This is a genomic window from Actinomadura chokoriensis (assembly GCF_039529475.1).
Taxonomy (GTDB): Bacteria; Actinomycetota; Actinomycetes; order Streptosporangiales; family Streptosporangiaceae; genus Spirillospora; species Spirillospora bangladeshensis.
Genome location: NZ_BAAAMW010000008.1, coordinates 114,072 through 339,805 on the forward strand (window position 1 = coordinate 114,072; position 225,734 = coordinate 339,805).

The window sequence follows — 225,734 nt, forward strand, 5'->3', positions numbered from 1 at the left end:
CACAACTGGCCCCGGGTGGCCGACTCCGACGACGTGCTCCCCTTCGTGTCACTGCGCCAGTGGCAGCCGGTCAGCGCGGACGAGACCGAGGTGCTCTCCTGGTTCCTGGTCGACAAGGAGGCCCCGGAGGAGTTCAAGGCGCTGTCCTACAAGGCCTACCTGATGTGCTTCGGCAGCAGCGGGATGTTCGAGCAGGACGACGTGGAGAACTGGGTGTCGCTGACCGCCACCGCCTCCGGCACCATGGCGCGGCGGCTCCTGCTCAACGGCCGGATGGGCCTGCTGCCCGACGGTTCGGCCATCGTCCCGCCGCTGGGCGGCGACGAGTGGGCGGGTCCGGGCGAGTCCCGGGTCGGGTACGGCGAGTACAACCAGCGCCACCTGATGAACCGCTGGGCCGACCTCCTGGAGGCGGGCCCCCTCACGGCGGCCGGCGTCAGCGTCGGCACCCCGGGACGGGACGGTGCCCGGTGACCGAGCACATCCCGGTCTCCTCCGCCGACAGCCCGCTCGGCGCGCGGGCCACCCCGGCCGCCCCGGTGGGCGGCCCGCTCCCGTTCTCCGATCCCGCGCACCTGGCCGCGCACCAGTGGCTGGTCGAGGAGGCCTACCTGCTGGACCGGCAGGACCTGGAGGAATGGCTCGCCCGGATGACGGAGGACGTCCACTACTTCATGCCGATCCGGGTCACCACCTCCCGGGGCGCGGGTCACGACACCGCCCGGCGGATGGCGCACTTCGACGAGGACCTGTACTCCCTGGGGCGCCGGGTCGCCCGGCTGCGCACCGAGCACGCCTGGACCGAGGACCCGCCCTCGCGGCTGCGCCACCACCTGTCCAACGTGCGCACCTTCGCCACCGACGTGCCCGGCGAGATCCTCGTGGAGTCGGCGGTGCTGCTCTTCCGCAGCCGCGGCGACGTCAACGCGCCGTCCCTGCTCTCGGCGGGGCGCAGCGACGTGCTGCGGAGCGTCGGCGGCGCCTGGCGGCTCGCCCGCCGGCACATCACCGTCGACGAGTCGGTGCTCCGCACCCAGAACCTGGCGGTCTTCCTGTGAGCCTGCACTGGGAGGGGGAACTGGAGGACCGGGGCCGCGCCCGCAAGGCCGCGGACGAGCTGGCGGCCCTGCGGGCGGGGGTGGCCGGCGAGCCCCTGACCCTCGGCAACGAGTTCGCCGAAGCCCGGGTGAGCCTCGTCCAGACCCGCAACGGCGTGCGCCTGCTGATCGAGGCGACCAGGTCCGGGCAGTGGGTCACCCTGGACCCGCTGGAGCTGGAGGCGCTCACCTGGCAGGGGACGGCGACGTTCTCCGCGATGGTCGGCCACCCGTTCTCCCCCCTGTTCCCCGAGCCGGACGACACGGAACGGGACGGCACAGCGCAGGACGGAACAGGGCAGGACGGCTCCGGCGGGGCGGTCTCGTGAACGGCCCCGTGCTGGACGGCCGGCGCGCGCTGGTGGTCGGCGCCGGTTCGGGCATCGGCCGCGCGGTGGCGGAGCGGTTCGTCGCCGAGGGGGCGGCGGTGGTGGCCGTGGAGCGCGACGAGGCCAAGTGCGAGGACCTGCGCGGGGCGCTCCCCGGCATCGACGTCGTCCACGGCGACGCCTGCGAGTCCTCGGTCAACCGCGACGCGGTGGCCCGGTGCCGGGAACTCCACGGCGGGCTGGACGTCCTGGTCCACTGCGCCGGCATCTTCGACTTCTACCGCCCCCTCGACGCCGTCGCCGAGGACGCCTTCGACGACGCCTTCGACGAGATGTTCTCGGTCAACGTCCGGGCGGCCATGCACGGCGTCCGCGCCGCCCTGCCCGAGCTGCGGCGCAGCCGCGGCTGCGTCGTGCTGACGGAGTCGACCTCGGCCTACCGGCCGGGCCGGGGCGGCGCGCTCTACATCTCCACCAAGTTCGCGGTCCGCGGGCTGCGCATCGCACTGGCCCACGACCTCGCCCCCGAGGTCCGCGTCAACAGCGTCGCCCCCGGAGGCACCGTCGGCACCCGGCTGACCGGCGCGCGCTCGCTGGGGCTGGACCGGCGGCACCTCGACGGCCCCGGCCGCGCCGAGAGCATCGCCGCCCGGGTCCCCCTGCGGGTGGCACTGTCCGGCGAGGACCACGCCTGGAGCTATGTGTTCCTGGCGTCGCCGATGTCCAGGGGGATGACGGGCACCGTCCTGCACAGCGACGGCGGCGCCGGCGTCGGCGGCTGACAACGACACGAGAACCAGGAGTCCGAAGTGCCCTCCCTGACAGTGAACACCGGCGCCTGCCAAGGCTATGCGAGCTGCGTCATCGCGGCCGACGACTACTTCGACATCGACGACGACGGCCTCGTCGTGCTGCTGGCGGCCGAGGTCCCCGAGGCCGACCGCGAGCGCGTCGAGCACGCGGTCCGCAGCTGCCCCGCGGCGGCTCTCCGGCTCGAGGGAGCATGACCGGCGGCGTGGTGGTCGTCGGCGCTTCGGTGGCGGGGGTCACCCTGGCCCGGACGCTGCGCTCCCGCGGTTTCACCGGCCGCATCCGCCTGGTCGACCGGGAGGCGGAGGAGCCCTACGACAAACCGCCCCTGTCCAAGGGACGGCCGGCGGAGCCCGTCCGGCTGCTCACCCGCCCGGAGGCGGAACGGCTCGGCCTGGAGCTGCTGCTCGGCGCCGAGGCGACCCGCCTGGATCCCGCCGCCCGCCGCCTCGTCCTGTCCGACGGGCGCCGGCTCGGCTACGGCGCGCTGGTGATCGCCACCGGGGTGCGGGCGAGGCCGTCGCCCTGGACCGGTCCCGGTGTGCACACGCTGCGGACGCTCGCCGACGCGCGCGCACTGCACGCCGCCCTGGCCCGCGGCGGCGACCTCGTCGTGGTCGGCGCCGGCTTCATCGGGTCGGAGGTCGCGAGCACGGCGATCGCTCGGGGCTGCCGGGTCACGCTGGTGGATCCGCTGCCCAACCCGCCCGCCCGGATCGTCGGCCGGACGGTGGGCGACCGGATCCTCGCCTGGCACGTCCGGGCAGGGGTGAACCTGAGACTGGGCCGGAGCGTCCGGGCCCTGGACCATCGCCCTGACGGGCTCGCGGTCCGGCTCGACGACGGCGAGGTGCTCCGCGCCGATGACGTGCTGGTGGGGATCGGCGCGCAGACCGACGTGGAGTGGCTGGCCGGATCGGGCCTTCATCTCCGGGACGGCATCGCCTGCGACCGGTACGGCCGCGCCCTGGGCGCCGACCGCGTCTTCGCCATCGGCGACGTCGCCGGCTGGGCGGCGGCGGACGGCTCCCCCGGCCGGCGGATCGAGCACTGGACCTCCGCACAGGAGCAGGCCAGGTGCGTCGCGGCGACCCTGCTCGACCCCGGCCACCCGCAGGCCCCCGGCGACGTGCCCATGGTGTGGAGCGACCAGCACGGCCGCACCGTCCAGGTGCTCGGTGCCGTGGACCCCGGCGCCGAGCCCCGGATGGTCGAGGACGAGGACCGGCTGCTCGCCCTGTGGGGCGGCGAGCGCGTGGTCGGCGCGGTGTCGCTGGGGTGGCCGCGCGCCTCCCTGGCCGCGCGCCGGGCCATCGCGAGCGGCGCCCCGGTGACGGCGGTCCTCGACGCGGTGACCGCCCGGAGGGCGGCGCCCCGCCAGCCGACAGCGCCCCTAGAGGAGGCCGCCCGATGACACCGCACGCCGACGACGACCTGCAGGAGCTTCGGCACCAGCTCGCCTTGGGGTGCCGCGTGCTGGCGGCCCGCGACCTCTCGCCGGGGTTCCTCGGCCACATCAGCCTCCGCCTCGACGACGAGCGGATCCTGGTGCGGTGCCGCGGCCCGCACGAGTCGGGCCTGGCCCACACGACACCGCGGGACGTGCGCGTGGTGACCCTCGGTGGGGAACCCGGGCTACCCGGCGAGCTGGACGGCTGGACCGTCCCCCACGAACTCCCCCTCCATGCCCGGATCCTGCGCCGGCGCCCCGACGTCCGGTGCGTCGTGCACGCGCACCCTCGCCGCACGGTCGCCGCCGACCTGGCCGGCCTGGTCCTGGAGCCGCTCGTGGGGGCCTACGACATTCCGGGCTCCGCCCTGCTGGCCGCCGGCATCCCGGTGTACCCCCGCTCGGTGCTGGTGAGCAGCGACGCGCTGGGGGACGAGGTGGCCGAGCACCTCGGCGACCGCGCCGCGGCCCTGCTGCGCGGGCACGGCGTGGTGGTCACCGGCGGCTCGGTCCCGGAAGCGGTGCTCCGCGCCGTCTCCATCGACGAGATCGCGCACCTCTGCCTGCTCGTCGCCTCCGCCGGGGGACGCCCCCGCGCCATCGACGAGGCCGACCGGGCCGAGCTCCCCGACCTCGGCGGAAGCCTCAACCTGGACGTCGCCTGGCGGCACGAGCTCTCCCGGCTGCCCGAACCCTCCCGCCCCTGACCGGCCCCGGCCGTCCGGCACCGTCCTGCACCGTTCAACGAGGAGACCTGTTGTCCCACGTCACCGACATCACCCAGCTCTACGCGCGCTACGCCTTCTCCATCGACGGCGCCGACCTGGAAAACCTGCGCGGCTGCTTCACCGACGACGGCGGCATCGAGATCATCGGCGGGCCCTCCTTCGCCGGCGCCGAGGGACTCGCCCGGCTGGTCGCCGGCCGTACGGCGGAGTCGCCGCGCCACGAGAACGCCAATGTGCTCGTCGACCTGGCCGGCGACGAGCACGCGACGGGCCGGGCCTACTTCGTGCTCCGGGGCGCCGACGGGCGGACGGCCGCCGCGGGGAACTACCTCGACCGGCTGGTCCGCACCGAGGCCGGCTGGCGGTTCGCGCACCGCCGGATCACCTTCACCTGGCGGGCCTGACGCGACCTCCGGCGCCCTCTCCGCGAGGGCGCCGGAGACGCCTCCACCTCCCTTTCTCCAACTTGCAGAGCATCTCTCTTCTATTTCTTTATAGTCTGGTCTAATGTTTGGTGACCCGTGTCACCTGCGCGGATCCACCGAGCGAGAAAGACGGAAGGCCCCATGCTCAAGAGGTCACTGACCGCGCTGGCGGTCGCCCCCCTGTTGACTCTGGCCGCATGCGGCGGCTCGGGCTCCGGCAAGACCGGGACCGGCGCCGACGGCGTCGCCATGGGCCCCGGGGTCACCGACGACGAGATCAGCGTGACCGTGATCAGCGACTTCTCCGGCCCCATCGCCCAGGGCGGCATCGCCGGCTCGCTCGGTGTCGAGGCGAAGATCGACCAGGTGAACCGCGAGGAGGGCGGCATCTGCGGGCGCAAGGTCGTGGTCGACAAGCGCGACACCAAGTACGACCCGCAGATCACCACGCAGCAGTACCGGTCCGCGGCGCCGAAGAACCTGATGGTGGCCCAGTTCGTGGGCACCGCCGGGCTGAACGCCGTCCGGACCAGCATCGAGCGGGACGACATGCCCACGCTCTCGGCGTCCATCAACACCCAGACCCTCGACCTCCCCAACGTCTACGTCGCCATGCCGCCGTTCGAGGTCGAGCTCATCAACGGACTGGTCTGGGCCGCCGAGCAGGCCGGCGCCTCGTCCTCCAAGACCGTCAAGGCCGGGTTCGTGACGTCGGCCGACGAGACCGGCAAGGTCTACCTCGACGCCCTCAACCACGCGGCGAAGGCCACGCCGGGCGTGAAGGTCGTCGCCGAGCCGACCTACACCAACGCCGACAAGGACTTCACCGCCCAGATCAACGCCCTCAAGAGCGCCGGGGCCGAGATCGTGATGCTGGGCGTCACCCCCGCCCAGACCGCCGGCCTCATCGGCCAGTCGGCCCAGTTCGGCTACAAGCCGACCTTCGTGTCCAGCTCGGGCGCCTGGTCCTCCAGCCTCGGCAAGCCGCTGAAGGGCCTGCTGGACAACTACTACGTCTCCGGCGGCTACGGCACCCTCAACGACGACAACGCCGGCATCCGGGCGCTGACCAAGGCCCGCGAGACCTACGCGCCCGACGCCAAGCCGGACAACTTCGAGGTCGGCGGCTGGATCAACGGGACCGTGGTCGTGGCGGCGCTGCGCAAGGCGTGCGAGGCCAAGGACCTCACCCGCAAGGGCGTCAAGAAGGCGATGGTCGACCTCGAGGTCCCCTTCGACGACATCCTTCCCCCGATCAACCTCGGTGACGGCGACTCGATCGTGAGCTACCAGTCCCGCATCAACAAGATCGGAGAGGACGGCGTCCAGGAGCCGGTGGCGAAGTTCTTCGAGTCCCCGGCCGCGAAGTCCTGGGGCGACTCCAGGGGCAACTGACGGCGCCGGGGGCGGGGCCCGACCCGGCCCCGCCCCCGGGCTCCACTCCCACACCCCGACGAGGACTTCCAGATGACCCTCTTCCTCCAGCTCGGTTTCCAGGGCGTCGCCCTGGGCCTGGCCTACGGGCTGATCGCGCTCGGATTCGTGATCATGTTCAAGGGCTCGCACACCTTCAACTTCGCCCACGGCCAGTTCGTGGCCATCGGCGCCTACGCCGTGCTGATCCTGCTCCCCCGGCTGCCCTACATGCTGGCCTTCATCGGCGCCGTGGCGCTGACCGTCGGCCTCGCGCTGGTGGTCGAGCGGCTGCTGATCCGCGGCCTGATCGGACGGTCGGTGACCGTCGTGGTGCTCGCCACCCTCGGCATCTCGACCATGCTGCACAACGTGATCCTGATGGTGTGGGGCGTCGGCAGCCACGACTCGGTCGGGCCGACCGGGGCCGGCACCACCTCCGTGGGCTCGGTCGTGCTGCCCAACAGCGCTCTGGCCACCGTGGCCGCCTCGGTCGTCGTCCTGGTCGCCGTCGCCCTGTTCTTCCAGCGGACGCGCTACGGGCTGGCGCTGCGCGCGACCGCGAGCAGCCAGGAGGCCGCGATGGCCCAGGGCATCGACGTGGGGCGGATGTTCGCGCTCTCCTGGGCGCTGGCGGCCTTCCTCGCGGTGACCGCGGCGGTCTTCCTCGCCTCGTTCCCCCGCGTCGTCTCCCCCGACCTCGGCGACCTCGCGCTCATCGCGATCCCGGCGATCGTCATCGGCGGCATGGACTCGCTCGTCGGAGCCGTCGTCGGCGGCCTGGTCGTGGGGCTCACCCAGGTCCTCGGCTCCGGCTACCTCAGCGACGTCGGCGGCGGGCGCCTGCACGACGTGCTGCCCTACGTCCTCATGCTCCTGGTCCTGCTGATCCGGCCCTACGGGCTCTTCGGCAGCCGCAGCATCGAAAGGGTCTGAGCCGTGTCACTGCGCACCAGCCCGCCGGCCGCCCGCGCGGCCGCGGCCCCCCGGCCGGGCCCGCACGGCCTCCTCACCCGCGGACGCGCCGGCGTCGGCCTGGCGGTCGCCGCCCTGCTCGTCCTGCCGCTGGTCGTCCGCTCCGAACTGTGGCTCGGCATCGGCATCCTCACCCTGATCGCGGGCATCGGCGCCCTCGGCATGCAGGTGATCACCGGGCTGGCCGGCCAGATCTCGCTGGGCCACGCCTTCTTCATGGCCATCGGCGCCTACAGTTCGGCCTGGCTCGGCGCCGACCAGGGCCTGCCCTGGTGGCTCTGGCTGCCGGCGTCGGGCCTCGTGGCCGCCGCCGCCGGCGCCCTGGTCGCCCCCGTCGCGGTCCGCATCCGCGGCCTGTACCTGGCCGTCGCCACCCTCGCCCTGGTCTTCATCGGCCTCTACGCGTGGGAGACGTGGACGAGCCTCAGCGGCGGGGTCAACGGGCGTCCGGCGGCACCGGTCCTCTTCGGCGACCAGGACCTCAGCCTGGGCGTGATGGCCGGGGACCGGATGATCCTCGACGCCTTCCAGGCCTGGTGGTACTTCGCGCTGGCGATCCTGCTGCTGGTCATGCTCCTCACCCACAACCTCAAGCACTCGCGGCTCGGCCGCGCCTTCATGGCCGTCCGGGACAAGGACGTGGCGGCCGCGGTGGTGGGCGTCCCGGTGACCCGGACCAAGACGACCGCCTTCGTCATCTCCTCCTTCTTCGCCGGCGTCTCCGGGGCGCTGCTGGTGTCCTACATGGGCTACTTCACCCCCGGCCAGTGGCACCTGATGCTCTCGGTCGACTTCATCGCGATGATCGTGATCGGCGGCATGGGCACCGTGTCCGGCGCCCTGCTGGGGGCCCTCTTCGTGCGGGCGATGCCCGAGGTCGTGAACCAGGCCTCGGTGTTCCTGCCCTTCGTCCGCAAGAGCGCGAGCACCGACGGCGGCATCACCGGGCCGCTGCTGTCCGGGTTCCTGTACGGCCTGGTGATCGTGCTGATCCTGCTCTTCGAGCCCAACGGGATCCGGGCGCTCGCGCTCCGGACATGGCGGCGCCTGCGCACGGCGGCGGGCGGCTCACGCGAAAGGCGGACGACCTCATGAGCGGCAGCGCCCCGAACGCCTCCGGCGGGCCGCCGGCCCTGCGGACCACCGACCTCGGCGCCGGGTACGGCGCGGCCGAGGACGCCGTGGCCGGGCTGTCCCTGCGGGTGCCCCAGGGGCAGGTCGTCAGCCTGCTCGGCCCCAACGGGGCGGGCAAGAGCACCACGATGCGGGCGGTGTCGGGCCTGCTCGGGCTGCACCGCGGGCGCGTCACCGCCGGCCGGGTGGAGCTCTTCGGCACGGACATGACCGGCTCCCGCGCGTCGCGGCGCGTCCGCGCCGGGCTCGCGCAGTGCCTGGAGGGCAGGATGGTCTTCCCGGGGCTGAGCGTCGCCGAGAACCTCGCCGCCGGGGCGCACTCCCGCCGCTACCGCGGTGCCGCGCTCACCGCGGCCCGCGACGAGGTGCTCGCCCTGCTGCCGCGCCTGCGCGACCTGCTGGGCCGCAAGGCGGGCTACCTGTCGGGCGGCGAGCAGCAGATGCTGGCGATCGCGCGGGCCCTGATGTCGCGGCCGAAGCTGCTGCTCATGGACGAGCCGAGCCTCGGCCTCGCGCCCCGGATCGTCGAGCAGGTCCGGGACATCATCGTGTCCATCAACGAGCAGGGCACCTCGATCCTGCTGGTCGAGCAGAACGCCCGCATGGCCCTGTCGATCTCCGACTACGCCTACCTCCTGGAGGGCGGGCGGGTCTACGCGGAGGGCACCCCGGCCGCGCTGGAGCAGGACACCGACATCGCGGCCGCCTACCTCGGCGCCGGCACGTCCCCCGCCGCCCCGGAAGGAGCCGGCTCATGAGCGCCGCGCTGATCGAGATCGAGGACCTCGCCCTGTCGTTCGCGGGCGTCCGCGCGCTGGACGGGGTCACCTTCAGCATCGACGAGGGCGAGCTCTTCGCCGTGATCGGCCCCAACGGGGCCGGCAAGTCCACGCTGTTCAACTGCATCTCCGGCATCTACCGCCCGGGGGCGGGGAGCATCCGGTTCGCGGGCCGGGAGCTCCTCGGCACCGCCCCGCACCGGATCGCCAAGGCCGGGATCGCCCGCACGTTCCAGAACGTCGACGTCTTCCCGGCCATGACCGTGCGGGAATGCCTGCTGCTGGCGCGGCACCAGCACCTGCGCTCCGGGGCCCTCGCCGGCATGGTCCGGTGGGGGCGCAGCGCCCGCGAGGAGCGCGCGGCGCTGGCGCAGGTCACCGAGGTGGCCGACCGCCTCGGCCTCGCCGACCTGCTGCCGCACCAGGTCGGCCCGCTGCCGCACGGCGTGCAGAAGCGGGTCGAGCTCGCGCGCTCGCTGTGCATGGAGCCCCGGCTCCTGCTGCTCGACGAGCCGGTGGCCGGGATGAACCACGAGGAGACCGCCGAGATGGCCGCGACGCTGAGCGAGGTCAACGCCGACCTGGGCATCACCATGCTCCTGGTCGAACACGACATGTCGATGGTGATGGGCATCTCGGACCGGGTCTGCGTGCTCGACTTCGGGCGCCGCATCGCCCTCGACACCCCGGCCAACGTCGTCCGTGACGAGGCCGTCATCGACGCCTACCTGGGAGGAGCACTGTGAGCACGGCGGACATCACCGTCTACGGCATCGTCGGCAGCCTGCGCACGGGTTCGTGGAACCGGATGCTGCTGGAGTCGGCCGCGCGCCTGGCCCCGGAGGGGGTCACCGTCACCATCAGCGAGCTGGTGGGGCGGCTCCCGCTCTTCAACGAGGACCTGGTCGGCCGGGAGCCGCCGGAGGTCGTCCGGATGCGCGCCGAGGTCGCCGCGGCGGACGCGCTGATGATCGCCACCCCCGAGTACAACGGCGGGGTCCCGGGCGTGCTGAAGAACGCCTTCGACTGGATCTCCCTCCCGCTCGGCGCCTCGGTCCTGCAGGGCAAGCCGGTCGCCCTGATCGGCACCTCGCCGGGACGGCTCGGCACCGCCCGGTGCCAGTTCGAGCTGCGGAACATGTTCGTCTTCTCGCAATCCCCGGTGATGCCGGGACCGGAGGTGGTCATGCCCTTCGCCCACGAGTGCTTCGACGAGGCCGGGCACCTCAAGGACCCGGTGGCCACCGAGCGCCTCGGGGTCCTGTTCGGCAAGCTCCGCGCCCATGTGGCCGCGAGCCGGCTGGAGGTGGCGGCCCGATGACCACCCGCACCTTCGTGTCCCGTCCCTCCGCCGGTGCCCCGCGGGCCGGTGCCGGCGGGCATCCCTGCCAGGGCCTCTACCACGCGCCGGAGGGCGGCCGGCCCAGGGTGGCGATGATCGCCACCCACTACCAGATCGACTTCGCCGAGCACTACCTCGCCGACCTGATGGCCGCGCGCGGCATCGGCTTCCTCGGGTGGAACACCCGGTTCCGCGGCTACGAGTGGAACTTCCGGCTCGACCAGGCACTGGTCGACATCGGCGTCGGCGTGCGCTGGCTGCGGGAGGAGGCCGGGGCCGACTCGGTCGTCCTGCTGGGCAACTCGGGCGGCGGCTCCCTGATGGCCGCCTACCAGGCCCAGGCCGTCGACCCGGCCCTGCGGCCCCCGGTCGACCACGACCCCGTCCCGGGCGTGGACGAGCTGCCCGCCGCGGACGGCTACGTGTCCCTGGCGGCGCACCTCGGCCGTCCCGACGTCCTCACCTCCTGGATGGACGCCGCGGTGGTCGACGAGTTCGACCCGGTGGCCACCGACCCCTCGCTCGACCTGTTCAACCCGGAGAACGGCCCGCCGTACAGCGCCGAGTTCATCGAGCGCTACCGGAGGGCGCAGGTCGACCGCAACCACCGGATCACCGCGTGGGCCAAGGCGGAGCTGGCGAGGCTCACCGAGGCCGGCTACTACGACCGCCACTTCACCGTGCCCCGCACCTGGGCGGACCCGCGGATGGTCGACCCGGCCCTGGAGCCCACCGACCGGAAGCCGAACAGCTGCTACCGCGGCCCCGTCGAGGCCGCCAACCGGGGCGACCGCGGGATCGCCGGGGAGACGACCGTGCGCAACTGGCTCAACATGTGGAGCCTGAGCGAGTCGCCGTGCCGCGGCGAGGGCAACCTGGCGAAGATCACGGTTCCGGCCCTGGTCATCAACCCGACCGGGGACACCGGCGTCTTCCCGAGCGACGCCGACCGGATCGCCGGCGCCCTGGCCAGTGCGGACAAGACCCGTCGCGACCACCCCGGCGACCACTACTTCCTGGAGCCCGCGGGCGCCCGGGACGCGGTCGCCGACACGATCGCCGGCTGGATCGCCGAGCGCTTCGGGGGCGGGAGCGCGCGATGACGGCGTCCGCGGCGGTCCACGGCGCCCGGGGCCAGCACTGGGTCGCCCAGCTGGCCCGGCACGCCCACGCCCGGCCCGGGGCCACCGCGCTCCGGTGCGGTGCGGTCTCCCATACCTGGCGCGGGCTAGCGGACCGGGTCCTGCGGCTCGGCCGCGGGCTGGCGCGGCTGGGCATCGGCGCCGGCGACCGGGTCGCCTTCGTGATGGGCAACGGGACCGAGTACGTCGAATCGCTCCTGGCGGTCAGTGCCGCCGGTGCGATCGGGGTGCCGGTGAACCCCCGGCTGGCCGCCGCCGAGGTGACCTTCATCCTCCGTGACTGCGGCGCCTCCCTCGTCATCACCGACGCGGCCTTCCACCGGCTGGCCGCCGACGCGGCCGAGGACGACGGCATCCGCGTGGTCGACGTCTCCGCGCAGGCGGGCCTGCCCTACGCGGACCTGCTGGAGGGCACCGTCGCGGACTCGCCCGCCGAGGAGCTGGCGGCGCTCGCCGTGGACGAGTCGGCGCCCGCGCTGATCATGTACACCTCCGGTACGACCGGACGCCCCAAGGGCGCGGTGCTCACCCACCGCAACCTCCTCGCCCAGAGCCAGACCAACTTGGTCGCCTTTCGCTTCGAGATGGACGACGAGGTCTACCTCTGCGCCTCGCCGATCTTCCACATCGGCGCGATCGGCGGCCTGGCCCCGGCCCTGCTCGTCGGCGCCTCGGTGGTCGTGATGCCCACCGGGGCCTTCGACGCCGGCGAGCACCTCGACGCGATGGCCGAGCACCGGGTCACCTCCACCTTCCTCGTGCCGACCCAGTGGCAGGCGCTCGCGGCGGAGCAGCGGCGGCGGCCCCGCGACCTGTCGCGGCTGCGGGTCGCCGCGTGGGGGGCCGCCCCGGCCACCGACGCGCTCCTGCGGGAGATGGGCGAGGTCTTCGACGGCGCCGACATGCTCGCCCTCTTCGGCCAGACCGAGATGTCACCGGTCACCTGCGTGCTGGAGGGCAAGGACGCCCGCCGGAAGCTGGGCTCGGTGGGACGCCCGGCGCCCGGCGTGTGGGCGCGCGTGGTCGACACCGGGATGAACGACGTCCCGCCGGGCGAGATCGGCGAGATCGTCTACCGGGGGCCGGGCCTGATGTCGGGCTACTGGAACCTGCCCGAGGCGACCGCCGAGGCCTTCGCCGGGGGCTGGTTCCACTCCGGTGACCTGGTCCGGGTCGACGACGACGGGTTCGTCCACGTCGTCGACCGGCTCAAGGACATGATCATCAGCGGCGGGGAGAACATCTACTGCGCCGAGGTGGAGAACGTGCTCGCCGCCCACCCGGACATCGCCGAGGTGGCGGTGGTGGGCCGGCCGCATCTAAAATGGGGGGAGACTCCGGTCGCGGTGGTCGTGCCGGTCCCCGGGCGGCGGGCGCCGTCCCTCGATGAACTGCGCGACCACGCCCGGCGCCGGCTCGCGCCGTACAAGCTGCCGACCGGCATCGAGGTGGCCGAGCGGCTTCCCCGCAACGCCTCGGGGAAGGTACTCAAGTTCGAGCTGCGAGATGGAAGGACCGATGACCGCGTCCCCGGATAAGGTCCGCTGGGTGAACAACCCCTCTCCTGCCGAGCCCCGCAAGCCCCAGTACCCGATCGAGTCGGTCGACAACGCGCTGCGCATCCTGCTGCTGCTGGGCGAGCGCAAGAGCCTGCGCCTCACCGAGGTGAGCGAGTACCTCTCGGTCGCCTCGTCCACCGCCCACCGGGTGCTGGCCATGCTGCAGTACCGGGGGTTCGTCCGCCAGTCGAACAGCTCGCGGGCCTACGAGCCGGGCCCCGCGCTCACCGAGATCGCCTTCTCGGTGCTGCGGCAGATCGACGTCCGCGAGCAGGTCCGCCCGCTGCTGGACGGCCTCGCCGGGCACTACGGCGAGACCGTCCACCTCGCGCGCCTCGACGGCTCGCTGGTGTCCTTCGTCGACGCCGTGGAGAGCGGCCGCGCCGTCCGGGTCGGCTCGCGGATGGGCAAGACCCTCCCGGCCCATGCCTCGGCCTCCGGCAAGGTGCTGCTGTCGCTGCTGCCGGACGAGGCCGTGGTCGCGCTCTACCCGCGCGAGGAACTGGAGCCGCTCACCCCGCACACCCTGTCCACCCGGACCGCGCTGCTGGAGGAACTGGAGCGCATCCGCAAGCGGGGCTACGCCACCGGGCTGCAGGAGAGCGAGGACGGGGTGATCGCGGTGGCCGTGCCGCTCGGCACCTACGCCGGCGCCCGTTACGCGGTGAGCATCTCGGCGCCCAGTCACCGCAGCCAGGACTTCACCGAGGTCGCCGTCGCCGAGGACCTGCTGCGCTTCGCCGAGCAGGCCCGCGGCTTCTTCTCCTGAGCCTCTCCCGAGCCGGGGCCCGGACACGGGCGTCCCGCTCCGGTACCGGCCGTGCGCCGGCCCGGGGCCGGTTCGGGTGTCCCTCCGAACCGGCCCGGGGCAGGTCCTGCGGCCGCGGCTTCGCCGCTCAGGCCGCGAGCACGGCTTCGAGTTCGCGGCGGTCGAAGTACTCCTCGATCCGCCGGATCCTGCCGTCCTGGACGTACACGCGGAGGATCGCCGGGATCGATGCCGCCCGCCCGTTGCGCTCGACCTCGATCACGTGCTGGCGGAGGAAGCCGTCCTCGAGCGCGGTGTGCCTGGGCCGGGCGTAGCCGAACTTGTCGTACCGGCCGGCGATGCCGCCCAGCGTCGCGAGGTTCTCCTCCTTGGACTGGTCGACGTCGTCGTAGTTGTGCCAGACGGTGATGTCGTCGTGGTACAGGGCCGACACGGCCTCGATGTCGCCGGCCTCCACCAGCGCGAAGAACCGCTCGGCGTACTCCAGGATCGACTCCGCGTCGCTCATGCGGAGGCCCCCTGCGCGGCCGGGACGCCCGCGGCCGTCATCGGGGCCAGATTGACGTCGTCGTCGTTCAGCTCGCGCGTCCAGGCGGCGAACTCCAGCAGTACCCCGTCGGGGTCGAAGAAGTACATCGAGCGGACGAAGACGCCCTCGTGGAACGTCTCCGCCACACCGCGCGGGCTGTCGTCGTGCTCGAGGACGGGACCCGTCTCGACGCCCTTGGCGTCGAGCTTGGCCTTGTACTCGTCGAACTTGTCGAGCGGGATCTTGAACGCGACGTGGTTCATCGAGGCGTGGGCCGTGGCGATGTCCCCGAGGCCGGGCAGCACCGCGGAGGAGGCGATGCCGGGGGCCCGCTTCGGTGCGTCGGGGAACCAGAAGAAGGCCAGGAACTGGTCGCCGCCCATATCGAAGAAGAAGTGCTGGCCCCCGTTGGGCAGCCTGATCGTCTTCTTCAGCTTCATGCCGAGGACGTTGGTGTAGAAGTCGACGGTGCGCTCCATGTCCTCGCAGACCAGCGCGAGGTGGCAGAGCCCCTGGAGTTCGAACTCGGGGTTGGCCTCCATGGTGTCCTCCTATCAGGTGATCCGCCGCCACGCTACCGGAATTAGTTTCTGGAGACCAGACTTTTCCTCGAAAGGTCTGGACAATTAGCCTCGGGACGGCCCGTCCGCGCCCCGTCCGTGCCCCGTCCGCGTCCGTCCCCGCCGGGCCCGTCAGCCGCGGCCGCGCTCCAGTTCAACGGCGTACTCGAACCGCTCGGCGGGGTGCACCGAGACGGTGATCTCGAAGGGCTGCCCGGCGCGGTCCAGGTACCGCCGCGTCATCCGCATCACCGGCGAACCGGGCGTCGTGTGCAGGAGGTCGACCATGGCGTCCGGGACCGTCGCCGCCCGCATCCGCTGCTCGATCGTGTGCACGGTGCGGCCGGTCGTCTGCTCGACCATGTCGGAGATCAACCGCTTGGGGTCGAGCACCTGGTCGCCCACGGCCTCGGCGATGTCGGGCTCCAGGTACACGTCGGTGCAGCAGAGCGGCCAGCCGTCGTCGGCGGGATCGATGCGCAGCATCCGGATCTTGGTCCAGCGCTGCCCCGGCGGGCAGCCCAGGATCCGGGCGTCGGCCTCGTCGACCACCACATCGGCGATCGACAGCACCTGGCGGTCCGTCTCCACGGAGTACTGCGTCAGCTCGTCCACCGACTGCAGGGACCGGGCGAAGACCGAGTGCGGCTTCAGCCGCTCGACGCGGGTACCGCGCCGGGGCCGGCGGGAGACCAGCCCCAGCTCCTCCACGATGTCGAGCGCCGCCCGCATCGTGCCCCGGCTCACGTCGAACTCGGCCGCGAGATCCACTTCGGGCGCCAGCCGGCCGCCGACCTCCCAGCGGCCCGACTGGATCTGCCGGACCAGCTCCTCGGCGACTTCCTCGTAACGCCTCACGGCCTTCTTCTCCCGTCGTCCGGTCCCCCGCCGGTCCCCGCACGGGTGCCGCGCGGGGGGATGCTTCAATTAGTCTAGACAATTCGATCGGTCCGGATCAGAGGCTGGGGTCATGCGCATCACCGACATCCGCGAGGTCGCGGTCCCCCTCCGCGGGGACATCAGGAACTCCGTGGTGAACTTCGCCGCGCACACCGTCTCCCTGGTGGCGGTGCGGACCGACGTACGCCGGAACGGGCGTCCGCTCACCGGCGTCGCCTTCAACTCGATCGGACGCCACGCGCAGGGCGGGATCCTCCGCGACCGGATGATCCCGCGGCTGCTGGCCGCCGACCCCGACACCCTGCTCGACCCGCCGACCGGGCTGCTGTCCCCGGCCCGCGTGCTCCGCCGCGCCATGCGGGACGAGAAGCCGGGCGGCCACGGCGACCGCGCCGCGGCGGCCGGCGCCCTCGAACTCGCGGTCTGGGACCTGCTGGCCAAGTACCACGACGAGCCGGCGCACGCCGCCATCGCCCGCGCCTTCGGCCGCCCCCTCGCGCGCACCGGCGCGCCGGTCTACGCCGCGGGGGGCTACTACCACCCCGGCGACTCCCTGGACCGGCTCCGCGACGAGGTCGCCGGCTACGTGGACCAGGGCTACCGCACGGTCAAGATCAAGATCGGCGGCGCGGCGCTCCCCGACGACCTGGCCCGGGTCGAGGCCGCCATCGAGGCGGCCGGCGGCGGGGGCGGGGTGGCCGTCGACGCCAACGGGCGCTTCGACCGCGACCGGGCCCTGGCCTACGCCGCGGCGCTGGCCGGGCACGGCCTGCGCTGGTACGAGGAGGCGGCCGACCCGCTCGACTACGCCCTGAACCGGGAACTGGCGGAGGCCTATCCGGGGGCCATCGCCACCGGCGAGAACCTCTTCTCCGTCCAGGACGTGCGCAACCTGCTCGCCTACGGCGGAGTGCGGCCCGACCGGGACGTCCTCCAGATGGACGCCGGCCTCAGTTACGGGCTGACCGAGTACGCCCGCATGATCGAGGCCATGGAGGCGCGCGGCGTCGACCGGTCCCAGGCGTTCCCGCACGGCGGGCATCTGATCAACCTGCACATCGTGGCCGGGCTGGGGCTGGGCGGCTGCGAGGCGTATCCGGGGGTCTTCGAGCCCTTCGGCGGCTACAGCCCGGACTGCCGCCTCGCCGACGGCCTGATCAGCCCCGGCGAGGCGCCCGGGTTCGGCCTGGAGGCCAAGCCCGGTCTCGGTGACGAGATCGCCGATCTCCTGAAGGGCCTGGACCGATGAAGATCTGCGTCGTGGGCTGCGGAGCCATGGGCTCGGTGTACGCGGCACGCCTCAGCCGGGCGGGCCACGAGGTGTCGGTGGTCGACGCCTGGCAGGCCCACGTCGAGGCCATCGCCCGGGACGGGCTGCACATCAGCGGGCCGGACGGGGAGTTCCGCGCCGCGGTCGCGGCCCGCACCACCGCTCCCGCCGATCCCGTCGACCTCGTGGTGCTCGCCGTCAAGGCCGCCGACGTGCCCGCCGCCGCGACCGGGCTCGCGCCGCTGCTGGGCCCGGGGACCACCGTGCTGACCATCCAGAACGGGCTCGGCTCGGCCGACGCCGTCGCCGACGCGGTGGGCGCCGGGCGCCTGGCCATCGGGATCGCCAGCGGCTTCGGCGCCGGCCTGCGCGGGCCGGGCCGGGCGCACCACAACGCGATGCGCGCCCTGCGGTTCGGCGCGCACAGCTCCCTGGCCCCCGAACGGGTCGAGGAGGTGGCCGCGGCCTGGCGCGCGGCCGGGTTCGACGCGGCGGCCGTGGACGACGTCATCGCGATGCAGTGGGAGAAGCTCATCTGCAACGTGGCCTACAGCGCTCCGTGCGCGCTGACCGGGCTGACCGTCGGCGAGGTCCGCGACCACCCCGAACTCGCCCTCACCAGCCAGGCCGCGGCGACCGAGGCATGGGAGACCGCCCTGGCGCGCGGGGTGGCCATCGACGTTCCGGACCCGGTGGAACTGGTGCGCGCGTTCGCCGCCCGGATGCCCGGCGCCAAGCCGTCGGCGCTGCTGGACCACGAGGCCCGCCGGACCAGCGAGATCGACGTCATCAACGGAGCGGTCCCGCGGGAGGCGGCCAAGGTGGGCCGCACGGCACCGGTCAACCAGGCGCTGACCGCCCTCGCCCGCCACCGCGAGGCCGCCTGGCGGCGGTGACCTGCCCTTCCGGCCGGTGTCCGCCCCGCCGCAGGACATCCCCGGCGCCTCTTGCCGGGGGCGGGTGCGGGGCGCACACTTGCTTAGGTTAGCTTTGCCTAAAAGGCTTGCCTGAGAAAATCTGCGCCATCCGGAGGAGTGCGGCGATGCTACTGGGCAACTTCCTCATCGGACTGCGTGAGGGGCTCGAGGCCGCCCTGGTCGTGAGCATCCTGATCGCCTACCTGGTGAAGACCGGCAACCGCCGCGCCCTCCTCCCGGTCTGGACGGGGATCGGCGTCGCCGTCGCGCTCGCGTTCGGGTTCGGCATCGCGCTCAGCGCCGCGTCCTCGGAGATGCAGTTCAAGACGCAGGAGCTGTTCGGCGGCGTCCTGTCGATCATCGCGGTGGGGCTCGTCACCTGGATGGTCTTCTGGATGCGCAAGACCGCCCGGTTCATGAAGGCGGAGCTGGAGGGCAAGCTGGAGGGCGCGCTGAACGTCGGCCCGCTCGCCCTCGCCGCCGTCGCGTTCCTCGCCGTCGGCCGGGAGGGCCTGGAGACCGCGCTGTTCCTGTGGACGAACATCTCCAACTCCTCCGGCGGCTCCACCGAGCCGATCATCGGCGCGTTCCTCGGCCTCGCCGTCGCGGTCGCGCTCGGCTACCTGCTCTACCGCGGCGGCCTCAAGATCAACCTGAAGCGGTTCTTCACCTGGACGGGCGCCGCGCTCATCGTCGTCGCCGCGGGCGTGTTCGGCTACGGCTTCCACGACCTGCAGGAGGCCGAGGTCTTCCCCGGCGTGAACGCGGTGGCGCTGGAGCCGCACGAGTTCTTCGCCAAGTTCGGCGGCGCGGGCGACTGGATGCAGACGGTGTTCCAGGGCGTCCTGAACGTCACCCCGCAGATCACCTGGCTGCAGCTGATCATGTGGGCGGCGTACCTGGTGCCGGTGATGTTCCTGTTCCTGCGGAACCCGTCCACGCCCAAGCCGGCCCCGGCCAAGGCGACGGAGCCCGCCACCACGTCCTGAGGGCCTACAGGTCGGGCAGCGGGTCGCGGGGCAGGCTGTCGCGGGCGAAGATCTCGGCGTCGGCGGCGTTGACGACGGGGACGTACTCGTCGTCCACCTCGAACACGGCGCCGGCGAACTCGAACGACGCGCCGGCGCCGGTCTCCACCGGCCCGATCCGGGTGCCGCGCGGGTAGCTGCCCCAGATCGTCTTCGGCGCGCTGCGGCTCACCGCCCCGGTGGTGATCACCGCGACCTGGTCGTCGGTGACGACGAAGATGAAGCCCGCGCCACCGCCGTAGGCCATCGCGGGGAAGATGTAGCGGATCTCCCCGTCGATCCCGAGGAACTCCCGGCAGCGTTCGCGGAGCGGGCGTGGGACCGGCATGGCGGTTGAGGCACCTCCCCCGGGGCGGAACACGGCTGCGGTGACAATCATGCACCGCCCCGGCGGAGCGTGACCAGTGTCAGACCGACGCCAGCGCCGCCGTCGGCGGCAGCCGCGCGGCCCGCACCGCGGGGTACAGCCCGGCGGCCGTCCCGATCACCAGCGTCGCGGCGAGCGCGCCGCCGAGCGCCCACACCGGCACGACCGGCGGCCATCCCTTCCACAGCGCGAACCCGGCGGTGGCGGCGGCGCCGAAGACCGTCCCGGCCGCGCCGCCGAACGCCGACAGCAGCAGCGACTCGGCGAGGAACTGGACGCGGACCTGCCCGCGGGTCGCGCCGAGCGAGCGGCGCAACCCGATCTCGCGGCGCCGCTCCAGCACCGAGATCACCATCGTGTTGGCGACGCCGACCCCGCCGACCAGCAGCGCGACCGCGCCGAGCCCGAGCAGCAGCCCGGTGAACGCGCCGGCCGCCGCGGCCTTGGCCTCCAGCGCGTCGGACGGGCGGCTGACCGCGACCTCCTCGGGGTGCTCGGGGTTGACCGTCCGGGCGAGGACGTCCCGGACGTCGTTCACCGACGCGTCGGTGGAGCGCTCGTAGATCGTGGTCGGATGCCCGTCGAAGCCGAGGTGGCGGCGGGCCGCGTCCCAGCCGACGAGCGCGGACCGGTCGATCTCCGGGGCCAGCTCGGCGGGCCGCAGGACGCCGAGGACGACGAACCACCGGCCGCCGATCCACACCCGGCCCCGCTCCACGCCCAGCCGCTTCGCGGCCTCGGAGCCGAGCACGACGCCGGGGTAGCGTCCCGTTCCGGCGTTGAGCCAGCGCCCGCTTGCGGTCTCGACGCCGAGCGTGCCGAGCAGCTCGGTCGTGGCGGCCTGCACGGCGATGCCCTGCGTGACCTCCGCGGGGATCTTGTCGGTCCGGCGGACGGTCGCGTCCACCGCCCCGGTGGCGCCGACCGCGGTCACCGGCCCGATGCGCCGCACCATCTCCGGCGCCGTCTCGGGCAGCTCCGCCGCGTCCCCGAACAGGGTGTCGCCGGGCTTCGCGGTCAGCAGGTTGGTGCCGAGCCGGTCGAGGCGCCGCAGCAGGTCCTCCTTGCTGGACGAGGAGATCCCGATGACCGCGACCATCGTCGCGATCCCGATCGCGATGCCGAGCGCGGACAGCACGACCCGGGTCGGCCTGGCCCTGAGCCCTCCCAGGCCGACGCGCAGCACATCGTCCGGCCCGAGCCGCGCGGGAGCGAGCGCCTTCATCGGCTGCCCACCCCCGCCCGCTCGTCCGCGACGATCAGCCCGTCCCGGACCCGCACCCGCCGCGGCGCCCTGCCGGCCACCTCCAGATCGTGCGTGATGACCGCGACGGTGGTGCCGGCGCGGTTCAACTCGTCCAGCAGGCCGAGCACCTCGGCGCCCGCCGCCGAGTCGAGGTTGCCGGTGGGCTCGTCGGCGAGGAGCAGGTCCGGCTCCCCCACCACGGCGCGCGCGACCGCGACCCGCTGCTGCTCGCCGCCCGACAACTGGTGCGGCCGGTGCCCGGTCCTGTTGCCGAGCCCGACGCGTTCGAGCGCGTCCCGCGCCCGCTCCCGCCGCTCTTTCAACTTCTCGCCCCCGTACAGCAGCCCGTCGGCGACGTTGTCGAGCGCGCTCACGCCCGCAGCCAGGTGGAACTGCTGGAACACGAACCCGATGTGCCGCGCCCGCAGCGCCGACAGCTCCCGGTCACCGAGCGCGCCGACATCGTGCCCGGCGACCCGCACACTGCCCCCGGTCGGCCGGTCGAGCGTCCCGACCATGTGCAGCAGCGTCGACTTCCCCGACCCGGACGGCCCGACGATCGCGACCATCTCCCCCGGCGCGACGACCAGGTCGACGCCCTTCAGCGCGGCGACCCCGCCCGCGTACTCCTTGGTCACCCCGGCGAGCTCGACGATGTTCTCGCCCCGTACGTCCCTGCCCAGCGCGTTCATTCGGCCGGCACCCCGACCTTCGCGCCCTCCCGGACGCCGCTGACCTCGACCCGTCCGCCGCCGAAGGCCCCGACCTGCACGGGAACGAGGCTGCGCTTCGCGCCATCCACGACCTCGACGCCGAAGCCGCCCTCCCGCAGCGCGAGCAGCGCCTCCACCGGCACCGACAGGACGTCCTTCCGCCGCTCGCTCTCCAACTCGACACTGACGGGCGCCTCGTCCAGCCGCCCGGTCTCGGCATCGCCGATCGAGATATCGACACCGACCGTGGTCTTCTTCTCTTGCCCGGACCCGGTGCTCTCCGCGACCCCGCTGACCTCGGTGATCTTCCCCTCGACGGCCTTGCCACCGGGCAGCTCCACCGAGACCGCGGCGCCCTCCTCCGCGAGATCCTGCTTGTCGGCATCGAGATCGACATGGACGACCCGCTTCGTCCCGGCGACGGTCAGCACGGGCTGCCCCTGCCCGACGCGCTTCCCCTCGGGCGCCTTGACGTCCCTGACCCGCACGGCCCCGCTGAGGAAGACGACCTGGCTCGCGTCGACCGTGCCGCTCTGCGCGAGCCCCCGATCGTCCTGCCACTCCATGACGGCACGCTCAGTCGCACTGGTGAAGTCGTCGTCCACCGTCATGCCGCCGTACCCGAGCGCCTTGAGGTTCCCTTCGAGTTGCCGGACGTCCTTGCCCGACGTCCCGCTCCGCAGCGTCCGGTACATGGGGCTGCCGCCGTACATCAGCGTGACCGGCTTTCCCGCCACCTTGAGCAGCGTCCCGCCCCGCTTGACCGCCGCACCCTGCTTCGGCGCCCACGTGACAACACCGGACGTGCCCGTCCACACCTCCCGGACGTCGTCGTAGGTGAGCTTCCCGTCCACGGTCTCGGTATCGACGAGGTCACCCCGGCTCACAACGGCGGTGGCGAGCCGTGCCGCATGGGCGCCCTCGGCCTCGCTCCCGTCCATCGTCCAGGCCAGGGCGCTTCCCCCGCCGACGACCACGACGACGGCGACTCCCCCGGCCACCACGACCCGCCTCACCGTCCGAACCCCGGCAGGTCGCCCTTGCACGCCTCCCGCGCCTTCTCCGCAGCGCTTCGATCGACGTCCCCGCTCGGCAGCTTGAACTGCCCGTCCGGCCCCGGGTCCGGGATGTTCACCCCGTGCTCCCGCATGCACTGCGCGAACTTGACGTACTGGTCGCGCACCTTCGGGTCCTTGAGATCGGGCATCTTCCCGCCCGCCTGCAACCACTGCTGGCACTTCTCCAGCGCGCCTTGCAGCTTCGTCCGATCGGTCCCCTTCCCGAGCCGCATCGCCTTCTGATCCCCACTCCCAGGATCAGGAACATCAACCCCGTGCTCCCGCATGCACCGCGCGAACTTGAGCTGCGCATCCTCCGGCGAAAGCGACTGACTGGGCGACGCGGAAGCAGAAGCCCCGGCCCCCGTCCCACCAGCAGAAGCGACCCCGCTCCCCCCGTCATCACTCCCGCACGCCGACAATCCCAAGGCCAGCGGCAAGGCGAGCCCGACCGCCCACACCCGAATCCCCATCTCGTCCTCTCCGCCAAGGCACCCTGCCTCAACGAAAAGCCATAAGACCGACCCCAGGGTTAAACCCGCATTAGCCGTGGTGGTTCGAGTGGCACAGCCGCAGCCGCTACGGGCTGAAGTGTGGTGGAGAGGATGTCGAGAGCGGTCTATCGGCTCCGTCTCAGGGGTAGATGCGCGGCCGACGGGGCCGTTGCAGGACCAGGAGGGGCAGCGTGGCGATCCAGCGGATGGACAACGTGCTCATCGTCGTCGACGACCTTGAGGCGGTCATCGCCTTCTTCGTCGAACTCGGCATGGAGCTGGAAGGCAAGGGGCCGCTCGAAGGGGATTGGGCGGAACGTGTCATCGGGCTTGAGGACGTCCGCCAGGACGTCGCCATGCTGCGGATACCGGACGGCCCCGGACGAGTCGAGCTGGCAAAGTTCCACAGGCCGAGGGCCATCCAACCCGAGCCGAAGGACGCACCGGCGAACACGCTGGGCATTCGTCGGATCATGTTCGCGGTGGACGACATCGAGGACGTCATCGCCCGCCTGCGCGCGCACGGCGCCGAACTCGTGGGCGAGCTGGAGCAGTACGAGGACCTCTATCGCCTCTGCTACGTGCGCGGCCCTGAGGGCATCATCGTGGGACTTGCCGAGCAACTCACCTGAAGGCCACCAAGGGGATTAGGCGGAACGGATGGCCTCTATGAAGGTGGCCCACTCGCGGGAGGTGAAGTCGAGGGTCGGGCCTGTGGTGCCCTGCTTGGTGTCGCGTACGCCGATGGTGCCCTTGGGGGAGCGGCCGACTTCGACACAGTCGGAATCCGGCACACTGTGGGTTGACTTGCGCCAGCCGCTGTACTGCTGCTTCACGTTACGGGGCCTGCCTGTTCACTCAGCCGGTCGGCCGTGTCCGTCAGAAGAGAGAGGCTCTCCAAGGCGGGCAGTGCGGCCTGCCGAAGACGGTCGTGTAGACGTTCATAGAATGCCACCTCGTCTGGGGTGTTGTGAACCAGACAGTTGCTGGTCTCCGCAACCACCAATTTCGGGTCCTGCGCGTCTGGGAAGGTATAGATGCTGTACGCGGAGCCGGGAAGTCGTCCAGGTGGACGCGGGCATCCAGCGGTAGGACGCGGACGGTGAAGCGTGGTTCGTGAGTCACAAGCCGCACCATGTGACGCAGTTGGGTGGCCATGACCTCAGGCGGTGCGGCCAGCCGCTTCAGAACGAACTCATCGATCACGATCTCCAGCGCGGGGCCGCCCTTCCGGAAGATGTTCTGCTGCCTGCGCTGACGCGCCTCTACGCTCTTTTCGGGCACGTAGTTGTTCTCCGAGCCTTCGAGCCGGTCCAACTCGATGAGCGCCCAGTGGTACTCGACACATTGCAGAAGTCCCGGAAGAGCAAGCTGGTTGTACTGGTGGATGCTCGCGGCCCCGGACTCCAGGTCGGCGTACATGCGCTGGCGGGCGCCCATGGCGTCGCCGTAGGAGTCCCACCAGCCGCGGTCGGAGGCGTCACAGGCGATTTTGAGGATCTGGTCGAACTTCTCGCCGGTGACGCCGAGGACTTTCATGATCTTGACGATGTCGCGGACGTCGGGGCGGCAGCGGGCGTTCTCCAGTTTGGAGACCGTCATGCGGGAGCGGTAGATGCGGCCGGCCAGCTCGTCGGCGGTCATGCCGCTCTGCTCGCGGAGGGTCCGCAGTTCGGTGGCTAGGCGGCGTCGGCGAACGAACGGACTGGTCACCGGGAGTCTCCTGGGGCGCCGGGGGTGGCACTGACCGGGGGAGTCAGCATGTTGACTCTGTGTTATCACTTGATCTCCGAGCGTGTCACCGACTGACGCGCTACCGGGACACGAAAAGTGAGGTCCTCCCGTGCGGCTCAGTGGCGTTCCGGATACGAACGCTCGCCGTCAGAACAGTTCGTTCCGTTTACGTAGCTGGTGTGGGGCTTGCCGTGGTCGCGGTCGCTCCTGGCGCCTCCTACTTCGTGCTGCTGCTCCTCTTTCTGGAGCCGCTGGTCAGTAGGTTCTAAGCGTTCGCCGGCATCTGAGCGCCGGTGACTTCTTCTTTCGTTGATAAAACGGGGGTGCGGAGTGTGGGTTCACGGTGGATCACTTCGTGTGCGCGGTGCGTCATACTCCCGGCGTGTCCAGTGCGCCGCCGTTGAATGAGGACTTCCGGCTCGTCGAGGCGCTGCAGGCGCAGCGGCCGGGGGCGGTCGGCCATGTCTACAACGTGTACGGGCCCGAGCTGGTCGAATACGCGGAAGAGCTGATCGGCGAGCACGAGCGGGCGGTCGTGGCCGTCCGGGAGGCGCTGCTCGCGCTGCGGGACGCGGATGTGCCGGACGCGGGGACGTTCCGGGACTGGCTCTACGAGCTGGTGCGCGACGAGTGTCGCGGGACGCCGGCACGGAAGCGCGGACGGCTGGTCGTGATCGGGGGCGCGGCGGCGGCCGTGGCGCTGACCGGCGGGATGCTCGTGCTGTTCGAGTCGACGGAACCCGAGCCGAAGCCCTCGGCCGCGCCGCCGGTCGCGATGGTCACGCCCGCGACGCCCGCCCCCTCCCCCACCTCCACGCCGGCGCCCGAGGACAGCGTCGAGAGGAGCGAGCCGAAGCCGAAGGACGAGAAGCCGGCCGCGCCGAAGAAGTCGCGGAAGGCGCCGAGCGGGCCCGGACGGTTGTCGGTCGACGACGGGGGCTGCCACGGGGTGCGGGCGGCGGGGCTGCCGACGCGGTGCTACATCCGGCTGACCGCCGTCGGTGGGCCGGTGAAGTGGTCGGTGTCGTCGGTACGGGACACGGCGGGACGGGTCAGCGCGGGCGGCAGCGGGACGCTGAAGGCCGGGCGCTCGACCTCGGTCGCGGTGACCGTGCGCCCGACGGTGCTGTGCTACATCGGCGGGCGCGGCACCGGCACGGTCTCGTTCAGGCCGGGCGGCACCGCGACGGTGACGTACACCTGCTGGCGCCGGTAATACCGGCGGCGCGCCGAATCATTTACACAAAGAGGATGTTTTACTCTTCACCTAACGTGATCTTGAACGGCTGCTAGCGTCCCGGCATGTCATATGTATACATCGTCCGAGACGAGCAGCCTCATCAGCAGCATTCATTGGGCAGATACCACGCGGACAAGAGGAGGTTTCTTCCTTTCCGCCGCGGCTCGTTCTCGCTGTTCCGGCGCGGGACGAAACGCCATGCCCGCTGGCGTGCCGAAGACGGGGGACTGGACGCGCTGAAGCCCGCGGTCGAGGACCTGAGCGCGGCGGTATGGGGCCGTGCCGGGAACAGCTCCGGCATCAACCGGAAACGGCGCAGATGGGGCCTGTACGCGAACAACCTCGGTGTCGCTCTGTTCGACGCATACCGGCTCTCGGAGAAGCCCAGTGTGCTCGACGACTCCATCGAGTACCTGCGGGCCGCGGCCGAGGCGCTGCCGGACGACGGCCCCGCCCGGGCCCGGGCGCTGGCGAACCTCATCAGCGTCCTCGATGAGCATCCGGTCTCGTCGTCCGGCGGACGAGAGCTGCCCGACCCGGAGGAGCTGCGGCGCGAGCTGAGCCTGATCACGTCGGCGCCGGCGCACCTGCGGCTCGCCGCCGCCGCGTCGTGGGGCTACTCGGCCGCGCGGGAGTCGGGGCCGGCGGCCGGGCTGACCGGTCTGTCGACGGCCGTCGAGCTGCTGCCGCAGGCCGCGTGGTGGGGGTACGGCCGTGCGGAGCGCGCGGAGCTGCTCGCCGACCACACCGGGCTCGCGACCGACGCCGCGGCGTGCGCGATGGCCGCCGGCCGCCCCGCGCGGGCCTTGGAACTGCTCGAAGGCGGCAGGGCCGTCCTGTGGACGCAGCTGCTGAAGACCCGCGGCGACCGGAGCAGGCTCCGCGAGGTCGCGCCCCGGCTGGCCAAGAAGATGGACCGGGTCGCCCTCGCACTCGAGAACGACGGCGGCATGTCCACCGACGAGCGGCTGGCGCTGGTGAACCGGTGGTCCCGGCTCGACGGCCGAGCGAACGCCAAGCTGCGGCGGGACTGGAGCAGGCTGGCCGAGCGTGCGCAGCGGTTGGTCCCGGACGGCACCTTCACCATGCCGGTCTACGCCGCCGATATCGGGCCGGCCGGCGACGAGGGCCCGGTGGTCGTCGTCATCGTCAGCCGCCTGCACTGCGGCGCCCTCGTCGTGCACGACCGCGACTCCGAACCGCTCCTGGTCGAGTTGCCAGACCTCGACCACGACGACGCCCGCAAACGCGCGCATCGCTACATGACCGCGCTGGCGGAGGGCGAAGGCCGAGAACGCGAACAGGCCATCGGCACGACCCTCGACTGGCTCTGGCGAGTCGTCACCTCCCCGGTGCTGGAGGCGATCGAGCACAAGGGCATCACCAGAATCGGAGCGGACGACGCGGACCCGCCACGCCTGTGGTGGTCGGCGACCGGTCCGGTGAGCACGCTCCCGCTCCACGCCGCCGCGCCGCGCGAGAACCGGGACGGAGGCTCTGTCCTCGACCAGGTCGTCTCCTCGTACGCGCCCGCCCTGCCGATCCTGGTCCACGCGCGGGAGCGGCGCGACGCCGCGGCGAGCGGGGGCGGGCCCGTCCCCCGGCTGCTGTACGTGGGAGAGGACCGCGGCCCCGGGCAGGTGAGCCTCCCGGGCGCCGCCAGGACGCGCGCACTCATCGAGCAGCTCCTTCCGGCGGACCGCCGCACCGTGCTCACCGGCGCGGAGGCCACCCGCGAGGCGGTGGAGGCGCGGCTGCCCGGCCACACGTGGGCGCACTTCGACTGCCACGGCGTCCAGGACTTGGACGCCCCGTTCGAGAGCGGCCTCGTCCTGCGCGACGGGTCCCTGACCGTCTCCGATCTGGCGCGCCTGCGCAACGAGCAGGCCCAGTTCGCCTTCCTCGGCGCCTGCGTGACGGCGGCCATCGGCACGGCGCTGCCCGACGAGGTCATCACCCTCACATCGGCGTTGCAGTGCGCGGGGTATCCGGCCGTCATCGGCACCCTGTCATCGGTGCCCGACAGCACCACGGCGCGCATCGCCCAGTCGGTCTACGCGGATCTGACCGACGCCGGGGGCATCGCCGCGGCCGACAGCGCCCGTGCGCTGAACAAGGCCGTCCGCGAAGAGCGCACGCGGCGGCCCGATCATCCGAGCGCCTGGGTGTCGTTCCTCCATCTGGGGCTGTGAGCAGCGGCCGTCCCCCAGGTCGGCGGAATGGACGTCAGCGTCCGGCGGTGGAACGCAGCCGTCGGGGAACCGACACGCCCAGCACCCCCGCGATAAAGCCGACACCGGCGCCCAGCATGGCCCAGCCGGGCCCTGCCTCCGCGCCGCCGATGGCGGACGCCGCGACCCAGCCCAGCGACGCGGCCACGCCACCGACCGCGGCGCGCACCAGGACCCTCGGCCACCGCTGGTCGGGGACCACGACCCGCAGCACGACCAGGGAGGCGAGCAGGGCGGACGCGCCGAGCGCGGTCACCACGGCGGGTTCGACGGGTTTCGGCAGCGGGACGTCGTACCCGAGCGACTGGATCGCCGCCAGGACCATCAGCACCGCCCCGACGACGCCGGTGAGCCCGAGGTTGACGCTCTCCTGGCGGCGCTGGCGGTCGCGGAGCAGGAGCTGGTCGGCGAGGGCGCCGACCTGCCCGGCACGCTGCGACGCCGCGTCCAGGTAGGCGATCTCGTCGTCGAGCCTCCGGCCGAACCACTCCGCCAGCGCGCGGTCGTCGGCGAACAGCCCGCCGAGCGGGGCGCCGCCGCCGAACGCGGCCAGGTTGGCCGCCCCGATCGCGACCGTCCGGGACATCTCCCGCAGCCGCGCGGTCCGGTCGGCGAGCCCCATCGCACGGGTCTGCAGCGACACCAGCTCCCGCGACGCGTCGATCAGTTCGGCCTCGCCGCGCCCGCGTCCGGCGGACGCCGTCACGGTCGCCAGCAGCCGCCCGACGACGGCGTCGGTGTCCTCGCGGAGCCGCCGCGTCCCCTCGCCGTCGTCCCAGATCCGCAGTTCGAACCGCAGCCTCGCCGCGTTCAGCAGGTAGCCGGCGAGCGGCGGGAGCACGGCGCCGGGGCCGATCCACGTCCAGTCGCTGAGATCGTGCTCGCCGTCCCGGCGGGCGATCACCACCAGCCTGCGCTCCACGCGCCGATCGTCCGGGGCCGACGCCTCCCACACCATGAATCCTTCGGGGACGGCGACGCCCCGCTCCGGCCACAGCGCCGCGGCCCCCTCCTCGACCGGCACGTCCGCGACGAGCTCGCCGGCGCGGACGCGGTCCGTCGCGTCCGCGCCCAGCCGAGCGACGAAGATCCGCGCCGTCCCGACGGTGCCCCGGGTCGGTGCCGCGAGCGCCCGCGACCACCGCGCGTCCAGCTCCGCCCAGCCGATGCCCTCGGACGGGTCGGGTTCCAGGATGACCGACAGGCAGAACACGTCGCGTTCACGCCGCAGGATCGCCTGCTCCACGCCGCCACCGGGACGCGTGCGGGCCGCCAGCACCCCCGACGCCGCCGATGTCTCGTCCCAGCCGGCGGGCGGGTCCGCGTCGAGGCCGGCGACCCCGTCGGTCATGCCGAGGACCTCGTCGCACGCCCGCCAGACACCGCGCAGGTACCGCCGGTCCTCGTCCCCGGCGCCTCCCTCGGCCGCGACGAAGACGTGGGCGACCAGCGCCTCAGCCTGGAGGAGCATCGTCTTCCCGACCGGACGCGACCTGGGCGGGAGGCGTTTCCACCGAGGATTCCAGCCGGTGGACGAGTTCGCCCACGCGCTCCCGGGTCGGCGGCGGAGGCGCGAGCACCAGCACGTCCTCGATCCGGGCGGCGCGGTCCGGACCGGACAGTTCCAACGCGTACACCGCATCCCGCAGATTCGCCGGATCGCCCTCGGCCAGCGCGCCGGCGACGTCCTCCAGCCTCCGCTCCACCCGTTCCCACCGGACTCTCGGCAGCCGCCACTCCAGCACTTCGCGCAGAATCCCGATGGCTTCGGCCCGCAGAGGCTTCTCCATGGCCACGATGATAGGGAGAACGGCCCGGATCCGCCGGTGAAGCCGGTTCCGCGGCCGGCGGGCTTACCGGCGTTTAACCTCTCGGACGGCATGCTCGGCGGCATGCGTGTTCTGGTCGTTGAGGACGAGCGGGTGCTCGCGGACGCCATCGCCGAGGGCCTCCGGGACGAGGCCATGGCCGTTGACGTGGTCTATGACGGCGATGATGCTCTGGAGCTCGCCTCCTACAACGAGTACGACGTCGTCGTCCTGGACCGGGATCTGCCAACCGTGCACGGGGACGATGTGTGCCGGGAGCTGGTGGGACGGCGGAGTCCCGGGCGGATCCTCATGCTCACGGCGGCCTCGGATGTCGATGAGCGGGTCGACGGGCTGTCGCTCGGAGCCGACGACTATCTGCCCAAGCCGTTCGTGTTCAGCGAGCTGGTCGCGCGGGTGCGGGCGCTGGCGCGCAGATCGGGGACGCCCGTGCCGCCGGTGCTGGAGCGCAGGGGCATCCGGCTCGACCCGTACCGGCGGAAGGTCGCGCGGGACGGGCGCGAACTGCGGCTGACGAAGAAGGAGTTCGCCGTGCTGGAGGAGCTCATGCGGGCCGAGGGCGGGGTGGTGAGCGCCGAGCGGCTGCTGGAGCGGGCGTGGGACGAGAACATCGACCCGTTCAGCAACATCGTCCGGGTCACGATGGCGACGCTGCGGCGCAAGCTCGGGCAGCCGCCGGTGATCGACACGGTGACGGGCTCCGGCTACCGGTTGGAGGCGCGGTGACGAGGCCGGCGGTGGCGAGGCTCAGCGTCCGGACGCGGCTGACGCTGGTGTACGGGTCGCTGTTCCTCGTCACGTCGGCGGTGCTGGTCGCGGTCACGTACCTGCTGACCGTCCGGACGATGGACACCCGGTTCTCCGCGCGCGACATCGACCCGGAGGCGCTCACGCGGCTGCGGGCCATGGCGTTCGACGGCGACATGAGTTCGCTGATGGCGTTGAAGGCCGACGCCGACCGGCAGATGGAGCAGCAGAAGCACGACGTGCTGGAGCAGCTGCTGCAGAGTTCGCTCATCACGATGCTCGTGGTCGGGGTCCTCGCGGTGGTGATCGGGTACCTGGTCGCCGGGCGCGTGCTGCGGCCGCTGCACCGGATGACGGCGACGGCGCGGCGGCTGTCGGAGAGCAACATGCACGAGCGGATCGCGCTGGACGGCCCGCAGGACGAGATCAAGGACCTCGCCGACACCTTCGACCGGATGCTGGACCGGCTGAACCGCGCGTTCGACGCCCAGCGGCGGTTCGTCGCGAACGCCTCGCACGAGCTGCGCACGCCGCTGACCATCAACCGCACGGTGCTGGAGGTCGCGCTGGCGAGCCGGAAGAACCCGCCGGAGACGAAGGCGCTCGCGGACGTCCTGCTCGGCAACACGGCCCGGCACGAGCGGCTCATCGAGGGCCTGCTGCTGCTCGCGAAGTCCGAGCGGGAGCTCGGCACCCGGACCGCCACCCCGCTGCCGGACGTGGTCCGCAGCGCGCTCGACCAGCTCGACGACCCGGCGGTCGACGTGGAGGCGCGGCTCGCGCCCGCGGTGGTGGCCGGCGATCCCGTCCTGCTGGAGCGGTGCGCGGTGAACCTGCTGGAGAACGCCGTGAAGTACAACGTGGCGGACGGCCGGGTCTGGGTCCGCACCGGGGAGCGGGGCGGCGAGGCGTTCCTCCAGGTCGTCAACACCGGACGGCCCGTCCCCGCCTACGAGGTCGCCGGCATCTTCGAGCCGTTCCGGCGGCTGCGCGCCGACCGCACCGGGTCCAAGGACGGCGCCGGCCTCGGCCTGTCGATCGTCCGGGCGGTGGTGCAGGCGCACGGCGGGACGATCGAGACCGTCCCGCGCCCGGACGGCGGCCTGTCGATCACCGTCCGGCTGCCCGCGGACGCGGCCACTCCACATGCCCTTCCGGCCGCGGAGCGCTCGGGCGCGCGCTGAGCCAGCGGTGCACGACCTTGCCGGTCGCGTTGCGGGGCAGCTCGGGGATGAAGTGGACGTCGCGCGGCACCGCGTACCGGGCGACCTGCGCGTGCACGTACGCGCGGACGCCGGCGGCGTCGAGCCGGGCGCCGGGCCGCAGCACGATGTAGGCGGCGAGCCGCTGCCCCCATTCGTCGTCGGGGACGCCGGTCACCGCGGCCTCGTGGACCTCCGGGAGCCGCAGCAGCGCGTCCTCCACGTCCTTCGGCAGGACGTTCTCGCCGCCCGACACGACCATCCCGTCGCTGCGGCCCTCGACGAACAGCAGGCCGCGGTGGTCGATGTGGCCGAGGTCGCCGGTGGCGAGCAGCCCGTCGCGGACCTCCATCGGCTCGCCGCCGGTGTACCCCTCGAACAGCAGCTCGTTCGCCGCGAAGATCTGCCCGCGGGTGGAGCGGCCCACCTTGCGGCCCTCGCCGTCCACGATCGCCAGCGCGGTGTTGCGCGGCGGGCGCCCGGCGGTGCGCGGGTCGAGCCGCAGGTCGTGCGGGGTGGCGATGGACACCCAGGACGCCTCGGTCGACCCGTAGACGTTGTAGAGGCGGTCGCCGAACGCGTCCATGAACCGGGTGGCGAGGTCGCCGGGGAGCGCGGCGCCGCTCACCGCGAAGACCCGCAGCGAGGAGGTGTCGTAGCGGTCGCGGACCTCCGGCGGCAGCTCCAGGATCCGCTGGCACATGACCGGGACGGCGAACACGGTCGCGTCGCGGTGGGACGTGACGGCCCGCAGCGTCTGCTCGGGGTCGAACCGGCGGTGCAGCACGACCGGCGCGCGGAGCGCCCACGCCATCTGCAGCGCGGCGTACCCCCAGGTGTGGAACAGCGGCGCCTCGACGATCATCGTCTGCCGTGCGCGCAGCGGGATCCGGGACGTCATCGAGGCGAGCGGCCACAGGCCCGGCCGGGGCGGGCGGCGGGCGCCCTTCGGACGTCCGGTCGTGCCGGAGCTGAGCATGATGGTGCGGCTCTGGATCTGCGGCGGCCCGGCCTCTCCCCCGCCGTCCGGCACCGAGGCGATGACCTCGTCGATGCTCGGGCCGGTCCCGGCGGCGGGGCGGGGCGCGGCGTCCGCGGCCGGTCGCGGGAGCGGTGCGGGCGGCAGCGCCGCGAGCGGGACGGGCGCGGCGAGCGGCATCCCGGCCGGGGGCCGGCGGTCGGCCCACAGCACGGTCCGGCGCAGCGCGATGGGGATGTTCGCCAGCAGCGGCGCGAACTCGGCGTCGGCGACGATGAGGGCGGGGCGCAGCTCGCCGAGCACGGCGCGGATCTGGCCCGTGCCGAACCCGGTGTTGAGCAGCACGACCTCGGCGCCGCGGCGGGAGCAGGCGACGAGCGTCAGGGCCATGCCCCGGTGGTTGCGGCACAGCACGCCGACGCGCGGGCGGGGCCCCCGCAGGGGCAGCCCGGCGGCGAGGCGGGCGGCCAGCCCGTCCAGCTCGGCGAAGGTGAGGACGCCCTCGTCGTCGATCAGCGCGGGACGCGACGGGGAGCGGGCGGCGGACGAGGCGACGAGCCCGGCGAGCGTGGTGCCCCAGCGCCGCAGCGTGCCGATCTGGCGGAGCAGCCGGCGCGGCCCGCCGCCGAACAGCAGGCCGGTGCGCAGCAGGAGCGCGGTGAGATCGCGGATATGCCCGATCCGCCGGCGCGTCCCCGGCCGGTACGCGGGCCTCGCGTGCGTCACCGTGCCTCCTCCCCCGCCACGGTACTCATCGGCCAATGCCCGAACAAGGGCGCCGCCGCGTCAGTGGTTACTGACGAGTAGCATGACGGTTACCAGCGAGTAGCATCGCTGTCGCGGGCACTCGTGCCGCCGTACAAGGCAGGGGCGGCACGAGGCTCGACGGCCCGCACCGAGCACCCTCTCCACAAAGCCCACCGCAGGGAGGACATCCCGTGCCTCGCACCGCACGCGACGTCGTGTTCGTCGACGGCGTCCGCACGCCGTTCGGCAAGGCCGGCCCCAAGGGCCTGTACGCGCAGACCCGCGCCGACGACCTGGTCGTCCGCGCAATCCGCGAGCTGATGCGCCGGAACCCGTCCCTCCCGCCCGAGCGGGTGGACGAGGTCGCCGTCGCCGCCACCACCCAGACCGGCGACCAGGGCCTGACCATCGGACGGTCCGCCGCCGTGCTGGCCGGGCTGCCGAAGAGCGTCCCGGGCTACGCCATCGACCGGATGTGCGCGGGCGCCATGACCGCGGTGACCACGTCCGGCGCCGGGATCGCGTTCGGCTCCTACGACGTCGTCATCGCGGGCGGCGTCGAGCACATGGGCCGGCACCCGATGGGCGAGGGCGTCGACCCGAACCCGCGCTTCCTCGCCGACCGGCTCGTCGACCCGTCCGCGCTGGTCATGGGCTCGACCGCGGAGAACCTGCACGACCGGTTCCCCGGCATCACCAAGGAGCGCGCGGACGCCTACGCCGTGCGCAGCCAGCAGAAGGTCGCCGCCGCCTACGCCGCCGGGAAGATCCAGCCCGACCTGGTGCCGACCGCGATCCGCTCCGCCGAGAAGGGTTGGGGCCTGGCCACCGAGGACGAGCCGCCGCGCCCCGGCACCACGCTGGACGACCTCGCCAAGCTCAAGACGCCGTTCCGGGTGCACGGCAACGTCACCGCCGGGAACGCCGCCGGCCTGAACGACGGCGCCACCGCCTGCCTGCTGGCGGCCGAGGACACCGCCCGCGAACTCGGCCTCACGCCGAAGATGCGGCTGATCGACTTCTCCTTCGCCGGGGTGGAGCCGGAGGTCATGGGCGTCGGGCCCGTCCCCGCCACCGAGAAGCTCCTCGCCCGCAACGCGCTGACCATGGACGACATCGGCCTCATCGAGATCAACGAGGCGTTCGCCGTGCAGGTGCTGGCGTTCCTGGAGCACTTCAAGATCGCCGACGACGACGCGCGGGTGAACCCGTGGGGCGGCGCGATCGCGCTCGGCCACCCGCTCGCCTCGTCCGGCGTCCGGCTGATGAACCAGCTCGCGCGCCTGTTCGAGGAGCGCACGGACGTGCGTTACGGGCTGACCACGATGTGTGTGGGCATGGGCATGGGCGGAACCGTCCTCTGGGAGAACACCAACTGGGGGGACAGCAAATGAGCAGCCTTCGAGAAGTCTTCAGCGACGAGGTCGTCACTCGCGCCCACGTACGTGACGTGACGCTTCCCTACGGCGCGGGCACGCTCGCGCTCATCACGCTCGACAACGGCCACGACCACACCAAGCCGAACACGTTCGGCCCCAACGGCCTCGCCGAACTGGACGCGGCCATCGACACGATCGCCGGGCGCGACGACATCGCGGCCGTCGGCGTCACCGGCAAGCCGTTCATCTTCGCGGTCGGCGCCGACCTCAAGGGCGTCCCGCTCATCACGAGCCGGGAGGACGCGCGGGCCATCGGCAAGCTCGGCCACGACGTGTTCCGGCGGCTCGGCGAGCTGGGCGTCCCGTCGTTCGCCTACTACAACGGCGCGGCGATGGGCGGCGGCGTCGAGATCGGCCTGCACTGCACCTACCGGACGATCTCGTCCGGCGTCCCGGCGTTCGCGCTGCCCGAGGCGTTCCTCGGCCTGGTGCCCGGCTGGGGCGGGACGTACCTGCTGCCGAACCTGATCGGCGCGGAGAAGGCCCTCAAGGTCGTCATCGAGAACCCGCTCGCGCAGAACCGGACGCTGAAGGGCGCGCAGGTCCACGAGCTGGGCATCGCCGACGCGATCTTCGACTCGGCCGACTTCCTGGAGGAGTCGCTCGCCTGGACGGCCCGCGTCCTCAACGGCGACATCACCGTCACCCGGCCCGAGGTCGACACGGGCAAGGCGTGGGACGACGCGGTCGCGATGGCCCGCTGGAACGTGGACGGCAAGCTGCACGGCGCCGCCCCGTCCTACACCCGCGCGCTCGACCTCGTCGCCGCCGCCAAGGACCGCACCCGCGACGAGGGCTTCGCCGCCGAGGACGAGGCCCTGGCCGACCTCATCATGAGCGACGAGCTGCGCGCCGGCCTGTACGCGTTCGACCTCACCCAGAAGCGCGCGAAGCGTCCCGCCGGGGCGCCGGACAAGGCCCTGGCGCGCAAGGTCACCAAGGTCGGCGTCGTCGGCGCGGGCCTGATGGCCTCGCAGCTCGCGCTGCTGTTCGCCCGCCGCCTGGAGGTGCCGGTCGTGCTGACCGACCTCGACCAGGAGCGCCTGGACAAGGGCGTCGGCTACGCGCACGGCGAGATCGACAAGCTGCTCGGCAAGGGCCGCGTCTCCCCCGACAAGGCGAACCGCCTCAAGTCGCTCATCTCCGGCTCGCTGACGAAGGACGCGTTCGCCGACGCCGACGTCGTCATCGAGGCCGTGTTCGAGGAGATGTCGGTCAAGCAGAAGGTGTTCGCCGAGGTCGAGGAGTACGTCTCGGCCGAGTGCGTGCTCGCGACCAACACCTCGTCCCTGTCGGTCACGGAGATGGCGTCGGGGCTGAAGCACCCGGAGCGGGTCGTCGGCTTCCACTTCTTCAACCCGGTCGCGGTGCTGCCGCTGCTGGAGATCGTCCGGGGCGAGCGCACCGACGACGCCGCGCTCGCGACCGCGTTCGCGACCGGCCGGGCGCTGAAGAAGTCGTGCGTGCTGGTCAAGGACGCCCCGGCGTTCGTGGTCAACCGCGTCCTGCTGCGGCTGCTCGCCGAGATCGTCCAGGCGGTCGACGAGGGCACCCCGATCGAGACCGCCGAGCGCGCCGCGGCGCCGCTCGGCCTGCCGATGCCGCCGTTCGTGCTGATGGGCCTGGTCGGCCCGGCGATCGCGCTGCACGTCAACGAGACGCTGCACGGCGCGTTCCCGGACCGCTTCCCGCTGTCGGGCAACCTCGCGAAGATGGTCGCGGCCGGCAAGTCCGGCGTGTACCTGCCGGACTTCTCCCTCGACCCCGAGGTCGTGGAGATCTTCGGCGGCGGGACGAGCCCGTCCACCGAGGAGCAGGTCCTGGACCGGGCGCTCGCCGCGCTCGCCGACGAGATCCGCATCATGCTGGACGAGGGCGTCGTCGCGGCACCCGAGGACATCGACCTGTGCATGATCCTCGGTGCCGGCTGGCCGTTCCACCTCGGCGGCATCACCCCGTACCTGGACAGGTCGGGCGTCGCGGAGCGGGTGACCGGCCGCCGCTTCCTGGAGCCGGGGGTCGCCTCCCTGCCCGCCTGACCCCTCCACTCCTCCGCGAAAGAGGCGTTCCGAACGCGGTTCGGAACGCCTCTTTTCCGGCATTTCCGCACGTCACGGGCGTGCCGCCGTTTGGGTTGATCATAAGCCGCGCACATATGGGCATACGGCAGACGGCCGAGCGCGCCGCCGGGGCGGGCACCGGCCGCGACGACCAGCACCACGGGACGAGCACCAGGGACGCGGAGGGGCGCCGAGGATGAACGTGCTGCGCACGAAATCGGTGGAGCAGTCGATCCGGGACACCGAGGAGCCGGCGCACAGGCTCCGACGCGCCCTGTCCGCGCTCGACCTCACCGTCTTCGGCGTCGGCGTGATCATCGGGACCGGCATCTTCGTCCTCACCGGGCAGGTCGCCCGGGAGAAGGCCGGTCCCGCGGTCGCGCTGTCGTTCATCCTCGCCGCGGTCGTGTGCGGCCTCGCGGCGCTGTGCTACGCCGAGTTCGCCTCCACGGTCCCGGTCGCGGGCTCCGCCTACACCTTCTCCTACGCCACCATCGGGGAGTTCCCGGCCTGGATCATCGGCTGGGACCTCATCCTGGAGATGGCGCTCGGCGCGGCCGTGGTGTCGGTCGGCTGGTCCGGCTACTTCGCCTCGCTGCTGGACGACATCGGCGTCACGATCCCCGAGTCGCTCGCGGCCCCGCCGGGCGAGGGCGGCACGGTGAACGTCCCGGCCATCGCCCTCGTGGTCGTGGTGACCGCGCTGCTCGTCCTCGGCGTCAAGATCTCCTCGCGGGTGAACGCGGTGGTCGTCGCGGTCAAGGTGTCGATCGTGCTGCTGGTCATCTTCGCCGGGCTGTTCTTCGTCAAGGGCTCCAACTACGAGCCCTTCATCCCGCCGTCGAAGCCGGCGCCGGAGGGGAGCGGCCTCACCGCGCCGCTGATGCAGGTGCTGTTCGGCTTCACGCCCGCCAGCTTCGGCTGGCTCGGCATCTTCGCCGCCATCGCCATCGTGTTCTTCGCCTACATCGGCTTCGACATCGTCGCCACGGCCGCCGAGGAGGCCCGCAACCCGCAGCGGGACATCCCCATCGGGCTCATCGGGTCGCTCGTCATCACCGCGGTCCTGTACGCCGCCGTGTCGACCGTGGTCGCCGGCATGCAGCACTACACCGAGCTGAGCACCGCCGCGCCGCTCGCCGACGCGTTCAAGTCCGTCGGGCACCCGGTGTTCGCCACCATCATCGACGTCGGCGCCGTCATCGGCCTCACCAGCGTCGTGCTGATCCTGCTGCTCGGGCAGAGCCGCATCTTCTTCGCCATGGGGCGGGACGGCCTCATGCCGCCCGGGCTGTCGGCCGTCCACCCCCGGTTCGGCACCCCGTACCGCTCCACCGTCCTGATGGGGGCCGTGGTCGCGGTCCTCGCCGGGTTCATCCCGCTCGCCAAGCTCGCCGAGCTGGTCAACATCGGCACCCTGTTCGCGTTCCTCGTCGTGTCGATCGCCGTGGTGGTGCTGCGCCGCACCCGCCCGGACCTGCCCCGCGCGTTCCGCACGCCGTGGGTCCCGGTCATCCCGATCCTGTCGGTGCTCGGCTGCCTGTTCGTGATGATCAACCTGCCGGTGGACACGTGGCTGCGGTTCCTCGCCTGGATGGCGATCGGCGTCGTGATCTACGGGTTCTACGGGTACCGGCACAGCCGGGTGGGCCGTGCGGACCCGGCGCCGATCACGTCCTGACCTCGGGATCCGACCCGTGACGGGGGTCACGGTGTCATTTCGATCCGCAGGTAGGCACAATGTCCCGCATGGCTTCTCCAGTGCTCGTCGCGGTGATCGGTTCCGGCCCTGCGGGGATCTACGCCGCCGAGGCCCTCGTCAAGCAGACCGACGGCGACGTCCGGGTGGACGTGTTCGACCGGCTGCCGACGCCGTACGGGCTGGTCCGGTACGGCGTCGCACCCGACCACACGTCCATCAAGTCGATCGCCCGGTACCTGCAGAAGGTCCTGGAGAACCCCGCCGTCCGGTTCTTCGGCTGCGTCGAGCTCGGCCGCGACATCACCCGCGCCGACCTGCTGGACTGCTACGACGCCGTCGTCTACGCGACCGGCGCGATGGTCGACCGGCAGATGCGCATCCCGGGCGAGGACCTGCCCGGCAGCATCGCCGCCACCGACTTCGTCAACTGGTACTGCGGGCACCCCGACGCCGCCGACCACGCGTTCGACCTGTCCGTGGAGGAGGTCGCGGTGATCGGCGTCGGGAACGTCGCCGTCGACGTCGTCCGCATCCTCGCCAAGTCGGCCGGCGAGCTGCGCGACACCGACGTCCCCGAGCAGGTCATCGAGGCGCTGTCGCGCAGCAGGGTCAAGCGCGTCCACATGATCGGGCGGCGCGGCCCCGCGCAGGCGAAGTTCACCACCAAGGAGGCCCGCGAGCTGGGCGAGCTGCCCAACGCGAGCATCCACGTCCGGCCCGAGGACATGGACCTCGACCCGGCGAGCGCCGAGCTGGCCGCGAACGACCGCAAGACCGGCGGCAACATCAAGGCCCTCAACGCCTGGACGGGCGAGCCCGCCCCGGGCCGGGCCCGGCACATCGACGTGCGGTTCTGGCGCGCGCCCGCCGAGATCCTCGGCACCGACCGCGTCGAGGGCCTCAAGCTGGAGAAGACGGCGCTGGACGAGGCGGGCCGCGTCGTCGGCACCGGCGAGTTCGAGACCCTGCCGGTCGGGATGGTGCTGCGGTCGGTCGGCTACCAGAGCGTCCCGCTGGACGGCGTCCCGTTCGACGAGCGCTCCTACGTCGTCCCGAACGACGGCGGCCGCATCCTCGGCCCGGACGGCGCGCCCGTCCCCCGCGAGTACGTCGCCGGGTGGATCAAGCGCGGGCCGTCCGGCGTCGTCGGCACCAACAAGTCCGACGCCGCCGAGACCGTCCGCAACCTGCTGGAGGACGTCGCCGACACCGACGCGGCGCCGAAGCGCACCATCGAGGAGCTGCTGGAATCGCGCGGGCTGCCCGTCGTCACCTACGCCGACTGGCTGAAGCTCGACGCCGCCGAGATCGCCCTCGCGCGCAGCCTCGACCGCGGCGAGCGGGTCAAGCTGGCCCGCTGGGAGGCGATGACCTCCGCCTGCCGCGACGCCGAATGACGCCCCTGTAATTCACCTTCTCCGGAATTGCCCACCGGGAAGGTAGTGACGGGCAGGTGAGGCGGGCGCTACGGTGCGGCGTGTGACCGGCGGTCCAGAACTGTACGGGTTCCCCCCACCCGAGACGGTCCCCGACCTCAGGTGGCTGGGCCCCGACTATGTTTCCGTACTCGTGTACGACCTGACGCAGGGACTCCTGCGCCAGGACCCGCGCACGTCCGTCATGGGCGTGCGGTGCGAGGGCGAGCCCCGGCTCGACCCCTCGGTCGACCCGGCGGGCGTCATCCGCGCGCACGACGCGTGCTTCCCGCTTCAGGTGTTCGTCCAGGACGGCGCCGGGCGCCCGTGGCGCCTGCGCGGGCGATGGACGTACTCGGGACGCGAACTCGGCACGTCCGCCGCGTCCATCACCCACTTCTGGCGCCTGCTGTCCGCCGACGGCGTGTAGCCGCCGGCGGACCGGGCGGGCGGGTCAGGGCTTCTCGTCGGACGTCTCGGTCGCCTTCGAGGCCGCCGCGGCCTCGGCCTCCGTCGAGGTGATGCGGGCCACGTACTCGGTGATGTCGCGGGCGAGCGCCTGCGGCGTCAGGCCGATGTCGGTGAGGATCTCGCCGCGGGAGGCGTGGTCGAGGAACTCCTGCGGGATGCCGAACGTCCGGGTCGGGACGTCGGCCTCGGCGTCGCGCAGCAGCCGCGCGACGGCGTCGCCGACGGCGCCGGTGCGGCCGTTGTCCTCGGCGACGGCGACGAGCGCGTGGTCGCGGGCGAGGTCGAGCAGCGCCGGGTCGAGCGGCTTCACCCAGCGCGGGTCGACGACGGTGACGCCGATGCCCTGCGCGGCGATGAGCCCGGCCGCCTCGACCGCGGGCGCCGCCATCGAGCCGGCCGCGACCAGCAGGACGCGGGTGCCGTTGGAGCCGTCGTGGCGGGCGAGCACGTCCATCCCGCCGGCCGTGCCGATCGCCTCGATGTCGTCGGCCGCCGGGCCCTTCGGGTAGCGGATCGCGGTCGGGCCGTCGGTGACGGCGACGCACTCGCGCAGCAGCTCGCGCAGCCGCGCGCCGTCGCGCGGGACGGCGACGCGCATGCCGGGGACGAGCTGCAGGATCGACAGGTCCCACATGCCGTTGTGGCTGGCGCCGTCGCTGCCGGTCACGCCGGAGCGGTCCAACGCGAACGTGACCGGCTGCCGGTGCAGCGCGGTGTCCATCAGGACCTGGTCGAACGCGCGGTTGAGGAACGTCGCGTACAGCGCTACGACCGGGTGCAGGCCGCCCATGGCGAGCCCCGTCGCGGACGTGACCGCGTGCTGCTCGGCGATGCCGACGTCGAAGATGCGGTCGGGGAACGCCTCGGCGAACGGCGCGAGCCCCGTCGGGTGGAGCATCGCGGCGGTGATGCCGACGACGTCGCGGCGCTCCCGCCCGATCGCCAGCATCTCCTCGCCGAAGACCTTCGTCCAGGAGGGGCCGCCCTTCTTGGCGGCGAACTTGCCGGTGGCGGGGTCGAACGCGCCGGGGCCGTGCATGCAGTCCTCGGTGTCGTTCTCCGCCGGGGCGTAGCCGCGCCCCTTGGTGGTGATGCAGTGCACGATGACGGGGCGGCCGAACCCGCGGGCGCGGCGCAGGGCGCGCTCGACGGCGTCCTCGTCGTGGCCGTCGATCGGGCCGACGTACTTCATGCCGAGGTCCTCGAACATGGCCTGCGGCTGCAGGACGTCCTTGAGGCCCTTCTTGATGCCGTGCAGCGCCTCGTAGGTGAGGTTCCCCACCACCGGGGCGCGCGGCACCGTCTTCTTGATGAGGTCGAGCGCGTTCTCGTAGCCCTGGGTGACGCGCAGGTCGGCGAGGTGGGACGCGAGGCCGCCGATCGTCGGCGAGTAGGACCGGCCGTTGTCGTTGACGACGATGATGACCGGGCGGTCGACGCCGGCGGCGATGTTGTTCAGCGCCTCCCAGCACATGCCGCCGGTCAGCGCGCCGTCGCCGACCACCGCGACGACCGCGCGGTCGGACTCGCCGCGCACCTGGAACGCCTTGGCGAACCCGTCGGCGTACGAGAGGGCGGTCGAGGCGTGCGAGTTCTCGATGACGTCGTGCTCGGACTCGGCCCGGCTCGGGTAGCCGGACAGCCCGCCGCGCTGGCGCAGCAGCTCGAAGTCGCGCCGGCCGGTGAGCATCTTGTGCACGTAGGACTGGTGCCCCGTGTCGAAGAGGATCTTGTCGTGCGGCGAGTCGAAGACGCGGTGCAGCGCGATCGTCAGCTCGACCGCGCCCAGGTTGGGCCCCAGGTGCCCGCCGGTCTTGGAGACCGCCTGGACGAGGAACTCGCGGATCTCCTCCGCGAGTGGAGACAGTTGAGCGGCGTCCAGTCGTTTGAGGTCGTCGGGACCTTTGATCGACTCAAGCAAGCTCACTCGTTTCAACTCCTCCGTAGGGGATCGGGTCTCCCCTGGCTCGGGCCGTTCCGAGTTTAATCCCGGTTCGCCCGCGACGCGCCGAGGGGCGCCCGCGCGCCGGGTGTGAAAAGGCTGACCCCGGAGGCAGGGATGGGGTAGGAGTAGAGCATGGTCGTCGAAGAGATCGTGCTGCTCAACGCGGATGACGAGGCCGTCGGAACCGCTCCCAAGAGCGCCAGCCACCACAGGGAAACGCCCTACCACCTGGCCTTCTCCTGCTATGTGACGGACACGGAAGGTCGCGTTCTGATCACTCAGCGCGCACTGGACAAGCGCACCTTCCCCGGTGTCTGGACGGGGAGCTGCTGCGGCCACCCCGCGCCGGGCGAGAAGCTGCGCGACGCGGTGCTGCGCCGGCTGCGGGACGAGCTGGGCATGGAGGCGGCGTCGCTCACGTCCGTCCTGCCGCGGTTCCGGTACCGGGCCGTCGCCGCGGACGGGACCGTCGAGCACGAGCGGTGCCCGGTCGTGCGCGCCACCGTGACCGACACGGCCGTCCACCCGAACCGCGACGAGGTCGAGGCGGCCGAGTGGTGGACGTGGGAGCGCTGCCTGGAACTGGTGGAGCGGCCCGAGTCCTCGCCCTGGTACCGGCTGCAGCTCGCCGAACTGGCGCCGCTCGGGTCCCCGCTCGACTGGCCCGACGCCGGCACGGAGGCGCTGCCGCCCGCACTCGCCTGGTGAGCCCGTGACGCGCGTCACCGCTTGATCACTTTTCGGTCCGCGGTGTTGACCGGCGCGCGCGACCGGAAGGACGCTGGCTGTCCCGGGGTTACCGAAGGGACGGACGATGCGAGTACGCGCTTTCCGGCGCCGCTGGACGGTCTTCGCGGCCGTGGCCATGACCGGTGCCCTCGCCATGTCGGGCTGCGGCGGTGACGGCGGCGGAGGGTCGAAGAACGACAGCTCCGAGGTCGAGGTCTTCTCCTGGTGGACCGGTCCGGGCGAGGCCGACGGGCTGAAGGCCATGCAGGCCGACTTCGAGAAGAAGAACCCCGGTACCAAGTTCGTGAACGCGGCGATCGCCGGCGGCTCGGGCACCCAGGCGAAGGCGGTGCTGGCGAGCCGGCTGCAGAACCGCAAGCCGCCGGACTCCTTCCAGGGCCACGCGGGCGCCGAGCTGCTCGACTACATCAAGGCCGGGCAGATCGAGCCGCTGGACGACTTCTACCAGCAGAACAACCTGAAGTCGGTCTACCCGCAGCAGCTCCTCGACCAGATCACCTACAAGGGGCACATCTACTCGGTCCCGGTGAACATCCACCGGTCCAACGTGCTCTGGTACAACCCCGACATCCTCAAGGACGCCGGGGTCGACGGGCCGCCGAAGACGATCGCCGACTTCATCACCGCGCTGAAGGCCGTCAAGGACAAGACCAAGAAGGTCCCGCTGTCGCTCGGCGCGCAGTGGACGGCCGACCACCTGCTGGAGAACGTCCTGCTCGGCGACCTCGGCACCGACGGCTACAACGCGCTGTGGAAGCCGGGCGCCGACTGGAGCACCCCCGAGGTCACCAAGGCGCTGAACGACTTCGGCGAGATCATGAAGTACACGACGCTGGAGGCCGCGTCCACCGACTGGCAGGGCGCCGCGAAGGCCGTCGTGGACGACAAGGCCGCGTTCAACATCATGGGCGACTGGGCGTACGGCTACTTTGTCGGCGCCGCCCCGAACGGCCTCGGCAAGAAGCTCGACACCGACTTCAAGTACGCGCCCGCGCCGGGCACCGAGGGCACCTACATGTGGCTCTCGGACAGCTTCACCCTGCCCAAGGGCGCGCCGCACCGCGCCGGGGCGATCGCGTGGCTGAAGGAGGTGTCCAGCAAGGAGGGGCAGGACCTCTTCAACCCGAAGAAGGGCTCCATCCCCGCCCGTAAGGACGCCGACAAGAGCCTCTACACCGGCTACCTGCAGACGGCGTTCGAGGAGTGGAACAACCCGCAGACCAAGCTCGCGGGCTCGTTCTGGCACGGTGTGAACGCCAACAACAAGTGGCACACCGACATCGACACCGCGATCGGCCTGTTCCTGCAGAACCGGGACGTGGCCAAGCTCCAGCAGGGGCTGGTGAGCGCGGCCAAGAACAGCGGACAGTGACCGCCTCGCAAGAGGGCCTGAAAGCACCCCGCCCGGGTCGCCGGGACGCGTCGCAGGAGCGCTCGTCGTTCCTGCGGCGCAGCCGCAGGTGGCTGCCGGGGCTGCTGCTGGTCTCGCCGTCGATCGTCGCCATCGGCCTGTTCGTCTACGGGCTGCTGTTCTGGAACACGCGGGTCGCGCTCAGCGGCAAGCACGACGAGGTCTCCGAGTACGGGTTCGACAAGGGGAAGAACTTCGTCGACCTGTGGAGCCAGCCGAGCTGGCCGGGCGCGGTGAAGCACGCGCTGCTGTTCACCGCCGTGTTCGTCGTGGGCGCGCTCGTCCTGGGCGCGTTCCTGGCGTTCCTCATGGACAAGGGCATCCGCGCGGAGGCGGGCTTCCGCGTCGTGTACCTGTTCCCGATGGCGGTGTCGTTCATCGCCAGCGGGGTGGTGTGGCGATGGCTGATGAACCCGGCGCCGCCGTCGCGGGCCGTCGGGTTCAACCAGCTGTTCGACAAGCTCCATCTGGGCTTCCTGTCGAACAGCTGGTGGCAGGACCCCGACTGGGGCATGGCGGCGATGGCCCTCCCCGCCATCTGGCAGATGTCCGGCTATGTCATGGCCCTGTACCTGGCCGGGTTCCGCAGCGTCCCGGAGGACCTGCGGGAGGCGGCGCGGGTGGACGGCGCGTCCGAGTGGAAGGTGTACCGGTACGTGGTGTTCCCGCAGCTCCGGCCGGTGACGCTGTCGGCGCTGATCATCCTCGGGCACATCTCGCTCAAGGTGTTCGACCTCATCATGGCGATCGCGGGCAAGCAGATCATCACCTACGTGCCGGCCATCGCGACCTACGTGGAGATCTTCGACCGGCACGACCCGGCCAACGGCGCCACCATCGCCACCTACATGCTCGTCGCGGTGGCCGTCCTGGTGATCCCGTACCTGGTCTGGTCGGTGCGCTCGGAGCGGTCCCGGTGACCGCCCTCGGCGCGCCGGGCCGCCCGTCCGGCACCGTGCAGGCGGTGAAGCTGGTCGTCCTGCTGGCGTTCGTGCTGCTGTTCCTCATCCCCGTCTACGTCCTGATCGTCACCAGCTTCAAGCCGCTGGACGAGGCGGACCCGAGCAGCGCGTGGAGCCTGCCGAGCCACTGGAGCACGTCCGGCTGGGGCTCGGCGTGGGACGCGCTGAAACCGGGCCTGGAGAACAGCGTCAAGATCGCGGTGTCCGGCTCGGTCATCTCGGCCGTGCTGGGCTCGCTGAACGGCTACGTCCTGTCCAAGTGGCGCTTCCCCGGCGCGGACGTCGTCTTCACGCTGTTCCTGTTCGGCATGTTCATCCCGTACCAGGCGGTCATGATCCCGCTGGCGGGCCTGCTGACGGACATGGAACTGGCGGGCACGATCCGCGGGCTCGTCCTCGCGCACGTCGTGTACGGCATCCCGATCTGCACGCTCATCTTCCGGAACTACTACGTCACGATCCCGGACGAGCTGATCGAGGCGTCCCGCGTGGACGGCGCCGGCATGCTGCGCACGTACTGGTCGGTGGTCCTGCCCGTGTCGGCGCCCGCGTTCGCGGTGACGCTGATCTGGCAGTTCACCTCGATGTGGAACGACTTCCTGTTCGCGGTGTTCCTCGGCGCCCCCGACAGCTGGCCGGTGACGGTGATGCTGAACAACACGGCTGGCTCGGGCGCGGTCGCCGTCCAGTACAACCAGCAGATGGCCGAGGCGCTCCTGGCCTCCCTGCCGACGCTCCTCGTCTACCTGCTGCTGGGGCGGTTCTTCATGCGCGGCCTGATGGCGGGGGCCTTGAAGGGATAGTCACAAAGGCACGTCAACCGCACGCCCGTCTCGGGCGTCACATTGATGATCGAAGGAGATCCGCGTGGGGACCCGACGGCCCGGCAGCCGTCCCATGACGGACATGGACCCTTTCGACCCGTCCGTTGGCAATTCAGCCGGGATGCGCCTAGCCTCTCGGGCATCGTCGCGCGGCACACCGGCGTCCCGCCGGGGCCCCGGCGATCCCGGGAGGGCGGGGACGGGACGAGCAGTGGAGGTGGCCGCGTGCAGGCGATGAGTGTTCAGCAGCCCTGGGCGTTCGCGATCGCGCGCGGCGGCAAGTCCGTCTCGAACCAGAGCCTGCCGACCGCCTACCGCGGCCCCCTCCTCGTCCACGCCTCCATGCGGGTCGACCTCAAGGCGTGCGACTCGCCGCTGATCCAGGCCGCCGGCTGGGACCCGCGCGACCCGCTCGCCACGATCGGCGCCGTCATCGCCGTCGCCGACCTCGACCACGTCTGCTCCGCCACCCTCCAGGGCGGCTCCTGCGACTGCGGCCCCTGGGCCGAGCGCGGCCACCACCACTGGCGCCTCACCGGCGTCCGCCCCCTCCCCCGCCCCATCGTCGCCCTCGGACGCACCGACCTGTGGCAGCCCCACCCCACGCTGGTCAACGAGGTCGAGACGATGTTCGCCCTCAACCACTGAGGGCGTCGGCGGCTTCGCGGAGGCGGCGGAACTCGGCCGCGATGCGGTCGAGGGGCCAGCTCGCGTTGAGGCCGCTCGGGTTCGGCAGGACCCAGACCCGCGCGGAGCCGAACGCCTCGTCCTGCGGGCCTATCCGCGTGCGGGGGCGGCCGAACGCGGTGCGGTAGGCGGTGACGCCGGCGACCGCGAGGTAGGCGGGGCGGTGCCGTTCGACGAGGGCCCGGAGGCGGCGCCCGCCCTCGCGCAGTTCCTCCGCGGTCAGTTCGTCGGCGCGGGCCGTGGTGCGGTGCGCCAGGTTGGTGATGCCGAGGCCGTAGCCGGGCAGGAGGTCCTGCTCGGACGGGTCCAGGAGCCGGTCGGTGAAGCCCGAGCGGTGCAGGGCGGGCCAGAAGCGGTTGCCGGGACGCGCGAAATGGTGCCCGGTGGCGCCGGAGTAGAGGCCGGGGTTGATGCCGCTGAACAGGACGCGGAGCGTCCCGCCGTCCGGCGGCAGGACGTCGGGGATCACGCGGTCGCGGGCGGCCTCCAAGTCGGCCTTCGTGGGACGCATCGTGGGGCGCATCAGATCAGGTTACGGACGATCAGCACCACGGCGGACGTGCCCACGACGATGAGCAGCGCCGTGCGGAGCCGTCCGGCGTCCAGGTAGCGGCGCAGCGGCCCCGCGACGAGGAACCCGGTGATGACGAACGGGAGCAGCGCCAGGCCCGCGACGACCTGCCGCACCGGGAGGCGCCCCGCGGCCGCGAGCATCGTGAGCGACAGCAGCGCGCCGGCGATGAAGAAGACCGCCAGCGTCGCGCGGACGCGGGGGCCGCTCTCCCGCTGGTAGAGCAGCGCGATGGGCGGGCCGCCGATGCCGGACGCGGTCCCGGTCGTCCCGGAGACGACCCCGGCGGCGGCGAGCGTCCCGCGGTTGCGCGGCACCTGCCGCGACCACGTCGTCACCGCGAGGGCCGCGAGGACGACGAGGCCGATCACCACGCCGAGGACGCGCTCGGGCACGGCGGCGACCAGCCACACGCCGAACGGCGTCCCGGCCAGCCGGCCGCCGAACGCCCAGCCGAGCCCGCGCGGCTCGACGTGCCGGACCTCCTGGGCGAGGGTCGCGACGGGCAGGACGAGCGCGATGACGAGGATCGCGCCCGGCATCAGCGACGGGTACAGCATCGTCACGACGGGGGTCGCGACCAGCCCGACGCCGAGGCCGACGCTGCCCTGCACGATCGCGCCGGCCAGCGCGGCCAGGCCGCCGAACAGGAGGAAGTCGAGAGGCGGCACGCCGAGGACGCTACATTCCCACTTATCCGGTCTGTATCAGGCGGACGCGTCGGTGAGGCGCTGGAGCTGGTCGTCGGTCAGCGTCGTCCGGGCGGCCTCGACGAGGGGCGGCAGCTGGTCGAGGGTGCGGGCGCTGGCGATGGGCGCGGCGACGGTCGGCTGCGCGGCGAGCCAGGCGAGCGCCACGGTCGCGACGGCGGCCCCCTGCTCCTCGGCGACGATGTCGAGCGCGGCCAGCACCGCCCGCCCGCGCTCGGTCTCCAGGTGCTCGGCAGCCCGGCCCGCGCGGACGCTGTCGACCTTGGCGTCCGGGCGGTACTTGCCGGTCAGGAAGCCGGAGGCGAGGCCGTAGTACGGGACGGCGGCCAGCCCGTGCCGTTCGGCGATGTCGCGGCGCGCCCCCTCGTAGGTGTCGCGGGACACGAGGTTGTAGTGCGGCTGGATGGCGACGTAGCGCGCCGTGCCCGCCCGCTCGCTGAACTCCAGGGACGCCTCCAGCCGGTCGAGGTCGATGTTGGACACCGCGATGTGCCGCACCTTGCCCGCGGTGACCAGCTCGTCCAGCGCGGTCATGATGTCCTCGACCGGCACGGACGGGTCGTCGAAGTGCGTGAAGTACAGGTCGATGCGGTCGGTGCGGAGCCGCCGCAGCGAGTCGTCCGCGGCGGCCTTGATGTTCGCCGGGGCGAGCCCGCTCCGCTCGGGGTGCCGGCCGACCTTCGTCGCGATGACGATGTCGTCGCGGTTGCCGCGCGACGCCGTCCACTCGCCGATGATCGTCTCGGACTCGCCGCCGCTGTTGCCCGGCGCGGACGCCATGTAGGAGTCGGAGGTGTCGATGAAGTTGCCGCCGGCCGCCGCGTAGGCGTCCATGATCTCGAACGAGCGCTCCTTGCCCGCGGTCCAGCCGAAGACGTTGCCGCCGAGGCAGAGCGGGAAGACGTCCAGGTCACCGATCTTCTTCATGCCAGCCATACCCCGATCCAATCAGACGGTCCGGGACGGCCCATTCCCGCCGGACGCCCGGACACTCCTGGCACTATTTCCGTATGCTCACCGCTTGTCTCGCTTTCGCCGCCGTCGCGGCACTGCTGACGATCACCCCCGGCGTGGACACGATGCTCGTCCTGCGCAGCACCGTGACCGGCGGGCGGCGGCCCGGGCTGCTCGCCTCGACGGGCGTGGTCACCGGCCTGCTGTGCTGGGCGATGACGAGCGCGGTGGGCCTGACCGCGCTGCTGGCCGCCTCCCGCCTGGCGTTCGACGTCCTCCGCATCGCCGGCGCCTGCTACCTCCTGTGGCTCGGCGTGCGCGCGCTCTGGACGGCCCGCCGCGGAACGCAGGACCCCGCCGAGCCCGCGCAGACCCGGACGTCCGGCCTGACCGCCTTCCGCGCCGGCCTCACCACGAACCTGCTCAACCCCAAGGTCGGCGTCTTCTACATGAGCCTGCTGCCCCAGTTCGTCCCCGACGGCGCCTCGGTGTTCTGGACGAGCGCGCTGTTCGCCGCCATCCACGCCGCCGAGAGCCTCCTGTGGCTCGTCCTCATCGTCGCCGCGGCCGCCGCCGCCCGCCGCACCCTGGCCCGCCCCGCCGTGAAGCGCCGCCTCCAGCAGCTCACCGGCGCGGCCTTCATAGCCTTCGGCCTCCGCCTCGCCGCCGGGCACTAATTAGCTGTTCTGCCCCACGCGGAACGGGCCGCCCCCTCCTGGGAGCGGCCCGTTCCGGTGGTGCGGGTTACTTGCGGATCAGGTTGCGGAGGACGTACTGGAGGATGCCGCCGTTGCGGTAGTAGTCGGCCTCGCCCGGGGTGTCGATGCGGACGTCGACCTTGAACTCCTTGCCGTCGGCCTTCACCGTGACCTCGTCGGGGACGCCGCCCTCGTTCATCGCGGTGACGCCCGTGATGTCGAAGGTCTCGGTGCCGGTGAGGCCGAGCGACCCGGCGGACTCGCCGTCCTTGAACTGGAGCGGCAGGACGCCGAGGCCGATCAGGTTGGAGCGGTGGATGCGCTCGTAGGACTCGGCGATGACGGCGCGGACGCCGAGCAGCGCGGTACCCTTGGCCGCCCAGTCGCGCGACGAGCCGGAGCCGTACTCCTTGCCCGCGATGACGACGAGCGGGATGCCCTGCTCGATGTAGTTGCGGGAGGCGTCGTAGATGAACGCCTGCGGCGCGCCGTCCCGGGTGAAGTCGCGGGTGTAGCCGCCCTCGACGTCGTCCAGGAGCTGGTTGCGGAGCCGGATGTTGGCGAACGTCCCGCGGATCATGACCTCGTGGTTGCCGCGGCGCGAGCCGTAGGAGTTGAAGTCCTTGATCTCGACGCCGTTGTCCTGGAGGTACTGCGCGGCGGGCGTGCCGACCTTGATGGACCCGGCCGGGGAGATGTGGTCGGTGGTGACCGAGTCGCCCAGCTTCGCCAGCACGCGGGCGCCGTGGATGTCGGCGACCGGCTCCGGCTCGGCGCCCATGCCGTCGAAGTACGGGGCCTTGCGGACGTAGGTGGACGCGGCGTCCCACTCGAACAGGTCGCCGGTCGGGATGTCGAGGCTGGTCCAGCGCTCGTCGCCCTTGAAGACGTCGGCGTAGCTCTCGGTGAACATGTCCTGGCCGATGGACGACTCGACGATCGCCGAGACCTCCTCCGGCGCGGGCCAGATGTCGCGCAGGTAGACCGGGCCGTCGGTGCCCTCGGCGATCGGGTCGTTGAGGATGTCGATGTCCATCGTCCCGGCGAGCGCGTAGGCGATGACCAGCGGCGGCGACGCGAGGTAGTTCATCTTCACGTCGGGGCTGATGCGGCCCTCGAAGTTGCGGTTGCCGGACAGCACCGCGGTGACCGCCAGGTCGTTGTCGTTGACGGCCTTGGAGATCTCCGGCTGCAGCGGGCCGGTGTTGCCGATGCAGGTGGTGCAGCCGTACCCGACCAGGTTGAAGCCGATCTTGTCGAGGTACGGGGTGAGGCCGGCGCGCTCGTAGTAGTCGGTGACGACCTGCGACCCGGGCGCGAGCGAGGTCTTGACCCACGGCTTGCGCGTGAGGCCCCGCTCCACGGCGTTCTTGGCCAGCAGCGCCGCGCCGATCATCACGTACGGGTTGGACGTGTTGGTGCAGGACGTGATGGCCGCGACGGCGACGTGCCCGTGGTCGAGCTCGAACTCCGTCCCGTCCTCCAGCTTGACCGGGACGCGCTTGTGCGGCCGGCCGGAGCCGTTGGCGTCGACGTACCGCGGCTTGTCGCCCTCGGTCTCCTGCACGATCGCCGGGGAGTCGGAGGCGGGGAAGCTCTCGTTGGACGCCTCGTCCAGCGCGCCGAGGACGCTCTCGACGTAGTTCTGCACGTCCCGCCGCCAGGTGGCCTTGGCGTTGGCGAGGGAGATGCGGTCCTGCGGGCGCTTCGGGCCGGCCAGCGACGGGACGACCGTGCCGAGGTCGAGCTCCAGGTACTCGGAGAACTCGGGCTCCACCGACGGGTCGAGCCACAGGCCCTGCGCCTTGGCGTACGCCTCGACGAGCGCGATCTGCTCCTCGCCGCGCCCGGTGAGCCGCAGGTACTTCAGCGTCTCGTCGTCGATCGGGAAGATGGCGCAGGTGGAGCCGAACTCGGGGCTCATGTTGCCGATCGTGGCGCGGTTCGCCAGCGGCAGCGCGTGCACGCCCTCGCCGTAGAACTCGACGAACTTGCCGACGACGCCGTGCTGGCGGAGCATCTCCGTGATGGTGAGCACCAGGTCGGTCGCGGTCGTCCCGGCGGGGAGCTCACCGGTCAGCTTGAAGCCGACGACGCGCGGGATGAGCATCGAGATCGGCTGGCCGAGCATCGCGGCCTCCGCCTCGATGCCGCCGACGCCCCACCCGAGCACGCCGATGCCGTTCTCCATCGTCGTGTGCGAGTCGGTGCCGACGCACGTGTCCGGGTAGGCGACCCCGTTCCGGTCGAACACGACGCGCGCCAGGTGCTCGATGTTCACCTGGTGGACGATGCCGGTGCCGGGCGGGACGACCTTGAACTCGTCGAACGCCGTCTGGCCCCAGCGCAGGAACTGGTAGCGCTCCTTGTTGCGCTCGTACTCCCGCTGCACGTTCCGCTCGAACGCCTGCGGCGTCCCGAAGTAGTCGACGATCACCGAGTGGTCGATGACCATCTCGGCCGGCGCCAGCGGGTTGATCTTCGTGGGGTCGCCCCCGAGGTCCCGTACGGCCTCGCGCATCGTGGCGAGGTCGACCACGCACGGCACGCCGGTGAAGTCCTGCATGATCACCCGGGCGGGGGTGAACTGGATCTCCTTGCTCGGCTGGGCCTGCGAGTCCCACTGGGCGAGCGCGCGGATGTGCTCGGCGGTGACGTTCGCGCCGTCCTCGGTGCGCAGCAGGTTCTCCAGCAGCACCTTCAGGCTGTACGGGAGACGGGCCGCGCCCTCGACGGCGTCCAGCCGATAGATGTCGTACGACTTGTCGCCAACCTGCAGCTTGTCAAGGCTGCCGAAGCTGTTCGCGGACACGGACTCCTCCTCCATCGCCACCGCGCGTCCGGTCCGGGACATGAGCGCGCGGCGCTCTTCTTGATCTTCAAGTGTGCCCGTCCCCTGGGCCGACACGGGTGGCGGGACGGGTGCTCGTCTACCTTGATCCTGCCTTAGTCGGCCCGATCACCCACAATCAGGGCCGCCTAACTTCCGCAGCTTTTCTCTCGACGTCAAGCTATCCCCAATTTATCTCGACATCAAGCTACTTGCACCTCTACGCTCAACCCGCCGAGGCATCGGACGGGAAAGGCGGCGGAGTGGGCGTCGACTGGTACCGCATACGCCCCCGCTGCGACACCGACGCCTTCGACGCGGCCGTGCGAGCGCAGCGGGCGGCGTTCGTCGCGTCCCGGTGCTGGTTCCCCGACGAGTTCGGCCACCTGGACATCCCCGAGCCCGCCGACGGCCCCGACATCACCGCCCTGGTGGACGTCGACACCGGCCCCGGCAACGCGCATCGGGTGAACGCGCTCGTCCTCACCCCTCTCCTACCCGCCGAATGGCGCTTCACCATGTACCGGAGCTTCCACCCGGACGCGCTGCCCCCACACGTGCGGCGATGGCGGACACATATCAACGAGGTACGGAACGGCGGGCACCGCCCCTATCTGCGCGCCTGGCACACCTACTCGACCGGCCGGCGCCTCGCCGACGAGTGGTCATCACTCCGGCGCCGAGCCTCGGACGCGGTTACGCGCATGAACGCGTGGGCCGTCCGCCCCGAGTTGGTGGACGTACGCGAACACATCCTGTCGCTGCCGCCTCCCACCACAAGCCCGGCACCCCGCTGGGGCGACGAGTGCCAGGCCACCCCCATCGACCCCGCCCCGTACGTCCGTCTAGCCCGGGACTGGAACCGACGCGTCCCCGCCAACCAAAAGGTGCACGTGAGTCATCCGCCGTCCTTCACCGACTTCCTGAACGACGACTCCCCAGACGAAACCCTCAACTGGATGGAGGAGTCCGCCGAAGAGGGCTACGGCCTGCTCCTCAACTGGTAAACCCCCCAACAGCACAACGGCCTCGTCCATCGGAGGCGAGTTTCGCCCACACGATCTTTCCGCGATCACCGGGAGCCCGTCGCGCTCGTCCCGCAGTACCCGCACGACGATCGGCCCCTCACCGTGCCGGGACGCGTTGGTGACGAGTTCGCAGACCACGAGGCGCCCCACATGGTCGTCCTCGATCCCCCACCCGGCGAACCGCTCCGCGACGAACCGCCGGACCCGAAGAGCAGCATGTAATCCTTCATCGCCTACTACCTGCGTTTCTGCCGCAACCAGCGCGGGCTCTCCGGCGAAGCGGTGGGACGCATCATCACCGCCAGCAAGGCGACCGTTTCACGCATCGAGAACGGCATAGAGCGCCTGGACGCGCAACGCGCGGCCCTGCTCGACAAGGCATGGGAGACGGGCGGCGTCTTCTCGATCCTGATCTGGTACGCCAGCATCGGCCACGACCCCCAGTGGCTGGCCCAGTACAAGACCTTCGAGCAGCGAGCCCGCATCATGCGGGAGCAACTCGCGCACGTCCTCGAAATGGCGGAGCAGCCGAACATCGTCGTCCACGTGATTCCGCATCCGGGAGTGAGTGTGTGGAGGTCGGCCATCTCCCCCAGACGATCGCCTTCCGGGATTCCAAGAACCCGGATGGCCCCAAGCTGATCGTGGGACGGGACGAGTTCGCGGTCCTCCTGGCGACCTTGAAGCACTGAGGCTTCCCCCTATCGCCGGTCGGGGCGGACGATGTACCAGGCACCCGACGGTGTGACCCAGATCAGCAGGCCGGGCCAGACTTGGACGAGTCGCCAGTCGGGGCGCTGTTTCAAGCGGTGGTGGCGTCTGCAGAGGGGCGCCAGGTTGCAGAGGCACGTGACTCCGGGCCGCCACGGCACCGTGTGGTCCAGGTCGCACCGGTGGGATGGCTGGTTGCAGCTCGGAAACACACACGTGGCGTGCCGGGCTTCAACCTCTCGGCGCATCGCGGCGGGAGGCCGGTAGCCGGGCCGCCCGTGCACCTCGTCGTCCCCTCTGCACGCCGCCTCCCGGGCTTCGGCAAGCTCCTGCCGGATGCGCTGCACAGCGCGGCGAACGGCACCCGGCAGCTCCCGCGATGAGGCACGGCCGCTCACGTGGGCCAACCGCTGCCCGATCACGTCCGCCAGCATGAAAACCTCGGCATCAGCGCAAGCTCGCCCACCCACCGCATCGGCCTCGGCGGGGGCGACGCGGGACGATGCCAAGCGCACGCCCCCCAGGGCATGGAGGTGGGGTGCTGTCGTATGACTGCTCGCCATATCGCCAGGCTCCAATGCGAGAACATCGGACGCGCTCACCTGCGCTGGGACGGGAGCCGAATGACCAGGCCGGTGCGGTGCGAAATGGGTGGGTGCGGCCGTCTGCCGGAGGTCGGGACGACCATGCGCCTCCGCGGGAAGGGAAGGTCGGACATCGGCCGCCGGGACCGGCTGAGGAGTGTCGGCGCAGGTCTGGGTCAACAGGTCGCGGATCGCCTCGGGGAGAGGTGAGCCCTGGAGGAGTTGCTTGGCCAGGTCGGCCCGGATCATGTTGAGGGGGCGAGTGTCGCCATCCGACTTGATGCCGTGTGCGGCGGCGGTGATCTTGTTGTAGATGGCGTGGGCATCCTCGGTGGCGAGGTCGCACAGTGCCAGGTCGGAGGTCCCGGACGGGGTGTCCCACAGTTCGAGGCGCCGTTGCCGGACGGCTTCTCGTTTGCGTTCCGCGATGGCCTCTGGCGCCAGGCGCTGGACGATCCGCCTGATCCGGCGACGGAGTTGCCCGGTGGTCTGAGTGGACGCCTTCTCCAGCGCCGCAGCCTGGACCCGTTGGGTGGTCTGCTCGGGAAGGCCGTCGGTCAGGTCGCTGATGACACGAGCCTTGGCCAGGTCGACGCGTCCGGCCTCCAGTGCGGCGCCGGTGTCGGCGAGCGGGCCGGTGAGCTGTTCGGCGAGGTGGAGAAGGGTGGCCGAGGCGTTGCTGGTGATCGTGAGGGCGGCGGCGACTTCTTCGGTCACCGAGTCGCGGGCCGACAGGATCCGGTAGTCGGGGTCGCCGTCGGCCTCAGCGCGTGCGCGGCGCCCGGTGAGTTCTGCGATGGCCGCCAATTCCCGGGCCTGTGCCCAGGATGTCTGGCGGCGGGCCGCAGCCGCGACCTGGAGGAGTTCGTCGTCGGTCAGATCGGCCAGGCGCTCTTTTCCACCGGACAGGCAGATGGCCAGTTGCGGCCCCGGAGGGAACCACTCCTGATCTTCCCATTCACGCTGACCGCCAAGCACTACTGAGGGCGCTGAGGGCGCTGACATCGGAGCCACCTCCCATCTAAATCCGCTCCTTAATTGTAGCGCACCCCGGCATTGACATTGTCGACATTCTGGACACGCCACATTTCTGTCACCCCTTATCTTTCGCTCTCAGAAACAAAAGGACGCTCCTTGCGGTCTGCGTCCATCCAACGGTCGGTCGCGGGCTGAGCACGGCTTTATCGGGAATGGGGTGGTTGCTCTAGGCGGACGGTTGAGGTGACCCCTGCAGCCCAGCGCAAAACCCCAGGTAGTCACCGGCTGGAGTCACGTTGGTTGCGGTTGTCGGGTTGGGGTCTTGTGCTCGGGTGAAGGTCAGGCGCGTGGTCCGCCCAAAAGGCGCGCTTCGCGCGCCCCTTCACCGACAACCGGGGCCAGGGATGTCCTCGCTGCCCGTCCGTCCTTCCTGTGCCGCGCGCAGCGCGGCACACAGCAGCAACCACGCACCAAACAGCACGATAAACACCCATCCTCCAGCCACCGACCGCAACCAACGTGACAGCAACCGGCGCCAACTAAAAGAAGCGCGCCCGCCTACGGAAGGCCACCGCAACCGTCCACCTACAGCAACCACACAAAAACCGGTAAAAAGAAGACCCCAGCCCCACGCACACCAGACAGGGAAACGACAGAGGCAAACCGGCAACGGGAAACGTAACCACTACCAGCACCACAAGCATGGCCACCACCTCGACGAGGCATAGGTGCTGACCTCCGGGCAACGATGAGTTCCGCCGACCAGGACGGTCTACCCCAGTAGGACGGAACGACGGTGAAAGCTCGACCACCCGAGAGGACGTCAGATGACCACTACTCAGCCCAAGAGCACGAAGCTCGACAAGGAGTTCACGGCCCGCCTGCAGAAGAGTTCTGCCAAGGGCGGGTGGACGTACGTCGTCTGGCCCGAGTCGGCGACGTTCTTCCGGACGCGCGGGCTCGTCAAGGTCAAGGGCACCATCGACGGACACCCCTTCCAGGGCTCGTTCATGGCGCTCGGCGACGGCAACCACAAACTGGCCGTGAAGGCGGAGATCCGCCGGGCGCTCGGCAAGGACGTCGGCGATGAGGTCACCGTCCACCTCGCCGAGCGCCTCGGCTAGCCGGTCAGCCGACCAGCCAGCCAGCCAGCCAGCCAGCAAGTCAGCCAGCAGAGGCCAGCAGCTCAGCAGGTCAGCGGGTCAGAATCCGAGGTCGCTCCAGAAGGAGCAGTTGCTCGTCTTCGTGGTGTCAACACGGTGGATGCCGCCCGCCCCAGGCGCCAGCGACAGGACGTCGCCCGACGACCGGTAGCGCGGCCAGTGCGGGCCCTGCCGCGCCGCAGGCTTGCCGTTGTGGGCGAACGACGTCCAGTAGCCGACCATCGCGTCGGAGAGCCGGGTCTGCTCCGGGTTCAGGTCCCCGAGCAGGCCCGGGAACAGGTACGTCAGCTCGCTGGCGTGCTCGGCGCCCTCCTCGAAACCGGGAACGTCCAACAGCGGAGGGGCCGTACGGTCCGCGAACTGGTACGCGTACACCGGGACACCCGCACGCTTGAGCTGCTGGAACGCGTCCTGGTGCCGGCAGGCGGACAGGACCTCGTTGGAGTCCGTCTGGACGGTGGCGAGCGCGACCCTGGGGTCCGGGTAGTCGGACGCCGGGTAGCGGGCCAGGATCGCATCGGCGGCGGCACCGTAGGTGGAGCGGACGATGTCCTCGTACTCTGCGGCGGTGATGGGGTTCGGATAGGCGAGCGAGACGAACAGGCGCCACTCGTCCAGGGTGTTGCCGTGCATGACCGGCACCCGGTTGAAGCGGCCCCGTTCGATCGCCTCAGCGGGCTGCAGCGGCAGGACGCGGTCGCCGCCCGCGACGGGGCCGACGTTCAGGCCCTTGGCCTCGAAGACCTCCAGCAGCGTCTTGACGGGCACCGCGCGCAGGCACGCGGCGTCGGCGGCGGGTGAGCCCTTGGCGCAGCCCACGGCCTCCGCGAGCGCCGCTCCCTCGTCCTCGGCGGACGCTTCGGTGCGGACGGGCGCGACGCAGGTGAAGCTCTGCGCGATGACCTTCTGGAACAGGCCCGCGGCGGTGGGCGAGGCGAGGTTGGCGCACGCGTCCTGGGCGCCGGCGGACTCGCCGAACATCGTCACGTTCCGCGGGTCGCCGCCGAAGGCCCCGGCGTTGCGCTGCACCCAGCGCAACGCCGCCTGCTGGTCGAGCAGGCCGTAGTTGCCGGCCTGGTAGCGGCGGTCGGCGCCGTTCTCCAGGCCCTGGTGCGCGAGCCAGCCGAACGGGCCGAGGCGGTAGTTGACGGTGACCACGACGACGTCGCCGTCCGTGGCGAGCTTGGCGGCGTTGTAGATGCTCCCCGCGCCGGTCACGTTGCCGCCGCCGTGCACCCACACCATGACGGGCAGGCCGCGCCGGTGGCGGCGCGCGCTGTCCGGTGTGGTGACGTTCAGGTAGAGGCAGTCCTCGGCGTAGGACGTCGGACCGCCGTAGGGCGCGGGGAGCTGCGCGCACTGGTCGCGCGGGGCCGTGGCGTCGTAGACGCCCTGCCACGGGCGCGCGGGCTGCGGTGGCCGCCAGCGCAGGTCGCCGGTCGGCGGTGCGGCGAAGGGGATGCCCTGGAAGATCCGGTAACCGGGCTGGGACTGGCCGCGTACCGGCCCGAGGTCGGTGCGGACGACGGCGGACGGTTCCGGCGCCCGCTGCTGGGCCATGGCCGGAGCGGCGGCTCCTCCTAAGAGAAGCGCGGACGCGAGCAGCGGGATGGCGGTGAGCCTCACGAGGTCCCCTTTCGGCATGATCCTTCTGACGCCCCCCGATCACAAATGAGAACCCGTTTCCAGTGGGGATGCAAGAGACCCGGTGCGCAGATCGTCCGGTAAGTGATCGTTGTACTGTTCCTCCCGTGACCCCGGAAAACACCGTCTCGCTGGGACGACGCCTCTGGACGATGCTGGTCGTGCTCGGCTTCGTCGGGCAGCTCGCCTGGACGGTCGAGAACATGTACCTGAACGTGTTCGTCTACGACACGATCAGCGGGAACCCCGACGTGATCGCGGCCATGGTGGCGGCGAGCGCGGTGGCGGCGACGGTCGCGACGCTGACGATCGGCGCGCTGTCGGACCGGATGGGGCGCAGGCGCGCGTTCATCGCCGGCGGCTACGTGGTGTGGGGCCTGTCCACGGCGGCGTTCGGGCTGGTCAGCGTGGACGCGGTCGCGGAGGTCGCGCCGTTCGCGGACGCGGTCGTGGTCGCGGCGGTCACCGTCGTCGTCCTCGACTGCGTGATGTCGTTCCTCGGCTCGGGCGCGAACGACGCCGCGTTCCAGGCCTGGGTGACGGACGTGACCCGGACCGAGAACCGGGGACGGGTCGAGTCGGTCCTGGCCGTCATGCCGCTGATGTCGATGCTGGTCGTCTTCGGCGGGTTCGACTGGATGACGCGGGACGGCCAGTGGTCGCTGTTCTTCCTCGTCATCGGGCTGATCATCGCGGTGGCCGGGGTCGTGGCATGGATCTTCGTCCGCGACCGGCCGGTGGACAGCGCCGACAGGCCCGAGGGCGGGTACCTCACCGCCCTCGTCCACGGGCTGCGTCCCTCGGCGGTGCGCGAGAACCCGGGCCTGTACCTCGCGCTCTCGGCGTGGTGCGTGTGGGGGATCTCCACGCAGGTCTTCCTGCCGTACCTGATCATCTACCTGGAGCGGTACCTGGAGATCACGGGGTACGCGCTCGTGCTCGCCGTCGTCCTGACGGGCGCGTCGGCGGTCACCGTGCTGGCCGGGCGGGTCATCGACCGGGTCGGGAAGGTCCGGTTCCTCGCACCGGCGATCGCCGTGTACGCGGCGGGGCTGCTGCTGATGCCGCTCGCGCGCGGCATGGTCCCGGTGATCGGCGCCGGTCTGGTGCTGATGTCCGGGTTCATGCTGGTGCTGGCGCCGGTCGGCGCGCTCGTCCGGGACTACACGCCACCGGGACGCGCCGGGCACGTGCAGGGGCTCCGGATGGTGTTCGCCATCCTCGTCCCCATGATCGTGGGACCGTGGCTCGGCGCCGCCGTCATCAAGGGCGCGGACGAGCGCTACGAGGAGCTCGGCGTGGTCAAGCACGTCCCGACCCCGGCCATCTTCCTGGCCGCGGTGGCCGTGCTGGTGCTGATCGTCCCGCCGGTGCTGGCGCTGCGCCGCCGGGACGCGCGGACGAAGGAGGCGGTGTGATGCTCACCAGGTGGGGCAAGGCGCTCGATCCGGACACGGTGCTGCCGGAGTATCCGCGGCCGCAGCTCGTCCGCGCCAGTTACCTCAACCTCAACGGGCGCTGGGAGTACGCGTTCGCCGACGCCGCTCCGGACGGGCCGGCGGAGTACGAGGGCGAGATCGTCGTCCCGTTCTCGCCCGAGTCGGCCCTGTCGGGGGTCGACCGGCAACTGCTCCCGCACGAGACGCTCTGGTACCGGCGGGACGTCCGGCTGCCGGAGGGGTTCCGTCCCGAGGGGCACCGGGTCCTGCTGCACTTCGGGGCCGTCGACCAGACCTGCCGGGTGACGGTCAACGGACGGGAGGCGGGCCGGCATGAGGGCGGCTACCTCCCGTTCTCCTTCGACATCACCGACCTCCTGGAGGACGGCGCCGGAACCCTGGTGGTGGAGGTCCAGGACCCGTCCGACACGGGTGACCGCGGCTGGGGGAAGCAGAAGCTGAAGCGCGGCGGCATCTGGTACACGGCCCAGTCCGGCATCTGGCAGACGGTGTGGATCGAGTGCGTGCCCGAGGTGCACGTCGAGCGGCTGACGCTCGTCCCGCACCTGGACGAGTCGTGCGTCGAGGTGACGGTCCACGCAGCCGCCGGCAGCGCCCGTATCGAGCTTCATGCGGACGGCGAGGTCGTCGCACGCGCCGAATCGAACGCCGGCGAGCCCGTCCGGATCCCGATTCCGGACGTCCGTCCCTGGAGCCCGGAAGACCCCTTCCTCTACGGCATCACGGTGGAACTCGGCACTGACCGGGTCGAAGGCTACGTCGGGATGCGGTCGTTCGGCGTCGGTCCCGACGAGGACGGCGTCCCGCGGCTGCTGCTCAACGGCCGCCCCTACTTCCACGCCGGTGTCCTCGACCAGGGCTACTGGTCGGACGGCATGTACACGGCGCCGTCCGACGAGGCGCTGGTGCACGACATCGCCACCATGAAGGCCCTCGGGTTCACCATGCTCCGCAAGCACATCAAGGTGGAGCCGCTGCGCTGGTACTACCACTGCGACCGGCTCGGCATCCTGGTCTGGCAGGACATGGTGAACGGCGGCGGCCCGTACCGTCCCGAGGTCGTCACGGCACCCGCCGTGCTCCCGCTGCGCCTCGACGACCGCAGGCACAAGCGTTTCGGACGTGACGACGCCGGCTCCCGCGCGCGCTTCCGCGAGGAGACGCGGGAGACGATCGAGCACCTGCGCAACGTGGTGAGCATCGCCGTCTGGGTGCCGTTCAACGAGGGCTGGGGCCAGTTCGACGCGGCCGACATCGCCGCCGAGGTCAAAGCGCTCGACCCCACCAGGACGATCGACCACGCCAGCGGATGGCACGACCAGGGCGCAGGCGATCTGCGCAGCCTCCACGTGTACTTCCGCAAGTTCCGCGTCCCGCGCCGAACGGACCACCGCGTGCTCGTCCTGTCCGAATACGGCGGATACAACCTGCGGGTCGACGGCCACGCCTTCAACGACAAGGACTTCGGCTACAAGCGCTACGACTCCGCCGCGCGCCTCGGCGCCGCGTTCGCGCGGCTGCACGCGCGGCAGATCGTCCCGGCGATCCCGCGCGGGCTCAGCGCGACCGTCTACACCCAGCTCTCCGACGTGGAGGACGAGCTGAACGGCCTGCTCACCTACGACCGCGAGGTGTGCAAGCTGCCCGAGGACCTGGTCCGCGCGGTGAACGCGCGCCTCACCAGCGCGGTCGGCGCGGCGGTCACCAGCGCTGCCGGGCCTCCTCCGCCCACCCGGTGAGCCCGTCGACGTCGATCCAGGCGCCGTCGTCGGTCTGGACGCGCCCGCTGAAGTGCCCGAAGCACTGGTGGGTCTCGGTGCCGACGACGCCCAACTCGGTGCGCGACACCTTCTCGTGGAAGGGACGGAACTCGATCTCGACCCGCTTCCCGGCAATCGTCCAGGGACGCAGCCAGTCGGACGTGTCGTAGGTCCAGGACAGCTCCTCGCCGATCTTGTGCAGACGCCCGTCCACGAAGACCGCGTTCTCGGTCATGCCGGTGCCGTCCGTCCACTTGCCGCCGAACTGCAGCGCCAGGCCGGGCCCGCTCGCCGCCGCCCAGTTCCACGTCATCCGGTAGGGCCACTTGCCGCGCCCGTGGTCGAGGACGGCGAAGGCCCCTTCCTCGATCTCGTACTCCCCCGAGGGCAGCGTCAGCCGCCCGGCCACCGGACGCCCGACGTCCTTCACCGTGTACTGGAACCGCCGGGACCCCCACGGGATCACCACGCCGAGCGACTCGTGCCCCTCCGGCAGCGGAACCTCCACATCGAGGTCGACCACGCCGGGCGCCAAGGCCCGCACCCGCGACCCCGACGGGCTCTGCCGGACGCCGACCGCCACTCCCCCGCCCCGCACGGACGCCTCGCCCGCACCGCTGCGGTCGGGGAACACGGCGCCGCGCGCGAACGGCACCACGGCGTCCTTCGCGAACTCCTCGCCGGTCTCGCGGTCGAGCACCCACACGCCGTGCACCCCGGCGTAGTCGATCGACGAGGCCACCAGCCCGACGATGTGCCGGGGCGTGACGATCCCCCAGTACTCCCACCTCTTCACCCGCCCCCACCCGCGCAGGTTGGCGCGGTGCAGCGGCTTCCGCGTCCAGCCGACCGCGTCCGGGTCGAGGCGCCCGTCCGGCAGGCACAGCTCGACGGGCTCGGTGATCTCACGCTCATGCGTCAGCTGGGTCGGCATGGTCAAAGACTAGGGGGCCGACCGCGACGGCATGCCCGCACGCCCCCTCGCCGGGCCGCTTCGCGGCGGCCGTGGCGCCGCTCCCTCTGCAACGGTTCAGGGGCAGGACACGCGGCGTTTAAATAAGTCCATACCTCGGCCAGAGTTTTTCTGGTGCCGTACCTGCCGATCTCTCCATGGTGATCATTGAACCGCCCTGGAGCGCCGCGGAGCACGACCGCGCGCTGGACCGGCTCGCGGCGCGGGAGAACTTTCCGGTGGCGGCGCGGCTGCTGCCCGCCCGGCACCGCGCCGATCTGCGGGCCGTCTACGGCTTCGCGCGGCTCGTCGACGACATCGGCGACGAGGCGCCGCCGGAGCAGCGGTCCAAGCTGCTCGGCCTCGTGGACGACGACCTGGACCGCGTGTTCGCCGGCCGGACGCCGAGCCTGCCGCAGCTGAGGCGGCTGGCGGGGACGGTGCACGCGCACCGCGTCCCCGAGGAGCCGTTCCGCGATCTCGTCCGGGCCAACCGGCGGGACCAGGTCGTCCACCGCTACGAGACGTTCGATGAGCTGAGGGGCTACTGCGCGCTGTCCGCCGCGCCGGTGGGACGCATCGTCCTGCACCTGTTCCGCGCGCACCGGCCGGCACTGGTGGCGGCGTCCGACGACGTGTGCACGGCGCTGCAGGTCATCGAGCACTGCCAGGACGCCGGGCAGGACTACCGGGCCGGGCGCGTCTACCTGCCCGGCGAGGACCTGCGGCGGTTCGGCTGCGCCGAGGAGGACCTCGGTCGCGCGGTGACGCCGACGCGGCTGCGCGGCGTGCTGGCGCTGGAGGCCGGCCGCGCCGCCGAGCTGCTGGACCGGGGCACGCCGCCGCTCATGGCCGGGCTGACCGGATGGGCGCGGATCGCGGTCGCCGGCTACGTGGCGGGCGGGCGCGCGGCGCTGTCGGCGCTGGCGCGCGGGCACTACGACGTCCTCGCGCGCCAGTTGCGCGCGCGGCGCGCGGCGGTGCCCGTCCGATGGGTGCGCGTTCTTGAAGGGGGACGGCGATGACGGTGGTGCCCAGAGCGCGCGCGAGCGCGGACGCACCGCACGGTCGAGGGAGGACGGCGATGACGGTGTCGCCCGGGGGGCGCGCGCGAGCGCGCACGCACCGCACGGTCGAAGGGGGACGACGGCGATGACGGCGCTGGAGGCGTGCGAGCGTTCCGAGCGGGTGGTCGAGGCGTACCGGCACTGCGAGCGGGTCGTCCGCGAGGAGGCCCGCAACTTCTCCTACGGGATCCGGCTGATGCCGGCGCCGAAGCGGCGGGCGATGAGCGCGATCTACGCGTTCGCGCGCGGCATCGACGACATCGGGGACGGCCCCGAGCCGGCGTGCGTGCGGCTCGACCTGCTCGACCGGACGCGGCGGCGGCTGCTGACCGTCCAGGACGTGCTGCGGCGCCGCGCCGACGTCCGGGCGCTGGAGGGGCATCCGGTGCTGACCGCGCTGGCGGACGCGGCGGGCCGCTACCCGATCCCGCTGGAGGCGTTCGACGAGCTGATCGACGGTTGCGAGAACGACGTGCGGGGCGCCGACTACGACACCTTCGACGACCTGCTGCGCTACTGCCAGCGGGTCGCGGGGACGGTCGGGCGGCTGTCGCTCGGGGTGTTCGGGTCGGACGGCCGGCAGCGCGCGGAGGGCCTCGCCGACTCGCTCGGCGTCGCGCTGCAGCTCACCAACATCCTGCGCGACCTGCGCGAGGACCGGCTGGCGGGCCGCACCTACATCCCGCGCGAGGACCTGGACCGGTTCGGCTGCACGCTGGAGCTGGACGAGTCGGGCACGTTCATCGACCCGCCGTGGCGGCTGAACAAGCTGGTCGGCTTCCAGGCGGAGCGGGCCCGCGCCTGGTACGCCGAGGGGCTGCGGCTGCTGCCGCTGCTGGACCGCCGCAGCGCCGCCTGCACGGCGGCGATGGCGGGCATCTACCGGCGGCTGCTGGACACGATCGCCGCGCAGCCGTCGATCGCGCTGCACAGCCGGGCCTCGCTGCCCACATGGCAGAAGGCCGTCGTGGCGGCGCGCGCGCTGTCGGGGGTGGAGCGGTGAGCGTCGTCATCGTCGGCGGCGGGCTCGCGGGCATCAGCGCCGCCATCGCGCTGCAGGAGTCGGGCGTGCCGGTGACGCTCGTGGAGTCCCGGCCGTGGCTGGGCGGCGCGACGCACTCGTTCGTCCGGGGCGAGCTGAGCGTCGACAACGGGCAGCACGTGTTCCTGCGGTGCTGCTCGGCCTACCAGGGGCTGCTGCGCAGGCTCCGCGCCGACCACCTGGTGGAGGTGCAGGACCGGTTCGACGTCGCCGTCCTGCGGCCGGGCGCGGCGGCGGCGCGGCTGCGGCGGGCACGGCTGCCGAGCCCGCTGCACCTGCTGCCCGCGCTGGCCCGCTACGCGCCGCTGGCGCCCGGCGACCGGCTCCGCGCGATGCGCGCCGCGGCCGGGCTGGGCCGCCTCGACCCCGCCGACCCCGTCCTCGACACCCTGTCGGCGGGGACGTGGCTGGCCGAGCGGGGGCAGCGGGCGTGGGCGCGGCAGGCGCTGTGGGGGCTGTTCATCACGGCCGCACTCAACGCCGAGGTGGACGACGCGGCGATGGGCCTGTCGGCGATGGTGTGCAAGCGGGCGCTGCTGGGCCGCGCCGACGCCGCCGACATCGGGATCCCGCTCGTCCCGCTGGAGGAGCTGCACGGCGGCCCGGCGCTGCGCCGCATCGCCGAGATGGGCGGGACCGTCCGGCTGAAGTCGAAGGTCGAGGCCGTCACCACCGACCCGAAGGTGGTGGTGGACGGCGAGCCGATGGCCGCCGACGCGGTGATCATGGCGGTGCCGCACGAGGCGGCGGCGCGGCTGCTGCCCGCGCAGGCGCTGCCGGAGCCGCTGCGCTGGCCCGAGCTGGACGCCAGCCCCATCGTGAACGTGCACGTCGTCTACGACCGCAAGGTCATGGACGCGCCGTTCGCCGCCGCGGTCGCCTCGCCCGTCCAGTGGGTGTTCGACCGGACGGCGGTCAGCGGGCTGCGCCGCGGCCAGTACCTGGCGGTGTCGCTGTCGGCCGCCGACCGGTGGATCGACATGCCGACCGCCGAGCTGCGCGCCCGGTTCGTCCCGGAGCTGCGGCGGCTGCTGCCGGCCGCGCGGGGCGCCGCCGTCCGCGAGCTGTTCGTGACGCGGGAGCGGCGGGCGACGTTCCGGCAGAGTCCCGGCAGCGCCGCGGCCCGGCCGAGCGCGGCGACGCGGGCACCGGGGCTGTTCCTCGCCGGCGCGTGGACCGACACGGGCTGGCCCGACACGATGGAGGGCGCCGTGCGCAGCGGCCTCACCGCCGCGCGCCTGGTCCGCCGCCACCTGGAGGGGGCGAGGGACCGATGACGCGCCCACCCGCCGGCTCTCAACCGATCCATCACCGCTTGGAAAGGGGTGAGGGACCGGTGACCGCCGCACCATCCATCGGCTCTCAACCGATCCATCGCCACTTGGAAGGGGTGAGGGACCGGTGACCGCCGCACCATCCATCGGCTCTCAACCGATCCGTCACCACTTGGAGGGGGTGAGGGACCGGTGACCGCCGCACCATCCATCGGCTCTCAACCGATCCATCGCCACTTGGAGGGGGTGAGGGACCGGTGACTGCCGTTCCGGTCTCGATGACCGATGTCCGGGAGCTGGTCGACGGTGCGCTGCGCGCCGCCGTCGGCCGGCTCGATCCGCGCACGTACCGTGTCGCGGCCTACCACCTCGGCTGGACGGACGAGGAGGGCCGTCCGCGCAAGGCGCCCGTGGGGAAGGCGCTCCGTCCGGCGCTCGCCCTGCTCTCGGCGCGCGCCGCGGTGGCGCCGCCCGAGAGCGCGCTGCCGGGAGCGGTCGCGGTGGAGCTGACCCACGCGTTCTCGCTCCTGCACGACGACATCATGGACGGCGACCGCACCCGCAGGCACCGTCCCGCCGCATGGACGGTGTTCGGCGAGCCGTCGGCGATCCTGGCCGGCGACGCGCTCCTCGCCCTCGCCGGCGAGGTCCTGCTGGAGGCGCCCGGCCAGGGCTCGGCGAAGGCGGCGCGGGCGCTGTCCACCGCCACGCGCCGCCTCATCGCCGGCCAGTCGCTCGACATGGACTTCGAGACGCGCCGGCAGATCAGCGTGGACGAGTGCGTGGCGATGGCGTCCGACAAGACCGCCGCGCTGCTGGCGTGCTCCTGCTCGATCGGGGCCGTCCTGGACGGGGCGCCGGAGTCGCTGTCGGACGCGCTCGAAGCGTTCGGCGCGGAACTCGGCGTCGCGTTCCAGCTGGTGGACGACCTGCTCGGCATCTGGGGCGACCCCGAGACCACCGGGAAGCCGGCCATGTCGGACCTGCGGTCCCGCAAGATGTCGCTGCCGGTCGTGGCCGCGCTGAACTCCGGCGCGCCGGAGGCCGCGAAGCTCGCCGAGCAGTACGCGCGGCCGGAGCCGTCCGAGGACGACCTGGCCGAGACCGCCGCGCTCGTGGAGGCCGCGGGCGGGCGCGCCTGGGCGGAGCTCGAGGCCGAGAGCCGCATCCAGCGCGCCGCCGAGGCGCTGCTGTCCGCCCGCCTGCCGGACTCCGTCCGCGCCGAGTTCCTCCGCATCGCCGACTTCGTCACCCGCCGGGACCACTGAGAGATCCGGAACTGCCGATGACAACGCTGGAAACACCGGAAACACCCGAGGCCACCGCGCCGCGGACCGCCGCCGAGGCGCTGGAGGCCGCCCGCGACCACCTGCTGCTGCTCCAGTCCCCGCAGGGCTGGTGGAAGGGCGAGCTGCAGACCAACGTCACGATGGACGCCGAGGACCTGCTGCTGCGCGAGTTCCTCGGCATCCGCACCGACGAGGACACCCATGAGGCGGCCCGCTGGATCCGGTCGCAGCAGGCGCCCGACGGGACGTGGGCGAACTTCCACGACGGCCCGCCGGACCTGTCCACGACCGTCGAGGCGTACGTGGCGCTGCGGCTCGCCGGGGACCTGCCGGACGCCGGGCACATGATCCGCGCCGCCGCCTACATCCGCAGCGAGGGCGGCGTCCCGGCGACCCGCGTGTTCACCCGCTTCTGGCTGGCGATGTTCGGCCGCTGGCCGTGGGACGAGCTGCCGGTCGTCCCGCCGGAGATGCTGTTCCTGCCGCGCTGGTTCCCGCTGAACGTCTACGACTTCGCGTGCTGGGCGCGGCAGACGATCGTCCCGCTGGCGGTCGTGGGGGCGCTGCGTCCCGTCCGGCCGCTGCCGTTCGGGCTGGACGAGCTCGTCCCCGACTACGACGTCCCGCGGCCGAGGAGGCGGGCGCTGCCCGGCTGGGACACGGCGTTCGCGGCGCTCGACACGGCCCTGCACGCGTACCAGCGGCACGCGCCCCGGCGGCGCCCGCTGAAGGGGGTGCGGGACGCGGCGCTGCGCCGCGCCGGCGAGTGGATCGTCGCGCGGCAGGAGCGGGACGGGTCGTGGGGCGGCATCCAGCCGCCGTGGGTGTACTCGCTGCTGGCGCTGCACCTGCTCGGCTACGGCCTCGACCACCCGGTCATCCGGCGCGGCCTGGACGGGCTCGAGCGGTTCACGATCCGGGACGAGCGGGGGCGGCGGCTCGAAGCCTGCCAGTCCCCCGTCTGGGACACCGCCCTCGCGATGAACGCGCTCACCGACGCGGGCTTGAGCGCCGGGCATCCGGCGCTGGAGCGGGCCGCGGAATGGGTGATCGGCGAGGAGGTGCGGGGCCCCGGCGACTGGTCGGTGCGGCGCCCCGACCTGCCGCCCGGCGGATGGTCGTTCGAGTTCGACAACGACGTCTACCCCGACGTCGACGACACCGCCGAGGTCGTGATCGCGCTCGACCGCGTCCGGCACCCGAAGGCGGAACCGGCGATCGAGCGGGGCGTCCGCTGGATGGCCGGGATGGTGTCGGCGGACGGCGGGTTCGGCGCGTTCGACGCCGACAACACGCGCACGCTGTGCCGCAGGCTGCCGTTCTGCGACTTCGGCGAGGTCATCGACCCGCCGTCCGCCGACGTCACCGCGCACGCCGTGGAGGCGCTGGCGCACCGGGGCATGGCCGACTCGCTCCTCGCCAAGCGGGCCGTGGTGTGGCTGCTGAAGGCGCAGGAGCCGGACGGCTCCTGGTTCGGCCGGTGGGGCGCCAACCACGTGTACGGGACGGGCGCCGTCGTCCCGGCGCTGATCGCGGCGGGCGTCCGGCCGGAGAAGCCGGTGATCCGGCACGCGGTCGGCTGGCTGGCCCGCCACCAGCGCGACGACGGCGGCTGGGGCGAGGACCTGCGCTCCTACCGCGACCGGTCCTGGGTCGGGCACGGGACGTCGACCGCGTCGCAGACCGCGTGGGCGCTGCTCGCGCTGCTCGCCGCCGGCGAGCGCGGCCCGGTCGTCGAACGCGGGATCCGGTGGCTCGTCGAGCACCAGCGCCCGGACGGGACCTGGGACGAGGACCACTTCACCGGCACCGGGTTCCCCGGCGACTTCTACATCAACTACCACCTGTACCGGCTGGTGTTCCCGCTCTCGGCGCTGGGCCGGTACCTGAAGGGATCCTGACCATGGGGATGCCACTGCGGCAGAGCCTGCGCGTCGGCGGGTACGTCCTGCGCAACAAGCTGGCCGGGCGGACGAAGTACCCGCTGATCATGGAGCTGGAGCCGCTGTACGCGTGCAACCTGGCCTGCGCGGGCTGCGGGAAGATCCAGCATCCGGCGGACGTGCTGAAGCAGCGGATGCCGGTCGAGCAGGCCATCGCGGCGGTCCGCGAGTGCGGGGCGCCGATGGTGTCGATCGCGGGCGGCGAACCGCTCATGCACCCGCAGATCGGCGAATTGGTCGAGCGGCTGGTCGAGATGAAGCGGTACGTGTTCCTGTGCACGAACGCGGCGCTGATCCCGAAGAAGATCGACCGGTTCGAGCCGTCGCCGTACTTCGCGTGGGCCGTCCACATCGACGGGCTGCGGGAGCGGCACGACGCGTCCGTGTGCAAGGAGGGCGTGTTCGACCAGGCGGTCGAGGCGGTGAAGATGTGCCAGGAGCGCGGCTTCCGGGTCACGACGAACACGACCGTGTTCAACACCGACACGCCGCAGACCGTCATCGACGTCCTCGACTACCTGAACGACGACCTGCGCGTCGACCAGATGATGATCTCGCCGGCGTACGCCTACGAGAAGGCGCCCGACCAGGACCACTTCCTCGGCGTGCAGGAGACCCGGAACCTGTTCGCCAAGGCGTTCGCGGACGGCCGGCGCAAGCGCTGGCGGTTCAACCACTCGCCGCTGTTCCTCGACTTCCTCGAAGGGAAGATCGACTTCCCGTGCACGGCGTGGGCGATCCCGTCGTACTCGCTGAAGGGCTGGCAGCGGCCCTGCTACCTGATGGACGACGGCTACTGCGACACCTACCGGGAGCTGCTCGACACGACCGACTGGGACGCCTACGGCCGCGGCCGCGACGACCGCTGCGCGAACTGCATGGCGCACTGCGGCTACGAACCCACGGCCGTCTTCGCGACGATGAACTCGCTCAAGCAGTCCCTACGCGCAATGCGCAGCGTCTAGACGACTCGCGCCGCCGGGCAGCCCGCCGCCGGGCTGGGCGCTTGGGCTCGCTGCCGGTGAGCGTCCGAGAGGCTCCATCGGCTCGTTGGCCACGGCGTCCTGCACCGCTGGGTTACTCAGGCTCGTTGGCCACGGCGCCGTGCACCGCTGGGTTACTCAGGCTCGTCTCGGTGGCGCTTGGGCTCGCCGGCGGTGAGCGGTTGATCGGGGGCGTCCTGAGCTGCTGGGTTACTCGGGTTCTTCGCGGAGTTCTTCGATGACGTCGTGGACGGCGTCCATGAAGGCGTCGGCGTCGTCGGCGAGGCCCGGGTCGAGGGAGACGCCGAAGCACAACTCGCGGTCGACGCCGAGCGCGGCGATCGCGAGCGGTGCGCCGGGGGCGAGCGGGACGATCGGGTAGACGGCGGTGAGCGGCGCGCCGGCGAGGCTGAGCGGCTTGTCCGGGCCCGGCAGGCTCGACACGGTGCCCTGGAGGAAGCGGCCGCTGTAGGACATGCGGGCGAAACGGGCGTGCAGCGGGCCGGGCATGACGCGCCCCGCCTGCCACATCACGAACCAGGCGGCCTGCGCGCGGGTCCCGGACCGCAGCACGCGGCTGCGCTCGGCGATCAGCGCGAGGCGGTCGGGCTCGGCCATCTTCCCGACGGGCAGGTCCACCATGACGGCGGTGGTGTGGTTGCCGACCATCGCGCTGCCGGGCGGCCGCATCATGAGCGGCACGGCGACGCGGCAGGTGTCGGGCCGTCCGTCGTCCTCGCTGACGACGCGGTTGAGCGCGCCCGCCACCGCGCACAGCACGACGTCGGTGACCCGGGCGTCGTAGCGGCGCCCCACGTCCCGGACCGTCGCGAGCGGCAGTCGCATCGAGCCGAACCGGCGCTCGGACGTCCCGCCGGCGGGCAGCCGCTCCGGCTTCGCCACGGCGGTGGCGAGCTGGCCGAGCCCGACCACGGTCGCGAGCGCCTTCTGGAACGGCCTGCGCGGGAACCGGGCGCCGAGGTTGTCGGGCGGCGGCTCCATCAGGTACATGGCCTGCGCGACGATGCCGACGCCGTCCGCGACGACGTGGTGCATCAGGTAGACGACGGCGGTGCGGCCGGGCTCGGCGCCCTTCATCACGACCATCCGCCACGGCGGCCGGTCGAGCGGCAGCCGCTCCGACTGGATCTCGGCGACGGCGGCGCGCAGCCCGGCCATCCCGTCGACGTGCCGCTCGGCGACGTGCCATTCCCAGTCGACCGGGTCGTGGTCGCGCCAGACGGGGCGGCGCCAGCGGCCGCGGCGGACGAGCCGCTGCCGGAAGCGGGGCAGTCCGGGGAGCCGCTCGCGGATGACGCGGACGAGGTCGTCGCGTCCGACCTCGCCCCGCGAGGTGTCGAGCATGATGACGCCGCCGGCCTGCTGCGGCGCCGCGGGCGTCTCCACGGAGAGGAAGAAGGCGTCGGGTCCCTGGACGCGGCCGACGGACGGATGGGCGATGCGCTCGGCGATGTACACAGAGACCACCACAAAGGGGACGGCGGCCACCGCGTCCACGAGGAAGTGGTTCGCGGTCGCCAGGATGACGTAGAGGGTAAGAAGGATGTGCCCGACGTTCAACCACTGCACCCACCGCTTCGCCTTCACGCGGGCGAGCTCGACGCCGACCCACAGCGTCCAGGCCATGTGCAGGGAGGGGACGGCGGCGTACCGGTCGGCGTGCTCGACCATCGGCGAGCCCCATGACCCCCATGTGCGGCCCTCGAGGACGGTGTCGACGAAGCCGAGGTCGGGTATCAGCCGCGGCGGCATGACGGGGAACAGCGCGAAGCAGGCGAGGCCGGCCAGGTTGAGCATGACGAACGCGTTGCGGGCCGTCCGGTACCGCTCGGGATGGCGGAGGAATAACCAGGTCAGCAGCGCCAGCGCGCTCGCGATGTAGGTGATCGCGTACTCGTAGTTGGCGAGGACGCGGAGGGCCGGCTGGTCCGCCAGCCAGCCGTTGAGGGCCGGCTCGATGTCGATGTGCAGGGCCTGCTCGAACCGGTACAGCATCTCCCCGTGGCCGCGGGCCGCCGCCTGCCTGGACTGCTCGGGCAGCATCGTGACCAGGGAGTACACCGCGAAGAGCGCCAGGCCGAGCAGCAGCTCGTTCCTGGCGCGGGGCCTGCGGCCGGCGGCCTCCGGTGTGCGGACGGCCTCGCGCGCGGTCAGCGCCTCATGTGTGCCCATCGTCCCCCTCGCACCAGGGAGGTACCCAAGATTCGCAAAACCAGGTATCGGAGATCATGCCCGGTTCGCTCACAGCGAAGCCTGCCCCGATCGGCGGAATCTCCCGGAACCTTCTGGCTCATCCGTACGTATTCGATATATCGTTGTCGTATCGCGAGGGATCATAGAGAGATCTCAGAAGGTGGTGTAGAACATGGGACACATGCACGGGCACGGCCCCTGGGGCCGCGGCGACCTCCCGAACCTCGGCGCGCTGTTCGGCGGCGGCGCCCCGTTCGGCGGAGGGCCCGGCGGATTCGGTCACGGTCCCGGCCCGCGTCCCCCCTGGGCGCGCGGGCGCGGCGGTCCGTGGGGACGCGGCGCCGGCGGCGGCAGGGCGCGCAAGGGGAACGTCCGCGCGGCGATCCTCGTGCTGCTGGCCGAGGAGCCGCGCAACGGGTACCAGATCATCCAGGAGATCAACGAGCGCAGCGGCGGAGCGTGGAAGCCGAGCCCCGGCGCCGTCTACCCGGCCCTCCAGCAGCTCGCCGACGAGGGCCTGATCACCGGGGACGAGGCCGGCGGGCGCCGCACCTACCACCTCACCGACGAGGGCCGCGGCTACGTCGAGGAGAACGCCGACCGGCTCGCCGAGCCGTGGGCGGAGATGACGCCCGAGTTCGGCGAGGGCGTCCCCGAACTGTTCAAGCAGGCCGCGCAGACGGGGGCCGCGGTGATGCAGATCGTCCACTCCGGCTCGCCCGGCCAGGTCGCGCAGGCGAAGGACGTCCTGGCGGAGACCCGGCGCAGCCTGTACCGCATCCTGGCCGACGACCTGGAAGACCCGGGGCCGACGGCCGCCGACGACGAGGAGTAGAGATGGCACGCCAAGACGAGATCCGCATCGGCGACGCCGAGCGCGACGCCGTCATGGTCGCCCTGCACGACCACTTCGCCGAGGGGCGCCTGGACCGCGGCGAACTGGACGAGCGGCTCGACGCTGTCCTGTCCGCCAAGACGCGCGGCGACCTTCGCACCCTGGTCAAGGACCTGCCGCCCCCGACCGGCCTGCCCGAACCGGAGAAGACGCCGGCCCTCGGCGCACCCCTCATGTTCGGCGGCCCGGGGCACCCCGCGTGGCAGCACCACCGCCACATGGCCCGCCGCCACCACGGCCCCCGCTTCCCGGCGTTCCCCCTCCTCCTGGCGGTGTTCCTGGTACTGACCTTCACGATCGGCCCGGGCACAGGCGTCCTGGCCGTCCTGCAGATAGCCCTGGTCATCTGGATAATCCGCGCAATAACCCGCCCCCTCCGAACCCGCCACTCCCCCCACCCCTAACCCCGCCGAGACGACGGTTCGAGCAGGGGCGTCGACGGCCGCACGAGCACAGGCACCGACAGTTACGGCTCTCGCATCGGCGGTACAGCACGGGCGTTGTCGGCCGCACGGGCGTGGAGGTGGACGCTGACGGCGGCGTGAGCTTGGCTCTTGGAGCCCTGGCACGGCGCTGGTGGTGGATGCAATCGGGTGTGGGGCGAGGCGCTTGTTCGAGGTCACTTCTGCTCGGCTGGTCGTGGGGGCGGTTAGTGCAGGTTGGCGTCTCGGGCTATGAGGCCGGCTTGGGTGCGGTTGGCGCAGCCGAGCTTGTCCAGGAGGCGGGAGACGTGGCCCTTGACGGTCGCTTCGCTGAGGTGGAGGCGGCGGGCGATCTGCGCGTTGGACAGGCCTTGGCCCAGGGAGGCGAGCACCTGCGTCTCCCGTTCGGTGAGGCCGCCGAGGAGGGTGCGCGTACGGTCTCGGTCGGACGCGCGGCCGGTGGCGGTGCCGACCAGGCGCATGGTCGCGGCGGCCGACATCACCGTGTGCCCGTCGGCGGCGACCCGGACCAGTTGCGCCAGGTCTTCGGGCGGCGTCGACTTCAGCAGGAAGCCGGCCGCGCCGGCGCGCAGGGCACGGATCACGTACTCGTCGGCGTCGAACGTGGTCAGTGCGACGACGGCGGGCGGGGAGCGCAGCGCGGCGATCCGCTCGATGGCGGCGAGGCCGTCCACGCCCGGCATCCGCAGGTCCATGAGGACGACGTGCGGGCGGTACCGGACGACGGCCTCCACGCCGGCGGCCCCGTCGTGCGCCTCCGCCACCACCTGGAGGTCGTCGGCCGCGCCGAGGATCGTGCGCAGGTGCGCGCACACCATCGGCTCGTCGTCCACGAGCAGCACCGTGATCTGGGTTCTCCTGCCGGGAGTGGCCCCCTCCGCCCCGCCGGTGTTCATGGTCAGGGACGCCTCCCGGACTTCCCGTCGCTCATGAGGCGGGCCCCATGACCGGAACGTAGGCGGGCAGGGACGCCGCCACGCGGAAACCGTCGCGATGCGGACCGGCGGTGAACGTCCCGCCGATCAGCTCGACGCGTTCGCGCAGCCCGGCGAGGCCCGTGCCGGAGCCGCTGGCGGCCAGCTCCTCGTCCGGTTCGCGGGCGGGGGCGGCGCTGCGGATGCTCAGCTCGACGCTGTCGGCGCGGTAGTGGACGTCCACGTTGACGGCGGCGCCGGGCGCGTGCTTGCGCGCGTTCGTCAGCGCCTCCTGGACGACCCGGTACGCGGTGCGTCCCACGGCGGGCGATGCGGATGGCGGATCGCCGCGCACCGCCAACTCCACCGGGACACCGGCCGCCGTCGACTCGGCGACCAGCGCGGACAGGTCGGGCAGCGGCTCCGCTGGGCCGTCGCCCGGGCCCCGGCGGAGCAGGCCGATCACGTCGCGGAGTTCATCGAGGGCCTGGCAGCCGGTGCCGCGCAGTTCCTCGGCCGCCGCGCGGGTGGGCTCGTCCGGCGCCCGGATGCGCAGTGCCCCCGCCTGCAGCACCATCAGCGTCACCCGGTGCGCGACGACATCGTGCATCTCGGCGGCGAGCCGGGCGCGCTCCTCCGCGCGGGCCTGCTCGGCCAGCAGGTGCTGTTCCCGCTCGGCGCGCTCGGCCCGCTCGGCGAGCCCGTGAATGACGCGGCGGCGTGCGGCCGCGTACATGCCGAGCAGCGCCCCGCCGGCGACCATGCCCATGCTGCGGAAGATCATCGCGTCGACGCTGCCGGTCTCCGCGGCCGTGAAGGGCCGCATGGCGGAGTCGGGGAGCACGTCGCCGAGGAGCCCGATGGGCAGGAGCAGCGCGGCGATGGGCAGCCCGCGCGTCCAGACCGGGCGACCGCCGTCTCGGGGGAACGCCATCACCGCGTAGGCGGCGAGCGGCGCGGTGGGCGGCCACCAGACGGCCGGGCTGAGGCTGTGGTCGGCGTCCGTCCGCAGCAGCGTCCCGGGGGCGGCCAGTTCCACGAGCCAGACGAGGACGGCCACCGCGGCGGTGATCCAGCCGACCGTGAGCGGAGCGCGGCGGCGGAACAGCAGGGCGAGGACGGGCACGAGGAACAGCACCGGCATCGCGCCGCCGCGCCAGCGGACGATCACGTCCGGGCCCGCGATGGTGGACGAGGTGAACGCCGCCCCGGACAGCACGACGAGGACATCGGCGGCCAGGTCTCGGGGCCGTCCGGCGGGAAGGAGCCGCGCGAGGGCGGGAAGCGGCGATGGCGGGCGCACATCACCACCGTACGCAGCCCGGGCGGCGCCGCCACCCCTACGAAAGTCGTGTTCCCGCGCCGTTCGTAGGGGTCGGTCACGACCTTCCGCGCTGTCGCGCGCCGCCCCGTCCGGCTGGAATCGGCGGCATGATGCTCAAGCTCGCGCTCCGGGGCCTCGCCGCGCACCGCGCCCGCCTGCTGATGTCACTGGTCGCGGTGGTCGCGGGGGTCGCCTTCGTCGCCGGCACGCTGATCTTCTCCGCCACGCTGGACCGCTCGTTCGACCGCGCCTTCGCCGATCTCGGACGCGGCACGGACGTGATCGTCCGCTCGCAGCGGGCGTTCGAGCCTGGGCTGGGCGAACAGGCGGGGGAACGTCCCGTCCCGGCATCGGTGCTGACGGCCGTCCGAGGGGTGGACGGCGTGGCGAAGGCGCACGGGGAGGTCAGCGGGTTCGCCGCCGTCGTCGACCGGCACGGGACGATCGTCGGCGCCGAGCCGCAGACGGGCGTCGCCTGGGACGGCGACCCCGACCTGTCGCTGCCCCGCCTGACGTCGGGTCGTCCGCCGTCCGCCCCGGACGAGATCGCGATCGACGCCGCCACCGCACGCGACGCCGGGCACCGGATCGGCGACCGCGTCACGGTCGCGCTGCTGTCGGGCACACGGACGTTCCGACTCACGGGACTGTTCGAGGTCGGCGACTCGGCGTTGAGCGGCCAGCTCTCGATGACGGCGTTCGCGCCGAGCGCCGCGCAGCGCCTCCTCTCCGACCGCCCGGGGACCTACGCGCGGATCGTCGTGCACGCGGACGAGGGCGTGTCGCAGCAACGGCTCAGGGACGCGGTCGCGACGGCGCTGCCACCCGGGCTCGAAGCCATCACCGGACGGCAGGCCATCGACGAGCGGGCGGCACCGGTGAAGTCGGCTCTGAAGCTGATCCGGAGGTTCCTGCTGGTCTTCGCCGTCATCGCGGTGTTCGTCGGATCGTTCATCATCTTCAACACGTTCGCGATGCTGGTGAGCGGCCGGGTCAGGGAGCTGGCGCTGCTGCGCTCGGTCGGGGCGTCGCGCGGGCAGGTGACGCGGTCGGTCCTCGGCGAGGCGGCCGGGGTCGGGCTGACCGGATCGGCCATCGGCCTCGCGGTGGGCGCGGGCGTCGCGTTCGGGCTGGACCGGCTGTTGACGGTCGTCACGGACGGTGAGGTGCTGCCCTTCGGGACGCCGGTGGTATCCCCGCAAGCGGTGATCGCGTCGTTCGGCGTGGGGACGCTCGTCACGCTCGCCGCCGCGTTCATCCCGGCGCGGCGCGCATCGCGGGTCCCGCCCGTGGCGGCGCTCCGCGAGGACGCCGCCTCGCGCCGGCCGCTGCGACGCCGCATCGTGGGCGCCGGCATCGCGTTCGCCGCGGGCGGCGGCCTGGTCACGACCGGTCTCGTATCGGACGAACTGGCCGCGACCGGCACCGGTGCGCTGACGCTCTTCGTCGGGGTGGTCGTGGTGTCACCGGTGCTGAGCGGTCCGGCGATCCGGCTGCTGGCCTGGCCGTTCGCGCGGTTCGGCGGGAGCGCGGGCCGGATGGGCGGGCGCAACGCGCTGCGCGATCCCCGGCGAACGGCGGCGACCGCGTCCGCGCTCGTCATCGGGCTGGCGCTGATCGCGACGGTGTCGGTGGTCGTCCAGTCCATGGCGGCATCGGTGGACCGGCGGTTCGATGCGGACCTCACCGCCGACTACCAGGTCACGGGGCGCAGCCAGATCACGCCCGTGGCGCCGGACGCCGTGCGCGCGATGGCGGAGGTCGACGGCGTCCGCTCCGCGATCCCGATCCGTACGGCACGGTTCGAGCTGGACGGCTCCGTGCGGACGGCCGCGGCCGGCGAGCCGGGCGAACTGCTGAACCACTTTCGCCTCCCGCTCCAGACGGGCTCCCCGTCCCCCCGCGGCGACGAGCTGCTCGTCGGCCGCAGCATCGCGCGCGCCGAAGGCTGGACGGTCGGGAGCACGGTCACGGGCCAGTACCAGGACCGAGCCAAGCGAACATTCCGCGTCGCGGGGATCTACGCCGACCGTCCGTCCCTCACCCCGTCCGCACCCGGCATGATCATCAACTGGGCCGGCTACCGCAGGCACGACCCGAACGCGCCCATCGACCGCATCGAGATCAACGTGACGACCGCGTCCGGGAACGCGCTGGAGGCGGCGCTCGCCCCATGGCCCAACCTCCAACTGAAAGACCGAGCCCAGATCAAGGCCGACGCCGCCGGGGACATCAACCTGTTCCTCAACCTCGTCCTCGGGCTGCTGGTGCTGTCCGTGATCGTCGCCGCCCTCGGCATCGTGAACACGCTCGCGCTCGCGGTGACCGAGCGAACCCGCGAGATCGGCCTGCTCCGCGCCGTCGGCATGCAGCGCCGGCAGCTCCGCCGAATGATCCGCTATGAGGCGGTGGTGGTCTCGCTGTTCGGCGCGGTGCTGGGCGTAGCCACCGGAATCCTGCTGGGCATCATCGTCCAACACGCGATGGCGGCCGGGGACAGCGGCATGGAGGTGCTCGCAATCCCCTACGGACGGCTGGCGATATGCGTCGCCGCAGGCGCACTGATCGGCGTCATCGCCGCCGTATGGCCCGCCCACCGCGCCGCCCGAATGAACGCCCTACAAGCGATCACATCCCAATAACCAGCCACCGCACCCGCCGACCCGGCCACGGACGCCACCGAGCCCACCGGGCCCACCGAGCCCACCGAGCAACCACACACACCCGAGCGAATGAACGCCGCCAAGTTCACCAAGCAACCACACCCCAGCAACCAGCCGCCGCACCAGCCGACCCCGACATGGACGCCGCCGAACGCGCCAAGCGATCACATCCCAACACCCAGCCACCGCACTCGCCGACCCGGTTATGGACATCGCTCAGCTCGCGAGCGATCACATCTCGGTGATCAGTCCCGCACCCCGGAGACTGCTGGGTCAGGCTGCCATGTCGGGGGTGCAGCGGGCGGGGACGGCCGCCTGAAGGGCCTGGAGGCCACGTGCTATCAGCGGATTGTTGCGGCTGCCGCGCCGTACGCAGGTCAGTACGCGGCGCTTCGGGACACCGTCGCCGGTCAGCGGAACCCGAATGACCGGCTGGTCGGACGGCCCGCCCGCCAGCCTCGGCACGAGCGAGACTCCGAGACCGTTCGCGACGAGCGCCCAGATCACCGACCAGCTGACGGCGTGATGCGCGAAGCGGGGCGTGAACCCGGCGGCGCCGCAGTACGCCAGCACCTGCTGATGGTGGGCGCAGACCTCCGGCTCGACGCTGATCCAGGTCTCGTCGGCCGCGTCCTCCAGCCGGACGCCGGTGCGGCGCGCGAGCGGATGCCCGGCCGGGACGATGAGGTCGTACGCCTCCTCCAGCAGCGGTTCGCGGTCGAAGCGCGGGTCGCCGGGCGGCGGCGCATCCGGCGTGGGCTCGATGACCGCGATGTCGGTCTCCCCAGCGGCGAGAAGCCCCATGGCCACGTCGGTGTCGCATTCGCGAACGTCGACGCGGAGGTCCGGGTCGTCTCGCAGCAGGATGCCCGCGGCCGGAGCGACGAGCCCGCCCACCGCCGTCGTGAACCCGCACATGCGCAGCGGCCCGGTGACCCCGGCGCGGTGCGACTCGAGGTCGGCGAGGGTCTCCTCCCACTTGGCCAGCAGCCCGTCGGCGTGCTCGATCAGCACGTGCGCGGCCGGGGTCAGCCTGACCTTGCGCCCCTGCGGCTCCAGGAGCGGCACCTTCAACTCGCGCGCCAGTTCACGCAGCTGGTGGGACACCGCCGACGGCGTGAGATGCAGCGCCTCTGCCGCTGCCGTGACGGTCCCCTGCTGGTGGACGAGCCGGAGCATGTGCAGCCGCCGCAGATCAATCATGTGAACATATTGCACGATTCAGTGCGGAAATCTGAAATGGACCGCAACGTTCGTCCGGTTGCAGACTGTGAGCATGAACGAGAGCACGCTTGTCTCCCAGCACCGCACCAGCGAGGGCATCGTCGTCTGGACCCGCTGCTCCTGCGGGCGGCTCCGCATGGACCTCATCCCCCACGCCGGGTCTCGGCGCCTGACGGCCGGTCCCTGCCCCCACGGCACCGGCCAACGCTGACGCCCCCGCACCGCAGCCTGCCGCTCACCGAACCGAGCAACTGGAAGCCGACCGGATCGGCGCCGAGCAGGCCCTCCAGGAACATGATCACCAAGCCCGCGAACTCGCCCACCACACCCCAGCGCACCCCGCACGGCACGCGCGGCACCTCTCACGGCACGCACCTCTCACGGCACGCACCCCGCACGGCACGCACCCCGCACGGCACGCACCCCGCACGGCACGCACCCCGCACGGCACGCACCCCGCACGGCACGCACCCCGCACGGCACGCACCCCGCACGGCACGCACCCCGCACGGCACGGCACCTTGGCTCTGCGCCCGTCCTAGAGCGGGCCTGTCTGGGGCGCGCGGGCGGTTAGGTGAGGGTTACTTCGTAGTGGAGGGTTCGGTAGTGCTTCAGTTTGTGGGCGAGTGGCACTGCGAAGCCCTGCAGGAGCGGGTGCTTGCGGGCCAGGAGTCGGCGGATCGGATGTGATTCGTCCTCGGTGAGCAGGCGGACGCGGCCGTGCACTGCCGGGCCGGTGGCCTTGCCCCTGAAGGTGCTCGGGGCGAGTTCCACCTCGGGGTTGCGCGCCAGCCGCTTGGACTTGAACGCCTTGTCGTAGGTGCGGAAGTAAGCATGGTCGCCGCGCACGACGACATTAACCGGCGTCCCGACCGGCGTTCCGTCCTTCCGGTAGGACGTCAGCAGGACCGTCCGCTGCTTCTTCAGTCTCTCGAGCGTCGATGTCGTGTTCATGTCCAGGAGACGAGATACCCACCCCAGGACGTGACATCACCGCAGGCTGGCTACTGAGGTGGACGCATCCCCGGGAGGTCGTCCTGAGGATGTGTGTCCACGGCCGGGAGGTCCTCCCAGGTACGTGTCCACGGTGACCGGGACGTCGTCTCAGGCATGTGTCCACGCCTAGAGGTCTCCCCAGGTATGCGTCCGCGGCCAGGACGTCGCCCCAGGCATGTGCCCACGCCTGGCAGGTCTTCCCAGGGATGGGTCCATGCCCGGGAGGTCGGCCTAGGTTTGTGTCCATGGCCGGGGAGTCGGCCTGGGGATGAGGTCAGCGGAGGGTGGCGGCGTCGGCGGCTAGTTTGCGGATGTGGTTCCAGTCGCCGTTGCGGACGGCGTCGGCCGGGGTCAGCCAGGAGCCGCCGACGCAGCCGACGTTCGGTAGTGCGAGGTAGTCGGCGGCGTTCCCGGGGCCTACTCCGCCGGTCGGGCAGAAGCGGACCTGCGGCAGGGGGCCGGCGAGCGACTTCAGGTACGCGGTGCCGCCGGCGGCCTCGGCGGGGAAGAACTTCATCGCCGTGAGGCCGCCCTCCAGCAGCGCGATCACCTCCGACGCGGTGGCGGCGCCCGGCAGGAACGGGAGTCCGGTCGCGACCATCGCCGCCTGGAGCCGGGGCGTGCAGCCGGGGCTGACCAGGAACCTGGCGCCGGCGGCGGCGGAGCGCTCCGCGTCCTCGGGACGGACGATGGTCCCGGCGCCGATCACCGCGTCCGGGACCTCGGCGGCGATCCGGGTGATCGACTCCAGCGCGGACGGGGTGCGCAGCGTCACCTCGATCACCGGGAGCCCGCCCTCGACGAGGGCGCGGGCGAGCGGGACGGCGGCCTCCGCGTCGTCCAGCACGACGACGGGGATGACGGGCGCGAGGTCGAACAGGTCTTCGGCGATCATGCGGGCTCCAGGTCGGGCAGGCTCTGTGCGAGCCGGACGGCGGCGCCGACCAGGGCCGGGCCGGGGTGGACGATGAGGGCGGTCGGGATGGCGCGCATGTAGTCCTCGACGGGAGGCTTCCCCTCGAAGCGGGCGCGGAACGAGCTGTCCCGCAGGACGTCCACGATGCGCGGCAGGATCCCGCCGCCGAGATAGACGCCGCCGCGGGCGCCGAGCGTGAGGGCGGCGTTGCCGGCGAGCGACCCGAGCAGTCCGCAGAACATGCGCAGGGCCTCGTCGCAGCGCGGGTCGTCGCGGCGTTCGCTGATCTGCTGCGCCGTGAGGTCCTCGCCGGGGTCGCCGTCGAGGGTGCCCAGGTACCGGTGGATGCGGGCCAGGCCGGCACCGGAGAGCAGGTACTCGGCGGTCGCCGCGCCCTTCTCGGCGCGCAGGAGGCGTGTCACCTCGATCTCCCGGTCGGTCGCCGCCGGGACGTCGACCTGCCCGCCCTCGCCGGGAACCGGCACCCAGCCGGACGGCGTCGGGACGAGCCCCGCGACGCCGAGACCCGTGCCCGGGCCGACCACCGCGAGGGGCGCGTCGGCGGACGGGGCCCGGTCGCCGATAAGGATCAGGTCGTCCGCGCCGAGGCGCGGGAGGGCGTAGGCCAAGGCCTCGAAGTCGTTGATGATGTCGAGGTGCGGCAGGCCGAGATGGGCGCGCACCGCGTCGAGCGTGCCCTTCGGCCAGCCCGCGTTGGTCAGGTGGTATGTCCCGTCGGCGACCGGGCCCGCCACGGCGAGGCATGCGGCGGACGGACGCACGCCGACCGCGTCCACGTATGCGGCGGCGGCCTCGGCGAGGCCGGGGTGATCGCGGGTGGGGAGCGACCTGACGTCGGACGGGACCCCGTCCGGGCCCTCCACCAGCGCGAACCGGGCGTTCGTCCCACCGACATCGGCGACCAGCCACACCCCGCTCATGCGTTCCTCCCCCCGAGCCGCGCCGCGCGGCCGGCCGCGCCCATGCCCGCGATCCGCGGGGAATCCGCCCGCCGGTTCGGCCCGCTCATGCGAAGACTCCCGCGCCGCGCTCGGCCGGGCCCACGGCGTTGCGGAAGGTCTGGAAGAGTTCGCGGCCCGTGCCGTACGTCTGCTCGGGCGCGTGGACGGCGGGCTCGCGCGCCGCGAACTCCTCGTCCGGGACGAGGACCTCCAGGACGCCGCTTCCGGCGTCGAGGCGGACGACGTCCCCGTCCCGGACGCGGGCGAGCGGCCCGCCCGCCGCCGCCTCCGGTGACATGTGGATCGCGGCGGGCACCGCCCCAGAGGCGCCCGACATACGACCGTCCGTGACCAGCGCGACGCGGTGGCCGCGGTCCTGCAGGACCGACAGCGGCGGGGTGAGCCGGTGCAGTTCCGGCATTCCGTTCGCGCGCGGCCCCTGGTTGCGGACGACGGCGACGACGTCCCGGTCCAGTTCCCCGGCGGCGAACGCCTCTTGGAGCCGCTCCTGCGAGTCGAACACGCGGGCGGGCGCCTCGATCACCCGGTGCTCCGGCTTCACCGCCGACACCTTGATGACCGCCCGCCCGAGGTTCCCGCGCAGGGTACGCAGGCCGCCGTGCGTGTCGAACGGCTCCGCGACCGGGCGCAGGACGCTCGTGTCGCCCGACTCGCCGACGGTGTTCCGCCATTCGGCCCTGCCGTCGGCGAACTCGGGGACCTTGCGGTAGTCGTCGAGGGTGGCGGCACCGACCGTCCGCGCGTCCGGGTGCAGGAGGCCGGCGTCGATCAGCTCGCCGATGAGGAACGCGGTGCCGCCCGCCGCGTGGAAGTGGTTCACGTCGGCGGTGCCGTTCGGGTAGAGGCGGGTGAGCAGCGGCGTCACCGCGGACAGCTCGTCGAAGTCGTCCCAGGTCAGCTCGATGCCCGCCGCCGCGGCCATGGCGACCAGGTGCAGGGTGTGGTTCGTGGAGCCGCCCGTGGCGAGCAGCGCGACGACGCCGTTCACGAACGCGCGCTCGTCCAGCAGCTCGCCGATCGGCGTGTAGTCGTCCGCCAGGTTCGTCAGCTTCAGGATGCGGCGCCCGGCGGCCTCGGTCAGCGCGTCCCGCAGCTTCGTGCCCGGCGGGACGAAGCTGGCGCCCGGCAGGTGCAGGCCCATGACCTCCATGAGCATCTGGTTGGAGTTGGCCGTCCCGTAGAAGGTGCAGGTGCCGGGCGAGTGGTAGGACGCGGCCTCGGCGGCGAGGAGCTGGTCGCGCCCGATCTCCCCGGCCGCGAACCGCTTGCGGACCTTCGCCTTCTCCCCGTTCGGCAGCCCGGACGCCATCGGCCCGGCCGGCACCAGGATCACCGGCAGGTGCCCGAACGACAGCGCCCCGATCACCAGCCCGGGGACGATCTTGTCGCAGACGCCCAGCAGCAGCGCGCCGTCGAACATGTCGTGGGACAGCGCCACGGCCGTCGCCATCGCGATGACGTCCCGGCTGAACAGCGACATCTCCATCCCGGCGCGGCCCTGCGTGATGCCGTCGCACATCGCGGGGACGCCCCCGGCGAACTGCGCCGTCCCGCCCGCCGAGCGGATCGCGCCCTTCAGGATGTCCGGGTAGTCCTGGAGCGGCTGATGCGCCGAGAGCATGTCGTTGTAGGACGACACGATCGCGATGTTCGGCGTGATGTCGCCCCTGAGCCACAGCTTGTCCTGGACGCCGCAGGCCGCGAAGCCGTGCGCGAGGTTCGCGCAGCCCATGCCGGTGCGCACCGGACCCTCCGTCCGGGCGTCCCGGATCCGGCTCAGGTAGGCGCCGCGCGTTCCTGCGCTCCGCTCGGCGACGCGCCGGGTCACTGCCTCCAACACGGGATGTACGGCCATAGAACGCTCCAGACCAGGGGGGATCTCTCGATCAGCAAGCTACCGAGACATAGGTCATCTCTTCAACCCGACTTATGAATTTCAGATGACAAAAGTTCGTATCTTGCGCCAACTGGACGCTCCGAAGGGGGTCGTGCTTGACTGGTCTGATGCCCCGCCCCGTCACCGGCCGTCCTCCAGCCCCCACCCACCGCCATTCAAAGGACGAGCGGAGCCCGGCTCGTCCCTGCACGGTCGGCGACATGCTGAGCCTGATCCGCGAGGACGGCGTCGCCACCCGCGCCGACCTGGGCCGCATCACCGGCCTGTCGCGCCCCGCCGTGGCGTCCCGCGTGGCCGCCCTGATCTCCCGCGGCCTCGTGGTGGAGCACACCACCGGACCGTCGACCGGCGGACGCCCTCCTGTCCGCCTGGAGTTCAACGCCGCCGGCGGGACGGTCCTCGTCGCGAACCTCGGGCAGTCGCGCGGGCAGCTCGCGGTCTGCGACCTGGCCGGCACGATCCTCGCCCGCGCGGACGGGCCGCCGGCCGAGACGTCCCCGGGCAAGACGCTCCCCCGCCTCATGGACGAGTGGACGTCCCTGCTCTCGTCCTCCGGGATCGGCGAGTCCTCGATCCGCGGCGTCGGCCTGGGCGTCCCCGACGCCGTCGAGCATGTCGCCGGGCGGTGGGACGCCGTCGAGATCGGCACGCCCATCTCCGACCGCTTCGGCGTCCCCGCCTACCTCGACAACGAGGTCAACGCCGCCGCGCTCGGCGAGCACCAGGCCCATCCCGGCGTGGACGACCTCCTGTTCGTCAAGGTCTCCACCGGCATCGGCGCGGGCGTCATCGCCGGCGGCCGCATCCAGCGCGGCGCCCTGGGCGCGGCCGGCGAGATCGGCCACATCCCCATTCCGTCACCGCTCGAGGCCCCGTGCCGCTGCGGCAACGTCAACTGCGTGGAGGCCATCGCCGGAGGCACCGCCCTCCTGGCCCGCTCCCCCGCGGACGACCTGCCGGGCCTCGCCGCCCTCGCCCGCTCCGGCGACCCGGCGACCGTCGCCCTCCTCCGCGACGCCGGCCGCCGCATCGGCGAGGTCGTCGCAACCGCCGTCAACCTGCTGAACCCGGCCGTGGTGGTCCTCGGCGGCGACCTGGTGGGCGCCGACGAACCCCTGATAGCGGGCCTGCGCGAAGTCGTCTACCAGCGCTCCACGGCCCTCGCGACCCGCACATTGCGGATAGAACCGAGCCGCTTGGGCGAACAAGCCGGCCTGAAGGGCTGCGCGGCAATGGTCCTGGACAACATCCTCTCCCCGGAAGCCATCGACAGCGTCCCCCAGTAGCCACGGCGCCGCATGCCATTCCCGTCCACTGGCGCCGCCGCTTTGCCACGAACGCCGGAACGACGATCAGAAAGCGCTCTATGCCGACCTTCGGAAACCCCGAAGTGGTCATCACATCCGTTTGGTGAAACCAGGCAGGGCCGTCCGAGCAGCACCGCACTCAGCGCGACGGCGACCGCCCGCAGAAACTCTTTCCCGCGCCGGCCCCATAGGACCATGGCGACGACCGCGCCGATCAGCGGCACCATAAGGTAACGATCAACGAAGCGAACCTGCCGCGGCATCGTCCACCCCACTAACCTGATCAAGGGCTGTCAATGAATGGTCAGGGGGACGCGGATGAGTTCGATGGTGCCGTACGGTTCCGGCACTCCCGACGTGCGGCGGGACGGCTCGGCGGTGGCGATGCGCGGCGCCGCCCCCGTCCACCGGCCGGGCGAGATGGGCCTCACCGGCGGCCGGCTGCGCGAGGAGTGCTGGACGATGGTCGGGGCCCGCACCCGGCAGCGTCTCGCGGAACTGTCCGGCGCCCCCATCGACTGGTTCGCCCGGGAGGACGAATCGAGCGGCGACGGGCGCTGCTACGCCGTGACGCTCGGCGAGGCGGGGCTGTCCATCGCCGAGCCGCGGGTGAACACCGAGCACCGCCCGGTCTACGCGATCTCCTCGTTCCAGTTCGCGCCCGGTTCGCTGCGGCACGTCCAGGTCGACCACCGGCCGCCGCCGCACGCCGTGCAGTCCGGTACCGCCGCGGCGGCTCCACCGCCCGACCTCGGCCTCAGCACGTCGGCGAAGGGGGTTCTCGGAAACCTGCCGCCGAAGGCCCAGGAACTGCTGCAGGCACCGTTCATGCCGGGGCAGAAGATCCTGCGCGTGAACTGGTACTACGAGGGCTTCGACCACCGGCTGGACGCGTTCGTGTTCTACCTCGCCGGTGCGAAGGACGTGACGTTCGCGACCGGTACCAAGATCGTCCCGGCCGGGCACGGCGATGCCACCGCGCACTGGGCGCTGACCTGCTACCGCGCCTCCGTCGCCCGCCGGATCGGCCGCTGACCCGTGCCGCCCGCGTTCCGCGAACTGGACGGCAGCGACGCCTACGAGGTCCTCGGCGTCCCGCCGGACGCCTCGTCGGACCGGATCCAGCGGGCCTGGCGCAAACTCGCGACCGCCCACCATCCCGACCGGGTCACCGACCCGGCCGGGAAGGCCGAGGCCGAGAAGCGCCTCCGCCTCATCAACGCCGCCCGCGACGTCCTCCTCGAGCGCCGCGCCTCCTACGACGCAGCCCGCCGAGCCCCCGAGCCCGACGAGGAGGTCATCGAGGACGCCTGGGACACCGCCGCGACGACCACCGCGCAGCCCGACCCCTGGGACACCGCCACGGCGGGCGCACACCGCCCCGGCGCCTGGACGACCACCGCCCCCGGACCTCCTCCTCCCCCGCCCCGGGTCAGGCACATCCACCACTACCACCCGTCCGTCCCGCGCCGGCGCTCGAAGCTCGGTATCGGCTGCGCGGTCTTCACCTTCGCGTGCTGGGCCCTGTTCATCGGCACGGCCGTGGTCATGGCGTTGCGCCCCGACGGCCCGACCGCCGAGGCGGCCGTCCCCGCCGACTTGGCGGGCACATGGGAGGGAACCGTCAAGGACCGCTACGGCGACCGCGCGAAATGGGCCGTCGAACTGACCCTCGATGAGGGTGAGAACGTCGGCGAAGTGCGGTACCTGCACGGCAGGTGCGTCGGAAAGGCGGTCCCCGTCTCCTATTCCGGGAAGTCCCTGAAGATCCGGACGGACTTCCCCGACGAGAAGTCCGGATGCGACGTCGGCGACCTCACCCTCACCAGACGCAAGGACGGCAAGGCCGACATCGTCTATTACGCGTCCAACCAGAAGACCAAGAGGACAACCGGCACCCTCCACCACAAAAGCAACCGACCGTAGCGCGGCCTGTTGGGAGGGGCTGGCGGGGTTAGGGGGTCACGGTCAGGTTGTAGGTCGCGGAGGTGTGGAAGTCTCCGCTGGTTCCGCGGATTTCGACCTTGTGCGGACCGGGGGCAGCGGTGGGAGGACGCCCCAGAGCCCGCATCCGTACGCGCGGACGGAGCCCTCCTCGCTCGCCGGGTTGCCGGGGACGCCGGTGATCGTGATGGGCATGGCCGACCAGCGCTTGAGGGCCGCCTGTGTCCCGTCCAGGGTCAGGGTTCCGGTCGCGGTCTCCATGAAGGCCGCGCAGACCTCTTCGGGGCCGCGCTGGTTGACGACCGGTGCGACGAGGGTGCGGCCCGCCGGGATCTCGCAGCGACGCGTCACGGACCCGCCGAACGTCCCGGCCAGGAACCAGAGGTCGGACGGCTGGTCGGCCGCGCAGAACTCCGCCGTGGTGTCCTCGACGGGGTTGCGTCCCGAGGGCGAGCCGGCGGCCCAGCTCCACCAGGCGGACTGCACGTCCGCCGGCCCTTGCGATCCGACGGCGATGGCTTCGCGAGGCGCATGCGTGCTCTCGCCTGCCGCCATCGTTGCCTTCGCGAGGGGGCGCGTCCGGTCCGGACGTTCGGCTAGCACATCGGGGCGGCGGCTCGCCAGAGGTCTCCATGACTGCCATCGGCCATGACCGGAGCCGAAACTCATTCGTCATCTAATTGGCAAAGTCTCCGACGATCCATGCTATGGACAAGGTGGACAAATCCCCGTCCTTGTCCTGTCGAATCCGTGCATACGGCGCATCCGTCACAGGAGTCACACGGACCAGGACCCCTCGGTGACACTTTACTAACGGCGCGGCGGACATTCTTCGCGAGAAATCCGCTCTGGCGTTCATGGGAGATTCGCGGCTAACGTGTCCTCGTTCGCGGAAGCCGTCGGGCACCCGCCGGACACCATTGCTGGGGAAAAGGCAAGAAGATCGCACGGCGGGGGCATTCATCCGGCCGGCAGGGATGGAAAAGAGAGCGACGAAACACCATGGCGGACTTCCATTTCAGCGTCCTGTCCGGGGCGGCGCCCGCGGAGAGCGGCGACACCCGCCTGGCCGATGTCCTCGACCGGGCGATGGCGGCGGCGCACGACGCGGCGTGCGGCCCCGCCGGGGAGCCGGCGCGGTGGCGGGCGCGGCGCGCCGGCGTGTGGTGCCATGTGGTCCCCGAGGGCGGTGAGTGCCCAGCTCAGGGGTGGAAGCTGCACGTGTCGGCCACCCCCGCGTCGGCGGTGGAGGTGCTCACCCGCGCGCTGCCGGTGCTGCTGGCCGCCCGCTCGACGTTCAAGTTCGCCGCCACCCGTGACCACGTCGCGGCACTGAACGCGCGCAACACCTCACGCGGCCATTCGGGAAAGTTCCTGACCGTCTACCCGGTGAGCGACGACGAGGCCGTCCGGCTGGCGCTGGAACTGCACCGGGCGACGGCCGGGCTGCCCGGGCCGCGCATTCTCTCGGACCGCCCCTACGCGCCGGGCAGCCTCGTCCATTACCGTTACGGCGCGTTCATCGAAGAGCGCCGCATCACCAACGACGGATTCTACGCGTGGACGATTCTCGATCCCGAAGGAAACCCTGTCGAGGATCAGCGGATCGGACGATACACGCCGCCGCCGTGGGTGTCCTGTCCCTTTCCCGAACACCGGGCGCGCGGCCCCGAACACGGTGGGAACGCCGCCGGAACCGACCGGAACGAGATTCTGATCGGGACGCGTTTCGCCGTCCGGGAGGCGATCCGGCACACCAACAAGGGCGGCGTCTACCGCGCCACGGACACCGAGACCGGTGAGCAGGTCGTGCTGAAGGAGGCACGCCCGCACGTGGCCGCCGGCGAGAACGGCAGGGACGCCCGCGACCTCCTCCGCGCCGAGGCCCGCGCGCTGGAGGCCGTCGCGGACCTCGGGCTCGCGCCGCGGCCGGTCCGGCTGTTCACGCAGAGCGGCCACCTGTTCCTGGCGGAGGAGATGATCCCCGGAACCACGCTGGGGCAGTGGACGGCGGACCTGATCGGCGAGCGCGGCTGGGGCCCGCATCTCGCCCCCGCGCTGGAGACGGCCGTCCGGCTCGCCGAGGTGATGGCCGAGGCGCACGGCGCCGGGCTCGTCGTCCGGGACTTCACCCCGAACAACATCATGGTCCGCCCGGACGGCACCCCCGTCCTCATCGACCTGGAGCTGGCCGCGACCGCCGGCGGGCCGGACGACGTCCCGCTGCGCGCGGGGACGCCCGGCTTCGCGGCGCCCGAGCAGATGGACGGCGCGGCGCCCGACCCGGCGGCCGACCGGTTCGCGCTGGGCGCGACGCTCTGCCACCTGCTCACCGGCGGTCCGCCCTACCTGCTGGACGAGCACCCGGCCGCGCGGTCGGTGACCGAACGGCTCGCGGAGTGGCTGACCGCGCGCACCCAGGGCCTGGACCTGCCCGCCGCGGTGGTCCCGCTGCTGCTCGGCCTGATGGCCGACGACCCGCGGCACCGCTGGAGCCCGGAGCGGGCCCGCGACACGCTCGCCGCCGCGCGCGGCGGGGACACCGGGCCGGTGCCCGCTGGCACCGAGCCGGAGGTTCCGGCCGGGCGGCCGCGGCTGCGGTCGGGGTGGCTGCGCAAGCAGACCCGGCAGACCGTCCTCGGCATCACCGACCACCTCCTCGACTCCATGGACGCGGGGGACGCCGACACGCTGTGGCCCGCGTCCTGCGTCCACGGGGCGCCGGACCCGTGCAGCCTCCAGCACGGCGCGGCCGGCCCGCTCGGCGCACTGGTCCGCTGCTTCGAGCTCACCGGCGACCGCCGCCTCCCGGACGCGATCGCCCGCACCGCCCAGTGGATCCTCACCCGGCTGGAGGACGGCACGCCGCGGCCGGCCGGGCTCTACTTCGGCACCGCCGGGGCGGCGTGGGCGGTCCTGGACGCGGGCCTCGCCCTGGAGGACGCCGGTCTCGTGGACGCCGCCCTGGCGGTGGCCGACCGGCTCCCCACGGCGGTCGACGCCCCCGACATCACCCACGGGACGTCCGGGATCGGGCTGACCGCCCTGCACCTGTGGGTCCGCACCGGGCACGTCCGGTACGCCGAGCGGGCCGTCGCCGCCGCCGACGCGCTGGCCGCCGCGGTCGAGGACCGGGCCGGGAAGCTCTCCTGGAGCACCCCGGCGCAGCACGAGTCGAAGCTCGCCGGGCGGCGGTACTACGGGTTCGCGCACGGCATCGCCGGGGTGGGCTGCTTCCTGACCGCGTGCGCGCGGGCCGCCGGCCGCGCCGACCTGCTGGCCCTGGCCGCCGCGGCCGGGGAGAACCTGCTGGACGAGGCGGCCGGCACGGAGCGGTCGGCGATGTGGGGGGCCGGTCCCGGCGACGCGCCGACGGCACCGTACTGGTGCCACGGCGCCGCCGGGATCGGGGGCTTCCTCGTGCGGCTGGCCGACGCCACCGGGGACGCGCGGTTCGCGCGGGGCGCGGAGCGGGCCGCGCGGTCGGTGCTGGAGCACCGCTGGCGCGCGCCGCTCGGGCAGTGCCACGGGCTGTCCGGCAACGGCGACTTCCTGCTCGACATGGCCGCGTTCACCGGCGACGGCGAGTACCGGCACGCCGCCTGGCGGCTCGCCCGGATCGTGCTCGCCAACCGGGCGCAGCGCGGCCGCCGGTCGGTGTTCCCCGACGAGTTCGGGCAGGTCTCGGTGACGTGGGGCGACGGGATGAGCGGCATCCTCGGCTTCCTGCTGCGGGCGCTGTACGGCACGCCGCGGCTGTGGACGGCCGACGTCCCCGCGGGCCTCGCCGGAGGGGCGGCGGCCGCGGCCGCCGGGGCGGAGCGCGCGTCATGACCGCACCCGCGCGCGAGCCGGTCCTGCGGGGCCTGCCCCCGGTGGCGACCCGGTTCGGGTTCGCCTTCTCCGGGCGGGGCGGCTGGGGCGCCTGCCTGCGCGCCACCGGCGACGAGGTGGCGCTGGAGAGGTGGGAGCTGGCGCGGCCCGTCCCGCTCCGGAGCACGCTCACCGGCGGCGGCGCGGCACGCGCGGCGGACGGCCACGGCCTGGACCGGCGCTGCGGGGTGCTGCCGCTGGACGACGGCCGCGTCCTCGTCCTGCGGCCCGCGACCGGCGCGGACGGGGAGCCGGCCGGGCACGGGACCGTCCTCGCGGCGGAGCCGGCCGGCCGGGGGCTGCGGTTCACCCGCGCGTGGCCGGTCCCGGCGATGCTCGCCGGGTTCCTGCTGGCGGCGCCCGGCCCGGCGGGCACCGTCGTGCTCGTCGCCGTCGAGGACGAGCGGCACTCGCGGATCTGGTGGCTGCACTGGCGGCTGCCGGCCCTGGAGGCGGTCGTGCGGATCCCGGGCGTGCTGGGCGGCGGCGTGTGGGTCGACGGCGGGCGGACCCTCGCCCTCGACCGCACCACCGCCGCGCACCGCACCGAGGGCGTCCTCGTCGATCTGCGCGACCGCGCGTGGCGGCGGGTCTGGTCGGTGTCCGACGTCACGACCGACCGCATCGCGGCGTTCAGCCCGCGCACCGGCGCCCTCGCCGTCACCACGACCTCGCCGGGCGCGCAGCAGCCCGGCACCGGGCAGATCGGGCTGCGGTCCCCCCGCGGCGGGCCCGTGCGGTTCCCCGAGGCGCTCAACGGGTCCGCGCGTCCCCGGACGCCGCTGACCTTCGACGCGGCCGGGGAGAACCTGCTCGTCCGGGAGACCTGGGGCGCCGCGGAACGCCTCGCCGTCTACGCGCCGGACCGGGACCGCCTCACCCCGGTGCCGGGTCCGCCGGGCATGCTGTGGCCGCCCGCGCTGTGGGCGGACGACGGCCGGATCCACCTGCGCTACGCCGCGCCGCACCGGCCGCCCACCCTGGCCGTGGTGCCCGGCGAACCCGGCGCCGACTGGTGGCTGGCGCCCGACCCGGACGCGGACACCGGCTGGGCGGACGCCGACACCGTCGAACTGCCGGGCCCGGCCGGGCCCATCGAGGCGATCGTCTACGGCGGCCCCGGATGGCGGCGCGCCCGGCACCTCGTGATCGCCCTGCACGGCGGCCCGCTGGCGTCCTGGCGGCTGGACTTCGAGCCGCTCTTCCAGCACCTGGCCGCCGCCGGCGCCGCCGTCGCCGCGCCGAACCAGCGGGGCAGCACCGGCTACGGCGAGGCGCACCTGCGGCCGGTCATCGGCGACTGGGGCGGCGCCGACCTGGACGACATCGTCCACCTGGCCCGGGAGATCGGGCGCGACCGCGCCGCCGCGGGCCTGCCGGGCCCCGTCGTGCTCGGCGGCAGCTACGGCGCCTTCCTGGCGCTGCTCGCCGCCTGCCGCGCCCCGCGATTGTGGTCGGGCTGCGTCGCGCTGGCGCCCTTCACCTCCGCCGCCGGACTGCACGGCGGCGCGTCCGGCGCCGTCCGGGAACGCGTGGCGCGGCTGAGCCGCTGCGACGCGCCCGACGCACCCGGGGACGGACGCGACGTGCTGCGCGCCTGCGCCGCCGTCACCGCGCCGCTGCTCATCGTCCACGGCGTCCGGGACGAGGTCGTCCCCGTGGCGCAGTCCAGGGCGCTGCGCGCGCGCCTTCTCGAACTCGGCAGGACCGAGGGAGTCGACTTCGACTACCTGGAGGCCGACGACGACCACAACGGCGTCGTCCAGGCCTGGTCACCGGTCCTGCGTGAAGCGGTGGTCCGCTTCTGCCTCGCGGCGGGGCGGACCTCCCTACCAGACCAGGGAAGGAGGTGACATCACATGGACGCGTTCGAAGGCGACCTCGTGGCCGCTCTGCAGGAGCTGCCGGAGACGGACCCCATCGAGATCGAGGGGATCCAGCTCAGCGGCACCTGTGCGTGCGTCGGCCTGCTCACGCTGCTGAACTCGGTGTGCGTCGGCATCTCGTGCGCCTGATCCGCGCCATCCCATGCGGCCCCCGGGACCCCTGAACGAAATCCCGGACCGCAGAACCCCGGTCACGGGCCGGCGCGAGCCGGTCCGTGACCGGACCCATTCCCCGAGTCTAGATGACGCACGCCGACGACGGACGGAGCCGACGAGGGTGGTCCGGACACCAGCCGAGCCCGGCACGCCCGCCGCGCTGCGCGCCGGCGGCAGGCGCCGGCTGCGCGAGGCCGTGCGGCGGTTCCGGGCGCGCGTGTGCCTGCTGGCAGCGCTCACCACCGTCCGCGTCGCCGCGACCGTGGCCACGCCGCTCATGCTGGCCGGGGCCGTCGACGCCGCCCGCACCCAGGAGCACCTCGGCGCGGCCACGGCGCGGCTGGCTGCCGTCCTGGCCGCGGCGGTCCTCGCCGACACCGGCGAGGACGTGCTCGGCGCCTACTGCGGCAGCGACATCACCGCCTGGCTCCGGCACCGGCTGCTCGGCCGGGTGCTGGCGCTCGGACCGTCCGGGCAGCGGCGCTTTCCGACCGGGGACGTGCTCTCCCGGCTCACCGAGAGCGCCTCCGGGCCCGCGGCCTTCCCCGTCCTGCTGCTGACGGCGGCGGCCGGCATCGCGACCACGGCGGGCGCGGCGGTCGCGCTCGCCATGATCGACTGGTGGCTCGCCGCCGCGTTCGCGGCCGGCATTCCGCCGCTCGCCGTCGCGCTGCGCGTCTTCGTCGTCCGGGCCACCGAGCCGTTCGCGCGCTACCAGGCGTGCCAGGCCGCGATCGCGACCCGGCTGCTGGACGCCCGGCAGGGCATCCGGACGATCCGGGCGAGCGGCACCGCGGCGGCCGAGGCCCGCCGCGTCCTCGCGCCGCTTCCCGGGCTGCGCCGGGCCGGCCGGGAGACGTGGGAGGCGCAGGGCCGGGTGAGCCGGCGCCTCGCGCTGCTCGCGCCCCTCACGCAGGTGCTGGTCGTCGGCGTCGCCGGGATCCGGCTGTCCACCGGCGACATCACCACCGGGCAGCTCGTGGCGGCCGTGTCCTACGCCGCCATGGCCGTGGCCTCCGCGTCCCTCTTCGACACCGTCGTCGCGCTGCTCAACTGCCAGGTCGGCGCCGGCCGGATCGACGAGATCCTGGCGGCCGCCCCGGCGGTGCGGGAACCCGCCCGCCCGATCCCGCTGCCGGACGGGCCCGGCCGGCTCCGGCTGCGCGGCGTCACCGTCCGGACCGGCGGCCGGACCGTCCTGGACCGCCTCGACCTCGACGTGCCGCCCGGCGCCGCCGTCGCGGTCGCCGGCGCCTCCGGGACGGGCAAGAGCGTGCTCGTGGCCCTGATCGGGCGGCTGCTCGACCCCGACGAGGGCACCGTCGAACTCGACGGCGTCCCGGTCGCCGCCGTCCCGCTCCCCCGGCTCCGGCGCGCCGTCGCCTACGCCTTCGAGCGGCCCGCCCTCCTCGGCGCCACCGTGCACGACACGATCGCCTACGCCCGCCCGGACGCGACCCGCGCCGAGGTGCGCCGCGCCGCGCGGGCCGCCGACGCCGACGCCTTCATCCGGGCGCTGCCGGACGGCTACGCCACCCCGCTCGACCGGGCCCCGCTGTCCGGCGGCGAGCTGCAGCGCCTCGGCCTGGCCCGGGCCGCGCTCGGCGACGCGCGGATCATCGTGCTGGACGACGCCACCAGCAGCCTCGACACCGCCACGGAGATGCGGGTGACCCGCGCGCTCCAGCGGATCCTCGCGGGCCGCACCAGCCTGGTGGTGGCGCGCCGCCCCGCCACGGCCGCCCGCGCCGACCTCGTGGCCTGGCTCGACGGCGGCCGGGTGCGGGCCCTCGCCGCCCACGCCGACCTGTGGCCCGACCCGGGCTACCGCGCCGTGTTCGCCGCACAGCCCGCGTCGGAGAGGGTGGCGGGCCCGTGACGGCCCCGCCCGCGGCGCGGCTGCTGCACCGCCACATCCGGGGGCAGTGGCCGGCGCTGCGCCGCCTCGCCGCCTGGTCGGCGCTGGAGAGCCTGCCGGCGTTCGCCTCGGGCCTGCTGCTGGCGCGCGCCATCGACCACGGGTTCCTGTCCGGCCGCCCCCTCGCGGGGCTCGGCTGGCTCGCCGCCCTGGCCGGCCTGTACGCCGCCGGCGCGGTCGGGACGGGCCGCGTCTACCCGTGGCTCGCCGCGACCGTCGAACCGCTGCGCGACTCCCTGGTCGGGGAGGTCGTGACCGCCGCCCTGCACCGGATGAGCGACGGGTCCCCGGACGCGGCGGGCGCCGGGGTCTCCCAGGTCACCGAGCAGGCCGAGGCCGTCCGGGCGCTGCTCGGCACGGCGCTGCGCAACGTCCGGCAGCTGCTGTCGGCGGGGGTCGCCGCGCTCCTCGGCCTCGCCCTGCTGGCGCCGCCGCTCGCGCTGGCGGCCGGCCTCTCGGTGGCGCTCGCGCTCGGGGTCTTCGCGGCCACGGTGAAGCTCCAGTTCCGCCGCTACCTGGCCGTCGTCCGGGAGGCGGAGCGGATCGGCGAGACCGCCGCGGTGATCGTGCACGGCGTCCGGGACGTCACCGCGTGCGCCGCCGAGGAACGCGCGGCCGGCACCGTCGGCGCGGTGATCGACGCGCAGGCCGGGGCGCTGCGCGCGTACGCACGCACCCGGCTCGTCCGGCTGCCCGTGCTGGTGCTCGGCGTGCACCTGCCGCTGCTGGCGCTGCTCGTCCTGTCCCCGTACCTGACCGCGCGCGGGTTCACCGCCGGGGAGATCGCGGGGGCGGCCGGGTACCTGGTCACCGGGCTGCAGCCGGGCATCACCGTCCTCGTGGACGCCGGCGGCACCCTGCTGCTCAGCCTCGCCGTGATCCTCGGCCGGCTGGCCGGGGTCTGCGCCCCGCGCCCCGCGCCGGCCCCGGCCGGCACGGCCGCCCGCTCCTTCGGCATCGAGGCCGACCGGATCACCTTCGCCTACTCGCCGCACGCCGCCCCCGTCGTCCGGGATCTGTCCCTGTGCGTCCCGGAGGGCACGCACCTCGCGGTGGTCGGTCCCAGCGGCACCGGCAAGTCCACGCTCGCGAACCTGCTGACCGGCCTACTGGCGCCGCAGCGCGGACGCGTCGCGCTCGGCGGCGTCCCGCTCGGGCAGGTCGATCCCGGGCAGCTGCGGTCGGCGGTCACGCTCATCCCGCAGGAGACCTACGTCTTCGCCGGGACGCTGCGCGACAACCTCGCCTACCTGCGCCCGGACGCCACCGCCGGACAGCTCGACGAGGCCGTGGCCGCCGTCGGGCTGGCGGACACGGTCGACCGCCTCGGCGGCTACGACGCGGACCTGCCTCCCGGCGGCGCCGACCTCTCGCACGGCGAACGGCAGCTCATCACCCTGGCGCGCGCCTACCTGTCGCCCGCGGCGGTCCTCGTGCTGGACGAGGCGACCAGCCACCTCCAGCCGGCCGCCGAGGCCCGCGCCGAACTGGCCCTCGCCGGACGCGGCGGCACCCTCATCGTCATCGCCCACCGCATCAGTTCGGCCGAGCGCGCCCAGCGGGTCCTGCTTCTGGACGGCCCGGTCCCCGTCCACGGCACCCATGAGACGCTCCTGGAACGCAGCCCCCTGTACGCCGAACTGGTCGGCCACTGGCGCACCTGACCCATGGCCGGCATCCGGGACACCAGAGCCGGTCACAGGCCGTACCGCCCCAGGACGTCGCGCTCGCGCGGTTCGGCCGCAGTGCACACGGTGCCCCTCTTACGGCCACGCCCTTCCCCGCGGGCGCCGCCGGCGGACGGCCGCGGCGGCGCACCGGGCTCACGGCCAGGTGCGGGCCGACTCGGCGAACGTCTCGGGGGAGCTGAGCACGGGCACCACGCAGAGCAGGTGGCCGCCCGGCGCCCGCAGGGTATGGGCCTCCTGCCAGCTCGACACCGGTTCCGCGCCCAGCGCCGTCAGGCGGGCGACCTCCGCCGCCAGGTCGTCGGTCTCGATGTCGAGGTGGTAGCGCGGCGCGTCGTCCACCGCCTGGACGACGGTGAACAGCCCGGGGACCGCGCCCGCCAGCACCGTGAACTGCTCCTCGCCGGGCGCGGGACGCACCTGGGCGCCCAGCGCCGCGGACCAGAAGTCCGCCGCCGCTCCTGCCTGCGCGGCAGGCGTGTCGATGAGGATCCCGACCAGTCGACTGCGGTGCATGGCGGGGAGGCTATCGGCAACGCCCCGGCCGGCCAAGGTCCGAGACCGTCGGACTCGCCCTCCTCCGCCTCGCCCGGAATCCGCCGTCAGCTCATGCGGCGGGGTGGTGCTAGGCGGCCTTCTGCGGGGTGCTCGCGGCGGTGACGCGGCGGGCGAAGGCGCCTATCTCCTTGATGGCGACGAGGCCCTCGCGGGAGATGTCGGCGAAGACCTGGAAGACGTGGACCTGGCCCTCCCAGATCTGGAGGGTGCAGGGGACGTCCGCGGCGCCGAGGCGTTCGGCCATCAGTTCGGCGTCGCCGAGGAGGACCTCGATCGCGCCGGCCTGGATGAGGACGGGCGGCAGGCCGGCGAGGTCGGCGTGCACCGGGGAGAGCCACGGGTCGGTCGGCTCGGCGCCGGGGAAGCAGGTGCGGACCATGTCCCACAGGCGGTGCGCCGGGATGAAGGGGTCGAGGGCCGCGTTGGCGTGGGCGGTCTTCGGGGCGATGTCCAGGTCGGCGAACGGCGACAGGGCCGCGATCCCGGCGGGGCGGGGCAGGCCGTCGCGGAGGGCGTGGAGCGGGGCCATGAAGGCCAGGTAGCCGCCCGCGGAGTCGCCGGCGACCACGATGTCGTCCGCGTCGTAGGTCCTGAGGAGCCACCGGTAGGCGCCGACGCAGTCGTCGATGGACGTCCGGATCGGGACGCGCGGCTGCATCCGGTAGGCGACCGACAGGACGGGCATGCCCGCGGCCTGGGAGATGCGGGCGATCATGCGGCGGTGGGTGCGCAGCCCGCAGGCAACGAAGCCGCCGCCGTGGAAGTAGAGGATCACCCGCCGAGAGCCGGTGGGGACACCGGGGCCGCGCACCCATTCGGCGCCGCAGCCGAGGCCCTTCACCGCGGCGACCCGGGTGCCGCGCGGCGGCAGCAGGAGGGCCGCGCCCAGGTCGAGCAGCGGGACGAAGCGCAGGGTGAACGGGGTCCACGGGAGCCGCTCGACGAGCGGGCGCACGGCGCGGCGCATGAACCGGGCGGCGAGCCGCGCTCCCGGGCCGCATCCCGCGCGTTCCTCGATCACCGGCGCGACCGTCATGTGCCATCCCTCCCGCACTCGTCCGCGGGAGCTTACCAAGTAAGTGCTTGGGTATCTACGGGTGCAGGGCAGCGTCGGGCGGGCCCGCGGTCACGCGGGTGAACCGGACGGTGAGGCCCTCGCGCTCGGGGGCGCAGCAGTAGGGGCCGGCCGCCGCCTCGACGCCGGGCGGGAAGGGGGCCAGGCGGATCATCTGCCACGGGCCGCCGCCCGCGCGGGCCCGGACGGTCACGGCGTCGCCCGAGCGGCTCGCCCGCAGCGTCACCTCGCGGCCGCGCCACGGGACGGGGGCCGAGGACCAGTCGGAGGCGCCGGCGGTCACCACCGCGCCCAGCTGGAGGGCGCCGTCGCAGTACTCGACACCCGCCTTGATCCACGTCTTCTCGTCCAGGCGCACGAGGACGCCCGCCTGGTCGAACTGGTGGTCGTAGTCGGCGATGAACGAGACCTCGACCGCGGCCTCGGGGCCGAACGGCGACAGCAGGGCGTGGCCGCCGTCGCGGTCGTAGCCGTAGGACGTCGTCCGCCAGAAGTCGCTCCCCTCCACCGCGGTCACGAGGAGCGCGGAGCCGTCCTCGGCCACGGCGGCGGGCGGGTTCAGCCATGCGCCGGTGATCACGCTGCGGAATCTACGGGAGGGGTGGGGTTAACTCCACCCCCGGGGATGGGCCTTTCCTCCGGTTTTCATGGAGCTGGGCCCAGTGCCCGCCGAAGTGTCGGACGCGAAGGTTGTGATGGGGCGGAACACCGGCACGGGGAGGGGCACCATGGTCAGCACGGCGGCGGCACGGGGAGTGCTGAGGGGCAGAGCACGGCCGCTGCTCGTCGAGATCGGCCTCCTGCTGGTCCTGTTCGCGTTCTACAAGTGGGGGCGGACGCTCGTCGAGCAGGGCCCCGGCCAGGCCATGTCGAACGCCGCGTGGCTGTGGGGGTTCGAACGGCCGTGGCTGCCGAGCGAGGTCGCGCTCCAGCACTGGGCGCTCGGATGGGAGCACACCGCGTTCCTGGCGAACGTGTACTACGTCGGCGTCCACTTCCCGGGGACGGCCCTGCTGCTGGTCTGGCTCTATGCGCGGCACCGGTCGTCCTACGCCCGGGTGCGGAACGAGCTGGTGGCGCTGACGGCGGCGGGCCTGGTCGTGCACATGCTCTTCCCGCTGGCGCCGCCGCGGCTCGCCGGGATCGGCGCCGTCGACACCATGCTGACCGTGGGACCGTCCGCGTACCCGGCGGCGGCGGACGGGATCGCCAACCAGTACGCGGCGATGCCGTCGCTGCACATCGGGTGGGCGCTGCTCGTGGCGGTCGCGGTGGTCAGGGTGTCGCGGAGCCCGTGGCGCTGGGCGGTCGCGCTGCACGCGCCGGCGACGGTGCTCGTGGTGGTCGTGACGGCCAACCACTACTGGACGGACGGGATCGTCGCCGCCGCGCTCCTGGCGGGCAGCATGGCGCTCCTCTCGGCGGCCGGGCGGCTGCGGCGCGGCGCGATGAAGACCAGGGCCGCGCCCGCCCCCCAGCCGCCCGCACGGCCCGCCGAGACGCCGCGAGCGGCCCGGCCGGCGACCGGCTCCCCCGCCGCGCACGGTGATCGCGACAGCGGCCGCCGCACCGGCGACAAGGCCCGCGACGACGAGCTCGTGCCCGCCTGAGCGCGGCGGCCGGCACCGGCCGCCGCGGCGGAGACCGAATCCGGTTCAGGTGTGACGCAGGTTACCCGAAGCCATCAGCCTGACCAGGGTAAACTGCCCAGATGACCATGCTCGTGGCGCGCCGCCATGTCGACTACGGGCGCGTCACCAGCTGCGGCTGTTGTCGCGCGACGCACTGACGCCGCCGCCCTCCCGGCGCCGTCCCGCGAGCCCCCGCGCGCGCTCCCGCACCACCCCGGCGCGCGCCCCCGGCGCCCGTCCGCTCGCACCCACCGCACCGCACCGCCGCGATGGCGCCGGACCCGCACGAGCCAGTCCCCTTGCCCTCGTCCAGTCCAAGGAGAGCCATGAGTGAGCACGCCGACCCCGCCCCGTCCGCCGAGGCCGGCTGGTCCTTCGAGACCAAGCAGGTGCACGCCGGCAGCGCGCCCGACCCGGCCACCGGCGCGCGGGCGGTGCCGATCTACCAGACGACCTCGTTCGTCTTCCGCGACACCGAGCACGCCGCGAACCTGTTCTCGCTCGCCGAGGCCGGCAACATCTACACCCGCATCATGAACCCGACGCAGGACGCGTTCGAGAAGCGCATCGCGGCGCTGGAGGGCGGCGTCGGCGCGGTGGCGGTGGCCTCCGGGCAGGCCGCGGAGTCGATGGCGATCTGGAACCTGGCGCGCGCCGGCGACCACATCGTGTCCAGCTCCACCATCTACGGCGGCACCTACAACCTGTTCCGGCACACGCTGCCGAAGTTCGGCATCGAGGTCTCCTTCGTCGAGGACGCCGACGACCTGGACGCCTGGCGCGCCGCGATCCGGCCGAACACCAAGGCGCTGTTCGCCGAGAGCATCGGCAACCCGCGCGGCAACGTCCTGGACATCCGGGGCGTCGCCGACGCCGCGCACGCGGCGGGCGTGCCGCTGATCGTGGACAACACGATCGCCACCCCGTACCTGGTGCGGCCGATCGAGCACGGCGCCGACATCGTCGTGCACTCGGCGACCAAGTTCATCGGCGGCCACGGCACCACGATCGCCGGCGTGGTCGTGGACGGCGGGACGTTCGACTTCGGCGCGCACCCCGACCGCTTCCCCGACTTCACCGAGCCCGACCCGAGCTACAACGGCCTGCGGTACTGGCCGGCGCTCGGCCCCGGCGCCTACGGGATCAAGCTGCGCGTCCAGCTGCTGCGCGACCTCGGCCCGGCCATCGCGCCGCACTCGGCGTTCCTGCTGCTGCAGGGCGTGGAGACGCTCAGCCTGCGGATGGAGCGGCAGTCGGCGAGCGCGCGGGAGCTGGCCGAGTGGCTGGAGGGGCACGAGGCGGTGTCGGCCGTCCACTACCCGGGGCTGGCGTCCAGCCCGTGGCACGAGGCCGCCCGGCGCTACCTCCCGCAGGGCGCGGGCGCCATCCTCTGCTTCGAGCTGCGCGACGGCGCCGAGGCCGGACGGCGGTTCGTGGAGGGCGTCGAGCTGTTCAGCCACCTCGCCAACATCGGGGACGTGCGCAGCCTGATCATCCACCCGGCGTCCACCACGCACAGCCAGCTCAACGAGGACGAGCTGGCCGCCGCCGGCGTCTCCCCCGGGCTGGTCCGGCTGTGCATCGGCATCGAGAGCGTCACCGACCTCAAGGCCGATCTGGAGGCCGGCTTCCGCGCGGCGAAGGGCGCGTCCTGAGCACCGACGCCGAGACCGCACCGGTCTCCCTCCCGCCGGCCTCCGGGGCCTGGCGGGAGGGGGACCCGCCCGGACGGCGGCAGTGGATCACCCTGGACCGGCCGCTGCCGCTGGAGTCCGGCGGCGCGCTGCCCGGGGTGCGGCTCGCCTACGAGACGTGGGGGCGGCTCGCCCCCGACGCGTCCAACGCGGTGCTGGTGCTGCACGCCCTCACCGGGGACAGCCACGTCGCCGGTCCGGCCGGGCCGGGGCATCCGACGCCGGGCTGGTGGGACGGGCTGGTCGGGCCGGGCCGCCCGCTGGACACCGACCGCTGGTTCATCGTCGCGCCGAACGTGCTCGGCGGCTGCCAGGGCAGCACCGGGCCGTCCTCGCGGCGCCCGGACGGGCAGCCCTGGGGCGGCGCGTTCCCGCACCTGACGCAGCGCGACATGGTCGCCGCCGAGGTGCAGCTCGCGGACGCGCTCGGGATCGGCCGCTGGGCGCTGGTCACCGGCGGGTCGATGGGCGGGATGCGCGCCGTGGAGTGGGCGGTGTCGCATCCGGAGCGCACCGGGTCGCTGCTGCTGCTCGCCACCACGGCGGCGGCGAGCGCCGAGCAGATCGCGTGGGCGGGCGCGCAGCTGCACGCCATCCGGTCGGACCCGGGCTGGCGCGGCGGCGACTACCACGACGCCGGCGCCGGAGAGGGCCCGCACGCCGGGCTCGGCATCGCCCGCCGGATCGCGCACATCACCTACCGCAGCGAACCGGAGCTTCAGGACCGCTTCGGCCGCCGTCCGCAGGGCGGCGAGGACCCGCGGCGGGCCGGGCGCTACCAGGTGGAGTCCTACCTCGACCACCACGCCGGCAAGCTGGTCGGACGCTTCGACGCGGGCAGCTACGTGGTGCTGACCGAGTCGATGAACGGCCACGACGCCGGGCGGGGGCGGGGCGGCACGGCCGCCGCGCTGCGCCGGGTGACGGCGCCCGCGCTGGTGGCCGGGGTCGACTCCGACCGGCTCTACCCGCTGTCCCAGCAGGCCGAGCTGGCGGCCGGCATCCCGCACGCGGACCGGCTGCGGGTGATCGAGTCGCCGTCCGGCCACGACGGGTTCCTCACCGAGACCGAGCAGGTCGGCGGGCTCGTGCGGGAGCTGCTCGGCGGCTGAGCGCGCGCCGGCCCCCGGCGGATGCGGCAGAGTTGGGGCATGTTGCCGACGCATACGAGCGCCGAGGTGCCGGACGTCCCCGTGGCCGTGCTGCCGGTGGGCAGTTTCGAGCAGCACGGCCCGTTCCTGCCGCTCGCGACCGACACGGTGATCGCCTGCACGCTCGCCGAGGAGATCGCGAAGGCGTACGCGGTGCGGCTGCTGCCGCCCGTGACGATCTCGTGCTCGCACGAGCACGCCGGCTGGCCGGGGACGGTGAGCATCTCGGCGGCGACCCTGCACGCGGTCGTGCGGGACGTCGCCGAGTCGCTGCGCCGGTCCGGGGTGCCGAAGCTCGTCCTGGTCAACGGGCACGGCGGCAACTACGTGCTGGGCAACGTCGTGCAGGAGGCGCACGGCGACATGGCCCTCTTCCCCGGCTTCGACGAGTGGGAGGCGGCCAGGTGGGCGGCGGGCGTGGAGACGTCCGGGGACAGCGACATGCACGCCGGGGAGCTGGAGGCGTCGATCCTGCTGCACGCCCGCCCGGAGCTGCTGAGGGACGGCTACGACACCGCCGATCATCTGGCCGACGACCGGCGGCATCTGCTCACCGCGGGGATGGCCGCCTACACGGAGTCGGGCGTCATCGGGCGGCCCTCACTGGCCCGCGCCGGCAAGGGCAGGGACGCGCTGCGGAGCCTGGTCGCGGCGTTCGGGGACGTCCTCGCGGTGCTTGAGCAGCAGGGTCGCGGCGCCGGGCAGGCACGCGATGAAGCTCAGCACCCCGTACACGACGGAGACGGCCAGTCCCTGCGCTGAGCCGAGCCCGGCGGCGCCGAACGCCAGCGCGAGGACGGCCTCCCGCGGCCCCCAGCCGCCGACGTTGACCGGCAGCACCATCGCGAGCAGCGCCAGCAGCAGCAGCGGAGCCAGCTCGGCGACCGGTGCCGTCGCACCGACCAGGCGGGCCGCGACGACGAACAGCGCCAGATGACCCAGCAGTGCCGCCGCCGACAGCCCCGCGATGCCGGGCCAAGCGCGCGCGGCGGCACGCAGGTCGGTGAACGTGGACGCCAGGGCGGGATGCTTCCAGCGGCCCAGAACCAGCAGCAGCACCAGCACGACCCCCACCACGACCAGGGCGGGCGCCATCGCCGACAGCAGCGCCGGGTAGGCGAACAGGGCGGCGACTCCGGCGACGATCGCGACGCCTTGCCCTGCGACCCGTTCGAGGAACACGGCCCGCACCCCGCGGGCGACGTCACCGGACCGGTGGCCGTGGCTCACCGCCCGATGGACGTCCCCCAGAACGCCCGCGGGCAGGACGGCGTTGAGGAACTGGGATCGGTAGTAGTCCGTGACGGCACCGCCCAGGGGCAGGTGGAGGCCGAGGCGCCGGGCGACCAGCCACCAGCGCGCCGCGCTGAGCACCGTGGTCACGAGCCCTATGGCGAGGGCGAAGACGATGGACTCGGCGTCGATGGAGTGGAACGCCGTCACGAAGGCGTCCGTGCTGTGCCACCACAGCAGCCCGCCGAGGATGCCCAGTCCCATGGCCAGGCGCCCCCACGGCCAGAGCTTCTTCATGCTGTCCCCCCGGGTACGGCGAGGAGGTCCACGTGGTGGACGTCGACGGTGAGCCGGCCTGCGGCGCAGTCGGCGAGGCGGCGGCCCAGGTAGTCGTCCGCGAACGGGGCCAGGCCGGGCTGCTGCTCGACGGCGGCGCCGACCCAGCCGCGCAGCCACTCGGCGGTCAGCGCGGCCTGGCCGGGGCCGAGCCGCCACGGGCTCGGACGGGTCGTGACGGTCGCGCCGCGCCGCCCGAACGCCCCGATGGCGGCGGTGACGGCGTCCGGTCCGAGCAGGCCGGCGCGGCGCTGGTGCGCGTCGAACGCGGCGGCGAACTCGGCGTCGAGCGGTTCGGACGGGCAGAGCCGGACGCGGCCGACGACCGACAGGGTGAGCAGCGCCGGGCAGCCGGTCGCCGCCGCGACCGCGTCGATCTCGGCGGCGGTGAGCACGTCCAGCAGCGCGGACGCGACGACGAGCGACGCGCCGACCAGGTCGGCCGCGCGCAGCGCGCCGAGGTCGCCGGCGCGGGTCTCGATCGTGGCGGGCAGCCCGTCGGCGGTGACGTAGGCGCCAGCGCGGGCCCGGTCGAGCAGGGCGGGGTCCCGGTCGTGCAGGATCCAGTGCTGCGGGCCGCGCAGCCGCCCCGACAGCCAGCGGCCGAGCGAGCCGGTGCCGCAGCCGAGGTCCCAGATGACCAGCGGCTCGTCCGGCGGCAGCGCGGCCCGGAGCGGGTCGAGCAGCTCGGCGGCGCGCGCGGCGGCGTCGGCGCCCTCCCGCAGCGCCAGCCAGTCCGGGTCGAAGCTCATCGTGCCTCCCTGCGCAGGCGGGACAGGACGGTCGCCATGCGGCGCGCCGTGTCGTCCCAGCCGGGCAGCATGCCGCGGCGCAGCCGGGCGGCGGCGCGCAGCCGGCCCCGCAGGTCCGGCTCGACGAGCCAGCGGCGCAGCGCCGCGGCGAGCGCGCCCGGGTCGTCCGGCGGGACGAGCAGGCCGGGGACGGCGCCGGTCGGGTCCCAGCCGAGCGCGTCGGGGACGCCGTCCACCGACGACGCGACGACGGGAACGCCGCGCGCGAGCGCCTCGGTCACCACCATCCCGAACGTCTCCGCGCGGGACGGCAGGACGAGCAGGTCGGCGGTGGCGTAGGCGTCGTCCAGCCGCTTGCCGGTCAGCGGGCCCTCCAGGTCGACGCGGCCGCCGAGGCCGTGCCGGCCGATCAGCCGGCGCACGCGCGCCACATGCTCGGAATCGCGGCCGAGCGGGCCCGCGCACGCGCAGCGCCACGGCAGGTGCGCGAGGCCGGACAGCGCCTCCACGAGGACGTCGTGCCCCTTGCGCGGGGTCACCGACGCCACGCACAGCAGCCGGGCCGCGCCGTCGGTGCCGGACGCGAGCGGCGCCGGATCGGTGCCCGGGGCGACCGCGTGGACGCGGGACGGGTCGAGCCCGTGGTGCGCGATGAGGTGGTCCTTGGCCCACGGGCTGGTCGCGACGACCGCCCCGGCCGACTCCAGGACCTTGCGCTCACCGGCGTTCAGGTCGGCCTGCCCCGGTTCGTCCGCCAGCGGGAGGTGGACGAGGACCGCCAGCCGCAGGCGCCCCGCCTCCGGGACGACGATGTCCGGCACGCCGCAGGCGACCAGGCCGTCCATCAGGACGACGGCGCCGTCCGGCAGGGCGGCGAGGGAGCGGGCGAGGCCGTCCCGCGCCGCGGTGCCCGGCCGCGGCCACGAGCCGGGCACCGCCACCTCCCGGACGGGCCGCCCCGACGCCGCCAGCTCGTCGCACAGCCGCCGGTCGTAGCGGTTGCCGCCGCTCGGGACGGCGGCGTCGTCGATGTCGCCGGGGACGACGACGCAGGTCTCGGGCGCGGTCACAGGTCGCGCTCGTAACTGGCCCAGGCGACGTGCGACTCGTGCAGCGTCACCGTGATGCCGGACAGGCCGCGCGCGTTCTCGCCCAGCGCGCCCGCGTGCACCCGCTCGGCGAGCCGGTCGGCGATCACCTTGGCGAGGAACTCGGTGGAGGTGTTGACCCCGGCGAAGTCCGGCTCGTCGTCCAGATTGCGGTAGTTCAGCCCGCCCAGGACCTCGCCCAGCTCGCGGGTGGCGAGCCCGATGTCGACGACGAGCCCGTCCGGGTCGAGACCGGCCCGGCGGAACGTCGCGTCCACCACGTAGGTGGCGCCGTGCAGCCGCTGCGCCGGTCCGAAGACCTCGCCGCGGAAGCTGTGCGCGATCATGACGTGGTCGCGGACGGTGATACCGAACAAGAGCGTCCTCCTCCTACGGATCCAATGGCGATTTCAGTAGGCGATGCGGTGGCACAGGGCCGGGATCCCGCCGTTCGCGATCCGCGGCATGACCTGCGGCAGCTCCGCGAACGGACTCTGCCCCGTGATCAGCGCGTCGAACGCGGGGTTCGCCAGCAGCCGCAGCGCCAGCGCCAGCCGGTCGGCGAAGGTGCGGCCCGCCCGGCGGGACGGCGGCACCGCGCCGACCTGGCTGCCCCGGATGGTCAGCCGCCGCGAGTGGAAGAACTCGCCGAGCGGCATCGCGACCCGCCGGTCGCCGTACCAGCTCAGCTCGACGACCTCGCCCTCCGGCGCGAGCAGTTCCAGCGACCGCGCGAGCCCCGCCTCGGTCGCGCTCGCGTGGACGACCAGGTCGCAGCCGCCGAGCGCCTGCTCGGGCGGCGCGAACTCCACGCCGAGCGCCTTCGCGACGGCCGCCCGGGACGGGTCGGTGTCGACCAGTTGCACGCGGGCCCCGGGGAACCCGGCGAGGACCCCGGCGACCGAGCAGCCGACCATCCCGGCGCCGACCACGGCGATGCGGTCGCCGACCAGCGGCGCCGCGTCCCAGAGCGCGTTCACGGCGGTCTCGACCGTCCCGGCGAGGACGGCGCGCTCCGCCGGCACGCCGTCCGGGACGGGGCTGACCGCGCTCGCCGGGACGACGTACCGGGTCTGGTGCGGGTAGAGGCAGAACACCGTGCGGCCGGCCAGCTCCGGCGGCCCGTGCTCGACCACGCCGACGTTCAGGTAGCCGTACTTGACCGGGCCGGGGAACGTCCCGTCCTGGAACGGCGCCCGCATGATCGCGTGCTGGTTCGGCGGGACGCCGCCGCGGAACACGATCGCCTCCGTCCCCCGGCTCACGCCGGAGTACAGCGTCCGGACGACCACCTCGCCCGGCCCCGGCTCGGGCAGGACCGCCTCGCGGATCTCGCCCTCACCGGGCGACCGGATCCAGAAGGCCCGCGCGTCGCGCTCCATCGGTGCCCCTCCCCCGCTTCGCCTCCACCGGCCGGTCGCGCCGCGCGCACAGCCACAGCACGTCCCGCCCGAACGACCACACCAGCAGCGCGAGCGCCGCCGCGACCAGCGGTCCCGCGTACGGGACGGCCCCGGACGCGGCCGCGACCAGCACCACCCCCTGCACCACCGCGACGCCCTTGCGCGCGAGGCTCGGCCGCAGGTCGGCGCGCAGCCACGGCGCCGCCCAGGCCGCCGCGCCGAACGCGTACCGCATGGCGCCGATCGCCAGTACCCACGCCCCGGCCGTCCACGCGACCTCGACGCTCAGCACCAGGACCAGGAAGGCGTCGGTCTCCATGTCGAACCGCGCGCCGAGCCGGGACGCGGTGCCGGTGCGGCGGGCGACCTGCCCGTCCACGCCGTCCAGGACGAGCGCGGCCGACGCGACCGCGACGAGCGCGGCGGTGTGCGCGGCACCGGCGAGATGCGCCGCGACGAGCGCCGCCGCGGCGCCGGTCAGCACGACCCGGGCCAGCGTCACGTGATCGGCCGGCCCGAGCGCGCGGCGGCCGCGGAAGGCCCGGGTGAGGACCGCCCACGACGCCAGCGCGTATCCGACGCCCACGGCCAGGCCCGCGTGGCCGGGACGAAGCACCGCCAGCAGCGCGAGCTGCGCCGCGACCGCGAGGCCGAGCTCCGGCCCGCGGGTCGCCCGCGGGCGGCGCGGCAGCGGGACGGGCGCCCGCGGCGCCGGCAGCGGCCGCGCCGGCGGCCGTGTCAGCGTCACAGGCCGCGCCATCAGCGCACCTCGCTGACCGGCGCCTCACCGAGAACGGCGGCGTCCAGCTGGGGGAGGTCGTGCCCGAGGCGGTCGCGCTTGGCGGTGAGGTACCGGACGTTGTCGTCGCTGACCGGGACGAGCAGCGGCACCCGCACCGCGACGGCGACCCCGTAGGACTCCAGCGCGCTGACCTTGTCCGGGTTGTTCGACATCAGCCGCACCGACCGGACGCCGAGGTGCCGCAGGATCCGGGCGGCGGGCCCGTAGTCGCGGACGTCCACCGGCAGCCCGATGGCGGTCGCGGAGTCGACGGTGTCGAGGCCCTGGTCGTCCTGCAGGATGTGGGTGCGCACCTTCGCGACGAGCCCGATCCCCCGCCCCTCGTGCCCGCGCAGGTAGACCAGGACGCCGGCGCCCTCGCGGACGATCGCGTCCAGCGCCGCGCCGAGCTGGTCCCCGCACTCGCAGCGGGTCGCGCCGAAGATGTCGCCCGTCATGCACTCGGAGTGCATCCGGACGAGCACGTCCCCGCGCCCCCGGACGTCGCCGCGCACCAGCGCCATGTGCTCGTGCCCGTCCACCGGGTCCCGGAACGCGACGGCGCGGAACACGCCGCGCCTGGTCCGCAGATCCGCCTCCGCGATGTCCTTCTGGTCGATGCCCTGCTCGCGCATCGCTCCCCTTCCTCGGTCCGCGATCACCCGGTACGTGCTGACTGGTACGTGGCGACCGCGCCAGGTGGTTGCGTCCAAAAACGGTCCGTACAACCGGTGGCACGCAGGGGAGGCACCGCAGGGTTCACCCTAGGCGCGCACGAACCACCAAGTCGTGCAGGGCACGTCGGCCTCCGGGGAATTCCGGCAGCCCACTGGCCCACCGCCCGCCCTCCAACCGCGCAGTGAGCCCTTCGGGGAGTTTCACCAGGTCACGCTCCTGCGGCGGACGGAGACCAGGAGGTCTTCGACCGTCGTGCGGTCGGGGGCGGACGGGAGGGGGGTGCGGGCCAGGGCCTCGTCCATTCCGGCGGTCAGGGAGGTCCGCCAGGTGTCGATCTCGGGCCAGCCGACCTCGCCGCGGCGGACGGCGAGGAGGCGGTCGCGCAGGTCGGCGACGTCCACGCGCGGCTCCCCGTACCGGAGGAGGTGCATGCCGCTCTCCAGCAGCCGCAGCATGTGCATGACGTGCTTCCAGCGCGGCGCGCCGCCGTTGCGCAAGTCGCCTTCCAGCTTGCGGAACTGGGACTCGGCGTAGCGGAGGAACGTGCGGTGCGCGTGACGGGACAGAAAGGCCCGGCGGACGGCGAGGAGCTCCTCGCCGATGGGTGTGGCGTTCTCCACGATCGGCGACCACAGGCACTCCAGGACGGTCGGGTTCGCGCCGAGCGCGAGCTCGCAGAACCGCTCCAGCTCCCACGAGAACTGCTCGGGCAGCGGGCCGTCGACATGGGTCGGCGGCTTGGTGAAACGCCAGAACAGCGGGGCCGGCGCCGCGTAGACGCCGCGCCGGTCCACGTCACTCGCATCGGTCGCCAGCCCGTAGGCTCGCGAGCCGGTCACCACCGACAGGATCGTGTGGTCGCGGACGAGGTCCAGGGCGGCGCCGGGGTCGGGATTCGTCACGGAGGCAGCCTGGCGCAGGCCCCGGGGGCGCGTCGAGCGGATTCTCCGGCCACTGTAAGCCGGTTACAGATCGGCCACAGACTTGCAGAAAGTTTCTGCAAGAGGTTTACGAGACTGAAACGCGTTGCTAACGTCCCGGTCCAGTCACCCCAGTACGGACCTGCGGGCGGCCCGGCGAGGGCGCGTCCCGCGAAGGAGGACACCATGCGGCGCATCCCCCTGATCGGCGCCACGGTCATGTGCGCCGCCGTCGCGCTCTCGCTCTCCGCCTGCGGCGGCGATGACGGCGGCGGCACCGCGGGCGGCGCGGGCGCGGCGGCGCTGGACGGCCGCGGCCCCATCACCTTCGTCACCGGCAAGGACCGCTCCGGCCACCTGCAGAAGCAGGTCGACGGCTGGAACGCCGAGCACCCGAAGGAGCAGGTCCGCATCATCGAGCTGCCGGACGAGCCCAACGACCAGCGCCAGCAGATGATCCAGAACGCCACCACCAAGTCGGACGCGTACTCGGTGCTGAACCTCGACGTCGTGTGGACCGCCGAGTTCGCCGCCAACCGCTGGCTCGCCGAGCTGCCCAAGGACAAGATCGACCTGTCCACGATGCTCCCCGCGACGATCACCACCGGGCAGTACCGCGACCGGCTGTACGCGGTGCCGTCCACGTCCGACGCCGGGATGCTCTACTACCGCAAGGACCTCCTCGACAAGGCGGGGATCTCCGCACCGCCGAAGACCTACGACGAGATGTGGGACGCCTGCGAGAAGGTCGAGAAGCTGCCCGAGGCCAAGGACATCGACTGCTTCTTCACCGAGGTCAACAAGACCGAGAGCATGACGATCAGCGCGGTCGAGGCGATCGGCGGCGCCGGCGGCTCGATCATCGGCGCGGACGGCAGGCCGACGCTGAACACTCCGCAGGCCAAGCAGGGCGTCGAGTTCCTCGTGAACGCCAAGAAGGAGCACATGCCGAAGGAGGCCGTCACCCTCGACACCGAGGGCGGGCGCCGCTACTTCCAGTCCGGAAAGCTCGTCTTCCAGCGGCAGTGGCCCTACCAGTACGCCCTCGCCAACTCCGAGGACGGCTCGTCCAAGGTCGCGGGCAAGTTCGCGGTCGCGCCGCTGCCCGGCCCGAACGGCCCCGGCGTCGCCAACCTCGGCGGGCACAACCTCGCGATCTCGGCGTTCGCCAAGAACAAGGCGACCTCGCTCGACTTCATCCGGTACCTGACCGGTGAGCAGTCGCAGCGCGCCAACCTGCTCGCCACCTCGCAGGCCCCGACGGTCGCCGCGCTGTACGACGACCCGGAGATGGTGAAGAAGTTCCCGTACCTGCCCGTCCTGAAGCAGGCCATCGCGAACGCCAAGCCGCGACCGGTCGCGGTGAAGTACGGCGACGTGACCGCCGCGATCCAGGGCGAGATGTACGACGCGGTGACCGGCAAGAAGCCCGTCGACCAGGCCCTGTCGGACCTGCAGGCCAAGCTCCAGCCGCTGACCGCGCAGTGACCGTGACCACCGCCGAGACGCCGTCCGCCGCGGGCACCTCCGCGGCGGACCCGCCCCGCCGCAAGCGCGACGTGCAGGGGACGAAGCGCCTCGCCGCGCTGCTGCTGTCCCCCACGCTGCTCGTGCTCGCGCTGGTCATCGGCTACCCCGTCCTCGCCGGGTTCCGCGAATCGCTGTACGCGCGCGGCGAGGGCCTGGACGCGCAGGGGTTCGTCGTCGAGGGCGACCGGTTCGTCGGCCTGGACAACTACACCGCGATCTTCCAGGGCGACCGCGCCGGCGCCTTCTGGAACGCCTTCTCCAACACCACGTTCTTCACGCTGACGACGGTCGTGCTGGAGACGCTGATCGGCGTCGCGATGGCGCTGATCATGCACCAGGCGTTCAAGGGGCGGGCGATCGTGCGGGCGAGCATCCTCGTCCCGTGGGCGATCCCGACCGCGATCTCCGGCCTGCTGTGGCGGTGGATCTTCCAGGCGGACGGCGCCGCGAACGCCCTGCTCGGCCGGCAGATCCTGTGGACCGCCGACGGCTTCGCCGCAAAGGCGGCCATCGTCATCGCCGAGGTGTGGAAGACCTCCCCGTTCATCGGGCTGCTCGTCCTCGCCGGGCTGCAGATGATCCCCCGGGACGTCTACGAGGCCGCGCGGGTGGACGGCGCCGGGCCCGTCCAGCAGTTCTTCCGCATCACGCTGCCGCTGGTCAAGCCCGCGCTGCTGGTCGCCGTGCTGTTCCGGATGCTGGACGTCCTGCGCATGTTCGACCTGCCCGCCGTGCTGATCGGCGTCAACCAGAGGTCCGTGGAGACGCTGACGATGATCGCCTGGTTCGAGGCGTCCAACCTGCGGTACGGGTCGGCGGCGGCGTACGCGACCGTCCTGTTCCTCTACATCGCGCTGATCGCCTACCTGTTCGTGAAGCTGCTCGGCGCGGACATCATCGGCGAGGCCCGCCAGCAGTCGAAGCGCAGGAAGGCGGCATCATGACCCAGGCGAAACGGCTGCTGTCCTACTTCGGCTTCGCCGCGGTGGCGGTCTACTGCCTCGCGCCGTTCTACTGGATGACGGTCTCGGCGTTCCGCCGCCCGCAGGACCAGTTCGACAACTCGATCGTGCCGGCCCGGTGGTCGTGGGAGAACTTCTCCGCGGTCTTCTCCGGCGGCAACGGCTTCGGCCGGGCGCTGCTGAACAGCGTCATCGTGGCCGGCGGCACGACCGTGCTGACGCTGCTGATCGGCACGTTCACCGCCTACGCGCTGGCCAGGCTGAACTTCCGGTTCAAGAACGCGGTGCTCGGGCTGATCATCGCGACCACGATGTTCCCCGGAATCTCCCAGCTCGTCCCCTTGCTGAAACTCTTCACCGACATCAAGTGGATCAACACCTACCAGGCGATGGTGCTGCCCAGCCTCGGGTTCGCGCTGCCGCTGTCGGTGTGGCTGCTGACGGCGTTCTTCCGGCAGCTGCCGTTCGAGCTGGAACAGGCCGCCATGGTGGACGGCTGCACCCGCGGCCAGGCGTTCCGCAAGATCATCGTCCCGCTGGCGGCGCCCGGGGTGTTCACCACGGCGATCCTCACGTTCATCGCCGCGTGGAACGAGTTCCTCATCGCGCTGTCCATGGTCAACAAGAAGGAGATGCAGACCGCCACGGTCGCGATCTCCAAGTTCACCGGCGTCTCCGGGTTCGACCAGCCGTTCGGCACCCAGATGGCCGCCGGGGTGATCGTGACCGTCCCGCTCATCGTGCTCGTGCTGGTCTTCCAGCGCCGGATCGTCGCCGGGCTCACCGCCGGCGGCGTCAAATAGGCCCGACGGCACCCGATTCCCGACGGCTCCCGATTCGAAGGACGTTCATGACCCAGGACACGCTGCTCGCCCGCGCCTCCCGCGAGGAGGCGGGCACCCGCTGGTGGCGCGACGCCGTCATCTACCAGGTGTACGTGCGCAGCTTCGCCGACGCGGACGGCGACGGTGTCGGCGACCTGCCCGGCATCCGCTCGCGCCTGCCCTACCTCGCCGGCCTCGGTGTGGACGCGCTGTGGCTGACCCCGTTCTACGTCTCCCCGATGGCCGACTTCGGCTACGACGTGGCCGACTACCGCGACGTCGACCCGCTGTTCGGCACGCTCGCCGACGCCCGCGCTCTGATCGCGGACGCGCACGCGCACGGCCTGCGGATCATCGTGGACGTCGTGCCCAACCACACCTCCGACCGGCACGCCTGGTTCCGGGCGGCGGCCGCCGCGCCCGCCGGCTCCCCCGAGCGTGCCCGCTACATCTTCCGGGACGGCCGCGGCCCGGACGGCGCGGAGCCCCCCAACGACTGGGAGTCGGTGTTCGGCGGCCCCGCCTGGACGCGGCTGCCGGACGGCCAGTGGTACCTGCACCTGTTCGCGTCCGAGCAGCCCGACCTGAACTGGGAGAACCCCGAGGTCCACGCCGAGTTCGCGGACATCCTGAAGTTCTGGCTCGACCTCGGCGTGGACGGCTTCCGCGTCGACGTCGCCCACGGTATGGCCAAGGCCCCGGGGCTGCCGGACGTCGGCCGCCCGAACCAGGTCGAGATGCTCGGCACGGCCGTCCTGCCGTACTTCGACCAGGACGCCGTCCACGACATCCACCGCGAGTGGCGGCGGCTGCTCGACTCCTACGGGGGCGAGCGGATCGCCGTCGCCGAGGCGTGGGCGCCGACGCCGCGGCGGCTCGCCGACTACACCCGCCCCGACGAGCTGCACCAGGCGTTCAACTTCCACTACCTGACCGCGCCCTGGGACGCGGACCGGCTGCGCGAGGTGGTCGAGGAGTCACTGGCCACCGCCGGCGCGGTCGGCGCCCCCGCGACCTGGGTGCTGTCCAACCACGACGTGAAACGGCACGTCACCCGGTACGGCGGCGGGGACGGGGGGCTGCGGCGCGCCCGCGCGGCGGCGCTGCTGACGCTCGCGCTGCCCGGCTCGTCCTACGTCTACCAGGGCGAGGAGCTGGGCCTGCCGGAGGTGCTCGACCTGCCGGAGGAGTTCCTGCAGGACCCGCAGCGGCTGCGCGGCGAGGGCGCCGGGCGGGACGGCTGCCGCGTCCCGCTGCCGTGGGAGGGCGAGGAGCCGCCGTTCGGCTTCGGCGCCGGCGAAACCTCCTGGCTGCCGATGCCCACCGCCTGGCGCGACCTGACCGTGGCCGCACAGGACGCCGACCCGGGCTCCATGCTGGCGCTCTACCGCGACGCGCTGCGCCTCCGGCGCGAGCACCCGGCGCTCGGCGACGGCGGACTGCGCTGGGAGGCGGGTCCGCCCGGCACACTGGTCTTCGTCCGGGAGAACGGGGGAAGACGCCTCGTCTGCGCGGTGAACACGGGCGACCGCGCGGCCCGCGTGCCCCTGCGCGGAACCCCGCTCCTCGCGAGCGGACCGGTCCGGACGGAGGGCGGCCACCTGGAGCTTCCCCCGGACACCGCCCTGTGGTGGGACGTCGAGGAGGGATAACTTGAAACCCATGACGACGCGTCTGGCGGACATCGCGGCGCACGCCGGGGTGAGCGAGGCGACCGTGAGCCGCGTGCTCAACGGCAAGCCGGGCGTGTCCCCGACCACGCGCCAGGCGGTGCTGACCGCCCTGGACGTGCTCGGCTACGAGCGCCCGGCCCGGCTGCGCCAGCGGCGGGCCGGGCTGATCGGGCTGATCATCCCGGAGCTGACCAACCCGATCTTCCCGGCGTTCGCCGAGGTCATCGAGAGCGCGCTCGCGCGGCACGGGTACATGGCGGTGCTGTGCTCGCAGGCACCGGGCGGCGTCGCCGAGGACGACTACATCGAGATGCTGCTGGAGCGCGGCGTCGCGGGGATCATCTTCGTCAACGGCCTGCACGCCAACGCCAACTCCGACCGGGCCCGGTACGCGCGGCTGCTGGAGCAGGCGCTCCCGATCGTCCTGGTGAACGGGTACCGGCCCGACATCGACGCGCCGTTCATCTCCAACGACGACGTGGCCTCGCTGGAGGCGATCGTCGCGCACCTGGCCGCAATGGGCCACCGGCGGATCGGGCTCGCGATCGGGCAGGAGGTGTACGTGCCGACGCGGCGCAAGACCGAGGGGTTCCGGCGCGGGATGGCCGCGCACACCGGCCTCTCCCCGGACGAGGTCGAGGGTCTGATCGTCAACACGATGTACACGGTCGAGGGCGGGCAGGCGGCGGCGGCCGAACTGCTCGACGCCGGCTGCACGGCGATCTGCGGCGGCAACGACATCATGGCGCTCGGGGCGATCCGGGCGGCGCGGGCGCGCGGGCTCCAGGTTCCCGAGGACGTGTCCGTGACCGGCATGGACGACTCGCTCCTGACCGCCTACCTCGACCCGCCGCTGACCACGATCCGGCAGTCGGTGCGGGAGATGTCGATGGCCGCGGTGAGCACCGTCCTGGACGAGATCCGCGGCGTCCGCGCGTCCCGTACGGAGCTGCTCTACCGGCCGGAACTGGTCGTCCGGCGGTCCACGGCGCCGGCTCCGGCGGCGGCCCGGCTGACCCCGGTCAAGGAGGGGTGACGGTCTCGGTCATGACGCCTTGACCGTATGCTGACCGAGGGTCGGAGCGGGCCTGACCGCACTCGCCCGGCGGCCAGCTTCTTGTAACGGTTCCATCTCGGCGATTGACAGTGAGCCCAGTCACGGTCTTTCCTTCGTGGGAGCGCTCCCACACCACTGCAAGACACAACCTGAGAGGGGTCCGCCATGAGGGCCATCATGCGGCGCGGACTGAGTACGGCGATGGCGGCGGTACTCGTCGGCAGCGTCGCCGTCGCGTGCGGCGGCGACGGCGACGACAAGGGAGGCTCCGACAGCGGGCCTGTCGAGCTCACCGTCGACGTCTTCGGCGCGCCCGGCTACGACGCGCTCTACAAGCAGTACGAACAGTCCCACCCCAACGTCAAGATCAAGCAGCGCAAGGTCGACAACCTGGACGCGTACATGCCGCGCATCCAGCAGTGGATGGCCACCGGCAGCGGCGCGGGCGACGTCGTCATGCTGGAGGAGGGCATCCTGCCGCTCTACATGCAGCAGGCGAACAAGTTCGTCAACTTCTTCGACTACGGCGGCAAGTCCCTCGAGCAGAACTTCCTGCCGTGGAAGTGGAACATGGGCATCACCCCGGACGGCAAGCAGCTCGTCGGCCTCGGCACCGACGTCGGCCCGCTCGCCATCTGCTACCGCAAGGACCTCTTCAAGAAGGCCGGCCTGCCGACCGACCGCGAGAAGGTCAGCCAGCTCTGGACGACGTGGGACGACTTCCTCGCCACCGGCCAGAAGTTCCAGGAGAAGTCGCCGAAGACCAAGTGGCTGGACGGTGCCCCCGCCGTCCTCCGTGCCACCGTCCTGCAGGACGCCGGCAACGGACCCGGCTACAGCTACTTCGACAAGCAGAACAACCTGGTCTTCGACAGCAACCCGGCCGTGAAGAAGGCGTTCGACACGACGCTGAAGTTCGAGGAGAACAAGCTCACCGCCGACCTGTCGGTGTTCACCCCGCCGTGGCAGACCGCCCTCAAGCGCGACACGTTCGCCACCGTGCCGTGCCCGTCCTGGATGCTCGGCGGCATCCAGAAGTTCTCCGGCGACTACGGCAAGGGCAAGTGGGACGTGGCGACCACACCCGGCGGCGCCGGCTACTGGGGCGGCTCCTGGCTGGCCGTGCCGAAGCAGTCCAAGCACCAGAAGGCGGCCGCCGAGCTCGCCAAGTTCCTGACCTCCCCCGAGGGCCAGGTCGGCGCGTTCAAGGAGGCGAACGTCTTCCCGTCCTCGCCGCAGGCCGCACAGGACCCGGCGGTCGCGGGCGCGAAGGACGAGTACTTCAGCGACGCCCCGGTCGGCAAGATCTTCGGTGACCTGGTGGCCAGCGTGAAGCCGGTCCACCTCGGCCCCAAGAACGAGGCCGTCCGCGCGGCGGTGGAGAACGTGCTGACGTCCGTCGGCCAGGGCCGGGTCAAGCCGGAGGACGCCTGGGCGCGGTCCGTCGACGAGGCCAAGAAGGCCGCCCGGTAACCGCACCGGCCATGTGACCACGGCGGCGGCGCCGCGCCGTTACCTCCCCGCCGGCGCCGCCGCCGTTCCACTTCTCCTCCCCCGCCCCGTCCCGTCCTCGGAAAGGAGGCGCACGACGTGACCACCGATCTGCGCCCCAGCCGGAACGGCCCGCCGCCGCCCCCGCCGGCGAAGGTCCGCCCGGGCCCCGGCCGCACCTGGCGGGCCCGCCTGGCCCGGCTCGATGTGAAGGGCGCCCCCTATGCCTTCATCTCGCCGTTCTACTTCGTCTTCCTGATCTTCGGCGCGTTCCCGCTCGTCTACACGCTCTGGGTCTCCCTGCACGACTGGGAGCTGGCGTCCGGGACGCGCAAGTTCATCGGGCTCGACAACTTCGACTACCTGCTGACCGACGCCGACTTCTGGCACGCGACGGTCAACACCCTCGGCATCTTCATGCTGTCGACCGTCCCGCAGCTGCTGCTCGCGCTGTTCGTCGCGAACGCGCTGAACCGGCGGATGCGGATGCCGACCATCTTCCGGATCGGCATGGTCGCCCCGCTGGTGACCTCGACCGCCGCCGTCGCGATCGTGTTCACCCAGATGTTCGACACGCACTGGGGCCTGATCAACTGGGTGGTCGGGCTGTTCGGCGTCGACCCGATCCAGTGGACGACCAGCCGCGGCTGGTCCTGGGTCGCCATCGCGGTCATGGTCGACTGGCGCTGGACCGGCTACAACGCGCTGATCTACCTGGCCGCCATGCAGGCGATCCCGAAGGACCTGTACGAGGCCGCCGCGATCGACGGCGCCTCCCGGATCCGGCAGTTCTGGCAGATCACGGTGCCGATGCTGCGCCCCACCATCCTGTTCACGGTGATCATCTCGACGATCGGCGGGCTGCAGCTGTTCACCGAGCCCGTGCTGTTCAGCGTCGGCACGCCGAACAAGATGGACGGCGGCCCGCTGCACCAGTTCCAGACGATCACGATGTACATGTACGACAACGCGTTCGGCCATGACCGGTACGGCTACGGCGCCACCGTCGCGTGGGCGCTGTTCGTGATGATCATCGTGTTCTCCCTGATCAACTTCCTGGCCGTGCGGCGCACCGGAGGCGCAAAGTGACCACGCTCCTGGCCGGCCCCGGAAACCGGCGCCCCGACCCCAAGCACGCCGCGACCGCCGGCCGCTTCCGCGGCCTGTGGAACGCGAGCCCGCTGACCTACGTGACGCTGATCGCCGCGCTGGCCCTGTCGATCTTCCCGATCTACTGGATGATCATCGTCGCGACCCGCACCAACAGCGTGGTCTCCGACGTGCCGCCGCCGCTGCTGCCCGGCTCGCACGGCGGCGACAACGTCGGCCGGCTGTTCGACAACCCGGACGCCTACTTCGCCAAGGGCCTGCTGAACTCGATGATCGCCTCCAGCGCGGTGACGATCTCCACGGTCTTCTTCGCCTCGCTCGCCGGGTTCGCGTTCGCCAAGCTGCGCTTCCGCGGCAAGAACGCGCTGCTGCTGACGATCGTCGCGACGATGATGATCCCGGTGCAGATGGGCATCATCCCGCTGTACATGATCATGGTGAAGCTGGGCTGGCAGAACGAGCTCCAGGCGGTCATCGTCCCGTTCCTGGTCACCGGGTTCGGCGTGTTCATGATGCGGCAGTACGCCGACCAGGCCGTCCCCGACGAGCTGATCGAGGCGGCCCGCGTCGACGGGTGCACCACGTTCGGCATCTACTGGCGCGTCGTGCTGCCCGCACTGCGCCCGGCCGCGGGCGTGCTCGGCCTGTTCACGTTCATGCAGACCTGGAACGAGTTCATGTGGCCGCTCGCGGTCCTCACCCCCGACAACCCGACCGTGCAGCTGTCCATCAACAACCTGGCGAACGCCTACTTCCAGGACTACACGCTCATGTTCGCCGGTACCGCGGTCGCGGTGATGCCGCTGCTCGTCGTATTCGTCATTTTCGGCCGCCAGATCATCGGCGGAATCATGGAAGGTGCAGTGAAGGCGTGACCTCCCTACAGGACGACACCAGCGCGGCTCCCGCCGCACCGTTCCCGACCGGGTTCCGCTGGGGGGCCGCCACCGCCGCCTACCAGATCGAGGGAGCCGCCGGGGAGGGCGGGCGCGGGCCGTCCATCTGGGACACCTTCTGCCGGACGCCGGGCAAGGTCCTCAACGGTGAGAACGGCGACGTCGCCGTCGACCACTACCACCGGTTCCGCGAGGACGTGGCGCTCATGGCGAGCCTCGGCCTGACCGCGTACCGGTTCTCGATCTCCTGGCCGCGGGTGCAGCCGAACGGGGCCGGGACCTTCAACACCGAGGGCCTCGACTTCTACCGGCGGCTGGTCGACACGCTGCTGGAGGCCGGCATCGAGCCGTGGCCGACCCTCTACCACTGGGACCTCCCGCAGCCGCTGGAGGACAAGGGCGGCTGGCCGGAGCGCGAGACCGCGCACCGGTTCGCCGAGTACGCGGCGCACGTGCACACCGCGCTCGGCGACCGCGTCCACCACTGGACGACGGTGAACGAGCCGTGGTGCGCGGCGTTCCTCGGCTACGCGTCGGGCGAGCACGCGCCCGGACGGCGTGACGCCGCCGCGTCGCTGCTCGCCGCGCACCACCTGCTGCTCGGCCACGGCCTCGCCGTCGAGGCGATGCGGGCGCGCCACCCCGACAACCGGTTCGGGGCCGCCGTCAACCTGTACGCGGTGTCCCCGGCGACGGACGACCCCGCCGACGTGGACGCGGCGCGCCGCATCGACGGGCTGCAGAACCGGCTGTTCCTCGACCCGCTGCTGCTCGGCCGCTACCCCGACGACGTCCTGGCCGACACGTCCCGCTACGGGTTCACCCCGCCGGACGCCGACCTCGCCGTCATCAACCAGCGGATCGACCAGCTCGGCATCAACTACTACTCGCGGCACACGGTCGCCGGCACGCCCGGCGAGGCGGCGCAGACCGCGTCGTCGCCGTTCTCGACGCACTCGCCGTGGGTGGGCAGCGACCATGTCCGGTTCGTCCCGGCCGGCCGTCCCGTCACCGGGATGGGCTGGGAGATCGACGAGCGCGGCCTGTACGAGGTCCTGACCAGGCTGCACCGCGAGTACCCGTCCGTCCCGCTGTACATCACCGAGAACGGCGCGGGCTACGACGAGACACTTGACGGGAATGGCACGGTCCAAGACACGGGCCGCATCGCCTATCTGGACGCGCACCTGCGCGCCTGCCACGAGGCCATTTCCGACGGAGTGCCGCTGCACGGTTACTTCACCTGGTCGCTGCTGGATAATTTCGAATGGGCTTGGGGCTATTCGAAGCGTTTCGGGCTGGTGCACGTCGACTACGCCACGCAGCGCCGGGTGCCGAAGGACAGCGCGCGCTGGTACGCCGGGGTGATCCGGCAGGGCGGGCTGCCCGAACGGGCCTGACCTCGGGGGACGGTGGACGGTACGGAGAAGAGGGGGGCCGGATGACGGGCAGGAGCACGCGCCCGACATTGGAGGAGGTCGCGGCGCGCGCCGGAGTGGGCCGCGGCACGGTGTCGCGCGTGGTCAACGGCTCGCCGCGGGTCAGCCCGCAGGCCCGCGAAGCGGTGCTGCGGGCGATCGAGGAGCTCGGGTACGTGCCGAACCGGGCGGCCCGCACGCTCGTCACCCGCCGTACCGACACCGTCGCGCTCGTCGTCGCCGAGTCGGACCAGCGGCTGTTCGGCGAGCCGTACTTCGCGGGGATCATCCGCGGGATCAGCAACGGGCTGGGCGACACCGGGCTGCAACTGCTGCTCGCGCTCGCCCGCTCCCCCGACGAGTACGGCCGGCTGGAGGAGTACCTCACCACCCAGCACGTGGACGGGGTGCTCCTCACCTCGCTGCACGCCGAGGACCCGCTGCCCGCGAAGCTGGAGGCCAACGGCGTGCCGACCGTCCTCGGCGGCTGCCCGCCCGGCCTGACCCCGGTCAGCTACGTCGACGTCGACAACCGCAGCGGCGCCCGCGAGGCCGTCTGCCACCTGATCTCCGGGGGCCGGCGGCACATCGCGGCGATCGCCGGGCCCCAGGACATGGGGGTGGGCATCGACCGGCTGGCCGGCTACCGGGAGGCGCTCGCCGACGCGGGGCTGCCCGAGTACGTCGAGTACGGCGACTTCGGCGAGGCCAGCGGCATCGCCGCCGCGGAGAAGCTGCTGGCCGCGCAGCCGCGGCTGGACGCGGTGTTCGCGGCGAGCGACCCGATGGCGTTCGGGGCGCTGCGCATCCTGCACCGGCGCGGGCGGCGCATCCCCGACGACGTCGCGGTGATCGGGTTCGACGACTCCTCCGCCGCGCCGCTCGCCGACCCGCCGCTCAGCACCGTCCACCAGTCGCTGGAGGAGATGGGCGTGGAGATGGCGCGGCTGCTGGTGTCGCGGATCCGCGGCGAGACCGTCGCCGACCCGGTGGTCATCCTGCAGCCTCACCTGGTGCTGCGCGAATCGGCGTGATCTACGATCGGCTGATGGGTTACGAACCGTCCGCCGAGGAACTCCGCCATCTGAACCGCTGCGTCGAGCTGGCCGCCGAGGGGCTGGAGTCGGCCGATGAGCCGTTCGGGTCGGTGCTGGTCGCCGCCTCCGGGACGGTCCTGTTCGAGGACCGCAACCGGGTGGCGGGCGGCGATCAGACCCGGCATCCGGAGTTCGAGATCGCCCGCTGGGCGGCGGCGAACATGACGCCGGAGGAGCGCGCGGCGGCGACCGTGTACACGTCCGGGGAGCACTGCCCGATGTGCTCGGCCGCGCACGGCTGGGTCGGCCTCGGCCGCATCGTGTACATCATGTCGGCCCGGCAGCTGGTCGGCCTGCGCACCGAGCTGGGCGTCCCGCCGGGGCCGGTCAACGCCATCCCGATCCAGGACGTCGTGCCGGGCGTCCGGGTGGACGGGCCGGTCGCCGCCCTCGAGGCGACCATGCGCGACCTGCACACCCGCGCCTGCGCCTGAGGGCGGCGACGTCTCACCTGCGGGTCAGCGCCTCCAGCCGTTCGACGGCCGCGCGCCAGTCGGACGGCAGCCAGCACCGCGTCGCCCGGTGCCCGTCATGGGCGAGGGTGTAGGTGAAGTGGTCGGCCACCCGGCACCCCGCCTCGGACGAGTCGGTGGTGACGATGCCGCTGAGCGCGTCCCGCAGGCCGCGCATCTCGTCGTCCGCGAGCGCGACCCTTTTCCCGTTGACGAGGGCCGTTCCCGAATTCCCGACGGTCACCCGTTCCTGGATTCCGGCGAATCCTCCGGTGCGCTCGTAGGTGACCAGCACGTCGGGCCCGGTGAAAGCGAGCATTGACGCCTCCTTTTGATGCGGGCCGCCGGACAGCACCCCGCTTCCCCATTCCGGCGGCCCGCGGTCTGTGGGGGTTATCCGCCGAAAAGGATCCCGCCGGTCTCGCGCACGGCGACGCAGCGGTTCGGGTACTTCCGCTCGAAACGCCGGGGCCTTCCGTCCCAGGTGCCGCGCGCGATCACCCGGACCGGCGCGTACTCCAGCGTGCACACCCCCGTCCGCGCGGGGATGCGCTCGACCTTGCCGTCGACGAGTCTGAGCTGGTCACAGGCCTTAGACGCCTGGATGAGCGTCCCGCCGTCCGGGTCGCAGTGCAGGCTGCGCTCGATTTTCGGCCCCAGTTCGTGCACCACCGTGAGCATGTAGGAGCCGACCGGTCCGACCGCCAGCGCGGGGGCGGCCGATGCGCCGACCGCCATTCCCGCCAGCACGGCCGCCCACCGGAAACGGGCACGCGACATGTGCATGTCTTCCTCCCTGGATTCGCCCGCCGCGATCTGCGGCACCGGGCCGGCCGGGACATCGCATTGTGGTGGACGTCCCGCCGCATCCAGACACTAAATGCCGCAAACTCCCACGAACAAGGGCAAATCAAGTCCCAACCTGGCCACCGGTCAATACTTAAATCAAGTCTGCCCAACTGTGCAATGCCACTTGGACACAAATTGACCCGGATATGTGATATCCCGTCCCGCTCACCGGGAGCACGTTCCAAACGGCCGGCGCCGCCCGCCGAAGATGGGGCATGCCGTGCGCTCACCAGGCCATCGCCAACCTGATCTACCGCTACGCCGAGTGCGTGGACAACGCCGACTTCGCGGGCATCCGCGACCTGTTCGCCGACGCCGCCTTCTCCGGCAGCGGCGGCACCCTCCGCGGCGGCGACGCGATCGCCCGCATGTTCGAGAAGACGGTGATCGTCCACGAGGACGGCACCCTGCGCACCAAGCACGTGACCACGAACGTCGCCATCGAGGTGGACGAGACCGCCGGCACCGCGACCTCAAAGGCGTACTACACCGTCCTACAGGCCGCCCCGGGCCTCCCGCTCCAGCCCATAGCCTGCGGCACCTACCACGACACCTTCGAGCTCCACGAGGGCCACTGGCGCTTCACCGAACGCCGCATAACCATGGACCTAGCCGGCGACGTAACCCACCACCTGACCCACCCGGAGTACCTACCCGCCCACGTCCGCCCCACCTCATAACAGGCGAAGCAACCGCTCAGACACCGCCCCCATGCCGGTGATGCAAAAGCCCCCGAAGCCGCCCCGCCTCCGTCCGCAACTTCATGATGGTGTCAATCGCCACGGCAAGGCGGTCCTTGGCCGCCTGCTCGTCGAGTTCCCCCACGGCACGTCGCAGGACGCCTTTCTCCTCGTCCCTGATAGCGGCCGCGCGCACGAAATCCTGGGCATCGACGGCGTCCTCCTTGGCCCGCCGCAAAGCGGCGACCCGCGCCATGACGGCGGTGAACTCGTCGGGCAGCCCCACCGGAGAACCGCCGACGGCCGTTTCACCACCGGCACGTTCAGCGCACCCGTAGCACATCCGGGGCCTGACCTGCTCCCGCGCGGCTCGGACGCCTTCGGCCGTGACCCCGTGCGCCGCGAGCACCTCACCGGCGGCCCCGCCCTCCGCCAGCAGGCCGAGCAGCAGGTGATCGGTCCCGATCCTGCCCGGCCCCGCAACGGGGTTCTCCTCCAGAGCAAGGTTCAGTGCCCTGCCCGCCGCCTCGGACAGCGGCACGACCTTCCCGGCCAGCTGCGGGCCGAGCCCCATCCGCCGCTCGACGGCGTGCTGGAGCACCGCGGGCTGGATGCGCAGTTCATGCAGTAGCACCCCGGCCATGCCCCGCCCGTCGTCAGCGACCAGGCCGAGCAGCAGATGCCCGGTGTCGGCGGCACGTGGCCCAGCGCGGCGGCATGCGCGGGTGCGGACTCCACCACGCGACGGGCGGCGGGCGTATACGGGCTGATGCCCCCATTGCTCCTACCGACACGATCTCCCAAGCCGAACGAAACCCCCAGAGGCCACCGCTAACTCAGGCGGCGGAGAGACCACGCCAGGGCGGGGATCATCACCGCCGCAGGAACCAGGTGCAGCACAACAAGAGCTGCGGTGGTGCCGGTGTTGGCCCCAGAGAGGAGAGGCGGAAGCAACGAGATCGCGGTCAGCGAGACCGCCGTCCACACGAATCGTGTGGCGGGACGAGCGCTCCAGCGCAGGAGAGCGGCGGCGATGGCGAGGCCCACGACGGAGAAGAAGCCGGTCACCACGGCGAATCCGGGCAACGGGATCGACTCGCCGCCATCGGGGATCTCGAAGTCGGCGCCGGCGGCCTGAGCCGCCGCAGCGGCCAGGGTGGTGACCGCCATCGCCACGAGCGCGGCGGCGATGCCGGTGACGGCGAGTCGGCGGAAGCGGCCGACCCGAGCCGGTGCCGGTCCCGCGACCGCCCCGGTGTCATTCATGCCGGCCATGTCATCGCCTTTCGTCGGCCGGCAGGCGCTCCGGCAGTCCGAGCCGGGAGAACTGGTCGGCGTGGAAGGTGGTGATCTCGGTGATCGCCCCGCCGGTGACGCGCAGGACGTCGATCGTCAGCGGCAGGTACGCGCCCTCCCGCTCCTGCCAGAGGTAGAAGGCGACGGTGGGCTGCCGGTTCACGGAGGTCCGGACGGCGCGCAGGCCCGTCAAGCGGGTGAAGCCGTCCGCGACCCAGTCGTTCACGACCGCGTCCCGGCCGACCTGCAGGCCGGGCGTGGGCGGCATCGAGCAGCGGACGTCGTCGCGCAGCAGGGCGGCGAGCCCGTCGATGTCGGTGGCCACGCTGGCGTCGGTGAAGCGGCGCACCAGTTCGCGTGTCCCGGCGTCGTCCTCGCCGCCGGTCCAGTCCTGCCGCTCGGCGGGCAGGTGCTCGCGCATGCCGGCGCGGGCCCGCTGGAGCGCGCTGTTGACGGAGTTGACGGAGTCGCCGAGAAGCTCCGCGACGTCCTTGGCCGGCCAGCCGAGCACGTCCCGCAGGATCAGCGCGGCCCGGGGGCGCGGCGCCAGGTGCTGGACGGCGACCAGGTACGCCAGCTCGATCGTCTCCCGCGCGACGGCGACGGCCTCGGGCTCGTCCGCATCGCCTGCGGGCACCTCGTCCAGCAGCTGGTCCGGGTAGGGCTGGAGCCATGGCACCTCGCCGCCGGTCGCGGGCTCCGGTCGGCGCTTGGCGAGCAGGTCAAGGCAGGCGTTGGTCGCGATCCGGTACAGCCAGGCCCGCAGCGTCGACCGCCCCTGGAAGGTCTCCCGCCGCCGCCAGGCGCGCAGGAACGTCTCCTGCACGGCGTCCTCGGCGTCGTCGAACGACCCGAGCATCCGGTAGCAGTGCACATGCAGTTCCCGCCGATGCCGCTCCGTCACCCCCGAGAAGGCCGCCTGGTCGACCTCGCCCAGCTCTGGCCGCGCGTCCGCCCTCATCACGTCATCCCTCCGCGTCGTCCTGTCCCGTCGTATGTATGACGGCTGCGAGCGCGATAACTCATCACCGGGATGCCGGCTTCGATTACCAGGGGTAGGTGCCGCCGGTTTCGTTGAGGAAGACGCCGGTTTCGGGGGCGGAGGTCTGGCGGGCTATGTGGGCTCCGCCTTCGTCCGCGCTCAGGGTGCCCGTGTGGCCGTTGAGGTCGGTGGCGCAGAAGCCCGGGGAGAGCGCGTTGACCCGGATGCCCGCGTCGCGGAGGGCGTTGGCGTAGATGAGGGTTATGGCGTTCAAGGCTGCTTTGGACGAGTTGTAGCCGAGCAGGGTCGCGTACTGGGCGAGTTCCTTGCCGGGGTTGCTCAGGAGCGCGAAGGTGCCCAGGCCACTGGAGACGTTGCCGATGTAGCCGGACTCCGATCTGCGGAGCAGAGGGAGCATGGCGTTCGTTACGGCGATGACGCCGAAGACGTTGGTCTCGTAGATCTCGCGGACGTCCGTCACCGGCATCTCCCCGGGGGGACGTGACTGGTCGCGGGTGATGGCGGCGTTGTTGACGAGGACGTCCAGGCGGCCGTAGTCGGCTTCGATCAGCTTGGCCGCGGACGTGATCGTCGCGGGGTCCGTCACGTCCAGGTGGATGAAGCGTGCGTCCAGGGCTCGACTGGTCAGGGTGGCGGCGGCGGCTTCTCCGCGGCCGGGGTCGCGGGCTCCGAGCAGAACGGCGTGGCCGTCCTGGGCGAGTGCGGCGGCCGTCGCGAGGCCGATCCCCTTGGTGGCGCCGGTGATCAAGACGATCTTCTTGCTGGTCATGGGAACACCCTCGCGGTGGGCGGCGCGAAGCGGGAGAGCACTGTTGAGGCTGGTATCGGCGGTCCCATGGTGGAGGGGGCGCCGGACGGCGAGACTGGGTGGGTGGAGTACGGGGATCGGGCCGAGCTGGCCGCCTTCCTGCGGCGGTGGCGTGCGCGGATCCAGCCGTCCGACGTCGGGTTGGAACCGGGTCGGCGGCGCACGCCCGGGCTGCGGCGGCAGGAGGTCGCGCAACTGGCGGGCATGTCGGTCGACTACTACATCCGGCTTGAGCAGGGGCGGGGGCCGAGACCGTCGCGGCAGATGCTCGCGGCGCTCGGGCGGGCGCTGCGGCTGACCGATGACGAGCGGTCGCATCTGCACTACCTGGCGGGCGAGGTGCCGGTGCCGCCTCACGCGCCGGTGCGGGACGTGCGGCCGGGCCTGCTGCATTTGCTGGAGCGGCTGGACGACACTCCCGCGCTCATCTGCGACGCCAAGTACGACATCCTTGCGTGGAATCCCATGGCCGCCGCGCTGCTGGGCGATTTCGGCGCGCAGCCCGAGGGTGAGCGCAACGTCGTCTGGCGGTTCTTCGCGCGGTCGGCACGGGATTGGATCGATCCCGAGGACGCCCGGCGGTTCGCTCGGGAGGCGGTGGCCGACCTGCGCACGGTGGCGGCTCGGTACCCGCGCGATCCCGGGGTGCGGGGATTGGTCGAGCGGCTGCTGGCGGCGAGTGCCGAGTTCCGGGCGCTGTGGGACGAGGGTGAGGTCCAGGTTCGGCGTTCCACGCGCAAGCGGATCCTGCATCCGGTGGTGGGGTGGCTCGATCTCGAGTGCGACGCCTTGCACGACCCGGCGCGCGATCAGTGGACCGTCTTCTATACGGCGGGGTCGGGGGCGGCGGCCGAGGCTTTGCGGTCGTTGCGGAGCCTGGCCGCCGCCGGGTGAGCGCGGGTCAGGGGGCCGGGACGCCTCCTCGCAGGTTCGCGGCTGCCTTCAGGGAGACTCCACCGGGGTGGGAGGTGTCTTCTGCGATCACGGCCAGGGTGATGGTGTTGCTGCCGTGGGGGTGGAGGATGCCGTCGGGGAGGGTGAAGTCCTGCTGGATTTCACCGTTGACGTACTCCCCCATGTTCCAGCCGTTGATGAAGATGAGGGCTCGGTAGTGGCCTGTGCCCTTGTCGAAGTGCAGGGTTACCGGGACGTCCTGGTCTCTGGGGATCGCTAGGTGGGTGTTGGTGCTGTACCAGCGGACGCCTGGGTCGAGGGTGTCGGTCGGGGAGGCTTGCTGCCAGGTCTTCGTGCGGGCGGACGGTAGGTGCCAGCCTTCTCGTTCGCCGTAGAGGCCGCCTGTGCTCAGGGGGCCGCGGACGGGGTCGTAGGCGCGGGTGCCTTGGATTCGCCAGGTGACCGGGTTCGTCGTCACTTCGGCGTTGACCAGACCGCGCGGCTGCTTCTGGCGGTAGTCGTCCGCCGTCCAGTCGTCGTTGTGGCCCATGTTCTCCACTAGGACGGAGAGGACGGCCTTCTGGCCTTTCTGGAGGAGGTCGGAGGGGATTTCGAAGGCGCCCGGGCCCGGGTTCTCGTTGATGGGGGCGTCTGCGTCCTTCTGTTCGCCGCCGGCCGCCGAACCGAGGTAGCGGCCGTTCAGCCAGACCTGGTAGATGCCGTGCTTTCCGGTGATGGCGTTCAGGTTGACGGTCTTCTCCGCGCCCGTTGCGGTGAAGTGGCCCCGATACCAGACGTGGCCGTGGTGGAAGCCGTAGTCGTCGGCGTAGAGGACGGGTGGATTCTTCGGCTTGATCGGGCTGACCGTGGTGGTGTGGTCGGCGACCTTCCAGGCCGAGTCGTCGAAGTCGGGGGACGATTCGGGGGCACCTTGCTTTGCGTGCCAGTGCTTGAGGGAGGGGAGTTTTACTGGGCGCGGGCCCTTGGCGTGGGCCAGGAGTGTGCCGCTTGGTGTTGTTCGGGCGTGGAGGTTCTTGCCGTTCAGGGTCAGGCGATGAGCTGAGGTGAAGATTTCGATGTCGCCTGCCTTGGCCAGATCTGCTCGTATCGCGGCTGTGCCGTTCTTGGTTTGCACGGAGCGGACGAGGTCGGTGCCTCGGACGAGAGTGTTGCCCGAGCGCCAGAACTCGGCGGCCTCGGCGTCCGTGCCGATGAGGAGCAGTAGGGGTTTCCGGCCTCCGTCTGTTATCTGGACCCGGGCCAGACCCTCGTGTTCGTAGTCGAGTTCGAGGTTGCCGTTGGAGTAGCTCGACTTCACCGAGCCGTCCAGGACCTTGACCTCAGGGCGTGATTTGTAGCGGAGGACGGTCGTTCCCGCTACGCCTTCGGTGCCGTACAGGACGGCTATGTCTCGGCCATTGGCGGTCGTGTGGGTGAGAAGTTCGGAGGTCGTCGCGGCTAGACGCTGGCCGCCCATGTCGTAGCCTGCCACGAGGATCTTCGCGTCCCGGCCTTTCAGGGTCACGGGCAGGTTGTAGGTGCCGTCCGGGGTGTTCCAGGTCAGGTTCGCCGACTGGTCGGCATCGGTTTTGCGGTCGGCGTGCCGGACGAGGACGAACTGCGTGCCGGTGTCGGGGTTGGCTCGGGCCTCGGTGTGAACGGCGGCGTTGTCGGACGCGGGAGCCTCGGTCGAGTCGGTCTTGGTGAGAGGCGCCACCGTGGTGAAGAAGAGCCCCTGGCGTTTGAACTCGTCGTATTTGGCGGTGAGTCGCCGGTTCTCGGTGATGGGGGCGCCGTAGTCGTAGGACGTGTAGACGTCGTTCGGCTGGGCGAGGCGTCCCCAGTTCGTGCCGCCGAAGGCCATGTAGTAGCCGAACATCGTGGCGCCCGACGTGATGAGGTTCGACTTGTAGTAGACCTTCATGTACTTCGGGCCGGTGAGTTCGCGGCACTTGTCGTAGCCGGCGCGGTTCGCGTCGATGGCGCCTGCCTGGTATTCGGCGGCATACGCGGGCGCGTCCGGGCTGAGGCGTTCGGTCACCCCCTCGCCCCAGGTTCCCCAGACCTCGGGCTCGCGGCATTCGAATGCCTGCGGATAGTCGTCCACGCCGGGGATCTGCACGGCGCCCTGACCGGTCGCCCATGTGGGCGTCCAGGAGGCGTCGCAGCATTGGTTGTGGGAGATGGGGACGTCGATTCCGTGGGCGCGGGCCTGCCGCTGGATGTCCTCCATGTAGGCCGGGTCGGTGTTGGCCGCGTACTCGTTCTCGGCGTTGTAGACGACGACCGATCCTCCGCGCGTGACCTGGTGCTTCGCGATGATCGGGTCGATGTGGGCGAGCCAGTCGCGGTAGGCGCGGGTGTAGTTCGGGTCGCTTGAGCGGGCCCGTCCGGGGACGGTCTTCAGCCAGGCGGGGAGGCCGCCGCCGGTCGTTTCGGCGTTGATGTACGGGCCGGGGCGCGCGACGACGTAGAGGCCGAGTTCGTCGGTCAGGCGCAGGAGCCGGTCGACGTCCCTGACGCCGGTGAAGTCGTATTTCCCGGGAGCCGGCGAATGGTAGGCCCAGTCGAAGTAGAGGGACACGCCGTTGAATCCGGCGGCCTTGACCTTCTCCAGGACGTCCCGCCAGAGGGCCGGGCTCGGGAGCCGGAAGTAGTGGAATTCACCCGCCCACAGCAGGACGCGTTGCCCGTCCACGGTGAGCGAGTAGCGGTCGTAGCCGACATGGTGGGTCGCGGCTTGCGCGGAGTGGGCGGGAGCCGGGGCCATGAGGAGCGCGGCAGCGGTGAGGACGGCGGCGATGATGGCGGTGGGTTTGCTGTTGGCACGCATGGATGGCGTCCTTTGCAGCGGACCGGCCCGCCCCGGGCGTCGCCGGGGCGGGCCGGCGATTCATCGGGTGAGGGAGAAGGTGCTCAGACGGGTTTCGCCGTTGAAGACCAGATACACGTCGTGGTCACCGCGGACGTTCCGCAGCGCGGCGCTGATCTCCTTGTAGGTGTACTCGTCACCGGTCGACGGAACGTTCAGCGTTCCGGCGACCGGCCCGTCGGGACGGTCCAGGCGAACCTGGATCGTCGTCGCCGACGTGCCCGCCACACGTGCGGTAATCGTGCCGGTGGAGCGGCCGAGGTCGGCGTCCGCGAACTTCAGCCAGGAGTTCGCCGCGCCGGCGACCGCGTCGCCCTTCACCTTCGTCTCGTCGACCAGCTGGACGCCGTTCTGGTCGTCGAAGTCGGCGGCGCGGGTCACCGCGGACAGGTCCCGGTCGGGAATGCGCTCGCCGCGCACGTTCAGCGTCGTGTGCTGCCGGATGTCGGCGGAGGAGGAGCCGATCAGCAGGTCCTGCCTCGACCTCTCGACCGTCCACTTGTTGCGGGTGACGTCCCAGATCGCGAGGTCCGAGGCGTTCAGCCGGAGTTTCGCCGTCACCGTCTTTCCGGGGGCGACGTGGACCTTGTCGAAGGCGCGCAGCTTCTGCAGCGGCTGCTTGACCCGCGACGTCCGCTGGTGCGTGTAGAGCTGGACGACCTCGTCCCCGGCCTTCCTACCGGTGTTGGTGACGGGCACGGTGATGGTGACCGTTCCGTCGCTTCCCACGGAATGGCTGCTCAGCCGCGGCTTGCCGTACCGGAACGTGGTGTAGGAGAGGCCGTACCCGAACGGGTAGAGCGGCTTTCCCTTGAAGTACTGGTACGTCCGGTCCGACTTGATGATGTCGTAGTCGAGAATGTCCGGCAGTTGCGCCTCAGACCGGTACCAGGTCTGCGGAAGCTTCCCGGACGGGCTCTCGTCGCCGAACAGGATGGACGCCAGGGCATTGCCCGTCTCCGCGCCCGCATGGCTCGTCCACAGGATCGCCGGGACGTTCTCCTGCTCCCAGTTGAGCGTCGTCGGGTAGCTGTTCTCCACCACGACGACCGTGTTCGGATTCGCCTTCCGGACGGCCTTGATGAGTTCCGACTGCCCTTCCGCGAGCGCCATCGTCGTCCGGTCGTGGTCCTCGCGGCCGTTGATGAACGGCATGCTGCCGACCACGACGACGGCGGAGTCGGCGCCCGTCACCGCCTTGACCGCGGATTCCACTCCGCTGCTGACGACGTCCTTGGCGAACCGGGAAGCGCCGTCCTTGGCGGTGAGGACGAGCGTTCCGTCGTCCTGCGCCTTCACATACGTCTTGGCCGGGTCGGCCCAGTCGTAGGCCTTCTCGTAACCCGCGTACCGGAGCAGGTAAGCGCCGTCGTCCTGCTTCTCCAGCTTGAACATCTGCTGGACGAACCATCCGTTCGGCTGGTCCTGGTCGTTGGCGAACGTGTCGCCCCAGTTGTAGCGGCCGACGGTCTTGCCGTTCGCGGCGCTGCGCAGCGTGACGACGCCCTGGCCCCAGTCGAAAACGTCGAACTGCGCGGTCGCGTCGGAGGCCGAGGCCGGTCCCGTCCTGAGGACGGCGCCCGATCCAGTCCCGCCCGCGATGTACTTGCCGGTCGAGACGTCCTTCAGCGCGATCCGGTCGACGCCCTCGCTGGACGCCACCGACGCGGCCCGCTTCCTGATGCCGTCCAGTGGCGTGACCCGGTACGGCAGGGAGCCCGAGTACCAGTCGGTGTAGAGCGTGTCCGAGAGCGGCCCGACGACCGCGACCTTCCCGGACGACAGCGGCAGCGCGCCGCCCTTGTTCTTCAGCAGCACCATCTGCTCGGCCGCGGCCTCGCGGGCGAGCGCGCGGTGCGCCGGGCTGTCCACCGCGTCCTTGGTGATCTTCCCGTAGGGGCCGCCGCCCGGGTCGAACTCGCCGAGCCGCACCCGGATGCTGAGGATGTTCCGGGCAGCGCGGTCGACGTCGGCCTCCGCCAGCAGGCCCCGCGACAGCGCGTCCTTGATCGCGTTGACGGTGATGGAGGAGTTCGTGTCGTCGGTGGTGAAGCTGTCCACGCCCGCCTTCACGATCGCCGCGTCACCGGAGGCGAGGTCGGGGTAGTACTTCTGCGAGTTGACGATGTTGTTGGGCGCCCCCGCGTCGGTGACGTTGAACAGCGTCCGGTCCGTCCAGGAGCGGACGAGGTCGCCGGCGTCCGGCGTGACCGTCGCGGGACGGCCGTTGACCAGGTTGTACGACGTCATGATCCCGGTCGCCGCGTCCCGCGAGAGCGGGATCTCGAACGGGACCTCGTCGTACTCCTTCTTCACCCGCGGCCGCAGGCCGGACGACGTCTGGTCGCGGCGGATCTCGTTGTTGTTGGCCATGTAGTGCTTGAGCACCGGCGCGGTCTTGAGGCGGTCCGGGTCGTCGCCCTGCATGCCGTGCCCGTAGGCGGTGGCGAGCAGGCCGGTGAGCAGCGGGTCCTCGGAGTAGCCCTCCTCATTGCGGCCCCAGCGCGGGTCGCGCAGCAGGTTGACGACGGGCGCCCACAGTTGCAGGCCCCACACGTCCGGGTTCTCGCTGTTGTAGCCGCGGGCCTCGTCGCCGACGGCCGAGCCGATCTTCTTCAGCAGCGCCGGGTCCCAGGTGGCGCCGAGCCCGACCGACTGCGGGAACACCGTGCCCTTGGCGGTCACGACCGCGCCGCTGTTGTGGATGTCGGTGGACCAGGCGACGCCGTGCAGCGCCTCCGTCCCGGTCTTGAACCGGCCGATCCCGAGGCGCGGGATCGCCGGCTGGTACTGGTGCAGGAGGGAGATCTTCTCGTCGAGCGTGAGGCGGCCGAGCAGGTCGTCCACGCGGGCGTCCACCGACAGCCCGGGGTCGCGGAACGGGTAGGTCTCCCGGGCGGCGGCCGGTGCCGCCCAGGTGAGGGGGGCCGCCAGCGCGGCGGCCAGGACGAGGGTCAGCGACCGGCTGCGCCGGCCGGGGGAACGGGGGTTTCGATGGGGTCTGTTCACCGATTCTCCTCTGGGCTTGCCCCCGAGTGACGTGTCGAAGCGCTTCGATAACGGGCCGTGAAAAGGCCCCGGGCCTCCTTCTCGTCGATGTCAGTGAGCGGCGGCGGCGCTGCTGGCGCGCCGGGTCAGGGTGGGCGGGAGCAGGGTCGCGGCCGGGACGGCGGCGCCGTCCAGCTTGGCCATCAGCAGGTCGACGGCGCGCCCGCCCACCTCGTCGGCCGGGATCGCGACGGACGACAGCGGCGGCTCGGCGTGCTCGGCCAGCTCGTCCGGGCACATCGCGACGACCGACACGTCCTCGGGGACGCGCCGCCCGGCCGCGCGCAGCGCCCGCACCACCGGGCCGACGATCGGCTCGTTGTGGACGAGGACGCCGGTCAGCCCGGGGCGTTCGGCGAGCAGCCGCGCGACCAGTCCCCGCGCCGCGTCCGCCGTCGCCTCGCACGGGTGGACGTCCCCCTTCAGGCCGTGCGAGGCCACCGCCGCGGCGAACCCGTCCGCGACCCGCTGCGCGTAGCCGGTCTGCCGCGCGTACACCTCGGGCGGCGAGCCGATCAGCGCGATCTCGCGGTGGCCGAGCCCGGCGAGGTGCTCGACGCAGACGGCGCCGGCGGCGTGGAAGTCGAGGTCGATGCAGGTCAGGTCGTCGGCGTCGGCGGGGAACCCGATGAGCACGCTCGGCCGGTCCAGGGAGCGCAGCAGCGGCAGCCGGGGGTCCTTCATCTGGACGTCCATGACGATCAGCGCGTCGACGAGCGCGCTGTCGGCGACGCGGCGCAGGCCGTCCTCGCCCTCCTCCTGGGTGAGCAGCAGGACGTCGTGGTCGTGCCGGCGCGCGGCCGTCACCACCGACACCGCGAACTGCATGACGACGGGCACCGCGATGCCCGAGCGCAGCGGGATCATCAGCGCGAGCACGTTGGAGCGGCTGCTGGCGAGCGCCCGCGCGCCCGCGTGCGGGCGGTAGCCGAGTTCGCGGATGCTCTCCCGGACGCGCCGGCGCGTCTCCTCGGAGATCGAGCGCTTGCCGCTCAGCACGTAGGAGACCGTGCTCGGCGACACTCCCGCGTGCCGCGCCACATCAGTGATCTTGACCACGGACCGTCCCGTCGGCGTCGAAGCGTTTCACAGCGGACTCGATGCTAGCCGCGGCGGGTGCCGCCGGTGCGCGTGCTCGCGGCGGCTGGTCGAGCAGGATCACCGCGAGGGCGGCGGCCGCCACCGCCGCGCCCGCGAGCGGCGTGCCGCGCACCCCGGTCAGCGGCAGCAGGGCGCCGCCGAGCAGGGCGCCGCCCGCGATCCCGACGTTGAACGCGGAGGACGTCCACGCCGAGGCGATGTCGGTGTCGCCCGGCGCCGACTCCATCACGCGGGCCTGGAAGGCCGTCGCGGCGCCCGGGATCCCGATGCCCAGCAGGATCAGCATGGCCACCGCGGGGACCGCCGCCGTGCCGAACGCGAACAGGCCGAGCATGGCGATCGCCAGCACCGCGGCGGACCCGGCGGCCAGCGCGCGCGGGCCGCGGTCCACCACGATCCCGGCGATGACCACCCCCGCGATGTCGGCGACGCCGTTCACCAGCAGGAGCGGGCTGATGGCGGCGCCGGAGAAGCCGCTCACCCGCGTCAGGAACTCGGTGATGTAGGTGAAGGCGGTGAAGAACCCGCCGATCAGCAGCATGATCGTGACGACCAGCAGCCGGAAGCGCCGGGCGTCCGGCGCGGACGCCGGGACGGGGTCGCGGCCGGTCGTCCTCCCACCCGGCAGCAGGACGGCGATCGCGACCAGGGACACCAGGCACAGCACGCCGAGGGCGGCGAACGACGCGCGCCACCCGATGGCCCGGCCGAGCCACGTCCCGGCGGGGACGCCGAGGACGATGGCCATCGACCCGCCCGCGAACACGTAGGCGCCCGCGCGGCCCCGCGCCTCCGGCGGCATCAGCCCGGCGGCGGCGACCACGGCGACCGGCCAGAACACCGCCTGCCCGAGCGCGGTCACCAGCCGCGTGCCGAACAGCGTGCCGTAGCCGGGCGCGGCCGCCGCCGCGAAGCTCATCACGATGAACAGGGCCATCACGCCGGTCAGCAGCGGGCGGCGGCCCATCCGGACCGTCATCTTGACGAGCGGGACGGAGACGACCGCGACCACGATCCCGTAGCCGGTGACGAGCAGGCCGACGGCGGAGGCGGAGACGTCCAGGTCGCCGGCGATGAGCGGGAGCAGCCCGATCGGGAGGTTCTCGGTCGTGCCGAAGCAGAACGCGGCGAGGGCCAGCGCCGCGACGGCCGCCCCCGCCCGCCCCGTCATCGGGTGCTCCCGCTCCATCGTCAGGCGCTCCCGCGGTGGGTGGCGATCGTGTCCCGGTACCAGTGGGCGCTGTCCTTCCAGGTCCGCTTCCCGGTCGGGTAGTCGACGTGGACGAGGCCGAAGCGCTTGGAGTAGCCGTAGGCCCATTCGAAGTTGTCCAGCAGCGACCACGCGAAGTAGCCGCGGACGTCGGCGCCGGCGGCGCTCGCCCGCTCCACGGCCGCGATGTGGTCGCGCAGGTAGTCGATGCGCCGGGCGTCGCGGACCCGTCCGCCCTCCGGCGCGTCGTCGAACGCGGCGCCGTTCTCGGTGACCATCAGCGGGGTGCCGGGGTACTCGCGGTGCAGGCGGAGCAGCAGTTCCTCCATGCCGTTCGCGTCGATCGGCCAGCCCATCGCCGTGTACGGGCCGGGCTGCCCGGCGAACTCGACGCGGTCGCAGCCGACGAACGGCGACGCCGCGCCCTGCCGGTGGCCGTCGGCGTGCTCGCGCGGGGACGTCCCGTCCCACACCCGGACGAGGGTCGGCGAGTAGTAGTTGACGCCCAGCACGTCCAGGGGCGCGGCGATGACGGCCTCGTCGCCGTCGCGGACGAAGGCCCAGTCGGTGATGGACGCCGTGTCCGCCAGCAGGTCGGCGGGGTAGCCCCTGCCCAGCATCGGGTCGAGGAACACCCGGTTGGAGACGGCGTCCACCTGCCGGACGGCCTCCGCGTCGCCGCGCAGGTGGTGCAGGTTCAGCGTGACGGAGTGCCGGGCGGACGGCGGGGTCACGCCGCGCAGCGCCCGGACGGCCAGCCCGTGCGCGAGGTTGAGGTGGTGGGCGGCGGCCAGCGCGGCGGCCGGCTCGGTGCGGCCGGGGGCGTGCACGCCGGACGCGTAGCCGAGGAAGGCCGAGCACCAGGGCTCGTTGAGGGTCGTCCAGGTGTGGACGCGGTCGCCGAGGACGCGTCCGATCCGCTCGGCGTAGTCGGCGAACCGGCGGGCGGTGTCGCGCTCCGGCCAGCCGCCCGCGTCCTCCAGGCCCTGCGGGAGGTCCCAGTGGTAGAGGGTCGCGACCGGGGCGATGTCGTGCTCCAGCAGCTCGTCGACCAGGCGGGAGTAGAAGTCGAGGCCCTTCTGGTTGGGCGTTCCGTCCGGCAGGACGCGCGACCAGGAGATCGAGAACCGGTACGCGCCGATGCCGAGGGCCGCCATCGTCGCGACGTCCTCCTTCCACCGGTGGTAGTGGTCGGTGGCGACGTCGCCGGTGTCGCCGTCGAGGACCTTGCCCGGCGTGTGGCTGAAGGTGTCCCAGATGGACGGCGCGCGGCCGTCCTCCCGGGCGGCGCCCTCGATCTGGTAGGCGGCGGTGGCCGCGCCCCACAGGAACCCTTCCGGGAACCCCATCAGTTCTCCTCTTCCAGGGTGATGACCAGTTCGCGACCGGTCGCTTTGACGAGGACTCCGTGCGGATGGCCGGACGGCTCGCCGCCCTCGACGGCCGCCACGCGTGCGTTGACGAGAAGGACGTTCCAGGCTCCCTCGCCGGTCACGCGCACGTTTTCACCGTTTTTCACCATCGTGAAGGCGGCGTCGCCGATCCGGGTGACCGTGGTCCCGTCGGACGGCTCGTAGACGCGCAGCGTGACGCCGTCCGCGTGGTCGTAGTCGGGACGGTCCTCCACCGCGCCCTCGGGGATGACCGCGCCCGGACGGACGAGCAGGGGAACGCTGTCGAAGCCGTGCCGCTCCCGGACCCACCGGCCGCCCCGCACGCGCTCACCGGTGAGGTAGTGCGTCCACACACCCTCCGGCACGTAGTAGGAGACGTCGCCGCCGGACGAGAACACCGGTGCCACGAGCAGGTCATCGCCGAGCATGTACTGGCGCTCCAGGTGCGTGCAGGCGGGGTCGTCGGGGAACTCCAGCACCATCGCCCGCATCATCGGCAGGCCCTCCCCCGCCGCCTGCCGGGCGGCGCCCGCCAGGTACGGCATGAGCCGCATCTTCAGCCGGGTGAAGCCGCGCAGGACGTCCACCGACTCCTCGTCGAACAGCCACGGCACCCGGTAGGAGTGGCTGCCGTGCAGGCGGCTGTGCGAGGACAGCATGCCGAACGCGATCCACCGCTTGAACAGCGCCGGATCGGGCGTCCCCTCGAAGCCGCCGATGTCGTGGCTCCAATAGCCGAATCCCGACGCGCCCAGGGAAAGACCGCCGCGCAGGCTCTCCCCCATCGCCTCGAACGTCGATTCGCAGTCGCCGCCCCAGTGCACCGGGAACTGCTGCCCGCCGGCCGTCGCGGACCGGGCGAAGACCACCGCCTCGCCTTCGCCGCGCTTCTTGCGGAGCAGGTCGAAGACGGTCTGGTTGTAAAGGAAGGTGTAGTAGTTGTGCGCCCTCTCCGGGTCCGAGCCGTCGTGGTAGACGACATCGGTCGGGATGCGTTCGCCGAAGTCGGTCTTGAAGCAGTCCACGCCCATGTCGAGGAGCGCTTCGAGCTTGCCCGCGTACCATTCGCGGGCCTCCGGGTTGGTGAAGTCGACGACGGCGAGGCCGGGCTGCCACTTGTCCCACTGCCAGACGTCGCCGTTCGGGCGTGTCAACAGGTAGCCGTGGGAACGGCCCTCCTCGAACAGCGGCGAGCGCTGGCCGATGTAGGGGTTGATCCAGACGCAGACCCGCAGGCCGCGCTCCCGCAGCCGCCGCAGCATGCCGGGCGGGTCGGGGAACACGCGCGGGTCCCATTCGAAGTCGCACCACTGGAACTCGCGCATCCAGAAGCAGTCGAAATGGAAGACGCTGAGCGGCAGGTCGCGCTCCGCCATTCCGTCGATGAACGACGAGACGGTCTCCTCGTCATAGGACGTGGTGAACGACGTCGACAGCCACAGCCCGAACGACCATTCCGGCAGCCGCGCGGGCCGCCCGGTGAGCGCGGTGTACTTGCGCAGGATCTCCTTCGGCGACGGCCCGTAGATGACGAAGTACCGCATCGACTGGCCCTCGACGCTGAACTGCGTCCGCGCGACCGCCTCCGACGCCACCTCGAACGACACGCGTCCCGGATGGTCGACGAACACGCCGTATCCCGCGTTCGTCAGGAAGAACGGCACGTTCTTGTACGCCTGCTCGCTGGCCGTGCCACCGTCGGCGTTCCACACGTCCACCGACTGGCCGTTCTTCACCAGCGGCCCGAACCGCTCACCGAGCCCGTACACGAAGTGGTCGACGCCCAGATCGAGCTGCTCCCGGACGTAGTGGCGCCCGTCGTCGGTGTCGATGACGGCCTGCGCCTTGGGCGAGCTGCCGGTCAGCCGGCGTCCGTCCGCGAGAAAGTCGACGCACCATTTCTCCCCGCGTCCGACCCGCACCGACAGCGCACCGGACGTCAGCGTCGCCGCCTGCTCGTCGACCGACACCTCACCGCCCGGGTCGGCGGCCAGCTCGAAATCGGGGCCGCGCCGCCTCTCCCCCGCGAAATGCGTGAGGGTGACGCCGATGACGTCCGGCATCGGCGACTCGCACGTCACCGTCACCACCGGCCCCTTGAGCAGGTCGCCGCGGTGCCGGATCCGCTCGACGGGCGCGTGCACCGTGAACGAGTCCGCCCCGGCGTCCACGTCGAGGACCTCCACCGGATGAAACGCCCGCACACCCTCGCGCATCATCCAGTAGCCGTCACTGAACTTCATTACTTGATGGCCCCCGCTGTTAGTCCGCGCGACAGAGTGCGCTGGAAGATGAGGAAGAAGACGACGGTCGGGAGGAGGCCGAGCAGCGACGCGGCGCTGGACATCGTGGTGTCCATGAGCTTCTGCCCGTGCAGCACGCCGAGCGCGACCGAGACCGTCTGGTTCTCGTTGGAGATCAGGAATGTCATGGGGATCAGGAACTCGTTCCACGTCCACACGAAGAAGAAGACGAGCAGCACCGACAGCGTCGGGCGCACCACCGGGACGACGACGCGCCACAGGACCTGCCAGCGGCCGGCGCCGTCGATGCGGGCGGCCTCCAGCAGCGGGCGCGGGAACGCCGACAGCACCGACGACAGCAGGTAGGTGCCGAAGGCGGCCTGGATCACCGTGAACACGATGATCACGCTGAGCCTCGTGTCGTACAGGCCGACCTGCTTGGAGATGTAGTACAGCGGGTAGACGAGCGCCTCCTGCGGCACCGTGTTCGCCATCAGCAGCAGGACCAGCACCCACATCCGCCCCTTGATCCGGCCGATGCCGAGCGCGTAGGCGTTCAGCACCGACAGCAGGACGGCGAGGACGGCGACGGACCCGCTGATCAGCACGCTGTTGAACAGGACGTGCCCGAAGTCGGTCCGCTCCCAGAACGCCCGCATGGTGTCGAGGTTGAATCCGTCCGGCGGCGACAGCGGCCCGTGCGCGGTGAGCTCCTCCGGCGTCTTCAGCGCGTTGAAGACCACCACCACGAACGGGATCAGCATCACGCCGGCGAACGCGGTCAGCGCCACCAGCACTGCGTAGGCGGACGGACCCCGGCGGCGGCGGTGCGGCGCGTCACGCCCCGCGCGCGGCGGCGCGCTCGACTTCTTCGACAGGGTCGCGGTCACCGCTCTTCTCCCAGCTCATTGCCCTGCATGCGCAGGAAGACGATGGTCAGCGCGATGATCAGGAGCGTCAGCACGGTCGCGATGGCCGAGCCGTAGCCCACGTCCGACTTCTCGAAGAAGTTGACCCACGAGTAGTAGGCCGGGACGTTCGTCGCGCCGCCCGGACCGCCCTTCGTCAGGACGAAGATGTGCGCGAACGCCTTCAGCGCGGCGATCGTCGTCCACAGCAGCACCACGAAGATCTCCGGGCGGATCTGCGGGATCGTGATGTGCCAGAACCGCCGCACCCAGGTGGCGCCGTCGATCTCCGCCGCCTCGTACAGCGACGGGTCGACCCGCTGCAGCCCCGACATGAAGATCACCAGCGGGAAGCCGATCTGGATCCAGACCATCACCCCGATGACGCTCCACAGCGCGGTCGCCGGGTCGCCGAGCCAGTCGTGCGCGAGCGAGCCGAGGCCGATCTTGCCCAGCAGGACGTTCACCGCGCCGTCCTCGGGCGCCAGCAGCCAGCTCCACACCACGCCCGCGATGACGATCGGCAGCACCTGCGGCAGGTAGATGCAGGCGCGCAGGAAGCTCGCCGCCCGCGGGCCGAAGTGCCGGCCGATCAGGTCGGTCAGCGCGGCGGCCAGGACCAGCCCGATCAGGGTCGGGACGACCGCCATGCCGAGGATGATCAGCGCGTTGTGCCCGAACGAGGCCCAGAACTGCTCGTCCCGGACCAGCTCCCGGTAGTTGCCGAGCCCGATCCACTTCGGCGTGCCGACGCCCGTCCACTCGGTGAAGCTCGTCCCGATGTTCATCAGGAACGGCACGCCGATGACGGCGGTGAAGAGGAGCAGGCCGGGGAGCAGGTAGGGCACGTACCCCCACTGCTCCCGCGACCGGCCGCGGCCCCGCGCCGTCACTTGGGCAGACCGTCCTCGTACGCCTTCTGGACGCCGCCGAGGACCTTGTCCGGCGACTCGCCGTTCATGAGCTTCTGCGTCTGCGACACCAGCACGTCGTAGAAGCCGGCGACGGGCCAGTCCGGGTAGTAGGCGAGGCCGCCGGACTTCGCGAGGGCGTCGAAGTCGTCGGTGAGCTTCTTGGCCTTGGGCTCGGTGATCGCGGCCGGGTCCGCCGCGACCGGGACGCCGCCCGCGTTGCCGAGGATGTTCTGCACCTTCTTCTTCATCGTGATGTCGATGAAGTCGTAGGCGAGCTGCTTGTTCTCCGAGCCCTTCGGGACGACCCACAGGTTGCCGCCGGAGCCGAGCGTCATCTTCGCGCCGGGCCACACCGAGGTCTCCCAGTCGAACTTCGCCTCCGACGCGACCCGGCCGAACCACCAGCTGCCGGAGAACATCATCGGGAACTTGCCGCTCATGAACGCGACGCCCGCGTCCTCGGCCTTGAGGCTGACGGAGTTCTTGGCGATGTAGCCCTTCTTCACCCAGTCGGCGAAGGTCGTCGCCCCGTACGTCCAGGCGGGGTCGTGGAAGTCGACCTTGCCGGTGTAGCGCTGGAACGCCTGCACCCAGTTCTGGTCGGCCTTGTCGAGGGCGAGCTGGTAGACGAACTGGTGCGCCATGTACTCGGCGCCCGCGTTGGTCAGCGGCGTGACGTCCTTCGCGACGAACTCGTCCATGGCGGCGACGAGCTCGTCATAGGTCTTCGGGATCTCGACGTCGTACTTCTTGAACAGGTCCTTGTTGTAGTAGACCTGCAGGTACTCGGCGTAGTTGGGGACGCCGAACCACTTGTCGCCGCCCATCGTGCCCTTGGCGTCGTACTTCGCGGTGACCTGGACGTTCGGGCTGATCAGCTTGTCCCAGCCGCGCTTGGCGACCTCGGGCGTGAGGTCGGTCAGCAGCCCCTGCTTGGACAGCAGGCCGGCGGTCGCGTTGCCCTTGTTGTACTCCATGACGTCGGGGGCGTTCTTGGAGTTCAGGACCATCGGCGCGGTCTTCTGGATCTGCTCGAAGCCCTTCTCCTCGAACTTCACCTTGACGCCGGGGTGGGTGGCCTCGAACTCCTTGATGGCCTCGTTCCACGCCTTGCCCATGGCGCTGTCCGGGGCCTCGTAGTGCCAGAGCTTCAGCTCCTTGCCGCCGGAGCCGCCGTCGTCGCCGCCGCACGCGGTGAGCGACAGCGCCGCCGCGGCAAGGGCGGCGAGGACGGCCGCGCTCCTGCCTGCCTTGATCATGGGATTCCTCCGGGGTGGGACCGATGGCCGGACCTGTCGAACGGTCGATCTGTCGAAGCGCTTCGATTGTCCCGGATCGTAAGTCCTCGACCAGGGGCGACACAATAGGTCGGCCGGCATCAATTCGGCCATGGGCGCGGTGACCTGCGAAAATGATCTGGGAGCGCTCCCATTGCCGGACGTCAGCCGCCGCACGCGCCGCCGTTCAGGGTGAACGCGGCCGGCGCCCCGTTGGCGCCGTCCCGGCGGCCGAGGAACCCGAACTCGGCGGTGCCGTGCGGCGGGATCGACCGGTTCCAGTCCGCCGCCGTCACGGTGACGGACGGCCCGTCCTGCACCTGGCTGCCGTTCCACAGCTGCGTGATCGCCTGGCCGTCCGGGAACTCGAACCCGAGCTTCCAGCCGTCGATCGCGCCGTCGCCGAGGTTCGTGATGCGCACCGTCGCCTGGAAGCCCTGCGGCCACGTCCCGTCGACCGTGTAGGAGACCGAGCAGGCGGCGGCGGTCCGGGTCCCGGACGGGCTCGCGGACGGCGGCGCGGCCCGCTCGCGGGACGCGTCGGGCGCCAGCGCGGCCAGCAGCACCGCCACCAGCACCACGGCGCCGACCGCGGCCCCGGCGATGATCAGCGGCCTCCGCGCCGACGCGGGCGCGGGCCCCGCGGGCGGCGGCTCGTCCAGGACGCGCGTCTTCTGCCGCTCGCCCTCCGGCCCCGCCCCGGCGGACCCGGCAGGGCCCGCGGGCCGGTCGGGCACGCGGCGGCCCTGGTCGGCGGGCACGCTCGCGGCTCCGGCCGGGGGCAGCTGCTCCAGTTGGACGCCGGCGGCGTCCGCGAGGACGCGCGCCGCTTCGCGGGCGGACGGCCGCGTCTCGGGGTCGTCGCGCAGGCAGTCCGCGGTGAGGGCGGCGACCTCGTCCGGGATGTCCGGGCCGGCGGTCAGGCACGCGCGGAGGACCACGCCGAGCGAGTACATGTCGGCGGCCGGGGTCGGGTGCGCGCCGGTCAGCAGTTCGGGGGCGACGTAGGCGGGCGTGCCGAGGACGGGCCCGCCGGCCGTGGCGGGGCCGGTGAAGGCGATGCCGAAGTCCAGGACCTTCACGCCGACCGAGGTGAGGAAGACGTTCGCGGGCTTGACGTCGCGGTGGACGATCCCGGCGGCGTGGGCGGCGGCCAGCGCGTCCGCGACACGGGCGCAGATCCCGGCCGCCTCGCGCCAGGGCAGCGGCCCGCGCGACAGCCGCGCCGCGAGGCTCTCCCCGTCCAGCAGCTCCATGACGACATAGGGGACGGAGCCCTGGGCAAGGGACCCCCCAGGCCCCTCGGGGCCGATCTGGTGCTCGCCGTAGTCGTAGACGCCCGTGATGCTGGGATGGGTGAGGCCCGCGGCGGCCTGGGCCTCCTGGCGGAGGCGCCGGGTGAACTCCTCGGGCCACCCTTCCTTGGGCACCTTCACGGCGACGGCGCGGCCGAGCACGAGGTCGACCGCGCGCCAGACGGTCGCCATGCCGCCGGCGCCGAGGGGGCGGTCCAGGCGGTAGCGGTCCCCCAGGCGGTCGCCGGGGGCGACGATCTCGGGCATGGGACGAAGCCTATGCCGGAGTCAGGGCACGAGGTACCGGGTGTCGCGGGCGTCGGTGATCGCCATGTGGCCGGGCGCGTGCCCGATGGCGAGCTTCGGGCGGGACGCCATCACCGCCGCCTGCGGGGTCACGCCGCACGCCCAGAACACCGGGATCTCGTCCACCCGGATGTCGACCGGGTCGCCGAAGTCGGGCGCGTCCAGGTCGTCGACGCCCAGCTCGACGGGGTCGCCGATGTGCACGGGCGCGCCGTGGACGGACGGGTACCGGGCCGTGACCCGCACGGCGTCGGCCACCTGCGCGGCCGGGACCGGCCGCATCGAGACGACGAGCGGGCCGCCGAACGCGCCGGCGCGGCGGCACATCCGGTTCGTCCGGTACATCGGGACGTTCCGGTTCTGCTCGATGTGCCGGACGGGGACGCCGGCCTCGCGGAGCGCGTCCTCGAAGGTGAAGCTGCACCCGATGAGGAACGAGACGAGGTCGTCGCGCCAGTACTCGGTCGCGTCGGACACCTCGGCGACCGGTTCGCCGTGCTCGTAGACGACGTAGCCGGGCAGGTCGGTGCGCAGGTCGCCGCCGAACAGGGAGGCGGACGTCCCGCCGGGCTCGGTGACGTCCAGGACCGGGCACGGCTTGGGGTTGCGCTGGGCGAACAGGAGCAGGTCGTAGGCGTCCTCGCGGGGCACGCTGATGAGGTTCGCCTGCGTCCAGCCCGCGCACCAGCCGGAGGTGGGGACGCGGAGGCCGGCCCGGAACAGCGAGCGGGCCTGCTCCGGGCTGAGCGCGCCGGGGTCGATCGGTGCGGTCATCATGGATCCCTTCCGAGAGTCGGGGCGGGGTGCGGCCGGAAACGCAGCCGCTGGCCGGGGCGGGCCTGCGCGGCACGCCCGATGTCGGCGGACGCGACCACCGCGATGACGGGATACCCGCCGGTCAGCGGATGGTCGGCGAGGAACAGGACGGGCTGCCCGGACGGCGGCACCTGGAGCGCCCCGGTGACCGTCCCCTCGCTGGGCAGCTCGCCGCGCCGCCGCCGGGCCAGCCCGGGCCCGTCGAGCCGCATGCCGACGCGGTCGATGTCGCTGGTCACCGTGTAGGGGGCGGTGAAGAGCGCGTCCAGCGCGGCGGGGGCGAACCAGTCGGCGCGCGGCCCGGGCAGCGCGCGCAGCTCGACGTCGCCGGCGGCCGGCGGGCGGACGGGCAGGACGTCCAGCAGCGGCGCCTCGCGCGGCGGCGGGCCGACGGGGAGCAGGTCGCCGGGCTTGAGCGGGGCCGGACCGAGGCCGGCGAGCGTGTCGGTGGCGCGGGAGCCGAGGACGGGCGGGACGGCGATCCCGCCGCGCACCGCGAGGTAGCTCCGCAGGCCGGCGGGCGGTGCGCCCATGCCGAGTTCGGCGCCGTCCGGGATGTGGAGGACCGAGTAGGGCGCCTCGGGTCGCCCGTCGACCAGCAGCGGGACGGGCGCGCCGGTGACGGCGGCGAAGACGCCGCCCCGGCAGCGGACGCGCAGCCCGCCGAGGGTGGTCTCGATCGCGGCCGCGCCGCCGGGATTCCCGACGGCGCGGTTGGCGAGGCGAAGGGAAACCGGGTCCGCGGCGCCCGACACCCCCACGCCGAGCGCCGCCAGACCCGGTCGGCCCAGATCCTGGACTGTCGCCAGCGGACCCGTACGGAGAACGTCCAGCCCCCGTTTCATGGTTCCCGCTCCGCGAAACGAACCGAGATCCCGGGCCGGAGCAGCGCGGGCGGGTCGCGGTCGAGGTCCCATAGGACGGCCTCCGTGCGTCCTATGAGCCGCCAGCCTCCCGGGGACTCGACCGGGTAGACGCCGCTGTAGCGCCCGGCGAGGCCGACCGCACCCGCGGGGACGCGGACGCGCGGGACGGCGCGGCGCGGGACGTCCAGCCGCGGGTCGCCGCCCTCCAGGTAGCCGAATCCGGGCGCGAACCCGGTGAACGCGACCCGCCACGGGGCCCCGGTGTGCGCGGCGATCACCCCGGCCGGGGTCAGGCCGGTGAGCGCGGCGACCTCGCCGAGGTCCGCGCCGTCGTAGACGACGGGGACCTCGACGGCGCCGGCGCCGCCGTCCGTTGGGACCGGCCGGGCGGCGCGCACGGCGGCGGCCACCGCGGCCGGGTCGGCGGACGGGTCGAGCAGCAGCGTCAGCGTGCGGGCCGCCGGGACGACGTCGGCGACGCCGGGCGGCGGCGACGCGGCCAGCGCCGCGTACAGGGCCCGCGGGTCGGGTGGTTCGACCAGCAGTGCCGCGTCGCCGCTCGGGAGGATCCGCACCCGTCAGCTCCAGAGGTCGTCGAGTTCGGACAGCGAGTTCCAGCCCAGGTAGAGCGACAGCAGCCAGGCGGCGGCGCCGAGGACGAGCAGCCAGACCGGGTACCGGTAGCCGCCGAGCAGGTCGCGGCGGCGCCCGGCGGCCCACAGCAGCACGCCGAGCCCGAACGGCAGGATGAGCCCGTTGAGCGCGCCGGCGAGGATGAGCAGCGTGGCCGGGGCGGTGCCGATCGCGAGGTAGATCGTCGCGGAGACGAGGATGAACGCCACGACCAGGCGGTTGCGGTACCGCTCGACGAACGAGGAGAACGAGACGAGGAACGACACCGAGGTGTAGCTGGCCCCGATGACCGAGGTGATCGCGGCCGACCACATGATCAGGCCGAAGACGCGCAGCCCGGCCTCGCCCGCCGCGTGCTCGAACGCCGACGCGGGGGCGTTCTCCTTCGCCAGGGTGACGCCGCCGGCGACGACGCCGAGGACGGCGAGGAACAGCAGCACCCGCATCACGCCGGTGACGAGGATGCCGGTGATCGCGCTGCGGTTGATCTCCCGGACGTTCTCGCGCCCGGTCAGCCCCGACTCGATCATGCGGTGCGCGCCCGCGTAGGTGATGTAGCCGCCGACCGTCCCGCCGATCAGGGTGGTGATGACGAGGAAGTCGACGGTCTCGGGCGCGACGCTCTGCTTCAGCGCGTCCCCGAGCGGCGGGTCGGACACGAACGCGACGTACAGCGTCAGAAGGATCATCGCGGCGCCGAGCACGACGACGATGCGGTCCATCGCGACGCCCGCGCGGCGGCTCAGGAAGATCCCGATGGCGACCAGCGCGGAGAGCCCGCCGCCGATCTTGACGTCCAGGCCGAGCAGCGCGTTCAGCCCGAGCGCGGTGCCGGCGATGTTGCCGATGTTGAAGACCAGGCCGCCGAAGACGTCGAGGGCGGCGAGCCCGTAGCCGGCGCCGGGCAGGACGCGGTTGCCGAGTTCCTGGGCGCGCATTCCGGAGACGCCGACGACGCGCCACACGTTCAGCTGGATCGCGATGTCCACCAGCACCGACACGACGATCGCGAACGCGAACGCCGCGCCGAGCTTGGCGGTGAACACGGTGGTCTGGGTGATGAAGCCGGGGCCGATGGCGCTGGTCGCCATCAGGAACATGGCGCCGAGCAGCGCGCCGCGGCGGGACGAGGCGGGGGGTGCCGGTGGGGTGTCCAGGGCGGTCCGGTCCGTCATGGGGGTGACCCTTCTCGGGTATCGGCTTTCCGTCAGGGTAGAGATTGTTCAACAATCCAGCAATCCCCTTGTTGAGAGATTTTCCGGCCGATGGGATACGCTTGCCCCACGCACGCGGAGGGGCGGTCGATGACGGAGTCGTGGCTCGACGAGATCGCGGCGGCGCGGCACGGCCTGGACCGGTCGAGCACGGCCGCGCGGGTCGCCGACCTGCTCCGCGACCAGATCACCGACGGGCGGCTCGTGCCCGGCGCGCGGCTCCCCGAAGAGGACCTGTGCCGCGCGGTGAAGGTGTCCCGCAACACGATGCGGGAGGCGTTCCGGCTGCTCGTCCAGGAGCGGCTGCTCGTCCACGAGTTCAACCGGGGCGTCTTCGTGCGCCGCGTGACCGCCGACGGCCTGGCCGACCTGTACCGGGTGCGGCGGATCCTGGAGTGCGAGGGCGTGCGGTGCGCGCCCGACGCCCCGCCCGGGGCCCTCGCCCGGCTGGAGGCCGCGGTCCTGGACGGCGAGCGCGCCGCGGCGGCCGAGCGGTGGCCGGACGTGGGCACCGCCGACATCCGCTTCCACCAGGCCCTCGCCGCGCTGGTGGGCAGCCCGCGGGTGGACGAGATGACCCGGCACCTGCTCGCCGAGATGCGGCTCGTCTTCCACGAGATGGGCTCGCCCCGCGAGTTCCACGAGCCGTACCTCGCCCGCAACCGGCGGCTCTACGACCTGATCGCGCGGGGCGGCTTCGCGGAGGCCGAGCGGGAGCTGCGCTCCTACTTGGACGACGCCGAGGCCCAGCTCACGAAGGCCTACCGCGAGCACGAGTGACCCGGCGCCGCCCGGTCACCGGACGTCGATCACTGGACGTCGATCACTGGGGCGCGTAGTTCATGACGTGGTCGTGCAGGAGCTGCGGCGCCTCGGGGTCGCCGCGGCGGAACGCCTCGATCAGCTCCGCGTGCTCGGCCGACTTGGAGTAGATCTCGGTGTGGTGGAGGCGCAGCGACAGCGTCGTCCACAGCTCGATGCCGAGCCCCTCCCAGACCGAGACGAGCAGCCGGTTCCCTGCCGTCTCGACGATCTCGCGGTGGAAGGCGATGCTGAGCCGCATCTGCGCCTGCAGTTCGCCCTCGCGCGCGGCCTCCGCGAGCCGGTCGTTGTACTCCTCCAGGGCGTCCACGCAGCCGGCGAGGCGGGGCAGCGCCAGCTCCACGGCCGTCCGCTCCAGCCCGGCCCGGACGGGGAAGATCTCGGCGAGGTCGCGCTCGGTGAAGTCGCGGACGCGGGCGCCGCGGTTCGGCAGCGACTCGATCAGCCGCTGCGCCTCCAGCTGGCGGAGCGCCTCGCGGACGGGGCCCTGGCTGACCCCGAGTTCGGCGGCGATCCGGCGCTCGACGACGCGCTCGCCCGGCTCCCACCGGCCCGAGCTGATGCCCTCCACGATGAACTCCCGGATCTGGTCGGCGAGTCCGGTGCGCAGCAGTTGGGCGGGCGTGTTCACGAAACTCGATCGTAGCGCCACGATGGGTAAGTACCTCGTGATGGGGTAGGCGAATCCTGACTCCGTGGAATATGATCGATCATAGATCAATGATGATCGGGAGTGTCGTGGCGATCCTACGACGCTGCCCCGGACAGAGGAAGGTCGCCGAATGGCTGAGACCGTCAAGGCCGCTCCGGCGCGAGGCCGGAGAACGCGCGGCAAGGGCTCGGAGTCCAAGGGCTCGGAGTCGAAGACCGCCGCGGCGCCGCCGAAGGTCCCGGCGGAGGACGCCGAGACGCTCGTCGGCTACTACCGGCAGATGCTCCTGATCAGGCGGTTCGAGGAGCGCGCGGCCCGCGCCTACACCGAGGCGAAGATCGGCGGCTACTGCCACCTGAACCTCGGCGAGGAGGCCACGGTCGTCGGGCTGATGGCCGCGCTGCGCCCCGACGACTACCTCTTCACCAACTACCGCGACCACGGCTACGCCATCGCCAAGGGCATCGGCGCGGACCGGGTCATGGCCGAGCTGTACGGGCGGTCCACCGGCGTCTCCAAGGGCTGGGGCGGGTCGATGCACCTGTTCGACGCCGAGGCGCGGATGCTCGGCGGGTACGGCATCGTCGGCGGCCAGCTCCCGCTCGCGACCGGCGCCGCGCTCGCCATCTCCTACAAGGGCGGCGACGAGATCGTCATGTGCCAGATGGGCGACGGGACGGCCGCGATCGGCGCGTTCCACGAGTCGCTGAACATCGCGGGCCTGTGGGACCTCCCGATCGTCTTCGTTGTGATCAACAACGGCCTGGGTATGGGCACGACCGTGGAGAATTCCTCCGCGGAGCCCGAGTTGTACAAGCGGGGCGCCGCCTACCGGATGGAGAGCGCCCGCGTGGACGGCACCGACGTGGTCGCGGTGCGGGACGCCGCCCGCACCGCCGTCGAGCGCGCCCGCGCCGAGAGCAAGCCCTACCTGCTGGAGACCCTCAGCCCGCGGCTCAAGGGCCACTCGGTCGTCGACCCGGCCCGCTACCGGACCCGGGAGGAGAAGGACGCGCTGAAGGCCGCCGACCCCCTGGCGAAGATGGCGCTGGACCTGGAGGAGGCCGGGATCCTCTCGCACGAGGACCGCGACCGGCTCGACGCCGAGGTCACCGCCGAGGTGGACGAGGCCGCGAAGTTCGCCGACGAGAGCCCGGAGCCCGACATCTCCACGCTGTTCGACTACACCTACGCCACGCCGGTGCCGGGCGATCTCCACCGGTTCCCCGCCGACCCCGTATTCCGTTCCTGAGAGGCACCCCCATGGCAACCGTGACCTACCGCCAGGCCCTCCGGGACACGCTCCGCGCCGAGATGCTGCGGGACGAGAACGTCCTGCTCATGGGCGAGGAGATCGGGCTCTTCGAGGGCTCCTACAAGATCACCGAGGGGCTGCTCAAGGAGTTCGGGCCGAAGCGGGTCCGCGACACCCCGATCGCCGAGGAGGGCTTCGTCGGCGCCGCGATCGGCGCGGCGATGCTCGGCCTCCGCCCGGTCGTGGAGATCATGACGATCAACTTCTCGCTGCTCGCGCTGGACCAGATCGTCAACCACGCCGCCAAGATCTACGGGATGTTCGGCGGGCAGTCCAGCGTCCCGATGGTGATCCGCACCCCGGGCGGCGGCGGGCAGCAGCTCGGCGCCACGCACTCGCAGAACGTCGAGCTGTTCTACTCGTTCATCCCCGGGCTGAAGGTCGTCGCGCCGTCCACCCCGGCGGAGGCGTCCGCGATGCTGAAGGCCGCGATCCGCGACGACGACCCGGTGCTGTTCCTGGAGAACCTCGCGCTCTACAACACCAAGGCCGAGGTCCCCGACGCGATCGAGGACATCGAGCCCGCCGAGATCGGCCGGGCCGGCGTCACCCGCGAGGGCACCGACATCACGCTCATCGGCTACTCGCGGATGGCGCGAGTAGCCGGCGAGGTCGCCGAGAAGCTCGCCGCCGAGGGCGTGTCCGCCGAGGTCGTCGACCTGCGCAGCCTCCGCCCGCTGGACCGGGCGACCATCGTGGAGTCGGTCCGCAAGACCGGCTGCGCGGTCGTCGCCGAAGACGACTGGCTCACCTACGGCATCGGCGCCGAGATCGCCGCGACGATCCAGGAGGGCGCGTTCGACTGGCTGGACGCCCCGGTCCGCCGGGTCGCGATGGCCGAGGTGCCGCTCCCCTACGCCAAGTCCCTGGAGTCGGCGGCGCTGCCGTCCGCAGAGTCCCTGCTCACCGCCGTCCGCGACACGCTCCGCGCCACCGGCCGTCCCGTCCTGGAGCCCACCTCATGACCGAGATCCTCATGCCCCGCCTCTCCGACACCATGGAGGAGGGCGTCATCAGCTCCTGGCAGAAGAAGCCCGGGGACGAGGTCGCGGTCGGCGACGTCATCGTCGACATCGAGACCGACAAGGCGGTCATGGAGTACGAGGCCTACGAGGCCGGCGTGCTCGAGGAGATCCTCGTCCCGGAGGGCGAGTCCGCCGCGATCGGCGCGCCGATCGCCCGGATCGCGCCGGCGGGCGGTGCCGAGCAGACCGCGCCCGCGGAACCGGCCGGGAAGGCGGAGCCCGAGCCGCAGCCGGAACCCGAGCCCAAGGCCGAGGCCGAAGAAGAGCCCAAGGCCGAGGCGGCGCCGGCCGCGCCCGCACGGGCGCCGGAGCGCTCCGCGGCCTCCCGCCCGCCGTCGTCGCCGCTGGCGCGCCGGCTGGCCCGCGACCACGGCATCGACCTGTCGACGCTGAGCGGCTCCGGTCCGGGCGGGCGCATCGTGCGCGCCGACATCGAGGCCGCGATCCGCGGCGGCGCCCCGGCCGAGGCCCCGGCCGCCCCGTCCGCCCCGGCTCCCGCCGCCGCGCCGTCGGCGCCGCCCGCCCGGGCGCGCGCGGAGGACCCGGACGTCGAGGCCGTCCCGCTGAACCGCTTCCAGAAGGTGGCGGCCAAGCGGCTGACCGAGAGCAAGCGCGACGCGCCGCACTTCTACCTGAACCGCACGGTGGACGCCGAGCCGCTGCTGGCCTTCCGCAAGACGCTGAACGAGGCGCTCGCCCCGGCCAAGGTCAGCGTCAACGACCTGATCGTGAAGGCGGTCGCGACCGGGCTGCGCGAGCACCCGGCGGTGAACGTCTCCTACGCCGAGGAGAACCTGCTCTTCCACAAGCGCATCAACGTCGGGATCGCGGTGGCGGTCGAGGACGGCCTCATCGTGCCCGTCGTCAAGGACGCGGACCGCAAGAGCGTCTCGCAGATCGGCGCGGAGACCCGCGAGCTCGCCGGGAAGGCCCGCGAGGGCAAGCTCTCCCTGAACGAGATGAGCGGCGGCACGTTCAGCGTCAGCAACCTCGGCATGTTCGGCGTCGACTCGTTCTCCGCGGTGATCAACCCGCCGGAGGCGGCGATCCTCGCGGTCGGCGCCGTCCGCGACGAGCCCGTCGTCCGGGACGGGGAGGTCGTGCCCGGCAAGCGCATGGCGGTGACCCTGTCGGTCGACCACCGCGCCACCGACGGCGCCACGGCGGCCCGGTTCCTGGACCGCCTGGCCGACCTGCTGGAGAACCCGCTGCTGATCGTGGCGTAGCGGAACGGGCTAGAGCATGACCCGGCCGCCCGCGATGTCGAGCGTGAGGCCGGTCAGCCAGCCGGACTGGGACGAGGCGAGGAAGAGGGCGGCGGCCGCGACGTCGCCCGCCTCGCCCAGCCTGGCGATGGGGTGCGCGGCGGCGACCGCCTCCTGGACCTCCGGGGGCATGAACCGGGCGGTCCGCTCGGTGCGGATGGTGGCGGGGGCCACGCAGTTGACGCGGACGCCGTCGGCGCCGGCCTCGGCCGCCACGTGCCGGGTGAGCGCCTGGACGCCGGCCTTCGCCGCCTCGTAGGCGACCGGCGCGCCCCACGGGTTGCCCAGCTCGCGGCCGCCTCCGCCGGGCAGGTTCGTCGGCAGGCGCCCGGCCGACGACGACATCGTGATGATCGAGCCGGCCTTCCGCTCCTGCATGCCCGGCAGGAACGCCTTCAGCGTGAGGAAGGTCGCGGTGAGGTTGCCGTCGACGACCGAGCGCCACTCCTCCTCGGTCATGGCGGCGGCCGGGCCGGGGCGGGCGATGCCGCCGCCCGCGAAGGCGCACAGGACGCCGGCCGGGCCGAGTTCGTCCTCGATCCGGCGGCGGGCGGCCTCCACCGCGGCGAGGTCGGTGACGTCGGCCGCCGCGCCGACCCCGCCGACCTCCTCGGCGACGCCGTCGAGGGCGGCCTGATCGCGTCCGATGACGGCGACCTTCGCGCCCTCCGCGGCGAACGCGCGGGCGGTGGCGGCGCCGATGCCGCGCGAACCGCCGGTGATGACGGCGACCGTTCCGTTGAGCTCGGGATACATGGGTCCTCCTGCGAACGTGTCGGGGCGGGTGGACTGAGTGCCCGCTCATTCCAGTTTGAGTGAGTGCTCACTCATTCGTCAAGTGGCCGTATCCGGCCAGCCGCGGCACGGACCGATCAGGTCGGGGGCGGCGCGCGAAGTAGGGGCGGGCATGGCGAGAAGACCGGTCGATCCGGTGTCGCGGCAGACCTGGCCCAGCGCCGGCGGAACGGCGCCGCCGCGGCGGGCACCCGGGGACCGGCAGGGGATTCACGATGCCGACAGTCCAGACGTCCAGGGCGCGGGCCGCCGCGCTGGCCGCCGCCGGGGGCCTGCTGCTCGCGGGCGGGATCGCGGGGCTCGCGCCGAGGCCGGGCACCGCGTCCAGCCACCGCGAGGCGCCGCTCATCTCCGGGCAGCCGCAGTACGACAACACCGACGTGTACGCGTTCGTCAGCCCGGACAAGCCGGACACGACGACGCTGGTCGCGAACTTCATCCCGTTCCAGGACCCGGCCGGCGGGCCCAACTTCTTCACGTTCGCGCGCGACGCCCGGTACGACCTCAACATCGACAACGACGGGGACTCGCTGCCGGACCTCACCTACCGCTTCCAGTTCCACGACCGGCTGAAGAACGGCAACACGTTCCTCTACAACACCGGGCCGGTGACGAGCCTCGACGACCCGGACCTCAACTTCACGCAGACCTACGACCTGACGCTGGTCCGGCGGGTGGACGGGAACGTGCACAGCGTCCGCGGGCTCGCCGCCGGGGCGCCGGTCGCGCCGTCCAACGTGGGCAAGGCGTCCATGCCCGACTACGCGACACTGCGCGCGCAGGCGATCAGGCCGGTGGGAGACGGGGCGATGGCGTTCGCCGGGCAGGCCGACGACTCGTTCTTCCTCGACCTGCGGGTGTTCGACCTGCTCTACGGGGCGAACCTCAAGGAGGTCGGCAACGACACCCTGAGCGGCTACAACGTCAACACGGTCGCGGTGCAGGTGCCGACGCGGCACCTGGTGAAGGGGCACGACCCCGTCATCGGGGTGAACTCGACGGTGTCGCGGCTCACGGCGTCCGGCGAGTACGCGCAGGTGTCGCGGCTCGGGAGCCCGCTGGTGAACGAGGTGGTCGTCCCGCGCGGCAGGAAGGACGCGTTCAACGCGTCCACGCCGTGGCAGGACGCGCAGTTCGCCGGGTTCGTCACCGATCCGGAGCTGCCGAAGCTGATCGAGAAGATCTACCGGATCCCGGCGCCGCCCGGCCCGCGCAAGGATCTCGTCCAGGCGTTCCTGACCGGGGTACCGGGGCTGAACCGGCCCGCGCGCGTCCGGCCGGCGGAGCTGCTGCGGCTCAACACCTCCATCGGGCCGGCCGCGAAGCCGGACCGGCTCGGCGTGCTCGGCGGCGACAGGGCCGGCTTCCCGAACGGGCGGCGGCTCACCGACGACGTCGTCGACATCGAGCTCCAGGCCGTCGAGGGCGAGCTGCTCGGCACGAAGAACGACCTTGGGGACGCCGTCAACGCCAACGACCTCGGGTTCGAGAAGACGTTCCCGTACGTCGCGCAGCCGCACTCGGGGTCGGACGTGCGCGGCGCGCGCAAGCCCGGGACGGCGGCGTCCGGTGCGTCCGGGAAGGGCGGCGAGAAGCTGGACTTCCGCAACGCCGGCGCCGCCGAGGACGCGTCCGAGCCGGACGGCGGTTCCGGGGTGCTCTCGGTATTGCCGGTCGCCGCGCTGGCGGGCGCCGGGGCGTTCGTGCTGACCGGCGGGCTGCTGTGGCGGCGGCGCCGGCGTCCCGCGGCGGGACGGAACGAGACCTGATGCGTCCCCTTCTCACCGGGGCCTCGGCCGCCGGGCTGGTCGCGGCGCTGACGCTCGGATCGGCGGTCGCCCTCGGCCGCCCGTCCGGGGCGCCGGCCGCGGCCCGTCCCGCCGGGGCCCCGGGCTCCGGCATCGCCGCTCTGCAGGCGCGGCTCCGCGAGCAGCCGCGCGACGCGGCGGGCTGGGCATCGCTGGGCGCCGCCTACGTGGAGCGGGCGCGGGTGACCGGCGACCCGACCTGCTATCCGAAAGCCGACAGCGTGCTGAGGCGTTCGCTGCGCGAGGCGCCCGGGAACGACGGCGCGCTGGCCGGGCTGGGGGCGCTGGCCGCCGCGCGGCACGACTTCCACGGGGCGCTGCGGTATGCGGACCGGGCGCTCAAGGCGAATCCGTACGGGCAGCGGGCCGCCGCCGTCCGGGTGGACGCGCTGGTCGAGCTGGGCCGCTACGGCGACGCCCTGGCCGCCGCCCGGCGCGCGGACGCCGCCCGTCCGGGCATCCCGGTCTTCACGCGGCTCGCGTACGTGCGGGAGCTGCGCGGGGACGTGCGGGAGGCGCGGCGCGTGCTGGGGCTGGCGCGCGCGTCGGCGACCGAGCGGGGAGACCTCGCCTACATCGCGGTGCAGCTCGGTGAGCTGGCGTGGAACGACGGCGACCTCGCGCGGGCGGACCGCGAGTACGCCGAGGCACTGCGCGTGTCGCCCGGTCACGTGCCCGCCCTGGACGGACGCGCCCGCGTCCGGGCCGGACGGGGCGATGTCGCGGGTGCGCTCACCGGCCGGGCGGAGATCGTCCGGCGGCTGCCGCTGCCGCAGTACCTCACCGAGTACGGGGAGCTGCTGGAGTCGGCCGGACGCCGGGACGAGGCGGAGCGGCAGTACGCCGTCGCGACGGCATGGGCGCGGATCGCGGCGGCGAACGGTGTCGACGCCGACCTGGACATCGCGCTGTTCGAGAGCGACCACGGCGATCCGGAGGCGGCGCTGCGCGCGGCGCGGGCCGAGTACGAGCGGCGCTGCCCGGGGCGCGGCGTCCGGCGGTGCGGCGTGCACGCGGCCGACGCGCTCGCATGGGCCCTGCACGTCAACGGCCGGGACGCGGAGGCCCTGCGCTACGCCCGCCAGGCGACGGCGACCGGATACCGCCGCGCGCAGTTCCTTTTCCACCTCGGCGCCATCGAGAAGGCGCTCGGCAAGCGCGCCGCCGCGCGGCGCGACCTGGCCGAGTCGCTGCGCCGCAACCCGCGGTTCTCGCCGCTGTGGGCGCCCCGAGCCAAGGCCGCACTGGACGACCTGGGAGGCGCCTCGTGATCGCCGCCGTGATCGCGACCGGACTGCTCGCCGCGCATCCGCTGGGCGACTTCACGGCCAACCGCTACGACGGGCTCGTCGCGGCCCCGCACGAACTGCGCATCGACCATGTCGAGGACCTCGCGGAGATCCCCGCCGCGCAGGCGATGCCGGACGTCGACACCGACGACGACGGGCGTCCGTCCGCCGCCGAGCTGTCCCGGTGGGCCGCCGGCTCCTGCGCGCGGGCCGCGTCGTCCATGCGCATCACGGTGGACGGGCACGCCGTGACCGCGTCCGTCCGGGCGGCCTCGGCGGCGGCGCCGCTCGGGCAGGCGGGGCTGACGACGCTGCGGCTCGAATGCCGGATCACCGCACCGGCCGGGCCGGGGACGGTCTCGTTCCGGGACGGCGGCGCGCACGGCCGCATGGGCTGGCGGGAGATCACCGCGCGGGGCGACCGGATGACGCTGGCGGCGTCCGATGTGCCGGGCCCGTCCCGCAGCCGGCGCCTCACCGCCTACCCCGAGGACATGCTCGCCTCTCCGCTCGACCAGCGGTCGGCCACGTTCACCGCGCGGCCGGGCGGGCCGCCGCTCGCCGGCTCCGCGGCCGGCGGCGGCCCGGAGTCGCTGCCGCCGCGCGGTGCGGACGGCCTCACGCGGCGGTTCACCTCCCTCGTCGCGCGGCACGACCTCACGCCCGGCTTCGCCGCGCTCGCGTTCCTCATCGCGCTGCTGCTCGGCGGCCTGCACGCGCTCGCCCCCGGCCACGGAAAGACGATCATGGCCGCGCACGCGATCGGGGACACATGGCGCCGGGCGCGGGACGTCCTCGCCCTCGGCCTCACGGTCGCGCTCACCCACACGGCCGGCGTCCTCGCCCTCGGCCTCCTCGTGACGACCGGGACGCTCGTCGCCCCCGGCGCCCTCTTCCCCTGGCTGGGCGCGGCGGGCGGCGTCCTCGTCATGGCGGCCGGCGCCGTCCTCATGCACCGCGCCCTGCGCAACCGCCGCCACGCCCACGCCCACGGACAGGCCCACGGCCCCGAAGGCGGGCACGGACACGGCCATGGTCATCGGCACGGACATGGGGGCTCCGCTCCGCGGGGGCGGGGCGGGGTCGTGCTGATGGGGCTCGCGGGCGGGATGGTGCCGAGTCCGTCGGCCGTGGTGGTGCTGGTCGGCGGGGCCGCGCTCGGGCGGGCGTGGTTCGGGGTCGTGCTCGTCCTCGCCTACGGGCTCGGGCTGGCCGCCGCGCTGGTGGCGGTGGGCCTCCTCGCGGTCGGCTCCGGGCGGGCGCTGACGCGGCGCATTCCGGCCACGCGGCTGCGGCTTCCGCACGGAATGATGCCGATAGGGACGTCCGCGACGGTCGTCGTCCTCGGGCTCGGGCTGACGCTCCGCAGCCTCGTCCCATGACGCCCGGTCCGGGGCGGCGCCCGCTGCGCGGTGCCGGCGGGGCCGGCCACCGAGGGGAGCGCGGCATGCCGGCAGAGACGGGACCGCCGGGCGGCGGCACGGTGTCCGCGCACGACGCGGACCTGCTGCTCGGCCGGACGGCGCGCGGCGACGAGCGCGCGTTCGAGCTGCTCTACGACGCGGTGGCGGCGCCCGTGCACGGGCTGACCCGGCGGGTCGTCCGCGACCCGGCGATGGCGGAGGAGGTGACGCAGGAGGTGATGATCGAGGTGTGGCGGTCGGCGGCCCGGTACGACCCCGAGCGCGGCGGCGCCATGGCGTGGATCATGACGATCGCGCACCGCCGCGCCGTGGACCGGGTGCGGCGCGAGCAGTCCGCGGGCGAGCGCGAGGCGCGGGCCGCGCACCGGGGTGCGGGCGGCGCGCACGATCCGGTGGCCGAGCGGGTGGAGACGCGGCTGGAGCACGAGCGGGTGCGGCGCTGCCTGCGGACGCTGACGCAACTGCAGCGCGAGTCCGTGACGCTCGCCTACTACGGCGGCCACTCCTACCGGGAGGTCGCGGAGCTGGTGGGGGCGCCGCCGAACACGGTGCGGACCCGGATGCGCGACGGCATCATCCGCCTGCGCGACTGCCTGGGGGTGGGCCGATGACGGACGATCCGCACGCGCTCGCCGGCGCGTACGCGCTGGACGCGATCGACGACGCCGAGGAGCGGCGGCTGTTCGAGGCGCACCTCGCCGGGTGCGAGACGTGCGCGACCGAGCTGGGCGAGTTCCGGGCGACGACGGCCCGGCTGGGCATGGCGGTCGCCGAGGCTCCCCCGCCGCGGGTGCGCGACCGGGTGCTGGCCGGTATCCGGGACGTCCGGCAGCTCCCGCCGGAGCTTTCGCGGCGGGCCGTCGCGCGTCCGGTGCGGCCGCGGCGGTGGCGGCGCGCGGTCGCCGCCGGGCTGGCCGCCGCCGCGTGCCTGGTGACGGCCGCGTCGGCCGGGGTCGCGATCCGCGAGCGGCAGCGGGTGGAGCGGACGGAGGCCGCGTACCGGGAGGTGGCCTCGGTGCTGTCCGCGCCGGACGCGCGCTCGGCGACGGGCCGCGCCGCGGGCGGCGGGACGGTGACGGTCGTGGCGTCCGCGTCGCGGGGCCGGGTGGTCGTGGCGTCGTCCGGGCTGCGGACGCTGCCGTCCTCGAAGGCCTACCAGCTGTGGCTGATCGGCGCGGGCGGCCCGCGCTCGGCGGGCCTGCTGCCCGGCGACCGGACGCGCCCGGTCGTCGCCGGGACGTGGCGCCCGTCCGACCGGCTGGGCGTCACCGTCGAGCCGGCCGGGGGCTCCGCGCGCCCGACCACGGCGCCCCTCGTGCTGCTGGATCCGGCCTGACCCTTGTCGTCCTTCTGACGATATGTGATCATTGCGGGCATGTCGGTGCATGTTCCGCTGGGTCCGCTGCTCGACCCCGCCTTCCACCTGGGGTCGGTGCCCACGACGTGGGCGGAGCTGCTCGGCTTCGGGACCGGCGCGGTGAACGTCTGGCTCGTCGTCCGGCAGAACATCCTGAACTGGCCGATCGGCATCGCGAACGTGATCCTGCTCGGCCTGGTGTTCCTGGACGGCGGCCTCTACGCCGACTCCGGCCTCCAGGTCGTCTACGTCGCGCTCCAGGCGTACGGGTGGTGGGTGTGGCTGTACGGCGGGAACGGCCGGGACGCGCTCCCGGTGCGGCGGACGCGGGCGGCCGAGTGGGCGGCGCTCATCGCGGCGGGCGCGGCCGGGACCGCGTTCCTGACCTGGGCACTGTCGGTCTGGACTGACTCCACCGTCCCGTTCTGGGACGCCCTCACCACCGCGATCTCGCTCATGGCGACGTACGGGCAGTCGCGGAAGCTGCTGGAGTCGTGGTGGCTGTGGATCACCGCCGACCTGGTGTACATCCCGCTCTACTTCTACAAGGACCTGAAGCTCACGAGCGTCCTGTACGTCATCTTCCTGACGTTGTGCGTGTTCGGGCTGCTCGCGTGGCGCCGCGACCTGCACGACCGTGCCGCGACCCCCGCGCCGGCGGCCGCGTGAGGTACGCGCACGGCCTGGTCATCGGCAAGTTCTATCCCCCGCACGCCGGGCACCACCACCTGATCGACACCGCGGCGGCGGCGTGCGCCCGGGTCAGCGTGGTCGTCGCGGCGTCCACCGCCGAGAGCATCCCGCTCGCGCTGCGGACGGCGTGGCTGCGCGAGGTGCACCGGCAGCCGCACGTGGAGATCTTCCCGGCCGTGGACGACGCGGAGATCGACTACGAGTCCGACGAGATCTGGTCGGCGCACGTCGCGGCGTTCCGGGCGGGCCTCGCGATGCGGTCGGGCCTCGGCGTGCCCGTCCCGCCGGTCGACGCGGTGTTCAGCTCGGAGGCGTACGGGCCGGAACTGGCCGAACGCTTCTCCGCCGTCCACGTGCCGGTCGACCCGCCGCGCGACCGCTTCCCGGTCAGCGGCACCGCGGTGCGGGCCGACCCGGTGGCGAACTGGGAGTTCCTGTCGCCCCCTGTCCGGGCGTACCTGGCACGGCGGGTCGTGGTCGTCGGCGCCGAGTCGACCGGGACGACGACGCTGGCCCGCGCCTTGGCCGCGCACTACGCGGCGCGAGGCGGCGTCTGGGCCGCGACCCGCTGGGTGCCCGAGTACGGCCGGACGTTCACCGAGGAGAAGCTGGCCGCCGCCCGCCGCGCCGCCGGCGACCCGTCGCTGTGGCTGGACGACCTGGTCTGGGAGTCGCCGGAGTTCCTGCGGATCGCCGAGCACCACGCGGCCCTGGAGGACGCGGCGGCGCGCTCGGGTTCACCGCTGGTGGTCTGCGACACCGACGCGTTCGCCACCGCCGTCTGGCACGAGCGCTACGTCGGCGCCCCGGCGCCCGAGGTGGAGGCCGTCCACGAGCGCGTTGCGCACGATCTGTGGATCCTGACGTCGCCGGAGGGCGTCCCGTTCGAACAGGACGGCTGGCGCGACGGCGCGTCGATCCGGGCCTGGATGTCGGGCCGCTTCGAGGAGGAACTCGAGAAACGGGGCCTGCCGCACATCACCGTGACGGGCTCCCACGAACACCGCCTGGCCACCGCCGTCGCGGCGACCGACGCCCTGCTCACCGAGGGCTGGACCTTCGGCGACCCGCTGACCCCCTAGCCCTCGGCCCTCACGTCAGTCGACCAAGAGAAGTGCGGTGACGTAGAACTCACTGATGTCGGCGATCACGAGGTATTCGACGATCCCCTTCACGCCTTCCTTGAGCGAGAAGGAGTAGTGAACACCGACGGTGTCCAGGGGCACTCCCGGGGGCGGGAGGCCCGCGTCGATCGCCTCACCGCCTCGCTTCGCCAGGTCGCAGAGCTGCCGGTTGAGAATGTCCTCCACCGGCTTCGGCATGGCCAGAAGGACATTGACCACCTTCTCGGTGCAGAAGACGGTCCATCCACGACTGTGGAAGGTCACCCGCCGCCGTCACGGCGTTCGAGCCGGCGCTGGACCTCCGAGAGCGCTACGAGGTTGCGCCCGGCCCGCGCGTCGGCGAGCCGCTTCTCCCTGCCCGGATCCTGGGAGAGGACCGCCTGCCCCCACCAGACGAGCATCACCTCGTCGAGGTCGGCCCCGAACTCGGCGGTCGTGACCTGCTCGATGAACAGCGCGCGCTTCTCCTCGGGCAGCCGCTCGCTGATGCTCTTGATCGTCCGCTGGATCCCGTAGCCGGGGCCCGAGAACGGCACAGGGGGCTCCAGTGGTTCTGCGCTCATGTCGCTCCCGTCTCCCTGGTCCGGTCCCACTCTCCCGTACACCGGGACCCTACTAGGTCCCACCGACAGGACGGAGGGTCATTTCGCGGGACTCGGCGTATTCACATCCGTCGCCGGAAGAGGATACAAAAGCGTTTTGTAGGTATAGGCGCGTCCCCCTGACTTGTCGGAGACGTACCGGAATCCCTTTCCGGTGACGACGACTTCCTTGCCGCTCTTGCTTACCTTTGCCGCTCCGACGGGTTTCCTGTTAATTCCGGGGACTTTAGTGCCTCCCGCCGCGAATTGGCCGGAACCGACGACGCGACCGTGCTCCACGGCCTCCACCGTCAGCCATCGTTCATCCGTCCAGCGAGCTCGTCCACCGCGACGCCTTGCCGCCGGCCGCCTGGCGGACGTCGTCATACGCATCGCGCGGTGGCGCCCCATGGACGGCGGCCAGGACCGGCGGCGCCGACGCCACCAGCGCCGACGCCGCGAGGATCTCAGTCAAGGGAAGGGATGCCGCCTAGTCGTCGTAGGTGAGGCCGTATCCGAACGGGAAGAGCGGCTTCTTGCCGTCGCCCTTGTTGATCGGCTCCTGGTCGCTGCTGCGCATCCACGTGACCGGCAGCCTGCCCCGGGGATCGGCGTCGCCGTAGAGGACGTCCGCGACGCCCTCGCCCTCGGTGCCCGGCAGCCAGGCCGCGACCAGCGCGTCCCATTTCGGCAGGTCCGCGGCGATGTCCAGCGGACGGCCCGACACCAGCACCACGACCACGGGGACGCCGGCGGCGCGGAGCCGGTCGATGGTCTTCAGGTCGGCGTCGTCCAGGCCCAGGCCACCGGTCCGGTCGCCGTGGTACTCGGCGTACGGGGTCTCCCCCACCACGGCGATCGCCGCGTCGTAGGACGAGTCGATGCCGGTGCCGTCCTTGCTGTAGGTGACGGTCGCGTCCGGGTCGGCGGCCTTGCGGATGCCGTCCAGGATCGTCGTGCCCGGCGTGATCGGGCCCGGCTCGCCCTGCCAGGTGATCGTCCAGCCGCCCGACTGCATGCCGATGTCGTCGGCGCTGCGGCCGGCGACGAACACCTTGTCGTCGTCGTCCAGCGGCAGGACGTCGTCGTCGTTCTTCAGCAGCACCTGCGACTCGGCGACCGCCCGCCGCGCCAGCTTCCGGTGCGCGGCGCTGCCGACCGTCTTCAGGTACGTGCGGTCGGCCATCGGATGCTCGAACAGGCCCAGCTCGAACTTCTTCGTCAGGATGCGCCGGTTCGCGTCGTCGATGCGCTCCATCGGGACGTCGCCGTCCTTCACCTCGTCGCGCAGGTAGTCGATGAACCGGCGCCACTCGGTCGGCACCATCACCATGTCGATCCCGGCGTTGATCGCGGCGGCGACCTCGTCCTTGGTGAACCCGGGCTTGCCGTCGATCTCGTCGATCCCGTTGTAGTCGGACACGACGAACCCCGTGAAGCCCAGCTCGCCCTTCAGCACGTCCGTGATCAGGTACTTGTTCTGGTGCATCTTCAGCCCGTTCCACGAGCTGTAGGAGACCATCACCGCACCGACGCCGCGCTTCACCGCCGCGTGGAACGGCGGCAGGTGGACGGCGCGCAGCTCCTTCTCGGAGATCTTCGCGTCGCCCCGGTCGTCGCCGTCCTCGGTGCCGCCGTCCCCCACGAAGTGCTTCGCCGTGGCCAGGACGGACGCGGGGCCGCCCAGCTCGTCCCCCTGCAGCCCGTCGATGATCGTCGTCATCATCGACGGCAGCTCGGGGACCTCGCCGAACGACTCGTACGTCCGTCCCCACCGGTCGTCGCGAGCGACGCACACGCACGGCGCGAAGTCCCAGTCCACGCCCGTTCCCGTCATCTCCGCGGCGGTCGCGGCGCCGATCGCGCGGACGAGCGCCGGGTCGCGGGTCGCGCCGAGCCCGATGTTGTGCGGGAAGATCGTCGCGCCGACCATGTTGTTGTGGCCGTGCACCGCGTCCGCCCCGTACATGATCGGGATGTGCAGCGGCCCGGCCAGCGCGGCCTTCTGGAACCCGTCGTACATGTCCGCCCAGCTCTCCGGCGTGTTCGGATCGGGCGCGGACCCGCCGCTGGACAGCACCGACCCGATCCGGTACCGGGTGATCTCCTCGGGACCGACATACCGGCGCTCCGGCTGCGTCATCTGGCCGAGCTTGTCGTCCAGGCTCATCCGGTCGAGCAGGTCGTCGACCCGGTCCTGGACGGACAGGTGCGGGTCCAGGTAGGGGGCGGGCCCCGGGTCGGCCCGCACGGGCCCGCCGTAGGCGGCGAGCGCGAGCACCGCCAGCATGCAGAGGGCCGGAAGACGGGACCGCATCGCGCGAAGGGAGGAGTTGTACATGTGGAATGCTTTTCCACAGTTGATCAAACACAACGCAACCGGACATCAGCGCATGGGCAATATCTGCCGCGCGTCACAGGACAAAGGGCCCTCGATCGGGATCGAACCGACACCTCCGGGACCACAACCCGGCGTGCAGACCACTACACCACGAAGGCCGTATCTCCGGCAGGAATCGAACCTGCGACCTCCGGGTCCGCAACCCGGCGCGCTCTCCACTGCGCCACGGAGACCTGTCACTGACGTACCAGGTGCAGGAATCGAACCTGCCTCGTGCGGGATATGAATCCGCCGGACACACCAGCATCCTCACCTGGCGCGGAGGGTGCGAGATTCGAACTCGCGCAGGGGTGACCCTGACCACGGCTTAGCAAGCCGCTGCCTTCCCACTCGGCCAACCCTCCGGGAAAAAGAAAAAGACCGCCCGTCGATCCCGGGCGGCCGCATCAGAACACGATGCTCACATCCGAAGCCGACTCCCGAGACCGAAAAGACGACTGATATGCATTCGCTGGCGAAGCATCTTCCGTCCCCTTCCGCTCTCGTTCCGTCTGACGCCCATAGTGCCGCGACGGATCTAGGCTCCACAACTGATTTATCGCGGACCGCGCCTCGATCTACACGCACTTCGACATCGCGGGTCTCCGCCGCGTGCCGCCTACGCCGTCCGGCGCGACCTCACGACCTGGACGCCTCCCACGGACGAGACCCAGGCGAGGATCGCACTCACCCGCCGCTCCGGTCCACCGGCCGTGGAGTGTCACACAGTGGACCGTGGAGCATCCAGAGCCGCGCTCAGGGCGCGGAGGGCGTGGTAGACGCGGGCCTTGACCACGTCTACCGGCACCCCCAGCGAGGCGGCGGCCTCGTTGACCGACCGGTCGCGGAAGACCGTCTCGGTGAGGATCTCGCGGTGCGCCGGCGGCAGCGCCTGGAAGGCCCGGGCGACCACCGCGGGGCGCATCCGCCGCCCCGGCACGCCGGGGACGAACGAACCGGTGTCTTTGCCCATTCGCAGTGCCACGCCACGAACCTCGCACCCCGCGCCCCCCGCGGCACCCCCCTTATGCCCGCGTTAAGGAAGCGTTGAGGGTGGGATTCGGGGGGAGCGGGTGAGGGGGGTGCCGGAGGCCAGGAGGGCCAGGGCGGCGGCGCCGTAGAGGCCGGCGTCGCGGGCGAGGGTGGTGGCGGCGACGTGCAGGTCGCGGAGGTGGGGCATGCCCGCGCGTTCGGCGATCGCCTTGCGGAGCGGGTCGAGGAGGAGGTCGCCGGCCGCGGCGACGCCGCCGCCGATGACGACGTCGCTGATGTCCAGGACGGCGGCGGTGCCGAGGACGGCGGTGGCGAGGGCGGTCGCGGCGCGCTGGAAGGCGGCCAGCGGGATGCGGGCGCCGTCGCGGGCCGCGGCGGCGAGGGCCTTGGCGTCGGGGCGGCCGGTCGCGAGGGTCCAGCCCTGGGCGAGCGCCCAGCGGACCATGCCGGGGCCGCAGGCGACCGTCTCCAGGCAGCCGCGGGCGCCGCAGACGCAGGGCTCGCCGTCGTGGTCGACGAGGACGTGGCCGATGTGGCCGGCGTTGCCGGTCCGCCCGGTCCAGGGGCGGCCGTCGAGGATGAGGCCGCCGCCGACGCCGGTCGACACGACGATGCCGAGCAGGGACGAGCCGGAGTGGCCGCCGCGCCACCACTCGCCGAGGGCCATGCACTGGGCGTCGCCGGCCAGGGAGACGGGGACGCCGGGGACGAGGCGCCGCACGGCGGCGACGAGGGGGTAGCCGCGCCAGCGGGGGATATTGATGGGGCTGACCGTGCCCGCGGCCGCGTCGATCGGGCCGGCCGAGCCGATCCCGACGGCGGTGACGGAGTGGTCGGCGAAGTCGGCGACGAGGCCGCGGAGGGTGGCGGTGGGCGACTGGCCGACAGGGTGCTCGGCGCGGTCGAGGAGCGTCCCCGACGGGTCGACGCGGGCGACGGCGAACTTGGAGCCGCCGATGTCGACAGCGAGGACGGTCATGACCCGATCCCCGGGAGCACGCGGTAGAGCGTGCCTTTTCCGGTGAGTGCGGTGGCCGGGGCTCCGGCGGGGATGAAGGCGGCCTCGCCCCGGGCGAGGGCCAGGGGGCCGACGCGGGCCTCGCCCTCCAGGCAGAGGAGCGTCTGGGGGAGGCCGCTCGGCAGCTCTTCGGGGTCGTCGGAGAGGTCGTGGCGGACGAGCGTGAATTCTTCGGCGGCGGCGCTGTACAGGTTGCCGGACGGTTCGACCCGGGCGGGGGCGGACGGGGCGAATTCCACGACGCGCATCAGTTCGGGGACGTCCATGTGCTTTCCGGTGAGGCCGCAGCGCAGGACGTTGTCGGAGTTCGCCATGACCTCGATCGCGAGGCCGCCCAGATAGGAATGGGGGACTCCGGCGGCGAGGTAGAGGGCTTCGCCGGGCTTGAGTTCGACGTGGTTGAGCAGGAGCGCGGCGAGGACCCCGGGGTCGCCGGGGTGGACGCGGGCGATGTCGGCGTAGACGCCGGTGAGGGCCGGTTCGACCGCCGTGAGGATGGGGCGGGAGCTTTCGTCCAGCATCTGGGTCAGGACGGTGCGGAGCGCGGCGGGGGCCGGCTCGGTGCGCAGCGCGGTGATCCAGGGGCGGAGTTCGGGAACGGCGAGGCCGTCGAGGAGGTCCGCCGTTTCCGCCGGGTCGCGGAAACCGCAGAGGCCGTGGAAGTCGGTGAGCGCGCAGACCATTTCCGGTTTGTGGAAGGGGTCCTTGTAGGTGCGGGTGCGGTCGCCGATCGGGATGCCGCGGGCCTCCTCGGCGGCGAAGCCCGCCTCCGCCTGGGCCATGGTGGGGTGCACCTGGAGGGAGAGCGGTTTCTCGACGGCCAGCACTTTGAGCAGGTAAGGGAGCGTCGGGCCGAAGCGGGCCACCGAGGGCGCGCCGAGCATCCCGGCCGGATCGCGTGCGATGAGGGCGTCGAGCGGCGTCCCGTCCACCGACGAGGGGGCGGCGGGGTGCGCGCCCGCCCACAGCTCCGCCTGCGGACGACCGGTCGGCTCGGCGCCGAGAAGTTCCGGCAACGCGGTCCGCGACCCCCAGTCGTAGGGCCGGATCACGGTGGACAGCGGCAGGGGCACCAACCCGCGCGTTCTCCTCACTCGGTGCGCCACATCGGCAGGTCGGCGCTCGTGAAGGACAGGGTACAAGCGCCGGGAGGCGGCGGGCGCGGGCCCCGGCACACGTGATCAATACGACACTCCGGATGAACCACCCGGCGGTCCGCGTCCGAACTGCTGGACGGGAACGGCGCCCGGCGGGCCGGACCCCCTAGGATGAGCGCCGGGGAGGTGGTGGACGTGGGCAAGCACAACAAGCCGGCGACGCGGTCGTGCCCCGGCTGCGACGGGACCGGGACCAGCACCGCCACCCACGAGAGGTGCAACGTCTGCCGCGGCACCGGGCGCATCTGACCGATCACCGCGCCGGCGCGCGCCACGGGATCTTGGACGTCCGGAAGCGGCGGCACGAACGCCCGAGAAATGGTTGAATCGGGCACTATGTGGCACTCGTCACTGCGGTCCAAGCCCTGGCGACAGAGGTATCAGCCCGGTGTTCCCGTCGACTTCGACATCCCGGACATCCCTGTCACTCGGTTTCTCGACGATGCCGCGGACGCCTACCCGCGCAGGCCCGCGCTGTTCTTCTTCGGCCGGCAGATCTGCTACCGCGACCTGCGCGAGGCCGTGGACCGGTTCGCCGACGGGCTGCACCGGCTCGGCGTCCAGCCCGGCGACCGGGTCGCGCTGATCCTGCCGAACTGCCCGCAGCAGGTCATCGCGTTCTACGGGGTGCTCCGCCGGGGCGCCATCGCCGTCCAGCACAACCCGCTCTACACCGAGGAGGAGATGCTCCGCCAGCTCGCGGACTGCGGCGCGCGGGTCGCGGTGGTGCTGGACCGTTCCTTCGCGACGGTGCGGGCGGTGCGCTCCCGGCTGCGCCTGGACCACATCGTCGTGACGTCCCTGGTCGACTTCCTGCCGATGCCCCGGCGGATCGCGCTGCGGCTGCCGCTGGTGCAGACGCAGCGGCGCCGCGCGGCCCTCACCGCGGACGTGCCGGACGATCCGGGCGTCGTCCCGTTCCGGGAGCTGCAGCGGCCCGCGCGGCGCCCGGTGCGGCAGCTGCCCGTCGACCCGGCGCGGCACCTGGCCGCGATCCAGTACACGGGCGGGACGGAGGGCCGCCCGAAGGGCGCGATGCTGACCCACCGCAACCTCGTCGCGAACGCCTGCCAGCAGCACGCGTGGGACGTCGACGGGCGGCGGCCCGGCGAGGACGTGACGCTCGCCGTCCTGCCGCTGTTCCACTCGTTCGGGCTGATGAGCTGCCTCGTGGCGCCGGTGATGACGGCGGGCGCGGTGGTGCTCCTCCCCCGCTACGACGGCGACCGGGTGCTGCGCGCGATCCGCAAGTACCGGCCGACGATCTTCCCCGGGGTGCCGACGCTGTACGACCAGGTGCTCGACAGTCCCGGGTTCCAGCCCGCCGACCTGCAGTCGCTGCGCGTGCTCATCTCGGGCGCGATGGGGCTGACGCAGGGCACCATCGACCGGCTGGAGCGGCTCGGCGCGAAGGGGCTGATCAACTGCTACGGCCTGACGGAGGCGTCCCCGGCCGTCACGGGCAACCCGCTGGACGGCACCGCCCGGAACCTGACCGTCGGCCTGCCGCTGCCGATGACCGACGCCGTCGTCGTCGCCGAGGACGAGCCGACCAAGGTCCTACCGCCCGGGGAGCCCGGGGAGCTGGTCGTGCGGGGGCCGCAGGTCTTCGCCGGCTACTGGAACGCGCCGCTCGCGACCGCGCAGACCCTGTCGAAGGGGTGGCTGCGCACCGGTGACATCGCCGTGATGGACGAGGACGGCTTCATCACCATCCTGGAGCGCATGCGGGACATGATGAAGGTGAGCGGCTTCACCGTGTTCCCGACCGAGGTGGAGAAGGTGCTGCGCCGCCATCCCGCCGTCCACGACTGCGCGGTGGTCGGCGTGCCGGACGCCCGGCGCGGCGAGCGCATCATCGCGCACGTGGTGGAGCACCCCGCCTACCTCTTCTCCGCCGAGGAACTGCGGACGCACTGCGAGCGCTACCTGTCGCACTACAAGGTCCCGTCGGAGTTCCACCCGCGTACGGAGCTGCCCAGGAACCTGCTGGGCAAGGTCGTCCGGCAGCGGCTGCGGGACGAGTTCGCCGAGTCCCCGCATGGGTCGCCGCACGGGCGGATGGGATCGGCGCAGAGTGGTTGACTGAGCCGATGCAGACCGTCCACTCCGGGCTTTTCGCCCGGCTCGCCGAGATCGGGCACGGTGCGGCCCAGGCCGCCGCGCCGCCGGAGACGCTCTACGACCGGCACGGTGTGCTCGTGGTGCGGGTCGGTGACGTCGTCGTGAAGGCGCACCAGGACGACCGTGAGCACGGCCCCCGATTCCTCGCACGGATACGGCTCGCCGGCACGCTTCCGGAACTCGTCCTGGCGCCGCATGACCCGCCGCTCACCGTGGACGGCCGGACGGTCACGATCGCCCCATTCGGTGAGCCGGTCGACCCGAGCCAGGAGCTGCCCTGGAAGGAGGGAGGCCGGCTTCTGGCGGCTCTCCATTCGCAGAGTGTTCCGGCAGAGGCACCGTCCTGGGGACGTCCGACCCGTGTGGCGCGCCTTGTCTCCCGGCTGGGCGACAGTCCCGCCGAGGACGCCGTGCGGCGTGCATTCGCCACCCTTCCCGCCTGGATACGCGGCGAGGAGGACGAGCCCCCGGCGCGGACGGAACGCCTCATCCACGGGGACTGGCACCTAGGCCAGATGGTCCGCGCCCGGGACGGGCACTGGCGGCTCATCGACATCGAGGACATGGGCAGGGGCGACCCCGCCTGGGATCTCGCCCGCCCTGCGGCGCTCTACTCCGCGGGAGTCCTCCCCCCGGACGATTGGGAGCAATTCCTGGGCGCCTACACGGCCGCGGAAGGTCCGGCCGTTCCCGCCCAGGGCGACCCGTGGACGAGCCTGGACATACCCGCGCGAAGTCTTGCGATCCAGATAGCCGCCACGTGCGTCATATCCGCGGGGAGGGATGATCGGACACTCGACGGGCCGGAGCAGGCGATGATCGACGCCTGCGTGAGAATATCCGCGGCGGGGGACGCGGCATGACGTGGCGCGAAACCTGCCCTACATTTAGCCTCTACCTGGGGATCCATACCGGAAGGACGACAAGGCGATGCACTGCCCTAAGTGTCGTGGCGTGATGCGGACCTACACCCGCAGCGGCGTCCACATCGAGCAATGTGACAGCTGCCGGGGGATCTTCCTCGACTACGGCGAGCTGGAGGCCCTGGCCCAGATGGAGGCGCACTACCGGGCCGCGCCCCCGCCCGCGGCGGCGCCTGGCTGGGGAGCGCCGGCCCCGGCGGTGCACCACCATCACCACGGCCACCACCGCCCGCACCACGGCAGCGTCTTCAACATGCTGTTCTCCACCTGATCCGACCTGGTCGGACCCGGCCCCGCCCGGTCCCGGACCGATGCGGCCCGCCCCTCACGAGGCGGGCCGCACGCGTCACAGCCGCGGGTCGACGGGCTCGGACTCCAGCGCCAGGACGGCGAACACCGCCTGGTGGACGCGCCACAGCGGCTCCCCGCCGGCGAGCCGGGCGAGCGCCTCGGCGCCGAGCGCGTGCTCGCGCATCGCCAGTGACCGCTTCCGGCCGAGGGAGCGGCGGCGCAGCCGGTCGAGGTTCTCCGGCTCGGTGTAGTCGGGGCCGTAGATGATCCGCAGGTACTCCGGCCCGCGGCACTTGACGCCCGGCTGGATCTTCGCGTCGCCGGGGAGCGGCCCCAGCGGCTTGACGACCATGCCCTCGCCGCCCGCCGCGGTGAGCTTCTCCCACCACGCGGTGACCGCGGACTCCGACTCCGGCGATCCGAGGTCGACGGTCACCGACTCCGTCCGCTGGACGAATCCGCTCGCGTCACTCTTCGCAAGCCGGTCCGCCACGGTCATGTGCCATTCATGGTCGCGTGCGTCCGCCCAGGAGCGGCCCTCTCCCGCGAGGATCTGGAACGGGGCGAACCGCAGGCCGGTGAGCCCGTCGACCGTCCAGCAGTACCGCGCGTAGGCGTCCCGGAACCGGGACGCGTTCGCGGCGCGGCGGTCGATGTGCTCGCGGAGGCCGCCGACGCCGAGCCCGCGCGCGGCCGCGCGCGCGAGGACGCCGGACGCCATCGGCAGGGCCGCCCGGGCGGCCGCGCCGGTCGCCGCGTACTGCGTGCGGATGAGGTCCATGGCCTTGGCCGACCACGGCAGCAGCTCGCCGTCGATGACGAGCCATCCGGTGTCCAGCTCGTCCCACAGCCCCGCGGCACCGATCGCGGCGCGGAGCCGGTCCAGGACCTCGGCCGTGCGGGACGGGTCGCGGAAGAACGAGCGGCCGGTGCGCGTGTAGACGGCGCCGGTCGTGCCGTCGTCCACGCCGAAGCGGTCCGCCGCCGCGGCCGCGTCGCGGCAGACGACGGCCACGGCGCGCGAGCCCATGTGCTTCTCCTCGCACACCGCGCGGGCGATGCCCTTGTCCCGGTAGCCGGCGAGGGCCTCGGCCGGGTGCTCCAGGTATCCCGGCAGCGGCGAGGTGTCGGCGGGCGCCATGGTGGGCGGCAGGTAGACGAGCCAGCGCGGGTCGACGGCGAACCGGCTCATCACCTCCAGCGCGGCCATCGCGTTCTCCTCGCGGACGGCGACGCGGCCCATGAGGCGGGTCTCGACCCCCTGGTTGCCGAGGACGTCCCCGATATTGAGGACCTCGTTGTCCCGGTGGCCTCCCGCAGGCGGACTCTCCAGGGGACGCGTCGGCTCGTACCAGACCTGCCCGGCCGGGACGGACACCAGCTCACGCTCCGGGTAGCGGAGCGCGGTCAGCTTCCCGCCGAACACGGCACCGGTGTCCAGGCAGATGGTGTTGTTGACCCATTCCGCCTCGGGCACCGGGGTGTGCCCGTACACGACCATGGCCTTGCCCCGGTAGTCGCGAGCCCACGGGTACCGGACGGGAAGCCCGTACTCGTCGGTCTCCCCCGTAGTGTCGCCGTAGAGCGCGAACGAGCGGACCCGTCCGGACGCACGCCCGTGGTACTCCTCCTTGAGCCCGGCGTGGGCCACAACGAGGCGGCCGCCGTCCAGCACGTAGTGGCTGATGAGTCCGTCCATGAACGCCAATGCGTCGGCGCGGAAGTCGTCGTCCACGGCAGCGAACTGCTCCAGGGACACCTCAAGACCGTGCGTCGCCCGCACCTTGCGTCCACGCAGGGCCCGGACGAGTTTCGCCTCGTGGTTACCCGAAACGCACAGCGCGTTGCCCGCGGCCACCATCCCCATCACCAGACGCAGCACGCCCGGCGAATCCGGCCCGCGGTCGACGAGGTCGCCCACGAACACGGCGGTGCGCCCACCGGGATGGTTCGCCCCTGCGGCGCGTCCCTGCGCGTCCCGCTCGATCTCGTATCCGAGGCCGGCGAGCAGGTCCTCCAGCTCCGCACGGCACCCGTGCACATCGCCGACGATGTCGAACGGGCCGGTCAGCTCCCGCTTGTCGTTCCACGCCTTCTCGTACACGATCGTCGCCGCGTCGATCTCGTCGGCGCCGGTCAGCACGTGGTGGCGGCGGAACGTGCGGGCCAGGTCGCGCATCCCGCGGCGCAGCTCGCGGCGCTGCCGCGGGATCACGTGCGGCGGCAGGTCCCGGTCGGGACGGGAGGCGTTCCGCTCGGCGGCGACGCTCTCGGGGACGTCCAGGACGATCGCGGCCGACAGGACGTCGTGGTCCTTGGCGATCCGCAGCAGCGCCTCCCGCGCCTTGGTCTGCACGTTCGTCGCGTCCACCACGGTCAGCAGCCCGCGCCGCAGCCGCGTGGCCACGATGTGGTGCAGCAGGTCGAACGCGTCGCCGGACGCGGACTGGTCGTTCTCGTCGTCCGAGACGAGCCCGCGGCAGAAGTCGGACGAGACCACCTGGGTGGGCGCGAAGTGCTTGCGGGCGAAGTGGGACTTGCCCGACCCGGTCACGCCGACCAGCACGACGAGCCCCGTCTCCGGGACCTTGATCTCGGTCATCGGGTGAACACTCCCATCTGGGTCGGCGCGCCGACCTCGGGGTCGTCGCCGCCGACGGGCACGTGGCGGACGCGGTAGCCGTGCGCGGCGGCGACCCGCTCGGCCCAGGCGCGGAACTCGGCCCGCGTCCATTCGAAGCGGTGGTCGGAGTGGCGCATCGCGCCCGGCGCGAGCCCCTCGTAGCGGACGTTGTGCTCGGCGTTCGGCGTGGTCACGACGACGACGCGGGGTGCGGCGCGCCCGAACACGACCCGCTCGACCGCGCCGAGGCGCGGCGGGTCGATGTGCTCGACGACCTCCATCAGCACGGCCGCCTCGTAGCCGCCGAACCGCTCGTCCGCGTAGGTCAGCGCGCCCTGGAAGACGTCCCGGACGCGGTCGTCCTCCCGGCGCGGCCGGTCGTTCCAGCGGAGCCGCCGCCAGGCGTGGCCGAGCGCGCGGTGCGAGACGTCCGCGCCGGCGATCTCGCTGAAGAAGTCGTCCTTGAGCAGCCGCGCGAGCAGTTTCCCCGATCCGCAGCCGAGGTCGATGACGCGCCGCGCGTTCTCGTCGCGCAGCGCCTGCACGACGGCCTGGAGCCGCTGCTCCGCGAGCGAAGCGGCCGTCTCCTCTTGGGCCGCCTCGTCCTCCGCGGGGGTCGGCTCCTCCTCGACCTGCACGGGGTCGAGTTCCTCTTCGGGCGCGTCCTCGGCGTCGGCGAGACGGCCGAGCGCGGTACGGACGAGCCCGCGCCGGTTCGCCAGGTAGCGGCGCGTGATGGCGCCCCGGTCGGGGTGCGCGGCGAGCCATCCCTCGCCGGCCCGGATGAGCTTGTCGATCTCGTCCGGCGCCAGCCAGTAGTGCTTCGCGTCGTCCAGGACGGGCAGCAGCACGTACAGCTGGTTGAGCGCGTCGGCGAGCCGCAGCGTCCCGGTCAGCGTGAGCGTCACGTAGCGGGAGTAGCCCCATTCGGCGAACTCCGGATCGAGCGGGACCGGCACCGCCGACACGTCCCAGCCGAGCGGCGCGAAGAATCGTTCGGCCTGCCCCGGCCCGCCCCTGCATGGAAGGGCCGGCAGGACGATTTCCAGCGGAATCGGCGACTCCGCCAGTTCGGGACGCGCATCGCACCGCCCGCGCATCGCGGTACGGAAGACGTTCGCCATCGCGGAGGCGAGCAGTGACGACGCCGCGTAGGGGCGGTCGTTGACGTACTGGCCGAGGGAGAAGTCGGGCGTGCCTCTGCCGCGCGTGCGCACGAGCTTGACCGGATCGACGTCCAGCAGCAGCGCCGCCGTGCAGCGCTCCGGCCCGGCGTCGGGGTAGAAGACGTGCGCCGTGCCGAAGGACTGCTCGAACCGCTGCACCCGGTCCGGGTGCTTGTGCAGGAGGAATCCCAGGTCGGTCGCCTGGTCCAGGGTCGTGGTGATCGTCAGGAGCACGCCCCAAGTGTGGCGGACATAACCGGATGATCCGCATTCATTTTTCCGGCAGAATGCGGCGCGACATGAGCAGACATCCCCGCCGGATGACCGCGCAGGAGACCGTGGCCGTTCTCGAACGCGGCGGCTACACGGCGCCCTCCGGCCGCACCGTCTCGATCGCCGGCGGCCTCGCCCGCGCCGTCGAGGGAACCGTCCTCTACCGGCCGGACGACTTGGACGCGCTCCTGGAGCATCCGCCCGCCGGGGCCGGCGCCGACACCCGAATCGAGGTCACCGGCGAGACGACCCTCGCCGCCGCGCGCCGCCTGTGCGGCGGCGGCACGGCCCCGTTCGCGCTCAACTTCGCGTCCGCGAAGAACCCGGGCGGCGGGTTCCTGAACGGGGCGCACGCCCAGGAGGAGGGGCTCGCGCGCTCGTCCGGCCTGTACACGTCGCTGCGGTCGGCCAGGGAGTTCTACGACTTCCACCGGGCCCAGGGGGACCTCCTCTACAGCGACCACATGATCTACTCACCCGGCGTGCCGGTGTTCCGCGACGACGCCGGGCGGCTGCTGGACGACCCGTACGGCGTCGCGTTCCTGACGTCCCCGGCGCCGAACCGCGGCGCGATCCGCGACCCCGCCCAGGCCGAGCGGATCCCCGCCGTGCTGCGGCTGCGCGCCCGCAAGGTCCTCGCGGCCGCGCTGGCCAACGGGCACGCGAGGCTCGTCCTCGGCGCGTGGGGCTGCGGCGTGTTCCGCAACGACCCGGCCGAGGTCGCGGAGGCGTTCGCCGAGCCGCTGCGTCCGGGCGGTGAGTTCGCCGGACGCTTCGAGCACGTCGTCTTCGCGGTGTGGGACACCGCCAAGGGCTCCCCGAGGCAGGCCGCCTTCGAGCGGGCCTTCGCCTAAGCGGGGTTCTCGCCCTCTCTGGCCTCTCCGTCCTTCACGTAGGAGGCGATGCCGCGGACGATGAGGTCGAGCCCGAACTCGAACCGCCCGTCGCCGCCCTCGGCGGTGAGCTCGTCCACCATTCCGACGAGGTGGGGGTAGCGGTCGGGCGGCAGGGCGGCGAAGTACTCCTGGATCTGCTCGACGTACGCCTGGACGTGCTCCCACGGGTCCGCGCCCGCGGGCGTCCTCGCCACGTAGAGGGTGTCCTCGATGGCGTCGGCGTCGAGGAACATGCCGAGGGTGTCGACGGCGATGCCGGCGATCTCCTTCGAGACGCCGCCGGCCCGCATCAGCGCGAGCTGCGCCTCGGCGACGTCCAGCAGGTGGGGGCCGGTCGGGATGAGGCCCATCGACACCATGGCGATGTCGCGGTGCGAGGTGTAGACGCGGCGGATCTCGCGCGCCAGCTCCTTCAGCTGCTCCTGCCAGCGCGCCGGGTCGGGCTCGGGGAGCCTGATCTCGGCGGCGACCGTGTCGAGCATCAGCTCGCGCAGTTCCTCCTTGCCCGACACGTGCGCGTACAGGGACGCCGGGCCGGTGCCCAGCTCCTGGGCGACGCGGCGCATGGTCACGGCCTCCAGTCCCTCGGCGTCCAGGACGCGGATCGCCGTCTCGACGATGGCCTCCCGGGTGAGCGGCGGCCGCCTCGGCGGCGCGGTCCTGCGGGGCCTGCGGCCGGGCGGCGTCGGAAGCTCGCGGGCCGGCGGTTCGGACGCCGGCCCGTCCGGGCGTGCGGTGGCCACGTCGGGACCTCCCAATCTCGCGATACATCTTGACTATCGCGAAACGCGATATATCTTCTCTCCTAGCGAGAGATGTGCGGTGCTGACACGAACATCGTACTTGACACGAACGCTGTTCGGCCTTAGAACAGCGTTCGTACTTACGAACACCGTTCGAAGATTTTGGAGATCGTCATGACCGAGACACTGACCTCCCCCGGGAGGGACACCGCGGACGCCGGCTACCGCTGGCGCTGGGTCGCCCTCTTCGTGATCCTCGCCGGCGAGACCATGGACATGCTGGACGCGCTGATCACCAACATCGCGGCCCCCACCATCCGGGCCGAGCTGGGCGGATCGGCCGCGACCATCCAGTGGCTCGCCGCCGGCTACACCCTCGCCATGGCCGTCGGCCTCATCACCGGGGGCCGCCTCGGCGACCTGTACGGCCGCCGGCGGATGTTCCTCATCGGCGCGGCCGGGTTCACGCTCGGCTCGCTGCTGTGCGGCGTCGCGGTCTCCCCCGGCATGCTGATCGGCGCCCGCGCCATGCAGGGCCTGTTCGGCGCGCTGATGCTGCCGCAGGGCATCGGAATGATCAAGCAGATGTTCGACGCCACGGAGATGGGCAAGGCGTTCGCCCTGTTCGGACCGGTGATGGGCCTGTCGTCGGTCGGCGGCCCGGTGCTGGCCGGCTGGCTGATCGACGCCGACTTCTTCGGCACCGGCTGGCGGATGATCTTTCTGATCAACGTGCCGCTCGGCGCCGCCGCCGTGCTCGCCGGCCTGAGGTTCCTTCCGGCCGGGCGCGCCGAGCAGGCGTCCCGGCTCGACCTCACCGGCGCCGCCCTGGCCTCGGTCGGCGCGGGCCTGCTGATCTACCCGCTCGTCCAGGGGCGCGAGCACGACTGGCCCGCCTGGACGTTCGCGATGATGGCCGCCTCGCTCCTGGTCTGGGGCGTCTTCTCCTGGTACGAGACCCGCAAGCAGAAGTCCGGCGGCGACCCGCTGATCGTGCCCAGCCTGTTCCGCAAGCGCGGCTTCACCGGCGGCCTCGTCCTCGGCCTGGTGTTCTTCTCCGGCGTCGCGGGCCTCGGCCTGGTGCTGGCGCTGTTCTTCCAGCTCGGGCTCGGCTACTCCCCGCTGAAGGCGGGCCTCGCGCAGATCCCGTGGTCCGTCGGCATCATCATCGGGTTCGGCGTCATGCAGGCCGTCCAGCGGTTCGGCCGCAAGGTGATCCACGCGGGCGCCCTCATCATGGCGGCCGGCATCATCGGGTTGGCCGCCACGCTGCAGTACGCCGGGATCGGCGTCACGCCCTGGCAGCTCATCCCCGCGCTCACCGTGACCGGCCTCGGCATGGGCCTCCTGATGGGGCCGTTCTTCGACACGGTCCTCGCCGGGGTCGAGCCGGAGGAGACCGGGTCCGCGGGCGGCACGCTCACCGCCGTCCAGCAGCTCGGCAGCGCGCTCGGCGCCGCCGTGCTCGGCACGATCTTCTTCGGGCTGCTCGGCGGGCACGTCGCGGCCGCCGCCGACGACGGCGCGTCCGCGCTGCGCCGCGACCTGGCCGCCGTGTCCGTCCCCGCCGCGCAGCAGGAGCGCATCGCGGACGGCCTGCGCGACTGCGGCCACGACCGCGCCACCGCCAAGGACTCCGCCGCCGTCCCCGCGTCCTGCCACCGCCTCCAGGACGACGTCAGGGCCGCCATCGCCGCCGCGCCGCAGTCGGCGCCCGCCGTCCAGAAGGCGGTCGCCGAGGCCGGCGAGCACTCGGCCAAGGCCGGCTTCAGCGACGCCATGAAGATCACGCTGTGGGTCGAGGTCGGGCTGCTCGGCCTGTCGTTCCTCGCCACGTTCCTGCTGCCGATGCACCCGCGCCCGGAAGAGGAGATGGCCTGACACCACGGAAAGGCCCGCGGCCGGGGGACGTCCCCCGGCCGCGGGCCTTTCGCGCCGTCAGACCTTGCTCATGACCTCCGAGGCCAGCAGGTCCAGGTGGTCGAGGTCGTGCATGTCGAGCACCTGCAGGTAGAGGCGCTCGGCGCCCAGCTCGCCGAACCGGCCGATCTTGTCGACCAGTTCGCCCGGCGTCCCGGCCAGGCCGTTGTCGCGCAGCTCGGACACCTCCCGCCCGATCGCGTCGGCGCGGCGCTTCAGCTCCGCCTCGTCCCGCCCGCAGCAGACGACCTGGGCGGCGGAGTAGACGAGCGGCTTCGTCCGGCCCGCCTCGGCGCACGCCGCGCGCACCCGGCCGAACGCCTCGCCGGTCTCGCTCACCTGGTGGAACGGGACGTTGTACTCGTCGGCGTGGCGGGCCGCGAGCCGCGGCGTCCGCTTCGCCCCGAACCCGCCGATGATGATCGGCGGCCCGCCCGCCTGAACCGGCTTCGGCAGCGCGGGCGAGTCGGCCAGCGTGTAGTGGTCGCCGCTGAAGGAGTAGGTCTCGCCGGCGGGCGTCCCCCACAGCCCGGTGAGGATCTCGAGCTGCTCCTCCAGCCGCTCGAAGCGCTCCCGCAGGCTCGGGAACGGGATGCCGTAGGCGGTGTGCTCCTGCTCGAACCAGCCCGTCCCGAGACCGAGGTCGACCCGCCCGCCGCTCATCTGGTCGACCTGCGCGACCGCGATCGCGAGCGGCCCCGGGTACCGGAACGTCGCCGCCGTGACCAGCGTGCCGAGCCGGATCCGGCGGGTCTCCCGCGCCAGCGCGCCCAGCGTGACCCAGGAGTCGGTCGGGCCCGGCTCGCCGGTCACATCGCCCATCTTGACGAAGTGGTCGGACCGGAAGAACGCGTCGAAGCCGAGGTCCTCGGCCGCCTTGGCGACCGCCAGCTGTGTGTCGTAGCTCGCCCCCTGCTGGGGCTCAGTGAAGATCCGAAGACGCATGACTCCATCCTGGTACCCGCCGAGCACCGGTCGCACCACCAGGTCAGCGCTTCGACAGCGCCAGGCCCGGCGTGCGCGCGACGCGCACCGGCGGGAACATGACGCTGGCGCGCGTCCCGCCCCACGTCACCGTCCCGTGCAGCCCGATCGACTCCCCCGGCTCGGCGCGCCGGGACACCTTCGCCCTGATCGTCCCGGTGGTCTCCCGCCCGTCCTTGAGCGTCCCGAGCCGGCACACCACCTTCCGCCCGGACGCCTTGCAGTGCTTCTCCCCGGACACGAACGCCAGCGACCTCGGCAGCGTCGTCCTGAACACCGCCTTGCCGGGCTTCCCCGGCCCCTCGGCGGTCATCGTGAACCTCCACTCGTAGGTGCGCCCGGGGACGACCGCACGCCGCGGACTCTCCATGTCGAGCCTGATCGCCTGCACCTTGGGCGCCGCCTGCCCCTTCGGCTTGACGTCCACCTGCGGCTTGACATGCGCCTTCGGCTTGCTGTGCACCTTGGGCTTCGCATGCGCCTTGGGCTTAGCTTCCGCCTTCGGCTTGGCGTGCGCCTTCGGCTTCACATGCGCCTTCGGCTTAGCTTCCGCCTTCGGCTTGGCATGGTCCTTCGGCTTCGCGTGCGCCTTCGGCTTCGCGTGCGCCCTGGGCTTCGCGTGCGCCTTGGGCTTGGCATGCGCCTTCGGCTTGGCATGCGCCTTCGGCTTCGCATGCGCCTTCGGCTTCGCGTGCGCCTTCGGCTTGGCGTGCGCTTTCGAGTCGGCGTGGGCCTTGGGCTTGGTGTGCGCCTTCGGCTTGGTGTGCGTTCTGGGGCGGGGCGCCGGCTTCGAGGTGCCGCCCTTGTCGCCCTTGTGCGTGGTCGGGCCGGGGCCGCCGGCGGACGCCGGCACCGCCCCGAGGAAGGGCGCGGCCCCCAGCAACGGCGCGGCGACCAGCAGCACCAGGCCGCGCCCCTTCAGTGTCCTGACCATGATGAGACCCCCGTGGCCTGCGGATTCGTTGCGGACACGTCCGTTCTAGCGAGCCGCGGACCGGCCGCCTAGCGCCCCGTCGGCGTGTCGTCACGGACGGTGCCCGAACGGCGAACATGACGAATCCGCTGCGACACCACCTGCGGAAGCTGTTGAATCGGGCGGATACCGATCTCCGACCCATGGAGTTGACATGGCTGTCTTCGGCGTCGACTACGCGTGGGGGCGCCCCGGCGCCGCCGCGCTGAAGCGGGCCGGGGCGAAGTTCGCGTGCCGGTACCTGTCGCACGACACGACCGGCAAGAACCTGACCCGGTCGGAGGCCGACGAGCTGTCCGACGCGGGCATCTGGGTGGTCGTCGTCTGGGAGTCCACCGCGAAGCGGCCGCTGGCCGGACGGTCCGCAGGCGCGGCCGACGCGAGGGACGCCGCCGCCCAGGCGCGGGCCTGCGGCATGCCGGACGACCGCCCCGTCTACTTCGCCGCCGACTGGGACGCCGCCGCCTCCCAGCAGGACGAGATCAACGCCTACCTGGACGGCGCCGCGAGCGTCATCGGCCGCGACCGCGTCGGCCTCTACGGCGGCTACGGGCCCGTGAAGCGCGCGTTCGACGCCGGGAAGATCGCCTACGGCTGGCAGACGTACGCGTGGTCCGGCGGCCGGTGGGACGCCCGCGCGCAGCTCCAGCAGTACTCCAACGACCACACCATCAACGGCGTAGGCGTCGACTACGACCGGGCCGTGAAGAGCGACTACGGGCAGTGGCGCATCGGCGTCTCGCCCGAGGGAGAGGACGACATGCCCGACTACGTGTCCCTCGGCGCCGACGCCGACCAGCGGCTGTCCCCCGGCAAGTGGACGACCATCAGCTGGGACCACGAGTACTCCGACGCGACCGACCAGCACGGCGACCCCGGCAGCTACCCGAGCCTGCTCGCGGGCCACGCCCGCTACAGCCTGACGGTGTCGGCGACCGTGCGCGGCGTGCCCGCCGGAACCCTCATCCAGGCCCGCGCGATCGAGGTCGAGATCAAGGACGCCAGCCGCTACTCGGCCGGGCCCGTCCAGGACTTCCTCTCGTCCGGCGACACGACCAACCTGGTCTACGGCCTCCCCGCCGACAGCGTCACGGCCGGGCACCGCGTCCGCTTCCAGCTCGTCCAGCACGGCACCGCCGCGGCGACCGTCACCGACGCCGACGCGAAGCTGCTCTTCTGGCGCTGACCCGGCGCCGCGCCCGTCAGAAGTCGTCGTTGATGTAGGGGGCCAGCGGGACGGCGAGCGACGCGTCCAGGCGGCGCGCGCTGCCGGGCGTGTGCTCGGTGACCGCGCCGACCCGGACGAGGGCCGCCAGGCTCGTGCCGCCCAGGTAGACGGCGGCCAGGTCGGCGGCGGAGAGCGCCAGGTCCGGTGGCTCGGTCGCCGGGTCGCACGCCGGGGCCGGTCCCGTCGTGAGGCGCCGGCGGCCCGAGTTCGCGGGGATGCGGGCGTCCTCGACCTCCAGGACGAAGGTGTCCTCGGTGGCCCATGAGCGGGCGCGGAGGGCCGCCGGGACGTCGACCAGCCGGAGCCACAGCGCGCCGTAGTCCTCCTTGACGGCGACCTGGTCGGGGTCGGCGGCCATGTGCGGGAGCAGGTCGTCCACGGGGCGGCTGGGCGCGTGGATCCGGGACGTCAGGTCGATCGACGCCAGGTACCGCCAGAGGGCGGCCTCGGCTGCGGGAGTGTCGGCCACGAGGTCGACGACCCTGACCGTCCCCTTCCCGCAGGCGCGGTAGACGGCGTAGCCGGCGGGGTGGACGACGACGCGCGGCTCGGTGTACTCGGCGGCCTCGGTGTCGACCGGGCGCAGGATGGCGCGCGCCCACCATTCGGGGTCGCGGACGAGCCCGCCGGGCCGGGCGGCGAGCGCGCGCCGGTGGATCGGGTCGAGCAGGTCGGGTGCGGACGCGGCGCCGACCAGCCGCAGCGGCCGTTCGTCCGGGGCGGTGCGCAGGGCCAGCGGCCGGGACGTGTCGACCTCCAGGGCGATCGCGCGGGTGGCGAGACCGAAGCCGTAGCGGCCGTAGATGGCGCCCTGGGACGCCCACAGCGCGGCGACGGGACGGCCGGCGGCGATGGCGTCGGCGTGCATGCGGTCCATCAGGGACGTGAGGATGCCCTGCCGCCGGTGGGTCGGCAGCACGGCGACGAAGGTGACCGCGGAGCAGTCGAGGAACGCGCCCGGGACGGCGAGGCGCATCGGGAGCGCCGCGAGCTGCCCCGCCAGGACGTCGCCGTCGTAGGCGCCGACGCGTTCGGAGCGGCGCGGCTTCCAGGAGTCGCGTTCGTCGTCGACGCGGACGTGGAAGGCCGTGCCGGCGAGGTCGACCATCCGGCCGACCTCGCTCTCGGGTACGTCCCTGATCTCGATCATGCGTCCACCGTATGCCGGGGCCGCAACCGTTTTTTCAGCCGCGGACCAGGGTCGCGAGGCACTCCACGTGCTGCGTCATCGGGAAGGCGTCGAAGGCGCGGAACGTCTCCAGGGTCCAGCCGCGCTCGCTGAAGTAGGCCAGGTCGCGGGCCAGCGTCGCGGGGTCGCAGGACACGTAGGCGATCTTGCGGCCGGCGAGCCGGGTGATGTGCTCGACGACGTCGCGGCCCGCGCCGGTGCGCGGCGGGTCGAGGACGACGAGGTCGGCGCGGCGGACGCGCTCGCCCCGGTGGTGGCCGCCGCCGCGCTTGTTCTGGGTGCGGGACCCGCTGGACGCCCGGCCGAACTCCAGGTCGGCGACGACCTCCTCGACCGGGCCGCGCTCGATCGACACGTTCGGCAGGTCGCGCAGGTTGTGGCGGGCGTCGCGGACGGCCTGCCCGTCCGACTCGACGCCGACGACGAGGCCGTCCGGGCCGATGCGGTCGGCGAGGACGCCGGCGAACAGCCCGACGCCGCAGTACAGGTCGAGGGCGATGTCGCCGGGCTTCGGTTCGAGGGCGTCCAGGACGGCGTCGGCGAGCAGCTGCGCGGCGCCCGGGTGCACCTGCCAGAAGCCGCTGCCGCTCACCTGGAACAGCCGCCCGGAGACCTCCTCGCGGATGTACGGCAGCATGGAGCCCGGCTCCGGCTTGCCGCGCACGAGGCGGACCGGCACGTCCAGCCGCGGCACCTTGATCTTGCGGCGGTCGCGGCCGCGCAGCACGACGAGGCGGTCGCCGGTGGTGGCGGAGACGATGCCCTCGACGCCCGTGGCGCCCGGCCAGCGCTTGCGCTCGATGCCCATCAGCTCCACGCCCGGATGGGCGATCAGGCATTCGTCGATGGGCTCGATGTCGTGTGAGCGGTGCCTGCGGAGCCCGACCGTGCCGGACGCGACGGAGAACTGCACGCGGGTGCGCCAGCCCAGTCCGGGCGGCGGCGCCACCTCGGAGTCGACCGGGTACGGCACCTCCTCGACGGTCACCGTGCGGGTGATCCCGGCGAGGCGCTGGAGCTGCTCCTCCACCACGGCCGCCTTGAGGGCCCGTTGGGCGGGCAGGGAGGCGTGCTGCCAGTCGCAGCCGCCGCAGCGGCCGGGCCCGGCGAACGGGCACGGGGCCTGGACGCGGTCCGGGGACGCCTCGATGATCTCCACGGCGTCGGCGCGGAGGAAGGTCTTGGTCCGGTCGGTGACGCGGGCTCTCACCCGTTCGCCGGGCAGGGCGTGCCGGACGAAGACGACGCGGCCCTCGTGCCGGGCGACGCAGAAACCGCCGTTGGCGACGTTGCCGACCTCCAGTTCGAGGACGTCGGGTTCGAGTTCAGTCACGATCCGAAACATTACCGGCACCGGGGTGCGCCCCGGTCCGCGGCGGGCGCCGGGACGAGCCGGGGCCGGGCGGCTCGACCCGTCCCTTGAGCCGGTCGGACGACTGGAGCTGCCAGGCGACGCTGGTCACCATGACGCCCGGCTGGAACAGCAGCCGCCCCTTGAGCCGCAGCGCGCTCTGGTTGTGCAGGAGCTGCTCCCACCAGTGGCCGACGACGTACTCGGGGATGAACACGGTCACGACGTCGCGGGGGCTGCGCCGGCGGACGCTCTTGACGTAGGCGAGGACGGGCCGGGTGATCTCCCGGTACGGCGAGTCGAGGATCTTCAGCGGGACGGGGATGTCGAGGGCGTCCCACTCCTCCTGGAGGCGCCGGGACTCCTCGGCGTCCACCGCGACGGTCACCGCCTCCAGCGTGGACGGACGGGTGGCGCGGGCGTAGGCGAGCGCCCGCAGCGTCGGCTTGTGGATCTTGGAGACGAGCACGATGCCGTGGTTGCGGGCGGGCAGCGCGACGTCCTCGCCGGAGGGCACGAGCTCCGCGGCGACCCGGTCGTAGTGCCGCCGGATGCCCTTCATCAGCAGGAACAGCACCGGCATCGCGATGCACACGATGTAGGCGCCGAGCGCGAACTTGGTGATCAGCACGACGACGAGGACGATGCCGGTGAGGGTGGCGCCGAACGCGTTGATGCCGCGGGAGGACTTCATCCGGCGGCGCTGCGCCGGGTCCTGCTCGGTGGCGAGCAGCCGGTTCCAGTGCCGGACCATGCCGACCTGGCTGACGGTGAACGACACGAACACGCCGACGGTGTAGAGCGGGATCAGCCGGCTGACGGACGCGTCGTAGGCGTAGATCAGCAGCCCCGCCATGGTGGCGAGGATGATGATGCCGTTGCTGTAGGCGAGCCGGTCGCCGCGGGTGTGCAGCTGCCGGGGCAGGTAGCGGTTCTGCGCGAGTACCGAGGCGAGCACCGGGAACCCGTTGAACGCGGTGTTGGCGGCGAGGAACAGGATCAGCGCCGTCATCGCGGTGACCAGCGCGAAACCGGGGGTGAAGTTGCTGAACACGGTGTGCGCGACCTGCGCGATCACCGGGTCGGCGTGCTCGACCACCTGCCCGGTGGCCGGATCGACGAGGCTGCTGTCCTGACCGACGTCGGTGAACCGCACGTCGGTGATGAAGGCGAACGCGACCACCCCGCCGAACATCGTCATCGCGACCAGCCCGAGCGCCAGCAGGGTCCGTGCGGCGTTCTCGCCCTTGGGCTTGCGGAACGCGGGCACCCCGTTGCTGATCGCCTCGACCCCGGTCAACGCCGCACAGCCGGACGAGAACGCCCGCAGCAGCAGGAAGACCAGGGCGAAACCGGCGATATCGGTCTCATCGCCGCGGACCTCCAGGTGCGCGGTCTCCGCCTGCAGTTCGGCGCCCGCGACGAGCCTGATCAGGCCCCACGCCAGCATGCTGAAGACCGCGAACATGAACAGGTAGGTCGGGATCGCGAACGCGACCCCGGCCTCCTTGATCCCGCGCAGGTTGCCGATCGTGAGCATCACGACGATGCCGATCGCCACGGCGACCTCGTGCGGCTGCATGACCGTCAGCAGCGCGCCGAGGTTCTCCACGCCGGACGACACCGACACCGCGACGGTGAGGGTGTAGTCGACGAGCAGTGCGCTCGCCACGAGGACGCCCCAGTTGCTGCCGAGGTTGGTGGTCGCGACCTCGAAGTCGCCGCCGCCGCTCTGGTAGGCCCGTACGTTCTGCCGGTAGGACGCGACCACGGTCAGCAGGATCACCACGACGGCCGCGGCGACCCAGGGCGTGTAGTGGTACATGACCAGCCCGCCCGCGCCGAGCGCGAGCAGGATCTCCTGCGGGGCGTACGCCACCGACGACAGGGCGTCGCTGGCGAAGACGGGGAGCGCGATCCGTTTCTTCAGCAGTTGCTCGTGCTGCTGGGAACTGCTCAGCGCGCGGCCGAGGAGGAGCCTCTTCGCGAGGTCCGGAACCTTTGACACGGATAGAGAGCCTAGCCCGCCGGGCCGACGGCGTACTCCGGGCCCGGCGGGGACCTGGTTGGGTAGTGCTCGCCTGGGGGGATGTGTAGGTTTGCAGCCCGGCAGTGAGCATTGACGGACAACGGGGAACGGCCGTGCATATCGTGATCATGGGATGCGGGCGGGTCGGCTCGACGCTGGCCCACATCCTGGAGGACAAGGGCCATTCGGTGGCCATCATCGACCAGAGCCCGGAGGCGTTCCGCCGGCTGCGCAGCGGCTTCCGGGGCCGCCGCATCACCGGGTTCGGGTTCGACCGCGATGTGATAGCGGAGGCGGGCATCGAGCGGGCGTCGGCGTTCGTGGCCGTCAGCAGCGGCGACAACTCCAACATCATCTCCGCGCGGGTGGCGCGCGAGACGTTCGGCGTCGACAACGTGGTGGCCCGGATCTACGACCCGCGCCGCGCGGAGGTCTACCAGCGGCTCGGCATCCCCACGGTCGCGACGGTCCGGTGGACGGCCGACCAGATCCTGCGCCGGCTGCTGCCGGAGGGCGCCGAGCCGCTGTGGCGCGACCCGACCGGCGCGGTCGTCCTCGCCGAGCTGGACTCCGGGCACCTGTGGGTCGGCGAGAAGATCGGTGAGCTGGAGGAGCACGCGGGCACCCGGGTGGCGTTCGTCTCGCGGATGGGCGAGGCCCTCGTCCCCGACCGGGACACGGTGATCCAGGACGGCGACATCGTGCACGTGATGGCGAGCGCCGACGACCTGGAGCGCATCAACGCCGCCGTCGCGGCACGGAACGGGGAGGACGCCTGATGCGGGTCGCGATCGCCGGGGCCGGCGCGGTGGGCCGCTCCATCGCCCAGGAGCTGCTGGAGAACGGCCACGAGGTGCTCCTGATCGACAAGAACCCGAAGGCCATCAAGGTGGAGATGGTGCCGCGCGCGGAGTGGCTGCTCGCGGACGCCTGCGAGATCTCCGCGCTGGACGACGCGGCGCTGGAGCGCTGCCAGGTCGTGGTGGCCTCGTCCGGCGACGACAAGGTCAACCTGGTCGTGTCGCTGCTGGCCAAGACCGAGTACGGGGTGCCGCGCGTGGTGGCGCGGATCAACCATCCGAACAACGAGTGGCTGTTCAACGAGTCGTGGGGCGTGGACGTGGCCGTGTCCACGCCGCGGCTGCTGTCGGCGCTGGTGGAGGAGGCCGTCAGCGTCGGCGACCTCGTCCGGCTGATGACGTTCCGGCAGGGCGAGGCGAACCTGGTGGAGCTGACGCTGCCGGACGACGCGCCGCTCGGCGGGCAGCGGGTCGGGTCGGTGGAGTGGCCGCGCGACACCGCGCTCGTGGCGATCCTGCGGGAGGGGCGGGTGCTGGTCCCCTCGGCCGACGACACCCTCGAACCGGGCGACGAGCTGATGTTCGTCGCCAGCCAGGACGTCGAGGACGAACTCGCGGCGCTGCTCGGCGGACGCTGAGCGGCGCTGCGGGGCACGTCACCGGGCACACCGCCCGGCACGCCGCCCGCGCATCGCCGAGGACCCGCCCGGCCGGATCGGTCAGGCGGGTTCTTCGCGTTCGATGGGGGTGCGGCCGCGGGCGAGCAGCCACACCATCGCCGCGAGCGCGGCGACCTGCAGCGGCCAGCCCATCACGATCTTGGCGGTGCCGAGCAGGCCGCTCTGGTCGCCGTCCGCGAGGTAGATCGGGTACTGGACGGCGACGCGGACCGCGCACGGCAGCACCAGCAGCCAGGTCAGCCGCGAGCACAGCCTCACGATGCCGGGGTCGCGCCGCCAGGCGGTCGGGTCGCCGGTGACCGAGCCGATGATGAAGCCGACGACGGGCCAGCGCACCGTGATCGAGAAGATCATCGCGGCGGCGTAGCCGGCGTTGAGGATGATCCCCGGCAGGAAGGCGTCCTCGGCCTTGCCCGAGCGCAGCGCGAAGAACGCGGCGATCGCGATGCCGACCAGGCTGTTCAGCACGAACTGCGGGCTGGAGCGCTGCGCGATCCGGACGACCAGCAGCACCACCGCCGCGCCGATCCCGGCGCCCACGGCGAGCCTGATGTTCTCCGCCGCGACGTAGGTGCCGGTGAACGCGATCGTCGGGACGGCGGCCTCCAGCATCCCGCGGACGCCGCCGAGCGCCTTGGAGAGCTGGGCGCGCACCGCCGCCTCGACGGTGTCGTGCGCGGCGGTCTCCCGCCCGGTCTGCGCTGCCGTCTCGCTCACGCCCTCAACTCACTCACGCTGTTCACGAGCCGCCGCGCAGCTCGTACCGGGGATTGAATATCACCTTGCGCCCGTCCTGCACGCTGACCAGCCCCTCGGCGCGCAGCCGGCGGCCCGGGTCGATGCCGGCGATCTTGCGGCGGCCGAGCCAGACCAGGCTGATCACGTCGGTGCCGTCGTAGAGCTCGGCCTCCAGCGCGGGCGCGCCGCCGCGCGGGCGCAGGGTCACGGTACGCAGCGTACCCGCTACGCAGTGCCGCTTGCGCGCGGCGCAGTCGGTGATCGGCGTCGCGCCCTCGTGGCCGGTGGTCTTCTGCAGCTCCTCGGCCTCGAGCTCGGCGTTGCCGGCGGTCATCCGCCGCAGGAACCGCCGCAGGCCGCTCCGGCCGCGCTCGCGCGGCTCGGGGCCCGCCGGGGGCGGTGTGCGGGCCGAAACCTCGTCCATACCTCGAAGCGTATGACATCCCCACGCGAATCGACCCCCTCGCCCGGTCAGGAACGCCGGAGCCGCGCACCGGCCATCGCGGTGAAGTAGCCGATCTCCGGGACGCGCATCCGGCGGGCCGTGAGGAGGTAGAGCGCCCCGCCGCCGAGGCCGCCGACGAGGAGGGCCAGCAGGCTCGGGACGCGGTCGCCGGGCAGGCGGCCGAACGCCCACACGGCCGCGACGGCGAACGCCAGGGCGGGCAGGGCGGCCAGGTGCAGCCGGGTGAGCGCGCGGAGGATGCGGCGGCCGTCCATCCCGCCGAGGCGCCGGCGCAGGACGAGCGCGGCCCCGGCGGCGCCGAGCGCGTAGAACAGCCCGTAGACGACGGGCAGCCCGATCACGACCTGCCGCGCCGGGACCGACCGCAGCAGCGCGAACGCGGCGGCCGCCTGCGCGATCCCGGCGGGGACGGCGATCAGGCCGGGCGTCCGGGTGTCGCCGAGGGCGTAGAAGACCCGCATGAGCAACTGGTGCAGGGTGAACGGCAGCACCATCACGGCGAACACCATGAGGATGGCGCCGATGCGGCGCGCCCCGTCCACCGTGAGGCTCCCGTAGGCGAAGAACGTGACGGAGCCGGGGATCGCGAACACCAGCATCCCGAGCCAGAGCGGGACGAGCAGCGCGCTCGCGAGCCGGAGGCCGCGGGAGAAGTCGTCGCGGACGAGGTCGCGCCGCCCGTCCGCGACGTGGGCGCTCATCCGCGGGAGCAGCGCCGTGATCACCGAGACCGCGATGATCGCGTACGGGAGCTGGAAGACGACGAGGGCGAACTTGTAGGCGGCCAGGCCGCTCCCGGCGGCGCCGGCGCGGTCGCCCGCCCGGGTCGCGACGTTCGCGGTCACCAGGACGCCGGCCTGCGCGACGACGATGTAGAGCAGCATCCAGGTCGCCGTCCGGACGGCCTCGCCGAAGCCGGAGCCGCGCAGGCCGAGGCGGGGGCGCCACCGGAACCCGGCGGAGCGCAGCGTCCAGGCGAGGACGGCGCTCTGCACGACGGTCCCGGCCGCGGAGCCGAGGCCGATGAGGGTCAGCTGCCCGTCGGTGACGGTGGCGGTGGTCTGCCCGCGCCCCGCGACCAGGAGGAACAGCAGCCCGGCGCCGATCGTGACCACGTTGTTCACGACGGGCGCCCACATCGGCGCGCCGAACCGCTGCCGGACGTTCAGCAGCGTGCTCGCGAGGCCGCTCACGCCGATGAAGAAGATCTGGATCAGCAGCAGCCGGGTGAGCAGCACCGCGACCTCGCGCTGCCGCCCGGTGTAGGAGCCGGCGTACAGGTCGATCAGCAGGCCGGCGCCCAGCACCGCGAGGACGGTCAGGACGGCGAGGGCCAGCAGCACGACGGTGAGCAGCCGCTGCTCGGTCGCCGCTCCCCCCGCCGGCGTCCCGCATCCGGCGTTTCACCAGGAACGGGATGAAGACGCTGGCGAGCAGCCCGCCGAGCAGCAGCTCGTACACGGTGTAGGGGATCATCTCGGCGGCCTGGTAGGCGTCGCCGAGCAGGGCGGTGCCGAGCGCGGCGCCGATCACGGCGGTGCGCAGGAAGCCGGTCAGCCGGCTGAAGACCGTCCCGACCGCCATGACGGCGCTGGAGTGAGCGACGCCGGGCGGGGCGGCCTGCGCGGCGCCGCCGATCTCGTCGCCCTCGGGCGCCTGCCGGTCGGCGGTGCCCGGATCGGCGACGTCGCCGGGGTCGCGGACCGGGGCGAGGCCCGGCTCCGGTTCGCCGGGCGGCTCGGCGCGCTCGGCCTCCTCGATGACCCGCGGCATGAGGATCCGGCGCTTGCCGGTCCCGTCCATCGGCACCACCCCCGGAAATGCCAGTATGCCCGCGGCGCGCGTCCCCGTCCTCGGCCGGACGGCCGATCTCCGGGGACGCGCGCGCGGGCGGGCCGCGCTCAGCGGAGGGCGGCCTCCACGGCCGGGACGCGGATCGTGCGGCGTGTCGCGCCGTAGGCCGTCGCGCCGGTCAGGACGGCGGCGAGGGCGGCGACCGCGAGGTAGGTCCACACGTCGCCGGCCGGGAGGGGCGAGTCGCGCCGGGCGAGGCCGAACGGCACGATCGTGAAGACCGACGCGACCGTGCCGACGAGGACGCCGGTGGCGGTCAGCACCGCCGACTCCAGTGCCACCGCGCCGAGCACCTGGCCCGGGGTGGCGCCGGCGAGCCGGGTCTGCCCGAATTCGCGGCGCCGGTGCGCGGTCGCCGCGATCAGCGTGTTGACCAGCATGATCGCGGTGAACAGCACCACCATGCCGATGACGACGAAGTTGAGCGTCTCGATGTTCTTCTGGTCGGCCGTCTTGGCGAGGCCCGCCGCGTCCATCGCCGCGTTCTCGGTGGCCTGCAGGTACAGCGTGCCGACGGCCGTCCCGACGAACAGCACGACCGGTGTCACGGCGGACGCCAGCGCGCCGGTCCGGCGGCGCATCGTGGCCGCCGCGAGGTCGCCGGCCGCGCCGCCGAGCGCCCGCAGCGGCCCGGCGGCGAGGGCCGCCACCCGGCGCATGATCGCCGGGGCCAGCAGCGCCAGCCCGATCGCGGCGAAGATGTCGGCCTGCCCGGACGTCGCCATCGCGTCGCTGCCCTCGCCGTCCATCACCGTGACCGTGACGACCGCCTCGGACACGGCGAGCAAGAGGAACACCGCCGCGAACACGATCCGCTTCCGGCTCAGCCGCGCGTCGTCGGTGGCGGCGGCCGCCATCGACTCGGCCGCCCGGACGCGGACGGCCCGCCGCGCGGTGATCAGCGCGGCGGCGACCGCGGACACCAGCGTGACGCCGATCCCCATCGACAGCGCGACCGGCCCGAAGCCGTAGCCGGTCTCCGCCGGGACCTGGCCGGTGTCGCGCAGCAGCCCGAGCAGCGCCCGGCCGGCCGCGATCGCGGGCACGATCGCCAGCAGCGCCGCCGCCAGGGCCAGCCCGGCCGCCTCGCCGACGATCATCCGGGCGAGCTGCCCGGGGGTGGCGCCGACGCTCTTCAGCAGGGCGATCTCCGCCGCCCGCTGCCGGACCGACAGGGTCAGCGTCGAGGTGACCGCGAAGACCACCAGCAGCAGCCCCCAGCCGCCGACCACGGTCGCCATCGTCGTCAGCGTCTCGCGGGCGGTCCCGGTCGCGCCGCTCGCCTCGGCCGTGTCGAGCATCGAGGCGAACGCCATGATCATGGTGGCGCCGAGGAGCATCGCGAGGAAGCTCGCGGTGAACGCGCTCGCGCGCTTGCGCAGGGAGCGCAGTGCCAGCCCGAACACGGTCACACCCCCGCCGTCGCGCGCTGCCGCTCGACCTCGTCGGCCAGGTGCGTCATCCGCGCGGCGACGGTCTCGGCCGTCGGCGCGGTCTGGAGGCCGACGATCCGCCCGTCCGCCAGGTACAGGACGGAGCCGGCGAACGAGGCGGCGACCGGGTCGTGGGTCACCATCACCACCGTCTGCCCGGACTCGCGCACCGACTCGCGGAGCAGGTGCAGCACGTCGCGGGCGCTGCGGGTGTCGAGCGCGCCGGTCGGCTCGTCCGCGAACACCACCCGGGGCCGGGTGACCAGCGCCCGCGCGATCGCCACCCGCTGCTGCTGCCCTCCGGACAGCTCCGCCGGCAGGTGGCCGAGCCGGTCGCCGAGGCCCACCCGCTCCAGGACGGCCCGCGCCGCCGCCCGGTCCACCTTGCGTCCCGCGAGCTTCAGCGGCAGCACCGTGTTCTGCAGGACGTCCAGCGTGGGGAGCAGGTTGAACTGCTGGAAGACGAACCCGATCCGCTGCCTGCGGAACCTGGTCAGCGCGGCCTCGCCGCCGCCGGTCAGCTCGGCGCCGTCCACGAAGACCCGTCCCTCGGTGGGACGGTCCAGGCCCGCCGCGCACTGCAGCAGCGTGCTCTTGCCCGACCCGGACGGGCCCATCACCGCGGTGAACGACCCGGCGGGCAGCGACAGCGACACGCCGTCCAGCGCCACCACCCGGTTGCCCTCGGCGCCGTAGACCTTGCGCACCCCGTCGAGCCGGAGCGCCTCGCCCGCCGCCGGGGCGGGTCCCTTACGTCGGTTCATTTCCGTTCCGGCCTCCGCCCGGCGCCCCCTCGCGGGGCGCCTCGGGAACGACGCTACGGACGGCGGGCGCCGCCGAGGATGGGTCCAGCACGCCCATCGGGGTAGGCAAAACCCCACCCTTGCCTGGGCCCGGTCTTGACCGGGAGCCCCGCGAGCGGACTAGAGTCGCCCCGGTGCGCCGGGAAGTCTGGTCGGCAGGTCCCGTCATCCGCATGCCGACCTGGAGGCTCCGTGCAGGCGACCGCCGCCATCGTCATCTTCGTCTGCGCGTACGTCCTGATCGCGTCGGAGAAGGTGCACCGGACGGCGGTGGCGCTCGGCGGCGCGGGCCTGATGCTGCTGCTGCACATCACCGACGCGCACGGCGCCTTCTTCTCCTCCGAGTCCGGGATCGACTGGAACGTCATCTTCCTGCTGCTCGGGATGATGGTGATCGTCTCGGTGCTGCGGCGCACCGGCGTCTTCGAGTACGTGGCGATCTGGGCCGCCAAGCGCGCGCGGGGACGGCCCTACCGGCTGATGGTGATGCTGATCGTGCTGACGGCGTCGGCGTCCGCGCTGCTGGACAACGTCACCACCGTCCTGCTGATCGCGCCGGTGACGTTCCTCGTCTGCGAGCGGCTCGCGCTGGCGCCCGAGCCGTACCTGATCGCCGAGGTGATGGCGTCCAACATCGGCGGGACCGCGACGCTCGTCGGCGACCCGCCCAACATCATCATCGCGAGCCGGGGCGGGCTGTCGTTCAACGACTTCCTCGTCCACCTGGCGCCGCTGATCGTGGTGCTGGTCGCCGTGTTCTGCCTGCTCTGCCGCCGGCTGTTCCGCTCCGCCTTCCGCTACGACCCGGACCTCGCGGCCGAGGTCATGGAGCTGGAGGAGCGGGAGGCCATCACCGACCGGCGGCTGCTCGCGCAGGGCCTCGGCGTCCTCGCCATCGTGATCGCGGCGTTCGTGCTCCACCCCGTCCTGCACTACGAGCCGTCGGTGGTCGCGCTGCTCGGCGCCGGGCTGCTCGTCGCCGCGACCAAGGTGACCACCGAGGAGGCGCTCGGCGAGGTCGAATGGTCCACGCTGGTGTTCTTCGCCGGCCTGTTCGTCATGGTGGGCGGGCTCGTGGAGACCGGCGTCATCGGGGACGTCTCCAGGGCCGCCGCCGACGCCACCGAGGGCCGCCTCGGCCTCGCCGCGATGGTGCTGCTGTGGGCGTCCGCCGCGCTGTCGGCGATCGTGGACAACATCCCCTACGTCGCGACGATGAGCCCGATCGTCGCCGACCTCGTCCAGCAGCACCCCGGCGGCGACGGGCACGTCCTGTGGTGGGCGCTCGCGCTCGGCGCCGACCTCGGCGGCAACGCCACCGCCATCGGCGCCAGCGCCAACGTCGTCGTGCTCGGCATCGCGGCCCGCAACGGCACCCCGATCAGCTTCTGGCGCTTCACGCGCTACGGCCTGGTCGTCACCTTCGTCACGGTCGCGCTCTCCACGCCGTACCTCTGGCTCCGCTACCTGTAGGCCCTACCTCGGCAGGTCGCGGCGGGCCAGTCCCCGGTGCCCGGCGGCGACCCCGAGCAGCGCGAACACCATGCAGACGAGCACGCCGGCCAGGGTCAGCAGGCCGGTCACCGCGCCGTCGGAACCGATGGCGAGCACGGCCGCGCCCGTCACCAGCAGCGCGGCGCCGGACGCGTGCATCCACGGCTGCGCCCGCTGATGCACGATGCGCCACGACTCGTCATCGGCCTTGCTCCGTTTCGTCCGGATGCCCAGGAACTCGTTGCGCTTGATCCGGCCCGTGGCGGCGAGCCTGCCGACCACGGCGAGGAGCACGCCCGACGCCACAAGGATGATCCCGGTAACGGCCAAAATCCCACCTCTCTCACGTTATGACCATGATGCACGTTCCCCCGGATCGCCCGGTGATCGGCCAGGATGGGGGCATGGACGAGGTACCGGAGGACTGGGACCGGGCCCTGGCGATCGTGGCGCACCCGGACGACCTGGAGTACGGGTGCTCCACGGCCATCGCCAAGTGGACCGCGCAGGGCAAGACGGTGACGGAGGTGCTCGCCACCCGCGGCGAGGCCGGGATCGACTCGATGGATCCGGACGAGGTCCGCCGGATCCGCACCGCCGAGCAGATCGAGGCCGCGCGGCGCGTCGGCGTCGAGACCGTCGAGTTCCTGGACCTGCAGGACGGGATGCTGGAGTACGGCCTGCCGCTGCGGCGCGCGATCGCGGGCGCGATCCGGTGGCACCGGCCCGAGGTGGTGCTCTCGGTCAACTTCCGGGAGGGCTTCCCCGGCGGCGGGTTCAACATGGCCGACCACCGCGTCCTCGGGCTCGCCGTCGCGGACGCGATCAGGGACGCCGCCAACCGGTGGGTGTTCCGCGACCTCGACCTCGAACCGTGGCAGGGCGTCCGGTTCGCGCTGTTCAGCGGGTCGCCGCAGGCCGCGCACTACGTGGACGTCACCGGCCACCTGCAGGCCGGCATCGACTCACTGCTCGCCCACACGGTGTACTTCGGCAACCTCGGGGCCGACTTCGACGCCGCGGAGTTCCTCACCGGCATCGCCGAGCCCGCCGGGCGGGCCGCCGGCGTCGAGCACGCGATGCCGTTCGAGATGATCGGGAGCTAGCCCGCCGGTCAGTGGCGGGCGTTGGGGCGCTTGCCCTTGTTGTGCCTGCCGCGCTTGCGGGCCCGGCGTTTGCGCGTCTTCTTCGACATGTCCCGATTGACCACCCGCACGGGCGGTCAAGGCAAGGAATCCGCCGGGGCGCCGGAAGACGAAACCCGCCCGCCCGCACGCCCGAAAAGGCGTGCGGCGCGGGCGGGCACGGCCCGCCTCAGCGGACCTCGGTGATCTCGGGGCCGCGCTCGAACGGGTCGAAGGTCTCCACGGCCTCCTCTTCCTCGTCCTGCCCGGCCTCGCTGAACTCCTTGGGGATCTGCAGCTCCAGCAGGTCGCGGGGCGGCATCGGGGCGTCGCCGCGGACGACGACCACGCCGCGCAGCACGTCCTCCAGGACCTGCCACTGCTCCTCGTCCTCGATCGCGGCGCCCTGCACCACGGCCTGCAGGAACCAGCGCGGGCCGTCCACGCCGAGGAACCGGATGATCTGCGGCGCCCAGCCCTGCTCGACGAACTCGGCCGGGATCTGCTCGCGGACCTCCTGCGGCATCTCCGCGAGGACCTCCTCGGTCAGCGCCGCGGGGACCATCGCCAGCAGCTCGGGACCGAACGGCCCCTCGCCCTCCTGGGTCTGGCCCTGCGCCTCCTCGGTGATGTCCCGGGCGGTCTCCCGGCGCACGTCGTCCCAGATGCCGCTGCGCTTGGGCGCGGCGAACACCTGGAGCTGCATGGCGCTCTCCTCGTACTGCACCAGCACGGCGACGGGCCGCCCGTCCAGCGGGTTGCCCTCCTCGTCCACCTGGGTGGCCTCGAAGTTCACCTGGAAACCCAGCCCCGGCGCGACCGGGACCTGGAGGGACCCGAAGTCGAGCCGCTGCAGTTCGGGGAAGGAGTCCTCGGAGTCCCACGGACCGCCCTTGGCCGACTCCGCCTCGGCGGGAGCCTCCTCGGCGTTCTCCGCCGGCTCCTCGGTCGCCTCAGGACCCTTCTCGGGCTCCTCGGCCTGCCGGCGACGTCCAAAAGCCACGACTCACACTCCTTCTCGACTGTGCTCATTGTCCCCGGATGCGCGCTCCGCGCCGAATCCGCCGGTGGATCCGAAGCCGTTGGCACCGCGCGCCGCTCCGGGAAGGGCGGCGACCTCGTGGAACACCGCGCGCTCCACCCGCTGCACGACCATCTGCGCAATGCGGTCTCCGCGCCGCAGCCTCACCGTGGCGCGGGGGTCGGTGTTCAGCAGGGTCACCTTGATCTCACCCCGATAGCCGGCGTCGACCGTACCGGGTGCGTTGACGATGGTCACTCCCAACTTAGCGCCCAATCCGGACCTGGGGTGAATGAAAGCGGCGTAGCCGTCCGGCAGCGCGATCGCGATCCCGGTCGGGACGACGGCGCGCTCGCCCGGCGGCAGCTCGACGTCCGCGGCCGCGACCAGATCGGCGCCCGCGTCCCCCGCGTGCGCGTAGGCGGGCAGCGGCAGTTCGGGATCCAGCCGCCGGATCAGCACATCGACCTTGCTCACGGGCTCCACCTCAACGCGTACCTGCCGGAGGACCACCCGACCCTACCGACGGCGCCGCCCCCGGCCGCCGCCGAAACGCCGCAGCCCGAGTCCGGCAGTTGACCCTACCCGTTCCCGCCCATGCCCAAAGACGCGAGTTTCGCCCCCTCGCGGCGGACGAGGCGGCCCACTCGCCCTTGACGCGGTCGCGGATGTCTCGGTTCGATAGAAACCGAACCTGGTTCTGGACAAGGGCGGTGCGCAGTGACGACGACGGTGCCGGACGCCGGCAGGCCGAGCGTGTCCGATCTGGCCTTCTGGGCGCTGCCCCCGGACCGCCGGACGGCCGAGTTCGCCGAGCTGCGGCGGCGGGAGCACCCGGCGTTCTTCCCGGAGCTGAAGCTGCCGTTCGTCAAGCAGGGGCCCGGCTTCTACGCGCTGGCCAGGCACGCCGACGTCGTCGAGGCCAGCCGCACCCCGCAGGTCTTCAGCAGCGAGCCGTGCTCCAACAGCATCGCCGACATGCCCGGCTACCTGGCCCGCTACTTCGGCTCGATGATCAACATGGACGACCCGCGGCACGCCAAGATCCGCAAGATCGTGTCGCGGGCGTTCACCCCCCGCGTCCTGGAGAAGATGGAGACCGACCTCCAGGCCGCCGCGACCCGGATCGTGGACGATCTGGTCGCCAAAGGGTCGGCGGACTTCGTCACCGACGTCGCGGCGCGGCTCCCCCTGCAGGTCATCTGCGACATGATGGGCATCCCCGAGCCCGTCCGGCCGATGGTGTACGAGCGGACCAACATCATCCTGGGGCTCGGCGACCCCGAGTACAGCGGCGGCAAGGACTACACCCGCGACGGCATCACCCGCCTCGGCGCGCTGTACGGGCTGCTCAAGGTGATGGCCGCCGGGTACGAGCTGAACCACCTGGCGATGAAGCTCGCCCGGCGCCGCCGCCGGTACCCGGGCGACGACCTCGTCTCGGCGCTGATCTCCGCCGAGGTGGACGGCGAGCGGCTCACCGACCAGGAGATCGGCTCGTTCTTCATCCTGCTCGTGGTGGCCGGGAACGAGACGACGCGGAACGCGATGTCGCACGGCCTCAAGCTGTTCACCGACAACCCGGAGCAGCGCGCGCTGCTGCTGGAGGACTTCGACGCGCACATGCCCGGCGCCGTGGAGGAGATCGTCCGGATGGCGACGCCGGTCATCCAGTTCCGCCGGACGCTGACGCGGGACTACGAGATGAACGGCCACCAGTACCGCGAGGGCGACAAGGTCCTGCTGTTCTACAACTCCGCCAACCGGGACGAGGCGGTCTTCACCGACCCGGACGTCTTCGACATCACCCGCTCCCCCAACCCGCACGTCGGGTTCGGCGGCCCCGGGCCCCATTTCTGCCTCGGCGCGAACCTCGCCCGCCGCGAGATCACGGTGATGTTCCGCGAGCTGTTCACCCGCGTCCCCGGCATCCGGGCGACCGGCGAGCCGGACCGGCTGTTCTCCAGCTTCATCAACGGGATCAAGCACCTGCCCTGCACGTTCTGAGCAGGGCAGGTGCTCGGCCAGCACGCAGGCGTCAGCTGGTCGGGGCCAGCACGACGTCCACGGTCAGGTCGGCGGGGGCGTCCTCCAGCGTGAGGTCGGCGATGCGGCCGGCGGCGGCCAGGTCGGGCCGGGCGATGTGCGCGACCTCCGCGCCCCGGACGACGGCGCGGGACACGTCCGCGCGCATCGACGCCTTCGCCTCCGACTTCGCCTTGCGGACCTGGCGGAGCGCCTCGCCCGTCGCGGCGAGGACGGCCGGGTCGCCGCCCGCGGGCAGTTCGGCGGCCGACGGCCACGGCGCCGCGTGCACCGACCCGTGCCGCCACCACGACCAGACCTCCTCGGTCACGAACGGCAGGACGGGCGCGAACAGGCGCAGCAGCACCGACAGCGCCGTGCGCAGCGCGGCCCGCGCCGACCGCGCCTCCGCGCCGTCCCCGTACGCGCGGGCCTTGACCAGCTCCAGGTAGTCGTCGCAGAACTCCCAGAAGAACCGCTCGGTGCGCTCCAGCGCCCGCGTGTAGTCGTAGCCCTCGAACGCCTCGGTCGCGTCCCCGACGACGCCGGACAGGGCCGCAAGCATCGCCCGGTCGAGCGGCTCGGTCACGGACGCGCCCTCCTCGACCTCACCGAGCCCCAGCACGAACTTGGAGGCGTTGAGGATCTTGATGGCGAGGCGGCGTCCGACCTTGATCTGGCCGGTGTCGAACGCGGTGTCGGTGCCGGGGCGCCCGCTGGCCGCCCAGTAGCGGACGGCGTCGGAGCCGTACTCGCGCAGCAGGTCGATCGGCGTGACGACGTTGCCCTTGGACTTCGACATCTTCTTGCGGTCCGGGTCGAGGATCCAGCCGGACAGCGCGGTGCCCTTCCACGGCAGCGAGCCGTGCTCCAGGTGCGCGCGGACGACCGTGGAGAACAGCCAGGTCCGGATGATGTCGTGCGCCTGCGGCCGCAGGTCGTAGGGGAAAACGCGGCCGAACAGGTCGGCGTCGCGCTCCCACCCGCCCGCGATCTGCGGGGTCAGCGACGAGGTGGCCCAGGTGTCCATCACGTCGGGGTCGCCGGCGAACCCGCCCGGCTTGCCCCGGTCGCCCTCGGTGAAGCCCGGCGGGACGTCGGACGACGGGTCGACCGGCAGCGCGTCCTCCGCCGGGGTGATCGGCGCGTCGTAGCGCGGCTCGCCGGAGTCGTCCAGCGGGTACCAGACGGGGATCGGCACGCCGAAGAACCGCTGCCGGGAGATCAGCCAGTCGCCGTTCAGGCCCTCGACCCAGTTCTCGTAGCGGGCCCGCATGTAGCCGGGGTGCCACTCCAGCTCGCGCCCGCGGGCGAGGAGCTCGGCGCGGACGCCCTCGTCGCGGCCGCCGTTGCGGATGTACCACTGGCGGGTCGTGACGATCTCCAGGGGCTTGCTGCCCTTCTCGTAGAACTTCACCGGCCGGCTGATCCTGCGGGGCTCGCCGTCCAGGTCGCCGGAGTCGCGCAGCAGCTCCACGACGCGCTCCTTGGCGGAGAAGACCGTCTTGCCGGCCAGCTCCGCGTAGGGCTCCGCGGCGACGCCCGCGGGCGGGTCGGCGGCCAGCCGGCCGTCCCAGTCGATGATCGCGCGGGTGGGCAGGTCGAGCTCGCGCCACCAGGTGACGTCCGTGACGTCGCCGAAGGTGCAGATCATCGCGATGCCCGAGCCCTTGTCGGGCTCGGCCAGCCGGTGCGCGAGGACCGGGACCTCCACACCGAACAGCGGGGTGCGGACGGTCGTCCCGAACAGCTCCCGGTAGCGCTCGTCGTCGGGGTGGGCGACCAGCGCGACGCACGCGGGCAGCAGTTCCGGCCGCGTCGTCTCGATGTAGACGGGGCGCTCGTCGCCGTGGAAGCGGATCCGGTAGAAGGCGCCGGGGTGCTCGCGGTCCTCCAGTTCGGCCTGCGCGACGGCCGTGCGGAACGTGACGTCCCACAGCGTCGGCGCCTCGGAGACGTACGCCTCGCCGCGGGCCAGGTTGCGCAGGAACGCGCGCTGCGACGCCGTCCGGGAAACGTCCCCGATGGTCGTGTAGAGGTGGTTCCAGTCGACCGAAAGGCCGACCTGGCGCCACATCTCCTCGAACGCCTTCTCGTCGACCTCGGTAAGGCGCTCGCACAGTTCGATGAAGTTGCGCCGCGAGACCGGCTGCTGGCGTTTCGGGTCGGGCTTGGCCGGCGGCGCGAAGTCCGGGTCGTAGGGAAGGGACGGATCGCACCGGACGCCGAAATGGTTCTGCACGCGGCGCTCGGTCGGCAGGCCGTTATCGTCCCAGCCCATCGGGTAGAAGACCGCGCGACCGCGCATGCGGTGGAACCGCGCGACGGTGTCGGTGTGGGTATAGGAGAAGACGTGTCCGACGTGGAGGGACCCGCTCACGGTGGGCGGCGGGGTGTCGATCGAGTAGACCTCCGCGCGCGGCCGGGTGCGGTCGAAGCGGTAGACGCCCTCGTCCTCCCAGGCGCGTACCCATTTCTCCTCCAGGCCGTCCAGGGAGGGCTTCGGAGGGACGTGCGGAGTACGCGGCTGCTCTGTCATGAGCCAATGGTATTGACATCGGCAGGGGCCGCATGCCAATGACGAGCGTCGAGCGGAGCTCGTCCTTTGATCGGCGGCGGGTGGGGGCTGGAGGACGGTCGACGCGGCGGCCGGCTCCGCTGCCGGGGGCGGACCGTTCCGGTAGCGTCGGAGACGACAGACGACTGGAGGACGAATATGGCGGATAAGGGCGACATCGGCTGGCGGGTGATGGCCGGCGCCGCGGCGTTCGCGGGCGGGTTCGTCGCGAAGAAGGCCATCACGATGATCTGGAAGAAGAGCACCGGCAAGGAGCCCCCGACGAACCCCGAGTCGCCGGACGTGGACCTCGCCGAGGCGGTCGGATGGGCCGTGGTGATGGGCGTCGGCATGGAGCTGGCCCGGCTGCTCGCGACCCGCGCCGTGGCGCACCAGTACGCCAAGGGCACCGGGGAGCTCCCCGCCCACCTCAAGGTCGAGGCCTGACCGGTGTCGTTCCAGGGGGGCGACCCCCTGGGGCGGCCCGTCGCCGACCGCCCGGAAAGGCCGGAGAGGCGGGGGCCGGAGGGTCAGGGAAGGCGCTTCTGGTACGTCCCGGGCATCGGCGGCGTGATCCCGGCGGCGTGCCGCAGGTCGTTGCGGACCTTCATCCCCAGCGCCTTCGTGGCGGACCGGTTGAGGGCGGCGCCCGCCGCCGCACCGGTGAGGAACGGGCCCATCGTGCTCATGCTCCGGCCGAAGGTGCGCAGCATGCGCTTGCGGAGGGCGGTCTTGGCGGCGGTGCCGAGGGCGCTGGTGAGCGACCCCGCCTCCAGGGGGTTGACGCCGCGCTGCCGCGCCCAGGACGTGACGAACGCCGCGCCGCGGACGGTGCCGGTGCCCTGCACGCGGACGCCGTACACCTCGTGCAGCTCGGCGATCATCTTGACCTCGATGGCCGCCACGACGAGCGTCTCGGCGGCCAGCTGGGCGGGGGCCGTCAGCAGCAGCGGCGGGGCGGTGAACTGCACGGCGGCCAGCGCGCCGCCCGCCGCGCCGACGGCGGTCGTGCCGTTGCCGGCCACCTTGACGAGCCGGTCGGCGAGCGCCTCGCCCATCAGCCCGTGGTGGTGCGCCTGCAGCGTCTCCAGGTCGCGGATGGGGATGTGCGGCGCGGCCTCCACGAGGAGGTCGCCGAGCCACTTCCCGCGCGCGACCCCCGCGGCCCCCACCTTGCGGGCGCTCCGGCCGAGCAGTGCGGCCAGTCGTCCGAGCAGGCGGCCGCGGGTCTCGCGGTCCATGTCCTCATCGGCGGTGAGCCGTCCGATCAGCTCACCGAGCTCCGTGGAGCCGTCGCCGTGCGCCGGCTCCACCGCGTCATGACGTTTCTCGATCTCTCCCGACACCCGCGGCCACTCCCGGTCAGGCGGCGCACTCGCGGCAGATCGGCTGGCCGTTCTTCTCGCCGGCCAGCTGGCTGCGGTGGTGCACCAGGAAGCAGCGCGTGCAGGTGAACTCGTCGGCCTGCCGCGGAACCACCCGGAAGGTGAGCTCCTCGTTGGACAGGTCGGCGCCCGGCAGCTCGGCGACCTCACCGGCGTCCAGGTCCTCGTCGATGATGCTGGCGGCCTTGTCGGCCCGCCGGGCCTGGAGCTCCTGGAGGCTGTCCTCGCTGAGATCGTCGTCTGTCTTGCGTGGGCTGTCGTAGTCGGTCGCCATCTTCTATCTCCATCCCCCTCAGTGCTTTATGCGCCCCGTCGCGCGGATCTAACGCTCAAGGGACCGTTCTTGTGCCCGATCCGGGCGGGAAATTCTGTCACGGTTGGTGACCTGCGACACACAAGGCGCGACCGTTCCCACGAGTGACACGGGTCACCCGGATCTTTCCTCGTTCTGTGTCTTCCGTCACATACCCGGCGCGTGCCGGCGGCCCGGGTCCCGGGCCGGGGGCACCTGCCGGAGTTCCCGCGGCGGCGGGGATCATATCGGTCCCGGCGGCGTTGCGCGCGCCGACCGGGCCGGTGTTCCGGAACGTGTTCCCGGCGGCGGTCCGGAGGGCGTGCCGGGAGGTGCTGCGGGAGGTGCTGCGGGACGTGCACCGGGACGGCCCTACCCGGCCGCCGGGACGGCGAACCAGATTGATCGGTGAAACGTCTGAACTAACGCGATATCGTGCCCGCCTGAGGTTGGGGGCGGGCCCCCTGCGGAGATTCGACCCGGCGACGCGGTTCAGGCGCCGGCCCGGGGCCCGCGGCGGGTCCGGCGCACAATGTCGCGGACATCACTGCGGGTCAATGGAGGGTCAGATGCCGGATGCCGCTCCGCTGGAGCCGGGCGATCCTAGGGCACTCGGACAGTACGAGGTCATCGGACGGCTGGGCGCCGGAGGCCAGGGCGCCGTCTTCCTGGGCAAGGCCCCCGGGGGAGAGTACGTCGCGGTCAAGCTGCTGCACGCGCAGATGGCCAACGATCCGGCCGCGCGTGCCCGGTTCACCCGCGAGGTGAGTGCGGCGCAGAAGGTCGAGCCCTTCTGCACGGCCCGGGTGCTGGAGGCCGACGTCCACGGCGACCAGCCCTACGTGGTCAGCGAGTTCATCGACGGACCGTCCCTGCACGACGTGGTCGCGCACGACGGGCCGCGCGGCGCCGCCGAGCTGGAGCGGCTCGCGATCGGCACGGCGACCGCGCTCGCGGCCATCCACGAGGCCGGGATCGTGCACCGCGACTTCAAGCCGAACAACGTGATGCTGGCGTCCGACGGCCCGCGGGTCGTCGACTTCGGCATCGCCCGGACGGTCAACTCGCAGGAGAGCGCGGTCACCGCGACCGGCATGGTGGTCGGCACGCCCGGCTACCTGGCGCCCGAGCAGCTGACCGGCGCGCCGCTCACCCCCGCGGTCGACATCTTCGCCTGGGGCGCGACCATGGTGTTCGCCGCCACCGGGCAGTCGCCGTTCGAGGCCGACACGCTGCCGGTCATCATCAACCGGATCCTCAACGAGGAGCCGGACCTGTCGGCGCTGCCCCCGGGCCCCGTCCGCGACCTGATCGGGCGGTGCCTGTCCAAGGACGCGGGGCTGCGCCCGCCCGCCCCGCAGCTGCTGCTGAACCTGCTCGGGGCCGTCGGCGCCGCGCCCGCGGGCCAGTCCGCCGGGCAGGAGGAGCTGCTCAACCAGGGCACCCGGATCGCCTCGCAGCTCCCACCGCCGCCCCCGGTCCCGCCGGCGCCGCAGCACCGGCCGCAGCCGCAGATCACCCCGCCGCCGATGCCGATGCACCAGGGCGCGATGGGCGGCCCGGCGACGCCCCCGCCGCAGCCGATCACGCCGCCGCCGATGCCGATGTACCAGGGCCCGGCCGCGCCGCCGCCCCCGCCGCCGCCGAACATGGGCCAGCAGCGGATGGGGCAGCCGGGCATGCCGATGCCGCCGGGGCCGGGCTACGGGCCGCCGAAGCGGTCCAGCACCGGGCCGATCATCGCGATCGGCTGCGGCGCGCTGGCGCTGATCGTGATCCTGGTCGTCGTGGTCCTGGCGATCATCGGCGCCAACACCGAGGAGGACCCGGACCCGTTCCCGACGGCGTACCCGACCAGCACCTACACGCCGCCGGACGACGACACCCCGACGCCGCGCGCGACGGGCGGCCTGGTCGGCAACTTCACCGGCGACGGGAACCAGCCGGGGGCCGGCGCCGGGCACACGCGGTTCGAGGTCAAGTTCTCGCTGATCTACCGGACCGGCATCGCGACGTACACCTACCCGTCCGGCGCGCAGGACAAGTGCTACACGCGCCTGTCGCTGCTGTCCGACAGCGGCGGCAAGGTCGAGTACCGGGAGACCCCGATGGCGGGGATGGACGAGAAGGAATGCGCCGCCGGGTACATCATCTTCACCGAGTCCTCGAGCGGCTCGATGCGGTGGGAGTGGCGGCAGGACCAGTCCGACCCGAGCCCGGCCGCGTACGGGACGGTGTCCAAGGCGTGACCCCGCACGGGGTGTGATCCCGTTCGAGTCGAACGCCCTGACCGGTCTCCTGGAGGCCGGTCAGGGCGTTCCGCGCGCCGGGGCGCCGGCGGGCGTCGGACGCCGCGGTGCCGTCAGCCGGGCGGGAGCCGGACGGTGACGATCAGCCCGCCGCCCGGCCGGGGCGCCGCGTAGACGGCGCCGCGGTGCGCGAGCACCACCGAGCGGACGATCGACAGGCCGAGCCCCGCGCCCTTGGACGACTCGACGCGGTCGGCGTTCAGCCGCCGGAACGGCTCGAACAGCCGCTCCACCTCGTAGGCGGGCACCACGGGCCCGGTGTTCTCGACCTGGACGGTGGCGTAGCCGTCGAGCATGCCGGCGCGCAGCCACAGCTCGCCGCCCTCCGGCTCGTTGTGCTTGATCGCGTTCTCGACGAGGTTCGACACCAGGTGCTCCAGCAGCACCGGGTCGCCGAGCGCCGTCCCCTGCGTCAGCTCGGGGTGGACGGCCACGTCGTTGTCGTGGTCGCGGCGCGCCGACTGCTCCAGCACCGTCGCCGCCACCTCGGCCATGTCGACCGGGGTGCGGGCGGTCAGCTCCCGCTCGCTGCGGGCGAGCAGCAGCAGGCCCTCGATGAGCCGCTCGTGCCGGGCGTTGGTGGCCAGCAGCGTCCTGCCGACCGTGCGCAGGTCGTCCGACGCCTCGGGGTCGCCGAGCGCGACCTCCAGCAGCGTCCGGTTGATCGCGAGCGGGGTGCGCAACTCGTGCGAGGCGTTCGCGACGAACCGGCGCTGGGAGTCGAACGCCTGCCCGAGGCGCTCCAGCATCGCGTCGAAGGTGTCGGCCAGCTCCTTGATCTCGTCGTCCGGGCCCTCCAGCGCTATCCGCTCGTGCAGGGTGCTCTCCGACAGCCGGCGCGCGGTCGTGGTGACCCGCTGCAGCGGGCCGAGCGCCCGGTCGGCGACGAACCAGCCGAGCACGAGCGTGATGACGCCCACCCCGCCGAGCGCGAGCAGCGACCGGCCGACGAGCTGCTTCATCGTCTGCTCGACGAACTGGCGCTGCAGCTCCGCGGACTCGGCGTCGGTGAGGCCGTAGCCGATCACCTTGACGTTGCCGAGGATGTTGGCCATCAGGAACGACATCACGAACAGCAGCAGCGCGCCGGCCATGAAGAACAGCAGCCCGTACAGCAGGGTCAGGCGCAGCCGCACGCTCATCCGGCCGGGGAGCGCCGTCAGCGGGCCGCCGTCCGCGCGCCACATGCCCTTCGCGGCCGGCGGCGGCTGCGGGACCTGCTGCGGGCCGGGGCGCCGCCACCGGCCGCCGCGCCGGCCGCCCTCGCCGCCGGGACCGCCGGGACCGCCGCCCGGTACCGCGGTCGGCTGGGTCGCCTGCGCGCCGCCGTCCGGCTCGGTGCTCGGGCGGGCGCTCGGGCCGGCGTTCGGGCGGGTGTCGTCGTCGCCGGGGGGCTGCGCCGTCACAGCCGGTACCCCACGCCGGGCACGGTCTCGATGACCGGCGGGTCACCGAGCTTCTTGCGCAGCGTCATCATCGTGACCCGGACGACGTTGGTGAACGGGTCGATGTGCTCGTCCCACGCCTTCTCCAGGAGCTGCTCGGAGCTGACGACGGCGCCGTCCGCGCTGAGCAGCACCTCCAGGACCGCGAACTCCTTGCGGGTCAGCTCGACCGGGCGGCCGTCCCGCGCGACCTCGCGGCGGGCGGGGTCGAGGGTGATCCCGGCGCGCTCCAGGACGGGCGGCAGCGGCGCGGCGGCGCGCCGCCCCAGCGCCCGCACCCGGGCGATCAGCTCGGCGAACGCGAACGGCTTGGCGAGGTAGTCGTCCGCGCCGATGGACAGGCCCTCGACCCGGTCGTCCAGCTCGCCCGCGGCGGTCAGCATGATGATCCGCGCCGGGTAGCGCTGCGCGACGAGCTGCTTGCAGACGTCGTCGCCGTGGACCTTGGGCAGGTCGCGGTCGAGCACGATCACGTCGTACTCGTTGACGCCGGCGCGCTCCAGCGCGCCCGCGCCGTCGTAGGCCACGTCCACGGCCAGCGTCTCCCGGCGCAGGCCGGTGGCGATCGCGTCGGCGAGCACCCGCTCGTCCTCGACGACTAGTACACGCACAAGGTCCCCCTCCTGGTCGGGCGCGGCGGCCCCGGGCCCCCAGATATGCCACGGGCGCCGTAAGACGCTCGTAAACGGGCGTTCATCTCGCCTTACGCCGTGCGATGGCCCCAGCGACGCAAGAATCCGCGAAAATTGCATCCGCGAACAGGTTTGCTTTGAGCTTAGGTCTGGGTAGGGCATGGAAACGATCCGGGAGGAGGCCCATGGGCGAGCTGTCACGCATGATCCAGCAGCGGCTCGATGACGCGTACGCGTCGCTGCGCACCGCCCACGCAGAGGGCGACGCCTACCTGGCGGACATCCGCCGGGAGGAGATCAGCGAACTGCGCCGGATCGCAGCGAACAACGACATCGGCGTCGAACCACCCCGCTGCGATTGACCCGCCGCGCGCCGCTCGGCGCGACCCCTGCCGAAGAGCCCGGGACGGCCTGCCGCCCCGGGCTCTCCGCCGCTCAGTCGCGCGCAGGGTCGAGCGGGGCGAGGAGGGCGTGCAGGGCCTCGAACGTGCCCGGCCCGGCCGCCACGGTCAGCTCAGGGCCCGCGGGCGCCCCGTGCAGCCCCTCGACGCGTCCGCCCGCCTCCCGGACGATCAGCCCGCCGGCGGCGATGTCCCACGCCTGGACGCCGCGCTCGTAGTAGGCGTCGACCCGGCCCGCCGCGAGCGCGCACATGTCGACGCAGCAGGAGCCGCCGCGCCGGATGTCGCGGATGTTCGGCAGCACCCCGGTGAGCACCCGCGCCTGCCCGGCGCGCCGCACCGCGTCGTAGCCGAACCCGGTGGCGACCAGGGCCCTGCCGAGCGGCACCTCCGCGTTCACCCGGAGTTCGCGGGTGCCGGACGCCGAGTGCTGGAGGGCGCCGCCGCCGAGCACCGCCGTGTACGTCTCGCCGCGGCGCGGCAGCTCCACCGCGCCGGCGACGGCCGTGCCGTCCACCTCGGCGGCGATGCTGACCGCCCAGTCGGGCAGGTCGTAGAGGTAGTTGACGGTGCCGTCGATCGGGTCGACCACCCAGCGGACGCCGCTGCCCCCGGCGCGGGTCCCGCCCTCCTCGCCGAGGAAGGCGTCGTCGGGGCGCCGGGCCCGGATCCGCTCGATGATCAGCTGCTCGGCGGCGCGGTCCATCTGGGTGACGACGTCGGTCGGGGACGACTTGGTCTGCACGACGTCCGGACCGTCCACCGGGCGCTTGTCGACCAGCATCCGGCCGGCCTCGCGCGCGGTCTCGACGGCGATCTCCAGCAGCTCGTCCGCCAGGCTCAGCCCCGTCCCCTGCGGGGGGACGACCCCCCGCGCCCCCCGGTTCGCCTCGCTCATCGGGTCTCCCCCAGGAGATGGCGGGGCAGCGCGGCGAAGCGCGGGTCGGTGCCGGGCGTGGCGGCGCGGGCGAACGCGAGCCCGAGTTCGGCGGCGCGCTCGGCGGCCTCCACGTCGAGGTCGTACTTGACCTCCATGTGGTCGGAGACGAACCCGATCGGGACGACCGCGACGGCGCGGACGCCCTTGCCCTGGAGGTTCTCCAGGTGGTCGGTGATCTGCGGCTCCAGCCACGGCTGGCCGGGCGGCCCGCTCCGGCTCTGGTAGACGAGATCCCACGGCGCCCCCGGGGCCGCCCTGTCGGCGACCGTGCGCGCGGCCTGCTCCAGTTCCGCGACGTACAGCTCCTGGTTGGGCTGGGACAAGGGCACGCTGTGCGCGGTGAAGACCAGGCGCGCGCCCTCGGGGAGGCGGCTCAGCGCGTCCTGGGCGGCGTCCACGAACGGGTCGATGAAGCCGGGCCGGTCGCAGTAGACGGGGAGCTTGTCGATCTCGGGGGCGTCCGGGACCTCCTCACGCGCGCGCGTGATGTCGTTGAGGTACTGGTCGTTCGTGGAGTAGCCGCTGTAGGCGGACGTCACGAACGCGGCCGCCCGCCGGATACCGTCGGCCTTCATCTGCCGGACGGTGTCGGCGAGGTAGGGAGTCCAGTTCCGGTTGCCCCAGTAGACCGGCAGGTCCACGCCGTGGGCGGCGAAGTCCGCCTCGATCGCGGACTTGAGGTCCCGGCAGAGCCGGTTGATCGGACTGACCCCGCCGAACCGGTAGTAGTGCTCCCCCACCTCTTCCAGGCGCTCCCTGGGGATGTTCCGGCCGCGGGTCACGTTCTCCAGGAACGGGATCACGTCCTCGGGCCCCTCCGGTCCCCCGAAGGACAGCAGAAGCAACGCGTCGTACGACGTCATGCCTCCATCCAACCAGCCCCCGCCGGGGTCACTCGTACCGGGCCGCGTACGCCTTCGCCAGGTTGAGGACCTTCTGGACGTACCAGTCGGCGTGGTTGTAGTGCCACACCGCGCGGTAGAGCTGCTTGCCGCCGCGCCCCGCGCCGTTGGCGCACAGGTACTTGGCGGCGCCCGGGATGGCGTCGAAGGGGTTCATGATGTCGGCCTTGCCGTCCCTGTCGCCGTCCACGCCGTACGCCTTCCATGTCGCGGGCATGAACTGCATCGGGCCGAGCGCGCCGGCGCTGGAGGGGCCGGCGTTGCGTCCGTGGTCGCTCTCCACCTGGCCGATGGCGGCGAGGACCGTCCAGGACAGGCCGGGGCACGTCGTCGCGGCCTGCTTGTAGAGGTCGAGGTAGCCGACGGAGCGGCCGCCGCCGGACGACTGGTACTTGCTCTCGTGCAGGTTGAGCACGTCCGTGCCGGGGCCGAGCACTGCCGAGACGGCCTTGACGACCTTGGCGGGGCTCACGCCGGGCGCGTTGACGAGGACCGCCACGTTCGGGACGAGCCCCATCTCCTCCCCGGACTTCTTGTCGAGCAGCATGTCGATGCCGGGCAGGCCGAGCGGGCCGGAGCCGCCCATCACGAGGTTCGGCATCGTCCGGCCCACCACGGGGTACTGGTAGCCGGTCGTGAGCTGCAACTGCTCGGCGGCGGCCGGCGAGACCACGAACTTGCCGCCGGCCAGCGCCTCCCACAACTCGGTCTTCTTGGCCGTGCCGGGCGGCGTCCAGGACCGGAACGCGGACGGGTCCACGGCGAAGGCGTTCACCTGGCGGCCCTGGAGCTGGACGGCGCCGCCCGCGACGGCCGCCACGTCCTTGACCCGGCCGAGCTTCGCGATCTGCCTGATCTTGGCGGCGGGGATCGAGCCGGCGCCGACCGCGAGCACGTCCGGCGGCACCACCCGGCGCAGCGGGGCGACCTGGCCGCCGGTGGCCACGTTGACCGGGTCGCCGGCGCTCGGCGGCGGCTCCTGCGGCCCGTCGGACGCGGCGGGCTCCGCCTTCGTCTCGGTGGTCAGCGCCGCGTAGACGCCGCCGGAGGTGCTGGCGACGGCGAGGACGGCGATGCCGCCGATGAGGAACGGCAGCGCCCGGCCGCCCGGCCGCCCCGGCGCGTCCGCGCGCGGACCGCGCCGCTTCTTCTCCGGCCGCGGCCGCTTCGGGCCGGGGCCCGGCGGGCGGGCGCCGCGCGCCTCGCCATCGCCGGACGCTCCCGCGACGGGGCCGGTGCGTGATGCTGATGGAGAAGCCACACCTTTTCCCAACGAGTCTCGCTACGGACGGTTACCCAGCCGTGGTTACGGGATCGTACGTTATCGCCGGATCCTTACCCCGTCCCGGCCCCTAAACATGAACTTTCCTCACAATCAATTGCCGAGTAGAGTCGCCGCATGTCCCCCGAGAACCCCCGAACGTGGCAGAACTGGGCGGGAAACCAGCAGGCCACACCGCAACGCGTCGTGACGCCGCGCACCGCCGACGAGGTGGCCGCGGCGGTGCGCTCGGCCGCGGCCGAGGGCCGCACCGTCCGCATGACCGGCACCGGGCATTCCTTCACCGGCGCCGCGGTCGCCGAGGGCGTCCTGCTGCGCCCGACGGCGCTCACCGCCGTCCGCTCCGTCGACACCGCGACCGGGCTCGTCACCGTCGAGGCCGGGCTCCCGATGCACGCGCTCAACCGCGTCCTGGACGAGCACGGGCTCGCGCTGGCGAACATGGGCGACATCCAGGAGCAGACCGTCGCCGGAGCCCTGCAGACCGCCACGCACGGCACGGGACGCGACAGCGCCGGGCTCGCCTCCCAGGTCGCCGCGCTCGACCTCGTCCTCGCCGACGGCACCGCCGTGACGTGCTCCCCGCAGGAGCGCCCCGACCTGTTCGACGCGGCCCGCGCGGGTCTCGGCGCGCTCGGCATCGTCACCGCCATCACGTGGCGGACCGTCCCTGCGTTCGTCCTGCGCGCGCAGGAGGAGCCCATGAAGTGGGACGAGGTGCTCTCGCGCGTGGACGAGTTCGACGCCGCCAACGAGCACTTCGAGTTCTACTGGTTCCCGCACACCGAGGGCTGCCTGACCAAGCGCAACAACCGCGTCGAGGGCCCGCCCGAGCCGCTGTCCAAATTCCGGTACTGGATGGACGACCAGTTCCTGTCGAACACGGTCTTCGGGCTCATCAACAAGGTCACGCACCTGGCGCCCGCCACCACGCCGTACGTGAACCGCATCTCCGCCAAAGCGCTCGGGGCGCGCACCTACAGCGACACGTCCTACAAAGTCTTCACCAGCCCGCGGACCGTCCGCTTCAAAGAGCAGGAGTACGCGATCCCGCGCGAGGAGCTCGTCCCTGCGCTGCGCGAGCTCCGCGCCCTGTTCGCCAAGCGCGACTGGCGGATCAGCTTCCCCATCGAGGTCCGGCTGCTGCCGCAGGAGGACGCCTGGCTGTCGATGGCCCACGGGCGGCGGAGCGCGTTCATCGCCGTGCACGTCTACCACCGCGACCCGCACGAGGACTACTTCCGCGGCGTGGAGGAACTCCTGACCACGCTCGGCGGGCGCCCGCACTGGGGCAAGCTCCACACGCGGGACGCCTCCTATCTGGAGAAGGTCTATCCGCGCTTCGGCGACTTCCGCGCCCTGCGCGACGAGCTCGACCCCGAGCGCCGCTTCGCCAACCCCTACACGCGGCAGGTGTTCGGCGACTAGCCGCCCGGGGTCTGCGGGGGCTGCACGCCCTGGCCGCCCTGGCCTCCGCCTCCGCCCGTGCCGCCGTCCTGGCCGCCGTCCTGCGGTCCGTCGGTCGGCGCCGGCGTCTCCGGGGTGGTCGGCACCGTCGTCGTCGGCTGCTCCGTGGGCCGCCCGGTCGGCCCGTCGGTCGGCTGGGGCGCCGGCGTGGTCGGCTCGGTCGAAGGGGCGCCGCCCGTGGGCGTCCGGCTCGGCGTGACCCCGGGCTCGGTGGGGCCGTCCGACGGGTTCTGCGACGGGGTGCCGTCCGGCTGCCCGCCGCCGCCGTCCAGCACGCTGGTGACGGTGAGCCCCCGCTTGCCGCCCCCGCCGATGGGCTCGCCGGTGGCCGCCTCGTAGGCCGTGATCCCGCCGATGACGATGGCGAACACGGCCGCCGACGACACCGCCAGCTTCACCCAGTGCGCCCTGGCCCACTCGACCGTGCTCTGCCACGCCGTCCGGCGGACGACCTCGCGGACCGCGTCCTCGCCGGCCTCCTCGGCGAGCGAGCCCGCGACCGCGTCGACCGGATCGAGGCGCGTGGCGCCGGGGTCGCCGCCCGGATCGAGCCGGGTGGCGTTCGGGTCGCCGAACGGGGCGTCGAACCGGGTGGCGTTCGGGTCCCCGGACCACACCACGGTCCGGGTCGGGTCGGCGCTCGTCGCCTCGTCCGCCGCGCCCTCGGCGGCCGCCCGCCGCCGCACCGCCGACTGCAGGTGCGTCAGCTCCTTGATCTGGTCCCGGCCCTGGTCGAGGTAGTGCTTGCCGACCGCCGACCCGGCCGTCGAGATCACGCTCATCAGCGCGGCGCCGATGATCGTCCCGTACACGCCCAGGTAGGACGCCCCCAGCGCGGCGACCGCCGTCGCCACCGCACTCGCGATCAGCTGCGTCGTGCTGAGATCCGGCAGCTTGCGCGGCATCCCCTGGCTCACCCCTGTCCCCGTAGGCCGACCCGCCGCCGACCCGCCGCCGGTCCGGATCGGCGGGCGCCGCACAGGCCCTGACTATTCCCCCGAACTGAAACTAACCGGAAGATCTACGTGTTCCTGCCCAGGACGTGACTCTCGCAACGTCCGGCCGCGTCCGCACCCTGGAACCCGGGCCGCCTCTCAGGCACAGTGTGGAAAAGGATGCACAAGAATCGGGCATGGCGCCCTCTCGCGGGTCGCGGCGCGGGCAAGCTTGGTCAGGTGCCCTCTTCGACCTCGTGAAGAGGGCTTCGAGAGCGGCGATGTTCGGACATGCCGGGTACGGTGCTGGCAGCAGGTGTGTCCGGAAGAGAGACTCGGGAACCCGGGGGAAAGGGCACGCATGCGCCCTCGGTGGGCATCGGGCGGCCGACCGTGACAGCACGGTCGACCGGTCCGGGGTCCTCCGTGCCGTCAAGACAGGGCAGGAAGGACACGCATGCAGGAGCTGCGCCTCGTCGCGGTCAGCGAGGACGGTACGTACCTCGTCCTGGCCACCGCGGGCCGAGGCACCCGGTTCACCCTGCCCGTCGACGACCGGCTCCGCGCAGCGGTCCGTGGGCACTTCTCCCGCCTCGGCCAGTTCGAGATCGAAGTGGAGAGTCCCTTGCGCCCCAAGGAGATCCAGGCCCGCATCCGGTCCGGCGAGACCGCCGAGGAGATCGCCGAGTCGGCGGGCATCCCGGTCGAGCGCGTCCGCTGGTTCGAGGGACCGGTCCTGCAGGAACGCGAGTACATGGCCCAGCAGGCGCAGCGGGTCACCGTGCGCCGGCCGGGCGAGTCCACCCCCGGCCCGCCGCTCGGCGAGACCGTCGAGGAGCGGCTCGGCCGCGGCGGCGTCGACCTGGAAGAGGTCGAGTGGGACTCCTGGAAGTGCGAGGACGGCACCTGGCGCGTCCGGCTGTCCTTCTTCGAGGGCGGCCGCCCGCACGCCGCCGAGTGGACCTTCGACCCGCGCCGCCGGCACGTCTCCCCGCTGGATGAGATCGCCGCCCGCCTCACCTCCGTCGAGTGGGACGACGACGGGCTGTCCGACACCGTGACGCCGCTCGTCCCGCGCCGTCCGGCGATGAAGGTCGTCGGCAGCGACCGGGAGGTGCGCGGGCTGCCCGCCGAGCCCGAGCAGCACGGTCCGGCCGGGCCGCCAGGGCCGTTCCGCGCCGCCGAGGCGCGCGAGTACATCATCGAGCGCGGCCGCATGATCGACCCGCGTCCCGCCTTCCGGGAGGCGCCGGAGAGCGCGCCGCTGCGCGAGGCGTCCGCACCGGCCGGGTTCCGTCCCGGCGAGGCGTCCCCGCGCCCGCCGCAGGCGCCGAGCCCCGCGCCGTCGCGGGACGAGCGCGAGCCGGACGAGGCCGCCGAGGCCGCGCACGCGCGGGCCGCGGGCTCGGTGAGCGAGGTGTCCGAGACGCCGGGCACCGCCCCGGAGCAGGACGAGGCGACGCCCCTCGCGAGCGAGGGCGAAACCGCCGAGGCGCAGGAGAGCGCGGCCGCCGAGTCCGGCGAGGAGGCGCACGCCGAAGAGCCCGCTCAGGCGCAGCCGGCCGACCGGCCGGAGGAGCCCGCCACCGCCTCCGCGGAAGACGAGCAGGAGGCCGCGCAGGCCGACGAGGCGTCCGAGTCGCACGACGAGGACGAGCAGGCCGAGGACACCGTCGCCGAGGCGCGGCCCGAGGAGCCGGCCGAGGCCGAGCATGCCGAGCCTCCGGCGGAGGCTGCCGTCCAAGCCGAGGACGGCGCCGACGAAGCGCGGCGGGACGAGCCCGAGCGTCAGACCGGCAAGGCGCCCGAGCCCGTGGCCGCCGAGGAAGCGGTCGAAGCGGAGCCGGAGCCCGAGCCGGAGCAGGAGTCGCGCGGAGCCGCCGCATCGGCCGAGCCCCAGCCGGCACGCACGGAGCCGACGCGGACCGAGTCCACACGGACCGAGTCCACACGGACGGAGTCCGCACGGACGGAGCCTGCGCGGAGTGAGCCGGCGCCGGTGAAGAAGCCTCCGGCGCCGCGGCAGCCGCCGCGGGCCCCGGCCAAGAAGAAGCCGGCGACCCGTCCCACCATGCCCGCCGCCGCCCAGGACAAGCCGGCCACCGGCTCGCCCGCCGCCGCGAGCGGCGAGGGACCGGCGGCGCAGCGGCCCGCGCGGCGCCGCAAGGCCAAGGGCAAGCGCGCCTCCGTCCCGTCCTGGGACGAGATCATGTTCGGGGCGCGCCGCCCCGAGTAGGGGGCGGGGCGGCCAGGAACGGGGCGACCCAGTCGGGGGTGATCGCGGCGGCCAGCGCCACCGCGTCCTCCTCCGCCATGTCGGCCGAGGAGTAGCCGCCGTCGCCCGCCCCGACGGCGGCGACGAGGGTGGCGAGGCCGAGCCTGCGCTGGAACAGCGTGCGGCGGATGCGCCAGCCGACGATGGCGCCGTGCTCGACGACGATCTGGCGGCGGCGCAGCGAGCCCGACCGGACGGTGAGGCGCCCGCCGCCGGAGGCGTGGCCGAGCTGCCGGTAGCGGTCCAGGCCGAGCGGGACGGCGAGGACGGCCAGCCCCGCGCACAGGTAGGCGACCCACGGCGGGCCGGCCAGCACCGCGAGCACCGCGAACGCGGCCGGGGGCGCCGCCGCGCGGACGATGCGGCGGCCCCGGGCGGCGGGCGGGTGCGCGGTCAGCGGCGCGGGAACGGGGCCGAGGACGCGGGCGGCGAGGGACTCGGCGACCGGGCGGGGCGCGGCGGGCAGCAGCCGGCCGCGGTGCGCGGCGTCCCCGAGGCCGGTGATGAGGGCGCCGACCCGCGCCACCCCGGCGAGGCGCTCGAACGGGTTGTCGATCAGCTCGACGCCGCGCAGCCGGCGGCGTTCGAGGGAGACGCTGCGGCGGGTGACCAGGCCGCGCTCGGCGATGACCGAGCCGTCCCGCTCCCGGACGGTGAAGTCCCAGTTGAAGAGCGTGAAGGCGATCACCGACATGACCGGCATGGCGATCAGCACGAGGATGATCAGCGCGAGGACGACGGCGGTGGACAGGCCCACCACGTCGTGGCCGAAGTTCTCCACCCGCTCCCGCGTGATGAGGCCCAGGTCGTCGCCGAGGTTGTAGAGGGTGCCGAGGAGGCTGCCCGCGACCGCGAACGGCGTCAGCAGGTAGGCGCCGCTGAGCGGGGCGTACACGTACCAGCGGGGCCTCATGCGGGCGAGGACGCGCTGGGGCGGGGCATGGCCGTCCCTGGCCAGCAGGACGCGGCGGAGCCGTTCGGCCTCGTGGCGGGAGACCGCGTTGAGCTCGCCCTCGCCGCCGTCCGCCCCCGCGTCGATGCGGACGATCGCCAGCCCGAGCAGCCGGTGCGGAAGGGACGCGCTGACGTCGACGCCGCGGATCCGGTCGCGCGGGATGCTCTTGACCGAGCGCCCGATGAGCGCGCGCCGGAGTTCGATGCGGTCGTCGTGCAGGACGTAGGTGAACGTCATCCAGTCGGCGACGTGGAAGACCAGCCCCAGGGTGAGGCCGACCAGCGTGAAGTAGAACGCCGTGGACATGCCGCCGACCAGGAGCCCCGTGGCCCCCGCCGCGAGCAGCGCGATGAGTTCGCGGACGGCGCCGACGACGAACGTGAGCGGATGCAGCCGCACGTTCACGTCGCGTCGTCGCGGAGGTCGTGCGCGCGGTGCGCCAGGTCTTCGGCCAGGCGCGTCGCCACGTCCACCGGAAGCCCGGACAGCTCCGACGAGCCGGTGTGGGACGCCGTGTTGACCTCGATGGTGGCGAGGCCCAGCATCCGCTCGATCCATCCCTGCTTGCTGTCGACGGTCTGGATGCGGCCCACGGGCACGAGGAGCCATTCGCGGCTGAACCAGCCCGTGCGGGTGTAGACGACGTCGGCGCTGACCTCCCAGCGGTGGACGCGGTAGCGCCAGACGGGGGCGACGGTCGTCATGAGCAGCCCCGCGGCGCCGATGATGTAGGGCAGCCACCCCACGCGGCCGGACGCCCAGCCGGGCAGGGCGTCCCAGTCGGAGTCGCCGACCCAGGCGGCCACGCCCAGCGCGAGCCCGAACGCGAGCCCCCACAGCAGCAGGTACTCGATGGCCCAGTGCGCGACGGCGCGCGGCGACACCCGGTTCTCGGGCGGCCGCAGCCGCGGCGGGTGCGGCCCCCCGCCGTCCTCGTGGTGACCGCGCCGCACCGTCGTCACACCGCGAGTTTAGAACGCCGGAGGCCTCCTCCAGCCCCTCCGTCCGGCGCGCGCCGCCGGAATCGGCGGCACGATCGCGCGGCCGGCGGCGTTTTGTCAGTGACGCGTGCGATGTTGGTGACGCGTCCCGCGCCCGTGGCCGGGGCGCGGCAAGGGGCGGCAGGAAAACCGAATGCACACCACCCCGGACACCGCATATTTTGGCTGGTCCCCCATCGGAGGGGCACAGACGTCCGGCAGACGACTCCCTAGGAGATCACATGACGTACGCGATCCAGGCCGAGGGCCTGGAGAAGCGGTTCGGTGAGACCCGGGCGCTGGCGGGCGTCTCGCTCACCGCCGAACCCGGGACGGTCCTCGGGGTGCTGGGGCCGAACGGCGCCGGCAAGACGACCATGACCCGGATCCTCGCCACGCTGATCGAGCCGACCGCCGGCACCGCGCAGGTCGGCGGGTTCGACGTGCTGCGCGACGCGCACAAGGTGCGGCAGCTCATCGGCCTGACCGGCCAGTACGCCGGGGTCGACGAGATGCTGACCGGCACCGAGAACCTCCTCCTGATCGGGCGGCTGCTCGGCATCCCGCGCCGGGCCGCCAGGGCGCGGGCGGCCGAGCTGCTGGAGCGGTTCCAGCTCACCGACGCCGCCGAGCGCGCGGCCAAGACCTACTCCGGCGGGATGCGCCGCCGCCTCGACCTGGCGGCGAGCCTGGTCGGGCGCCCGCAGATCCTCTTCCTGGACGAGCCGACCACCGGTCTCGACCCGCGCAGCCGCGGCGGCCTGTGGGACATCGTGCGCGGCCTCACCGACGACGGCGTCACCGTCCTGCTCACCACGCAGTACCTGGAGGAGGCCGACCAGCTCGCCGACGACATCATCGTGATCGACCGCGGCGAGGTCATCGCGCACGGCACGTCCGACACGCTGAAGTCGCAGGTCGGCGGCCAGGTGCTGGAGGTGCGCCCGCTCCAGGGGAGCGACGCCGCCGCCGCGGCGAAGATCGTCGGCGAGCTCGCCGGCGCCGAGCCGGAGCTGCGCGACGGCCTGATCAGCGCGCCGATCACCGACCCGCGGCTGATGCCCGCGGTGGTGCGCCGCCTCGACGACGCCGGCGTCGCGGTCGGCGAGCTGTCGCTCCGCAAGTCCAGCCTGGACGAGGTGTTCTTCGCCCTCACCGGCCACCACACCGACGACATCGACGCCGAGGCCGGCGAACTGGCCCAGTCCGTCGACAAGGAAGGGGCGTCGACATGACCACCGCGTCACTCGCGCCGCAGGACCTGTCCAAGCGGGTCGCGCCCGGCACGGCCGTGCGCAACACGGCCACCCTCGCCTGGCGCAACCTCGTCCAGATCAAGCACAACCCGATGGAACTGCTGGACCTGTCCATCCAGCCCATCATGTTCGTGCTGCTGTTCGCGTACGTGTTCGGCCCGGCGATGGCGGGAAGCGTCGAGGCGTACCTGCCGGTCGTGATCCCCGGCATCATCGCCCAGAACGCCCTGTTCGCGGGGATGAGCACCGGTTTCGGGCTGAACACCGACATCACCAAGGGCGTGTTCGACCGGTTCCGCAGCCTGCCGATCGCCCGCAGCGCCCCGCTCGCCGGGCGGATCATCGCCGATACCGCCAAGCAGGCGTGGTCGATGCTGATCCTCCTGCTCGTCGGCTTCGCCATCGGCTTCCGCATCGGCACGAACGTGTTCGCGCTGCTCGGCGCGTTCGTCCTCCTGCTCGCCTTCGCGGTCCTGTTCTCCTGGACGTCGGTCTACATCGCGATGAAGGTCAACGAACCGGAGAAGGTGCAGATCTTCGGCTTCGTGGTGATCTTCCCGCTGAGCTTCCTCAGCACCGCGTTCATCCCGAACACCGACGGCATCCCGGGCCCGGTCGCCTTCGTCATGGACAACAGCCCCGTGACCCAACTGGTCGAGGCGATGCGCGGCCTCCTCGTCGGCGGCCCCGTCTTCGAACACGCCTGGATAGCCCTCGCCTGGGGCGTCGGCATCTCCCTGGTCTTCGCCCCCCTCTCCCTGCGCGCCTTCAAACAGCGCGCGTAATCCCCCAGGGGGCCACCCCCTATGGCGGGTCTTGGGGGAGGGCGAAGGTGGTTAGGACGTCTTTGAAGGTTTTCGTGCGGCCTTGGTTGTAGGCGGTTGTGAAGGCTTCTTCGCTCAGGTTTGCGCGGGTGGCGGTCTCGATGGCTACTACGTCGGGGAGGGAGAGGTCGCGGGAGCCTCGTAGGGCGTCGGCGGTGCCGAGGAGTTCGGCGGCGCGGGCCGGGTCGCCCAGGACGCGGGCGCGTTCGGCGTGGCCGGCCAGGACGTGGGAGACGATCGGGTAGTCCTGGGCCCGGGCGGCGGCGCGCAGGGCCTCGTCCAGGCGGGCGGTGGCGGCGTCCACGGCGCCCATCGACAGGTCGAGCTGGGCGCGGGCGCAGAGGATCATGGCGCGGAACTGGGCCGGCCCGGGGAGGTCCGCGGTGAGTTCGTCCGCGTGCGCCAGGCGGCGCAGCGCCTCGGCGGTGTCGCCGGAGCGGCGGGCGAACTCGCCGAGCTGGTAGTGGAGGGCGGCCGTCTCCTCGGCGTTGGTGGAGACGGAGTCGCGGAGGGCGGCGTGCAGCAGCGCCTCGGCCCGGTCGCGCTCGCCGATGAGGTCCAGGCCGTTCGCCAGCCTCATGTGGACGTGCAGCAGCCCGGCCGTGCCGCCGCCCAGCTCGGCGTTGAGCCGCAGGGCCTCCTCGTACAGGCCGACGGCGCCGCGGTGGTCGCCGCGGCGGCCGAGGATCTCCGCCTGGGACGTCAGGGTGACCGACAGGCCCCAGCGGTCGCCCGACTCGCGGAACGCGGCGAGGGCGCGGTCGAAGTCGTCCTCGATCTGGCCGGTCCGGCCGAAGTTGTTGGCGATCTGGCCGCGCACGAAGTACGCCAGGCCGCGCACCCACGGGTCGGGGTCGTCCAGCAGGGTGTCGATGCCGGGCGCGGACGCCGGGTTCCAGCCGCCCGTGTACATCTGGGCGGTCTCGAGCATCAGCCGCAGCACCGGGTGCAGGGACGCGCGGTCGAGCCCGCCGCAGATGCCCTCCGCGCGGGCGAGCCAGCTCGGGATGCGGTCGGCGCCCTGCTGGTCGTCCAGCAGCGTGAGGGCGCCGATCGCCAGGGCGCGGGCGGTGGTCTCGTCGTCGGGGACGTCCGGGAGCGCGAGGATCTCGGTCAGCCCGTCGACGGCGTCGCCGAGCCGGCCGTGCAGGAACCAGTACCAGCCGAGCGCCGCGCAGAACCGCATGGCGAGCGGCGCGTCGCCCGCGGAGATCGCCCAGTGCAGGGCGGCGGAGGTGTTGTCGAGCTCCGCGGTGAGGCGGTGCAGCCAGGGCAGCTGGCCGGCGCGGTAGAGGTGCGGCTCGGCCTCCTCGGCGAGGCGGAGGAAGTACTCGGCGTGCGCCCGCCTCGTCGCGGCCTCGTCGCCGGACTCGGCGAGGCGTTCGAGGCCGTAGGCGCGGATCGTCTCCAGCATCCGGTAGCGCGGCTCGGGGCCGGTGATGGTCAGCAGCGACTTGTCGACGAGCGCGGTGAGCAGGTCGAGGACGGCGGCGCGGTCCAGGCCGGGCCCGGCGCACACGGCCTCGGCGCCGTCCAGGGTCGCGCCGCCGGGGAAGGCGGCGAGGCGGCGCCAGAGCGTCCGCTCCGGCTCCTCCAGCAGGTCCCAGCTCCACTCGACGACGGCGCGGAGCGTCCGGTGCCGCGGCATGGCGGTGCGGCTGCCCGCGGTGAGCAGCCGGAACCGGTCGTCGAGGCGGTCGGCGACCTGCGCGGGCGTCATCGCGCGGAGCCGGGCGGCGGCCAGCTCGATCGCCAGCGGCATGCCGTCCAGGGCCCGGCAGGTCCGCACGACCGCGGCGGCGTTGCCGGCGGTGACCGCGAAGCCCGGCGAGACGGCCGCGGCCCGGTCGGCGAACAGCCGGACGGCCGGTGAGGCCGCCGCCTCCTCCGGGCCGGCGGACGGCGGCGGCGGTTCCAGCGGCTCGACCGGCCACAGCGTCTCCCCGGTGATGCCGAGGGGCTCCCGGCTCGTCGCGAGGATCCGGACGCCGGGGCAGGTCTCCAGGACGGTCCCGGCGAGCCGCGCGGCGGCGTCCAGCAGGTGCTCGCAGTTGTCCAGGACCAGCAGGAGCCGCCGTCCCGACAGGGCGGAGACGAGCCGGTCGAGCGGGTTCGGGGCCGTCGCGTGGCCGCCGATCAGCGCCATCTCGCGGAGCCCGAGCGCGGTGCTGACCGCGGCGGGGACCTCGGCCGGGTCGGTGACCGGGGCGAGTTCGACGAGCCAGGCGTCGCCCGGCGCCCGTCCGGCGGCCTCCAGCGCCAGCCGGCTCTTGCCGGAGCCGCCGGCGCCGGTCAGCGTGACGAGCCGCGCCCGCGCCAGCAGGCCGTCCACCCGTTCCAGGTCGGTGCCGCGGCCGATGAAGCTGGTCAGCCGGGCGGGCAGGTTGCCCGTGCGCTCATCGGACGGGACGGGCGGCGGCGGTGCGGCCGGTGCGAGGGACGGGTCCCGCCGCAGCACCGCCAGGTAGACGGCCTCCAGCTCGGGGGACGGGTCGACGCCGAGCCCCTCCCCCAGGGCGCGCTTGGCCTCGTCGTAGCGGGCGAGGGCCTCGGCCTGGTGCCCGGCCGCGTAGAGGGCGCGCATCAGCAGCGCGGTGACGGGTTCGCGGAGCGGGTCGGCGGCGGCGAGCGCGCGCAGCTCCGGGATCACCTCGGCGTGGCGGCCGAGCGCGAGGTCGGCGCCGAGCCGCTCCTCCAGCGCGGCGCGGCGCAGCGCGTCCAGGCGGGCGGCGGGCGCGTCCGCGAACCGGAGCCCGGAGGCGTCGGCGAGCGCCGGGCCGCGCCACAGCGCGAGCGCCGAGGCGAGCCCGGCCGACCGGTCGGCCGGCGACGCGGCCCGGCGCGCGTCGCGGACCCGCGCCTCGAAGTCGTGGGCGTCCACGTCCCGCGGCGGGACGGCGAGCCGGTACCCGCCGGGACGGGTCTCGACCAGCTCCGGGCCGATCGCGGCGCGCAGCCGCCGGACGAGGGACTGCAGCGCGTTGGGCGCGCCGCCCGGCACGCCGTCCTCCCACAGCGCGTCGATGATCCACTCGGCCGGGATGAGCGCGCCGGGGTCGAGCGCGAGCAGCGTCAGCAGCGCGCGCAGCCGTGCCCCGCCGACGGCGACGGGCGTGCCGCCGTCCGCCGCCCGCACCTCCAGCGGCCCCAGGATCCCGATCCGCACCCGGCGATTGTCCCTTACTCCCGGAACGCGGAACGCCCCGGCGGTTCGCGGGGAACCGCCGGGGCGCCGGGAGGGAGCGCGGGCCGGGCCGGGTCAGGCGGCCGTCTCTTTGGCCGCGCCCGTGTCGGCCGCGGTCGTGACCCTGGGGTCGTCGAGGGCGGCGAGCTGGAAGTCGGCGCGCGGCTGCTCCACGGTCGCGAGCGAGACGGTCTCGCGCTTGAGGAACAGCGCGAGCGTCCAGTCGGCGACGACGCGCAGTTTGCGGTTGAAGGTCGGGACCTTCGCGCCGTGGTAGCTGCGGTGCATGAACCACGCCGGCCAGCCCTTGACCTTGAAGCCGTAGGTCTGCGCGACGCCCTTGTGCAGGCCGAGCCCGGCGACGGCGCCGATGTTGGCGTGCACGTACGGCTTGAGCGTCTTGCCGCGCAGCGACCGGACGATGTTGTCGCCGAGCAGCTTGGCCTGCCGGACGGCGTGCTGCGCGTTCGGCGGGCAGAACATGCCCTCCTGCGTCAGGTCCGGGATGGCGGCGTTGTCGCCGGCGGTGAACGCCCGCACCAGGCCCTCGATGGTGAGGTACTCGGTGCCCTTGACGCGGCCCCGCTCGTCCAGCGGCAGGTCGCCGTGCCGGACGACGGGCGAGGGCTTGACGCCCGCGTTCCACACCAGCGTCCCGGCCGGGAAGCTGCTGCCGTCCGACAGCTCGATCTGCCCGTCGACGGCCGACTCCAGGTAGGTGTTCATCTTCACCGCGATGCCGCGGCCGCGCAGCTGCTCGGCGGTCCACTTGCCCATGTCGGGGCCGACCTCGGGCAGGATGCGGTCGGCGGCCTCGACGAGCATGAACCGCAGGTCCTGCGGGGTGACCTTGCGCATGTACTTGGTCGCGTCGCGGGTCATGTCCTCCAGCTCGGCGACCGCCTCCACGCCGGCGAACCCGCCGCCGACGAACACGAAGGTCAGCGCCTTGCGGCGCAGCTCGACGTCGTCGGTCGACTCGGCGATCTCCAGCTGCTCCAGCACGTGGTTGCGCAGGTGGATGGCCTCGCCGACGGTCTTGAGGCTGATGCCGTGCTCGGCGAGCCCCGGGATCGGCAGCAGCCGCGGCACCGCGCCGGCGGCCATGACCAGGTAGTCGTAGGAGATCCGCTCCG

205 protein-coding genes, 4 tRNA genes and 4 pseudogenes (2 of these 213 cut by a window edge) are annotated in these 225,734 nt (G+C 72.7%); 108 read left to right on the forward strand and 105 right to left on the reverse strand.

Annotation, left to right across the window (positions count from 1 at the left end; all coding sequences use genetic code 11):
- The 17 genes from ABFX46_RS19290 to ABFX46_RS19370 all read left to right on the forward strand — a co-directional run.
- Nucleotides 1-474 carry the 3' portion of an aromatic ring-hydroxylating oxygenase subunit alpha gene (locus ABFX46_RS19290; protein ID WP_346043861.1) on the forward strand. Its footprint begins 909 nt before the window's first position, so the window shows 474 of its 1,383 coding nt (coding positions 910-1,383); its start codon lies beyond the left edge, outside the window; it ends in the stop codon at nucleotides 472-474.
- Nucleotides 471-1,058: a 3-phenylpropionate/cinnamic acid dioxygenase subunit beta gene (locus ABFX46_RS19295; protein ID WP_346043862.1), complete on the forward strand. Its 588-nt coding sequence runs from the start codon at nucleotides 471-473 to the stop codon at nucleotides 1,056-1,058. The genes ABFX46_RS19290 and ABFX46_RS19295 overlap by 4 nt, the downstream gene beginning before the upstream one ends.
- A complete protein-coding gene (locus ABFX46_RS19300; RefSeq protein WP_346043864.1) occupies nucleotides 1,055-1,426 on the forward strand; it encodes a hypothetical protein in 372 nt (123 codons plus the stop codon). Before ABFX46_RS19295 ends, ABFX46_RS19300 begins: the two co-directional genes overlap by 4 nt.
- Nucleotides 1,423-2,208, forward strand: coding sequence for an SDR family oxidoreductase (locus ABFX46_RS19305; RefSeq protein WP_346043866.1), 786 nt, complete (start codon nucleotides 1,423-1,425; stop codon nucleotides 2,206-2,208). The genes ABFX46_RS19300 and ABFX46_RS19305 overlap by 4 nt, the downstream gene beginning before the upstream one ends.
- 27 nt (nucleotides 2,209-2,235) lie before the next feature.
- Nucleotides 2,236-2,433, forward strand: coding sequence for a ferredoxin (locus ABFX46_RS19310; RefSeq protein ID WP_346043867.1), 198 nt, complete (start codon nucleotides 2,236-2,238; stop codon nucleotides 2,431-2,433).
- Nucleotides 2,430-3,650: an NAD(P)/FAD-dependent oxidoreductase gene (locus ABFX46_RS19315; protein ID WP_346043869.1), complete on the forward strand. Its 1,221-nt coding sequence runs from the start codon at nucleotides 2,430-2,432 to the stop codon at nucleotides 3,648-3,650. Before ABFX46_RS19310 ends, ABFX46_RS19315 begins: the two co-directional genes overlap by 4 nt.
- Complete coding sequence (gene phtC / locus ABFX46_RS19320; RefSeq protein ID WP_346043871.1) at nucleotides 3,647-4,393, forward strand: 3,4-dihydroxyphthalate decarboxylase; 747 nt, start codon at nucleotides 3,647-3,649, stop codon at nucleotides 4,391-4,393. The genes ABFX46_RS19315 and phtC overlap by 4 nt, the downstream gene beginning before the upstream one ends.
- Before the next feature lie 50 nt (nucleotides 4,394-4,443).
- Entirely contained in the window at nucleotides 4,444-4,818 is a 375-nt protein-coding gene (locus ABFX46_RS19325) for a nuclear transport factor 2 family protein (protein WP_346043872.1), read from the forward strand.
- 162 nt (nucleotides 4,819-4,980) lie between these two features.
- Nucleotides 4,981-6,234 (forward strand): ABC transporter substrate-binding protein, encoded by a 1,254-nt coding sequence (locus tag ABFX46_RS19330; RefSeq protein ID WP_346043874.1) that lies wholly within the window; start codon nucleotides 4,981-4,983, stop codon nucleotides 6,232-6,234.
- Between the two features lie 72 nt (nucleotides 6,235-6,306).
- Nucleotides 6,307-7,188: a branched-chain amino acid ABC transporter permease gene (locus ABFX46_RS19335; protein WP_346043876.1), complete on the forward strand. Its 882-nt coding sequence runs from the start codon at nucleotides 6,307-6,309 to the stop codon at nucleotides 7,186-7,188.
- Between the two features lie 3 nt (nucleotides 7,189-7,191).
- The gene (locus ABFX46_RS19340; RefSeq protein WP_346043877.1) at nucleotides 7,192-8,322 is read left to right on the forward strand and encodes a branched-chain amino acid ABC transporter permease; all 1,131 of its coding nucleotides are present in this window, start codon (nucleotides 7,192-7,194) and stop codon (nucleotides 8,320-8,322) included.
- Complete coding sequence (locus tag ABFX46_RS19345) at nucleotides 8,319-9,119, forward strand: ABC transporter ATP-binding protein (RefSeq protein WP_346043879.1); 801 nt, start codon at nucleotides 8,319-8,321, stop codon at nucleotides 9,117-9,119. Before ABFX46_RS19340 ends, ABFX46_RS19345 begins: the two co-directional genes overlap by 4 nt.
- Nucleotides 9,116-9,886: an ABC transporter ATP-binding protein gene (locus ABFX46_RS19350; RefSeq protein ID WP_346043881.1), complete on the forward strand. Its 771-nt coding sequence runs from the start codon at nucleotides 9,116-9,118 to the stop codon at nucleotides 9,884-9,886. The genes ABFX46_RS19345 and ABFX46_RS19350 overlap by 4 nt, the downstream gene beginning before the upstream one ends.
- Nucleotides 9,883-10,461, forward strand: a complete 579-nt coding sequence (locus tag ABFX46_RS19355) for an NADPH-dependent FMN reductase (protein WP_346043882.1) — start codon at nucleotides 9,883-9,885, stop codon at nucleotides 10,459-10,461. Before ABFX46_RS19350 ends, ABFX46_RS19355 begins: the two co-directional genes overlap by 4 nt.
- Nucleotides 10,458-11,585 carry an alpha/beta hydrolase gene (locus tag ABFX46_RS19360; protein ID WP_346043884.1) on the forward strand — a complete coding sequence of 376 codons (1,128 nt, stop codon included), beginning with the start codon at nucleotides 10,458-10,460 and terminating at the stop codon, nucleotides 11,583-11,585. The genes ABFX46_RS19355 and ABFX46_RS19360 overlap by 4 nt, the downstream gene beginning before the upstream one ends.
- Nucleotides 11,582-13,162: a long-chain-fatty-acid--CoA ligase gene (locus tag ABFX46_RS19365; RefSeq protein ID WP_346043886.1), complete on the forward strand. Its 1,581-nt coding sequence runs from the start codon at nucleotides 11,582-11,584 to the stop codon at nucleotides 13,160-13,162. Before ABFX46_RS19360 ends, ABFX46_RS19365 begins: the two co-directional genes overlap by 4 nt.
- Nucleotides 13,143-13,952: an IclR family transcriptional regulator gene (locus ABFX46_RS19370; protein ID WP_346043887.1), complete on the forward strand. Its 810-nt coding sequence runs from the start codon at nucleotides 13,143-13,145 to the stop codon at nucleotides 13,950-13,952. Before ABFX46_RS19365 ends, ABFX46_RS19370 begins: the two co-directional genes overlap by 20 nt.
- A gap of 127 nt (nucleotides 13,953-14,079) precedes the next feature.
- Here ABFX46_RS19370 and ABFX46_RS19375 read toward each other — a convergent pair whose 3' ends face one another.
- From ABFX46_RS19375 to ABFX46_RS19385, 3 genes are all read right to left on the reverse strand, one after another.
- Entirely contained in the window at nucleotides 14,080-14,460 is a 381-nt protein-coding gene (locus ABFX46_RS19375; RefSeq protein WP_346043888.1) for a nuclear transport factor 2 family protein, read from the reverse strand.
- A complete protein-coding gene (locus ABFX46_RS19380) occupies nucleotides 14,457-15,023 on the reverse strand; it encodes a VOC family protein (protein WP_346043890.1) in 567 nt (188 codons plus the stop codon). Before ABFX46_RS19380 ends, ABFX46_RS19375 begins: the two co-directional genes overlap by 4 nt.
- Nucleotides 15,024-15,173: 150 nt before the next feature.
- Complete coding sequence (locus ABFX46_RS19385; RefSeq protein ID WP_346043892.1) at nucleotides 15,174-15,899, reverse strand: GntR family transcriptional regulator; 726 nt, start codon at nucleotides 15,897-15,899, stop codon at nucleotides 15,174-15,176.
- Nucleotides 15,900-16,011: 112 nt separating this feature from the next.
- Between ABFX46_RS19385 and ABFX46_RS19390 the strand changes: the two genes are divergently transcribed.
- The 3 genes from ABFX46_RS19390 to efeU all read left to right on the forward strand — a co-directional run bounded on the left by ABFX46_RS19390 (nucleotide 16,012) and on the right by efeU (nucleotide 19,117).
- Nucleotides 16,012-17,190, forward strand: a complete 1,179-nt coding sequence (locus ABFX46_RS19390; protein ID WP_346043894.1) for an enolase C-terminal domain-like protein — start codon at nucleotides 16,012-16,014, stop codon at nucleotides 17,188-17,190.
- Nucleotides 17,187-18,107 (forward strand): ketopantoate reductase family protein, encoded by a 921-nt coding sequence (locus ABFX46_RS19395; protein ID WP_346043895.1) that lies wholly within the window; start codon nucleotides 17,187-17,189, stop codon nucleotides 18,105-18,107. Before ABFX46_RS19390 ends, ABFX46_RS19395 begins: the two co-directional genes overlap by 4 nt.
- A 146-nt stretch (nucleotides 18,108-18,253) precedes the next feature.
- A complete protein-coding gene (efeU, locus tag ABFX46_RS19400) occupies nucleotides 18,254-19,117 on the forward strand; it encodes an iron uptake transporter permease EfeU (RefSeq protein ID WP_346043897.1) in 864 nt (287 codons plus the stop codon).
- A gap of 4 nt (nucleotides 19,118-19,121) precedes the next feature.
- Here efeU and ABFX46_RS19405 read toward each other — a convergent pair whose 3' ends face one another.
- The 5 genes from ABFX46_RS19405 to ABFX46_RS19425 form a co-directional block, all read right to left on the reverse strand.
- The gene (locus tag ABFX46_RS19405; RefSeq protein WP_163063753.1) at nucleotides 19,122-19,484 is read right to left on the reverse strand and encodes a hypothetical protein; all 363 of its coding nucleotides are present in this window, start codon (nucleotides 19,482-19,484) and stop codon (nucleotides 19,122-19,124) included.
- A 79-nt stretch (nucleotides 19,485-19,563) separates the two neighbouring features.
- Nucleotides 19,564-20,748 (reverse strand): ABC transporter permease, encoded by a 1,185-nt coding sequence (locus ABFX46_RS19410; protein ID WP_346043899.1) that lies wholly within the window; start codon nucleotides 20,746-20,748, stop codon nucleotides 19,564-19,566.
- The gene (locus tag ABFX46_RS19415) at nucleotides 20,745-21,461 is read right to left on the reverse strand and encodes an ABC transporter ATP-binding protein (protein WP_346043900.1); all 717 of its coding nucleotides are present in this window, start codon (nucleotides 21,459-21,461) and stop codon (nucleotides 20,745-20,747) included. The genes ABFX46_RS19410 and ABFX46_RS19415 overlap by 4 nt, the downstream gene beginning before the upstream one ends.
- Nucleotides 21,458-22,498: a peptidoglycan-binding protein gene (locus ABFX46_RS19420; protein WP_346043902.1), complete on the reverse strand. Its 1,041-nt coding sequence runs from the start codon at nucleotides 22,496-22,498 to the stop codon at nucleotides 21,458-21,460. Before ABFX46_RS19420 ends, ABFX46_RS19415 begins: the two co-directional genes overlap by 4 nt.
- The gene (locus ABFX46_RS19425; RefSeq protein WP_346043904.1) at nucleotides 22,495-22,773 is read right to left on the reverse strand and encodes a hypothetical protein; all 279 of its coding nucleotides are present in this window, start codon (nucleotides 22,771-22,773) and stop codon (nucleotides 22,495-22,497) included. The genes ABFX46_RS19420 and ABFX46_RS19425 overlap by 4 nt, the downstream gene beginning before the upstream one ends.
- Nucleotides 22,774-23,240: 467 nt before the next feature.
- Here ABFX46_RS19425 and ABFX46_RS19430 point away from each other — a divergent pair, with 467 nt between their 5' ends.
- Nucleotides 23,241-23,666 carry a VOC family protein gene (locus ABFX46_RS19430; RefSeq protein ID WP_346044211.1) on the forward strand — a complete coding sequence of 142 codons (426 nt, stop codon included), beginning with the start codon at nucleotides 23,241-23,243 and terminating at the stop codon, nucleotides 23,664-23,666.
- 15 nt (nucleotides 23,667-23,681) lie between these two features.
- Here ABFX46_RS19430 and ABFX46_RS19435 read toward each other — a convergent pair whose 3' ends face one another.
- The 3 genes and pseudogenes from ABFX46_RS19435 to ABFX46_RS19440 all read right to left on the reverse strand — a co-directional run.
- Nucleotides 23,682-23,870: a DUF397 domain-containing protein gene (locus tag ABFX46_RS19435; protein WP_346043906.1), complete on the reverse strand. Its 189-nt coding sequence runs from the start codon at nucleotides 23,868-23,870 to the stop codon at nucleotides 23,682-23,684.
- Nucleotides 23,867-24,037, reverse strand: coding sequence for a hypothetical protein (locus ABFX46_RS43545; RefSeq protein ID WP_428831276.1), 171 nt, complete (start codon nucleotides 24,035-24,037; stop codon nucleotides 23,867-23,869). The genes ABFX46_RS19435 and ABFX46_RS43545 overlap by 4 nt, the downstream gene beginning before the upstream one ends.
- A gap of 77 nt (nucleotides 24,038-24,114) precedes the next feature.
- Nucleotides 24,115-24,816, reverse strand: a pseudogene (locus tag ABFX46_RS19440) (helix-turn-helix domain-containing protein); the annotation flags it as partial.
- Nucleotides 24,817-25,150: 334 nt separating this feature from the next.
- On the opposite strand from ABFX46_RS19440, the gene ABFX46_RS19445 reads away from it, so the two are divergent.
- A complete protein-coding gene (locus ABFX46_RS19445; RefSeq protein ID WP_346043910.1) occupies nucleotides 25,151-25,984 on the forward strand; it encodes a hypothetical protein in 834 nt (277 codons plus the stop codon).
- 86 nt (nucleotides 25,985-26,070) lie between these two features.
- The gene (locus tag ABFX46_RS19450; RefSeq protein ID WP_346043912.1) at nucleotides 26,071-28,200 is read left to right on the forward strand and encodes a CHAT domain-containing protein; all 2,130 of its coding nucleotides are present in this window, start codon (nucleotides 26,071-26,073) and stop codon (nucleotides 28,198-28,200) included.
- 34 nt (nucleotides 28,201-28,234) lie between these two features.
- Here the strand turns inward: ABFX46_RS19450 and ABFX46_RS19455 are convergent, their stop codons facing one another.
- Nucleotides 28,235-29,710, reverse strand: coding sequence for a CATRA conflict system CASPASE/TPR repeat-associated protein (locus tag ABFX46_RS19455; protein WP_346043913.1), 1,476 nt, complete (start codon nucleotides 29,708-29,710; stop codon nucleotides 28,235-28,237).
- Nucleotides 29,694-30,029: a CATRA system-associated protein gene (locus tag ABFX46_RS19460; RefSeq protein ID WP_346043915.1), complete on the reverse strand. Its 336-nt coding sequence runs from the start codon at nucleotides 30,027-30,029 to the stop codon at nucleotides 29,694-29,696. Before ABFX46_RS19460 ends, ABFX46_RS19455 begins: the two co-directional genes overlap by 17 nt.
- A gap of 102 nt (nucleotides 30,030-30,131) precedes the next feature.
- On the opposite strand from ABFX46_RS19460, the gene ABFX46_RS19465 reads away from it, so the two are divergent.
- Both ABFX46_RS19465 and ABFX46_RS19470 read left to right on the forward strand, forming a co-directional pair.
- Nucleotides 30,132-30,794: a response regulator transcription factor gene (locus tag ABFX46_RS19465; RefSeq protein WP_346043917.1), complete on the forward strand. Its 663-nt coding sequence runs from the start codon at nucleotides 30,132-30,134 to the stop codon at nucleotides 30,792-30,794.
- Nucleotides 30,791-31,999, forward strand: a complete 1,209-nt coding sequence (locus ABFX46_RS19470; protein ID WP_346043919.1) for a sensor histidine kinase — start codon at nucleotides 30,791-30,793, stop codon at nucleotides 31,997-31,999. The genes ABFX46_RS19465 and ABFX46_RS19470 overlap by 4 nt, the downstream gene beginning before the upstream one ends.
- Here the strand turns inward: ABFX46_RS19470 and ABFX46_RS19475 are convergent.
- The gene (locus tag ABFX46_RS19475; protein ID WP_346043920.1) at nucleotides 31,926-33,722 is read right to left on the reverse strand and encodes an AMP-binding protein; all 1,797 of its coding nucleotides are present in this window, start codon (nucleotides 33,720-33,722) and stop codon (nucleotides 31,926-31,928) included. The two genes, ABFX46_RS19470 and ABFX46_RS19475, sit on opposite strands and share 74 nt — an antisense overlap.
- 212 nt (nucleotides 33,723-33,934) lie before the next feature.
- Between ABFX46_RS19475 and ABFX46_RS19480 the strand changes: the two genes are divergently transcribed.
- The 5 genes from ABFX46_RS19480 (at nucleotide 33,935) to ABFX46_RS19500 (ending at nucleotide 40,789) form a co-directional block, all read left to right on the forward strand.
- The gene (locus ABFX46_RS19480; RefSeq protein ID WP_346043922.1) at nucleotides 33,935-35,137 is read left to right on the forward strand and encodes a thiolase family protein; all 1,203 of its coding nucleotides are present in this window, start codon (nucleotides 33,935-33,937) and stop codon (nucleotides 35,135-35,137) included.
- Nucleotides 35,134-37,221 carry a 3-hydroxyacyl-CoA dehydrogenase NAD-binding domain-containing protein gene (locus ABFX46_RS19485; RefSeq protein WP_346043923.1) on the forward strand — a complete coding sequence of 696 codons (2,088 nt, stop codon included), beginning with the start codon at nucleotides 35,134-35,136 and terminating at the stop codon, nucleotides 37,219-37,221. The genes ABFX46_RS19480 and ABFX46_RS19485 overlap by 4 nt, the downstream gene beginning before the upstream one ends.
- 217 nt (nucleotides 37,222-37,438) lie before the next feature.
- Nucleotides 37,439-38,923: an amino acid permease gene (locus ABFX46_RS19490; RefSeq protein WP_346043925.1), complete on the forward strand. Its 1,485-nt coding sequence runs from the start codon at nucleotides 37,439-37,441 to the stop codon at nucleotides 38,921-38,923.
- A 68-nt stretch (nucleotides 38,924-38,991) separates the two neighbouring features.
- A complete protein-coding gene (locus tag ABFX46_RS19495; protein WP_428831277.1) occupies nucleotides 38,992-40,341 on the forward strand; it encodes an FAD-dependent oxidoreductase in 1,350 nt (449 codons plus the stop codon).
- 82 nt (nucleotides 40,342-40,423) lie between these two features.
- Nucleotides 40,424-40,789, forward strand: a complete 366-nt coding sequence (locus ABFX46_RS19500; protein WP_131943809.1) for a hypothetical protein — start codon at nucleotides 40,424-40,426, stop codon at nucleotides 40,787-40,789.
- Nucleotides 40,790-40,813: 24 nt separating this feature from the next.
- Here ABFX46_RS19500 and dxs read toward each other — a convergent pair whose 3' ends face one another.
- Nucleotides 40,814-42,757: a 1-deoxy-D-xylulose-5-phosphate synthase gene (gene dxs, locus ABFX46_RS19505; RefSeq protein ID WP_346043928.1), complete on the reverse strand. Its 1,944-nt coding sequence runs from the start codon at nucleotides 42,755-42,757 to the stop codon at nucleotides 40,814-40,816.
- A gap of 150 nt (nucleotides 42,758-42,907) precedes the next feature.
- Here dxs and idi point away from each other — a divergent pair, with 150 nt between their 5' ends.
- The 5 genes from idi (at nucleotide 42,908) to ABFX46_RS19530 (ending at nucleotide 47,370) form a co-directional block, all read left to right on the forward strand.
- The gene (idi, locus tag ABFX46_RS19510) at nucleotides 42,908-43,483 is read left to right on the forward strand and encodes an isopentenyl-diphosphate Delta-isomerase (RefSeq protein WP_346043930.1); all 576 of its coding nucleotides are present in this window, start codon (nucleotides 42,908-42,910) and stop codon (nucleotides 43,481-43,483) included.
- A gap of 106 nt (nucleotides 43,484-43,589) precedes the next feature.
- Entirely contained in the window at nucleotides 43,590-44,897 is a 1,308-nt protein-coding gene (locus tag ABFX46_RS19515; RefSeq protein ID WP_428831278.1) for an ABC transporter substrate-binding protein, read from the forward strand.
- Nucleotides 44,894-45,856 (forward strand): carbohydrate ABC transporter permease, encoded by a 963-nt coding sequence (locus tag ABFX46_RS19520; protein ID WP_428831279.1) that lies wholly within the window; start codon nucleotides 44,894-44,896, stop codon nucleotides 45,854-45,856. The genes ABFX46_RS19515 and ABFX46_RS19520 overlap by 4 nt, the downstream gene beginning before the upstream one ends.
- Nucleotides 45,853-46,701 carry a carbohydrate ABC transporter permease gene (locus tag ABFX46_RS19525; protein ID WP_428831280.1) on the forward strand — a complete coding sequence of 283 codons (849 nt, stop codon included), beginning with the start codon at nucleotides 45,853-45,855 and terminating at the stop codon, nucleotides 46,699-46,701. Before ABFX46_RS19520 ends, ABFX46_RS19525 begins: the two co-directional genes overlap by 4 nt.
- A 255-nt stretch (nucleotides 46,702-46,956) precedes the next feature.
- Nucleotides 46,957-47,370, forward strand: a complete 414-nt coding sequence (locus ABFX46_RS19530; protein ID WP_346043931.1) for an ASCH domain-containing protein — start codon at nucleotides 46,957-46,959, stop codon at nucleotides 47,368-47,370.
- Here ABFX46_RS19530 and mug read toward each other — a convergent pair.
- The 3 genes from mug to ABFX46_RS19545 are packed head-to-tail and all read right to left on the reverse strand — an operon-like array spanning nucleotide 47,360 to nucleotide 49,617.
- The gene (gene mug, locus ABFX46_RS19535; RefSeq protein ID WP_346043932.1) at nucleotides 47,360-47,932 is read right to left on the reverse strand and encodes a G/U mismatch-specific DNA glycosylase; all 573 of its coding nucleotides are present in this window, start codon (nucleotides 47,930-47,932) and stop codon (nucleotides 47,360-47,362) included. The genes ABFX46_RS19530 and mug overlap by 11 nt on opposite strands.
- Nucleotides 47,932-48,651, reverse strand: a complete 720-nt coding sequence (locus tag ABFX46_RS19540) for a sulfite exporter TauE/SafE family protein (protein ID WP_346043934.1) — start codon at nucleotides 48,649-48,651, stop codon at nucleotides 47,932-47,934. Before ABFX46_RS19540 ends, mug begins: the two co-directional genes overlap by 1 nt.
- A 36-nt stretch (nucleotides 48,652-48,687) precedes the next feature.
- Entirely contained in the window at nucleotides 48,688-49,617 is a 930-nt protein-coding gene (locus ABFX46_RS19545) for an aldo/keto reductase (RefSeq protein ID WP_346043936.1), read from the reverse strand.
- An 83-nt stretch (nucleotides 49,618-49,700) separates the two neighbouring features.
- Between ABFX46_RS19545 and ABFX46_RS19550 the strand changes: the two genes are divergently transcribed.
- Nucleotides 49,701-50,321: a LysE family translocator gene (locus tag ABFX46_RS19550; RefSeq protein WP_346043937.1), complete on the forward strand. Its 621-nt coding sequence runs from the start codon at nucleotides 49,701-49,703 to the stop codon at nucleotides 50,319-50,321.
- 67 nt (nucleotides 50,322-50,388) lie between these two features.
- Here the strand turns inward: ABFX46_RS19550 and acnA are convergent, their stop codons facing one another.
- On the reverse strand, nucleotides 50,389-53,154 hold the full coding sequence (gene acnA / locus ABFX46_RS19555) for an aconitate hydratase AcnA (protein WP_346043939.1): 2,766 nt from the start codon (nucleotides 53,152-53,154) through the stop codon (nucleotides 50,389-50,391).
- A gap of 281 nt (nucleotides 53,155-53,435) precedes the next feature.
- Between acnA and ABFX46_RS19560 the strand changes: the two genes are divergently transcribed.
- From ABFX46_RS19560 to ABFX46_RS19570, 3 genes and pseudogenes are all read left to right on the forward strand, one after another.
- Nucleotides 53,436-54,179, forward strand: coding sequence for a hypothetical protein (locus tag ABFX46_RS19560; RefSeq protein WP_346043941.1), 744 nt, complete (start codon nucleotides 53,436-53,438; stop codon nucleotides 54,177-54,179).
- A 261-nt stretch (nucleotides 54,180-54,440) separates the two neighbouring features.
- Nucleotides 54,441-54,719, forward strand: a pseudogene (locus ABFX46_RS19565) (helix-turn-helix domain-containing protein); the annotation flags it as partial.
- Between the two features lie 53 nt (nucleotides 54,720-54,772).
- Nucleotides 54,773-54,892, forward strand: coding sequence for a DUF397 domain-containing protein (locus tag ABFX46_RS19570; RefSeq protein ID WP_346043943.1), 120 nt, complete (start codon nucleotides 54,773-54,775; stop codon nucleotides 54,890-54,892).
- Between the two features lie 9 nt (nucleotides 54,893-54,901).
- Here the strand turns inward: ABFX46_RS19570 and ABFX46_RS19575 are convergent, their stop codons facing one another.
- Complete coding sequence (locus ABFX46_RS19575; protein ID WP_346043945.1) at nucleotides 54,902-56,500, reverse strand: HNH endonuclease signature motif containing protein; 1,599 nt, start codon at nucleotides 56,498-56,500, stop codon at nucleotides 54,902-54,904.
- Nucleotides 56,501-57,300: 800 nt separating this feature from the next.
- On the opposite strand from ABFX46_RS19575, the gene ABFX46_RS19580 reads away from it, so the two are divergent.
- Nucleotides 57,301-57,597 (forward strand): DUF1905 domain-containing protein, encoded by a 297-nt coding sequence (locus tag ABFX46_RS19580; protein WP_346043947.1) that lies wholly within the window; start codon nucleotides 57,301-57,303, stop codon nucleotides 57,595-57,597.
- A 78-nt stretch (nucleotides 57,598-57,675) separates the two neighbouring features.
- Here the strand turns inward: ABFX46_RS19580 and ABFX46_RS19585 are convergent, their stop codons facing one another.
- A complete protein-coding gene (locus ABFX46_RS19585; protein WP_346043949.1) occupies nucleotides 57,676-59,262 on the reverse strand; it encodes a carboxylesterase/lipase family protein in 1,587 nt (528 codons plus the stop codon).
- A 125-nt stretch (nucleotides 59,263-59,387) separates the two neighbouring features.
- On the opposite strand from ABFX46_RS19585, the gene ABFX46_RS19590 reads away from it, so the two are divergent.
- Together ABFX46_RS19590 and ABFX46_RS19595 are read left to right on the forward strand one after the other, a co-directional pair.
- The gene (locus tag ABFX46_RS19590; protein ID WP_346043950.1) at nucleotides 59,388-60,698 is read left to right on the forward strand and encodes an MFS transporter; all 1,311 of its coding nucleotides are present in this window, start codon (nucleotides 59,388-59,390) and stop codon (nucleotides 60,696-60,698) included.
- A complete protein-coding gene (locus ABFX46_RS19595) occupies nucleotides 60,698-62,479 on the forward strand; it encodes a glycoside hydrolase family 2 protein (RefSeq protein WP_346043951.1) in 1,782 nt (593 codons plus the stop codon). The genes ABFX46_RS19590 and ABFX46_RS19595 overlap by 1 nt, the downstream gene beginning before the upstream one ends.
- On the opposite strand, the gene ABFX46_RS19600 is transcribed toward ABFX46_RS19595, so the two are convergent.
- On the reverse strand, nucleotides 62,442-63,434 hold the full coding sequence (locus ABFX46_RS19600) for a DUF2804 domain-containing protein (protein WP_346043952.1): 993 nt from the start codon (nucleotides 63,432-63,434) through the stop codon (nucleotides 62,442-62,444). The two genes, ABFX46_RS19595 and ABFX46_RS19600, sit on opposite strands and share 38 nt — an antisense overlap.
- A 176-nt stretch (nucleotides 63,435-63,610) precedes the next feature.
- Here ABFX46_RS19600 and hpnC point away from each other — a divergent pair, with 176 nt between their 5' ends.
- The 6 genes from hpnC to hpnH all read left to right on the forward strand — a co-directional run bounded on the left by hpnC (nucleotide 63,611) and on the right by hpnH (nucleotide 71,032).
- On the forward strand, nucleotides 63,611-64,477 hold the full coding sequence (hpnC, locus tag ABFX46_RS19605) for a squalene synthase HpnC (protein ID WP_346043953.1): 867 nt from the start codon (nucleotides 63,611-63,613) through the stop codon (nucleotides 64,475-64,477).
- A 127-nt stretch (nucleotides 64,478-64,604) separates the two neighbouring features.
- Nucleotides 64,605-65,522, forward strand: coding sequence for a phytoene/squalene synthase family protein (locus tag ABFX46_RS19610; protein ID WP_346043955.1), 918 nt, complete (start codon nucleotides 64,605-64,607; stop codon nucleotides 65,520-65,522).
- Complete coding sequence (gene hpnE, locus ABFX46_RS19615; RefSeq protein WP_346043957.1) at nucleotides 65,519-66,838, forward strand: hydroxysqualene dehydroxylase HpnE; 1,320 nt, start codon at nucleotides 65,519-65,521, stop codon at nucleotides 66,836-66,838. The genes ABFX46_RS19610 and hpnE overlap by 4 nt, the downstream gene beginning before the upstream one ends.
- 254 nt (nucleotides 66,839-67,092) lie before the next feature.
- Nucleotides 67,093-68,103, forward strand: coding sequence for a polyprenyl synthetase family protein (locus tag ABFX46_RS19620; protein WP_346043959.1), 1,011 nt, complete (start codon nucleotides 67,093-67,095; stop codon nucleotides 68,101-68,103).
- Nucleotides 68,104-68,120: 17 nt separating this feature from the next.
- Nucleotides 68,121-70,025 (forward strand): squalene--hopene cyclase, encoded by a 1,905-nt coding sequence (gene shc / locus ABFX46_RS19625; RefSeq protein WP_346043961.1) that lies wholly within the window; start codon nucleotides 68,121-68,123, stop codon nucleotides 70,023-70,025.
- Nucleotides 70,026-70,027: 2 nt separating this feature from the next.
- Complete coding sequence (gene hpnH, locus ABFX46_RS19630) at nucleotides 70,028-71,032, forward strand: adenosyl-hopene transferase HpnH (protein ID WP_346043963.1); 1,005 nt, start codon at nucleotides 70,028-70,030, stop codon at nucleotides 71,030-71,032.
- Nucleotides 71,033-71,260: 228 nt separating this feature from the next.
- Here hpnH and ABFX46_RS19635 read toward each other — a convergent pair whose 3' ends face one another.
- A complete protein-coding gene (locus ABFX46_RS19635; protein ID WP_346043965.1) occupies nucleotides 71,261-73,243 on the reverse strand; it encodes a bifunctional phosphatase PAP2/O-acyltransferase family protein in 1,983 nt (660 codons plus the stop codon).
- Between the two features lie 193 nt (nucleotides 73,244-73,436).
- Between ABFX46_RS19635 and ABFX46_RS19640 the strand changes: the two genes are divergently transcribed.
- Nucleotides 73,437-74,099, forward strand: a complete 663-nt coding sequence (locus tag ABFX46_RS19640) for a PadR family transcriptional regulator (RefSeq protein WP_346043966.1) — start codon at nucleotides 73,437-73,439, stop codon at nucleotides 74,097-74,099.
- Nucleotides 74,100-74,101: 2 nt separating this feature from the next.
- Nucleotides 74,102-74,563: a DUF1707 SHOCT-like domain-containing protein gene (locus ABFX46_RS19645; protein WP_346043968.1), complete on the forward strand. Its 462-nt coding sequence runs from the start codon at nucleotides 74,102-74,104 to the stop codon at nucleotides 74,561-74,563.
- Between the two features lie 245 nt (nucleotides 74,564-74,808).
- On the opposite strand, the gene ABFX46_RS19650 is transcribed toward ABFX46_RS19645, so the two are convergent.
- Together ABFX46_RS19650 and ABFX46_RS19655 are read right to left on the reverse strand one after the other, a co-directional pair.
- Entirely contained in the window at nucleotides 74,809-75,498 is a 690-nt protein-coding gene (locus tag ABFX46_RS19650; RefSeq protein WP_346043970.1) for a response regulator, read from the reverse strand.
- A gap of 31 nt (nucleotides 75,499-75,529) precedes the next feature.
- A complete protein-coding gene (locus ABFX46_RS19655) occupies nucleotides 75,530-76,819 on the reverse strand; it encodes a sensor histidine kinase (RefSeq protein ID WP_346043972.1) in 1,290 nt (429 codons plus the stop codon).
- A gap of 128 nt (nucleotides 76,820-76,947) precedes the next feature.
- On the opposite strand from ABFX46_RS19655, the gene ABFX46_RS19660 reads away from it, so the two are divergent.
- Nucleotides 76,948-79,482 (forward strand): ABC transporter permease, encoded by a 2,535-nt coding sequence (locus ABFX46_RS19660; protein WP_346043973.1) that lies wholly within the window; start codon nucleotides 76,948-76,950, stop codon nucleotides 79,480-79,482.
- Nucleotides 79,483-79,776: 294 nt separating this feature from the next.
- On the opposite strand, the gene ABFX46_RS19665 is transcribed toward ABFX46_RS19660, so the two are convergent.
- A complete protein-coding gene (locus ABFX46_RS19665) occupies nucleotides 79,777-80,706 on the reverse strand; it encodes a LysR family transcriptional regulator (protein WP_346043975.1) in 930 nt (309 codons plus the stop codon).
- A gap of 73 nt (nucleotides 80,707-80,779) precedes the next feature.
- Here ABFX46_RS19665 and ABFX46_RS19670 point away from each other — a divergent pair, with 73 nt between their 5' ends.
- On the forward strand, nucleotides 80,780-80,938 hold the full coding sequence (locus ABFX46_RS19670; RefSeq protein ID WP_346043977.1) for a hypothetical protein: 159 nt from the start codon (nucleotides 80,780-80,782) through the stop codon (nucleotides 80,936-80,938).
- A gap of 359 nt (nucleotides 80,939-81,297) precedes the next feature.
- Here the strand turns inward: ABFX46_RS19670 and ABFX46_RS19675 are convergent, their stop codons facing one another.
- From ABFX46_RS19675 to edd, 4 genes are all read right to left on the reverse strand, one after another.
- Nucleotides 81,298-81,681, reverse strand: a complete 384-nt coding sequence (locus tag ABFX46_RS19675) for a PPOX class F420-dependent oxidoreductase (protein ID WP_346043978.1) — start codon at nucleotides 81,679-81,681, stop codon at nucleotides 81,298-81,300.
- Between the two features lie 316 nt (nucleotides 81,682-81,997).
- On the reverse strand, nucleotides 81,998-82,618 hold the full coding sequence (locus ABFX46_RS19680; RefSeq protein ID WP_346043980.1) for a bifunctional 4-hydroxy-2-oxoglutarate aldolase/2-dehydro-3-deoxy-phosphogluconate aldolase: 621 nt from the start codon (nucleotides 82,616-82,618) through the stop codon (nucleotides 81,998-82,000).
- Entirely contained in the window at nucleotides 82,615-83,580 is a 966-nt protein-coding gene (gene glk / locus ABFX46_RS19685; RefSeq protein WP_346043981.1) for a glucokinase, read from the reverse strand. The genes ABFX46_RS19680 and glk overlap by 4 nt, the downstream gene beginning before the upstream one ends.
- Before the next feature lie 85 nt (nucleotides 83,581-83,665).
- Nucleotides 83,666-85,477 (reverse strand): phosphogluconate dehydratase, encoded by a 1,812-nt coding sequence (gene edd, locus ABFX46_RS19690; protein WP_346043983.1) that lies wholly within the window; start codon nucleotides 85,475-85,477, stop codon nucleotides 83,666-83,668.
- Nucleotides 85,478-85,719: 242 nt separating this feature from the next.
- On the opposite strand from edd, the gene ABFX46_RS19695 reads away from it, so the two are divergent.
- The 3 genes from ABFX46_RS19695 (at nucleotide 85,720) to ABFX46_RS19705 (ending at nucleotide 88,752) form a co-directional block, all read left to right on the forward strand.
- Nucleotides 85,720-86,805 carry an ROK family transcriptional regulator gene (locus ABFX46_RS19695; RefSeq protein ID WP_346043984.1) on the forward strand — a complete coding sequence of 362 codons (1,086 nt, stop codon included), beginning with the start codon at nucleotides 85,720-85,722 and terminating at the stop codon, nucleotides 86,803-86,805.
- A gap of 339 nt (nucleotides 86,806-87,144) precedes the next feature.
- Nucleotides 87,145-87,861, forward strand: a complete 717-nt coding sequence (locus ABFX46_RS19700) for a hypothetical protein (protein ID WP_346043986.1) — start codon at nucleotides 87,145-87,147, stop codon at nucleotides 87,859-87,861.
- Between the two features lie 3 nt (nucleotides 87,862-87,864).
- Nucleotides 87,865-88,752, forward strand: a complete 888-nt coding sequence (locus ABFX46_RS19705; RefSeq protein WP_346043987.1) for a J domain-containing protein — start codon at nucleotides 87,865-87,867, stop codon at nucleotides 88,750-88,752.
- Between the two features lie 42 nt (nucleotides 88,753-88,794).
- Here ABFX46_RS19705 and ABFX46_RS19710 read toward each other — a convergent pair whose 3' ends face one another.
- A complete protein-coding gene (locus tag ABFX46_RS19710) occupies nucleotides 88,795-89,256 on the reverse strand; it encodes a hypothetical protein (RefSeq protein WP_346043989.1) in 462 nt (153 codons plus the stop codon).
- Nucleotides 89,257-89,772: 516 nt separating this feature from the next.
- Here ABFX46_RS19710 and lanL point away from each other — a divergent pair.
- The 5 genes from lanL to ABFX46_RS19735 all read left to right on the forward strand — a co-directional run bounded on the left by lanL (nucleotide 89,773) and on the right by ABFX46_RS19735 (nucleotide 98,267).
- Nucleotides 89,773-92,604, forward strand: a complete 2,832-nt coding sequence (gene lanL, locus ABFX46_RS19715) for a class IV lanthionine synthetase LanL (protein ID WP_346043991.1) — start codon at nucleotides 89,773-89,775, stop codon at nucleotides 92,602-92,604.
- Nucleotides 92,601-94,496, forward strand: a complete 1,896-nt coding sequence (locus tag ABFX46_RS19720) for a S9 family peptidase (RefSeq protein ID WP_346043992.1) — start codon at nucleotides 92,601-92,603, stop codon at nucleotides 94,494-94,496. The genes lanL and ABFX46_RS19720 overlap by 4 nt, the downstream gene beginning before the upstream one ends.
- A 6-nt stretch (nucleotides 94,497-94,502) precedes the next feature.
- On the forward strand, nucleotides 94,503-94,658 hold the full coding sequence (locus tag ABFX46_RS19725; protein ID WP_176401759.1) for a VenA family class IV lanthipeptide: 156 nt from the start codon (nucleotides 94,503-94,505) through the stop codon (nucleotides 94,656-94,658).
- 148 nt (nucleotides 94,659-94,806) lie between these two features.
- Complete coding sequence (locus ABFX46_RS19730) at nucleotides 94,807-96,564, forward strand: ABC transporter ATP-binding protein (RefSeq protein ID WP_346043994.1); 1,758 nt, start codon at nucleotides 94,807-94,809, stop codon at nucleotides 96,562-96,564.
- Nucleotides 96,561-98,267, forward strand: a complete 1,707-nt coding sequence (locus tag ABFX46_RS19735) for an ATP-binding cassette domain-containing protein (protein WP_346043996.1) — start codon at nucleotides 96,561-96,563, stop codon at nucleotides 98,265-98,267. Before ABFX46_RS19730 ends, ABFX46_RS19735 begins: the two co-directional genes overlap by 4 nt.
- 159 nt (nucleotides 98,268-98,426) lie before the next feature.
- On the opposite strand, the gene ABFX46_RS19740 is transcribed toward ABFX46_RS19735, so the two are convergent.
- The 3 genes from ABFX46_RS19740 to ABFX46_RS19750 all read right to left on the reverse strand — a co-directional run bounded on the left by ABFX46_RS19740 (nucleotide 98,427) and on the right by ABFX46_RS19750 (nucleotide 100,504).
- On the reverse strand, nucleotides 98,427-98,807 hold the full coding sequence (locus tag ABFX46_RS19740) for a VOC family protein (RefSeq protein ID WP_346043997.1): 381 nt from the start codon (nucleotides 98,805-98,807) through the stop codon (nucleotides 98,427-98,429).
- 109 nt (nucleotides 98,808-98,916) lie between these two features.
- Entirely contained in the window at nucleotides 98,917-99,885 is a 969-nt protein-coding gene (locus ABFX46_RS19745) for an alpha/beta hydrolase (protein ID WP_346043999.1), read from the reverse strand.
- Between the two features lie 55 nt (nucleotides 99,886-99,940).
- Nucleotides 99,941-100,504, reverse strand: coding sequence for a DUF1349 domain-containing protein (locus tag ABFX46_RS19750; RefSeq protein ID WP_346044001.1), 564 nt, complete (start codon nucleotides 100,502-100,504; stop codon nucleotides 99,941-99,943).
- 148 nt (nucleotides 100,505-100,652) lie between these two features.
- Between ABFX46_RS19750 and ABFX46_RS19755 the strand changes: the two genes are divergently transcribed.
- The 4 genes from ABFX46_RS19755 to ABFX46_RS19770 all read left to right on the forward strand — a co-directional run bounded on the left by ABFX46_RS19755 (nucleotide 100,653) and on the right by ABFX46_RS19770 (nucleotide 105,162).
- Nucleotides 100,653-101,534, forward strand: coding sequence for a phosphatase PAP2 family protein (locus tag ABFX46_RS19755; RefSeq protein WP_346044002.1), 882 nt, complete (start codon nucleotides 100,653-100,655; stop codon nucleotides 101,532-101,534).
- A gap of 347 nt (nucleotides 101,535-101,881) precedes the next feature.
- Nucleotides 101,882-103,210, forward strand: a complete 1,329-nt coding sequence (locus ABFX46_RS19760) for a bifunctional o-acetylhomoserine/o-acetylserine sulfhydrylase (protein ID WP_346044004.1) — start codon at nucleotides 101,882-101,884, stop codon at nucleotides 103,208-103,210.
- Nucleotides 103,207-104,361: a homoserine O-acetyltransferase MetX gene (gene metX / locus ABFX46_RS19765; protein WP_346044218.1), complete on the forward strand. Its 1,155-nt coding sequence runs from the start codon at nucleotides 103,207-103,209 to the stop codon at nucleotides 104,359-104,361. The genes ABFX46_RS19760 and metX overlap by 4 nt, the downstream gene beginning before the upstream one ends.
- 39 nt (nucleotides 104,362-104,400) lie before the next feature.
- A complete protein-coding gene (locus ABFX46_RS19770) occupies nucleotides 104,401-105,162 on the forward strand; it encodes a creatininase family protein (RefSeq protein ID WP_346044005.1) in 762 nt (253 codons plus the stop codon).
- A 3-nt stretch (nucleotides 105,163-105,165) separates the two neighbouring features.
- Here the strand turns inward: ABFX46_RS19770 and ABFX46_RS19775 are convergent.
- From ABFX46_RS19775 to ABFX46_RS19810, 8 genes and pseudogenes are all read right to left on the reverse strand, one after another.
- Nucleotides 105,166-105,930: pseudogene (locus ABFX46_RS19775) on the reverse strand (lysylphosphatidylglycerol synthase transmembrane domain-containing protein); the annotation flags it as partial.
- Nucleotides 105,927-106,721 (reverse strand): class I SAM-dependent methyltransferase, encoded by a 795-nt coding sequence (locus ABFX46_RS19780; protein WP_346044007.1) that lies wholly within the window; start codon nucleotides 106,719-106,721, stop codon nucleotides 105,927-105,929. The pseudogene ABFX46_RS19775 and the gene ABFX46_RS19780, both read right to left, overlap by 4 nt.
- Entirely contained in the window at nucleotides 106,718-107,791 is a 1,074-nt protein-coding gene (locus ABFX46_RS19785; protein WP_346044009.1) for a glycosyltransferase family 4 protein, read from the reverse strand. The genes ABFX46_RS19780 and ABFX46_RS19785 overlap by 4 nt, the downstream gene beginning before the upstream one ends.
- Complete coding sequence (locus tag ABFX46_RS19790) at nucleotides 107,788-108,186, reverse strand: 6-pyruvoyl trahydropterin synthase family protein (protein ID WP_346044010.1); 399 nt, start codon at nucleotides 108,184-108,186, stop codon at nucleotides 107,788-107,790. The genes ABFX46_RS19785 and ABFX46_RS19790 overlap by 4 nt, the downstream gene beginning before the upstream one ends.
- Nucleotides 108,187-108,219: 33 nt before the next feature.
- On the reverse strand, nucleotides 108,220-109,191 hold the full coding sequence (locus ABFX46_RS19795; RefSeq protein ID WP_346044012.1) for a zinc-dependent alcohol dehydrogenase: 972 nt from the start codon (nucleotides 109,189-109,191) through the stop codon (nucleotides 108,220-108,222).
- The gene (locus ABFX46_RS19800) at nucleotides 109,148-109,972 is read right to left on the reverse strand and encodes a CDP-alcohol phosphatidyltransferase family protein (RefSeq protein WP_346044013.1); all 825 of its coding nucleotides are present in this window, start codon (nucleotides 109,970-109,972) and stop codon (nucleotides 109,148-109,150) included. Before ABFX46_RS19800 ends, ABFX46_RS19795 begins: the two co-directional genes overlap by 44 nt.
- Nucleotides 109,972-110,628 (reverse strand): GTP cyclohydrolase II, encoded by a 657-nt coding sequence (ribA, locus tag ABFX46_RS19805; RefSeq protein ID WP_163052489.1) that lies wholly within the window; start codon nucleotides 110,626-110,628, stop codon nucleotides 109,972-109,974. Before ribA ends, ABFX46_RS19800 begins: the two co-directional genes overlap by 1 nt.
- Before the next feature lie 243 nt (nucleotides 110,629-110,871).
- Nucleotides 110,872-111,573, reverse strand: a complete 702-nt coding sequence (locus tag ABFX46_RS19810) for a nucleotidyltransferase domain-containing protein (RefSeq protein ID WP_346044014.1) — start codon at nucleotides 111,571-111,573, stop codon at nucleotides 110,872-110,874.
- Between the two features lie 204 nt (nucleotides 111,574-111,777).
- On the opposite strand from ABFX46_RS19810, the gene ABFX46_RS19815 reads away from it, so the two are divergent.
- The 11 genes from ABFX46_RS19815 (at nucleotide 111,778) to ABFX46_RS19865 (ending at nucleotide 124,083) form a co-directional block, all read left to right on the forward strand.
- Nucleotides 111,778-113,079, forward strand: a complete 1,302-nt coding sequence (locus tag ABFX46_RS19815; protein ID WP_346044016.1) for an ABC transporter substrate-binding protein — start codon at nucleotides 111,778-111,780, stop codon at nucleotides 113,077-113,079.
- Complete coding sequence (locus ABFX46_RS19820) at nucleotides 113,076-114,065, forward strand: carbohydrate ABC transporter permease (protein ID WP_346044017.1); 990 nt, start codon at nucleotides 113,076-113,078, stop codon at nucleotides 114,063-114,065. Before ABFX46_RS19815 ends, ABFX46_RS19820 begins: the two co-directional genes overlap by 4 nt.
- Nucleotides 114,062-114,886, forward strand: a complete 825-nt coding sequence (locus ABFX46_RS19825; protein WP_346044019.1) for a carbohydrate ABC transporter permease — start codon at nucleotides 114,062-114,064, stop codon at nucleotides 114,884-114,886. Before ABFX46_RS19820 ends, ABFX46_RS19825 begins: the two co-directional genes overlap by 4 nt.
- Nucleotides 114,887-114,933: 47 nt before the next feature.
- The gene (locus ABFX46_RS19830; protein ID WP_346044020.1) at nucleotides 114,934-116,559 is read left to right on the forward strand and encodes a glycoside hydrolase family 13 protein; all 1,626 of its coding nucleotides are present in this window, start codon (nucleotides 114,934-114,936) and stop codon (nucleotides 116,557-116,559) included.
- A gap of 10 nt (nucleotides 116,560-116,569) precedes the next feature.
- The gene (locus ABFX46_RS19835) at nucleotides 116,570-117,616 is read left to right on the forward strand and encodes a LacI family DNA-binding transcriptional regulator (RefSeq protein ID WP_346044022.1); all 1,047 of its coding nucleotides are present in this window, start codon (nucleotides 116,570-116,572) and stop codon (nucleotides 117,614-117,616) included.
- Nucleotides 117,617-117,814: 198 nt separating this feature from the next.
- The gene (locus ABFX46_RS19840; RefSeq protein ID WP_346044024.1) at nucleotides 117,815-119,110 is read left to right on the forward strand and encodes an ABC transporter substrate-binding protein; all 1,296 of its coding nucleotides are present in this window, start codon (nucleotides 117,815-117,817) and stop codon (nucleotides 119,108-119,110) included.
- A 117-nt stretch (nucleotides 119,111-119,227) separates the two neighbouring features.
- A complete protein-coding gene (locus ABFX46_RS19845; protein ID WP_346044026.1) occupies nucleotides 119,228-120,217 on the forward strand; it encodes a carbohydrate ABC transporter permease in 990 nt (329 codons plus the stop codon).
- Entirely contained in the window at nucleotides 120,214-121,113 is a 900-nt protein-coding gene (locus tag ABFX46_RS19850; protein WP_428831281.1) for a carbohydrate ABC transporter permease, read from the forward strand. Before ABFX46_RS19845 ends, ABFX46_RS19850 begins: the two co-directional genes overlap by 4 nt.
- Nucleotides 121,110-122,534, forward strand: a complete 1,425-nt coding sequence (locus ABFX46_RS19855; protein WP_346044028.1) for a GH1 family beta-glucosidase — start codon at nucleotides 121,110-121,112, stop codon at nucleotides 122,532-122,534. Before ABFX46_RS19850 ends, ABFX46_RS19855 begins: the two co-directional genes overlap by 4 nt.
- A gap of 41 nt (nucleotides 122,535-122,575) precedes the next feature.
- Nucleotides 122,576-123,586, forward strand: coding sequence for a LacI family DNA-binding transcriptional regulator (locus ABFX46_RS19860; RefSeq protein ID WP_346044030.1), 1,011 nt, complete (start codon nucleotides 122,576-122,578; stop codon nucleotides 123,584-123,586).
- A 14-nt stretch (nucleotides 123,587-123,600) separates the two neighbouring features.
- On the forward strand, nucleotides 123,601-124,083 hold the full coding sequence (locus ABFX46_RS19865; RefSeq protein WP_346044032.1) for a nucleoside deaminase: 483 nt from the start codon (nucleotides 123,601-123,603) through the stop codon (nucleotides 124,081-124,083).
- Nucleotides 124,084-124,096: 13 nt separating this feature from the next.
- Here the strand turns inward: ABFX46_RS19865 and ABFX46_RS19870 are convergent, their stop codons facing one another.
- On the reverse strand, nucleotides 124,097-124,420 hold the full coding sequence (locus ABFX46_RS19870; RefSeq protein ID WP_346044034.1) for a hypothetical protein: 324 nt from the start codon (nucleotides 124,418-124,420) through the stop codon (nucleotides 124,097-124,099).
- A gap of 74 nt (nucleotides 124,421-124,494) precedes the next feature.
- On the reverse strand, nucleotides 124,495-124,887 hold the full coding sequence (locus tag ABFX46_RS19875) for an SSI family serine proteinase inhibitor (protein ID WP_346044036.1): 393 nt from the start codon (nucleotides 124,885-124,887) through the stop codon (nucleotides 124,495-124,497).
- A gap of 278 nt (nucleotides 124,888-125,165) precedes the next feature.
- Between ABFX46_RS19875 and ABFX46_RS19880 the strand changes: the two genes are divergently transcribed.
- The gene (locus tag ABFX46_RS19880) at nucleotides 125,166-125,630 is read left to right on the forward strand and encodes a nuclear transport factor 2 family protein (RefSeq protein WP_346044037.1); all 465 of its coding nucleotides are present in this window, start codon (nucleotides 125,166-125,168) and stop codon (nucleotides 125,628-125,630) included.
- A gap of 16 nt (nucleotides 125,631-125,646) precedes the next feature.
- Here the strand turns inward: ABFX46_RS19880 and ABFX46_RS43755 are convergent, their stop codons facing one another.
- The 5 genes and pseudogenes from ABFX46_RS43755 to ABFX46_RS19900 all read right to left on the reverse strand — a co-directional run bounded on the left by ABFX46_RS43755 (nucleotide 125,647) and on the right by ABFX46_RS19900 (nucleotide 128,698).
- Nucleotides 125,647-125,973, reverse strand: a complete 327-nt coding sequence (locus ABFX46_RS43755; protein WP_487046967.1) for a UvrB/UvrC motif-containing protein — start codon at nucleotides 125,971-125,973, stop codon at nucleotides 125,647-125,649.
- A 69-nt stretch (nucleotides 125,974-126,042) separates the two neighbouring features.
- Nucleotides 126,043-126,330 (reverse strand): annotated as a pseudogene (locus tag ABFX46_RS43760) (Clp protease N-terminal domain-containing protein); the annotation flags it as partial.
- A gap of 131 nt (nucleotides 126,331-126,461) precedes the next feature.
- On the reverse strand, nucleotides 126,462-126,905 hold the full coding sequence (locus tag ABFX46_RS19890) for a DUF6069 family protein (RefSeq protein ID WP_346044041.1): 444 nt from the start codon (nucleotides 126,903-126,905) through the stop codon (nucleotides 126,462-126,464).
- Between the two features lies 1 nt (nucleotide 126,906).
- Nucleotides 126,907-127,887, reverse strand: coding sequence for an RNA polymerase subunit sigma-70 (locus ABFX46_RS19895; RefSeq protein WP_346044042.1), 981 nt, complete (start codon nucleotides 127,885-127,887; stop codon nucleotides 126,907-126,909).
- A gap of 85 nt (nucleotides 127,888-127,972) precedes the next feature.
- Nucleotides 127,973-128,698: an SDR family NAD(P)-dependent oxidoreductase gene (locus tag ABFX46_RS19900; protein ID WP_346044044.1), complete on the reverse strand. Its 726-nt coding sequence runs from the start codon at nucleotides 128,696-128,698 to the stop codon at nucleotides 127,973-127,975.
- Between the two features lie 15 nt (nucleotides 128,699-128,713).
- Between ABFX46_RS19900 and ABFX46_RS19905 the strand changes: the two genes are divergently transcribed.
- Nucleotides 128,714-129,631, forward strand: a complete 918-nt coding sequence (locus tag ABFX46_RS19905; RefSeq protein ID WP_346044046.1) for a helix-turn-helix transcriptional regulator — start codon at nucleotides 128,714-128,716, stop codon at nucleotides 129,629-129,631.
- Nucleotides 129,632-129,638: 7 nt separating this feature from the next.
- Here ABFX46_RS19905 and ABFX46_RS19910 read toward each other — a convergent pair whose 3' ends face one another.
- The 11 genes from ABFX46_RS19910 to ABFX46_RS19960 form a co-directional block, all read right to left on the reverse strand.
- Nucleotides 129,639-132,464, reverse strand: a complete 2,826-nt coding sequence (locus tag ABFX46_RS19910) for a beta-galactosidase (RefSeq protein WP_346044048.1) — start codon at nucleotides 132,462-132,464, stop codon at nucleotides 129,639-129,641.
- A 60-nt stretch (nucleotides 132,465-132,524) separates the two neighbouring features.
- The gene (locus ABFX46_RS19915) at nucleotides 132,525-135,512 is read right to left on the reverse strand and encodes a glycoside hydrolase family 3 protein (RefSeq protein ID WP_346044050.1); all 2,988 of its coding nucleotides are present in this window, start codon (nucleotides 135,510-135,512) and stop codon (nucleotides 132,525-132,527) included.
- A 90-nt stretch (nucleotides 135,513-135,602) separates the two neighbouring features.
- Nucleotides 135,603-136,610, reverse strand: coding sequence for a LacI family DNA-binding transcriptional regulator (locus ABFX46_RS19920; protein WP_346044051.1), 1,008 nt, complete (start codon nucleotides 136,608-136,610; stop codon nucleotides 135,603-135,605).
- Nucleotides 136,594-137,823 (reverse strand): MFS transporter, encoded by a 1,230-nt coding sequence (locus ABFX46_RS19925; RefSeq protein ID WP_346044053.1) that lies wholly within the window; start codon nucleotides 137,821-137,823, stop codon nucleotides 136,594-136,596. Before ABFX46_RS19925 ends, ABFX46_RS19920 begins: the two co-directional genes overlap by 17 nt.
- Nucleotides 137,824-137,843: 20 nt before the next feature.
- Entirely contained in the window at nucleotides 137,844-139,211 is a 1,368-nt protein-coding gene (locus tag ABFX46_RS19930) for a GH1 family beta-glucosidase (RefSeq protein WP_346044055.1), read from the reverse strand.
- Complete coding sequence (gene yicI, locus ABFX46_RS19935) at nucleotides 139,211-141,499, reverse strand: alpha-xylosidase (RefSeq protein ID WP_346044057.1); 2,289 nt, start codon at nucleotides 141,497-141,499, stop codon at nucleotides 139,211-139,213. The genes ABFX46_RS19930 and yicI overlap by 1 nt, the downstream gene beginning before the upstream one ends.
- A complete protein-coding gene (locus ABFX46_RS19940) occupies nucleotides 141,499-142,389 on the reverse strand; it encodes a carbohydrate ABC transporter permease (protein ID WP_346044059.1) in 891 nt (296 codons plus the stop codon). Before ABFX46_RS19940 ends, yicI begins: the two co-directional genes overlap by 1 nt.
- Nucleotides 142,386-143,300: a carbohydrate ABC transporter permease gene (locus ABFX46_RS19945; RefSeq protein ID WP_346044061.1), complete on the reverse strand. Its 915-nt coding sequence runs from the start codon at nucleotides 143,298-143,300 to the stop codon at nucleotides 142,386-142,388. The genes ABFX46_RS19940 and ABFX46_RS19945 overlap by 4 nt, the downstream gene beginning before the upstream one ends.
- Nucleotides 143,297-144,580: an ABC transporter substrate-binding protein gene (locus ABFX46_RS19950; protein WP_346044063.1), complete on the reverse strand. Its 1,284-nt coding sequence runs from the start codon at nucleotides 144,578-144,580 to the stop codon at nucleotides 143,297-143,299. Before ABFX46_RS19950 ends, ABFX46_RS19945 begins: the two co-directional genes overlap by 4 nt.
- Before the next feature lie 182 nt (nucleotides 144,581-144,762).
- Nucleotides 144,763-146,160, reverse strand: coding sequence for a protein kinase domain-containing protein (locus ABFX46_RS19955; RefSeq protein ID WP_346044064.1), 1,398 nt, complete (start codon nucleotides 146,158-146,160; stop codon nucleotides 144,763-144,765).
- Between the two features lie 21 nt (nucleotides 146,161-146,181).
- Nucleotides 146,182-146,961: a putative hydro-lyase gene (locus ABFX46_RS19960; RefSeq protein ID WP_487046968.1), complete on the reverse strand. Its 780-nt coding sequence runs from the start codon at nucleotides 146,959-146,961 to the stop codon at nucleotides 146,182-146,184.
- On the opposite strand from ABFX46_RS19960, the gene ABFX46_RS43765 reads away from it, so the two are divergent.
- Nucleotides 146,855-147,082 carry a DUF6411 family protein gene (locus ABFX46_RS43765; RefSeq protein WP_487046969.1) on the forward strand — a complete coding sequence of 76 codons (228 nt, stop codon included), beginning with the start codon at nucleotides 146,855-146,857 and terminating at the stop codon, nucleotides 147,080-147,082. The two genes, ABFX46_RS19960 and ABFX46_RS43765, sit on opposite strands and share 107 nt — an antisense overlap.
- On the opposite strand, the gene ABFX46_RS19965 is transcribed toward ABFX46_RS43765, so the two are convergent.
- The 3 genes from ABFX46_RS19965 to ABFX46_RS19975 are packed head-to-tail and all read right to left on the reverse strand — an operon-like array spanning nucleotide 146,973 to nucleotide 149,689.
- Nucleotides 146,973-147,860: a 5-oxoprolinase subunit C family protein gene (locus tag ABFX46_RS19965; RefSeq protein WP_346044066.1), complete on the reverse strand. Its 888-nt coding sequence runs from the start codon at nucleotides 147,858-147,860 to the stop codon at nucleotides 146,973-146,975. The genes ABFX46_RS43765 and ABFX46_RS19965 overlap by 110 nt on opposite strands.
- Nucleotides 147,857-148,456 (reverse strand): 5-oxoprolinase subunit B family protein, encoded by a 600-nt coding sequence (locus ABFX46_RS19970; RefSeq protein WP_346044068.1) that lies wholly within the window; start codon nucleotides 148,454-148,456, stop codon nucleotides 147,857-147,859. The genes ABFX46_RS19965 and ABFX46_RS19970 overlap by 4 nt, the downstream gene beginning before the upstream one ends.
- A 3-nt stretch (nucleotides 148,457-148,459) precedes the next feature.
- Complete coding sequence (locus tag ABFX46_RS19975; RefSeq protein ID WP_346044070.1) at nucleotides 148,460-149,689, reverse strand: NRAMP family divalent metal transporter; 1,230 nt, start codon at nucleotides 149,687-149,689, stop codon at nucleotides 148,460-148,462.
- Between the two features lie 129 nt (nucleotides 149,690-149,818).
- On the opposite strand from ABFX46_RS19975, the gene ABFX46_RS19980 reads away from it, so the two are divergent.
- Nucleotides 149,819-150,508, forward strand: coding sequence for a GntR family transcriptional regulator (locus ABFX46_RS19980; protein ID WP_346044072.1), 690 nt, complete (start codon nucleotides 149,819-149,821; stop codon nucleotides 150,506-150,508).
- 43 nt (nucleotides 150,509-150,551) lie between these two features.
- On the opposite strand, the gene ABFX46_RS19985 is transcribed toward ABFX46_RS19980, so the two are convergent.
- On the reverse strand, nucleotides 150,552-151,181 hold the full coding sequence (locus tag ABFX46_RS19985) for a GntR family transcriptional regulator (protein WP_346044074.1): 630 nt from the start codon (nucleotides 151,179-151,181) through the stop codon (nucleotides 150,552-150,554).
- Nucleotides 151,182-151,332: 151 nt separating this feature from the next.
- Here ABFX46_RS19985 and pdhA point away from each other — a divergent pair, with 151 nt between their 5' ends.
- Genes pdhA through ABFX46_RS20000 form a run of 3 tightly spaced genes read left to right on the forward strand, consistent with a single transcriptional unit; the run spans nucleotide 151,333 to nucleotide 154,768 of the window.
- Complete coding sequence (gene pdhA / locus ABFX46_RS19990) at nucleotides 151,333-152,454, forward strand: pyruvate dehydrogenase (acetyl-transferring) E1 component subunit alpha (protein WP_346044076.1); 1,122 nt, start codon at nucleotides 151,333-151,335, stop codon at nucleotides 152,452-152,454.
- An 11-nt stretch (nucleotides 152,455-152,465) separates the two neighbouring features.
- Entirely contained in the window at nucleotides 152,466-153,482 is a 1,017-nt protein-coding gene (locus ABFX46_RS19995) for an alpha-ketoacid dehydrogenase subunit beta (protein ID WP_346044078.1), read from the forward strand.
- Nucleotides 153,479-154,768, forward strand: a complete 1,290-nt coding sequence (locus tag ABFX46_RS20000; protein WP_346044080.1) for a dihydrolipoamide acetyltransferase family protein — start codon at nucleotides 153,479-153,481, stop codon at nucleotides 154,766-154,768. Before ABFX46_RS19995 ends, ABFX46_RS20000 begins: the two co-directional genes overlap by 4 nt.
- A 9-nt stretch (nucleotides 154,769-154,777) precedes the next feature.
- On the opposite strand, the gene ABFX46_RS20005 is transcribed toward ABFX46_RS20000, so the two are convergent.
- Entirely contained in the window at nucleotides 154,778-155,563 is a 786-nt protein-coding gene (locus ABFX46_RS20005) for an SDR family NAD(P)-dependent oxidoreductase (RefSeq protein WP_346044082.1), read from the reverse strand.
- A gap of 254 nt (nucleotides 155,564-155,817) precedes the next feature.
- Here ABFX46_RS20005 and ABFX46_RS20010 point away from each other — a divergent pair, with 254 nt between their 5' ends.
- From ABFX46_RS20010 to ABFX46_RS20040, 7 genes are all read left to right on the forward strand, one after another.
- The gene (locus tag ABFX46_RS20010) at nucleotides 155,818-157,371 is read left to right on the forward strand and encodes a DUF4331 domain-containing protein (RefSeq protein WP_346044083.1); all 1,554 of its coding nucleotides are present in this window, start codon (nucleotides 155,818-155,820) and stop codon (nucleotides 157,369-157,371) included.
- A complete protein-coding gene (locus tag ABFX46_RS20015; protein ID WP_346044085.1) occupies nucleotides 157,371-158,681 on the forward strand; it encodes a tetratricopeptide repeat protein in 1,311 nt (436 codons plus the stop codon). Before ABFX46_RS20010 ends, ABFX46_RS20015 begins: the two co-directional genes overlap by 1 nt.
- Entirely contained in the window at nucleotides 158,678-160,081 is a 1,404-nt protein-coding gene (locus ABFX46_RS20020) for a nickel/cobalt transporter (RefSeq protein ID WP_346044087.1), read from the forward strand. Before ABFX46_RS20015 ends, ABFX46_RS20020 begins: the two co-directional genes overlap by 4 nt.
- A 65-nt stretch (nucleotides 160,082-160,146) precedes the next feature.
- On the forward strand, nucleotides 160,147-160,734 hold the full coding sequence (sigK, locus tag ABFX46_RS20025; RefSeq protein WP_346044089.1) for an ECF RNA polymerase sigma factor SigK: 588 nt from the start codon (nucleotides 160,147-160,149) through the stop codon (nucleotides 160,732-160,734).
- A complete protein-coding gene (locus tag ABFX46_RS20030; RefSeq protein WP_346044091.1) occupies nucleotides 160,731-161,459 on the forward strand; it encodes an anti-sigma factor in 729 nt (242 codons plus the stop codon). Before sigK ends, ABFX46_RS20030 begins: the two co-directional genes overlap by 4 nt.
- 39 nt (nucleotides 161,460-161,498) lie before the next feature.
- Complete coding sequence (gene pnuC / locus ABFX46_RS20035) at nucleotides 161,499-162,149, forward strand: nicotinamide riboside transporter PnuC (protein WP_346044093.1); 651 nt, start codon at nucleotides 161,499-161,501, stop codon at nucleotides 162,147-162,149.
- Nucleotides 162,146-163,255 (forward strand): AAA family ATPase, encoded by a 1,110-nt coding sequence (locus ABFX46_RS20040; RefSeq protein ID WP_346044094.1) that lies wholly within the window; start codon nucleotides 162,146-162,148, stop codon nucleotides 163,253-163,255. Before pnuC ends, ABFX46_RS20040 begins: the two co-directional genes overlap by 4 nt.
- Before the next feature lie 15 nt (nucleotides 163,256-163,270).
- Here the strand turns inward: ABFX46_RS20040 and ABFX46_RS20045 are convergent, their stop codons facing one another.
- From ABFX46_RS20045 to manA, 11 genes are all read right to left on the reverse strand, one after another.
- Nucleotides 163,271-163,561 (reverse strand): hypothetical protein, encoded by a 291-nt coding sequence (locus ABFX46_RS20045; protein WP_346044096.1) that lies wholly within the window; start codon nucleotides 163,559-163,561, stop codon nucleotides 163,271-163,273.
- Nucleotides 163,558-163,860, reverse strand: a complete 303-nt coding sequence (locus tag ABFX46_RS20050) for a hypothetical protein (RefSeq protein WP_346044097.1) — start codon at nucleotides 163,858-163,860, stop codon at nucleotides 163,558-163,560. The genes ABFX46_RS20045 and ABFX46_RS20050 overlap by 4 nt, the downstream gene beginning before the upstream one ends.
- A gap of 340 nt (nucleotides 163,861-164,200) precedes the next feature.
- On the reverse strand, nucleotides 164,201-164,353 hold the full coding sequence (locus tag ABFX46_RS20055) for a hypothetical protein (RefSeq protein WP_346044098.1): 153 nt from the start codon (nucleotides 164,351-164,353) through the stop codon (nucleotides 164,201-164,203).
- Nucleotides 164,354-164,368: 15 nt separating this feature from the next.
- Nucleotides 164,369-166,195, reverse strand: coding sequence for a glycoside hydrolase family 3 protein (locus tag ABFX46_RS20060; protein WP_346044099.1), 1,827 nt, complete (start codon nucleotides 166,193-166,195; stop codon nucleotides 164,369-164,371).
- Between the two features lie 110 nt (nucleotides 166,196-166,305).
- Nucleotides 166,306-166,377, reverse strand: a tRNA-His gene (locus ABFX46_RS20065).
- A 2-nt stretch (nucleotides 166,378-166,379) separates the two neighbouring features.
- Nucleotides 166,380-166,452, reverse strand: a tRNA-Arg gene (locus ABFX46_RS20070).
- 12 nt (nucleotides 166,453-166,464) lie between these two features.
- Nucleotides 166,465-166,537, reverse strand: a tRNA-Met gene (locus tag ABFX46_RS20075).
- 1 nt (nucleotide 166,538) lies between these two features.
- Nucleotides 166,539-166,623 (reverse strand) — tRNA-Ser (locus ABFX46_RS20080).
- Between the two features lie 356 nt (nucleotides 166,624-166,979).
- Nucleotides 166,980-167,243 carry a sigma factor-like helix-turn-helix DNA-binding protein gene (locus tag ABFX46_RS20085; protein ID WP_346044101.1) on the reverse strand — a complete coding sequence of 88 codons (264 nt, stop codon included), beginning with the start codon at nucleotides 167,241-167,243 and terminating at the stop codon, nucleotides 166,980-166,982.
- A 51-nt stretch (nucleotides 167,244-167,294) separates the two neighbouring features.
- Nucleotides 167,295-168,230 (reverse strand): ROK family protein, encoded by a 936-nt coding sequence (locus ABFX46_RS20090; protein ID WP_346044103.1) that lies wholly within the window; start codon nucleotides 168,228-168,230, stop codon nucleotides 167,295-167,297.
- Nucleotides 168,227-169,342 (reverse strand): mannose-6-phosphate isomerase, class I, encoded by a 1,116-nt coding sequence (gene manA, locus ABFX46_RS20095; protein ID WP_346044104.1) that lies wholly within the window; start codon nucleotides 169,340-169,342, stop codon nucleotides 168,227-168,229. The genes ABFX46_RS20090 and manA overlap by 4 nt, the downstream gene beginning before the upstream one ends.
- 195 nt (nucleotides 169,343-169,537) lie before the next feature.
- Here manA and ABFX46_RS20100 point away from each other — a divergent pair, with 195 nt between their 5' ends.
- From ABFX46_RS20100 to ABFX46_RS20115, 4 genes are all read left to right on the forward strand, one after another.
- The gene (locus tag ABFX46_RS20100) at nucleotides 169,538-169,675 is read left to right on the forward strand and encodes a hypothetical protein (protein ID WP_163064129.1); all 138 of its coding nucleotides are present in this window, start codon (nucleotides 169,538-169,540) and stop codon (nucleotides 169,673-169,675) included.
- Between the two features lie 87 nt (nucleotides 169,676-169,762).
- The gene (locus ABFX46_RS20105) at nucleotides 169,763-171,511 is read left to right on the forward strand and encodes an AMP-binding protein (RefSeq protein ID WP_346044106.1); all 1,749 of its coding nucleotides are present in this window, start codon (nucleotides 169,763-169,765) and stop codon (nucleotides 171,509-171,511) included.
- 8 nt (nucleotides 171,512-171,519) lie between these two features.
- Nucleotides 171,520-172,413 carry a phosphotransferase family protein gene (locus tag ABFX46_RS20110; protein ID WP_346044108.1) on the forward strand — a complete coding sequence of 298 codons (894 nt, stop codon included), beginning with the start codon at nucleotides 171,520-171,522 and terminating at the stop codon, nucleotides 172,411-172,413.
- Between the two features lie 67 nt (nucleotides 172,414-172,480).
- Entirely contained in the window at nucleotides 172,481-172,744 is a 264-nt protein-coding gene (locus ABFX46_RS20115; RefSeq protein WP_428831282.1) for a TFIIB-type zinc ribbon-containing protein, read from the forward strand.
- A gap of 75 nt (nucleotides 172,745-172,819) precedes the next feature.
- Here the strand turns inward: ABFX46_RS20115 and ABFX46_RS20120 are convergent, their stop codons facing one another.
- Complete coding sequence (locus ABFX46_RS20120) at nucleotides 172,820-175,366, reverse strand: polynucleotide kinase-phosphatase (RefSeq protein WP_346044112.1); 2,547 nt, start codon at nucleotides 175,364-175,366, stop codon at nucleotides 172,820-172,822.
- On the reverse strand, nucleotides 175,363-176,787 hold the full coding sequence (locus ABFX46_RS20125) for a 3' terminal RNA ribose 2'-O-methyltransferase Hen1 (protein ID WP_346044113.1): 1,425 nt from the start codon (nucleotides 176,785-176,787) through the stop codon (nucleotides 175,363-175,365). Before ABFX46_RS20125 ends, ABFX46_RS20120 begins: the two co-directional genes overlap by 4 nt.
- 65 nt (nucleotides 176,788-176,852) lie before the next feature.
- On the opposite strand from ABFX46_RS20125, the gene ABFX46_RS20130 reads away from it, so the two are divergent.
- Complete coding sequence (locus tag ABFX46_RS20130) at nucleotides 176,853-177,680, forward strand: TIGR02452 family protein (protein ID WP_346044115.1); 828 nt, start codon at nucleotides 176,853-176,855, stop codon at nucleotides 177,678-177,680.
- Here ABFX46_RS20130 and ABFX46_RS20135 read toward each other — a convergent pair.
- Entirely contained in the window at nucleotides 177,677-178,465 is a 789-nt protein-coding gene (locus ABFX46_RS20135) for a TetR/AcrR family transcriptional regulator C-terminal domain-containing protein (RefSeq protein ID WP_346044117.1), read from the reverse strand. The genes ABFX46_RS20130 and ABFX46_RS20135 overlap by 4 nt on opposite strands.
- A 174-nt stretch (nucleotides 178,466-178,639) precedes the next feature.
- Here ABFX46_RS20135 and ABFX46_RS20140 point away from each other — a divergent pair, with 174 nt between their 5' ends.
- Nucleotides 178,640-180,346 carry an MFS transporter gene (locus ABFX46_RS20140; RefSeq protein ID WP_346044119.1) on the forward strand — a complete coding sequence of 569 codons (1,707 nt, stop codon included), beginning with the start codon at nucleotides 178,640-178,642 and terminating at the stop codon, nucleotides 180,344-180,346.
- 57 nt (nucleotides 180,347-180,403) lie between these two features.
- On the opposite strand, the gene ABFX46_RS20145 is transcribed toward ABFX46_RS20140, so the two are convergent.
- Complete coding sequence (locus ABFX46_RS20145; RefSeq protein ID WP_346044121.1) at nucleotides 180,404-181,330, reverse strand: LLM class F420-dependent oxidoreductase; 927 nt, start codon at nucleotides 181,328-181,330, stop codon at nucleotides 180,404-180,406.
- 43 nt (nucleotides 181,331-181,373) lie between these two features.
- Nucleotides 181,374-182,303 (reverse strand): hypothetical protein, encoded by a 930-nt coding sequence (locus ABFX46_RS20150; protein ID WP_346044122.1) that lies wholly within the window; start codon nucleotides 182,301-182,303, stop codon nucleotides 181,374-181,376.
- 193 nt (nucleotides 182,304-182,496) lie between these two features.
- Here ABFX46_RS20150 and ABFX46_RS20155 point away from each other — a divergent pair, with 193 nt between their 5' ends.
- The gene (locus tag ABFX46_RS20155; protein WP_346044124.1) at nucleotides 182,497-183,528 is read left to right on the forward strand and encodes a glycoside hydrolase domain-containing protein; all 1,032 of its coding nucleotides are present in this window, start codon (nucleotides 182,497-182,499) and stop codon (nucleotides 183,526-183,528) included.
- Nucleotides 183,529-183,544: 16 nt separating this feature from the next.
- Here the strand turns inward: ABFX46_RS20155 and ABFX46_RS20160 are convergent, their stop codons facing one another.
- From ABFX46_RS20160 to ABFX46_RS20170, 3 genes are read right to left on the reverse strand one after another with little or no spacing between them, the layout of a single operon-like run.
- A complete protein-coding gene (locus ABFX46_RS20160) occupies nucleotides 183,545-184,720 on the reverse strand; it encodes a GNAT family N-acetyltransferase (RefSeq protein WP_346044126.1) in 1,176 nt (391 codons plus the stop codon).
- Between the two features lie 34 nt (nucleotides 184,721-184,754).
- Nucleotides 184,755-186,092 carry a class I SAM-dependent RNA methyltransferase gene (locus ABFX46_RS20165; protein ID WP_428831283.1) on the reverse strand — a complete coding sequence of 446 codons (1,338 nt, stop codon included), beginning with the start codon at nucleotides 186,090-186,092 and terminating at the stop codon, nucleotides 184,755-184,757.
- Nucleotides 186,085-188,118, reverse strand: coding sequence for an APC family permease (locus ABFX46_RS20170; RefSeq protein WP_346044130.1), 2,034 nt, complete (start codon nucleotides 188,116-188,118; stop codon nucleotides 186,085-186,087). Before ABFX46_RS20170 ends, ABFX46_RS20165 begins: the two co-directional genes overlap by 8 nt.
- A 134-nt stretch (nucleotides 188,119-188,252) precedes the next feature.
- Here ABFX46_RS20170 and ABFX46_RS20175 point away from each other — a divergent pair, with 134 nt between their 5' ends.
- Together ABFX46_RS20175 and ABFX46_RS20180 are read left to right on the forward strand one after the other, a co-directional pair.
- Nucleotides 188,253-188,918, forward strand: coding sequence for an NAD-binding protein (locus ABFX46_RS20175; protein ID WP_163053595.1), 666 nt, complete (start codon nucleotides 188,253-188,255; stop codon nucleotides 188,916-188,918).
- Nucleotides 188,918-189,577, forward strand: a complete 660-nt coding sequence (locus ABFX46_RS20180; RefSeq protein ID WP_131940517.1) for a potassium channel family protein — start codon at nucleotides 188,918-188,920, stop codon at nucleotides 189,575-189,577. Before ABFX46_RS20175 ends, ABFX46_RS20180 begins: the two co-directional genes overlap by 1 nt.
- Nucleotides 189,578-189,658: 81 nt before the next feature.
- On the opposite strand, the gene ABFX46_RS20185 is transcribed toward ABFX46_RS20180, so the two are convergent.
- The 5 genes from ABFX46_RS20185 to ABFX46_RS20205 form a co-directional block, all read right to left on the reverse strand.
- Entirely contained in the window at nucleotides 189,659-190,336 is a 678-nt protein-coding gene (locus tag ABFX46_RS20185; RefSeq protein ID WP_346044132.1) for a DUF3159 domain-containing protein, read from the reverse strand.
- A gap of 22 nt (nucleotides 190,337-190,358) precedes the next feature.
- Nucleotides 190,359-190,781 (reverse strand): OB-fold nucleic acid binding domain-containing protein, encoded by a 423-nt coding sequence (locus tag ABFX46_RS20190; RefSeq protein ID WP_428831284.1) that lies wholly within the window; start codon nucleotides 190,779-190,781, stop codon nucleotides 190,359-190,361.
- A 47-nt stretch (nucleotides 190,782-190,828) separates the two neighbouring features.
- Complete coding sequence (gene murJ / locus ABFX46_RS20195) at nucleotides 190,829-192,166, reverse strand: murein biosynthesis integral membrane protein MurJ (protein ID WP_428831285.1); 1,338 nt, start codon at nucleotides 192,164-192,166, stop codon at nucleotides 190,829-190,831.
- 558 nt (nucleotides 192,167-192,724) lie between these two features.
- Nucleotides 192,725-194,083 (reverse strand): FtsX-like permease family protein, encoded by a 1,359-nt coding sequence (locus ABFX46_RS20200; RefSeq protein WP_346044134.1) that lies wholly within the window; start codon nucleotides 194,081-194,083, stop codon nucleotides 192,725-192,727.
- 2 nt (nucleotides 194,084-194,085) lie between these two features.
- A complete protein-coding gene (locus tag ABFX46_RS20205) occupies nucleotides 194,086-194,874 on the reverse strand; it encodes an ABC transporter ATP-binding protein (protein ID WP_346044135.1) in 789 nt (262 codons plus the stop codon).
- 231 nt (nucleotides 194,875-195,105) lie between these two features.
- Here ABFX46_RS20205 and ABFX46_RS20210 point away from each other — a divergent pair, with 231 nt between their 5' ends.
- Nucleotides 195,106-196,386 carry an ArsB/NhaD family transporter gene (locus ABFX46_RS20210; protein ID WP_346044136.1) on the forward strand — a complete coding sequence of 427 codons (1,281 nt, stop codon included), beginning with the start codon at nucleotides 195,106-195,108 and terminating at the stop codon, nucleotides 196,384-196,386.
- Between the two features lie 3 nt (nucleotides 196,387-196,389).
- Here ABFX46_RS20210 and ABFX46_RS20215 read toward each other — a convergent pair whose 3' ends face one another.
- Nucleotides 196,390-196,737, reverse strand: a complete 348-nt coding sequence (locus ABFX46_RS20215; protein ID WP_346044137.1) for an SdpI family protein — start codon at nucleotides 196,735-196,737, stop codon at nucleotides 196,390-196,392.
- Between the two features lie 74 nt (nucleotides 196,738-196,811).
- Here ABFX46_RS20215 and ABFX46_RS20220 point away from each other — a divergent pair, with 74 nt between their 5' ends.
- Nucleotides 196,812-197,513 (forward strand): PIG-L deacetylase family protein, encoded by a 702-nt coding sequence (locus tag ABFX46_RS20220; protein ID WP_346044138.1) that lies wholly within the window; start codon nucleotides 196,812-196,814, stop codon nucleotides 197,511-197,513.
- Nucleotides 197,514-197,721: 208 nt separating this feature from the next.
- Here the strand turns inward: ABFX46_RS20220 and ABFX46_RS20225 are convergent, their stop codons facing one another.
- Together ABFX46_RS20225 and dut are read right to left on the reverse strand one after the other, a co-directional pair.
- On the reverse strand, nucleotides 197,722-198,534 hold the full coding sequence (locus tag ABFX46_RS20225) for a DUF3710 domain-containing protein (RefSeq protein ID WP_346044139.1): 813 nt from the start codon (nucleotides 198,532-198,534) through the stop codon (nucleotides 197,722-197,724).
- A 3-nt stretch (nucleotides 198,535-198,537) separates the two neighbouring features.
- Nucleotides 198,538-199,029, reverse strand: coding sequence for a dUTP diphosphatase (gene dut / locus ABFX46_RS20230; protein WP_338071394.1), 492 nt, complete (start codon nucleotides 199,027-199,029; stop codon nucleotides 198,538-198,540).
- Between the two features lie 243 nt (nucleotides 199,030-199,272).
- Between dut and ABFX46_RS20235 the strand changes: the two genes are divergently transcribed.
- Nucleotides 199,273-200,559: a cytochrome P450 gene (locus ABFX46_RS20235; protein WP_346044140.1), complete on the forward strand. Its 1,287-nt coding sequence runs from the start codon at nucleotides 199,273-199,275 to the stop codon at nucleotides 200,557-200,559.
- Nucleotides 200,560-200,590: 31 nt separating this feature from the next.
- On the opposite strand, the gene valS is transcribed toward ABFX46_RS20235, so the two are convergent.
- A complete protein-coding gene (gene valS / locus ABFX46_RS20240) occupies nucleotides 200,591-203,116 on the reverse strand; it encodes a valine--tRNA ligase (RefSeq protein ID WP_346044141.1) in 2,526 nt (841 codons plus the stop codon).
- A gap of 177 nt (nucleotides 203,117-203,293) precedes the next feature.
- On the opposite strand from valS, the gene ABFX46_RS20245 reads away from it, so the two are divergent.
- Complete coding sequence (locus ABFX46_RS20245; protein ID WP_131943917.1) at nucleotides 203,294-203,581, forward strand: DUF4235 domain-containing protein; 288 nt, start codon at nucleotides 203,294-203,296, stop codon at nucleotides 203,579-203,581.
- Nucleotides 203,582-203,664: 83 nt separating this feature from the next.
- Here ABFX46_RS20245 and ABFX46_RS20250 read toward each other — a convergent pair whose 3' ends face one another.
- Together ABFX46_RS20250 and ABFX46_RS20255 are read right to left on the reverse strand one after the other, a co-directional pair.
- Complete coding sequence (locus ABFX46_RS20250) at nucleotides 203,665-204,480, reverse strand: hypothetical protein (RefSeq protein ID WP_428831286.1); 816 nt, start codon at nucleotides 204,478-204,480, stop codon at nucleotides 203,665-203,667.
- Between the two features lie 16 nt (nucleotides 204,481-204,496).
- Nucleotides 204,497-204,793 carry a DUF4193 domain-containing protein gene (locus tag ABFX46_RS20255; protein ID WP_067488409.1) on the reverse strand — a complete coding sequence of 99 codons (297 nt, stop codon included), beginning with the start codon at nucleotides 204,791-204,793 and terminating at the stop codon, nucleotides 204,497-204,499.
- A gap of 587 nt (nucleotides 204,794-205,380) precedes the next feature.
- Here ABFX46_RS20255 and ABFX46_RS20260 point away from each other — a divergent pair.
- The gene (locus tag ABFX46_RS20260; protein ID WP_346044142.1) at nucleotides 205,381-207,060 is read left to right on the forward strand and encodes a serine/threonine-protein kinase; all 1,680 of its coding nucleotides are present in this window, start codon (nucleotides 205,381-205,383) and stop codon (nucleotides 207,058-207,060) included.
- Between the two features lie 113 nt (nucleotides 207,061-207,173).
- On the opposite strand, the gene ABFX46_RS20265 is transcribed toward ABFX46_RS20260, so the two are convergent.
- Both ABFX46_RS20265 and ABFX46_RS20270 read right to left on the reverse strand, forming a co-directional pair.
- Nucleotides 207,174-208,526, reverse strand: coding sequence for a sensor histidine kinase (locus ABFX46_RS20265; protein WP_346044143.1), 1,353 nt, complete (start codon nucleotides 208,524-208,526; stop codon nucleotides 207,174-207,176).
- Nucleotides 208,523-209,176 carry a response regulator transcription factor gene (locus tag ABFX46_RS20270; RefSeq protein ID WP_131944530.1) on the reverse strand — a complete coding sequence of 218 codons (654 nt, stop codon included), beginning with the start codon at nucleotides 209,174-209,176 and terminating at the stop codon, nucleotides 208,523-208,525. The genes ABFX46_RS20265 and ABFX46_RS20270 overlap by 4 nt, the downstream gene beginning before the upstream one ends.
- 206 nt (nucleotides 209,177-209,382) lie before the next feature.
- Between ABFX46_RS20270 and ABFX46_RS20275 the strand changes: the two genes are divergently transcribed.
- Entirely contained in the window at nucleotides 209,383-209,559 is a 177-nt protein-coding gene (locus ABFX46_RS20275) for a hypothetical protein (RefSeq protein WP_165965549.1), read from the forward strand.
- 73 nt (nucleotides 209,560-209,632) lie between these two features.
- Here ABFX46_RS20275 and ABFX46_RS20280 read toward each other — a convergent pair whose 3' ends face one another.
- The 3 genes from ABFX46_RS20280 to ABFX46_RS20290 are packed head-to-tail and all read right to left on the reverse strand — an operon-like array spanning nucleotide 209,633 to nucleotide 212,701.
- The gene (locus ABFX46_RS20280; RefSeq protein WP_428831287.1) at nucleotides 209,633-210,496 is read right to left on the reverse strand and encodes an inositol monophosphatase family protein; all 864 of its coding nucleotides are present in this window, start codon (nucleotides 210,494-210,496) and stop codon (nucleotides 209,633-209,635) included.
- A complete protein-coding gene (locus ABFX46_RS20285; RefSeq protein ID WP_346044144.1) occupies nucleotides 210,493-211,401 on the reverse strand; it encodes a ferrochelatase in 909 nt (302 codons plus the stop codon). The genes ABFX46_RS20280 and ABFX46_RS20285 overlap by 4 nt, the downstream gene beginning before the upstream one ends.
- Nucleotides 211,402-211,429: 28 nt before the next feature.
- On the reverse strand, nucleotides 211,430-212,701 hold the full coding sequence (locus ABFX46_RS20290; RefSeq protein WP_346044145.1) for a lytic transglycosylase domain-containing protein: 1,272 nt from the start codon (nucleotides 212,699-212,701) through the stop codon (nucleotides 211,430-211,432).
- 138 nt (nucleotides 212,702-212,839) lie between these two features.
- On the opposite strand from ABFX46_RS20290, the gene ABFX46_RS20295 reads away from it, so the two are divergent.
- A complete protein-coding gene (locus ABFX46_RS20295; RefSeq protein WP_346044146.1) occupies nucleotides 212,840-214,150 on the forward strand; it encodes a D-arabinono-1,4-lactone oxidase in 1,311 nt (436 codons plus the stop codon).
- On the opposite strand, the gene ABFX46_RS20300 is transcribed toward ABFX46_RS20295, so the two are convergent.
- Nucleotides 214,147-215,094 (reverse strand): hypothetical protein, encoded by a 948-nt coding sequence (locus ABFX46_RS20300; RefSeq protein WP_346044147.1) that lies wholly within the window; start codon nucleotides 215,092-215,094, stop codon nucleotides 214,147-214,149. The genes ABFX46_RS20295 and ABFX46_RS20300 overlap by 4 nt on opposite strands.
- Before the next feature lie 487 nt (nucleotides 215,095-215,581).
- Here ABFX46_RS20300 and sepH point away from each other — a divergent pair, with 487 nt between their 5' ends.
- A complete protein-coding gene (gene sepH, locus ABFX46_RS20305; RefSeq protein ID WP_346044148.1) occupies nucleotides 215,582-217,360 on the forward strand; it encodes a septation protein SepH in 1,779 nt (592 codons plus the stop codon).
- Here the strand turns inward: sepH and ABFX46_RS20310 are convergent.
- Nucleotides 217,332-218,759, reverse strand: a complete 1,428-nt coding sequence (locus tag ABFX46_RS20310; RefSeq protein WP_346044150.1) for a PH domain-containing protein — start codon at nucleotides 218,757-218,759, stop codon at nucleotides 217,332-217,334. The genes sepH and ABFX46_RS20310 overlap by 29 nt on opposite strands.
- Nucleotides 218,756-219,316, reverse strand: coding sequence for a PH domain-containing protein (locus ABFX46_RS20315; protein WP_243715023.1), 561 nt, complete (start codon nucleotides 219,314-219,316; stop codon nucleotides 218,756-218,758). Before ABFX46_RS20315 ends, ABFX46_RS20310 begins: the two co-directional genes overlap by 4 nt.
- 260 nt (nucleotides 219,317-219,576) lie before the next feature.
- Between ABFX46_RS20315 and ABFX46_RS20320 the strand changes: the two genes are divergently transcribed.
- Complete coding sequence (locus ABFX46_RS20320; RefSeq protein WP_346044152.1) at nucleotides 219,577-220,569, forward strand: ATP-binding cassette domain-containing protein; 993 nt, start codon at nucleotides 219,577-219,579, stop codon at nucleotides 220,567-220,569.
- Nucleotides 220,566-221,375, forward strand: coding sequence for an ABC transporter permease (locus ABFX46_RS20325; protein ID WP_346044154.1), 810 nt, complete (start codon nucleotides 220,566-220,568; stop codon nucleotides 221,373-221,375). The genes ABFX46_RS20320 and ABFX46_RS20325 overlap by 4 nt, the downstream gene beginning before the upstream one ends.
- 19 nt (nucleotides 221,376-221,394) lie before the next feature.
- Here the strand turns inward: ABFX46_RS20325 and ABFX46_RS20330 are convergent, their stop codons facing one another.
- On the reverse strand, nucleotides 221,395-224,580 hold the full coding sequence (locus ABFX46_RS20330) for an ATP-binding protein (protein ID WP_346044156.1): 3,186 nt from the start codon (nucleotides 224,578-224,580) through the stop codon (nucleotides 221,395-221,397).
- 93 nt (nucleotides 224,581-224,673) lie between these two features.
- Nucleotides 224,674-225,734 carry the 3' portion of an NAD(P)/FAD-dependent oxidoreductase gene (locus ABFX46_RS20335; protein ID WP_346044158.1) on the reverse strand. Its footprint extends 328 nt past the window's final position, so the window shows 1,061 of its 1,389 coding nt (coding positions 329-1,389); the start codon falls outside the window, past its right edge; its stop codon occupies nucleotides 224,674-224,676.

Bases quoted from the DNA above. Each gene is read 5' to 3' on its own strand.
- ABFX46_RS19315 (WP_346043869.1), top strand. From the start codon at position 2,430: ATGACCGGCGGCGTGGTGGTCGTCGGCGCTTCGGTGGCGGGGGTCACC.
- phtC (WP_346043871.1), top strand. From the start codon at position 3,647: ATGACACCGCACGCCGACGACGACCTGCAGGAGCTTCGGCACCAGCTC.
- ABFX46_RS19330 (WP_346043874.1), top strand. From the start codon at position 4,981: ATGCTCAAGAGGTCACTGACCGCGCTGGCGGTCGCCCCCCTGTTGACT.
- ABFX46_RS19335 (WP_346043876.1), top strand. From the start codon at position 6,307: ATGACCCTCTTCCTCCAGCTCGGTTTCCAGGGCGTCGCCCTGGGCCTG.
- ABFX46_RS19345 (WP_346043879.1), top strand. From the start codon at position 8,319: ATGAGCGGCAGCGCCCCGAACGCCTCCGGCGGGCCGCCGGCCCTGCGG.
- ABFX46_RS19350 (WP_346043881.1), top strand. From the start codon at position 9,116: ATGAGCGCCGCGCTGATCGAGATCGAGGACCTCGCCCTGTCGTTCGCG.
- ABFX46_RS19360 (WP_346043884.1), top strand. From the start codon at position 10,458: ATGACCACCCGCACCTTCGTGTCCCGTCCCTCCGCCGGTGCCCCGCGG.
- ABFX46_RS19365 (WP_346043886.1), top strand. From the start codon at position 11,582: ATGACGGCGTCCGCGGCGGTCCACGGCGCCCGGGGCCAGCACTGGGTC.
- ABFX46_RS19370 (WP_346043887.1), top strand. From the start codon at position 13,143: ATGACCGCGTCCCCGGATAAGGTCCGCTGGGTGAACAACCCCTCTCCT.
- ABFX46_RS19375 (WP_346043888.1), bottom strand. From the start codon at position 14,460: ATGAGCGACGCGGAGTCGATCCTGGAGTACGCCGAGCGGTTCTTCGCG.
- ABFX46_RS19380 (WP_346043890.1), bottom strand. From the start codon at position 15,023: ATGGAGGCCAACCCCGAGTTCGAACTCCAGGGGCTCTGCCACCTCGCG.
- ABFX46_RS19390 (WP_346043894.1), top strand. From the start codon at position 16,012: ATGCGCATCACCGACATCCGCGAGGTCGCGGTCCCCCTCCGCGGGGAC.
- ABFX46_RS19395 (WP_346043895.1), top strand. From the start codon at position 17,187: ATGAAGATCTGCGTCGTGGGCTGCGGAGCCATGGGCTCGGTGTACGCG.
- efeU (WP_346043897.1), top strand. From the start codon at position 18,254: ATGCTACTGGGCAACTTCCTCATCGGACTGCGTGAGGGGCTCGAGGCC.
- ABFX46_RS19405 (WP_163063753.1), bottom strand. From the start codon at position 19,484: ATGCCGGTCCCACGCCCGCTCCGCGAACGCTGCCGGGAGTTCCTCGGG.
- ABFX46_RS19410 (WP_346043899.1), bottom strand. From the start codon at position 20,748: ATGAAGGCGCTCGCTCCCGCGCGGCTCGGGCCGGACGATGTGCTGCGC.
- ABFX46_RS19415 (WP_346043900.1), bottom strand. From the start codon at position 21,461: ATGAACGCGCTGGGCAGGGACGTACGGGGCGAGAACATCGTCGAGCTC.
- ABFX46_RS19425 (WP_346043904.1), bottom strand. From the start codon at position 22,773: ATGCGGCTCGGGAAGGGGACCGATCGGACGAAGCTGCAAGGCGCGCTG.
- ABFX46_RS19430 (WP_346044211.1), top strand. From the start codon at position 23,241: ATGGACAACGTGCTCATCGTCGTCGACGACCTTGAGGCGGTCATCGCC.
- ABFX46_RS19450 (WP_346043912.1), top strand. From the start codon at position 26,071: ATGTCATATGTATACATCGTCCGAGACGAGCAGCCTCATCAGCAGCAT.
- ABFX46_RS19455 (WP_346043913.1), bottom strand. From the start codon at position 29,710: ATGCTCCTCCAGGCTGAGGCGCTGGTCGCCCACGTCTTCGTCGCGGCC.
- ABFX46_RS19460 (WP_346043915.1), bottom strand. From the start codon at position 30,029: ATGGAGAAGCCTCTGCGGGCCGAAGCCATCGGGATTCTGCGCGAAGTG.
- ABFX46_RS19465 (WP_346043917.1), top strand. From the start codon at position 30,132: ATGCGTGTTCTGGTCGTTGAGGACGAGCGGGTGCTCGCGGACGCCATC.
- ABFX46_RS19485 (WP_346043923.1), top strand. From the start codon at position 35,134: ATGAGCAGCCTTCGAGAAGTCTTCAGCGACGAGGTCGTCACTCGCGCC.
- ABFX46_RS19490 (WP_346043925.1), top strand. From the start codon at position 37,439: ATGAACGTGCTGCGCACGAAATCGGTGGAGCAGTCGATCCGGGACACC.
- ABFX46_RS19495 (WP_428831277.1), top strand. From the start codon at position 38,992: ATGGCTTCTCCAGTGCTCGTCGCGGTGATCGGTTCCGGCCCTGCGGGG.
- idi (WP_346043930.1), top strand. From the start codon at position 42,908: ATGGTCGTCGAAGAGATCGTGCTGCTCAACGCGGATGACGAGGCCGTC.
- ABFX46_RS19515 (WP_428831278.1), top strand. From the start codon at position 43,590: ATGCGAGTACGCGCTTTCCGGCGCCGCTGGACGGTCTTCGCGGCCGTG.
- ABFX46_RS19530 (WP_346043931.1), top strand. From the start codon at position 46,957: ATGAGTGTTCAGCAGCCCTGGGCGTTCGCGATCGCGCGCGGCGGCAAG.
- mug (WP_346043932.1), bottom strand. From the start codon at position 47,932: ATGCGCCCCACGATGCGTCCCACGAAGGCCGACTTGGAGGCCGCCCGC.
- ABFX46_RS19545 (WP_346043936.1), bottom strand. From the start codon at position 49,617: ATGAAGAAGATCGGTGACCTGGACGTCTTCCCGCTCTGCCTCGGCGGC.
- ABFX46_RS19550 (WP_346043937.1), top strand. From the start codon at position 49,701: ATGCTCACCGCTTGTCTCGCTTTCGCCGCCGTCGCGGCACTGCTGACG.
- ABFX46_RS19575 (WP_346043945.1), bottom strand. From the start codon at position 56,500: ATGTCAGCGCCCTCAGCGCCCTCAGTAGTGCTTGGCGGTCAGCGTGAA.
- ABFX46_RS19580 (WP_346043947.1), top strand. From the start codon at position 57,301: ATGACCACTACTCAGCCCAAGAGCACGAAGCTCGACAAGGAGTTCACG.
- ABFX46_RS19595 (WP_346043951.1), top strand. From the start codon at position 60,698: ATGCTCACCAGGTGGGGCAAGGCGCTCGATCCGGACACGGTGCTGCCG.
- ABFX46_RS19600 (WP_346043952.1), bottom strand. From the start codon at position 63,434: ATGCCGACCCAGCTGACGCATGAGCGTGAGATCACCGAGCCCGTCGAG.
- hpnC (WP_346043953.1), top strand. From the start codon at position 63,611: ATGGTGATCATTGAACCGCCCTGGAGCGCCGCGGAGCACGACCGCGCG.
- ABFX46_RS19610 (WP_346043955.1), top strand. From the start codon at position 64,605: ATGACGGCGCTGGAGGCGTGCGAGCGTTCCGAGCGGGTGGTCGAGGCG.
- shc (WP_346043961.1), top strand. From the start codon at position 68,121: ATGACAACGCTGGAAACACCGGAAACACCCGAGGCCACCGCGCCGCGG.
- hpnH (WP_346043963.1), top strand. From the start codon at position 70,028: ATGGGGATGCCACTGCGGCAGAGCCTGCGCGTCGGCGGGTACGTCCTG.
- ABFX46_RS19635 (WP_346043965.1), bottom strand. From the start codon at position 73,243: ATGGGCACACATGAGGCGCTGACCGCGCGCGAGGCCGTCCGCACACCG.
- ABFX46_RS19640 (WP_346043966.1), top strand. From the start codon at position 73,437: ATGGGACACATGCACGGGCACGGCCCCTGGGGCCGCGGCGACCTCCCG.
- ABFX46_RS19645 (WP_346043968.1), top strand. From the start codon at position 74,102: ATGGCACGCCAAGACGAGATCCGCATCGGCGACGCCGAGCGCGACGCC.
- ABFX46_RS19650 (WP_346043970.1), bottom strand. From the start codon at position 75,498: ATGAACACCGGCGGGGCGGAGGGGGCCACTCCCGGCAGGAGAACCCAG.
- ABFX46_RS19660 (WP_346043973.1), top strand. From the start codon at position 76,948: ATGATGCTCAAGCTCGCGCTCCGGGGCCTCGCCGCGCACCGCGCCCGC.
- ABFX46_RS19665 (WP_346043975.1), bottom strand. From the start codon at position 80,706: ATGATTGATCTGCGGCGGCTGCACATGCTCCGGCTCGTCCACCAGCAG.
- ABFX46_RS19670 (WP_346043977.1), top strand. From the start codon at position 80,780: ATGAACGAGAGCACGCTTGTCTCCCAGCACCGCACCAGCGAGGGCATC.
- ABFX46_RS19675 (WP_346043978.1), bottom strand. From the start codon at position 81,681: ATGAACACGACATCGACGCTCGAGAGACTGAAGAAGCAGCGGACGGTC.
- ABFX46_RS19680 (WP_346043980.1), bottom strand. From the start codon at position 82,618: ATGATCGCCGAAGACCTGTTCGACCTCGCGCCCGTCATCCCCGTCGTC.
- glk (WP_346043981.1), bottom strand. From the start codon at position 83,580: ATGAGCGGGGTGTGGCTGGTCGCCGATGTCGGTGGGACGAACGCCCGG.
- edd (WP_346043983.1), bottom strand. From the start codon at position 85,477: ATGGCCGTACATCCCGTGTTGGAGGCAGTGACCCGGCGCGTCGCCGAG.
- ABFX46_RS19695 (WP_346043984.1), top strand. From the start codon at position 85,720: ATGCTGAGCCTGATCCGCGAGGACGGCGTCGCCACCCGCGCCGACCTG.
- ABFX46_RS19700 (WP_346043986.1), top strand. From the start codon at position 87,145: ATGAGTTCGATGGTGCCGTACGGTTCCGGCACTCCCGACGTGCGGCGG.
- lanL (WP_346043991.1), top strand. From the start codon at position 89,773: ATGGCGGACTTCCATTTCAGCGTCCTGTCCGGGGCGGCGCCCGCGGAG.
- ABFX46_RS19720 (WP_346043992.1), top strand. From the start codon at position 92,601: ATGACCGCACCCGCGCGCGAGCCGGTCCTGCGGGGCCTGCCCCCGGTG.
- ABFX46_RS19725 (WP_176401759.1), top strand. From the start codon at position 94,503: ATGGACGCGTTCGAAGGCGACCTCGTGGCCGCTCTGCAGGAGCTGCCG.
- ABFX46_RS19740 (WP_346043997.1), bottom strand. From the start codon at position 98,807: ATGCACCGCAGTCGACTGGTCGGGATCCTCATCGACACGCCTGCCGCG.
- ABFX46_RS19745 (WP_346043999.1), bottom strand. From the start codon at position 99,885: ATGACGGTCGCGCCGGTGATCGAGGAACGCGCGGGATGCGGCCCGGGA.
- ABFX46_RS19755 (WP_346044002.1), top strand. From the start codon at position 100,653: ATGGTCAGCACGGCGGCGGCACGGGGAGTGCTGAGGGGCAGAGCACGG.
- ABFX46_RS19760 (WP_346044004.1), top strand. From the start codon at position 101,882: ATGAGTGAGCACGCCGACCCCGCCCCGTCCGCCGAGGCCGGCTGGTCC.
- ABFX46_RS19770 (WP_346044005.1), top strand. From the start codon at position 104,401: ATGTTGCCGACGCATACGAGCGCCGAGGTGCCGGACGTCCCCGTGGCC.
- ABFX46_RS19780 (WP_346044007.1), bottom strand. From the start codon at position 106,721: ATGAGCTTCGACCCGGACTGGCTGGCGCTGCGGGAGGGCGCCGACGCC.
- ABFX46_RS19795 (WP_346044012.1), bottom strand. From the start codon at position 109,191: ATGGAGCGCGACGCGCGGGCCTTCTGGATCCGGTCGCCCGGTGAGGGC.
- ABFX46_RS19800 (WP_346044013.1), bottom strand. From the start codon at position 109,972: ATGGCGCGGCCTGTGACGCTGACACGGCCGCCGGCGCGGCCGCTGCCG.
- ribA (WP_163052489.1), bottom strand. From the start codon at position 110,628: ATGCGCGAGCAGGGCATCGACCAGAAGGACATCGCGGAGGCGGATCTG.
- ABFX46_RS19815 (WP_346044016.1), top strand. From the start codon at position 111,778: ATGCGGCGCATCCCCCTGATCGGCGCCACGGTCATGTGCGCCGCCGTC.
- ABFX46_RS19825 (WP_346044019.1), top strand. From the start codon at position 114,062: ATGACCCAGGCGAAACGGCTGCTGTCCTACTTCGGCTTCGCCGCGGTG.
- ABFX46_RS19830 (WP_346044020.1), top strand. From the start codon at position 114,934: ATGACCCAGGACACGCTGCTCGCCCGCGCCTCCCGCGAGGAGGCGGGC.
- ABFX46_RS19835 (WP_346044022.1), top strand. From the start codon at position 116,570: ATGACGACGCGTCTGGCGGACATCGCGGCGCACGCCGGGGTGAGCGAG.
- ABFX46_RS19840 (WP_346044024.1), top strand. From the start codon at position 117,815: ATGCGGCGCGGACTGAGTACGGCGATGGCGGCGGTACTCGTCGGCAGC.
- ABFX46_RS19860 (WP_346044030.1), top strand. From the start codon at position 122,576: ATGACGGGCAGGAGCACGCGCCCGACATTGGAGGAGGTCGCGGCGCGC.
- ABFX46_RS19865 (WP_346044032.1), top strand. From the start codon at position 123,601: ATGGGTTACGAACCGTCCGCCGAGGAACTCCGCCATCTGAACCGCTGC.
- ABFX46_RS19870 (WP_346044034.1), bottom strand. From the start codon at position 124,420: ATGCTCGCTTTCACCGGGCCCGACGTGCTGGTCACCTACGAGCGCACC.
- ABFX46_RS19875 (WP_346044036.1), bottom strand. From the start codon at position 124,887: ATGCACATGTCGCGTGCCCGTTTCCGGTGGGCGGCCGTGCTGGCGGGA.
- ABFX46_RS19880 (WP_346044037.1), top strand. From the start codon at position 125,166: ATGCCGTGCGCTCACCAGGCCATCGCCAACCTGATCTACCGCTACGCC.
- ABFX46_RS43755 (WP_487046967.1), bottom strand. From the start codon at position 125,973: ATGTGCTACGGGTGCGCTGAACGTGCCGGTGGTGAAACGGCCGTCGGC.
- ABFX46_RS19890 (WP_346044041.1), bottom strand. From the start codon at position 126,905: ATGGCCGGCATGAATGACACCGGGGCGGTCGCGGGACCGGCACCGGCT.
- ABFX46_RS19895 (WP_346044042.1), bottom strand. From the start codon at position 127,887: ATGAGGGCGGACGCGCGGCCAGAGCTGGGCGAGGTCGACCAGGCGGCC.
- ABFX46_RS19900 (WP_346044044.1), bottom strand. From the start codon at position 128,698: ATGACCAGCAAGAAGATCGTCTTGATCACCGGCGCCACCAAGGGGATC.
- ABFX46_RS19910 (WP_346044048.1), bottom strand. From the start codon at position 132,464: ATGCGTGCCAACAGCAAACCCACCGCCATCATCGCCGCCGTCCTCACC.
- ABFX46_RS19925 (WP_346044053.1), bottom strand. From the start codon at position 137,823: ATGACGGGGCGGGCGGGGGCGGCCGTCGCGGCGCTGGCCCTCGCCGCG.
- ABFX46_RS19930 (WP_346044055.1), bottom strand. From the start codon at position 139,211: ATGGGGTTCCCGGAAGGGTTCCTGTGGGGCGCGGCCACCGCCGCCTAC.
- yicI (WP_346044057.1), bottom strand. From the start codon at position 141,499: ATGAAGTTCAGTGACGGCTACTGGATGATGCGCGAGGGTGTGCGGGCG.
- ABFX46_RS19950 (WP_346044063.1), bottom strand. From the start codon at position 144,580: ATGATCAAGGCAGGCAGGAGCGCGGCCGTCCTCGCCGCCCTTGCCGCG.
- ABFX46_RS19955 (WP_346044064.1), bottom strand. From the start codon at position 146,160: ATGCCCGAGATCGTCGCCCCCGGCGACCGCCTGGGGGACCGCTACCGC.
- ABFX46_RS43765 (WP_487046969.1), top strand. From the start codon at position 146,855: ATGAGGTTCGCCTGCGTCCAGCCCGCGCACCAGCCGGAGGTGGGGACG.
- ABFX46_RS19965 (WP_346044066.1), bottom strand. From the start codon at position 147,860: ATGAAACGGGGGCTGGACGTTCTCCGTACGGGTCCGCTGGCGACAGTC.
- ABFX46_RS19975 (WP_346044070.1), bottom strand. From the start codon at position 149,689: ATGACGGACCGGACCGCCCTGGACACCCCACCGGCACCCCCCGCCTCG.
- ABFX46_RS19980 (WP_346044072.1), top strand. From the start codon at position 149,819: ATGACGGAGTCGTGGCTCGACGAGATCGCGGCGGCGCGGCACGGCCTG.
- pdhA (WP_346044076.1), top strand. From the start codon at position 151,333: ATGGCTGAGACCGTCAAGGCCGCTCCGGCGCGAGGCCGGAGAACGCGC.
- ABFX46_RS19995 (WP_346044078.1), top strand. From the start codon at position 152,466: ATGGCAACCGTGACCTACCGCCAGGCCCTCCGGGACACGCTCCGCGCC.
- ABFX46_RS20000 (WP_346044080.1), top strand. From the start codon at position 153,479: ATGACCGAGATCCTCATGCCCCGCCTCTCCGACACCATGGAGGAGGGC.
- ABFX46_RS20005 (WP_346044082.1), bottom strand. From the start codon at position 155,563: ATGTATCCCGAGCTCAACGGAACGGTCGCCGTCATCACCGGCGGTTCG.
- ABFX46_RS20010 (WP_346044083.1), top strand. From the start codon at position 155,818: ATGCCGACAGTCCAGACGTCCAGGGCGCGGGCCGCCGCGCTGGCCGCC.
- ABFX46_RS20015 (WP_346044085.1), top strand. From the start codon at position 157,371: ATGCGTCCCCTTCTCACCGGGGCCTCGGCCGCCGGGCTGGTCGCGGCG.
- sigK (WP_346044089.1), top strand. From the start codon at position 160,147: ATGCCGGCAGAGACGGGACCGCCGGGCGGCGGCACGGTGTCCGCGCAC.
- ABFX46_RS20030 (WP_346044091.1), top strand. From the start codon at position 160,731: ATGACGGACGATCCGCACGCGCTCGCCGGCGCGTACGCGCTGGACGCG.
- pnuC (WP_346044093.1), top strand. From the start codon at position 161,499: ATGTCGGTGCATGTTCCGCTGGGTCCGCTGCTCGACCCCGCCTTCCAC.
- ABFX46_RS20050 (WP_346044097.1), bottom strand. From the start codon at position 163,860: ATGAGCGCAGAACCACTGGAGCCCCCTGTGCCGTTCTCGGGCCCCGGC.
- ABFX46_RS20060 (WP_346044099.1), bottom strand. From the start codon at position 166,195: ATGCGGTCCCGTCTTCCGGCCCTCTGCATGCTGGCGGTGCTCGCGCTC.
- ABFX46_RS20090 (WP_346044103.1), bottom strand. From the start codon at position 168,230: ATGACCGTCCTCGCTGTCGACATCGGCGGCTCCAAGTTCGCCGTCGCC.
- ABFX46_RS20100 (WP_163064129.1), top strand. From the start codon at position 169,538: ATGAGCGCCGGGGAGGTGGTGGACGTGGGCAAGCACAACAAGCCGGCG.
- ABFX46_RS20105 (WP_346044106.1), top strand. From the start codon at position 169,763: ATGTGGCACTCGTCACTGCGGTCCAAGCCCTGGCGACAGAGGTATCAG.
- ABFX46_RS20110 (WP_346044108.1), top strand. From the start codon at position 171,520: ATGCAGACCGTCCACTCCGGGCTTTTCGCCCGGCTCGCCGAGATCGGG.
- ABFX46_RS20115 (WP_428831282.1), top strand. From the start codon at position 172,481: ATGCACTGCCCTAAGTGTCGTGGCGTGATGCGGACCTACACCCGCAGC.
- ABFX46_RS20120 (WP_346044112.1), bottom strand. From the start codon at position 175,366: ATGACCGAGATCAAGGTCCCGGAGACGGGGCTCGTCGTGCTGGTCGGC.
- ABFX46_RS20130 (WP_346044115.1), top strand. From the start codon at position 176,853: ATGAGCAGACATCCCCGCCGGATGACCGCGCAGGAGACCGTGGCCGTT.
- ABFX46_RS20140 (WP_346044119.1), top strand. From the start codon at position 178,640: ATGACCGAGACACTGACCTCCCCCGGGAGGGACACCGCGGACGCCGGC.
- ABFX46_RS20145 (WP_346044121.1), bottom strand. From the start codon at position 181,330: ATGCGTCTTCGGATCTTCACTGAGCCCCAGCAGGGGGCGAGCTACGAC.
- ABFX46_RS20150 (WP_346044122.1), bottom strand. From the start codon at position 182,303: ATGGTCAGGACACTGAAGGGGCGCGGCCTGGTGCTGCTGGTCGCCGCG.
- ABFX46_RS20155 (WP_346044124.1), top strand. From the start codon at position 182,497: ATGGCTGTCTTCGGCGTCGACTACGCGTGGGGGCGCCCCGGCGCCGCC.
- ABFX46_RS20160 (WP_346044126.1), bottom strand. From the start codon at position 184,720: ATGATCGAGATCAGGGACGTACCCGAGAGCGAGGTCGGCCGGATGGTC.
- ABFX46_RS20180 (WP_131940517.1), top strand. From the start codon at position 188,918: ATGCGGGTCGCGATCGCCGGGGCCGGCGCGGTGGGCCGCTCCATCGCC.
- ABFX46_RS20190 (WP_428831284.1), bottom strand. From the start codon at position 190,781: ATGGACGAGGTTTCGGCCCGCACACCGCCCCCGGCGGGCCCCGAGCCG.
- ABFX46_RS20205 (WP_346044135.1), bottom strand. From the start codon at position 194,874: ATGAACCGACGTAAGGGACCCGCCCCGGCGGCGGGCGAGGCGCTCCGG.
- ABFX46_RS20220 (WP_346044138.1), top strand. From the start codon at position 196,812: ATGGACGAGGTACCGGAGGACTGGGACCGGGCCCTGGCGATCGTGGCG.
- valS (WP_346044141.1), bottom strand. From the start codon at position 203,116: ATGACAGAGCAGCCGCGTACTCCGCACGTCCCTCCGAAGCCCTCCCTG.
- ABFX46_RS20245 (WP_131943917.1), top strand. From the start codon at position 203,294: ATGGCGGATAAGGGCGACATCGGCTGGCGGGTGATGGCCGGCGCCGCG.
- ABFX46_RS20255 (WP_067488409.1), bottom strand. From the start codon at position 204,793: ATGGCGACCGACTACGACAGCCCACGCAAGACAGACGACGATCTCAGC.
- ABFX46_RS20260 (WP_346044142.1), top strand. From the start codon at position 205,381: ATGCCGGATGCCGCTCCGCTGGAGCCGGGCGATCCTAGGGCACTCGGA.
- ABFX46_RS20275 (WP_165965549.1), top strand. From the start codon at position 209,383: ATGGGCGAGCTGTCACGCATGATCCAGCAGCGGCTCGATGACGCGTAC.
- ABFX46_RS20280 (WP_428831287.1), bottom strand. From the start codon at position 210,496: ATGAGCGAGGCGAACCGGGGGGCGCGGGGGGTCGTCCCCCCGCAGGGG.
- ABFX46_RS20285 (WP_346044144.1), bottom strand. From the start codon at position 211,401: ATGACGTCGTACGACGCGTTGCTTCTGCTGTCCTTCGGGGGACCGGAG.
- ABFX46_RS20295 (WP_346044146.1), top strand. From the start codon at position 212,840: ATGTCCCCCGAGAACCCCCGAACGTGGCAGAACTGGGCGGGAAACCAG.
- ABFX46_RS20300 (WP_346044147.1), bottom strand. From the start codon at position 215,094: ATGCCGCGCAAGCTGCCGGATCTCAGCACGACGCAGCTGATCGCGAGT.
- sepH (WP_346044148.1), top strand. From the start codon at position 215,582: ATGCAGGAGCTGCGCCTCGTCGCGGTCAGCGAGGACGGTACGTACCTC.
- ABFX46_RS20320 (WP_346044152.1), top strand. From the start codon at position 219,577: ATGACGTACGCGATCCAGGCCGAGGGCCTGGAGAAGCGGTTCGGTGAG.
- ABFX46_RS20325 (WP_346044154.1), top strand. From the start codon at position 220,566: ATGACCACCGCGTCACTCGCGCCGCAGGACCTGTCCAAGCGGGTCGCG.